This is a genomic window from Streptomyces sp. NPDC040545 (assembly GCF_055595065.1).
This window is the reverse complement of the sequence record NZ_JBVIWA010000001.1, coordinates 462,422-634,827: the sequence shown is the minus strand read 5'-3', so window position 1 is coordinate 634,827 and position 172,406 is coordinate 462,422. Positions and strand designations below refer to the sequence as shown.

Sequence of the window (172,406 nt, the reverse complement as noted above, 5' to 3'; positions counted from 1 at the left end):
CGGCGTTTGAGGCGCGGGGGTCCGGGGGCAGCGCCCCCGGCACCGGCGCCGCGCCGGACCGTGCACCGGAGGGCGGCATCACATCTGCGGCGCCGCTGCCGGTGCTCCGCCCCGGACCCCGCGCCTCAAACGCCGGCGAGGCTGAATGGGGCGGCGCCGCTGAAAGGGCGGGCGGGGCCGTGACGCGGGGGTCGGCGGGGGTCATACGGCGGCCTCCGGGGACGGCTCCGGGGCGGGAGCCCAGGTCGGGCTGGTCCAGTGGCCCGGCACCCGCGCCTCCGGGGGCCGGGCGAAGGGGATGTCGCCGGCGGGCCGCTCGGAGCCCTTGGCCAGCAGCCGCAGGTAGATCTCCTGGAAGGCGGCCACGTTCTGCTCGACGGTGAAGAGTTCCAGGGCCCGCGCCCGGGCGGCGGCGCCGAGCCGCTGCGCCCGCTCGGGGTCCCGCAGCAGGGACAGGCAGGCCTCGGCGAGCGCCCGGGGATTGCGCGGCGGGACGACGAGCCCGGTGCCCCCGATGACCTCGCAGACCGCGCCCACGTCGGTGGAGACGGTGGCGCGCCCGCAGAGCATCGCCTCGGCGAGCGTGACGGGGAAGCCCTCGATCACGGAGGACAGGACGACGACGCGCCCGGCTCCGTACGCCTCGGCCGTGGTGGGGGCGTCGGGTCCGCCGATCTCCTCGAAGGTGACCGGGTTCTCCCCGACCGTGACCGAGTCGGCGGCCTCGTCGGGGAAGAGCTGGGCGGCCAGGGAGCGGCAGTCGGCGAGGTAGCCGGGGGCCGTGGCCGTGGCGAAGATCCGCAGCCGGGTGCCGGGCGCGGCCCGGCGGACCTCGGCGAAGGCGTGCAGCAGGGCGATGAGGTCCTTGGCGGGCTCTGTCCGGCCGACCCACACCAGGGTGTCGGGGTCTCCGCGGTCCGGGGCCTCCCCGACGGTGGCGAATCGGTCCGCCTCCATCCCGGGATAGACGGTCCGCAGCCGTTCCCGGGTCGCCCCGCACCGCTCCTGCCAGCGCCGGGCGTGCGCGTTCCCGGGGGTCAGGAAGTCGGCCCGGGCGTAGATCTCGGTGGCCAGCCGCAGTTGGAAGGCGGCGAGCAGGGCCCGTACCGCGGGGCGGGTCTCGGGTTCGCCGCGGGTGTCGAGCTGGGACAGGTAGTGGGCCCGGAGCTGGACCCCGTACTCGGTGACCAGCAGCGGGACCCCGAAGAAGCGTTTGGCCAGGAGTCCGGGGAGCGCTGCCACGCCGCCCGCGGCCGCGTGGCAGATGTCGGCCTCGCCGAGGCCGCCCCCTGCCTGGGCGTTCTCCCCGTACCAGTCGAGGGACAACGGCCTCAGCATGACCTCGAGCCCGTCCACGAACTCCAGCAGGTCGGCCACCTGCGCGGTCCGTACGGTGCGTGCGGCGCCCGGCGCCCGGCAGGCGGACTCCAGGGCCCGCACCGCGGACTCGGAGCGCAGGGCCGCGTACATCCCGCCCTGTTCGCGGGCGAGTCCGGCGAGCCCGTACAGCCCGGCGGCGAAGGGCTCCGCCGCACCGGTGCAGATCCCGTGGACCAGCTGCTCGAAGCAGTCCACGAACCGCCGGCGCTCCCGCCGGGAGTAGGTCCGCCCGTCGTCGGCGGGGGCCCACAGGGGGGCCGTCCGGACCCGGGTGACGTGCTCGGGCAGTGGCACCCGGGCGCGTTCCTGCTCGGCGCTGCGGCTCAGTGCGTAGATCTCGAACTCGTGCTGCGGGAGCCCGCGCACGAGCCGGTCGCACCACAGCCTCGCCTCTCCCGTCGCATACGGATAACCACCTTCCGTGAGCAGTCCGATCCGCACGAGTGGCACCCCCGATCTCCCGTTCAGGCGGTCGCCGTTCGGTCAGGCGACCCGCCGCGGGAGAACTCAAGCGGATATGCCGAAGGCGCGACGGACGGTTGTCCGTCGCGCCACCGGAAGGGGTGAAGAGTCGTAACTTTCCCGTACGGTTCGCGTTCGAGCACGCTAGAAGTACAGCCTCGGAACCGGCCCGGGCCGGCCAGCTCCCCGGCCCGATTCCCGGACCGATCCCGGACCGATCCCCGGACCGCCGCCGGCCGGCACCCGGCTACGCGAAGACCTCCTGCCGCGTCCTGCGCCGGCCGGCCGCCAGTGCGGGATCCAGGGCCGGTACGGCGGCCAGGAGCTGCCGGGTGTAGGGGTGGGCCGGGCGGTCGTAGACCTGGTCCACCGGTCCCTCCTCGACGATCTCCCCGGCCCGCATGACGGCCACCCGGTCGCTGACCTGCCGGACCACCGCCAGGTCGTGCGCGATGAAGACCAGCGCGATGCCCAGCTCCCGCTGGAGCTCCGCCAGCAGGGCGGTGACCTGGGCCTGGGTGGTCACGTCGAGGGCGGAGACCGGCTCGTCGCAGACGATCAGCCGGGGCCGGGGAGCGAGCGCGCGTGCGATGCCCACCCGCTGGCGCTGGCCGCCGCTGAACTCGTGCGGGTAGCGGTCGTAGTGCTCGGCCTCCAGCCCGACGCGCAGCAGCAGCTCCTCCACCCGGGCCCGGACGGCCGCCTCGTCCCGCTCCCCGGCCGCGCGCAGCGGATCGGCGATGGACTCGCCGACGGAACGGCGCGGGTTGAGGGAGGACACCGGGTCCTGGAAGACCATCTGCACACCGCCCGTGATGCCGGTGACTTCGGCGCCGTCCCGGCGCACCTGCCCGGAGCCGGGCTCCAGCAGTCCGACGAGCATCCGCCCGAGCGTGCTCTTGCCGGAACCGCTCTCACCGACGATCCCCAGGGTCTCCCCGGCGTGCACGGCGAGGGACACCCCGGCGACGGCGGCGACCTTGCGCCGTCCCCGCCCGAACTCCCGCCGCAGGGAAAAGGCCTCGACGACGGGCACCTCCGCCGATTCCTGCCCCGCCGGCGTTCGAGGCGCGGGGTCCGGGGCGGAGCCCCGGGAAGGGCGCCGCGCCTGCTCGTCCGCGGCCCCCCGCACGGGGCGCGGCCCGTCGAGCCTCGGTACCGCCGCCAGCAGGGCCTTGGTGTACGGCTCGGCCGGTGCGGCCAGCACGGAAGCCACCGGACCCCGCTCGACTGCGGAGCCACCCCGCATGACCAGCACCTCGTCCACGCTCTCCGCCGCCACCCCCACGTCGTGGGTGACCAGCAGCAGCCCGAGCCCGCGCTCCTCGCGCAGCCCGTGCAGCAGGTCGAGGATCTGGGCCTGCACGGTGACGTCGAGCGCGGTGGTCGGCTCGTCGGCGATCAGCAGCTGCGGCTCGCACGCCAACGCCATGGCGATGAGGGCCCGTTGCCGCATGCCGCCGCTGAACTCGTGCGGCCGCGCGCGGGAGCGGCGTGCCGCGTCCGGGATGCCCACCCGGTCGAGCACCGCGACAGCGCGGGCCCGGGCGGCCCGCCGGGAGACGTCCGCGTGGATCCGGTGGACCTCGGCGATCTGGTCGCCGATGGCGTAGTACGGGTCCAGGGAGCTCAGCGGGTCCTGGAAGACCATGGCGGCGGTCCCGCCGCGCAGCCGGCGCAGTTCGGCCGCCGATGCCGTGGCCACGTCCGTGCCGCCGACCCGGACGGTGCCGCCCAGCCGGGCGCCCGTACCGCGGTGCAGTCCCAGCAGGGCCGCGGCCACGGTGGACTTGCCGCTGCCGGACTCGCCCACGACGCCGAGGGCGCGGCCCGCCTCCAGGGTGAAGGAGATCCCGTCCACGGCCCGTACGTACTCCCCCGCCCCGCCGACCGGGAAGTCGACGACGAGGTCGGTGACCTCCACCAGTGAGTGCGTCATGCGAGGGTCACCCTTCGGTCCGCGGCGGCGTACAGCAGGTCGGCGATCGCGCCCGCGAGGACCACGGCCGCGCCGATCGTGAGGACGACGCCGACGACGACGGGCAGGTCCACGACCCGTACGCCGTCGATGAGGGTCTTGCCGAGGCCGGGGATGCCGAACAGCGACTCCGTGAGCACCGCGCCGCCGATCATCGTGCCGAAGTCCACGGCGCTGAGCGCGATCACGGGGGCCACGGCGCCGCGCACCGCGTGCCGCGTGACCACGGCCCGCTCCCCCACCCCGTAGGCACGGAAGGTCCGGATGTGGTCCTCGGCGAGCGTCTCCAGGGTCGAACTGCGGGTGAGCCGGGCGTACTTGGCGCTCTCGAAGAAGCCGAGGGTCACCCAGGGCAGGAGCAGGTTCCAGGCCCACTGCTCGGGGTCCTCGGTCAGCGCCACGTACGTCGGGAACGGCAGCCACTGGAGGTAGGCGCAGACGGTCATGAGCAGCAGCAGCCCCAGGATGAAGACGGGGGTGCCGGTCCCGGCGAGGGTCAGGACGGTCAGGGCCCGCTCGGTGATTCCGCCGCGGCGCAGCGCGGACAGCAGGCCGGTGCCGACGCCGACCACCAGCCAGATCACCAGCGCGCCCAGCGCCAGCGACAGGGTGGCGGGCAGCCGGTCCAGGATCAGCCCGGTGACCTGCTGGTCGTTCTGGTACGAGAATCCCAGGCAGGGTGCGTCGCAATGCAGGACCAGCCCGGCGCCGCCGGAGTAGTCCCGGCCGGCCAGCAGTCCCTGGAGGAAGTGCAGGTACTGGGTGAGGGCGGATTCGTTCAGCCCGAGCTGTTCACGGACCTGGGCGATCTGCGCCGGGTTGCAGCGTTCTCCGCAGGCGAGGCGGGCCGGGTCGCCGGGGGCGAGGTAGAAGAGGGCGTAGACGACGACGGACAGGGTGAGCAGCACCAGCAGTGCGCCGCCGGTCCGTTTGAGCACGAAGCGGGTCACGCCGTGCGCTCCTTTCTGGTGCCGACCCGCAGGCGGGAGCCTTCGCGCGGGTCGAGGGCCGTGCGGACGGCATCGCCCAGCACGGTGGAGGCGAGCACGGTGACGAAGAGCAGCCCGGCGGGGAGCAGGACGTAGGCCGGGTCGGCGCGGAACCAGGTCTGCGCGCTGGAGAGCATCTGTCCCCAGGAGGGTGTGGGCGGCTTCACGCCGACGCCGAGGAAGGACAGCGAGGCTTCGGCCACGATGGCGGTGGGCACCTTGATCGCGGCGATGGTGATGACGGGCGCGGCCAGCGAGGGCAGCAGTTCTCGGCGGGCGATGCCCAGCGTGCCCCTGCCCGAGAGGCGGGCGGCGTCGACGAAGTCGAGTCCGCGCAGGGCGAGGGCCTGGGCCCGCACCATCCGGGCGGTGCCGCCCCAGTCGAGCAGTCCGATGATGAGGATGAGCAGCAGCGGCCGGGGGAAGTCGGGCGGGACGACGGCGGTGAGGGCGATACCGATCACCAGCATCGGCAGCGCGATCATCACGTCGGTGAACCGGCCGATGAGCTGGCCCGCGAACCGGCCGCCGAGCGCGGCGGCGAGTCCGACGCCGACCCCGACGAGCGTTTGCACGACGACGGCGCCGAGGGCGACGAGCAGTGAGATCCGCGCCCCGTACAGCAGCCGGGTGAGCAGGTCGCGGCCGGTGCCCGGCTCGACGCCGAGCAGGTGGTCGGCGGAGATCCCGCCGAAGGAGCCGAGCGGTACCCCGCCGCGCGCGGAGTCCACGAGGTCGTCGTGGTACGCGTTCGGGTCCTGGCCGGTGAGCTGGGCGACCAGCGGTGCGGCGAGGGCGAGGAGGACGAGCAGGGCGATGGCTGCGGCGGCCGCGAGGGCCGCGGGCCGGCGGCGCAGGCGCCGCCAGACCTGGCGCGCGGTGCCCGCACCCGGGGCGAGGGCCCCGGACGCGGGCAGCGGCTGCTGCGGCGCCGGCTGCTTCAGGGCGACGCTCACTTGACGGAGACCTGCGAGATGTCGAGGACGCCGGTCCAGTCGCTGATCACGACGTTCTTGATGTCCTTGCCGACGAGCCGCTTGTAGACCGGGTGGAAGAGCGGCACGTCCAAGGCCTGCTCACCGATCTTCTTGTCGAGCGCGCCCCAGCGCTTGCCGGCCGCCGCGAGGTCGGTCAGCTTGGCGATCTCGTCGATCTCGGCGTTCACGGCCGGGTCGTTCAGCTGGGCGTGGTTGTAGTTGGAGCCGTTGGTCACGATCTGCCGGCCGTCGAAGATCGGCGCGAGGAAGGGGGCGCCGGAGGGCCAGTCGGCGCCCCAGCGGGAGAGGAAGAAGCCGGGGGTGTTCTTGGCGTCCCAGCGCTTCTCGTTGAAGGCGTTGTTCTCCAGGCCTTCCAGCTTGACGGTGATCCCGGCGGCGGCGAGGGCCTGCTGCACGGCGGTGGCGACCTCGGGGCTGGTCTGGCGGTTCTGCGCGGTGGAGTGGGTCAGGGTGACGGTGAGGCCGTCGGGGAAGCCGGCCTCCGCGAGCAGCTGCTTGGCCTTGGCCGGGTCGCCGGTCTTCCCCGCCGGGAAGTGGTCGTACGGGGTGAAGCCGAAGGCCTCGCGCTCGGGCAGGAAGGTGGTGGCCGGTTCGGCCAGTGCGGATCCGCCGGCGGCGTTGATCACGCTGGTGCGGTTGATCGCGTGGGAGATGGCCTGGCGCACCTTCGGGTTGTCGAAGGGGGCCACCTTCGGGTTGAAGGCCAGGTAGTTGATGTAGCCGAAGTGGCCGGTGCCGACGCGGCCCGCCAGCTCCTTGTTGTCGCCGATCTGGGCGAGCTCCGCCGGGCCGAGGTTGGTGTCGGTGGTGACGGCGGCGGCGTCGGGGCCGGAGCTGGTGGTCAGGCGCTGGTTGATGACGGCGGCGTCGAGACCGGAGCGGACGTCGATCTTGTCCGGGTAGGCCTTGCGCTCCTCGTCGGTCTTCTCGTCCCAGTGCTCGTTGCGCTCCAGGGTGAGGTGTTCGCCGTCGTTGTCGTTCTTGACGACCTTGTACGGGCCGGAGGAGACGGGGTGCTCCTCGTACTTGACCCCGGTGTCCTTGGCCTTGGGGACGGGCGCGAACTGTGTCTGCGTGGCGACGAAGGGGAACTCGCCCTCGGGCTTGCGGAGTTTGAAGACGATCGTCTTCGGGTCGGGCACGACGATCGAGTCGAGGCCCTTGCCGCCGTCCTTGTACGGGCCCTCGTACGTCTCCCCGCCGACCAGCCAGTCGCGCAGGTACGGGGCGCCGCCCGACAGCTCGGCGGCGAAGGAGCGCTCGATGCCGTACTTGATGTCGGCGGTGGTGATCGGGGTGCCGTCCTCGTACTTCAGCCCGTCCTTGAGCGTGTACGTCCACTCGGTGGCGTCGGCGTTGGGCTTTCCGGTGTCGGTGGCCAGGTCGGGCACGACCTTGGCGCCGGCCGCGCCGTCCTCGCGGTTGCGGGTGGTCAGTGTGCGGAAGACCAGCGAGGGAACGTTTCCGCCGCCCGAGGTGTAGAGGCGGGCCGGGTCGAAGTCGCTCTGGGGCTCGGAGTTGAGGACGGTCAGGGTGCCGCCCTTCTGCGGTGCGCCCGCGGCGCCCGGCTTGTCGCCCGGACCGGTCTTGTCCGCACCGTCCTTGGGGCCGCAGGCCACGGCGCCCCCGGCCAGGACGAGGCTGACGGTGACGGCGGCCACGCGGCGCGCTATGAGATGACGGTCGGGTCCGGCGGAAGACATGGGTGTGAAGACCTCTCGGCGTGAAGGAAGGGCGGAAGGGCCACGCGAGGGGCAGCGGTCGACAGCGGCACCGATGGGTCACCGGTTACCGGAACATGAGGAAGCCGCGCCTGCGGGCGTACGTGCACCCGGGCGCGGCGAAGGAACTCGAAAAGGGTCGCGGCGCTCGCGGGTCGGCGTCAGCGACAGAAGATGTCGGCCACGCTGTGCGCGGTCACACCAAGCAGCGCCAGCTCTATGGCGGCGCTCGCGGTCATGGTGTGGTGGTGCGACATGCGGAGAACGATTGCCGATGATCGGACGGATTGTCAACGCGGATCCCCGCCCGGCCGCCGGGCGGGGATCCGGTCCGTCGGTCAACCTCCGGGGAACACCCAGGGGTTGGGCTTGCACTCGATGCCGTTGATGTTGAGGGACTTGGTCTGCTGCTGCATGATCGGCGCGAGCGCGCCGGGTGTGCGGCAGTTCACGTGGTCGTGTCCGAGCCGGTGTCCGACCTCGTGGTTGATGAGCATCTGCCGGTAGATGAACATCTGGTCCGGTCCGTAGGTCGCGGAGCCCTGAGCCCAGCGGAACGCGTTGATCATCACCCGCTCGGTGCGCGCGGAGTCGCAGGAGACGTTGTCGACGGTGGTGTCCAGATCGGACTTGGCGCACCAGACCCCGGTGGTCCCGGGACTGGCCAGGGTGATCACGAAGTCCGCCTCGCCGCCCGGTACCCGCTCGAAGGTCTTCTCGCCGTTGTGGGCCCAGCTGCGGTCGTCGTTGAGGGTGCGGTGGACGGCCTCGGCGAAGAGCTGCAGGTCCAGGCCGAGGCCCTGCTCGACGTCGACCCGGTAGCGCACGAGCCTGCCCTTGCCGGGGGCCTTGGCCACTCCGGGCACGGTGTCGAAGGTCCCGGGCCCGGCGAGCTTCGCGTCGATCGGCAGCTGCTGGGCCATCTTCTGCTCGTAGGTCAGCTCCGGCGCACCTCCGGCGGCGGACGGCGCCGCGGGCGCGGCCGCCGCCGGAGGCGTCGCGCGGCCGTCCGAGCGGGAGGCGGCGGCGTCGGTGCGGCTGCCGTCGGAGGCGGCAGCCGCGCCCGTCTTGGCGCCGTCCCCGTCGGAGGTCACCTGGCCGGCGACGACGACGGCGAGGACGGTGGTGACGGCCACGGCGGCCAGGCCCGTGTACGTACGGACCTTCAGGCCTCGGCCGGAACCGGGCGGATCCGGGTCGGGATCCACCGGATCGACCGGATCCACGGGGCCGGCGGGACCGGCCGGGTCGGCCGGCCTGCGCGGCCCGGGCACCAGGCGGTGCGAGCCGGTGGAGGTGACGGGGTCGGGGGCGGGACCGGCGTCGGGGCCGAGGTCGAAGGAGGCCGGCGGCACCAGGGTGACCTGCGGGAAGCCCACCGCGGGCGTGCCGAAGGCCGGGGTGTCGGAGTCCAGCAGGGCGGCGGGCGCCGGCGCGGTGGCGGCGTCGCCGTAGGGCCGCCGCACCCCGCGCCAGTCCCCGTACACGGAGTCGGGCCGGGCTCCCGGGGCGCCGCCGGACTCGTGCTGCTGGGGGTGGCTCCCGGTCCGCGCGTCGGCGAAGGACCGGTCCGGGGACACGTACCCCTGGTGGGTGACGGTCGGTTCGGGCCAGGACCCGGCGGGCGGTTCCTCGTACGGCAGGGGCTCCGGCTGCGGCCGGACGGGCGGCGGAGCGGCGGCCGGAGCCGGCGCGGGGCCCTTGCGACTATGTCGTCCCACGGTCCTCAGCCTCTGCCGTCTTCGGTGTACCGGTCACCTTCGCCCGTTCCGGTGTCGCTCAGCAGTTCCCGGAACGCGGCGGCCACCGCCTCGGGGTACTCCATCATCGCCACGTGTCCTGCCTCGGGCATGCACAGCAGCCGCGAACCGCGGAAGGCCGCGGCCGCCCTGTGCGCCATACGGTACGAGACCAGTTGGTCCCGGCCACCGTAGACCAGCAGCGAGGGTGCGAGGACCCGCTGCGCCTGCCGCCACAGCCCGTGCTGGCCACCGAGGGTGTAGGCGTCGACGATGCCGCGCGAGGAGCGCGTCATCGCCTCCCAGAAGTAGGGCAGGGCCATCCGCCGCTCCATCTCCTCCACGGCGTTGCGGAATCCCTCGGGTCTCACCCGGGAGGGGTCTCCGTAACAGAGCTCCGTCACCCCGCGGGTGCGCTGCTCGGCGCTGAGTCCCTGCGTCAGCCGGTTGAAGAGCGCGGCCACCCCGGGCACGGCGAGCAGCGCGGTCGGCACGGCCGACTTCTGCACGCGCAGCTCGGGCAGGGCGGGCGAGATCAGGGTCAGGGTGCGCACCAGGTCGGGCCGGACGGCCGCGACGCGGGTGGAGACGGCTCCGCCGAGGGAGTTCCCGACCAGGTGGACCGGGCCGCGCCCGGCGGCGTCGAGGTGCCGGATGACGGCGCGGGCGAAGGCGGTGACGGAGTAGTCCCGGTCGGCGGGTGGTGGGGACCAGCCGAAGCCCGGCAGGTCGACGGCCTCGCCGTCGACGGTGTCGGCCAGCTGCGCCATCAGGTCCGACCAGTTCTGCGAGGAACCGCCGAGTCCGTGCACGAACAGGGCGGGTGGCAGCCCGGTGCGCAGGGGCGGGCGGACCCGGACGGCCAGTTCCAGGCCGGGCAGCACGGCGGTGCGCAGCTGCTCCCCTTCGGCCACCCGGACGGCTCCCGTCTGGGAGGACAGCTCGGCGGTGGAGCGTACGCCCGGCAGCTCGGTCGAAGACATGCGGGCAATGTTACGAGACGATCACGTTCCTCTTCTTGTGTTCGCCGTCACAGACACAGGCCGGATCCGTATAGCGGTGCATCCGCGATCCTCCTAGGCTCGTAAGTGAGCACAAGGAAGCGAGGGGAGCGGCATGACTGTCGACCCTGCGGAGCCGGACACCTTCCGCGAACAGTTCCCGGACTCCCTCGATCCTGAGGCGCCCGAGGCGGATGTGGCGGAGCAGCTGGCCGACCTCCGGCCGGACGAGGACGACCCGATCACCGAGAGCGCGGGGGACGGGGTCGCGGACGGCGATGCCGTCGAGCAGGCGCGGGTGGTGCCGCTGGACGAGGACGACTACCGCTGACCCGCCGACCGAGCACCGACCAAACCGCTGATCAAACCGCTGACCAGCGCCTCCGGGCCGTCCGTACCGCGAGAAAACTCGGCTTGAACCCTCCAGATTCGGTTACCGAAAAGTACGATGGCGGCGCGGCGCAGAGCGCACTGTGTTCTTAGAGAAAGTGGGAGGCGGCGTGACAGCCATCGAGCAGACCGAGGCAGCGCGTCCGCGGGGCACGCGACTGCCGCGCCGAGCCCGGCGCAACCAGCTGCTGGGCGCGGCCCAGGAGGTTTTCGTCGCGCAGGGGTATCACGCGGCGGCCATGGACGACATCGCCGAGCGGGCCGGCGTGAGCAAGCCGGTGCTGTACCAGCACTTCCCCGGCAAGCTCGACCTGTATCTGGCCCTGCTGGACCAGCACTGCGAGGCCCTGCTGCTGGCCGTGCGCACCGCACTCGCGTCGACGACGGACAACAAGCTGCGCGTGGCGGCCACGATGGACGCCTACTTCGCGTACGTGGAGGAGGAGGGCGGCGCCTTCCGGCTGGTCTTCGAGTCCGACCTGACGAACGAGCCGGCGGTGCGCGAGCGCGTCGACCGCGTCTCGCTGCAGTGCGCCGAGGCCATCTCCGATGTCATCGCCGAGGACACCGGCCTGTCCAAGGACGAGTCGATGCTGCTGGCCGTGGGCCTGGGCGGGGTCTCGCAGGTCGTGGCCCGCTACTGGCTCTCCAGCGAGAGCCCGGTCGCCCGCGAGACGGCGGTCGGCCTGCTCACCTCGCTCGCCTGGCGCGGTATCGCCGGCTTCCCGCTGCACGGCACGGAGTCCTGAGGGACCGGCTCCCGCGGGCCCCCGCCGGCCGCTGTTCGCTGCGAGCGTGTCCGCTCTGCGCGGTCCGTGTCCCCTCACCGGGCTAATGTGGACCGCGTACGGCGCGGCTGATCGCGCGAACCGGATCGTCGGAGGGACAAAGCCGTGGAGGTCAAGATCGGCGTGCAGCACGCACCCCGGGAGATCGTGCTGGAGAGCGACCTGAGCGCCGAGGAGCTGGAGAGCATCGTCACCGCCGCTCTGTCCGGCACCGCGCCGCTGCTGAGCCTCACCGACAACAAGGGCCGCAAGGTCCTGGTGCCGTCCGACCGCCTGTCGTATGTCGACCTGGGTGAGCCGAGCGTGCGCAAGGTCGGTTTCGGCGCGCTCTGAGAACTGTTGGAAACGGCCCGGTGGTTGATCCCACCGGGCCGTTTCTGTTTCTTCCGCTTCGGGTAGGACCGCAGTGACCCGGTTTGCCCTGACGTATGGGAGAGACCTCATGCTGCTGATGGAAGTGCTCGGCTCCGCACTCCTGGGCCTCGCCCTGTCCGCGACAGCCGCCCGGGTGCTCACGCGCCGGTTGCCTTCCCGCACAGTGGTGCTGGTCAGCGGGGTGCTGGGAGCGCTGTTCGGGGCGTATCTCACCCACTTCGCGCTGGGGCCCGGGCACAACACCCTGACCGCGACGCTCCTCGGCGCGGTGCTGGTGTCGGCCGTGGTCCTGTCCCTGCTGCTCCGTCCGGCCGCCGGGCCCCGCAGGCCGTCCCACAGGACTCCGTTTTCACTTCCGTCGCGGGGCTGACCGCGACCCCTGACCTCTGACCTCCGAACCACGTACGTCGGCCCCGGCGCGCGGTGTGCGCGCCGGGGCCGACGTGTGGAGCGGTACGGAGCCCCGCGGCTGCCTCGAAGCTGGCTCGAGGCTGCTGTGCGACCGCCGTGCGGTCAGGCGGCGAGACCGAGGGCCGCCATCCGCTTGGTGTGCGCCTTGGTGATGCGGGTGAACATCTCGCCGACGGCCGCCAGGTCGAAGCCGGCCGCCATTCCGTCGACGCCGCCGACCAGCATGGTCGAGAGCGCGTCGCGCTCGGCGACCACGCGCTGGGCCTGCGAGAGGGCCTCGCCCATCAGCCGGCGGGCCCACAGCGCGAGCCGGCCGCCGCAGCGCGGGTCCGCCTCGATCGCCGCGCGGACCTTCTCGACGGCGAAGTTGCCGTGGCCGGTGTCGTCGAGCACGCCGAGCACGAGGGCGCGGGTGTCGGTGTCCAGGTGGGAGGCGACCTCACGGTAGAAGTCACTGGCGATGGAGTCGCCGACGTAGGCCTTGACCAGGCCCTCCAGCCAGTCCGACGGCGCGGTCTGGCGGTGGAAGTCGTCGACGCCCTTCGCGAAGGGCTCCATGGCGGCGGTGGGCTCGACCTCGATCGCCGCGAGCCGGTCCCGCAGCCGCTCGAAGTGGTGGAACTCGGCGGAGGCCATCGCGGCGAGCTCGGCCTTGTCGTCCAGGGTGGGCGCGAGCTTCGCGTCCTCCGCCAGGCGCTCGAAGGCCGCGAGCTCTCCGTAGGCGAGCGCGCCGAGCAGGTCCACGACGGCGGCCCGGTACTGCGGCGAGGCAGAGGCGGCGGCCCAGTCCTGGGAGGCGATGCCCACGGCTCCGGTGGGGTCGCTGTCGTCGGCGGGCGAGGCGTTTTCTACGGTCGACATGCTCCGCACAATAGCCCGCCGAATGGCCCTCCAAGTCACCACGGCGGTTCCTTGCCTGTCCAGCTAAACGCGCCTACCCGGTGAATTCACCCGACACACCTGCGCGATTCCGGGGTACAGTGGTAATGCGCCTGCCGAACACTCGGCGGGCCATCCGAATGAGGATGCCCGGTCGGTGGCCCGATCGGCTCCAACCGACCGCCCTCGGTGCGGTGCGTACGTTCATGCGTACCGCCTCCCACGAGGGGCCCCCTCAGCGGCAGATGCGCTTGAGCGAAGGCTAGTGGTCCCGCGCAGCTTCGTACGTAGCAGTACTGCAAGCACGGCACGGTACGACCCCCCTCGCCGCCTCGCGCCGCGTCTCACAGAAGAGGCAGCACCCTGACTACGTTCCGAGACCTCGGGATTTTCCCCGAGACGGCCGAGGCCCTTGAGGCCGTCGGCATCGTGTCCCCCTTCCCGATCCAGGAGATGACCCTCCCCGTCGCCCTTTCCGGCACGGACGTCATCGGCCAGGCCAAGACCGGAACCGGCAAGACGCTCGGTTTCGGCCTTCCCCTGCTGGAGCGGGTCGTCGTCCCCGCGGACGTCGAGGCCGGCCGCGCCACCCCCGCGCAGCTGACCGACGCCCCGCAGGCCCTCGTGGTGGTTCCGACCCGCGAGCTGTGCACCCAGGTCACCAACGACCTCCTGACCGCGGGCAAGGTCCGCAACGTCCGCGTCCTCGCCATATACGGTGGTCGCGCGTACGAGCCCCAGGTCGAGGCGCTCAAGAAGGGCGTCGACGTGATCGTCGGCACCCCGGGCCGCCTGCTCGACCTGGCCGGGCAGAAGAAGCTCGACCTCTCGCGCGTCAAGGCCCTCGTCCTGGACGAGGCCGACGAGATGCTCGACCTGGGCTTCCTGCCCGACGTCGAGAAGATCATGGCGTACCTGCCTGCGAAGCGTCAGACGATGCTGTTCTCGGCGACCATGCCGGGTGCGGTCATCGGCCTGGCCCGCCGCTACATGACGCAGCCGACCCACATCCGCGCCGTCTCCGAGGACGGCGAGGGCGCGACCGTCGCCAACATCACGCAGCACGTCTTCCGTGCGCACAACATGGACAAGCCGGAGCTCGTCTCCCGCATCCTGCAGGCCGAGGGCCGTGGCCTGGCCATGATCTTCTGCCGTACCAAGCGCACGGCGGCCGACATCGCCGAGCAGCTGGAGAAGCGCGGCTTCGCGTCCGGCGCCGTCCACGGCGACCTGGGCCAGGGCGCGCGCGAGCAGGCGCTGCGCGCGTTCCGCAACGGCAAGGTCGACGTGCTGGTGTGCACCGACGTCGCCGCGCGCGGTATCGATGTCGAGGGTGTGACCCACGTCATCAACTACCAGACGCCGGAGGACGAGAAGACCTTCCTGCACCGTGTGGGCCGCACCGGCCGCGCGGGCAACAAGGGCATCGCCGTCACCCTGGTCGACTGGGACGACATCCCGCGCTGGCAGCTGATCAACAAGGCGCTGGAGCTGGACTTCCACGAGCCGGTCGAGACGTACTCCACGTCCCCGCACCTGTTCGAGCAGCTGAGCATCCCGGCCGGCACCAAGGGCATCCTGCCGCGCGCCGAGCGTACGCGGGCCGGCCTGAAGGCCGAGAACCTGGAGGACCTGGGCGAGACCGGCGGCCGCGGTGGCCGTGGCGGCCGCTCCGGTCCGGCGGCCGCCGCCGCCGTGGTGACCGAGGAGCGTCCGGCCCGTACCCGTACGCCGCGCCAGCGCCGCCGTACCCGTGGCGGGGCGGAGCTCGCCGAGGGCGCCGAGGCCACCGCCGCGGTGACCCCGGCCGAGGCTCCCGAGGCCCCGGCCGCCGACGAGCCGCGCCGTCCGCGCCGCCGCCGCACCCGTGTGGCAGTGGTGCCGGCCCAGGCCCCCGTGGCCGCGCCGGCCGCCCCGGCCCCGGTCGCCGCCGCTCCGGTCGCCCCGGTCGCCCCGGCTCCGGTCGAGGCCGCCCCGGTGACCCCGGTCGCCGAGGAGGCTCCGGCCAGGCCGAAGCGCGTCCGTACCCGCAAGGTCGTCGCGACCGAGCCGGAGCCGGACTTCCAGATGCCGCCGCTGGTCGAGCCCGTCCGGGCCCGGCGCACCCGCAAGGCTGCCCCGGCCGCCGCGGTGACCCCGGTCGCCGAGGTTCCCGCCGAGGAGGCCCCGGTCAAGCCGAAGCGCACCCGTACCCGCAAGGTCGCGGAGGCCGCCCCGGTCGCCGCCGAGGCCGTCGCGGTGGCGGAGGAGGCTCCGGTCAAGCCGAAGCGCACCCGCACCCGCAAGGCCGCGGAGGCCGCCCCGGTCGCCGCCGAGGCCGTCGCGGTGGCCGAGGAGGCCCCGGTCAAGCCGAAGCGGACCCGCACCCGCAAGGCCGCGGCCGCGCCGGAGGCGTAAGCCTTACGCAGCACCCCGCCGATGGCCCCGATCCCCTTCCGAGGGGGCCGGGGCCATCGGCCTGCCCGGGCCGTGCCGGGCACCGTACGGGCCGGTAACCTCGGGCCATGAGCAAGCCTCCGCGTCTCACGCTGCCCTCCGCCGCCCGCGCGTACCTCCTCACCACCGGCCGCGGCTCCTTCGCCGTGCACGAGGCCGGTGAGCCCGTACGCGGCACCGCCCTGCTGGTCCCCGGTTTCACGGGCAGCAAGGAGGACTTCATCGGCCTGCTGGAGCCGCTGGCGGCCGCCGGGTACCGGGTCGTCGCCGTGGACGGCCGCGGCCAGCACGAGAGCCCGGGCCCGCGCGAGGAGGCCCCGTACGCCCTGGAGGAGCTGGCGCGGGACGTCCTCGCGCAGGTCCGCGCGCTGGGCGAGGACCGCGTGCACCTGGTCGGCCACTCGCTCGGCGGGCTGATCTCCCGCGCCGCCGTGCTGCGCGACCCCTCGCCCTTCGCCTCCCTCACCCTGATGAGCAGCGGGCCGGCCGCGATCTCCGAGGACCAGCAGGCCCGGACGAAGCTGCTGGTCGCCGCGCTGGAGGCGATGGGCGACGACATGCCCGGGATCTGGGCGGCGATGCGGGCCCACGATCCCGAGGACGCGGCCGCGGACTCCCCCGAGCTCGCGCACTTCCTGCGCGAGCGGTGGCTGGCCACCGTCCCCGAGCAGCTGATCGTCACCGGCCGGACGCTGATCTGCGAGCCGGACCGGGTGGCCGAGCTGAGCCGCGTCGACCTGCCGAAGCTGGTCCTGTCCGGGGCCGTGGACCAGGCCTGGCCCGTGCCGCTGCTGGACGAGACGGCCCGGCGCCTGGGTGCGCGGCGGGTGATCGTGCCGGGGACGGATCACTCCCCGAACGCCGAGGACCCGGCCACGACGGCGCGCGAGCTGGCCGCGTTCTGGGACTCCTGCACCGGCGTGTAGTTAGCCAGTGAAAAAATTTCCTTAGCGTAGGGAATGATTGCGGCCTACACTTCGTTGGACCAGTGCAAGGAGAAACACTGACGAAGGGAGAAGCCCCATGCGCTTCGAGATTCTGCGCCTGGACGACGTCGACGGATCCGCCGTGGACAGCACCGTCGTCGACGCGGCCTCCGTCAACCGGATCGTGCAGCAGGCCGCAGCCGTCGGCCAGCGCATCCTGATCCGACCGGCCGAGAGTGCGTCCTGCTGACGCATCGCACGAAAAACGTTCACGCCCCCGCACCGTTCCCGGTGCGGGGGCGTTCGCATGAGCGGCCGCGCGCGGCGGCCGCGAGGCCGGGGCCTCAGGCCGCGTCGATCACCTGGAGCACGCCGTTGATGATCTGCTGGACGGCGATCGCCGAGAGCATCATGCCGGCGAGCCGGGTGACGAGGACGACGCCGCCGTCCTTGATGACCCGGATGATCACCAGGGAGTAGCGCATGGTGATCCACAGCACGACGTGCATGGCCACGATCGCGGCCCAGACCGAGACCGATGCCGCAGCGCCGTCGGCCTTCTGGACGGCGAGGATCACGGACACGATCGCGCCGGGCCCGGCCAGCAGCGGCATGCCCAGCGGCACCAGGGCCACGTTCACGTCCTTGGTCTGCTTCGGCTCGTCGTTCTTGCCGGTGAGCAGGTCCAACGCGATGAGCAGGAGCAGCAGACCACCGGCGATCATCAGCGCCGGGACGGAGACGTGCAGGTAGTCCAGGATCTGCTGGCCGCAGATGCCGAAGACCGCGATGACACCGAAGGCCACGCAGACGGCCTGCCAGGCCATGCGGCGCTGCACCTTGGCGGGGCGGCCGGAGGTCAGGGCGAGGAAGATCGGCGTGATCCCCGGGGGGTCCATAATCACAAAAAGGGTGAGAAAAAGGGATCCGAAGACGGCGAAATCAAACACAGTGATGCCTTGCAGAAGAGAGGGGTGTCGCGAAGAAGAAGTGTGGGACGGGTGGAGCGGGCCGGATCCGGCCGGTCAGCGCTCGCGTCCGCCGGCGCCCGGCACCGGGAAGGCCCCCGTCGCGCGGCGCGTGATCTCGCCGTAGATCTCGGGGTCGGTCGTGAACTCGCCGAGACGGCAGGTCTTGCGGCTGCCGTGGTAGTCGCTGGACCCGGTGGTCAGCAGGCCGAGATCGGCCGCCAGGCCGCGCATCCGCGTGCGGGTGTCGGCGTCGTGGTCCATGTGGTCCGCCTCTATGCCGTCCAGGCCCGCGGTCGCCAGTTCGGCTATCGCGGACTCGGAGACGCACCGGCCGCGCTTGACGGCGGCGGGGTGCGCGAGGACGGTGACCCCGCCGGCCGCCTTGACCAGGCGCACGGCCTCGAACGGGTCGAGCTCGTGCTTCTCGGCGTACGCGCGGCCGCCGTCGGCGAGCCACTCGGGCGTGAAGGCGTCCGAGACGGTGGGTACGATGCCCAGCTCGACGAGGGCGGTGGCGATGTGCGGCCGCCCGACCGAGCCGTCACCGGCGATCCGGGCCACCTGCTCCCAGGTGACGTCGACGCCGAGGTCCTGGAGCTTGCCGATCATGGTCCGGGCGCGCGGGGTGCGGTCGTCCCGGACGAGCTCCCGCTCCCGGGCCAGCTCGGGCTCCTCGGGATCGAAGAGGTACGCCAGCATGTGCACGCCGACCCCGTCGAGCCGGCAGGACAGTTCGGCCCCGGTCACCAGCGTCAGCCCGGCGGGCAGGGCCGCGAGGGCCTCGCCGTATCCGCGCACGGTGTCATGGTCGGTCAGCGCGACCACGTCCAGCCCGGCGCCGGCGGCGGCCAGCATCAGCTCGGCGGGGGTGTCCGTACCGTCGGAGGCCGTGGAGTGGGCGTGCAGGTCGATGCGCACAGCCTGGCTCCATGGGTCGTACGTACGGGGGACACTCCAGGATAACCGGGCCGCGGACCCCCTCAGGTCCCGCGAGCGCCTCAGGCAGGGCCCAGGATACGGGGGCTCAGGGCCCCGCACGGAAGGAGCTCGACCTCGGCTCCCGCGTCGCGCAGGTCGGTGAGGACGAGCTCGTCGTACATCAGCAGGCCGGACTGCTCCGGCCAGACGATCGCCCAGAGCCACAGGCCGCGCGCCTCGCCGGCGAAGACGGCCCGGTCGTCCGGGCCGGCTTCCACGTGCCACAGCGGTGTCGGGCGGCCCGCCGCGACCACCTTGGCGTGGGGCGGCGCCGATACGTTGATGGACGAGCCGGGGTCGACGCCGTCGATGCCCGCGTACCGCGCGCCGAGTCCCACGCCCAGCTCCTCCGCGATCAGCAGCAGCTCGCCGATCCCGCCCAGCGGGCCGGGGCCGGAACAGGCCACCGCCGTCGCCCGGCCACCGCTGCGGTCGTCACCGGCGGACGCGACCCCCGTGAACAGCCACCCCACCGGCAGCGGCCACGGCATCCAGACGGGCACCCGCGCCCGGTGCGCCACGACGCTCAGGCCTTCGACGCTCGGCGGGATGACGGGTTGCAGGGGGTGGACGGCGCCGTGCACCGCGCACTGCCAGGAGTCGGAGAAGAGTCCGGGCGCCCTGACCCGGCCGCCGCACTTCGGGCAACTTGGTTCACCCCTCATAGGAAGCCACGCTCCTCCCCGCCCGGCCGCCAGTCAAGGCACGCTCACCCGTCCGGGCCCTCAGTCCAGCGCGACAGCGCTACGCAAAGGGTCCCTCAGGTCCGTTCCGCGCGCGAGCCAGCGTTCCTGGAGGGCGGCCGCTCCGTGCACGCGCTTCCAGGCGGCCTCGTTCGCCGTCATCGGCAGCAGGGGCAGGAAGTGCACCGGGTCCATGGGCTCGTCGAGCTCCAGGTCCTCGACCAGACCGCCCGGTTCCGCCACGAGGACGGAGCTGAAGGGGGCCCCGTCCCAGAGCGGTTCACCCACGTCCAGCGAGGCCCCGGGGGCCACGATCAGCCCCTCGACCTGCGGGGACGCGGCCAGCACCGCGAGCGGCCGCAGGAGTTTGTCGGTGGCCGCCAGTCCGGCCCGTACGGTCAGCACGAGCTCGGCGCGCGGGCCCCGTACGGGGTCGGCGACCACGGCGGTCGGGTCGGTCATCGGGTGCGCGGACATCCCGAGGGTCGCGTACCGCACGAGGTCGCCCTCGGCGAAACGGAGTACCTCGATGCGGTCGGTGCCCAGGAAGGTGACGGCGGCGCGTGCGTCGGGTTCACCGAACGCCGTGCGCAGCCGGGCCTCCACGAGGGCCAGAATTTCTGCCATGAAGCGAGCATAGAACTCCTATCAGGCGGGTAAAGGGCGGGTCTTGACCATCCGTCGGCTGATAGTGTTGACAGCTGTTCGGGGCCGCACGCAGAAGCGGTGTTTCAGCGCCCCGGCAACAGGACGTCCCTCATGGGGGACCGGCCGGAGGAGGTGGGGCTGCGGTGGACCGAAGTCGATCGTGCAGTACCAATCGCTCTTCCACTTCTGTGACGGGCGCATCCCGCCCCCTTTGATCTGGTCGATCCGTCTGATCCGCTGATCAGTAGAAGAGCGACGGCAGAACGTTGTCCTCCCGTCCTGTTCCCTCCCCTTGCCCGGGCCTGCCCGCCCGCCTGCGGTGGAGGGTCTCCCACCCGTACGGTCCGCAGCCGTGCGCGAGAAGGAGCCTGCCATGTCGATGCTGCCCTACCTGCGTGCCGCCGTTCGCCCGGCCCTGCGCAGGGCCACTCCCGTACAGCCCGGCTACGACACCACCCGCGACCCGTCGGCGAGCAGTGCGGTGGTCGACTGCGCCGTGTACCGCGACGGGCGGCGGATGCTGGGCCCGGCGTGCCTGACACCCCGTGAGGCGATCCGCCGGGTCCGCGAGGACGGCGGGTTCGCCTGGATCGGCCTGCACGAGCCGACGGAGGCCGAGTTCGCGGGGATCGCCGCGACCTTCGGGCTGCACCCGCTGGCCGTGGAGGACGCGGTGCACGCGCACCAGCGGCCGAAGCTGGAGCGCTACGACGACACCCTCTTCACCGTCTTCAAGACGATCCACTACGTCGACCACGCCGAACTGACCGCCACCAGCGAGGTGGTGGAGACGGGCGAGGTGATGTGCTTCACCGGCCCCGACTTCGTCATCACCGTCCGGCACGGCGGACAGGGGTCCCTCAAGGGGCTGCGCCACCGTCTCCAGGACGACCCGGACCTGCTCGCCAAGGGTCCCTCGTCGGTCCTGCACTCCATCGCCGACCACGTGGTCGACGGCTACATCGCGGTCGCGGCGGCGGTGCAGGACGACATCGACGAGGTGGAGAGCGAGGTCTTCGCCGCCCCCGCCAAGGGCAGTGCGCGCGGCGCCGACGCGGGCCGCATCTACCAGCTCAAGCGCGAGGTGCTGGAGTTCAAGCGGGCGGTCTCGCCGCTGCTGCGTCCGATGGAACTGCTGAGCGAACGGCCGATGCGGCTGGTGGACCCGGACATCCAGAAGTACTTCCGCGATGTCGCCGATCACCTCGCGCGGGTGCACGAGCAGGTGGTGGGCTTCGACGAGCTGCTGAACTCGATCCTCCAGGCCAATCTCGCGCAGGCGACGGTCGCCCAGAACGAGGACATGCGCAAGATCACCTCCTGGGCGGCGATCGTCGCCGTGCCGACGATGATCTGCGGCGTGTACGGCATGAACTTCGACCACATGCCGGAGCTCCACTGGCGCTACGGCTATCCGATGGTGATGGCCGCGATCGCCGCCTCCTGCTTCACCATCCACCGCGCGCTGCGCCGCAACGGCTGGCTCTGAGGCGGGACCGCCCGCGCCGGGTCTTGCGGGCCGGGACGCCCGCTCGCGCGCGGGGAGCGACCCCCTACCCTGTCGGCATGACTCTCAGCACGCTCGACCTGGCCCTCGTCGAGGAGGCCACCAAGAAGTCCGGCCTGATCTGGGTGCGCGGCGACGGGGCCGACCGCGCCCTGTGGCACGCCTGGGTGGACGGCGCGGCCCATGTGCTGGGCGACGGGCCCGGCGAGCAGCCGTTCCCGGGGCTGGCGGACGGCGCGCGCGCCGAGGTGACCGTGCGGAGCAAGGACAAGGGCGGCCGGCTGGTGGCCTGGACGGCGACGGTACGGGAACTCCCGCCCCGCGGCGAGGAATGGGCGGCGGCGGTCGCCGAGCTCAAGGGCAAGCGGCTGAACGCGCCCGACTCGGAGGACATGACCGAGCGGTGGGCGCGGGAGTGCCGGCTGCTGCGGCTGGAGCCGGAATCGGTGCGGTCCGGACTGCCGGACGGCTCGCTGGCCGCGGCCCCGCTGGGCTCCCCGGCGACGACCCGCAGGCCGGTCCCCGCGGCCCTGCCGAAGCTCCTGCTGAAGCGCAGGAAGGCCGCCCGGGGCTGACGCCCCGGCACGCGCACGGCCCCGGCACGACCGGATCCGCCTGCGGCGCCGCCGATCCGCCCGACCCGCGGAGCGTTACGGCTTGGTCGGGTTCGCGCCCTGGCCGGAGCCCTTGGAGGGGGCCGGGGCGGGCCCGCCGCTCTGGTCCTTCGTCGTCGGCAGCTGGGTGCCGTAGTCGACCGTCTGGTCCTGCGCGGGCGGGTCCAGCTGGAACGGCTTGCCCCACTCGGCGAGTTCCACCCGGCCGGCGCCGCCGGCGCGCTCCATGAGCAGCGGGTACGGGGTCCCCTCCAGCGATACCGAGAGCTTGCCGCCCTTGCCCGCGTCCGCCGTGACCTGGACCGCGCGGGTGTGCCCGACCTTGGTGTACGAGCCCTTGGCGAGCTTGCCCTCCAGCCCGAGCAGCCCGTCCAGCAGCACGTCCATGTCGGTGAAGCCGCGGAACTGCTTGTACGAGGGGTCGCCCTCGGGCACCTTCACGAACTTGTCGCCGAGCTTGCCCGCCGAGTCGGACTGGCCCCAGAACGCCGCGCTCGCCTTCAGGTACAGCTGCTCCCCCACACGCAGCAGCTGGAAGGTGTCCTCGTGGGACTTCACCTCGCCGGAGCCCCCCTCGGCCTTCAGCCGCATGTCGAGGGTGAAGGACTTGCCCCCGCTCACCAGCGTGCCGGACAGGTGGACCGAGTCGGCCTCCGTCGCGGCCGCCTTCGCCTTCGCCTCGATCTTGTCGGCGGACAGCTTGCCGACCCCGTTCGTGCCCTCGTCGGGGTCCTCCCCGCAGCCCGTACCGGTGACGGCGAGGCCCGCGCACAGCACGCCGATGAAGGCGGCCCGGCGCAGCCGCGCGGCAGGGAAGTAGGCGGTCACGGGCGGGTGCCTCTCGTCGGTCGTCTGCGAGCAGCAGGCAGCGTACCCGCCCGTACCTCGCGCCCCGCGACCGCGCCCCGGTGTTCGCCCGCCCCCGGGCGGACCGCCCCACCAGGACGCTTTCGGGCGGCACGGGCTAGCCTGAGGGCGGCACGACTCTTGATCGACGCACTAGGAGGCGCTCGGATGGCTGCAGGCGCCCCGCGGATCTTCGTCTCGCATCTGTCGGGTGTGCCCGTCTTCGATCCCAACGGCGACCAGGTGGGCCGGGTCCGCGACCTCGTCGCGATGCTCCGGGTCGGCGGCCGCCCGCCGCGGCTGCTGGGCCTGGTGGTCGAGGTCGTCAGCCGGCGGCGGATCTTCCTGCCGATGACCCGGGTCACCGGTGTGGAGTCCGGGCAGGTCATCACCACCGGTGTGATCAACATGCGGCGGTTCGAGCAGCGCCCGACCGAACGCCTGGTCCTGGGCGAGCTGCTGGACCGGCGGGTGACGCTGGTCGCGAGCGGCGAGGAGGTCACCGTCCTGGACGTGGCCATCCAGCAGCTGCCGGCCCGCCGGGACTGGGAGATCGACCGGATCTTCGTACGGAAGGGCAAGTCGGGGGCGCTGCGCCGGCGCGGCGAGGCCCTGACGGTGGAGTGGTCGGCGGTGACGGGCTTCTCGCTGGAGGAGCACGGGCAGGGCGCCGAGAACCTGGTCGCCACCTTCGAGCAGATGCGCCCGGCCGACGTGGCGAACGTGCTGCACCACCTGACGCCGAAGCGGCGCGCCGAGGTGGCCAACGCCCTCGACGACGACCGGCTCGCGGACGTGCTGGAGGAGCTGCCCGAGGACGAGCAGGTGGAGATCCTCGGCAAGCTGAAGGAGGAGCGCGCCGCCGACGTCCTGGAGGCGATGGACCCGGACGACGCGGCCGACCTGCTCTCCGAGCTGCCGGAGGACGACAAGGAGCGGCTGCTGACGCTGATGCAGCCGGACGACGCGGCCGATGTGCGCCGCCTGCTGTCCTACGAGGAGAACACCGCGGGCGGTCTGATGACCACCGAGCCGATCGTGCTGCGGCCGGACGCGACGGTCGCGGACGCGCTGGCCCGCGTACGGCAGGCGGACCTGTCGCCGGCACTGGCGGCGCAGGTGTACGTGTGCCGGCCGCCGGACGAGACGCCGACGGGCAAGTACCTGGGCACGGTGCACTTCCAGCGGCTGCTGCGGGACCCTCCGTTCACGCTGGTCAGCTCGATCGTGGACACGGACCTGCCGCCGCTGCGCCCGAACGCCTCGCTGCCCGCGGTGACCACGCACCTCGCCGCCTACAACATGGTGGCGGTGCCGGTGGTCGACGAGAGCGGCTCGCTGCTGGGCGCGGTGACCGTGGACGACGTGCTGGACCACCTGCTGCCGGACGACTGGCGGGAGACGGACTTCCATTCCGAGGAGGCCCTGGGTGGCCGCTGAGCGAGGACGCTTCGACCGGGGGCGGGGCGAGCAGGCGCGCGAGCGTCGCCGGGAGCAGATCCGGGAGCGGCGCGAGCAGGCGCGGATGCAGGCGCGCGAGCACGGGCTGGCTGCGGACGCGGCGGAACGTGCCGGTGAACGCATGGCCAAGTCGTCGGGCACCGGGTCGAGTGCGCTGACGCGCTCGCGGGTGCGCCTGGACCTGCCGCGCGCCCCGCGCCGGTCGCTGCTGCCCGAGTACGACCCGGAGGCCTTCGGACGGCTGTCGGAGCGGGTGGCGCGCTTCCTGGGCACCGGCCGGTTCATCGTCTGGATGACCCTGGTCATCATCGTCTGGGTGCTGTGGAACATCTTCGCGCCGGACGACCTGCGGTTCGACCCTTACCCGTTCATCTTCCTGACGCTGATGCTGTCGCTGCAGGCCTCCTACGCGGCTCCGCTGATCCTGCTCGCGCAGAACCGGCAGGACGACCGCGACCGGGTCACCCACGAGCAGGACCGCAAGCAGAACGAGCGGTCCATCGCCGACACCGAGTACCTGACCCGGGAAATCGCCGCCCTGCGGATGGGCCTGGGCGAGGTCGCCACCCGCGACTGGATCAGGTCCGAGTTCCAGGACCTGATCAAGGAGATGGACGAGCGGCGTCTATTCCCCGCCGAACGTGATGAAGGCGACCGCTGACGGGCTTTCCTGCGGCCTGCTACCGAGCCGTACCATCGGGGCATGGCTACCGACACAAGCTCCGCCGCCGTGCCTGAGCAGGACGCGATCCTGGACGCGCTGGCGACGGTGAACGACCCCGAGATCCACCGGCCGATCACAGAGCTCGGCATGGTCAAATCGGTGGAGATCGGTGAGGGCGGCGAGGTCGCCGTCACGGTCTACCTCACGGTGTCCGGCTGTCCCATGCGCGAGACCATCACGAAGAACGTCACCGAGGCCGTCGAGAAGGTCGCGGGCGTCACCTCGGTCGCCGTCACGCTGGACGTGATGAGCGACGAGCAGCGCAAGGACCTGGCGGCCACGCTGCGCGGCGGCACCGCCGAGCGCGAGGTGCCCTTCGCCAAGCCGGGCTCGCTGACCCGTGTGTACGCGGTCGCGTCCGGCAAGGGCGGCGTCGGCAAGTCCTCCGTCACCGTGAACCTGGCCGCAGCGATGGCGGCGGACGGCCTGAAGGTCGGCGTGGTCGACGCGGACATCTACGGCCACAGCGTGCCGCGCATGCTCGGTGTGGACGGCCGTCCGACCCAGGTCGAGAACATGATCATGCCGCCGTCGGCGCACGGCGTGAAGGTCATCTCCATCGGCATGTTCACGCCGGGCAACGCCCCGGTGGTGTGGCGCGGCCCCATGCTGCACCGCGCGCTCCAGCAGTTCCTGGCCGACGTGTTCTGGGGCGACCTGGACGTGCTGCTGCTGGACCTGCCGCCGGGTACGGGTGACATCGCGATCTCCGTGGCCCAGCTGGTGCCGAACGCGGAGATCCTCGTCGTCACCACGCCGCAGCAGGCCGCGGCCGAGGTCGCGGAGCGGGCCGGTTCCATCGCCGTGCAGACCCACCAGAAGATCGTCGGCGTGGTCGAGAACATGTCGGGCCTGCCGTGCCCGCACTGCGACGAGATGGTGGACGTCTTCGGCTCGGGCGGCGGCCAGAAGGTCGCCGACGGCCTGACCAAGACGGTCGGCGCGACGGTGCCGGTGCTGGGCTCGATCCCGATCGACGTCCGGCTGCGCGAGGGCGGCGACGAGGGCAAGCCCGTCGTCCTGTCCGACCCGGACTCCCCGGCCGGCGCGGCCCTGCGCGCGATCGCGGGCAAGCTGGGCGGCCGGGCGCGCGGCCTGTCGGGCATGTCGCTGGGCATCACCCCGCGCAACAAGTTCTGACCGTCCGTACCACGGGGAAGGGCGCCGCTCGCCGAGCGGCGCCCTTCCCCGTACCGGTGACCGTCACCCGGTACCCGTGACCCGCTACTGGTACGAGCCGAGGTCCTCGATCGCGGAGAAGCCGAGCCCGTACGCGCTCATCCCGCGGCCGTACGCGCCCAGGTGGACCCCGCTCCCGGTGGAGCCGGCCAGCACCCACCCGAACTCCGACTCGCGGTAGTGGAACGGCGTCGGCTCCCCGTCCACCGGCAGCGACAGCGTCGACCAGTCCTCACCGGCCAGGTCGTCCGCCAGCTCCCACGCGGCTTCGGTCTGCTGGTCGAGCCAGTCGTCGCGCAGCGAGTGGTCCATCTGTCCGGGCCAGCTGTACGCCAGCAGTCCGGAGCCGGCCAGCCAGGCCGCCGAGGCGACCGAGGTGGCCTCCAGGACGCCGGTGCCGTCGCTGCTGCGGCGCAGCGGGTTGCTCGCCACGGTGATGACCACCGCGAAGCGCTCCTTCTCACCGGTGGCGATCTCGCCCCGGGCGGAGGGCTCGTCACCGTGGCCCGTGGAGCCGTGCTCCACCGTGCCGTCGGCTGCGGTGCCGACCTGCATGAGCCAGCGGGGGCCGGTGAAGGCCCCGTCCAGCCCGTACCAGGGGAAGTCGGCCGCCAGGAACCCCTCGGCCGTCCGGCGGGCCGCCGGTACGGGCGCAGGGGCTTCCTGTGGCTGCGTATCACTGTGCGGGCCGGTATCCGGCTCCTGGGCGGGCGCGTCTGCGGCGGCGGGGGCCTCCGCGGTCTGCGCCCCTACCCGGCTGCTGCTCGTCGTCTCCATCTGGGCGGCCTCTCGTTCCGTGGGGTCCGGAACGGCCCTCCCCCTCGCTGTGCTGGGGGGACCCCCTCCCTCGGGCGTCCTGCGATCCGGACAGATGGAGGATAGCCATCCGACCGCGGATCGCCGGGCAGGCCGCGCGTCAGGTGGCGTCGGCGTCGAAGCGCGAGCGCTCCTCCGGGGCGGGGGCGGCGGGCTTCTTCAGCAGGTCCGGGCCGGTCACGGCGGGCGTGGCGGCCGCGGCCGGGGCGGCACCGGCCTCCGAGCTCTTCACGGCATCGGAGACGTCGCTGAGCTCCTTGCGGAGATCGAAGCTGGTGCGGATCTCCTTGAGGTCCTCGTTCTCGGTCAGCTGCTTGCGGATGAAGGTCTTCGGATTCAGGTCCTCGAATTCGAAATCCTTGAATTCCGGGCCGAGTTCGGAGCGGATGTCGTTCTTCGCGCTGTCCGAGAACGCCCGGACCTTCCGGATGAAGCCCGTGACATCCTGAATGACCTTGGGCAGCTTGTCCGGTCCGAAGACGAGGATGCCGAGCACCACGATCGTGACAAGTTCGAGTGCGCCTATGTCGTTGAACACCTTGCCGCTCCTCGGCTCTCTCTCACTTCGGGCCCCGACACACGGTACCCGGCGTTGTCCACGGGCCCATACCTCCGTACCGCCTCCGCGGCGGTTTCACCCGCCCGTCATCCCGCGCTCATGAGCCGTTCGCCGATCCGAGGACCACTTTCAGGGTGCTTTCGCGGCCGTCGCGGAGCACGGTGAGGGTCAGCGGGTCGCCCGGGCGGTGGGCGCGGATCTTGATGATCAGCTCGTCGCCGCCGCGGACCCGCTGGCCGTCCACCTTGGTGATCACGTCCCCGGCCCGGATCCCGGCGCGCGCGCCCGGGCCGCCGGCGACGACGGACGGCTTGCCGTCCTCGCCCTTGTCCCCGACCCGGGCGCCGTCGCCCGAGTAGTCCATGTCGAGGGTGACCCCGATGACCGGGTGCGTGGCGCGGCCGGTGCGGATGATCTCCTCGGCGACGCGCTTGCCCTGGTTGACGGGGATGGCGAAGCCGAGCCCGATGGAGCCGCCCTGCCGGGTGGGATCTTCCTTGTCGGCGCCGCGGATCGCGCTGTTGATGCCGACCACGTGGGCCTTCGCGTCGAGGAGCGGCCCGCCGGAGTTCCCCGGGTTGATGGGGGCGTCGGTCTGCAGCGCGTCGACGTAGCTGATGTCGCTGCCGTCGCCCTTGTCGCCGCCCGCGGTGACGGGCCGGCCGGTGGCGCTGATGATGCCGGCGGTGACGGTGTTCGACAGGTCGAAGGGCGCGCCGATGGCCACCACCGGGTCGCCGACCTCCACGTTGTCGGAGTTGCCCAGGCTCAGCGGCCGGAGTCCGCGCACCCCGCTGACCTTGACCACGGCCAGGTCGTAGCCGGAGTCTCGGCCGACCAGCTCGGCGGTGACGCTCTCGCCGGTGCTGAAGGTGACCGTTATCTCCTGGGAGTCGGCCACCACGTGGTTGTTGGTCAGGATGTGCCCCTGCTGGTCGAGCACGAAGCCGGTACCCGTACCGCTGCCCTTGGTGCCCCGCACGTGCAGGGTCACCACGCCGGGCAGTGCGGTGGCCGCGATCCCGGCCACGCTCTCGGGGGCCCGGCCCCGGTCGGTGGCGGCGGCCGCCTGGGGGAGCTCCAGCCGGGTGCCGCTCTGCCGCTCGGCGAGCACGCCGAGGTAGCCGCCGGTCCCGCCGGCGAGCAGGGCCGTTCCGAGGCTGATGGCCACCACCTGCCACAGCCGGATCCCGCGGGGCGTCCGGCCCCGGTCCACGACCTGCAACGGCTCGGCGCCCCAGGGGTCGTACCGCACCGCGGGGACGGCGGCCGGCACGTCCTGGGTCGGGACCGGCTCGTCCGGGGCAGACAGGTCCGAGCCCGGCGCGTCCGTGGCGGACACGTCGGGGGCCGGGGCGGGGGCCGCGTCCTGTACGGGCTCCTCGCCCCCGGTTCCGGGCCGCGGCGCGGGAACCGCTTCGCGGCGGCCCTCCTCGGTCGTCCCCTCGGGCCGGCTCCACCACTGCGGAGCCGGGTCGGTCTGCTGCCTGTCGGCCATGGGCGCTCCCCGCGTACCTATGCGCATGTGCCGCAGATTCAACCAGGTCCCGCGTCAGCGCAGCAGGGAGACCGGGCGTGCCGGGTATTGCGGGGAGGGCTGGAGCGGCGGCAGCGGGGTCGCCACGGCCGACAGGAGGGTCGGGACGGCCTCGGGGCTGGGCAGCCGGTCACGGGCCCCCTGATCGGCCACGGGCAGGGCAGGACCGGGCCTGGAGGCCGGGGCCGGGGAATCACCCCGCAGGTTCGGGTCCACCTCCAGCGGCAGGGCGCCGCCGAGCGCGAGGGCGGCCAGCGAAACGGCTCCGGCTGCGACGAAGGCGAACCTGCGGCGCGGACGGCCCACTTCGTGGATGCGGAAGCCCTCCTGCGGCCGCGGCCGGGCGGCGACGGGCAGCCCGTACGCGAACGCGTCGAAGGGATCGGCCCTCGCACCGCGTGCCGGGTCGGCGGGACGGCCGGGACCGGCAGGACCGGCAGGACCGGACGGATCGTCGAGGCTGCCGCCCGGCAGCCCCTGCAACCGCGCCAGCAGCCCCGCGGACAGCGGCGGCGGCGCGCTCTCCACGAACATGGTCTTCAGACGCCGCTGCGCATCGGCCTCGGCCTTGCACCTGGCGCAGGTCGCCAGATGGGCCAGGACCCGGTCGCGGGCGTCGTGTTTCAGCTCGCCGTCCACCAGGGCGGCAAGCCGGTCGCCCAGGTGCTGTTCGGCGGGTGACGGACTGACGTCGCTCACTCGGCTCCGCCCTCTCCCCCGGCGCCGGGGGCGCCCATCGCCACTCCCGCCAGCGCGCGCTGCTCGGCACGGGCCTGCGGGGACCGGTGCTTGAGCGCCTTGCGCAGGTGCGAACGGCCGCGGTGGATACGGCTGCGCACGGTGCCCAGCTTCACGCCGAGCGTCGCGGCGATCTCCTCGTACGACAGGCCCTCGATGTCGCACAGCACCACGGCCGCGCGGAACTCGGGGGCGAGGGTGTCCAGCGCCTGCTGCACATCCGCGTCGAAGTGGGTGTCGTGCAGGACCTGCTGCGGGGACGGCTCACGGCTCGGCAGCCGGTCGGCGGCGTCGTCGCCGAGCGCGTCGAAGCGGATCCGCTGCTTGCGGCGCACCATGTCCAGGAACAGGTTCGTGGTGATGCGGTGCAGCCAGCCCTCGAAGGTGCCGGGGGTGTAGGTGGACAGCGAGCGGAAGACGCGGACGAAGACTTCCTGCGTCAGGTCCTCGGCGTCGTGCTGGTTACCCGTCAGACGGTAGGCAAGGCGGTAGACCCGCGCGCTGTGCGTGCTGACGATCTCCTCCCATGAAGGAGGGGTCCACGCCTGGGAGCCCGCATCGGCGGCAAAGGTCGCGGTGGTTGCGGCGTCGGCGGTGTGGAAGCGGTCAGCAATGTAGGTCACGGATTTCGGCTCACCCGCCGACCAGAAGAGGCGTCTCAGTACGCCCCCACGATCCACAGGCGCAGCCGCACCTCCCCTGTCGGCTCTGGTGGTGTCCAGTGGAGTCCCTACCATAGCCACCCCCTCTGTCAGCTCCGGATAAGCGTTTTTGCAGTATCTTTACGCGAGGCTTAAGCCCTGGAGCGGTCCTGGCCGCCGATCTGCCCGGCACCGTCCCTTCTCATCCCGCCTCCACCCTGCACAACGCCCGGTCCCATCTGCGGGTTCCCGACGTCAACGGATACAGTCACCGTTGCGCCAACTATGGGGACAGGAGAGGGTCATTACCGGCAACCGGCAGACGAGCTGGGCGTTCGCCGACGCGTTTGTCGCCGAGGACGACGCTCTGCGATGGGCCCGCGACCGGTCCAGGGAAGCGGGCCTGAGGTCCGTCTCCCCCGGTACCGGGGCCGCGCTGCGCCTGCTGGCCGCCACCGCGGACGCCAAGGCGGTCGCCGAGATCGGCACCGGAACGGGCGTCTCAGGCATCCACCTGCTGCACGGAATGCGCCCCGACGGGGTGCTGACCACGGTGGATCCCGAGGCCGACCGGCAGGCTTTCGCCCGCCAGGCCTTCCGCGCCGCGGGCTTCGCGGGCAACCGCGCCCGCTTCATCCCCGGCCGCGCGCTCGACGTGCTCCCGCGACTCGCCGACGGCGGATACGACCTCGTCTTCTGCGACGGGGACCCCTCCGAGTCCCTCGACTACCTCGCCGAATCGTTGCGGCTGCTGCGCCCCGGCGGACTGGTGTGCTTCGAGGGGGTCTTCTCCGACGGCCGCACGGTCGACTCCGCGGCCCAGCCGGTGGAGGTGCTGCGCGTCCGCGAGCTGCTGCGCAGCGTCCGCGAGAGCCCCGCGCTGGAGGCCGCGCTGCTCCCGGTGGGCGACGGGCTGCTGTGCGCCGTGCGCCGCTGAGCCGCCGGCGGGCCTCGCAGTCGGCGAAGGCGGCAGCGCGGGCGGGCGGGCGGGCGGGGTGACGACACAACGCTGCCCCGGCCGCGGGTTCGCGGTCGGGGCAGCGCAGAGAATGCGGAAAAGCAGAAGGTGGAAGTGCTGTCGGTGTCCCCCGTGGGGTCAGCCGACGACCTTCTTCAGGGCGTCACCCAGGGCGTCCGCCTCATCAGGGGTCAGCTCGACGACAAGCCGACCGCCGCCCTCGAGCGGTACGCGCATGACGATGCCCCGCCCCTCCTTGGTGACCTCGAGCGGGCCGTCGCCCGTCCGCGGCTTCATGGCCGCCATGCTCGTTCCCCTTCCTGAAACCAGCTCATCGTCAGCCGACGGCCCCATTCAGGCGCCTAATACCCGGCATCGAACACATTGCTTCCCAGCCATTATCCCGCATGTCAGGACCCGATGACCAACATCGCATGGGAACGCTTGGGCAACGCGCTCGACCAAAACCACTCATTTCGGGGATCCGCCTGCGATACTTCGCCGCCGCACCCGGGAAGCGGCACCGGCTTTCTTTGACGCACATCACATGTGCGCGCCACGTCCGGTCCGCCATGCTGACCTCTGTACCGGACAGTACCGACCGGTAGCCAAGCCCGCGACGAAGGGGGACCCCCTGCCATGGCCGACAGCGTGCTCTACGAAGTGACCGACGGACTCGCCACCATCACGATCAACCGCCCGGACGCGATGAACGCGATGAACACCGAGGCCAAGGTCGCCCTGCGCGACGCGGTCCAGGCGGCGGCCGCCGACACCGCCGTACGGGCCGTACTGCTCACCGCGGCCGGGAACCGGGCCTTCTGCGTGGGCCAGGACCTCAAGGAGCACATCGGGAACCTCGCCTCGGACCGCGAGAGCGGCACCTCGCTGACCATGACCACGGTGGCCGACCACTACAACCCCATCGTGCGGGCGCTCACCGAGATGCCGAAGCCCGTGGTGGCCGGCGTGAACGGCGTCGCGGCCGGGGCGGGCTTCGGCTTCGCGCTGGCGGCCGACTTCCGGGTCGTCGCCGACACCGCCTCCTTCAACACCTCGTTCGCCGGGGTGGCGCTGACCGCCGACTCCGGGGTCTCGTGGACCCTCCCCCGCCTCATCGGCGCCTCCCGCGCCTCGGACCTGCTGCTGTTCCCGCGGTCGGTCAAGGCCCAGGAGGCGTACGAGCTCGGCATCGTCAACCGGCTCGTGCCCGCGGACTCCCTGCACGCCGAAGCGGAGGCCGTGGCCCGCACGCTGGCCGCCGGCCCGACGGTCGCCTACGCCGCGCTGAAGGAGTCCCTGGCCTACGGGGCCTCCCACACGCTCTCCGAGGCCCTGGCCCACGAGGACACCCTCCAGACCCGTGCGGGGGCCTCCGAGGACCACTCCATCGCCGTCCAGGCCTTCCTCGCGAAGCAGCCGCCGAAGTACCTCGGCCGCTGACGCGCGTGCCGCGACCCGGCCGGGCTCAGGCCGGGTCGCGGGAGACGCAGTCGGCCAGGTGGTCGTTGACCAGCCCGCAGGCCTGCATCAGGGCGTAGGCCGTCGTGGGGCCGACGAAGCGGATGCCGGCCTTCTTCAGGGCCTTGGCGAGGGCGGTGGATCCGGGCGTGACCGCCGGGACCTCGGTGACCGTGAGCGGGGCCGGTCCCGGTTCCTCGGGGGCGTGGGACCAGATCAGCGTGTCCAGCTCGCCCGGCTCCCACCCGGCGAGGACCTTCGCGTTGGCCAGGGTCGCCTCGATCTTGGCCCGGTTGCGGATGATCCCCTCGTCGGCCAGCAGCCGCTCCGCGTCGCGGTCGTCGAACTCCGCGACCGCCGCGATCGAGAAGTCCGCGAAGGCCTTACGGAATCCCTCGCGGCGCCGCAGGATCGTGATCCAGGACAGCCCCGACTGGAACGCCTCCAGGCACAGCCGTTCGTAGAGGGCGTCGTCCCCGTGCACCGGACGGCCCCACTCGGTGTCGTGGTAGATGACGTAGTCCGGCGTGGACAGCCCCCACGGACAGCGCAGCAGCCCGTCCGCACCCGCCACCGAACCGCTCACCGCTCGCCGCCCTTGCTGAGGTCGACGTGCCCGGGCGCGTCCGCCGGGGCGGCGGGTGCCGCCGCGGCCGTCAGCTGCGCGATCCGCGCGTCCCGCTCGGCCAGTTCGGCCGCGAGCCGCTCCAGTACGTCGTCCACCTCGGCCATCCGGTACCCGCGCGGGGCGACCGGCAGCCGCAGCGCGTCGATGTCGGCCCGTACGACGGGCCGCGTCTCCGGCAGCCCGTCCGCGACCCGGTCCGGCTCCGCTTCCGGCAGGACGGCCTCCGAGCCGCCGCCGATCACCGCCAGGGTGACCGCTGCCACGACCACGACCAGCGCGATCATCAAGAAGAAGAACACGATCAACTCCCCTGAGAGACTCCGGCCACCAGGTTAAGGTCGCAGGCGAGGCGCAAGGGCCGCCGAAGGAGGAAAGAGCAGGATGCTGCGACTGGGCAGGCGCGAGTTCGACACCCACGAGCCGGTGATCATGGCCATCGTGAACCGGACTCCGGACTCCTTCTACGACCAGGGCGCGACGTTCCGCGACGAGCCGGCGCTGGACCGGGTCGAGCACGCGATCGCCGAGGGCGCCGCGATCATCGACATCGGCGGGGTCAAGGCGGGCCCGGGCGAGCACGTGGACGCGGCCGAGGAGGCGCGGCGCACCGTCGGCTTCGTGGCCGAGGTCCGGCGCCGCCACCCGGACGTGGTGATCAGCGTGGACACCTGGCGGCACGAGGTGGGCGAGGCGGTGTGCGAGGCCGGGGCCGATGTCCTCAACGACGCCTGGGGCGGGGTGGACCCCAAGCTCGCGGAGGTCGCCGCGCGGTACGGCGTGGGCCTGGTCTGCACCCACGCGGGCGGGGTGGAACCGCGCACCCGGCCGCACCGGATCGCGTACGAGGACGTCATGGAGGACGTGCTGCGCGTGACGGTCGGGCTGGCGGAGCGGGCGGCGGCGCTGGGCGTCCGCCGGGACGCGATCATGATCGACCCCGGACACGACTTCGGGAAGAACACCCGGCACTCGCTGGAGGCCACGCGCCGGCTGGACGAGATGACGGCGACGGGCTGGCCGGTGCTGGTCTCCCTGTCCAACAAGGACTTCGTCGGCGAGACCCTCGACAAGCCGGTCAAGGAACGCCTGCTGGGCACTTTGGCGACGACGGCCGTCTCGGCCTGGCTGGGCGCGCAGGTCTACCGCGTCCACGAGGTCGCGGAGACCCGCCAGATCCTGGACATGGTCCGCTCCATCCAGGGCCACCGCCCCCCGGCGGTAGCCCGCCGCGGCCTGGCCTGAGGCCTTCCGGGCCCGGGCCGGATGCGGCCCGGGCCCTTCGCCTACTTGCCGACTTCCTTCGTCACCAGCGCGATCGCCTCGTCCACGTCGTCGGTGACGTGGAACAGGTAGAGGTCCCTCTCCGAGGCCTTGCCCTGGGCGATCACGGTGCCCCGCAGCCAGTCGATCAGGCCGCTCCAGTACTCCGTGCCGAACAGCACGATCGGGAAGCGGGTGATCTTCTGGGTCTGGACCAGGGTCAGCGCCTCGAACAGCTCGTCCAGCGTGCCCAGGCCGCCCGGCAGGACGACGAAGCCCTGGCTGTACTTCACGAACATCGTCTTGCGGACGAAGAAGTACCGGAAGTTCAGGCCGAGATCGACGTGCTGGTTGAGCCCCTGCTCGAAGGGCAGCTCGATGCCGAGGCCGACCGAGACGCCGTTCGCCTCGCGGGCGCCCTTGTTGGCCGCCTCCATCGCACCCGGACCGCCGCCGGTGATCACCGCGAAGCCGGCGTCGACCAGCGCGCTGCCGATCCGCACGCCCGCGTCGTACTCGGGCGAGCCCTCCGGCGTACGGGCCGATCCGAACACACTGATCGCGGGCGGCAGCTCGGCGAGCGTGCCGAAGCCCTCGATGAACTCCGACTGGATGCGCAGGACCCGCCAGGGATCGGTGTGCACCCACTCGGAGGGCCCCGCCGAATCCAGCAGCCGCTGGTCCGTCGTACTGCCCGCCTGCACCTGGCTCCGCCTCCTCAGCACCGGCCCGAGCTGCTGCTCCTCGGGCCGACGACGAGCGGAACCCTCGGGACTGCCGTGGTTGCCCATGCTGTGCTCCCTCCTGCTGATCGTTGGATCAGGGTAGGCGCACAAAGGTGACGAGAAGCGGAATTCAGGAGGTCAGCCAGGCGCGCAGTCGTTCCTCGCAGTGCAGGATCGCCTTCGTCTCGACGCGTTCGTCGACCTTGTGCGCCAGCAGGGCGTCGCCCGGGCCGTAGTTGACCGCCGGGACTCCGAGGGCGCTGAAGCGGGAGACGTCCGTCCAGCCGAACTTGGGCATGGCGCGGCCGCCGACCGCCTCCATGAAGGCCTTGGCGGCCGGGTGGGAGAGGCCGGGGAGGGCGCCGGGCGAGGAGTCGTCGACCACGAATTCGGCGATGTCGCAGTCCGCGAACACCTCCCGTACGTGGGCCAGCGCCTCAGCCTCGGTGCGGTCCGGGGCGTAGCGGAAGTTGACGGTCACCGTGCACGCGTCGGGGATGACGTTGTTGGCGACGCCGCCCTCGATGCGGACCGCGTTGAGGCCCTCGTGGTACTCCAGGCCGTCGATGACCGGCTTGCGGGGCTCGTAGGCCGCGAGGCGGGCGAGGATGGGGCTCGCCGAGTGGATGGCGTTGGAGCCCATCCAGCTGCGGGCGGAGTGCGCGCGCTCGCCGGCGGTGCGCAGCAGGACGCGCAGGGTGCCCTGGCAGCCGCCCTCGACCTCGGCGTCCGAGGGTTCCAGCAGGACCGCGAAGTCTCCCGTCAGCCAGTCGGGGTGGGCGGCCGCGACCTTGCCGAGGCCGTTGAGGTCGGCGGCGACCTCCTCCTGGTCGTAGAAGACGAAGGTGAGGTCCCGGTTCGGCTCGGGCACGGTCGCGGCGATGCGCAGCTGCACGGCGACACCGGACTTCATGTCGGTGGTGCCGCAGCCCCACAGCACGTCGTTCTCGTCGAGGCGGGAGGGGACGTTGTCGGCGATCGGCACGGTGTCGAGGTGGCCGGCCAGTACGACGCGCTCGGCGCGGCCGAGGTCCGTGCGGGCGACGACGTTGTTGCCGAAGCGGTCCACGGTGAGGTGCGCCAGGCCGCGCAACGCGTGTTCCACGAGGTCGGCGAGGACCTTTTCGTCGCCGCTCACGGACGGAATATCGACGAGCCGGGCGGTCAGCTCGGCGGCGTCCAGGGTGAGGTCCAGCTCGGATTCGGACATGGAACTGACCCTAACGCCCCGGGATGCGACGAAGCCTCGTACGTCCGGCCGGTGGACGCGTCATATGCCTCAAGTACGGTGGGCCGCGTGTCCGAGACCCGTGATCCCCGTCCTCGTCGCCGCCGGATGCTCCGGGCGGTCGTCGGCCTGCTCGTTCTCCTCGCGGTGATCGGGTACTTCGCCGTGCAGCACGATTCGAACGGTGGCGGCGGCGCCCCGTTCTGCGTGGCGAGCGCGGATCCGGTCGGCGAGAACGAAACCTCTGAAACGTACGAAATGTCGCCCGAGCAGGCGGCGAACGCGGCGACGATAGCCGCCGTCGGCGTCGCCAAGGGCCTTCCCGACCGGGCGGTGACCATCGCGCTGGCGACCGCCATGCAGGAGTCCGCGCTGCGCAATCTCGATCACGGCGACCGGGACTCGCTGGGCCTCTTCCAGCAGCGGCCGTCGATGGGCTGGGGCACTCCGGAGCAGATCAGGGATCCGGTCTACTCGGCCGGGATCTTCTACGACCACCTCGTCGACGTGCCGGGGTACTCGCGCCTGCCGCTGACGGTGGCCGCGCAGAAGGTGCAGCGCAGCGGGTTCCCGCAGGCGTACGCGAAGCACGAGCCCGACGCGACCGTGCTGACGGCGGCCTTCGCCGGCGGCGGCACCCTGAACTGCGGCGGGCCCGCGCCCACCGGGCCCGGCGACCCGGAGAAGGTACGGGCCGGCCTGATCCGGATCTTCGGCAAGGACGGGATGCACACCATGTCCCCGCAGGGCGGCCAGGCCGGCCGGAACGCCGGCGGCGGCCGGACGGTCCCGGAGGCCGAGGTCACCCTGACGGAGAAGAAGGCCGGCGACGAGGCCGCGGTCCGCCGCAGCCGGTCCATGGCCCACTGGGCGGTGGCCAACGCGAAGGCGATGGGCATCTCCCGGGTGTCCTACGACCGCCACGGCTGGATCGCGGGCACCAACCGGGGACGGTGGCAGGACAAGGGCGGCGCGGGGACCAAGGACGGCGCCAAGGACCTCCACAACGCGGGCCCGGGCGAGGTACGGATCTTCATGGCCCGCTGATCCGCTCCGCGGCGGGGCACACACCGGGGGCGCCCGGGCTCACGTGCGAGTGATCACCCCTGCGGGGGGATCCGGGTAGCGGGACACGGACCCCCGAATCGGACGGAAGCCCTGGTCGGCGCGCATCCAATGCGCTTTTCCCGGAAGCCGATTAAACGATGCGTTACCGATCCTTTACCCACCGGCACCGCAACTCCACCCGCCCCGGGAGCGGTTAGCACGGCGTACTCAGCCGCTACCGCTTAGGAGCAACATGTCCCTCCCCCTGACCCGCCGGATCGCCCGTGCCGCGCTGCTGATCGCAGCCGGGGCAGCGCCCGTGGTCGGTGCGGCCGGCGCGGCCAGCGCCGCCGGTCTGGAGTCCGTGCCGCAGCTGGGCCAGCTCACCGCCCCCGACACCGCCGCGACGGCGGACGCGGCCACGGGCGCCGTCGAGACCGCCGGCAGCGCCACCAAGAGCCTGCCGGCCCCCGCCTCCGACGTGGCCGGCACCGCACAGGGCCTGCTCGGCGGGCTCCCCACGGCGCAGGAGCTGCCGGTGTCCTCGCTGCCGACGTCTTCGCTGCCGACGTCCGGTGTCCTGCCGGGCGGTCTGCCGGGCGGTCTGCCGCTGGGCGGCTGACGCCGCAGGAACCGCCGAGGGGGCCGGGAGTGCGAACTCCCGGCCCCCTCGGGCGTTTCCGTCGTGGACCCCCGGTCAGCCGAGGCGCTTGACCGCCGCCTCGACCCGCTCGTCGGTGGCGGTGAAGGCGACGCGCACGAACCGCGCGCCCGCCTCGCCGTAGAAGTCGCCCGGCGCGACCAGGATGCCCAGGCCCGCCAGGTGGGCGACGGTGTCCCAGCAGGGCTCGTCGCGGGTCACCCACAGGTACAGGCTCGCCTCGCTGTGCTCGACCCGGAAGCCGTGCGCCTCCAGGGCCGTACGCAGCGCCGCGCGGCGGGCCGCGTAGCGCTCGCGCTGCTCCTCGACGTGGGTGTCGTCGCCGAGGGCCGCGACGGTGGCCGCCTGCACCGGGGCGGGGGTCATCATGCCGCCGTGCTTGCGGATCTCCAGCAGCTCGCCGAGCACGGCCGCGTCACCGGCGACGAAGGCCGCCCGGTAGCCGGCCAGGTTGGAGCGCTTGGAGAGGGAGTGGACGGCCACGATGCCCTCGTACGAGCCGCCGCAGACGTCGTCGTGGAGGACGGAGACGGGCTCGGCCTCCCAGCCCAGCTCCAGGTAGCACTCGTCGCTGAAGAGCAGGATCCCGTGCTCGCGCGCCCAGGCCACGATCCGGACGAGGTCCTCCTTGGCGAGGACCTGGCCGGTGGGGTTGGACGGGGAGTTGAGCCACAGCAGCTTCACACCGGCCGGGTCGAGGTCCATCGGGTCGTCGTAGACGACCGCCTCGGCGCCGCACAGCCGCGCCCCGACCTCGTACGTGGGGTAGGCGAGCCGGGGGTAGGCGACCTTGTCCCCGGCGCCCAGGCCCAGCTGGGTCGGCAGCCAGGCCACCAGCTCCTTGGAGCCGACGACCGGCAGGACGTTGCGGTGCTCGGCCGCGCTCGCGCCGAGGCGGCCGCGCACCCAGCCGGTGATCGCGTCGCGCAGGGCGACGGTGCCCCACACGGTCGGGTAGCCCGGGGAGTCGGCGGCCTCGATCAGGGCGCGCTGGATCAGCTGCGGGACCGGGTCCACGGGCGTGCCGACCGACAGGTCGACGATGCCGTCCGCGTGGGCCGCCGCCGTGGCCTTGTACGGCTCCAGCTTGTCCCAGGGGAAGGCGGGAAGACGGTCGGATACTGCGGCCACGGTGGTCTCTGCTCTCTCTGAGTGCTGGTGTGTACGGGTGCCGGAAACACGTCGGTCCCGTGCGGCGGGAAGGCCGTACGGGACCGAGGGGCGCGTCTGCCTGAAAGGTCAGTGCTCGCCGTTGATACCGGCGGGCAGCGCCGCGACGAAGGGGTGGTCGCGCTCGATCAGACCCAGCTTCGAGGCACCACCGGGCGAACCGAGCTCGTCGAAGAACTCGACGTTCGCCTTGTAGTAGTCCTTCCACTCCTCCGGAGTGTCGTCCTCGTAGAAGATGGCCTCGACCGGGCAGACCGGCTCACACGCACCACAGTCGACGCACTCGTCCGGGTGGATGTACAAGGACCGCTGGCCCTCGTAGATGCAGTCGACGGGGCACTCTTCGATGCATGCCTTGTCCTTGACGTCGACACAAGGCTCCGCGATGACGTAGGTCACGCTCTCGTTCCTCCTCGGTAGGGCTTTCCATATCGCGCGGGAGCGCGGCGTCGTCGATGCCCGCACCTAGTATCTCCGTTCCCGGGCACGATCCGAACAGGAGGGGCGGACAGAGCTGTGGAAATCACTGCCGGTGGACTGCTGGAGGTCCGTATTACCCCGGCTGACGTGGGTAAACGAGTCTCTGTACGACGGGTGGAGGCCGTAGTGAGCGGATCACCCGAGTTCACGGACACGGTCGGGGTTCTCACATCCTGGGACCAGGGTGTGCTGCTGATCACAAAGAAGGACGGACAATCCGTCCGCATCTCGGAATCCTCGCTGGTGGCGGGCAAGATCGTGCCTCCGGCGCCGGCCCGGCGACGGGGTCCCGCGGCCTCCTTCGAGGAGCTTTCGCGGGTCGCCGCGCGGGCCTGGCGGCCGCTGGAGAGCGAGCAGCTCGGCGGGTGGACGCTGCGGGCGGCCGCCGGATTCACCCGGCGGGCCAATTCCGTGCTGCCGCTCGGCGATCCGGGGATACCGCTGGACGATGCACTCGCGCGAGTGACCTCCTGGTACGCGGAGCGGTCGCTTCCGGCCTATGTGCAGGTGGCGACGGGGGCCGCCGGCACCCAGGAGGTGCTCGGCGCGGAGCTGGAGCGGCGCGGCTGGGTGAACGAGGTGTCGGCGGAGGTACGGATCGGGGCGCTGGCGCCGGTGGGCGACGTGGACGCGCCCGCGGCCGGGGACGTACGCCTGACCCGGGTCCCGGACGAGGAGTGGCTCGGGCGCTACGGGAAGGTGAGCGACCCGGACCTGGCCCGGCGGATGCTGGTGGAAGGGCCGTCGGTGTGGTTCGCGGCGCTGCCCGGGGGCCGGGCCATCGGGCGCTGCGTGGTGGACGGGCGGTGGGCCGGCTTCGCGGCGGTGACCGTGGATCCCGCCCACCGGCGGGAGGGCCTGGCGACGGCGGTGATGGCCGCGCTGGCCCGGCGGGCGCTGGAGGAGGGCGCGTCGGCGGCGTGGCTGCAGGTCGAGACGGACAATCCGGGGGCACTGGCGCTGTACGACGGGCTGGGCTTCGCCACGCACCACATGTACCACCACTACCGGGCGGCCTCGTGAGTGCGGCGGCCTGGCGGGAGCAGTTCGCGGCCGAGGCCCGGGCGGAGCGGCCCGACCTGGCGCTGCTGTGCCTGCTGCTGGCCACCGAGGGGGACCCGGAGCTGGACGAACGCGCCATGGACCGGGCACAGATCGAGCTGGACCGGCTGGCCGGGATGCTGCCGTACGGGCTGCGCGGCGGGCGGGCGTGGGCGAACGCGGTGACGGAACTGCTGGGCGGGCGCCTCGGGTTCCACGGCACCCCGGCGGACTACGACCGGCTGTCGTCCTCGCTGCTGCACGAGGTGCTGAGGCGGCGGCGCGGGCTGCCGATCCTGCTGTCGGTGGTGTGGCTGGAGGTCGCCCGGCGGGCCGGGGCGCCGGTGTACGGGCTGGGGCTGCCGGGGCACTTCGTGGTGGGCTTCGGGGACCCGGAGGAGGGCGTGGTGGTGGACCCGTTCGCGGGCGGCGCGTCCCTGGGCACCGGTCCGGCGGAGCTGGCGTCGGGGCCGCGCGAGCCGGCCCGGACGCTGGACATCGTGCGGCGGATCCTGGCGAACATCCGGGCCTGGGCCGCGGCCCGGCCGGAGCAGTCGGGGGTGGCCCTGTGGGCGGTGGAGCTGTCGCTGCTGCTGCCGTCGCATCCGGCGGCGCTGCGGTACGAGCGGGCGCGGCTGCTGGTGGAGCGGGGCTCCTTCCAGGAGGGGGCGGCCGAGCTCGACGCGTACGCCGGGGTGGTCTCCGCGGTGGACGCCGACGCGGCGGCCCGCATCCACGCGGAAGCCGTCTCGGCCCGCGCCCTCCTGAACTGACCACATCCAGCCCCGCCGGCGTCTGAGGCGCAGGTCCGGGCGGAACCCGGTGCCCGGCGGAGCCGGGTTTCCTGGGGCTCCGCCCCAGATCCCGCGCCTCAAACGCCGGCGGGGCTGAACGGGGCTAGAGCCAGCCCTTCTCCCGGGCCGTGCGGACGGCCTCGGCGCGGTTGCGGGCCGCCAGTTTCTGGATCGCCGTCGAAAGGTAGTTGCGGACCGTGCCCTGGGACAGGTGGAGCCGCGCCGCGAGTTCCGCGTTGGTCGCGCCGCCCTCCGCCTCCCGCAGGACCTCCCGTTCGCGGTCCGTCAGCGGGTTCGCGCCCTCCGCCAGGGCGGCCGCGGCCAGGGTGGGGTCGATGACCCGCTCCCCCTGGAGGACCTTGCGTACGGCGGCCGCCAGCTGCGCGGCCGGGGCGTCCTTGACCAGGAAGGCGGAGGCGCCCGCCTCCATCGCGCCGCGGAGGTAGCCGGGGCGGCCGAAGGTGGTCAGGATGACGATCCGCAGGGCGGGCAGTTCGGCGTGCAGGGCGGCCGCCGCCTCGATGCCCGTCATGCCCGGCATCTCGATGTCCAGCAGGGCCACGTTCACGTCGTGCGCGCGGGCCGCCGCCAGCACCTCGTCGCCGCGGGCCACCTGGACCCGTACCTCGATGTCGGGTTCCAGGCCGAGCAGCGCGGCGAGGGCCTCGCGGACCATCGACTGGTCCTCCGCCAGGAGGATGCGGATGGGACGTGAGGTCATGATCTCGATCCTAGGGGGACCCGGGCGGTGAGGGCGAAGCCGGTCCGGCCGGTGGGGCCCGCCGACAGGGTGCCGCCGAGGGCCTCCAGACGTTCCGTCAGGCCGGTCAGACCGTTGCCGGGACTGCTCTGGCCGCCGCTCGCGCCGTCGTCCGTGACGGTCAGTTCCAGTACCGGCCCGTCGAGGGTCTGGCTGGTCTCCAGGGTGACCCGGCAGCGCTTCGCGCCGCTGTGCCGCACCACATTCGTCACCGCTTCGCGCAGGGACCAGGCCAGGGCCGATTCGGCCGCCTCGGGCAGGTCGTCGGCCGGGGCCGCCGGGAGCTCGGCCAGTACGCCCGCCGCGGCCAGGGCCGTGCGCGCGCCCGCGAGTTCGCCGGGGAGGGTGGGCCGCCGGTAGCCGCTCACCGCTTCGCGTACGTCGACAAGCGCCTGCCGGCTGACCTGCTCGATGTCGGCGACCTGCTGGGCGGCCGCCTCCGGCTGCCCGGGCAGCATCCGGCCCGCCAGCTCGCTCTTCAGCGTGATCAGCGACAGCGAGTGACCCAGCAGGTCGTGCAGGTCCCGGGCCATCCGCAGCCGTTCCTCGTTGGCCGCGAGCTGGGCCACCGTGGCCCGGGCCTCGCGCAGCTCCAGGGTGGTGCGGATCATGGCCCGGACCCCGACCATCGCGAAGCCGCCCATGAGGGCCGGGATCAGCAGGCCCGCCAGGTAGGCGGTGCCGTCCGGGACCGCGTTCGCCGTGACCGCCAGCAGGGCGGTGGTGCCGAGGACGGTCCAGCGGGAGTACCGGCCCGGCAGCGCGGCGCCGGAGGAGATGGCCACGTAGACGAAGAGCACGAGCCATTCGCGGCCCAGGGCCAGCGACAGGCCCATGGCCTCGGCGGAGAGCACCGCCAGCGAGAACAGCACCGTGCGGACCGGCATCGGGCGGGCGGTGCGGAAGACCAGCACCAGGTACCAGGCGACGAAGACCGCGAGGCCCAGGCCGCCGAGCACCCGGGCCCCGGGGCTGTGCCCGCCGCCGGCCAGGTCGGCGACGGGGGCGCTCAGGTAGAAGAGCCAGATGCTGATCCAGAGCATCTTCACCATCTTCTGGTGACGGTTCTCCGGCTGTTTGGCGATCTCGAGGAAGTCCCGGTCCTCGCGTTCCTTCGTCAGCGCCACGGGTTCATGCCTTCAGTGAGTCCTTGCGGTACAGCCAGGCGGCCGCACCGGTGAACAGTACGAAGTACACCGCGAGGAGCGCGACGTCCCCGGCCCGGGGCGCGCCACCGAGCTCGATGGCCTGGCCCAGGCCGGCGTAGGCGTGGGTGGGGAGCCACTCGCAGATGTTCTGGAGCCACTGCGGGAAGTTCGCGGTGGGCATCCACAGGCCGCCGAGGATCGACAGGGCGAAGTAGACGAGCATCGTGATGGGGCGGACGTTGTCCCCGCTGGCCAGGTAGCCGAGGGCGACGCCGAGGGCCGCGAAGACGAGGCTGCCGGCCCAGATCGAGCCGGTGAGGGCGAGCCACTGCCAGGCGTCGAACCGTACGCCCTTCACGGCGGCCGCCACCGCGAAGACGACCAGGATGGCGGGGAGCGAGAGCACTCCGGCGCCCGCGGTCTTGGCGAGGACGTAGCCGCGGCCGGGGAGGGCGGTGAGGCGCAGCTGGCGGACCCAGCCCTTCTCCCGTTCCTTGGCGATGCGTTCGCTGTTGCCCACCAGGACGGCGGTCAGGGCGCCGAAGGAGGCCATGGCGACCATGTAGAAGGCGGGCATGGTCAGTTCGGTGCCCATGACCTTGGTGGTGCCGTCGAGGGTTCCGCCGAGCATCAGGAACAGCGCGGCCGGGTACATGATCGTGAAGAAGAGGTACTTCTTGTTCCGCAGGGCGCGGACGATCTCCAGCTTGATGAGGGCGTTCACTGGGTGGCCTCCTCGGCCTCGGTGAGGGCGATGAAGGCCTGTTCCAGGCCGAGGCCCGCGACCTCCAGATTGCGGGGGTACAGCCCGAGCGCGTACACGGCGTGGACGGTGGCGTCGGCGTCACGGGACTGGATGCGGACGGTGTCGCCGTGGTGCTCGAAGGCCGTCAGGAAGGGCAGCGCGCGCAGTCGCCCGATCGCCCCGTCGGCGGGGTCGCTCAGGTCGAAGGAGATCTTCCGGGCCCCGGCCTTGGCCTTGATCTCGGCCGCGGTGCCGTCCGCGAGTAGCCGGCCCTTGCTGAGCACCAGGACCCGGTCGGCGATCGCGTCGGCCTCTTCCAGGTAGTGGGTGGCGAAGAGGACCGTGCGGCCCTGGTCGGCCTGTTCCCGCATGGTGGCCCAGAAGGCCTGGCGGGCGGTGACGTCCATGCCGGTGGTCGGCTCGTCGAGCACGATCAGGTCGTTGTCGCCCGCCGTGGCGAGCGCGAAGCGCACGCGCTGCTCCTGGCCGCCGGAGAGCTTGTCGACCCGGCGGTCGGCGATCTTGTCGATGCCGGCCCGGGAGAGCACCTGATCGACCGGGTGCGGACGCGGGTGCAGGGCGCAGCCGAGGGCCACGATCTCCCGTACGGTCACCTCCTCCATCAGGCCGCCGCTCTGCAGCATCGCGCCGACCCGGCCGGCGGCGACGGCCTCGCGCGGGGTGGTGCCGAAGATCCGGACGGAACCGGAGTCGGCGGGGCGCAGGCCGAGGAGGAGGTCGAGGGTGGAGGACTTGCCGGCGCCGTTGGGGCCGAGGAGCGCGACGGTCTCGCCCGGGTGGAGCGTGAGGGAGAGGCCGTCGACCGCCCGGACCGTGCCGTAGCTCTTGGTCACGTTCTCGAAGCTGACCACGCTGTCGGTGGCGGGCCTCGCGGTGCGTGTCGCGGTCGTCGTCGTCATGGATAGAGATTCGCCCGTACGGGGTTCCGCGCGGCAGTGTCGGGCGTCGTGTGTGCCGGATGACAGATGTCATGCTGCGGACATGACAGTGCCCCCGCCCGGGGTACGGGCGGGGGCACGGTCGGCCGGTCCGGAAGGGACGGGTCGGGCTGGGCCGTCCTAGTTCGGGTTGGTGTCGACCACCACGGTGCGCTCGGCGGTGGTCTTGCCGCGCAGCGCCTTGCCGAGGGCGCCGGCGATGTCCTGCGGGGTGACGGCCGTCTTCTCGCCGTTGCCGCGGGTGATCAGGATCCCGTCGAAGGTGTTCCCGTAGGTCGCCTTGAGCGCCTCCAGGTCGAACTTCTCGACCAGGCGGCCGTCGACGGGCTGCATGCTCAGGATCTTGGGCAGGGACCGGGCGCCGAAGGCGATCGACTTGGTGCCCACCTTGACCGTGGCGTTCGCGGACATCGCGGGCTCGGCGAACTCCTTCATGGCGCGGTCCAGTTCGCCCTGGCCGATGGCCGGCGCCTTGGTGGTGGTCGGCAGTTCGGCCACGGCCGCCTTGCCGGTGGCGACCTGGTCCTTGAAGGCCTTGGCCACCAGCTGGACGGAGGCGTCGACGTCGAGGGTGGTGCCGGGGGTGCCGGGGACGGCGACGGCCTTGCCCGTGTCGAACTTGATCGTGCCCTCGGTGGCCGTACCGGAGGTGCCCGCGAGCTCCTGCAGCGCGACCTGGAGCTTCTCCTCGTCGGTCGGCATCACGGGGTCGGCGACCCGCTCGTTGCCGAGGAGCGAGCCGATGACCGTGATCGGGTTGTAGTCGCTGCCGGCCGCGTTGCGGACGGTGGTCTGGGCGTCCAGGGTGAGGCCGGCCTTCTCGGGCTTCAGCTCGACCGGCTTGCCGCCGACGCTCAGCTGGATCGGGGCGGCGGCGCGGGTGCCGAAGGCCGTCTGGAGCTTGGAGACGGCCTCGTCGCGGCTGCCGCTGATGTCGACGCCGAGGACGGTGGTGCCCTTGGGGACGTCGGAGTGGTTCAGGAGCAGCCCGGCGCCGTAGGCCACGCCGACGAGGGCGATGAGACCGCCGCCGAGCAGGACCAGCTTGGAGCGGCCCTTCTTGGCGGGCTTGCCGGTGGCCTTGGGCTGCGCGGCCGCGGGTCGGGGGGCGGCCGGGGCGGGGGCCGGTACGGGAGTCGGCAGCGGGCCGTCCAGGTCGGGGCCGGGCCACTGCGGAGCCTCGTCGAAGGCGGCCGCGCCGGCCGGGCCGCCGACGGGGCCGGTGCCGAAGCCGGGGCCGCCCGTGGGTCCGGCGGGGCCCCCGCCGTAGGCCGGGAACGCCTCGGTGACCGGGCCGCCGTCGCCCTGGTCGCCCCCGTACGCGGGGAAGCCCTGGGTCGTGCCGACGCCCGGGCCGCCGGGTGTCGGGGCCGTGGGGGCGGGTGCCGCGGTCTGGGCGTAGCCCTGGCTGTAGTCCGAAACGGGCGGCGGCGGGGTCCGCGGCGGCGCGAAGGCGGCGTCCGGTCCGGGCCCCTGCGGGGCCTGGGTGCGCTGCGGCGGGGGGAAGCCCGCGCCGGGCCCGGCCGGCGGCGGCGTGGGCGTCGGAGTCGGCGTCGGGGACGGCGTCCGGGTGGGCAACGGCCGCTGCGCGAGCGGCGGGGCGGCCGCGGGCGGCGGCATCCGGTCCGCGGCGGGGGCCGGTGCGGGTGCCTGGGCGGCCGGCTTGCGCGGGGCGAACCAGTTGCTGGTCGCCTCCTCGGGTTCGGCGCCCGGGGCGGGCGCCGGCGGCTGGGCACCGTCCGGCTCCGGGGCGGCCTCGATGCGGGTCGGCTGCGGCCCGCGCCGCTGCGCGAGCGGCGGGGCGGCCTGCTCGGGCGCAGAATCCGGCCCGCTCCGCTCCGCGGGACCGGCCGAGCCGGAGTTGGTGCCCATCGCCTTGCGCACGACCACCGGCGGGATAGGCCGCGAACCGGGGATGTTGATCCGGATCCGGGTCGTCAGGGTGGTCTCGGTCTTGGGCCCGTCGGAATCGGGCGTGGACGGCTTCGAGGTCACAGCGTTCTCCTCCGGAGCGGTCGCCGCAGCGTCCGTGGACGGGTACTGGCCGGTTCCGTACGGCGGTGTACCCGAGGGGTAAGCGGCTCCACCGTGCCCCTTGGGCCCGGAGGACGAACTGTCGGTTTCACGACTCAAGGCAGGTTCTCCCGGTTGGCTCCGCCGCCCGTCATACCGTGCGCGGGCAGCTCGGCGGCCCGTCCACCATACTGGCCGCCGCCCGCAGGCAACTGACTGGCGGGAATCAGGGGTTCCTGATAGCGCCCGTCAAACCCCACTGAAGCGCCCGGCGGGCCCCCGCGCGCCTCGCGGCGATCCTCCCTACGAGGTCCGACACCACGTCACTTGGCAGGCCGGGAGACCGAAACCGGCCGATCCAGCGGGCCGCGCATCGTGGCACACATCACAGCGAGAACGGTTCCGCCCAAAAGGTAGACGTACACGCCGATTCCGGACGAACCGAGGAGGAAGTCCCCCTCGGGGCGCGGAACGCTGAGCATCACGTACGAGAGGAACCAGCCGACCGCGGCGCCGCCCACCCCGAAGCCGGTCCCGAGGGCGAGCCGGCCGCCGAGGAACAACCCGAAGACGGCCAGCAGGGCGAGCAGCAGACCGCCGGGGAACCAGAGGCCGACCACCAGCCAGCCGGCCGCGCCGGTCAGCGCACCCGCGACCAGCATGCCCAGGCAGCCGGCGATCCGCCCGGCGGTGCCCGTGCCGCTCATGCCTCCACCCCCGCGAAGAGGTCGTGTTCGCGCTCGCCCGCCGGGGCGCCCGGCCGGCCCTCGGCCAGTTCGTAGTACTCGCGGGTGAACAGCGGCTGCGCCAGGTCGTTGGAGAGGGCGAAGAAGGGCCCGTCCACGGCGATCTGGGTGGCGTGGGCCCTCATGGCGGCGGACTTCGCCGCCACGAAGGTGTCCTTGGCGTCGATCTCGGCGGTGATCCGCTCGTCGGCGACGACCCCCGGCACGTCCCCGGGCGAGCCCACCGCGGGGAAGGACGTCTCGCCCCCGGCGGCGCGCAGCCGGGCGAAGCCCTCCTCGACCACCGAGCGCGGGACGCGGTTCCAGTAGATCTTCCCGACCGTGTGGGGCGCGCCGAGGTCGCGCCGGTACGCGGTCTCCGCGGCCAGTTCGGCGGCGCGCATGGCGACCCGGTGGGCCTGGATGTGGTCGGGGTGCCCGTATCCGCCGTCCGGGTCGTAGGTGACGAGCACCTGTGGCCGCAGCTCCCGGATGATCTCCACGAGGTACGCGGCGGCCTCGTCCACGTCGGCGGACCAGAAGGCCTCCGGCCGGTGGTTCTGCGGGGCGCCCATCATCCCGGAGTCCCGGAAGCGGCCGGGGCCGCCGAGGAACCGGTGGTCGTGGACGCCCAGTTCCGCCATGGCCGCGGCGAGCTCGCCGACGCGGTGGGCGCCGAGGGTGTCGTCGCGGTCGGCCGCCAGGTGGGCGAGCCCGGGCGGGATGACCTCACCCTCCTCGCCCAGGGTGCAGGTCACCAGCGCGACGTGGGCACCCTCGGCCGCGTACTTGGCCATGGTGACGCCGTTGTTGATCGACTCGTCGTCGGGGTGCGCGTGCACGAGGAGCAGACGACGGGCGGGAAGACCGTTCATGGGCCTAGCCTACGAGGCGAGGCCTAGAACTTGAGGCCACTGATCATGCTCGCCACGTTCGAGGTGAGCTGGCTGAGGGTCGGGGCGATGGTGGAGCTCGCCAGGTAGAAGCCGAGCAGTACGCAGACCACCGCATGCCCCGCCTTCAGGCCCGCCCTTCGGACCAGCAGGAAGACGATGATCGCCAGCAGCACCACGGCGGAGATCGAGAGTGCCACGGCGTTTCACCTCCACGTCGAGCGGACATCGGTACGCGTATTCGTGCTCAGCAGGAGTCATACCCACCGTGCGCTACGGATCATAACTATCCGTACCAGCGCATCGATCGAAATCCGGCAGCACGAGGGGCGCATGCCGCGCATGAGTGGGGTCACGGGGAGGCCGGCCGGCGAGGCCGTACGCCTCCCCGGCCGGCTGTCGGCACCCGCACGGCCGCACGGCACCCAGGTTGCATGCCCCAGATCTCGGGGCAGAAACGGTCAAGTTGCCCCCATGTAAACGGAGTTGCCGGGGGTGTCCGCCGGTTCCCCATCCGACGCGCAGCGGTGGCCGGAAATGATCGGTCGGCGGCTACTCCTTCGTCAGCGGATCCGCCGGCGGCGGGGGCGGCGGGGGCGGCTGGTCCAACGGCGGGACCACCTGTTTCTCCGCCGCGAAGTGGCAGGCCGACGGGTGCGCCGCCGGGCCCGAGGGGAAGACCTGCGGAACCGCGAGCAGCGGGACCTCGGCCGTGCAGCGGGGCTCGGCCTTCCAGCAGCGGGTGCGGAAGGGGCAGCCCGAGGGCGGGTTGGCCGGGGACGGGACGTCACCGCTGAGGATGATCCGCTCGCGGTGGGCGCGGGCCTCCGGGTCCGGGACCGGGACGGCCGAGAGCAGCGCCTGGGTGTACGGGTGGGTCGGATGGTCGTAGATCTGGCTGTCGGTGCCGATCTCGACGATCCGGCCCAGGTACATGACGCCGACCCGGTCGGAGATGTGCCGGACGATCGAGAGGTCGTGCGCGATGAAGACGTAGGACAGGTCGAAGTCGCTCTGCAGCCGGTCCAGCAGGTTGATCACCTGGGCCTGGACGGAGACGTCCAGGGCCGAGACGGGCTCGTCGGCGACGATGATCTCGGGCTGCAGGGCCAGGCCCCGGGCGATGCCGATGCGCTGGCGCTGGCCGCCGGAGAACTGGTGCGGGTACCGGTTGATGTACTCCGGGTTCAGACCGACGACATCGAGCAGTTCCTGCACCTTCTGCCGGCGCGAGCCCTTGGGAGCCACCTCGGGGTGGATCTCGTACGGCTCCCCGATGATGTCGCCGACCGTCATGCGCGGGTTCAGCGAGGTGTACGGGTCCTGGAAGACCATCTGGATGTTGCGGCGCACGGCCTTCAGCGCGCGCCCCGACAGCTTGGTGATGTCCTCGCCCTTGTACGAGATCGCGCCCGCCGTCGGCCGCTCCAGATTGACCAGCATCTTGGCCACGGTGGACTTCCCGCAGCCGGACTCGCCCACGATGCCGAGCGTCTCACCGGCGTGCAGGTCGAAGGAGACCCCGTCGACCGCCTTGACCGCGCCGACCTGCTTGCGGAAGACGATGCCCCGGGTCAGCGGGTAGTGCTTGACCAGGTCCTTCACTTCCAGCAGGGACTCAGCCATGGAGGCACTCCTTCCAGAAGTGGCAGGCGCTGGTGCGCTCCACCGGGGACTCGGTCACCCGGTACAGCGGCGGGACGTCGCTGCGGCACACCGCCTGCGCCATCGGGCAGCGCGGGTTGAAGGCGCAGCCGGGCGGGATGGCCACCAGGTTCGGCGGCAGGCCCTTGATGGCGTACAGCTCCTGGCCCTTCTGGTCCAGGCGCGGGATGGAGTCCAGCAGGCCGCGCGTGTACGGGTGCGCGGGCGCCTTGTAGATCTCGTGGACCGGAGCCGCCTCGACGATCCGGCCCGCGTACATGACCGCGATCTTGTCGGCCACGTCCGCGACCACGCCGAGGTCGTGGGTGATCAGGATGAGGCCCATGTTCAGCTCGCGCTGGAGCTCGGCGAGCAGATCCATCACCTGGGCCTGGACGGTGACGTCCAGGGCCGTCGTCGGCTCGTCCGCGATGATCAGCGAGGGTTCCAGGGCCAGCGCCATCGCGATCATGATGCGCTGGCGCATGCCGCCCGAGAACTGGTGCGGGTAGTCCCCCACCCGCTCCTTCGCCGCCGGGATCTTGACCCGGTCCATCAGCTCCACGGCCTTGCTCTTGGCCTCCTTGCGGGACGTCCCGCGGTGCACCTCGTACATCTCGGCGAGCTGCGCGCCCACGCTCAGGACCGGGTTGAGGGAGGAGAGCGCGTCCTGGAAGATCATCGCCATCTCGGCGCCGCGGATCTTGCGCCGCTCCTCCTCCTTCATCTTGAGGAGGTCCTTGCCCTTGAAGAGGATCTCGCCGCCCGCGATCCGGCCCGGCGGCATGTCGAGGATGCCCATCACGGCCTGGGCGGTGACCGACTTGCCGGAGCCCGACTCGCCGAGCACGGCGAGCGTCTCGCCCTCGGCCACCGAGTAGTTGACGCCGTTGACGGCCTTGGCGACTCCGTCGCGCGTCTTGAATTCCACGTGCAGGTCGCGGACTTCGAGCAGCATGTGCGGGGCTCCTCAGCGCAGCTTGGGGTCGAGGGCGTCGCGCACCGCGTCGCCGAGCATGATGAAGGCGAGCACGGTCAGGCTCAGCGCGCCGGCCGGCCAGAGCAGCATGTGCGGGGCGTTGCGGATCTGCGAGGCCGCGTTGGAGATGTCGATGCCCCAGGAGACGGTGGGCGGGCGCAGGCCGACGCCGAGGAAGGACAGGGTGGCCTCCAGGGCGATGTAGGTGCCGAGCGCGATGGTGGCGACGACGATGACGGGGGCGATGGCGTTGGGCGCCACGTGCCGGAGCATCATCCGGCCGTTGCCGGCGCCCAGGGCCCGGGCCGCCTGGACGTAGTCGTTCTGTTTGGCGGTGATGACGGAGCCGCGGCCGATGCGGGCGATCTGCGGCCAGCCGAGGAGCACGATGAAGCCGACCACCGGCCAGACGGTGGTGCTGGTGACCACGGACAGGAAGACCAGGCCGCCGAGGACGACGGGGATGCCGAAGAAGATGTCGGCGACCCGGGAGAGCAGGGCGTCCCCCCAGCCGCCGAAGAACCCGGCGAGCCCGCCGAGCAGCGAGCCGAGCAGGGCGGCGCCGAGGGTGGCGCAGACGCCTACGGTGATGGAGGCGCGGGCCCCGTAGACGGTACGGGTGTACACGTCGCAGCCCTGGGTGTCGTAGCCGAAGGGATGGCCCGGGGAGGAGCCCTGCTGCGACTTGGACAGGTCGCACTGCAGCGGGTCGCCGCTCGCGATGAGCTGCGGCCAGATCGAGATGATCACGAGGAAGAGGATCATCAGCGAGGAGATGATGAAGACGGGGTTGCGGCGCAGCTGGTGCCAGGCGTCGGACCACAGCGAGCGGGGCTTCTCCCCGGTGCCGGTCCCGCCCGGCGGCCCGTCCTTCTCGATGCCTTCGACGCTCTCGGCCTCCTGCAGGGCCAGATCCATGGGTCCCCCCTGGCCGGTCGGGGAGACCGCCTCGTGCGGACGGGGACCGACGGGATCGTAGCCGCCGGGCCCTTCGGGACGCTCGGGGTCAGGCATAACGGATCCTCGGGTCCAGGACGGCGTAGAGCAGGTCCACGAGCAGGTTCGCCAGCAGGAAGACGATGACGAGGATGGTCACGAATCCGACGACCGTGGGCGAGTTGTTGCGCAGGATGCCCTGGTAGAGCTGGTATCCGACGCCGTGGATGTTGAAGATCCGCTCGGTGACGATGGCGCCGCCCATCAGCGCGCCGATGTCGGTGCCGATGAAGGTGACGACGGGGATGAGCGAGTTGCGCAGCAGGTGGCGGGTGACGACGCGGCGGCGTGGCAGGCCCTTGGCCACGGCGGTGCGCACGTAGTCGGCCTTGACGTTCTCGGCGATGGAGGTGCGCGAGAGCCGGGTGACGTAGGCGAGGGAGACCAGGGCGAGCACGATGCCGGGCAGGATCAGCTCGTTGAGAGGGGCGTCCGGGGAGACGGTCGGCCGCACCCAGCCCCATTTGACGCCGAAGATGTACTGGAGCAGATAGCCCGTCACGAACGTCGGTACGGAGATGACGACGAGGGTGAGCACCAGCACGGTGGTGTCGACGGACTTGCCGCGGCGCAGGCCGCTGACCACGCCGAGGGTGATGCCGATGACGATCTCGAAGAAGATCGCGACCAGGGTCAGGCGCAGGGTGACGGGGAAGGCGCTGGCCATCAGCTCGGTGACCGGCTGGCCGTTGAAGGCCGTGCCGAAGTCGCCCTTGAAGATCTGGCCCATGTAGTGGACGTACTGCTCCCACAGGGGGCGGTCGAGGTAGAGGTCCTTGCGGATGCGCGCGGCGGTGGCGGGGTCGGGCGCCTTGTCGCCGAAGAGGGCCGCGACCGGGTCACCGAGCGCGTACACCATGAAGAAGATCAGGAACGTGCTGCCGATGAACACCGGGATCATCTGGAGCAGCCGCCGGATCACATAACGTCCCATGGACTGCTCCAGGATCGATCCGAAACGCGGGTCAGCTGACCTTGATCTGGTCGTACACGGGGACGCTGAACTGGTTGAGCGCCACGTCCGAGAGCCGCTCGGCGTAGCCCGCGCTGCCGTTCTGGTACCAGAGCGGGATGGCCGGCATCTGCGCGGCGAGGATCTTCTCGGCGTCCTGGAACTTCGCGACGGCCTTGGCCTGGTCGCTCTCCTGGTTGGCCTCGTCGACGAGCTTGTCGAAGTCCGCGTTGCTGAACTTCCCGTAGTTGGAGGAGGCCCCGGTGTAGTAGAGGGGCTGGAGGAAGTTCTGGATCAGGGGGTAGTCGGCCTGCCAGCCGGAGCGGAAGGGGCCGGTCAGCTTGAAGCTGCTCTGCTGGTTGCGGAAGTCCGCGAAGGTGCCGATCGGGTTGACCGTGCAGACCGGGCCCTCGCCCAGCGCGTTGTTGATGCTGTTGCAGACGGCGTCCATCCAGTCGCGGTGCGAGCCGGTGTCCACGTTGGAGGTCAGCGTGACCTTGCCGCCGGGGAGCCCGCCGGCGTCCGTGATGAGCTTCTTGGCCGCGGCCGGGTTGAAGACGCAGGCGTCGCCGCAGACCGTGGAGGAGAAGCCGCCCGCCTCGCCGAGGGCCGGGGAGGTCCAGTCCTTGGCCGGGGTGCGCGTCTCGCGGAAGATCTGCTTGGTGATCTCGTCGCGGTTGATCGCCATCGAGATCCCGCGGCGCACGTTCTCCGTCCCCTCCTTGCTCCACTGCGGGTCGTACAGCGGGAAGGTGAGGGTCTGGATGATGAGGGCCGGCTGGTTGATGTACCGGTCGCCCAGGTCGTTCTTGACGTTCTTCAGCTGCTGCGCCGGGATGTCGTCGACGAGGTCGAGGTTGCCGGAGATCAGGTCGGTGTAGGCGGTGTTGTTGTCGGTGTAGACCTTCAGGTCCACACCGCCGTTCTGCGCCTTGTCCGGACCGGGGTAGGTGTCCCACTTGCGCAGCTTCATGCCGGTGCCCTTGGTGTACGAGTCCACCGTGTACGGGCCGTTGCCGATCGGCTTGTCCAGCCAGGCGGCGTGGTCGGTGAAGAAGGCCTTGGGCAGGGGGGAGAAGGCCTGGTAGCCGAGGGTTTCGGGCCAGGTGGAGAACTTGTTCTTCAGGGCGACCGTGAAGGTCTTGGCGTCCTTGACGACCAGTCCGGACATCGTCTTGGCCTTGGGCTCCCCGGAGGCGGGGTGGACGTCCGCGTATCCGACGATGTCGGAGAAGAACGGCGCGTTGTTCTGCTTGTTGCGCACGTCCGCGCCGTAGTTCCAGGCGTCGACGAAGGACTGTGCGGTGACCGGCTCGTCGTTGCTGAACTTCCAGCCGTCCTTCAGCGTGATGGTGAAGTTCTGACTGTCCGTCGTCTCGATCTTCTCGGCGACCATGTCGAGGGCCTCGCCCGTCTTCGGGTCGTAGCGCTTGAGGCCCCGGAAGAGCATGTCGAGCACCTTGCCGCCCTGCACCTCGTTGGTGTTGGCGGGCTCCAGCGGGTTCTGCGGGTCGCCCCACGAGGAGCTGACGATCCCCGCCTCGCCGCCTCCGCCGCTGTCGCTACCGCCGCCGCAGGCCGTCGCCGCGAGGGCGACGGCCACCGCACATGCGGCCCACGTGGCGTGGGTGGCTCCGCGCATGGAGTGCCTCCTATGGATCCCAAGACTCGCCTTAGGGGCCAATGTCACCCTATGTGGGGTCCTGCACACTCCTCGTTGGACCGATTGCACCCGCGCGTCACGCCCCTGTCACCCCTGGGGGTGCAATGAAAGCTCCCATGAGTCGACCGCGTAGTGCAGGCCCATGCCGTGCGCCTCGTACAGCGCGAGCGCGCCGGTCTCGTTGTGGGTGTCCACGCCGAGGCCCACGCAGTCCCGGCCGCGCTCCGCGTAGACGGCGAAGCAGTGGCGGAGCAGGAAACCGCCGAGGCCGAGGCCCCGTACCTCCTTCGCCACGCCGAGGTGGCTGACCCAGGCCATGCTCGTGCGGTCGTCCCGGGTGAGCAGCACGGCCACGTCGCCGTGGCCGGGCAGGCTCGCGATCCACACCAGTGACCAGTCGAGCGTGCGGCCCTCTATGTGGTCGAGCCAGGTCTCGTACGGGCGGTCCACATGGCCGAAGTGCGCGGCGAAGGTCCGCTCGATCAGGGCGTGGGCCCGGTGCCGGTCGGCCTCGTCGTCGCCGCAGTGGCGCAGGGTCAGCCCGGCCGGCGGGACCGGCGCCGGGTCGGCGGCCGGGGACAGGGAGCGGGTCATGACCTGGTAGCGGCGGATGGTGCGGTAGCCGCGGCCGGTCAGGAGGGACAGGTCGAGGGTGGGCTTCACGTTGAGCTGCATTCTCAGCACGCCCTGACCGCCGGTCAGCTCCCGGGCCCGGGCCTCCATGCGCTCCAGCAGCGAGGCGGCGGCCTCGTCGTGGCCGGGCAGTACGTAGTGGTCCCCGTCGACGCGGCCGGGGCCGGAGTCCGCCCAGACGAGGGCGTAGGCGACGAGCCGGCCGTCCTGGTGCGCGAGCCAGGAGTCGGTGGCCAGGTCCACGTCCGGGGCGTTGAGGTCGGACTCGACGGTGCCGAGATCGGTCTCCGGCCGGCCGATCTCGATCACGTCGACGGCATTGAGCAGGGCGCAGATGTCGGAGGCGTCCCCGGGCCCGGCGGGCCGTACGGTGAGGGTCATGCCGTCACTCTCCGTCCCCGGCTCCCGGGGGTGCAACCGGTTTCCCCGGGTCCCGTCCCCGGGGGCGGCCCCGGACGTGGAAACGGCCGGCCCCCGACGCCATGAGGCGCCGGGGGCCGGCCGTTTCGGACGAACGCGTCGGTCAGACGGCCAGGATGGCCTTCTCCTCGGCGAAGTGGCACGCGGACTCGTGCGCGGCCAGGGTGTTCACGCCCTTGAAGCGCTCCGGGATCGCCAGCAGCGGCTCCTCGGTGGAGCACTTGTCCTGGGCCTTCCAGCAGCGGGTGCGGAAGCGGCAGCCCGACGGCGGGTTGGCCGGGGACGGGACGTCACCGGTGAGGATGATCCGCTCGCGGCCCTCGCGCGCGTCCGGGTCCGGGACCGGGACGGCGGAGAGCAGCGCCTGGGTGTACGGGTGGGTCGGGTGCTCGTAGATCTCGGCGTCGGAGCCGATCTCGGCCATCTTGCCCAGGTACATGACGCCCACGCGGTCCGAGATGTGCCGGACGATCGAGAGGTCGTGCGCGATGAAGAGGTAGGAGAGGTTGAACTCGTCCTGCAGCTTCTCCATCAGGTTGATGACCTGCGCCTGTACCGACACGTCGAGCGCGGAGACCGGCTCGTCGCAGATGATGATCTCCGGCTGCAGGGCGAGGCCGCGGGCGATGCCGATGCGCTGGCGCTGGCCGCCGGAGAACTGGTGCGGGTACCGGTTGATGTACTCCGGGTTCAGACCGACGACGTCCAGCAGCTCCTGGACCTTCTGCCGGCGGTTGCCCTTGGGAGCCACCTCGGGGTGGATCTCGAAAGGCTCCCCGATGATGTCGCCGACCGTCATGCGCGGGTTCAGCGACGTGTAGGGGTCCTGGAAGACCATCTGGATGTTGCGGCGCACGGCCTTCAGCGCGCGGCCGGACAGCTTGCTGATGTCCTGGCCCTTGTAGAAGACCTCGCCGGCGGTTGCCCGCTCCAGGTTCATCAGGAGCTTGGCGACCGTGGACTTGCCACAGCCGGACTCACCGACGATACCGAGGGTCTCGCCCTGGTAGAGGTCGAAGGAGATCCCGTCGACCGCCTTGACCGCGCCGACCTGCTTCTTGAACAGGATTCCCTGGGTCAGCGGGAAGTGCTTGACCAGGTTACGGACCTGGAGGATCGGCTCGCGCTCGGTGGCGTTCTTGGTGAGCTCAGCCATGGATCTGGTCCTTCCAGAAGTGGCACGCGCTGCCGCGGCCGGGCAGTTCGGTGCCGTCCTGCTCGGTGACCGGGTGCAGCACCGGGATCTCGGTGCGGCAGATGTCCTGCGCCTTGGGGCAGCGGGGGCTGAAGGCGCAACCCGTGGGAATGCGGAGCAGGTTGGGCGGCAGACCCTTGATCGCGTAGAGCTCCTGGCCCTTCTGGTCCAGGCGCGGGATCGAGTCCAGCAGGCCACGGGTGTACGGGTGGGACGGGCGCTTGTAGATCTCGTGGACCGGAGCGGTCTCGACGATCCGGCCCGCGTACATGACCGCGATCTTGTCCGCGACGTCGGCGACGACGCCGAGGTCGTGGGTGATCAGGATCAGGCCCATGTTCATCTCGCGCTGCAGCTCCGCGAGCAGGTCCATGACCTGGGCCTGCACGGTCACGTCGAGAGCCGTGGTGGGCTCGTCGGCGATGATCAGGTCCGGCTCCAGGGCCAGCGCCATGGCGATCATGATGCGCTGGCGCATACCGCCCGAGAACTGGTGCGGGTAGTCCCCCACGCGCGCCTTGGCGGCGGGGATCTTCACGCGGTCCATGAGCTCGACGGCCTTGACCTTGGCGTCCTTCTTGGACATGCCGCGGTGGACCCGGAACATCTCGCCGAGCTGGTCACCCACCGAGTAGACCGGGTTCAGGGAGGACAGCGCGTCCTGGAAGATCATCGCCATCTTGTTGCCGCGGAGCTTGCGGCGCTCCTCGTCGGACATCTTGAGGATGTCCTTGCCGTGGAAGCGCACCTCGCCGCCGGCGACCCGTCCGGGCGGGCTGTCGAGGATGCCCATGATCGCCTGGGCGGTGACGGACTTGCCGGAGCCGGACTCGCCGAGCACGGCGAGGGTCTCGCCGGCCTTGACGCTGTAGCTCACGCCGTTGACGGCCTTGGCGACCCCGTCACGGGTCTTGAACTCGACCTGGAGGTTGTCCACCTCCAGCAGCGGCACGGCGGTTGCGCCGCCCGTCTCCGCAACGCTGAGAATCTCCGACGTGGTCACGCCGCCACCTTCGTCCTGCTTGCTGATGTTGTCTCGGGGCATCGCGCGGCCCTACCGGAGCTTCGGGTCGAGCGCGTCACGCAGGCCGTCGCCGACGAAGGCGAAGCCGAGCACGGTGACGACGACGAAGAGGCTGGGGAAGTACCACAGGTAGTCATTGACTCCGATGAAGCCCTGGCCGGCCGCGAGCATGTTGCCCCACTCGGGGACGTCGACGGGGACGCCGGCACCGAGGAAGGAGAGCGCCGCCACACCGACGATCGTGGTGCCGACGTTGAACGTCGCGTAGACCAGCACGGCGGTCAGCGAGTTGGGCAGGATGTGCGTGCGCACGACCCGCCAGCCACTGGCGCCCAGCGCCTTGGCCGCGTGGACGTAGTCCATCTCGCGCACGGACAGGATCGAGCTGCGCAGGAGCCTGGCCACGGTGGCCCACGAGAAGATCGCGAGCGAGATGATCACCGGCGTGATGCCGCGGCCGGTGACCAGGATGATGACGATGGCACCGATCATCAGCGGGAACGCGAGGAAGACGTCCGCGACGCGCATGACCAGGGTGTCGGCGAAGCCGGGGAAGTAGCCGGCGATGGCGCCGAGGGCGACACCGATCAGCACCGCGAAGAAGATCGAGGCGAGGCCGACGAACATGGCCACGCGGGTGCCGACTATGAGGCGCGAGAACATGTCGCGGCCCAGGGCGTCGGTACCCATCCAGTGCGTGCCGTTGGGCGACACGAGGGTGTTCTCCAGGTCCTGCGCCCCCGGGTCGAAGGGGGTGAGGTAGTTGCCGAAGATGGCGGTCAGGAACAGCGCGGAGATGATGACGAGGCCGACGACAGCCAGCTTGTTCTGGGCGAAGCGGTGACGGATCTCGCCCCACTGGCTCAGTTGCTTGGGTCGGGGTTCGGCCGTGGCCGAAGCGGACGACACGGGGTTCTCGTCCCCGATCGCCGGGCTCGTTGCGAGCTCAGACATGAGGAAATCCTCCTTGGGGGCGGTCAGCTGAGGCGGATACGCGGGTCGAGGGCCGCGTACAGCAGGTCCACGATGAGGCTGAGGACGACGAAGATCGCGACGCTGTAGGTCACGACACCGATCACGATCGGGTTGTTCTGCTGCTGAATCGCCTGAACCAGTGCCAGACCGACACCGTCCCAGTTGAAGATCGCCTCAGTGATGAGCGCACCACCGAGGAGTGCACCGAACGAGATACCCAGGTAGGTGACCACGGGGATGGACGAGTTGCGCAGCACGTGCTTGAACAGCACGCGGCGGCGCGGAAGTCCCTTGGCCACGGCCGTCTTCACGTAGTCCGCGCGCAGCACCTCCAGCATCGTGCCGCGGGTGAGGCGGGCGACGAAGGCGATGTCGGTGATGGCGAGGGTCACTGCGGGAAGAATCATGCCGTCGAGCTGGTCACCGCTCATCGGGGGGAACCAACCGAGCTCCACCGCGAAGTACTTCTTGAGCAGCATGCCGATGACGAAGGTTGGGAAACCGACGGCCATGGTCGTAAAAAATGTCGTGGTCATGTCCAAGATGCTGTATCTGTAGAGCGCGGCGATGATGCCGACGCCCATACCGAACACCGTGACGAGAGCGATGGCCAGCAGGGCCAGCTTCGCGGTGTTCTGCAGCTTGGGACCGAGGATCTCGGACACCTCGCGGCGCTGGATGAAGTCCTCGCCGAGGTCTCCGGTCGCAACCTTGGTCACGTAGTTCACATACTGCTCGGGCAGCGACTTGTCGAGCCCGTAACGCGCCTTCAGTTCCGTGACCACTGCAGGGTCACGTGCTTTGTCGCTGCCCGCGATCGAACCCACGGGATCGCCGGGGAGAACGAACAGACACGCGAACAGAACCATGGTCGCGCCGATGAGGACTATGACCATCTGCCCGAGGCGACGGGCGACGTACCTTCCCATGTTTGTGCCTCTCTACCTGGCCGCTTCTGGGAGCAGCGGCCTCCGGCCCAAGGAACGGGCCGGCTCTCGGCCTGCGGGGGTTACCCGCGGATGTGAGGGGTGCCGAAGTAAGAACGGCCTGCCGAGCGGGGCCGCGGCCCACCGGTCACCCGGGGGCCGCGGCACGTTCGCTCCTGACGGATATACCGTCCGAACCGGTTACTTCTTGAGCGAGATCTTCTCGAGGATCGGGTCCTCGTTGAAGTTGATGTCGTCCAGACCGTTGAACTTGTCGGTCGCCATCAGGCGGAACTGGGAACGGTTGAAGGTCGGGATGAGGGCCATGTCGTCCATGGCCATCTTCTCGGCCGTCTTGTACATCGTCAGACGCGCGGCCTCGTCCTTGGTGGCGCGGGCCGTGTCGATCAGCTTGTCGAACTCGGGGTTGTTGTAACGGACGCGGTTGTCACCGGTCACGTTGCCCTCGGCGTCCTTGGACATCGAGGTCGAGTGCAGCAGCGGGAAGAGGAAGTTCTCCGGGGTCGGGTAGTCCGCGCCCCACGCGAAGCGGTAGATGCCGGTCGCGCTGGAACCCTGCTGCTCCTTGAGCATGCCCGGGAAGTCCTTGCCGTCCAGCTTGACCTTGACGCCGAGGACGTCCTCAAGCTGACGCGCGATGGCCTGGACCCACTCTTCGTGGCCCGCACCGGTGTTGAAGCTGAACTTGATCTCGGTACCCGGCTTCAGGCCGCCCTTCTCGGCGTGCTCCTTGGCCTTGGCGACGTCCTGCTTGACGCAGGAGACGCACAGGTCCTTCTGGAACGCCTTCGGGAACGACGGCGGGACGATGGTGGTCGACGGGGTCTGGAAGCCCTGGAAGACACCCTTGGCGATGGCCTGACGGTCGATCGCGTAGGAGATCGCCAGACGGGCGTCCTTGTTGTTCGTCGGACCGTTGTCACCGATCGGCAGAACGAAGTTCATGCCGCTGGTGTCCTTGGCGAACCACTTGTTCTGCGGCTTGTACTTCGCCTCGGCCGTCTTCAGCATCGGCGTCGGGATGTGCGCGTAGTCGAAGGTGCCGGCCTGGAAGCCGTCGTACTCGAGCTGCTGCGCGGTCTTGTCGTTGAGGAGGGTGACCTGGACCTTGCCCAGGGACGCCTTCTCCAGCCCGTAGGTGTCGTTACGGACGAGGTTGATCGCCTTGTTGTGCTCCCACGTGCCGTCCATCTTGAACGGACCGTTACCGACGGGGGCCTCGCCGAACGCCTTGTCCTCTTCGCCGACCTTGGCGACCTTCGGGACCGGGCTGTAGGCGTTGTGCGCCGTCTTCAGGACGAACTCACAGTCCGCCTTGGACAGGTCCACCTTGATGGTGGTCGGGTCCGGGGTGGTGACACCGGAGAAAGTCTTGGCGGAGCCGTCCTGCAGCTCGGCGTAACCCTTGATGCCGGCGAAGTGGTACGCCACGTCGGACGCGGCGGCCTTGTGCGCGGCACGGGCCCAACCACGGGCGAACGACTCGGAGTCGACGACCTCGCCGTTGGAGAACTTGGTGTCCGGCTTGATCTTGAAAGTCCAGGACGTGCAGCTGTCGTCCGACGTCGCCGACTCGGCGAGCGCGGGCTCGGCCAGGCCGTCCGGCGTGTTGCCGTACAGGCCGGTGAACAGGGCGTTGGCCAGCAGCACGCCGGTGGACTCGTGGGCACGCCCCGGGTCGATGGTGTCCGGCTCGGTGCTACCGAGACGGAACACGCCACCGTTGGCGCTGCCCTTGTCCTTGCTGTCACCGTCACCGCCGCCACAGGCGGTAGCGGCCAGGGCGACGACAACCGCGCCCACGACCCACTTGGCGCTCTTGGCACCGCGCATGGGTTTCCTCCTCATGAGTCCACTGATCGACTTGAGGGGCAAAAAAACCTCGCCGACACCCCTGACGGCGAGCATTTCCGTGCCCATAGTGTGCTCGTGAGTCGGCGCGATCCCCACATCGCGTGACCCATTGACCCGAGCTCAATGGAGCCATCCTCAGGGACTGCCAGGCCGTAAACCACACTTAAGTGGTCTCGTTTTCACAACATCGATCCGCGTCAGAAACCCGAAATCCGGACAAACGGATAGGAGACAGACACGTGCGAAACGGACGGTTAGCTCATCATCCGGAGCGTCACGGTCGGTATGCGGACACCTGAACGCAAAAATCCGCTTGACAGAAGCGAACAGCCCCTCCCTTCACGGACTCCGTGAAGGGAGGGGCTGCTGCACTACCAGGGCCCTGCGGCCCACTGCGCCCGCCGTGACCGCCGCCCGAGCAAACCCGGGCGAACGACCGTACGGCTGTTGCTACTTGGCGGACTTGGCGCGCGACGCGGTGCGCGAGCGCTCCTTCTGGTCCAGGACGACCTTGCGGATGCGGACGGCCTCCGGGGTCACCTCGACGCACTCGTCGTCGCGGCAGAACTCCAGCGACTGCTCCAGCGACAGCTTGCGCGGCGGGATCACGTTCTCCGTGTTGTCCGCGGAAGCCGCACGCATGTTGGTGAGCTTCTTCTCCTTGGTGATGTTCACGTCCATGTCGTCGGAGCGCGAGTTCTCGCCGACGATCATGCCCTCGTACACCTCGGTGCCGGGGTCGGTGAACAGGACGCCGCGCTCCTGCAGGTTGATCATCGCGAACGGCGTCACGGAGCCGGCGCGGTCGGCGACCAGCGAACCGTTGTTACGGGTCACCAGCTGGCCGAACCACGGCTCGTGGCCCTCGTGGATCGAGTGGGCGATGCCCGTGCCGCGCGTACCGGTCAGGAACTCGGTACGGAAGCCGATGAGACCGCGCGACGGGACGACGAACTCCATGCGGACCCAGCCGGAGCCGTGGTTCGACATGTTGTCCATGCGGCCCTTGCGGACGCCCATGAGCTGCGTGACGGCGCCCATGTGCTCCTCGGGGACGTCGATCGTCATGCGCTCGACCGGCTCGTGCACCTTGCCGTCGATCTCCTGCGTGACCACCTGCGGCTTGCCGATGGTCAGCTCGAAGCCCTCGCGGCGCATCTGCTCGACCAGGATGGCGAGCGCGAGCTCACCACGGCCCTGGACCTCCCAGGCGTCAGGGCGCTCGGTCTCCAGCACGCGGAGCGAGACGTTACCGATCAGCTCGCGGTCCAGACGGTCCTTGACCTGACGCGCGGTGACCTTGCGGTCCTTGACCGCGGACTTGGCGTCCGCGCCCTTGCCGCTGCCGCCACGGCCGACCATCGGGGAGGTGTTCGTACCGATGGTCATGGAGATCGCCGGCTCGTCGACCGAGATCAGCGGGAGCGCGATCGGGTTCTCCGGGTCGGCCAGGGTCTCACCGATCATGATGTCGGGGATACCGGCGACCGCGCAGATGTCACCCGGGCCCGCCATCTCGGCCGGCTTGCGGGTCAGCGCCTCGGTCATCATCAGCTCGGTGATGCGCACGTTCGACTGGGTGCCGTCACGCTTGATCCAGGTGACGGTCTGGCCCTTGCGCAGCTCGCCCTGCTCGACGCGCAGGAGCGCGATACGGCCGAGGAAGTTGTCGGCGTCCAGGTTGGTGACGTGGGCCTGGAGGGGGGCCTCCTCGTCGTACACCGGCGCGGGGACGTGCTCCAGGATGGTGGAGAAGAACGGCTCCAGGCTGTCGCTGTCCGCGGGGACGGTGCCGTCCTCGGGCTTGGTCAGCGAGGCCACGCCGTCACGGCCGCAGGCGTAGACGATCGGGAACTCGATCTGGTCCTCGTCCGCGTCCAGGTCCAGGAAGAGGTCGTACGTCTCGTTGACGACGGCGTCGATCCGGGAGTCCGGGCGGTCGGTCTTGTTGATGCAGAGGATGACCGGCATCTTCGCCTGCAGGGCCTTGCGCAGGACGAAGCGGGTCTGGGGCAGCGGACCCTCGGAGGCGTCCACCAGCAGAACGACGGCGTCCACCATCGACAGACCGCGCTCGACCTCACCACCGAAGTCGGCGTGGCCGGGGGTGTCGATGATGTTGATCGTGATCGGGGCCCCGCCGTCCTTGGGGTGATACTTCACCGCCGTGTTCTTGGCGAGGATCGTGATGCCCTTCTCACGCTCCAGGTCGTTCGAGTCCATCATGCGGTCGTCGAGGTGCTGGTGGGCGGCGAAGGCACCGGCCTGCTTGAGCATGGCATCGACGATGGTCGTCTTGCCATGGTCGACGTGGGCGACGATGGCGACGTTACGGATGTCGTGGCGCGTGGGCACTTCGGCGCTTCTCCCGGGATCGTGGATGGCGTCGCGTACGGTCCGGCACGCGCGCCTCGGCCGGGCGAAAACCTGCCACGGCCTTACCCCATGGTACGTCGAGTGGCGGGAACCGCCTGCCGGGGGGTCTGTCAAGAGGCCGGATGTATGAGTGCGGCCGGGGTTTGCGTGGGGTGCCCCGACCGCCGTTCCTGCCGGTATTCACGCGGGTCAACGGGTATGCACGACCTTGCCCGCCGGGGGATCCGGCGGGCAAGGGACTTGAGTCACATCTGAGCTTGTGACCCTCCGGTCAACCAGACAGGCACCGCTTTGTCACCACTTCTTCTCCCCCGCTACTTCTTCTTGTCCTTGGCGGCCGGCGCCTTCTTCCAGCCGATGTCCTGGTAGCGGGGGGCGCCGAGGCCGAAGGCGCCGGCGTTGGCGAGACCCGGCTTGACCGCCACCAGCTCGGGGCGCTGGAAGAGGGGGATGGAGCCCGCGGCGGCCCAGATCCGGGCGTCCGCCTTGCGCATCAGCTCACGGGACTGCTCCTCGTCCAGCTCGCCGACCGCCTGATCGAACAGTTGATCGATGTGGTCGGTGCCGACCCGTGTGTAGTTCTGTTCGACGAGGAGCGAGCCGTCCGCGGCCGGCTCCGGCTTGGCGAAGATCGGCCGGGCGTCGGTGGCCGGGTAGGCCGTCGCGGGCCAGGAGTACAGCGCCAGGTCGTACTGGCCGGAGGCGATGTGGTCCTTGAAGAAGCTGTCGTCGGCCACCTTGACCGTCTCGGTGTTCACCCCGATCTTGCGGAGCATCCCGGCGATCCGCTCGCCGACCGTGCGCAGGGACTCCGAGCCGGGTCCCGCCGGGAGGACGAAGCGCAGGCTGAGCGCCTTCCCGTCCTTGGCGAGCATGTTCCCGGAGGTGCGGACGGGCTGCTTGGCGGGGGCCGGGGCCGGGGAGGCCTTGGCGGGGTCGGCCGCGTCGCCTTCGCGGGCCGGGACCCCCTTGCCGTCGTCGGCGGCCTCCGCCCGGGCGGCCCGGGCGACGTGGGCCGCCTGGGCGAGCAGGGACGCCCGCTGCTCGGCCCCGAAGGGAGCCGGGGCGAGCACCTGGGACGGCCCGTCCTGGGCCCCCTCCGGGACGGTGCCGCTCTTCGGGCGGTCGGCGGCCGCCGACCGCGGCTCGCCGTTGGCCCCGTCGTCCTGGCCCACGATGTACAGCCCGTCGTTTCCGGTGCCCGGGCCCGACGGGGTCTTCGAGTCGTCCTGCGGCGCGCTCTCCGGGCCGGCCTTGGCGCCTGCGGGCTCGGTGATCTTGCCGCCCTTGCGCCAGCCCGCGTCCGCGAGCAGGGCCTGGGCCGCGTGGGTGTCCTGGCCGCCGAGCGCGTCGCTGTTGTCGGCGTACGCCCGCTGCCCGGCCAGGGCCAGGTGGCTGCCGACCGGCTTCGCGGGCAGGCCCAGCGGCTTCAGGACGGCCTCGGCCAGCGCCTTGCGGTCCAGAGCCCGGGCCACCGCCCGGCGTACCCGCTCGTCCGCCAGCGGGCCGGAGGACCCGTTCATCGCGAGCTGGGTGTAGGCCGGCTCCAGGGACTTCCGTACGGTGAAGGCCTTCAGGGCCTCCTGTTCGTCCGCGTACCGCTTCACCGAGGCGAGGTGCTTCTGGCGGCTCTCCGTCTCCGCCGCCGCCTTCTCCTCGTCCGCGCCGAAAGCGGTCGCCCACGACAGCGTGGCCTGCGCCGGGGTCAGCGCGGCCTCCGGGCCGTGGGCCGTGGCACCGCCCGTGCCCGGGCCCTTCTTGGCGGCCGCGTCCTGGCGGGCCAGTGCGATCCGGTCGGCCCCGGCCCGGTCGATCTCCGCCAGATCGAGCTTCCCGGCGGCCAGCGCCGCCGGGCGCTCGGCCCGCGGGACCGCCGTCAGGACCAGCGTGTCCAGCTTCGCCTGCCGGCCCCACCAGCGGGCGTTGCGGGTCAGGGCGGCGGTACCGGTCTTCTTGTCGATCGCGCCGAGCGCGAAGGGTCCGGCGGTGATCTTCAGCGTGCCGCGGGCGCCCTCGTTGAAGGCGTCCGGGGTACCGGTGACCTGCTTGGGGTAGAGCGGGGTGAAGAGGGAGCGCCAGTCGGCGTACGGCTTGTTGAAGGTGACCCTGACCTCCAGGTCGGTCTTGCCCTTCTCGATCTTCTCGATCCGCTCGTAGCCTGCGTTACGCGCCGTCCAGTACGCCGAGTCCTTGCCGTTCAGGGCCCGCCACTGTGCCACGAAGTCGGCGGCGCCGATCTCGCGCCCGTCGCTCCACACCGCCTTCTGGTTCAGCTTGTACTGGACGACCTGCTTCGGCTCCCGCTCGATGACCTCGGCCTTCTCCAGGTAGTCCGGGTTGGCCACCGGCCGCCCGTTGGCGTCCAGCACGAAGAGCTGGGGCAGCACGGCACCGGCGATCCTGTTCGTGGTGGCGTCCGCGTCGGCCTGGAAGGTGTTGAGGGTGTCCGGGAGCGTGTCCACCGCCCAGCGCAGCACACCCCCGTCCGCGACCTTGTCGCGGGTGGTCGTGGCGATGTCCTGTCCTGCGGCGGCCTGACCGCCCTCGTCGTCACCCGCGCCGCAGCCCGTGAGCAGCGGCAGTGCGAGGACTCCCGAGGTCAGGAGCGCCAAGGACCTGCGCCTTCTCTGGGACATGGGTGGTACCTCCGGGGCGGGGCGTGGGGGAAGCATGATCACGTTCGGCGGTATATGGAGCTGATCACACCGGTTGCCGGAACCCACTGAAATAGACGGCCCGCCGCACCCCTCGCAGCCGCCTCTCGCCACGCCGCGAACCCCACCCGTGCGGACCAATCCCGCTTGCGCGGCAAGAGGCGTTCCCCCGGGAGAGGGATGAGAATGGGGGGCAGGGAGGGGCGCACGGTTCACGCCTGCGCGCCTGCAATCGCTGCACGTCCCTTCACAACGGGGGACGGGAAGCGCGACACTCGCAGGCGCACATGAGCGTTGCCACCGCACCTGGCGGAAGTGAGGGCAAATCATGTCCCTGCAAGACGATCTGAGTGCCGTACGGCGCAACCTGGACGAGCTGACGCGCAAGGTCGAGCGGCTGGAACAGCAGGCCGCCCGGCAGAAGCCGTCGACGACGGCGGCGGGTCCGGACCCGTCCCGGATGGTGACGGTCCCGGACACCCCGTACGACAGCTCCCTGTGGACGGACTCCGACGACGAGGGCCTGGGCGCCCGCGACCGCCGCGCCCCCTGAGGCAGCCCGTCACGGACACTCATCCACCCACGCCCCGTCCGGTCCGGCCGTCCGCGGCCGGACCGGACGGGGCACCCTTCATCACTCCTCCCGGAGTCTTCTTTGGCCACAGGCACGGAACGACCCCAGCAGCGGCCCGGCGGCGTCCACGACGCCTCACGGGCCGCGATCGCGGCCCGGCACCTGCGGACCGACCGGTGGTGGCTGGCCCCCGCCGGCACCGCGGCCGGGCTGTTCGCCTTCATCGTCTACTCGACCTGGCGGGCCTTCGCGAACGCCGACTACTACGCGGCCCCGTACGTCTCCCCCTTCTACTCACCGTGTCTCGCGGAGAACTGCGTCCCGATGAAGGGCGGGCCCAACTGGGAGGTCTTCGGCAGCTGGTGGGGCCTCTCCCCCGCCCTGCTGATCCTGATCTTCCCGCTCGGCTTCCGGCTGACCTGCTACTACTACCGCAAGGCCTACTACCGGGGCTTCTGGGCCTCGCCGCCCGCCTGCGCCGTCGCCGAACCGCACACGAGGTACACCGGCGAGACCCGCTTCCCGCTGATCCTCCAGAACGCGCACCGGTACTTCTTCTACGCGGCGGTCCCGGTCGCGGGCATCCTCACGTACGACACGGTGCTGACCTTCCGCGACGAGCACTACGCCTGGGGCCACATGGGCCTCGGAACCCTGCTCTTCCTGGTCAACATCACGCTGATCTGGGCCTACACGCTGTCCTGCCACTCCTGCCGCCACATCATGGGCGGCCGGCTCAAGCACTTCTCGAAGCACCCGGTGCGCTACCGGCTCTGGGGCTGGATCAGCCGGCTCAACGCCCGCCACATGCAGCTGGCGTGGGCCTCCCTGATCAGCGTGGCCCTGTGCGACTTCTACGTGTACCTGCTGGCCAGCGGCGCCTTCACCGACCCGAGGATCTTCTGAGATGGCTCAAGTGGAACGGCAGCAGTGGGACGTGGTCGTGGTCGGCGCGGGCGGTGCCGGGCTGCGCGCCGCGATCGAGGCCCGCGAGCGCGGCGCCCGTACGGCCGTGATCTGCAAGTCCCTGTTCGGCAAGGCCCATACGGTGATGGCGGAGGGCGGGATCGCCGCCTCCATGGGCAACGTCAACGAGGGCGACAACTGGCAGGTGCACTTCCGCGACACCATGCGCGGGGGCAAGTTTCTCAACCAGTGGCGGATGGCGGAACTCCACGCGAAGGAGGCCCCGGACCGGGTCTGGGAGCTGGAGACCTGGGGCGCCCTCTTCGACCGGACGCCCGACGGGAAGATCTCCCAGCGCAACTTCGGCGGGCACGAGTACCCGCGTCTCGCGCACGTCGGCGACCGCACCGGCCTGGAGCTGATCCGCACGCTCCAGCAGAAGATCGTCCAGCTCCAGCAGGAGGACTTCAAGGAGTACGGGGACTACGAGGCCCGTCTCAAGGTCTTCCAGGAGTGCACGGTCACGAGGGTCCTCAAGGACGGGCCGAAGGTCTCGGGGGCCTTCTGCTACGAACGCGAGTCCGGCCGCTTCTTCGTGCTGGAGGCCCCGGCGGTTGTCCTCGCCACGGGCGGGATCGGCAAGTCCTTCAAGACCACCTCCAACTCCTGGGAGTACACGGGAGACGGCCACGCGCTGGCCCTGCTGGCGGGCGCGCCCCTGCTCAACATGGAGTTCGTGCAGTTCCACCCGACCGGCATGGTCTGGCCGCCGTCGGTCAAGGGCATCCTCGTCACCGAGTCCGTGCGCGGCGACGGCGGGGTGCTGCGCAACTCCGAGGGCAAGCGGTTCATGTTCGACTACATCCCCGACGTCTTCAAGGAGAAGTACGCGGAGTCGGAGGCGGAGGGCGACCGCTGGTACGAGGACCCGGACCACAACCGGCGCCCGCCCGAGCTGCTGCCGCGCGACGAGGTGGCGCGGGCGATCAACTCCGAGGTGAAGGCGGGCCGCGGCTCCCCGCACGGCGGGGTCTTCCTCGACGTGTCCACCCGGATGCCGGCCGAACGGATCAAGCGGCGGCTCCCGTCGATGTACCACCAGTTCAAGGAGCTGGCGGACGTGGACATCACGGCGGAGCCGATGGAGGTGGGCCCGACCTGCCACTACGTGATGGGCGGGATCGCGGTCGACTCGGAGTCCGCCGCCACCGCCGGGGTGCCGGGGCTGTTCGCGGCGGGTGAGGTCGCGGGCGGGATGCACGGCTCGAACCGGCTCGGCGGCAACTCCCTGTCCGATCTGCTGGTCTTCGGACGGCGGGCCGGGCTGCACGCGGCCCAGTACGCAGCCTCACCCTCCGGGCGCCCGGCCGTCTCCCAGGCCGAGATCGACGCGGCGGCGGCGGAGGCGCTGGCCCCCTTCCACGCCACCGAGGGCGCGGAGAACCCGTACACGCTCCACCAGGAACTGCAGACGACCATGAACGACCTCGTCGGCATCATCCGGCGGGCGGGCGAGATGGCCGAGGCGCTGGAGAAGCTCGCGGCCCTGCGCGTACGGGCCTCCCGGGCCGGTGTCGAGGGGCACCGGCAGTTCAACCCGGGCTGGCACCTCGCCCTGGACCTGCGGAACATGCTGCTGGTCAGCGAGTGCGTGGCCCGTGCGGCCCTGGAGCGCACCGAGAGCCGGGGCGGGCACACCCGCGAGGACTGCCCGTCGATGGAGCGCGACTGGCGTCCGGTGAACCTGCTGTGCCGGCCGGTGGACCCGCCCCCGGCGGACCCCGCAGCCGACCGGATCGCCCTGGTCCGCCGGCGCACCGAGCCCATCCGTCCCGACCTGCTCGCGCTCTTCGAGAAGGAAGAGCTGGTCAAGTACCTCGCCGAAGAGGAGCTGCACCCATGAGTACGTACGACGCGAGCTTCCGGATCTGGCGGGGCGACGCGGAGGGCGGGGAGCTGCGCGACTTCACCGTCGAGGTGCACGACGGGGAGGTGGTCCTGGACATCGTCCACCGGCTCCAGGCCACCCAGGCCTCGGACCTGGCGGTGCGCTGGAACTGCAAGGCGGGCAAGTGCGGCTCGTGCAGTGCGGAGGTCAACGGCCGGCCGCGGCTGATGTGCATGACGCGCATGTCGACCTTCGAGCGGTCCGAGACGATCACGGTCACCCCGCTGCGCGCCTTCCCCGTCGTCCGGGACCTGGTGACGGACGTGTCCTTCAACTACGCCAAGGCGCGGGAGGTCCCGGCCTTCGTACCGCCGGAGGGGGTGGCCCCGGGCGCGTACCGCATGCAGCAGATCGATGTGGAGCGCTCGCAGGAGTTCCGCAAGTGCATCGAGTGCTTCCTGTGCCAGGACACCTGCCACGTGGTGCGTGACCACGAGGAGAACAAGGGGGCCTTCGCCGGTCCGCGCTTCCTGATGCGGGTGGCGGAGCTGGACATGCATCCGCTGGACGCGGCGGCGGAGACGGGGCTGGACCGCAAACGCACCGCGCAGGAGGAGCACGGGCTCGGCTACTGCAACATCACCAAGTGCTGTACGGAGGTCTGCCCGGAGGGCATCAAGATCACCGACAACGCGCTGATCCCGCTGAAGGAGCGGGCGGTGGACCGTAAGTACGACCCGCTGGTGTGGCTGGGGAACAAGATCGGGCGCCGGCAGGGCTGACGGCCGGGCCCGCCGCCCGCTCCCACGGCGCTCATGCCGTGGTGGGTGCGGGCGGCGGCGTCCGGAATGGTCGACGGCGTGCGGGGCGTGCTCCCCCGCCGATGACTCCGAATGCGAGGCCGCGAAACCCCCCATAACCTCCCAATTGTGATTCCGCCGAGAAGCATGCCGCGCCGCAGGACGTCCGTACGGGCCGGGCTCGCCCTGGCGGCCGGGCTGCTCGCGGTCGGCGGCTGGGGCGCGGCCGGGGCGGCGCCCGCGTGGGCCGAGGATCCCGTCACCCTGTCCCGGCAGGGGCAGGTCACCGACCGTGTGGGGGCCCTGGGCGACCGGACGGGCGCCGTCACCGCCGCGCTCGACAAGCTGTACGCCGACCGGAAGATCCAGCTCTTCGTCGTCTACGTACAGGACTTCTCCGGGCGCTCCGCCCAGAGCTGGGCCGACGCCACCGCGCAGCGCAACGGCCTCGGCCAGAACGACGTCCTGCTGGCCGTGGCGACCGGGGCCCGCCAGTACGCCTATTCGGCCGATGTCGACTCCGGTTTCACCGAGCAGCAGCTGGCCACCGTCGCGCGGACCGCCATCGAGCCCGCCCTGAAGCAGAACGACTGGGCGGGCGCCGCCATCGGTGCGGCCAACGGCTACAACGCCGTCCTCGGTGGTCAGCCGGTCCCCGTGCCCACCATCACCCCCGGCCCGGCGGATCCCGGCGGCACGGCGAGCGGCGAGAACGGGGCCGGGGACTTCGTGCTCCCGGTGGTCGCCGTCGGCGCGGCCGGGGCGCTGGCGGCGTACACGTACACCCGCCGCAAGCGCAAGGACGCCGCCGGCGGCGGACGCGGTACGACGACCGGGCCGGGCTGGCCCGAAGGGGCGCCGGACCGGCTCCCGCTGCCGGAGCTGGATGCCAGGGCCAAGACCCTGCTGGTGGAGACCGACGACGCGGTCCGCACCAGCACCGAGGAACTCGGTTTCGCCTCCGCCCAGTTCGGCGAGGAGGCGGCCCGGCCCTTCGTCGCGGCCGTGGCGTACGCCAAGGACGAGCTCACGCACGCCTTCCGGCTGCGCCAGCAGCTCGACGACGCCTACCCCGAGGACGACGCGACCCGGCGCCGGATGCTGGACGAGATCGTCGCCCGGTGCACCGAGGCGAACAGGCGGCTGGACGCCGAGTCGGAGGACTTCGACCGGCTGCGGGACCTGGAGAAGAACGCCCCGCAGGCGCTCGCGTCGGTGGAGCAGGGCTACTTGGACCTGACCGGGCGCGCCGCCACCGCCGAGGCGACGCTGACCGCGCTGGCCGGGCGGTACGCGGACTCGGCTTCCGCGCCGGTCGCCTCCAACGCCGAACAGGCCAAGGACCGGCTGCTGTTCGCGGCGACCAGTCTGGGCCTGGCGCACGCGGCCCTCGACGCGGGCGGGAACGGCACGGCCGCCGTGCACGTACGGGCGGCCGAGGGCGCGGTGGACCAGGCGGCGACCCTGGTGGACGCGGTCGAGCGGCGGGCGCGGGAACTGGCGGAGGCGGCCGGGAAGCTGCCGGGCGCGCTGACCGAGACGGACACCGACCTCGCGGACGCCCGCGGGCTGCTCACCGGCACCGCGGAGGGCACCTCGACGGCGGACCTGCGCGGGCGGATCGGCCGGGCGGAGGCCGTGCTGGCCGACGTACGGCGGGAGGAGGCGGCCGGCCGGTACGACCCGATCGACGCCCTGCGCCGGATCGAGGAGGCCGACGCGGCCCTCGACGAGGCGCTGGCCGGGGCGCGGGAACGGGAGTCGGGGCGGCAGCGGGCGGTGGCCCTGCTCGACCAGGCCATGCTGGCGGCGCGCAGTGCGATCGGCGCGGCGACGGACTACATCACCACCACCCGGGGCGCGGTGGGCAGCCAGGCCCGTACCCGGCTGGCGGAGGCGGGCCGGCACCTGGAACGGGCGGTGTCCCTGGCGGCTGCCGACCCGGCGGGGGCGCTGGCGGAGGCCCAGCAGGCGGACGCGCTGGCGCGGCAGGCACAGCAGCTGGCGGAGCAGGACGTACGGGCGTACCAGGACCCGTTCGCGGGCCGGCGGTCCGGCGGCCAGGGCGGCGCCGTCCTGGGCGGGATCATCCTCGGCGAGATCCTGCGGGGCGGCGGGGGCGGTTTCGGGGGATGGGGCGGCGGAGGCGGGGGCGGCGGTTTCGGGGGTGGCGGGGGCGGCAGCGGCCCCGGCTCCTTCGGCGGCGGCGGAACCCGCGGCCGCATGGGCGGCGGCGGCCGCTTCTGAACGGCACACACATCGGCCCGACCAGGAGAGACCACGATGAGCAAGCAGACCGTCCTCGGCCGCGTCACACAGCTCGCCAAGGCCAACATCAATGCGCTGCTGGACCAGGCGGAGGATCCGCAGAAGATGCTGGACCAGCTGATCCGCGACTACACGAACAACATCTCGGAGGCGGAGCAGGCGGTCGCGACGACGATCGGCAATCTGCGGATGCTGGAGGCGGACCACAAGGAGGACGTGGAGACCGCCGCCGAGTGGGGCGGCAAGGCCCTGGCGGCGAGCCGGAAGGCCGACGAGCTGCGGGCGGCGGGATCGGCCGCGGACGCCGACAGGTTCGACAACCTCGCGAAGGTGGCGCTGGGCCGGCAGATCCGGTCCGAGAAGGAGGCGACGGTGGCGGAGCCGACGATCGCCGCCCAGACGCAGGTGGTGGACAAGCTCAAGTCGGGCCTGGACTCGATGCGGAACAAGCTGACGGAGCTCCAGGGCAAGCGCGACGAGCTGGTCTCCCGGGCGAAGACCGCGCAGGCGCAGAACACGATGATGGACGCGGTGAAGAACATCGACGTGCTGGACCCGACGAGCGACCTGCACCGCTTCGAGGAGAAGGTGCGCCGGGAGGAGGCGATGGCGCTCGGCAAGCAGGAGCTGGCCGCCTCCTCCCTGGACGCCCAGTTCGAAGCCCTGGACGACCTGGGCAAGACCTCGGAGATCGAGGCCCGCCTGGCCGCGCTCAAATCCCGCGAGGCCGCCTAGCGCGCCTGGCCCGCCTGGCCCGCCTGGACCAGGAACCCTCGGCCCGCTCCACCGCGGCCTCCCGGACGTCCGGCTCCTCCATCGGGTCCTCGCGCAGTACTGCCAGCCGCTCGCGCACCTCCGGGATGGCCGGGGCGTGCGCGATGGCCGCCATGCGGGCCGTCTGCTCGCAGTCCCAGAGGGATTCGGTGTACGCGTGGTCCAGGCCGGACGGGTCGATGGCGGCCAGCGCCTCCAGGTAGCCGGGCCGTTCGCAGGAGTGCGGGTTGCGCAGCCAGTAGCTGCAGCGCCTTCACGGCGCCCAGGCCCCGGCCTCGTTGCAGCAGTCCTTCGAGGCAGTCGTGGGGGGCGTAGAACATCTCTTCGTCGTCGCTCATCGCCCCGCACCCTGCTCGTCGCGGTACGGGGCCCGCCACTCGTTATCCGTACATGCTCAGCAGCTGCTCCGCCGACAGTTCGGTGACGGCCTCCGATGCCGCGCCGGGCAGCGGGAGTTCGAACCAGACCGTCTTGCCCCGGTGGGTGCGGCGCGTGCCCCAGCCCGCCGACAGCAGGCCGACCAGCTGGAGGCCGCGGCCGCCCTCGTCGGTGTCGCGGGCGCGGCGCCGGCGGGGCTGGACCAGGTTGGCGTCCCAGACCTCGCAGACCAGCGTGCGGTCCAGCAGCAGGCGCAGCCGGATCTCGCCCTCCCCGTAGCGCAGGGCGTTGGTGACCAGTTCGCTGACCAGCAGTTCGGTCGTGTCCAGCAGGCCCTCCAGGCCCCAGGCCGGGAGTTTGGCCCGGGCCAGTTCGCGGGCCCGGCCCACCGAGCGGGCCTCACGCGGCAGTTGCCAGTCGCCGACCGCGTCCAGCGGCAGGCCCTGCACCCGTGCCATGAGCAGGGCGATGTCGTCCTCGCCGTGCCGGGTGTCGAGGGTGTTCAGCACGTGGTCGCAGACGTCCTCCAGCGGCCGGACCGGATCCGCGAGGGCAGCGCGCAGTCCGCGCAGCCCCTCTTCCAGGGGATGGTCGCGGGATTCCACGAGCCCGTCCGTGTAGAGGGCCAGCAGTGCGCCCTCCGGCAGGTCGACCTCGACCTCCTCGAAGGGTTCGCCGCCCACGCCCAGCGGCATCCCGGGCGGCACCTCCAGGAGCAGTGCGGGCCGCGGGACGCCGGCCTCGTCCGGGGGTTCGACCAGCACGGGCGGCATGTGGCCCGCGTTGGCGATCGTGCAGCGCCGCGTCACCGGGTCGTAGACCGCGTACACGCAGGTGGCCAGGTACACCTCGGAGCGGTCCGCGTCCCGCGAGTGCAGGGCCGCCCGGGAGGCCTGCTGGGAGCCGCCGGGGGCGCCGAGGCCGCGGGCGATCTCGTCGAGCGCGGTCAGTACCTCCGCCGGTTCGAGGTCCAGCAGCGCGAGGGTCCGTACGGCGGTCCGCAGTTCCCCCATGGCCACGGCGGCCCGCAGGCCGCGGCCCATGACGTCGCCGACGACCAGGGCGGTGCGGTGCCCGGGGAGCTCGATGACGTCGAACCAGTCGCCGCCGACCTCGGTGGCCGCGTTGCCGGGGAGGTACCGGCAGGCGATGTCGAGGCCGGCCGCCTCCGGGTCGCCGGGGGGCAGCAGGCTGCGCTGCAGGATCAGCGCCCGCTCGTGCTCGCGCCGGTAGAGGCGGGCGTTGTCGATGCACACGGCGGCCCGTGCGGCCAGTTCCACGGCGACCGCGCGGTCGCGTTCGCCGAAGGGTTCGCTGCCCTTGGTCCGGGAGAACTGCGCGAGTCCGACGACCGTGTCGTGAGCGACCATCGGCACGACCAGCGTGGACTGGACGAGGTCCTCCGGTCCGCCGCCCTCGATCAGCCGTGGCCGTGCCGTACGCAGGGCCAGTGCGCCCGGTGACGCGGCCGGGTAGCGGTGGATGTCGCCGACGGAGACCGGTGCGCCGGGACCCGACAGCGGGGCGTCCGAGACGGCGGAGGCGAAGGCCACCCGGCGCAGGGCGGCCGAGGGCGTCCGCGCCGGGCCCTGGCCGGGCAGGCTGGGCACGCCCGGGCCCTGCGGCCGGGCGGGCCGGTCGTCGTCGCCGAGCAGCAGGCCCTGGTAGAGGTCGACGGCGGCCAGGTCGCAGAAGCCGGGGACGGTGACGTCGAGGAGTTCGCGGGCGGTGGTCTCCAGGTCGAGGGAGTTCCCGATGCGGTGCCCGGCCTCGTTGAGGAGGGCCAGGTTGCGCCGGACCCCGGCGGCCTCGCGGGCGGCGAGGTGGCGGCGGGTGACGTCGGTGCCGATCCCGGCGACGCCGATGGGGCGCCCGCTGCCGCCGTGGACGCGGTAGAGGTTGATGGACCAGTGGCGGTTCTCCCGGCTGCGGGGGGTGGCCCCGGTGATCCGCAGATCGGTGACCGAGTCCCCGGTGTCCAGCACCCGGCGCAGGGCTTCGGTCATCCGGTCGGCCTCGTGCGCCGGCAGGTAGTCGTGCACGGTCTTGCCGCGGTGCTCCTCGGCGGCGCCCCCGAAGACGGTGGCGAAGCGGCGGTTGGCCCGCTGCACGGTGAGGTCCGTGCCGAAGAGCAGGAAGCCGAAGGGAGATTGGCCGAATATCGCTTGTGAAGCCGCGAGGTCGGATTCGATCCGGCGCAGCGCGCGTACGTCGACGACGACACACAGCGCGGCCCGCTCGGCGGTCTCGGTCTGGGTGGGCATCACATAGATCTCGGCCACGCCGTGCGCGCCGTTCCCGCCCGGGATCCGGAAGGGGATCAGGCCCGTCCATTCCTTGCCGTCGAGGATCTCGGCGACCTTGCGGTGCGCGTCGGGGCGCAGCTCGGGCGGCATGAAGGCGTCGACCGGGTCGCGTCCCACGACCTGGGAGGCGCTCAGGCCGAACAGTTCCTCGGCGCGCAGGCTCCATTGATCGATGAACCCGTCGGGCCCGATCGAGAAGGAAGCGACCTTTATGTAGTCATATATCGAGCCAGGCGGACTGCTGTGCCACAGGGCGTCGTGCCATGTCTCTCGCGGCACGTCGGTCTGATGTGCCTGCGCAGGTATCTCGCTCACGCGACCGTCCCCTCCAGCTCACCGCAACCGGACCGGCCATGACCGAAGTATTCAGCACCACGGCCCCGGACGGCACGGCGTTCACGATCACAGCACGGTCTCGATGATTTCGAGCCATGTCGCGCGATCCCCTCCGAGCCCTCCCCCCGGCTGCCGCCGGGAGGCGTTCCCGAAAGGTCACACGCCACCGTTCACCTTGTTACTCACCAGGAATAGCCAATTCGAACCACACTGTCTTGCCCGATTTCCCGTGCCGGGTCCCCCAGCGCTGCGAGGACATGGCGACCAGGTGCAGGCCACGGCCCCCCTCGTCGTCGTGGTTCGCGACGCGTTCCCGGGGCGGATCCGGAAGCGGATCGGAAACCTCCACGAGGAGCGCGGGGCCGCCCGCGGGGCCGCCGGCGGCTGGATTGCGCCGTTCCAGGCGGACTCCGATGGGGCCGGAGGCGTACCGCAGGGAATTGGTGACGAGCTCGCTGACCAGCAGGACGGTCACATCGCCGACGACCTCCAGGCCCCAGTCGTGCAAGGTGCCGCGGACGGCGTGGCGGGCGGTGCGGACGGCACCCGGCTCGGCGGGGAAGGCCCACTCGGCGCACTCACCGTCTGTGTCGATCACGCCGATCACTTCCCGGGCCAGCAGCGACCCCAGTCCGGTTCGTCGGGGACGAAAGGGGGACGAGATAGGGATTAATAGCGACATACCCGATATTCGGGGCGTCGTACCACTCGATCCCCGCCCACCGGCGCACTGTGGCGCAGACGGCGTAGACGGCGTAGACCGCGAGCGTCACGCGCCCCCGCCACCGCCCCGGCGCAGCCGGCGCCCCGCCTCGGCGACTGCGGGGCGGTCCTGGTCCAGCCAGTCCACCGACTCCAGCTCTTCCGGCCCGAGCCAGCGCAGCTCGTCGTGGTCCTCCAGCGGGGCGGGCACTCCGGAGAGCAGCCGGGCGGTCCACACGTGCAGGACGAGCCCGGGCCGCAGCGGCCACTCCCCCGGGATCCGCTCCAGCGGCTCGGCCTCCACGCCGAGCTCCTCGCGCAGTTCGCGCACCAGCGCGTCGGGGACGGACTCACCCGGTTCGGCCTTTCCGCCCGGCAGCTCCCAGCGTCCGGCGAGCTCGGGCGGTGCGCTGCGGCGGGCGGCCAGCAGGCGCCCCTCATGACAAAGGGCTCCGCCCACGACCACGCGTACCGTCATGGGCGGAGCCTATGTCAGCGTCGCAGGGCGCTGCGACGCTCAGTTCATCGTGGCGGTCTGGCCGATCCGCTCGACCCAGTAGAGCTGCTTGTGCCCTCGGTCCTCGAGGCTGTCGGCGACCTTCTGGGCCTCGGCCCGGGTGGCGTACCGGCCCACCCGGTAGCGGTTGCCGTTGTCGTCCTCGCGTATGACCAGCCACGGAAGCAGCGCACCGCTGTCGTTCATTGCGTTTCACCCTCCGCCGACGTATGTGTCCGGGAAACCGCATTGCGCATATGCCCGAGCTTACGCCCGACCTTTACGGAGCGGATACGGTTTTTCACGAAGAGGTACCTCACAGGCGTACGCATCCGGCCACGCGTACGAGTGGGCCGTGCGCGCCGGTCCGAACGGGGCGCACCCGGGGCCGGGGCGGGGCCGCGGCGCCGCCGTGCGGCGGGCATCCGCGCAGGTGGCGCGGCGGGCGCGGCGGGGCGTCCGGCGCGGCCCGGGCCGCGGTGCGCGGGGAGCGGGTCCCGGCATGCGGACCGAACGGTCCGGGGATGCCCGGGGCCGGGACGGCGCGGGCGTCCGCCATCGCGCCGAAACCCGCCGGGTCGCGGGCGTCGCGCCGGTCGCGTGTGAACCCCGGGGCGGTGCCCGGGGGTTCACCCTGCGGCGGGAGCGTTCATCTCACCGGGAGGTGGTACGCCAGGCGGTAGCGGTCCGCCGGGACGACCACGTCGGCCGTCTCCACGGCACGGCCGGAGGCGTAGTAGGTGCGGCCGATCACCAGCACCACGTGCCCCGGCACCCCGCCGAGGAGCATGATCTCCTCCGCCAGGCCGGGCCGGGCGCCGACCTCCTCGACCACGTTGTCCACGACGACGTCGATCGCGGCCATCCGGTCGACCACCCCGGAGCCGCCCAGCGGCCCTTCCTCCGGCAGCATCACCGGCGTCCGGCCGGTCACGGCCAGCGGTTCCCAGGAGGTCGACAGCATCATCGCCTCCCCCGCGTCGCGGAAGACGTACCGCGTCCGCATCACGCGCTCGCCGGGATCGAGGCCGAGCCGCTTCGCGATCTCCGCGGGCGCGCCCGTCTGCTCGCTGCTCGACTCCCACGTGCCGCGCGCGGCGGCGTCCGCCTGCTCCTGCCGGAACGGCGTCGAGGCGCCGCCCGTGCGATAGCCGGCGCGGGCGACCCGCCGCGGGACCGGCTGTTCCCGTACGTACGTGCCGGATCCGGACCGGCCCTCGACCAGCCCCTCCGCCATGAGGACCTTGCGCGCCTCCAGGGCCACGGTGTCGGAGACCCCGTACTCCTCGCGGATGCGTGCCTGAGAGGGAAGCCGGGCGTGCGGGGGCAGAGAACCGTCGACGATCTTCCGTCGCAGATCCCCGGCCACGCGCAGATAGGCCGGCTGCTCACCGAAAGTCACTGGCCACTCCCATCAGGTTGACAGACAGCTACACCCTGGCAACCGAGGGTTGAAGACCGCAAGCAAGGGCCAGAGTTTCACTCGAAGTGATGAAGCCAGGTCACTCAAACCCGCTACCCTGCGTTACCCGAAGGACGTCACACCGACTCGGCCGAGGGGCCCCCGCCGGTCCCGTCGTCCGGGTCCTCCAGGTCCTCATGGCTGTCCGACAGCCACTGCGGAATCGCCGTCGAAAGCCCGTACGCACCACGCAGCGCCTGCTCCGTCCCCATGGACATCGCGGCCAGCGCCCGGTCCCACTGCTTGTCGAACTCCTCCGGCGTCCTGGCCTGCGAGGCGCGCTGCCACTGCGCACGCGCCGCCTCGATCTCCGCCAGCTGCGCCGCAGCGGCCTTCTCCAGCCCCGCCCGGGCCGCCTCCCCCTGGAGGAGCTTCGCCTCGGCGCCCAGCACCGCGTGCACCTCGCGCGCCCACGCCTGGTACGCGGGCAGCGCGTCCTCCACGTCGTCCTCGGGAGGCCGGCTCATGACGAACTCGACGGTGTTGGCGGCCCGCAGGAAGGCCGACTGCTCGGGCTTCAGCATTCCGGCGTCCTTGCGCAGGCTGCCCCGCCACTCCTCGTCGGTGGTACCGATCACGCAGAGCAGCGTCCGGTCCCCCTCGCGCCAGGACCGGCGCGAGGGCGCGTAGTAGAACATCTCCGCGTACTCGGGCAGCGCCCACGTGTCCATCGCGTACTCGTCCTGGGCCTTCCAGCACGCGTCCTCGGACGCGCGCCCGGCCTCACGCGGCTCGGGACCGTCCGGCGCCCCCAGCACCTTGGACGCGGTGACCTCACCGTGGTGCACCTGCGCACAGTCGATCCGGTACGTCACGGGCCGCTCGTCGATCAGGTCCCCGCCGGGAACGTTGAAGCAGTCGCCCGCCCGGAGGTCGTCGAGGTCCGTGAGCTCGCCCTCGACGCCCGCGAACTCGCTCAGCGACCCGAACCGGTCGTCGTCGGAGCTCAGGACCCGCTCGGCGGTGAAGACCAGCGCGCCGGTCATCGCCACGGACACCACCAGGCCCACGATCGCCAGGGCCTTGCCCCGCTCCCCCCGCTTCGCGATCTGTACGAGGGCTGCGATGCCGAAGGCTATGCCGAGCGGCGCCATGCACAGCAGCCCGGACAGCAGCGAGGCGAGTGCGAAGCCGTTGAGCGCCGGCGGCTGCTGTCCGTGACCGGGCGGCGGACCCCAGCCCCAGCCCTGCTGCGGGGGCGGCGGGGGCCAGGAGTGGCCCGGTCCGGGAGGAGGACTCGGCGGGGTGCTCACGGGGGCGGACTCCATCGCAGGGCGGCATCGCAGGGCGGCATCGCGGGGCGCGCCGCGGAAGGCGCGAACGAATGCGCGAAATAGTACGCAGCCGGGGCGCCCGGCAGGTCGCTCGCCCCCCGCCGTCGCGCCCGGCCCGGCGGCCGCCCCCGGCTCCCGCGCGGTGGTGCGTGGGCCGACCCCGGTGACGATCACCGGCGCGTAACATCCGTGCCGTACACCGGCCATGACCGAGCAGAGGTGTTCCACACATGACGCACGCACTCCCCGGCTACATCTGTTCCGAGGACGGCACCCGCGCGGACGTCCGGACGGCGCCGTGGGCGTGCCCGGTCTGCGGCGGACCCTGGGACCTCGATTTCACGCCGGACCCGGCCGCGGCACTGGAACCGGCCGCGGGACCGAACTCCCTGTGGCGGTACGGGTCCGTGCTGCCGCTGCCCGGGGCGTTCTCCGTATCGCTGGCCGAGGGGCACACCCCGCTGGTCCCGCTGGCGGAGCGGATCCACGCCAAGCTCGACTTCCTGATGCCCACGCGGTCCTTCAAGGACCGGGGCGCGGTCATGCTCGTGGAGCTCGCCCGGCGGCTCGCACCAGAGCGGGTCGTGGCGGACAGCAGCGGCAACGCCGGGACGGCGGTGGCCGCGTACTGCGCGCGGGCCGGACTGGCCTGCGAAATCTTCGTGCCCGAGGGCACGTCGGAGAAGAAGACGGCCCGGATGCGGTCGCACGGCGCGGACGTCCGGGTGGTCGCCGGTGGCCGCGAGGCCGCCTCGGAGGCAGCCCGGGCCGCGGCGGACGCGCCCGGGGTCTTCTACGCGAGCCACGTGTTCAACCCGTACTTCCTGCACGGGACCAAGACGTACGTGTATGAGGTGTGGGAGGAGCTGGGCGGCCGGCTCCCGGAGGCCCTGGTGGTCCCCGTGGGCAACGGCACCCTGCTGCTCGGGGCCGCCCTGGCCGTGGAGGAACTGGCCCGGCGCGGGGTCAGGCCGCCGGCGCTGATCGCGGTCCAGGCGGAGGCGGTGTCCCCGCTGGCGCGGGCCTTCGCGGCGGGCGCCGAGGAAGCCGCCCCGGTGGAACAGCGGCCGACCCTGGCCGAGGGGATCGCGATCCCGGCACCGCCCCGCGCCCGCCAGATCCTGGCGGCGGTCCGCAAGTCCGGCGGCACCTTCCTGACCGTCCCGGACGACCGGCTGCAGGAGGCCCAGTGGGACCTGGCCCGCCGCGGCCTCTCCGTGGAGCCGACGGCCGCGGCCTGCTGGGCCGCGGTGGGCCCGGCGGCGCCCGGGGATCCCCTGCAGGGCCGCACCGCCGTGATCCCCCTGTGCGGCGCGGGCGGATAGCCGACGGGCGGATCCGGGCCGACGGACGACGGGCGGAGGCCGGCGGACGGGCGGAGGCCGGCGGCGGGAGCCGCCGCGCCCGCGCCCCGTCCCACGTCCATGCCGGAATTCCGCGAGACCGGACGCACCCGGTCTGGTGAACTGACCCCATGACCACCCATGTTGATCTCGCCGCCAAGGCCGCCGCGTTCGCGGCCCTGCACACCCCCGCCGCCCCGCTCGCCCTCGCCAACGCCTGGGACGTGGCCAGCGCCCGCATCGTCGCGGCCGCCGGCGCCCCCGCCGTCGCCACCACCAGCGCCGGCGTCGCCTGGTCCCTCGGCTCCCCCGACGGCGACGCGCTCGCCCGGGACCGGGCCCTGGACCTCGTCGCCCGCGTGGTCGCCGCCGTCCCCGCCGTACCCGTCACCGCCGACATCGAGGGCGGCTTCGGCGCCGACCCGGCCGCCGTGGGCGAGACCGTGACCGGGGTCCTGGACGCCGGCGCGGTCGGCATCAACATCGAGGACGGCCACCGCGACCCCGCCGAGCAGATCGAGCGCCTGGCCGCGGCCCGCGCCGCGGCCGACGCCGCCGGGGTCCCGCTCTACATCAACGCCCGCATCGACACCTACCTCCGGGGCTTCGGCGAGGACGCCACCCGCCTGGACGACACCCTCGCCCGCGCCGCCGCGTACCTGCGGGCCGGAGCCTCCGGCGTCTTCGTGCCCGGTGTGCTCGACCCGGCCACCGTCGCCGAGCTCGCCAAGGGCATCGACGCGCCCCTCAACATCCTGCTCGGCCCGGACGCCCCGACCGTCGCCGCCTTCGGCGCCCTCGGCGTCTCCCGCGTCAGCCTCGGTTCCTGGGTCGCCGAAGCCGCGTACGCCGTGGTCCGGCGCGCCGCCGAGGAGCTGATCTCGCAGGGCACCTACGGGGCGCTCGCACACTCCCTGCCCTACGGCCAGCTGAACGACCTGCTCAAGGGCTGAGATATCCGGAAGCGTGCATGGGCCAAGGACCTTAGGATCCGAGCATGAGCACCTCAACGCCGGTCGACGGCAAGGCCTCCGGGCCGGCCACCACCGCCCTCGGCAGGATCCCGGGCGCGGTCTGGGCCGCCCTCGCCGTCGTCTACGTCGTCTGGGGCTCGACCTACCTCGGCATCCGGATCGTCGTCGAGACCATGCCGCCGTTCCTCTCCGCCGGAGCCCGGTTCATCACCGCCGGCCTGCTGCTGTCCGCCGTCGTCGCCTGGCGGTACGGTCCGGCCGCGCTGCGGGCCACCCGCGCGCAGCTCGGCTCGGCGGCCCTGGTCGGGCTGCTGCTGATCCTCGGCGGGAACGGCCTGGTGGTCCTCGCCGAGACTTCGGTGCCGTCGGGCCTTGCCGCGCTGCTGGTGGCGGCGGTGCCGATGTGGGTGGTGGTGCTCCGGACGACCACGGGGGACCGGCCCGCGCCGCGCACCCTGGCCGGGGTGCTGGTGGGTCTCGCCGGGCTCGCGGTGCTGACCAGCCCGGGGCTCAGCGGCGACGTGCGGCTGTCGGGGGTGCTGCTGGTCGTGGCGGCTTCGGTGCTGTGGTCGCTGGGCTCGTTCTCGGCGCCGCGGCTGAAGCTGCCGGCCAACCCGTTCACGGGCAGCGCCTACCAGATGTTCGCGGGCGGGGTCGCCGCCGTGGTCGTGGGCCTGCTGCGCGGCGAGCACCGCGGCCTGGACCCGGCGGCGTTCTCCACCGCCTCCTGGCTGGCCCTCGGCTATCTGACGGTCGTCGGCTCGCTCGTCGGTTTCACGGCGTACGTGTGGCTGCTCCAGGCCGCGCCGCTGTCGCTGGTGTCCACGTACGCGTACGTCAATCCGGTCGTGGCCGTGGCGCTCGGCACGCTGATCCTCGACGAGGCCCTGACCTGGCCGATCCTGGTCGGCGGGGCGATCGTCGTGGCGGCGGTGGGCGTGATCGTCAGTACCGAGCGGAGGCAGTAGCAGCGGGGGCGGCGCGGGCGCGCTCAGCCCCGCGCGGCCCGCTCGTACAGGGCTTTCGCGTGCTCGTCGAAGAGCGCGGCCGTGGAGTCCACGTCCGTGTCCCCGCCGCTCAGCACCCCGATCAGGTGCCCGGCCCGGTCCGGCCCGCCCCGGTCCGCGATCCAGGGGCTGCCGCTGGTCCCCGTCCAGAACCCGGCGCAGCTCATGTAGAGCATGTCGGGGTCGTCCTCGTCGTGGCGGGTCTGGGTGGTGCAGGAGACGGGCTTGTTCTGCGGGTTGTGCTCGGACTCCGGGTAGCCGACGACGGTCACGTCCCGCTCGTACCCCGAGGTCCACTCGGGCTTCGGGGCCTCGGCGCCGCCGCCGACCGCGTCCTGGATGCTGCGCCCGTCCTCGTCCGGCTCGATGGTGAGGAAGGCGAAGTCGGCGGTGTCCTCGCCCCATTTCGTCCAGCGGTCGTCCACGTGGATCGACTTGACCTTCCACACCCCCAGCGGCTGGGTGCCGGCGCCCTCGCCGGAGAAGGCCGGGGCGAAGGAGAGCTCGCCGATGGCCAGCCCGTCGTGGGCCACCTCGCCCGGCTGCCCGTCCTCGCCCGCCGGGGCCACGCAGTGCGCGGCGGTGGCGACGACGTTGCCCTCGGGGCTGTCGACGACGCTCGCCGTGCACCAGTGCTCGCCGCCCGCCATGAGGACGCCGACGGTGGGGAAGGGGAGCACCGGACGCTCGCCGGGCACCTCGAGGAACGCGACGGCGAACACCGCCGCGATCCCCGCCACGGCGGCCGCCGACGCCCCCCTCACCGCCGTGCTCAACGCACGCCGGGATCGGGTGTCGGTCCCTTCATCACCTTGCTGATCCACTCCAGGGAGCCCTCCCTCATGCCGCGCACGTACGACTTTCCGTTGTGCTCACCATCCTGGATCACCTGCAGCGAGGTGTGCACGGGGCCCTTCCCGAAGTCGTTCATGAACTTCTCGGCCTTGTCGCGGCCGCTCTCCGCGGTGCCGATCTGGAAGTTGATGTAGACGTCCGGACCGCCCGCCGCGATCAGCTTCGCGGCGAGCTTCTCCGGGTTGTCGGCGTCCATGGCCTGCGTGTTCCCCTGCCACAGCGGGGAGTCGGGGACGATGTCGACCCCGCTCGCGATGGCCGCCTTGAACCGGTCGGGGTGCTTGAGGACGTGCTTGAAGGCTCCGAATCCGCCCGCGGAGGAGCCCATGAAGGCCCAGCCGTCGCGGGAGGTGAAGGTGCGGAAATTGGCCTTCGTGAAATCCGGGATGTCTTCGACCATCCAGGTGCCCATCTTGGGCTGGCCGGGGATGTCCGAGGCGTCGAAGTGGTGCTTGGTGTCGGCGTTGTGCACGGGCATGATCAGGATGAAGGGCAGGCTGGTGCCGGCCTTGGCCCCGTCGCTCACGGCCTTCTGGAGGCCGAGGCCGGGACCCGTACCCCAGTAGTTGGTGGGGTAGCCGCGGCCGCCGGGCAGGGAGATCAGGACCGGGAAGCCGCTCTTGGCGTACTTCGGGTCGTCGTACTCCTTGGGCACCCACACCCACACGTCACCCGTGAAGCCGGACTTCTTGCCGGTGAGGGTGGTGCGGCCGATCTGGGTGCCGTCCGGCAGCCGGGAGGTACGGACGAACGAGGCCTTCGGCCCGGTCGGCATCTGCACCTCGGGCGGCAGCTCGGCGGCCGCGCCGGCCTTCTCCTGGACCTGGCCGAAGGAGACCGGATCCCCTATGTCCGAGAAGAGGCCGTACTTGTACGCCGCCGTTCCGCCCCCGGCGAGGGTGAGCGCGAGCCCGCTGCTGATCAGGATCATGCGCAGGCGATGGGGGCGACGGCCGCCCTCGGTCACAGGGTTGCCGTCGCCTTGCTGGTCTTGCTGCACGGTTTTTGTCCCGTTCCTTCTCCGGCGCCCGCCAGGAGCGCGGGTCGGACCGATCGGTCCCCCTTACACCCTTTACAGAGGTATGAACGACGGGATGGGTTGCCTGGGACGGGGGTGACGTGGCGAGCACCACGCGGCCGGCCGGGACGCCCGCGGCCGGCCCGGTCAGCCGGCTTCGGGCTTGGGCCCCTTCAGGACCTTGCTGACCCACTCCAGGGAGCCTTCCTTCATGCCCCGGACGTAGTGCCAGCCGTTGTGCTCACCGTTCTGGATGTCGCGGATGGTCATCTTGACCGGTCCCTTGCCGTACTGCTGCTGGAACTTCGTCATCCGCTCCTTCCCGCTCTCCTTGGTGCCGATCTGGAAGTTGATGTAGACCTCGGGGCCCTTGGTGTCGATCAGCTTCTGGGCGAGCTTCTCGGGGTTGTTCGCGTCCATCTCGGCCTGGTGGCCCTTCCAGAGCGGGGAGTCCGGGACGATCTCGCCGCCGCTGGCGATCACGGCCTTGAACCGGTCCGGGTACTGCAGGACGGTCTTCATGCCGACGAAGGCGCCGGAGGAGGAGCCCATGAAGGCCCAGCCGTCACGGGACTTGTACGTACGGAAGTTGGCCTTGGCGAAGTCCGGGATGTCCTCGGCGATCCACGTGCCCATCTTGGCCTGGCCGGGGATGTCGGAGCCGTCGTAGTAGTACTTGGCGTCCGGGTTGAGCACCGGCATGATCACGACGAATGGCAGGCTGGTACCGGCCTTGGCGCCGTCGCTGATGGCCTTCTGGAGGCCGAGGCTGCGGTCGGCCCAGTAGTTGTCCGGGTAGCCGTTGCCGCCGGGGAGCGCGATGAGGACCGGGAAGCCGCTCTTGGCGTACTTGGGGTCGTCGTACTCCTTGGGCGCCCACACCCATACGTCACCCGTGAAGCCGGACTTCGCGCCGGCGAGGCGGGTCTTGGCGATGATCGTGCCGTCGTCGAGCTTGGTGGTCTGCTTGAAGCCTGACTTGGGGCCGGCCGGCAGAGCCACGTCCGGGTCGCCGGAGGGGGTGGCGGCGGTCGCCGGGGCGCTGGGGTCCGCCTTGTCCGTGGCCGGGGGCGGGGTGTTCTTCCCGAAGCTCACGTCCTCGCCGTTGCCGGAGAACCAGTCGAGCTTCCAGGCGGCGAACCCGCCGCCGAGCAGGAGCGCGAGGGCGACCGTCGCGCTGATCCCTATTCGGCGCCGGGAGCGCCTGGGCTCCGGGGTCCGGGTGGGGGCGGCCTGCTCGCCGTACGGCTGGTGCTGCTGCGCCGGCCCCGGGTACCCGGGGAAGTCCCGGTGCCCCTGGTGCTGCTCCTGGGGCGGGTACTCCGGGTACGACTGCTGCTCATCAGGCCGCGGGCGCTGCGGGTACTGGTGCACGAACTTCGCTCCGAACGGTCATGGCTGCCCCCGAGGGCAGAACGGCTGGGCATCCCCTGGTTCTGATGTGCGAAACCCCCGCACAGTTCCAAAACAGAGCAAAATCATGCCAGGGATCTCGGCCGGCCGGCCGTCTCGACGCTGGGCGCGAGCGCCGCCGCGCACCGCCCGAGCAGCCGGATCAGCCGGATCAGCCGGATCAGCCGGATCAGCAAGGCTGAGCTGCGCCGTTCTTGGCGTTCCGGCGGGCTCGCAGGTCGGCGACTATGTACGGCAGCGCGGGCAGCAGCAGGACCGCCGCGGTCCACAGCGGGAGCGTGAACAGCACCCCGTCCCCGGTCAGCCACTTGGTGAGGATCATCACGGGCAGGCCGACGGCGAAGGAGAGCAGCCAGTGCTGGTGCATGGGCATGCTGCCCCGCCGCAGTTCCCAGGCGACCGTGATCGCGCCGATGGCCGCCCAGAAGGCGACGTAGTCGGCGGTCACGGCCAGTTGGGTGGTCCAGCGGAGCAGGTGCGAGAAGACCGGCAGGACGCCGAGGACGAAGCAGGCCATGGCCAGTGTGCGCAGGGCCCGCCGGCCGAACGGCGCTCGCTCGCGCGCCCAGGCCGCGGCGAAGGCCCGTACGTCCGGGCCGACGACGTCCTGCCCGGTGCGCCCGGCGGCCTCGGCGTCCTCCAGGTGCGCGGAGAGCTCGTCGAGCATCTCCCGCATGGCCGCTTCGCCGACGCCGCGGTACTCCCAGTTGCTACGGCAGGCGGCAAGTATCTGCTCGTTCGTCATGGTGCTTCTTCCCCCGTGGGTTGCGTACCGGCGCTCAGGATCCGGCCGACGGGGGCGGCGAAGGCCTGCCAGTCGGCCCGCCCCCCGGTCAGCTCGGCGCGGCCGGCCTCGGTCGGTCGGTAGTACTTGCGCGGGGCGCCGCCGCTGGGGGACGGGGCACGGTACGAGGAGATGAGCCCCGCCCGCTCCATCCGTGCGAGCAGCGGATAGATGCTGCCGTCGCTGACGAGGTCGAGCCCGCCTTCGGCGAGGGCCTCGGCGAACTCGAATCCGTAGCGGGGCCGTTCGGCGATGAGGGACAGCAGACAGAGGTCGAGCACTCCGCGCAGGAGCTGACTGCGCCGTTGGTCTGCGGTCGCGGCCGGCTTCTTTGTCATGCGGTACAAGATAGTCGCCGACTCCCTTGCACCGCAAGACAGTCAGATTCTCCTAGGTCCTGTCGTCAAAGTGGCGTCGCGGGCCCGACGGGACTTTGACGACAGGGCCTAGGCCGGCCCGCGGACCGTTCCCAGCCGCGCCTGCTCCTCCTCGACGATCCGGCGGGCCATCGCGACGTCCGACACGTCGACCGCGTCCGGTGTGGACTCGGCGACGGCGCTGCGCCGTGCGTACGCGTCGAACAGACGGCTCTTGTTCTTGAGGATCCGCACCATCCGCTCGTCCACGCCGCGCGTGGCGAGCAGCCGGTGCACCCGGACCGGACGCACCTGCCCCATCCGGTGGGCCCGCGCCACCGCCTGGTTCTCGATGGTCGGCTTGACCTGGGGCTCGCAGATGATCACGACGGAGGCGGCCTGCATGTTGAGCCCGACCCCCGCCGCCTCGATCTGCGCCACCAGCACCGCGTGCCCCGGCGCGGCGGCGAACTCGTCCACCACCTGCTGGCGGCGGGCGGGCGGCACGTTCCCCGAGAGCGGGCCGAACACCCGGCCGCCGCCGGGGCCCGGCGCGGCCTCCAGGGAGTCCTTCACCACCGCCAGGACGTCCCTGAAGTTGGAGAACACCACCACCTTCAGCCCGTTCTCGGCGGCGTCCTCGACGATCTCGCGCAGCCGGTTCAGCTTCGCCGACCTCTCGGGGTGCGCGTACGCCGCCCTGCGCATCGCCATGAAGTTGCCCGAGCGGACGGCCTCGCGGTAGGCGGCCTCGTCGGAGGCGCTCAGCTCCTCCCACTCGTCCGTGTGCTGGAGCGCGGGCAGTTCGGTCAGCACGTCCTGCTGGTTGCGGCGCAGATAGACCGGGGCGACGGCCTTCCGGAAGGCCTTGGAGCCGGCCACGCCGTCGCGGTCACCGACGGCCGCGGCCAGGTCGGGCTGGAGGATGTTCACCAGGCTGCGGAATTCGGAGACCCGGTTCTCCATGGGTGTCCCGGTCATGAACAGAACGCGGTCGCAGCGCCCGGACCATTCGGTCACGGCCTGCGCGCGCCGGGTCTTCGGATTCTTCACGTAGTGCGCCTCGTCCACGACCAGCATCCCGATCTCGCCGCCTCCGGGCGTGGGAAATCCGCGCAGGGCGTCGAAGGTGGTCACCGCGACCCCGCCCCGGCCCTTCCAGTCGGCGAACGCCTCCTGCCGGTCGGGGCCGTGCAGGCACATCACGCGCAGCTTGCTGCGGGCCTCGATCTCACGCGTCCAGTTGATCAGGACGCTGGCCGGGCAGACGACCATGAAGTGGCTCTGGCCTTCGGCGGCGAGGTGGGACAGGGCGGCGATGGCCTGGATGGTCTTCCCGAGCCCCATCTCGTCCCCGAGGACCACCTTGCGCTGCGCCAGCGCGAACCGCGCCCCGAAGGACTGGTAACCGCGCAGCGACACCCTGCGGTGCGTGTCGTCGAGCTGCTGGCGGCGGACCCGCTCGGCGACCTCGTCGGGCAGGAACCCTTCGGCGGCGGCCGCGTCGGGGCTGCGGCCGGAGATCTCCGCGAGGAGGCTGTAGTACTCGGCGGACCGCAGCTCGAAGTCGACCCAGGCCGCCACCTCGGTCGAGGGACCGCGCAGCAGATCCACCGAGGCCTGCGCGAGCAGTTCGGGCACCGCGCCCTGCGCCGCTTCCTCGGTCAGGCCGCGGACCTCGGCGACGGCGCCGAGCGCCCGGTCCCGCTTGGCCTGCCCCGCCAGCAGCATCCGCAGCCGCCCGGCGGCCGGCCTGGCCTCGGCGAGCAGCGGGCCGAGCCGCTCCGCGAGCACCGCGGCCGCGTCGAGGGCGCGCTGCGCGTCGGGGCCCGCCTCCACCAGTACGTGCAGGGCCGTCACGAGCGCGGTGGTCCGGGGCTCCGGCCGGTCCACGTCGATGTGGACGGCGATGGTCTCGCGGACGGCGTCGGAGATCTGGCGTGCCGCCGCGATGACCTGATCGGCGGTCCGCTGCCCCACACCGGGGATCTGGCGCAGCCGGTACGACCCGGCGTCGAGCACCTGCCCGACCGAGCGCAGCCCGCTCCGCTCGACCTCCCCGAGCCTCAGCCGGCCCTCGGTGACCTCCTTCAGCCGGGTCACGGGGATGGCGTCCAGGGCCTGTTCCGCCGCCGCGTCGTGGATCGGCTTCAGGGCCTCCCGAACGGCGTCGACGGCCTGCCGGTGGTCACCGACCACCGCCTGCGCGGCCTCGTACAGCCGCTCTCCCCCGGCGACCGCCTCCCGCTCCCTGCGCCCCATCCGGCCCCGGCCTCTCTCTCCGTGTCCCCGCATCCTCCCACCGCCGCAGCGCAACGCCGAAAGCGCCGGTACCGGCCGGATGCGACGGTGACCGGCCGCCGCGACCACCGGGATGGTCGGAGCGGCCGGTCACCGCCGGACGTCACTCGCCCAGGAGCCGGGCGGTGCGCGCGTCGAGCTCCTCGCGGACCATGCGGGCGTGCTCGGTGCGCGCCCTGTAGTGGTCGTGACCCAGCCGGGCCTTGTCCTCCTCGGCCCACACCTCCGCCGCGTACCGCCGGACCTCGCGGTCGATGGCGTCGACCCGGCGCTGCGCCTCCTGGTCCTCCAGGTGCATGCGCTTGTTGGCCTCGCGCCGCTCGGCGAGCCTGCGGTCGTACTCGGACGGGCCGCTCATCAGCTTGGCGAGCACCGGCATGGCGTCGACCAGCAGCAGCACGGCGTGCAGCAGGAACATCATGAAGAGCGCGAAACCGTCGGACCAGGCCACCGTGGACAGCGCGTCGGCACGCAGCAGCAGTCCGTCGTTCTGCTGCGACTTCTGCCGGTCGGCGACCTTGGCGTCGATCGCCTCCTTGACGTCCGTGCGGAAGGAGGTGCCGGTCCTGATCAGCTCCTCGGACAGGAGGTTGCCCTTGCCGACGAGCTCGGCGCGCTTGGCCTCGTACTCGGCGATCTTGCTCGTGGCCTTGTACGTGCCGGTATCGGCGCGGGCGCGCTCACAGGTCTCGCTGGTGTCCCAGCCGTTGCCGCGCCAGATCCAGCGGTCCTTGGCGCACTCGCGGCGCTCGTCCTCCAGCTTCCCGGAGAGGGTGTCGTTGTAGGTCTTGATCTGCTCGTCGAGGCGGGCGGTGGCGGCGGTGTTGTCGACTATGTCCGCCTTGATCGAGGCCGGCGCGCCCGGCACGGTCAGATGGAAGTCGCCGCACTCGTCGCGGTTCGTCGTGTCCTGGCCGTCGAGGGGGTTGCAGGCGGTGAGGTCACCCCGGAACTCGGCGAGGTCGCGCTCCCTGCTGACCGCCATCTCCTGGCGTATCTCCCGGTCGAAGATCTGGAACAGCAGCGGTTCGGCGATGGTGAGCCCGAGCACCACGGAGAGGAACAGCCGGGGCACCAGCATGCGGACCGCCCGGCCGCCGGTGTGGCCGTGGGTGCTGGAGACCAGCCAGCTGTCCAGGGCCAGCACGATCCACGCCCACACCATGCCGACGAGGACGGCCACCACGACCGGTGTGCCCTCGCGGATCGTGCAGATGGCCATGGCCATGGAGGCGCCGCCGAGCAGCGCGGTGTTGAGGACGATGGCTCCGTACCACGTGTAGCGGGCGCGCTCGGCGCTCTCGCGGTCGAGGATCTCCTCGCGGATGCCGATCAGACGGCGCAGGAGCGCGGCGGGGCCGCCCCAGGCCCGGTGGGCGCGGTGGGCGCGGTGGGCGGGCCGGGTCTCGGCCGCCCATGCGTCGTACTCCTCCTCGGGCGGGCGTACGGGGGTGTCAGCGGCCACGCTCCTCCCTCCCCGCTTCACCGAGGTCGTCGTCGGCGATCAGGGGGCGGCGCGCGGAGCGGGCGCCGTCGTCGTCGCCCGCTCCGTCGCGGTCCCGGCCGGTGCCGCCGTCGCGGGCGGACCGGTCGGTGCGCTCGCCCCCGTCGCGGTACCGGTCGTCCGTGTACCGGTCGTCGCCGTACCGGTCGTCCCCGTACGGATCGTCGCGCCGGCCGTCGCGCCGGCCGTACTCCTGTCCGTGATCCCGGCCGTACTTCTGCTTCCCGTACGGGTCCTCCTCCTCGTAGGACCGGCGGCGGGGCTCGTCGGAGCGGTCCCCGGACGACGCGCCGGTGCCCTCCTTCAGCTGCGGGGGGTCGGCGGCGCCGGCCACCTGCGCGGCGGCGGGCGGGTCCTGGTCGAGGAGGCTCTGCCCGGTGCTGAGGCGCTCGACGAAGGCGCGCGCGTCGAGCGGCGCGTTGTCGAGGAGGCCGCGGTTGATCAGCTGGCGGCTCAGCTCCTGGTTGATGTTGTCGCGCCGGTCGGCCCGGTGACGCCGCTCGGCCCGGTCGGCCAGCACGTCCTCGCGCTGCTCCGCCCGCTGCCGCAGCCGGTCGTCGCGGTCCGCGGCCCGCGTCTCGCGCTGCTCCTCCCGGGCGGCGTCGAGCGCGGCGCGCGCATCCTGGCGGTCGACCTCACGGTGGCGGTCCTCGCGCTCCAGGCTGTAGCGGAGGTCCTCCCGTTCGGCGTGGCGCCGGCGTTCGGCGTTCTCCCAGTGGCGCTCCTCGTCCTCGCGCTGCCGCTCGCGCCGCAGCCGGTCGCTCTCGCGCTGCCGCTCGGCCAGCTCGGAGTACCCGATCTCGCCCCGGCGCTGGGCGAGGACGTCGGTGTTGGCGGGGTCGGTGCCGAAGTCCTCGAGGTCCTTGAGCGCCTCGGTGCGCTCGAACTCGAAGTCCTTGCGCTTGATGTTGTGGGTGTAGTGCTGGTCCTCGGCGTCGGTCCGCTGGGTGTACGACCGCCGCAGGTCCTCCAGTTCCTGCTGGTGCCGCATTTCGAGCGAGTTGCGCTCGGCTTCCATCGCCTTGCGTTCCTTCGTGCGCTCATGTTCCATCTGCTCGCGCTCGTGCTGCATCTGCTCGCGCTCGCGGCGTACCGCCTCCTTCACGCGGTCGTGCTCGCGCTCGCGCTGCTGGTCGGCGAACTCCTGCGGGGTGAGCACCGTCAGGTACGGGTCTCCGACGGACAGCCCGGCGATCCGCGGCGGCTCCATCTCCAGGTACGAGATCAGGCGCGCGGTCAGCCGCCGGGACACCTCCTTGCCCGCTTCGAGCGGCCATTCCTGGGTGACGTCGGTGAGTCCGGGCAGCGCCCGGAGATACCCGAGCAGCCGGGACTCCACGTCGACGACGCCCTCGCGGACGACGGCCACGGGGTCGGTGACCGTGCAGTGGAAGGCGACCTGGACGGTGAAGCCGTCGGTCTCGGCGGACGGTACGTCGGTGCCGACGGTGACGGGCACCGCGGTGCGGCAGTCGACGACCGTGACCGAGCCGGCGTTCAGGACGCTCTCGTCGCCGGGCCCGCGGACGCCGTGGTCGGTGAGGTACTGGTCACCGGTGCGGTAGACGAGGACCTGGTGAGCGGAGACGCGGGGCAGTTCGTCGTGCGAACGGGTCGGCTGGTTCCAGAAGCGGCGGCCGGTACGGGGCGCGGGAGCCAGCACCCGCTCCTCCACCAGGGGATAGGTCCTGCGGATCGTGGTCATCGTGGGTGGGTGTCCTTCACACGGTTCAAGGCGCCGAGCAGGGTCGCGACGCAGTCGGGACCCGGGGCGCGGGTGGGACGGGAGTCCGCGAGTCGGCCCAGCTCGCTTGTCAGCAAGGGGTGTTCGACGTGCGGAAGCGCGGCGGCGAGGGCGTGACCGAGTCGCGCGGCCGCGGCGGTGGGGTCGGAGGTCACGGCGTGCAGGCCACGGACCGCGACGAGGAGAGCGGACAGGGCGTTGCGGCGCAGCGGCCGGTAGCAGAGGACCGCCGCCCACAACTCGGCGACGACGTCGGCCTCCTCGGGCCGGTCGGCGACGTAGCGTGCCACGGCGGGGCGGCCCGAGAGCCGCTCGGTGGCGGTGAAGATCCAGAGGGTGGTTTCGAGGACGAGCAGGCCGGTCGCCGAGTAGGCGGCGGACCGGGTGCGCTGCTCCTTCCTGATCCGGTGCGCCAGGGCGTCGAGCACGATGCCGGCGTCCTCCTGGCAGTCGACGAGCGTCAGGAACAGCTGCGCCCAGGCCCGCAGCCCGTGTTCGCGTTCCTCCCGCTTTTCGAGGGCGCTGGTGCGCAGCACGGCCCAGAGCCACTTCACCGCGTCGGTGGGGAAGGTGACGCCGAGCTGGCCGCTGAAGGCCAGGAGCGCGGTGCCCCGCAGGGTGGGGTGGGTGGACTGGGCCCAGGTGCGGGCCAGGGTGAGCGCGGCGGCCGCCTGGGTCTCCTCCAGGCACATGTACCAGAGCACGTACACGGCGAGGGTCTGCCCGGTCTCGCCGCTCTGGCCGCGCGCCCACGGGTCGAGGTAGCTCTGTACGACCTCGTCGAAGGCGATGTGCCCGAGCAGCGTGAGTCCGGAGGCGATGGAGAGCTGGAGGGCGGGGTCGGGGTCGGCGTCGACGAGCGCGTCCAGCCAGTGGCGGACCGCGTCCCAGTACTCGGTGGGGTGGTCGCGCCACAGTGCCTGCAGCACCCAGCGGCGCAGCTCGGCGTCGGCGAAGACCATGACCTCGCGGGTGGTCGCGCCGTAGATCTGCATCTCGGTGGTGATCAGGGCGTTGCGGGAGAGCGAGCGGCGCCGGTCCACCGGGCGGGCGAGGCGGCGCTGCTGCGGGTCCTGGCCGTCGGGGGCTGCCTGCCCCGTGGTGTCGGGGGCCGCCGCGCCGTCGGCGGCGGCCCCGGTCCCGGCCGCGGCCTCCGGTGTGAAGTAGACCGGCCCGAGGAGCCGTTCGAGGAGGTCCTGGAGCGATTCGAACGCGCGCCGTCCGATGCCCGGGGCGAAGGCGAGGGTGGTGACCTCGGCGATCTCGCGCAGGCTCCGCTCCTCCTCGGCGCCGAACCACTCCTGGACCGCCTGCGGCGCGCTGCCGCTGTGCTCCTTCCACGCCTGGTCGGGGTCGGCGCCCGCCACGATCCGCTGGGCCGCGTCGGCGACGACCGCGAGGGGGCAGCGGGGCGGGATGCCGGCCACGGCCCGGTCGACGATCTCCTGCGGGATACGGGCCTGGACCAGCCGGGCCCGTACCACCTTGTCCAGGAGCGGGGGCCGCCACGGCAGATGGCGTACGGCCTTGGGGGAACGGCCGGCCACGCCGTGCACGGTGGTGATCACCAGATGGGCGCGGTGGCGGCGCAGCTGGTCGCGCACCCGGCGCCAGTCGAAGTCGGAGGACGGACCGGCGTCGTCCGCGGTGGTCCCGGCCGCATCCGCGGCTCCCGCGGTCCCGGTGCGGTCGAGGACGACGTAGCCCACGCCCGCGTCGAAGGTGCGCTCCGCGAGCTGGTCGAGGCCGATGTCGGGCGAGAGCACCACGTAGTCGGCGGAGGGTCCGACGGTCTCCCGGAGCAGGGCGACCGCGCCGGAGCGCTTGCCCGTGCCCTGGGGGCCGGTGAGGACGACGATGCCGGTACGGGACAGCTCGTGGGCGGCTTCGTCGAAGCAGTCGGGTCGGATGTAGGAGCGCAGCAGCGCGTCGATCTCGTCGGCGTCGAGGAGGCCGGTGGCGCGGGCCCGCCCGGGCCGCTCGGCGGCGGTGGCGATGCCGAAGTGGGCGCGGCCGTGGTACTGCGGGCCGTAGAAGTTGTTGTAGACGCGGTAGTCGCCGTCGGAGGAATCGGCTGCGGAATCCGCTCCGGAATGGGCTCCGGAATTCACTCGTGAGGGTGACGTGGAGGCGGGTGTGGACGGGGCCGGGGCCGGCGGCGGGGCCGGGGCCGCGGGCGGCTCGGGGGCGGGGCGGACATCGGCCGTGCCGTTCGCCTCGCCGGTTAACTGCCGGGGTTCGCCGGACACGCCGTCTCCTTCCCCACCACTGCCGTGATCCTCCGTGGGCCGATCCGTGGATCTCACGTGTGCACCCCGTCTCCCCGTCCGCTCAACTCACTTGGAGATGCCGAAGACGACGTTCCCGTTGATGACGGTTCCGTGCAGATTGTTGGTGGCCGAGTCCCCTCCGCCGGCGGCGGCCGCCGCAGAACCGGAACCCGAACCGGAGGGATGGCCAGAGCCGGTGCCGGTACCAGAACCGGAATCAGAACCGAAGTCGGAACGGGAACCGGAACCAGAATCGGAATCCGAACCGGGGTCCGGACCGGGGTTCGGGCCCGAGCCCGGACCGGGGCCCGGCTCACCGAGGTCCAGCGTGTGGACGTCGTACCCCGACACCCACAGCCAGGCCCGGCCCCGGTACTCCTTCTTCTCGACGACGACCTCGCGGAACTCCTCCGGCCGGAAGTTGGTGTACCCCTGGGCGACGAGCTCCGTGAAGACCGGCGCGGTCAGCGCCACGGCGAGCGCGGCGTCCGGGGCCGCGGCGAGGGCCCGGCGCAGCGGGTCGCTCTCCAGGATGCGGGAGACCTCGACGGGACCGGGGCCCACGAAGCCGTTGGGGGCCTCGGACGCCGGACCGAAGTGCACGGCGGCGCGCAGCGCGAGCCGCGCGCCGGGCACCCGGTCGCGGTTGTGGGCCCGCAGCCCGGCGCCCAGCCGGCGCATGAACGGCTCGACGAGCGCCTGCTCGTCGGAACCGGCCGGGAGCACGGCGAACTCGGAATCCCCGGCGGCCTGCCGCACCCATGAGGCCCGGTCGAGCCCGGCCGCCTCGGCGGACTCGGCGAGAAGCCGGGGCAACACTGTCTGAATCTCGCGCTGTCGCGCGGTGTCCGCGCTGCCGTAACCTCGCGCGTCGACGGCGAGCAGAAGCCGCCTGCCGAACCCACCCATCGCACCTACGGACATCCCGTCCTCCTCGTCCGTGACATCGGGAAGCACAGCATGCCGCACCTCCAACTCGCTCGCGAATCAAAAGAGTTACGCGGCGCGGAGCGATGCGGCAGGCCGCTCCCGGACCCTGGCCCACCCCCGTGGAGCGCCGGTCGCCCTGCCAGTCGTACACCGGAACCGGCCACTCGCACCCCGTGGAAATACGGGATCTCGCGCAGTCGTCCGATCCCGTAGAAGTGCCTGGTCCGCCCGGCGGGCGGGCGGCTCAATGGAAGTCCGACCGAGCCGCGTTGGAGGTTCCGTGACATCCACCCCGCCCACCCCGCCCACGGCGGTGCCCAGCTCCGCCGCGCGCACGATGCTGACCGTCCTGCAGACGACGCACCAGCACGCCGACGCCAAGGCCGGCATCCTCTCCGCCGTGCAGGCGGGGCTCGTGGGGACGGCGGGCGGGTGGAGCGAGGCGGCGCTCGACGCCGTGCGGCGCGGCGGCCCGCTCGGCTGGCTGGCGGGGGTCCTGCTGGCCCTCTTCGTCTGCGGCCTCTTCGGCGGCGCGGCCTCGCTCGCACTGGCGCTGCGGCCGCGCGTCTGGCGGCCCGCCGGCCCCAACGACTACAGCTTCGTCCGGCCGGCCTCCGCCTCGGATCCGTCGCCGCCCGTCACCGCCGAGGACGAGCGGCAGCTGCAGGCGGTGATCCGCTTCCTCTCCGACGTGGCCCTGCGGAAGTACCGCTGTGTCACGGCCGCCGTGGTGTGCACCGCGGTGATGGGAACCACCGCCGGTCTCTGCCTGCTGCTACGGCCGCTGCTCGGCTGATCCCCGGGGCCGGCGCGGGGCGGGCGGCGCCACGGGCTCGGCGAGTTCGGCCACCCGGGCGAGCCGGGCGAGGTCGTGCACGGTGGTCGTCCGGTATCCGGTGCCGAGCAGCCCCTCGTCCCGGAGCTCGCGCAATCCCTTGTGCACGGTGGTCTCCGCGGCGCCGGTGAGCGCGGCGAGTTCGGGCTGGGTGAGCTGGAAGCCGATCACATGCCCGCCCCCCGCCTCCGGCCGCCCGTACGCCACGGCGAGCTCGACCAGAAGCCGCGCGAGGCGCACCTTGACCGGATACCCGCGGAATTCGAGCCGCCGCCGGTTGGCCCAGCGCAGCCGGTCGGCCACGATCCGGGTCAGCGCCATCGCCACCTCGGGCCGCCGCAGCATGAGCCCGTGCAGGGCCCCGGGCCCGATCACCCGCGCCCGCAGCGGCCCGCAGGCCACCACGCCGGCCGACCGCGGCGCACCGTCGAGGGCGGCCATCTCGCCCACACTGTCCCCGCCGACCCGAACGGCGAGCAGCGACTCCTGCCCGTTCTCGACGGTCGCGGTGACCTTGGCGAACCCGCCGAGGATGACGTACAGATGCCGGTCGGTGGCGCCCTCGGTGAGCAGCACGCCGCCGGAGTCGAGCGTCAACTCCGAACCCAGCGCGAGCAATTCGGCCCGCGCGGAAGCGGACAACACCCCGAGCAGACTCCGACCCGGCCACTCCCACTGCCCACCCGGCCCCACGCCCACCACTCCACCCTCCACACCCACACCCGCGCCCACCCAGGCTAGGCCCTCCCCGCCCGAACGCACCCACCCGCGCGCCGCTGCACATCCGGCCCACGCGACCACGACGGGGCGACCCGCCCGCCGCCAGGCTCCGCTCCGTACACGGCCACTGCCCGCAGAGTCCATCCGTGACCTGCGTGCACACCTGGCGCAGACCGCGCCGCCGTACCCACGGTGATCACCCGCCGAGGCAAGGTAGCCGCCGCCATCGAGGTACAGCGCACGTACCAGGAGTGGGAAGAGCGCGAGCTCAACCGGATCATCGACGAGCGCATGGCCGACCCCGCACCCGGCATCCCGATCGAGGACGTCAGGAGGGAGACGCTGGCAGCGGAGGTGTGCCGAGGACACCCTGCTGCGGGCGGTGACACGGTCCGGCAGCGCCAGGGGAATGAAACACGGCCCTGAAAGTGGTTATCCAGCATCCATCCAGCACGGTGCGAACTCACTCAGCACATCCAGCACCACACGGCCGAACCACGGTTGTGTACACATGGCACACTCGGTACGCTTGAGCGTATGACGCAGCCGCTGCCCATAGAGTCCATCCGCGACGTGCGCGCCCACCTGGCGGAAGTCGTGGAGCGTGCGGACCGCGACGACGTACCCACGGTCATCACGCGTCGGGGCAAGGAAGTCGCCGCCGTCGTCTCCATCGAGGTGCTGCGCAAGTATCAGGAGTGGGAAGAGCGCGAGATCAACCGGATCATCGACGAGCGCATGGCCAACCCGGCACCCGGCATCCCGATCGAGGACATCATGAGGGAGACGCTGGCGCGCGGTGAGTGAGTACCGGACCGTCTTCCGACCGGAGGCGCAGGCCGAGCTTCGGAAGATCCCTCGCGACATGGCGCTGCGCATCCTGGCCAAGCTGACCGAGCTGGAGAGCGACCCGCTCGGCTTCAACACCACCGCACTCGTGTCCCAGCCCGACCGACGCCGTCTGCGCGTCGGCGACTACCGCATCGTGTACACGATCGACAACGGAGAGCTCGTGGTGTGGGTCGTCCATGTGGGACACAGGTCTACCGTTTACGAGACCTGATTGCCGCTGACCCCGCGTCAGAATATCCAGCACCCATCCAGCACGGTGACGGCGAAGGGGTCGCACTCGACAGAGTCCGACCCCATCTGACCTGCATGTTTGCCACGTCAGCGACGTAGTGTTATTTCATCCGCTCAGACGTTGAACCGGAACTCCACCACGTCGCCGTCCTGCATGACGTACTCCTTGCCCTCCATGCGGGCCTTGCCCTTGGCGCGGGCCTCGGCGACCGAGCCGCAGGCGACCAGGTCCGCGAAGGAGATCACCTCGGCCTTGATGAAGCCGCGCTGGAAGTCGGTGTGGATCACGCCGGCCGCCTCGGGGGCCGTGGCGCCCTGCTTGATGGTCCAGGCGCGGGTTTCCTTCGGGCCGGCCGTCAGGTAGGTCTGCAGGCCCAGGGTGGCGAAGCCGACGCGGCCGAGGGTCGCGAGGCCGGGCTCGTCCTGGCCGACCGACTGGAGGAGCTCCAGGGCTTCCTCGTCGTCCAGCTCGGAGAGGTCCTGCTCCAGCTTGGCGTTGAGGAAGATCGCCTCGGCCGGGGCGACGAGCGCGCTCTGCTCGGCCTTGAAGGCGTCGTCCGTCAGCTCGTCCTCGTCCACGTTGAAGACGTAGAGGAAGGGCTTCGTGGTGAGCAGGTGGAGCTCGTGGAGGAGGTCGCCCTGCTCCGTGCCCTTGGTGATGCCCTTGGAGAAGAGGGTGTCGCCCGCTTCGAGGATCTTCTTGGCCTCGACGACGGCCGCGAGGACCGCGACCTTCTCCTTCTGGAGGCGGGACTCCTTCGTCAGGCGCGGTTCGGCCTTCTCGATGGACTGGAGGTCGGCGAGGATCAGCTCGGTGTTGATCGTCTCGATGTCGTCCTTGGGCGAGACCTTGCCGTCGACGTGGACGACGTTCTCGTCCTTGAAGGCGCGGATGACCTGGCAGATGGCGTCCGACTCGCGGATGTTCGCCAGGAACTTGTTGCCCAGGCCCTCACCCTCCGAGGCGCCGCGCACGATGCCCGCGATGTCGACGAAGTCGACCGTCGCCGGCAGGACGCGCTGCGATCCGAAGATGCCCGCGAGGACGGCCAGACGCTGGTCCGGGACACCGACGACGCCGACGTTCGGCTCGATGGTGGCGAACGGGTAGTTGGCCGCCAGCACGTCGTTCTTGGTCAGGGCGTTGAACAGGGTCGACTTGCCGACATTCGGCAGGCCGACGATTCCGATCGTGAGCGACACGTTGGCGACTTCCCGTAGCTGGAGGGGGCGGCGGCCCAGGAGTGGGCCACCGGACAGTTTACTTTCCGATGAGTGGCGGTGGATGTACGCGTGTCCGGACCCCGATCCGACCCGCTCCCCGCCTAGTTTGGTGGGGTGGAGCAATACAGGACGCGATCGGCCCCTCACCAGCAGCGACCGCCTGCCCAGCGCCAGGGACCCCGGCCCGCCGCGGTGCCCGCCCAGGCCGGCGGCGGTCCGCGGCGGTCCGCGCTCGCTCGGCGGATGCCGCGGCCCCGGCTGACCGGGCTCGGCGGCGGGCTGTTCTCGTGCGCCGCCATGGTGCTGGTGGGCGGGATCTGCTGGCTGCTGTTCGGTTCCTCGCTCTTCGTCTACGGGCTGCTCTTCCTGCCCGTCGCGGCCGCCACCGCGCTCTGGGTACGGCCCGCCGACCTGATCACGGCGCCGGTCGGCGTGCCCATCGCCTTCGCCGCCGGAGTGTGGCCCATCTCGGGCGGCTCCGGCGGCATCGGCGGGCAGCTGATGGGGCTGGTGTCCGCGCTGTCCCTGCACGCCGGCTGGCTCTACGCCGGGACGCTGGTGGCCGCGCTGATCGCCGTCGTGCGCAAGGCCGTGCTCATCGGCAGGCGCCGGGTGCCCCGACGCATCACCCAGTGAGCCCCGGCCCTACTTCTTCGCGGCCTTCGCCGCCTTCGCGGCCTTCGCCGTCATCGCCGCTCCCACGATGCCGGCGTTGTTCTGCAGCTTCGCCGGGACGATCTCGGCCCGCACGCCCTCGATCAGCGGCAGGAACTTCTCCGGCTTGCGGCTGACCCCGCCCCCGATGATGAAGAGGTCCGGGGAGAACAGCATCTCCACGTGCTGGAGGTACCTCTGCACGCGGTGCGCCCAGCGCTCCCACGTGAGGCCGTGGTCCTCCTTGGCCTTCACCGACGCCCGCGTCTCCGCGTCGTGGCCCTTCAGCTCCAGGTGTCCGAGTTCCGAGTTCGGGACCAGCCGCCCGTCCGTGAACAGGGCGCTCCCGATGCCCGTCCCCAGGGTGAGCAGGAGGACGGTGCCGCCCCGCCCGCGCCCGGCCCCGTACGTCATCTCGGCGACGCCCGCCGCGTCCGCGTCGTTCAGCACGGTGACCGGCATGCCGCCCAGCTCGCGCGCGATCAGCGCCGCCGCGTCGACGCCGATCCAGGACTTGTCCATGTTGGCCGCCGTACGGATGACGCCGCCCGTGACCACGCCCGGGAAGGTGACCCCGAGCGGCCCGTTCCACTCGAAGTGGCGCACCACCTCGCCGACGCATCCGGCCACCCCCTCGGGGGCGGCCGGATGCGGTGTCAGTACTTTGTGGCGCTCCTGAACCAGGTCGCCGCGCTCCAGGTCCACGGGAGCGCCCTTGATCCCGGTTCCGCCGATGTCCACGCCGAAGATCTGCATGGACATACCGTACGAAACGAGTTACTTGTCGGCGACCAGTTCGGCAGCCTCGGCGCGCAGGTCGCGGCGGAGTTCCTTCGGCAGCGAGAAGACGATCGACTCCTCGGCGGTCTTGACGATCTCCACGTCCGCGTAGCCGCGTACCGCGAGCCACTCCAGGACCTCCTCGACCAGGACCTCCGGCACCGAGGCGCCCGAGGTGAGGCCGACCGTGGTGACGCCCTCCAGCCAGGCCTCGTCGATCTCGCTCGCGAAGTCGACCAGGTACGCCTCCTTGGCGCCGGCGTCCTTGGCGACCTCGACGAGCCGGATCGAGTTCGAGGAGTTCTTCGAGCCGACCACGATGACCAGGTCGGAGTCGGCGCCCATCACCTTGACGGCGGCCTGCCGGTTCGAGGTGGCGTAGCAGATGTCGTCGCTCGGCGGCGAGACGAGCAGCGGGAACTTCGTCTTCAGTGCGTCGACCGTCTCCATGGTCTCGTCGACCGAGAGGGTGGTCTGGGAGAGCCAGACGACCTTGGACTCGTCGCGGACGGTGACCTTCTCGACGTCGTGCGGGCCGTCGACGATCGTGATGTGGTCCGGGGCCTCGCCGGAGGTGCCGATGACCTCTTCGTGGCCCTCGTGGCCGATGAGGAGGATGTCGAAGTCCTCGTTGGCGTACCGGATGGCTTCCTTGTGCACCTTGGTGACCAGCGGGCAGGTCGCGTCGATCGTCGCGAGCTTGCCGCGCGCCGCCTCCTCGTGCACCACCGGCGCCACGCCGTGCGCGGAGAACATCACGATGGAGCCCTCGGGCACCTCCTCCGTCCGCTCGACGAAGATGGCCCCCTTCTTCTCCAGGGTCTGGACGACGTACTTGTTGTGCACGATCTCGTGGCGGACGTACACCGGCGCACCGTACTGCTCAAGGGCTTTCTCGACGGCGATCACGGCTCGGTCCACGCCCGCGCAGTAGCCGCGGGGCGCGGCGAGCAGGACACGGCGGGAAGCAGGAGCGGGGGCGGGAGCAGTCATGTGCTCCATCGTACGGGGGTCTCCAGGAGGCCGGGCGTCCCCCGTACGGCACACACTTGTCCGGAAGCGCTTACCGCGCATACCGCGCACACCTGCCCCTGCCCCCGGAGGACGGATGGCTTCCGTTACGGATTCCAGTGCGGCCGCGCCCACGGCGCTGCGGCGGAGCCTCGGCTTCCGGGATCTGGTCGTCTACGGGCTGCTGTTCATCGCCCCCATGGCCCCGGTCGGTGTCTTCGGCACGCTCGACGCGAAATCGCACGGCGCCGTCGCCCTCGTCTACCTCTGCGCGACCGTGGCGATGGCCTTCACGGCCTTCTCCTACGCGCAGATGGTGCGGGTCGCCCCGCAGGCCGGCTCGGTCTTCACGTACGCCCGAAAGGGTCTGGGTGAGGGCCCGGGGCTGATCGCCGGGTGGATGGCGATGCTCGACTACCTGCTGATCCCGGCGGTCGCGTACCTCTTCTCGGGGATCGCGATGAACGCGCTGGTCCCGGAGGTCTCCCGGTGGGTGTGGACGGCCCTGGCCGTCGTGATCACCACCTTCCTGAACCTGTGGGGCGTACGGGCGGCCGCGCGCGTGGGTTTCGCCGTGCTGGCCATGGAGCTCGTGGTGCTGCTCGTCTTCGTGGTCGCCGCGGTGACCGTGCTGGTCCAGGGCGGGGCGCGGCGCGGCTGGCTGTCCCCGCTGACCGGTGACGGCTCGCTCGGCTTCAGCACGGCCGCGGTGCTGGGCGCGGTGTCGGTCGCGGTCCTGTCCTACCTCGGGTTCGACGCCATCGCCTCCTTCGCCGAGGAGGTGACGGGCGGATCGGAGCGGGTGGCGCGGGCGGTGCTGTTCTGCCTGGCGCTGGCCGGGGTGCTGTTCATCGCCCAGAGCTATCTCGCGGCGCTGCTCATGCCCGTGTCCGCGGCGGAGCTGGCGGCCGAGCCGGCGCTGCAGGGGCCGGCCTTCTACGACGCGGTGGAGTCCGCGGCCGGCTCCTGGCTGCACGACCTGGTGGCGGTCAGCAAGGCGGTCGGGGCGGCCTTCGCGGCGCTGGCCGGACAGGCGGCGGCCGGCCGGCTGGTGTTCGCGATGGCCCGCGAGCGGCGGCTGCCCCGGGTGCTCGCCCGGACCTCGGACGGCACCCCGAGGCCCGCGCTGCTGGTGGCGGCCGCCATCACGCTGGTCGCCGCCGTGTGGGCGGCCCGGCGCGACGACGGGCTCGACCAGCTGGTGTCGGTGGTGGACGTGGGGGCACTGGTGGCCTTCACCCTGCTGCACGCCTCGGTGGTGGGCTGGTTCGTGGTCAAGCGGCGCGAGGGCCCGCCGAACTGGTTCAAGCACCTCGTGATGCCGGTGCTGGGCGCGGCCGTGACCCTCGCGGTGATCTTCGAGGCCTCCTGGACGGCGCAACTGGTGGGGGCGGTGTGGCTGGCGGTGGGCCTGGCCGTGCTGCTCGTCCAGCGCGGCCGCCGGGACCTGCCCGGCGACACCGGCACCGGAGCCTGACGCACTGTCGGCGGCGCCGGATAGCCTGCGTGCATGGGTCTGAATACGTCGGCCGAGGCGCCGCTGCCGGTAGGCCAGGTGTCCCGGCTCATCGGGGGCTGGATCGAGCGGCTCGGCCAGGTGTGGGTGGAGGGGCAGATCACGCAGCTCTCGCGGCGGCCGGGAGCGGGGGTGGTCTTCCTGACGCTGCGCGACCCCTCGCACGACATCTCCGTCAGCGTGACCTGCTTCCGCCAGGTCTTCGACGAGGTCGCGGACGTGGTCTCCGAGGGTGCCCGGGTCGTCCTCCTGGCCAAGCCCGAGTGGTACGCCCCGCGCGGACAGCTGTCCCTGCGGGCCACGGAGATACGGCCGGTCGGCATCGGGGAGCTCCTCGCCCGGCTGGAGCGCCTCAAGCGGTCCCTGGCCTCCGAGGGGCTCTTCGCGCTGGAGCGCAAGAAGCCGCTGCCGTTCCTGCCGCAGCTGATCGGGCTGGTGGTCGGGCGGGCCTCGGCGGCCGAGCGCGATGTCCTGGAGAACGCCCGGCGCCGCTGGCCGGCGGTCCGTTTCGAGGTGCGCAACGTCGCCGTCCAGGGGGTGCACGCGGTGCCCCAGGTCGTCGAGGCGGTCAAGGAGCTCGACGCCATCGACGAGGTCGACGTGATCATCGTGGCGCGCGGCGGCGGCAGCGTGGAGGACCTGCTGCCCTTCTCCGACGAGGAGGTGGTCCGGACGGTCGCGGCGGCCCGTACCCCGGTGGTCTCGGCGATCGGCCACGAGCCGGACTCCCCGCTGCTGGACCTGGTCGCGGACGTCCGGGCCTCCACGCCCACGGACGCGGCGAAGAAGGTGGTACCGGACGTCGGCGAGGAGCTGGAGCGCGTACGCCAGCTGCAGGCCCGGGGGCTGCGCGCGGTCAGCGGGCTGCTCGACCGGGAGGAACGGGGCCTCGCCCACGCCCTGGCCCGGCCGGTCTTCGTCCACCCCCAGCGGATGGTGGAGATCCGCGAGGACGAGCTGGACGCCCTGCTGGCCCGCACCCGGCGCACGCTGGGGCACCTGCTGGACCGGGCCGACTCGGAACTCGCGCACACCCTCGCCCGGGTGGTGGCGCTGTCCCCGGCGGCGACCCTGGAGCGGGGGTACGCCGTGCTGCAGCGGGCCGACGGCCATGTGGTGCGCTCACCGGGGGAGGTGGCTCCCCACGACGTGCTGCGCGCGCGGGTGGCGGAGGGCACGTTCACCGTGGAGGTCTCCGCACTGGAGGCCCAGGAGGTCCCGGAGGCCCCGCACGCCCCCGGTTCCCCGGAGGCCCCGGCCGCAACGGCCGCTTCGGAATAGCGACACGCGGCCGCAATCACGTGGTCGCACGACACACAGAGGATGGATACGGGAATGGCAGAGGCCGGAACGGCGCTGGGGTACGAGCAGGCACGCGACGAACTCATCGAGGTCGTCCGCAAGCTGGAGGCCGGCGGGACCTCGCTGGAGGACTCCCTCGCGCTCTGGGAGCGCGGCGAGGAGCTGGCGAAGGTGTGCCGGCACTGGCTGGAGGGGGCCCGGGCCCGGCTGGACTCGGCGCTGGCGGCGCGCGAGCCGGCCGAGGAGTGATCCCGGTCACCCGGAGACGGATTTAGTTGAAAATTCATCTATCTCGGCCGTAGAGTCTGGGACATCGCTTCACCTCCGTATGGAAGAAGGCTTTCCGATGTCTCTCGTTCTTGACTCCGCCGCGCAGGACCTGCTGTTCCGCGAGGCCCGCACGGCCAACTCGTTCACCGACGAGCCGGTCACCGAGGAGCAGGTCCAGGCGATATACGACCTGGTGAAGTTCGGTCCCACCGCCTTCAACCAGACCCCGCTGCGCATCACCCTGGTCCGCTCCCCCGAGGCCCGCGAGCGCCTCGTGAAGCACATGGCCAAGGGCAACGACGCCAAGACCGCCACCGCCCCGCTGGTCGCGATCCTCTCCGCGGACAACGAGTTCCACGAGGAGCTCCCGCAGCTGCTGCCGCACTTCCCGCAGGCCAAGGACGCGTTCTTCTCCGAGCGCCCGGTCCGCGAGCAGTCCGCGCTGCTGAACTCCGCGCTGCAGGCCGCGTACTTCATCATCGGCATCCGCGCCGCCGGCCTGGCCGCGGGCCCGATGACCGGGGCCGACTTCGCCGGCATCCAGAAGGAATTCCTGGACGCCGACCACACCCCGATCATGGTCATCAACATCGGCAAGCCGGCCGCCGAGGGTGCCTGGTTCGACCGCTCCCCGCGCCTGTCCATCGACGAGGTCATCACCACCGTCTGACCGGCGCCGCAGTCGCCGCACACGCAGAAGGGCCGTGGGGGGGGGGGGGGGGGGGGGGGGGGGGGGGGGGGTTTGTGGGTGGGGGGGGGGGGGGGGGGGGGGGGGGGGGGGGGGTGGGGGGGGGGGGGGGGGGGGTACGAACCCCCCCCCCCCCCCCCCACCCCCCCCCCCCCCTCCCCCCCCCCACACCCCCCCCCCCCCCCCCCCCCCCCCCCCCCCACGGCCCTTCTCGCGTACGCGGCGGCTGCGCGCAGCCGCGCGAAGCCCTACTTTGCCCTACTTGCCCTGCTTGAACTCCAGCGCCGCCGCCAGCACGCCGAGCTGCTCGAAGGAGGCCGTGCCGGTCACCACCGTGACGTGGCCCTGCTCCTGCCGCACGAGGGCGTCGTACTTCTCGCCGTCCCAGCGCTCCCAGGTCAGGTCACCGACCTGCTGCGTCTGTCCGGTGGCCGTCGCGTGCTGGGTGACCTTGGCGAGGTACTTCGCCGAGGTGTCCGTGGACTGCTCCACCGCCGCGTACTGCCGCTCCGGGTCGAGGAAGCCCAGGTGCCAGGCATTGGCGTTCTTGCGCTCGTACGTCACCGAGGTCGCCCGCCACTGCTCCTGGAGCCCCACCGGGGACGCCACCGGATACGGGGCCGCGCGCCGGGCCGTCAGGGTTTCCACCCGGTAGTCGACCGTGCGCGTCGGATCGGCCTGCTCGTCATGGGGAACGAAGAGGTAGATCCCGGCGACGACGATGCCGATCACCCCCAGCGACCGGACCATGTCCCAGACCGTCTGCTTGCCTTTCATACCTGCCACGGGACCCATCGTCCCGCATCCCGGGGCGGCGATCACCGCCGGGGTCGCGGTGCGGCGCGCGTCGGTGGACCCTGGAGAGTCCTGGAGAGTCATGCGAGGCTCCTGGAAAGCCCTGGAGGACCGCAAGACGTCCGCTCAGGACAATCGACTGACCGATATGCCGCTCATACGTGACCCGCCCTGCTCAATATGTCGACGTACCGATAGAGTTCCAGCACCCTCACTTCCCGGCCGTCGCCGTACAGAAAGGTGCGCTCCGATGACCGAGCACAACCTGCCGCCCCAGCTCGAAGTCTCTCCGGAGGCCCCCGACCGCAACCTCGCACTGGAACTCGTCCGGGTCACCGAGGCCGCCGCCATGGCCGCGGGCCGGTGGGTCGGACGCGGTGACAAGATCGGCGCGGACGGTGCCGCGGTCAACGCGATGCGCACCCTGATCTCCACCGTCTCGATGAACGGTGTCGTCGTCATCGGCGAGGGGGAGAAGGACGAGGCCCCCATGCTCTTCAACGGCGAGCGGGTCGGCGACGGCACGGGCGCCGAGGTCGACATCGCCGTCGACCCGATCGACGGCACCACCCTGAACGCCAAGGGCATGCCGAACGCCATCGCCGTCCTGGCGGCCGCCGACCGCGGCACCATGTTCGACCCGTCCGCGGTGTTCTACATGGAGAAGCTGGTCACCGGCCCCGAGGCCGCCGACTTCGTCGACATCAACGCACCCGTCTCGGTGAACATCCGCCGGGTCGCCAAGGCCAAGAACATGGCCGTCGAGGACGTCACCGTGGTCATCCTGGACCGCCCCCGCCACGAGGGCATCGTCAAGGAGATCCGCGAGACCGGCGCCCGGATCAAGTTCATCTCCGACGGCGACGTCGCGGGCTCGGTCATGGCCGTGCGCGAGGGCACCGGAGTCGACCTGCTCCTCGGCATCGGCGGCACGCCCGAGGGCATCATCTCGGCGTGCGCCATAAAGTGCCTCGGCGGCACCATCCAGGGCAAGCTCTGGCCGAAGGACGAGGCCGAGCGCCAGCGTGCGCTCGACGCCGGTCACGACCTCGACCGCGTCCTGACCACGAACGACCTGGTGTCCGGCGAGAACGTCTTCTTCGTCGCCACCGGCATCACCGACGGCGAGCTGCTGCGCGGTGTCCACTACCGCTCGGAGACCGCGACGACGTCCTCGCTGGTCATGCGCTCGAAGTCGGGCACGATCCGACGGATCGACTCCACGCACCGCCTGTCGAAGCTGCGCGCGTACAGCGCGATCGACTTCGACCGCGCGCACTAGTCACACCGGAGTGGGGAAGCGAGAGGGGCGGTCACCGCGTGCGGCGGTACCGCCCCTCTCGCACATCCACGGCCGGCCGCCCGCGACCGGCTCAGCCCGCCGCGGCGATCGGCCCGGACCCCGGGGCCTGGCGCAGCTCGGCGGCCCTGCGCCGCATCCGCGCCAGCACCACCCGGCGCTCGGCCGCGGTGAGCCCGCCCCACACCCCGTACGGCTCGGGCTGGAGCAGCGCGTGTTCCCGGCAGGCGACCATCACCGGGCAGCGGGCGCAGACGCGCTTGGCTGCCTCCTCGCGGGAGAGCCGGGCCGCTGTCGGCTCCTTGGACGGCGCGAAGAAGAGCCCCGCCTCGTCGCGGCGGCACACCGCCTCCGCATGCCATGGGCCGTCCTCCGCCCTCGCCGGCACCCGCGGCTTCGGCACGGCCGCCGCGCGCCCCGGAAAACTCTGGACGGCGGCTACCTGCAAGGACTGATGCGGCGGATGCGGCACGGTCTACTCCTGACGACGTATACGTGAGCGAGAGACGACGCACCTGTCCCTACCCGCTGTACGCGCCCCTATGCACCGCGCGCCACGGGCCGCCGGGGGTTCGTCCGAAACAAGACCCCGCCGCGCGGGCCGTCACGCCGCGGGTGCGGCCCACCCGGGATCCCGCCCGAGGAAGGCCAGCAGGCGCGCCGCGGCGCCCTCGTCCGCGCCGGGCGCGAGGGGGAAGACCGGGCCGTAGGCGAAGCCGCGCAGGGGCTCGGCGAGGGTGTCGGCGGCCGGGCGCAGGGCGGCGGCCAGCGCGTCGGTCAGGCCGGGCGGGCGGCCCGTGGCGACGGCGATGTCCCAGGCGTGCACGGCGGCGTCGAGGGCGGCGGCGCCGACGGCCGTCCCGGCCGGTACGGAGAAGGGCGGCAGCGGCACCGCCACCTCGGCGTCACCGGGGGCGACCCCGGCGAAGGCCTCGGCCGCGGCCGCGAGCGCCGGGTCCAGCAGGTCGGCCGGCGTGCCCGCCAGGGCGCCGGAGGGCGCGAAGGGGTCCTCGGCGGGCCCGGGCCCGCCGGTCAGGCGGGCGGCGTAGGCCAGCTGGTCGCCCGCGGCGTGCTGGAGGACCTGGGTGACGTTCCACCGCGCGCAGGGGGTCGGGCGGTCCCAGCCGTCCGCGGGTACCCCCAGGGCGGCCTCGCGCAGGGTCGCGTACGCCTGGTCGAGCAGTTCCCACTCGGTTGTCGTCATGGTCCGGACCCTAGGGCGCGCTCCGGTGAGCCGTCGGCCGATTTTCGTCGGACCCGCCGTGCGTCCGGCCGACGGCGCGCCGGGCCGTGCGGGCTCAGCCGTCCAGGTGCTTGCGCAGCTTGCGGGCCAGGTCCACCAGGCGGGCGCCGAGTTTGGGCCGCGCCTCGATGTTGCCCAGCAGGGCGAAGCCCCGCACGATCACCACCGGTGCCTGCGGGTCGCTCTCGCCACGGCCCTCGCCGCGCACCTCGAAGTTGCCGAGGACCCCGCTGCCGTAGCCGCGCAGGGTGACGTTCTCCGGGACCAGGACCTCGACGTTGCCGAGGACACAGGTCACGTTGATCTCGGTGACCTGCTGTTCGAAGACCGCCTCGGTGAGGTCGATGTTGATGTCGCCCATGACCGAGATCGCACGGGTGTGCGCGCCCGGCCGCCAGCGGCCCTTGCGGGCCGAGCTGCTGCAGACGGCCACTATGGTCTCGGCGGGGCCGCCCGGGGCGGTGGAGGGGGCCGCGTGGGCGGGCGCGGCATGGACGCCGCCGGGCGCGGGCAGATCCCGTACGAGCACTTCCAGCTCGCCGACGGTCTTGACCGCGTAGAGCGTGTCCAGGCGGTCGGAATGCTCCTCGGCCGTCAGCCGGCCTTCGGCGACGGCGTCGCCGAGGATCTGCGCGATCCGGTCCCGGTCCGCGTCGGAGGCGCGCAGCCCGGCGGGGGCCGCCGTCCCGGGAACGGGGGCGGGTGCGGGGGCGGCGGGGTGCTTTTCCAGGTCCACGACGCCCAGCATAGCCAGACACGATAGATCGCGATACTGCCGAGTGAGCCTTACCTCACAGACACGCCCCCGGCGAGAGGTCCTACGCTGGTTGACCGCGCTGCCAATTGGTCGCCAGCGCCGTCTGCCGAGTGAGGAATGACTGCCGTCATGCCAGAGTTTGCGTACACCGACCTGCTGCCCCTGGGCGAGGACACCACCCCGTACCGGCTGGTGACCGCCGAAGGCGTGTCCACCTTCGAGGCGGACGGCCGTACGTTCCTCAAGGTGGAGCCGGAGGCGCTGCGCAAGCTCGCCGAAGAGGCCATCCACGACATCCAGCACTTCCTGCGCCCCGCGCACCTCGCGCAGCTGCGCCGCATCATCGACGACCCCGAGGCCTCCTCGAACGACAAGTTCGTGGCCCTGGACCTGCTGAAGAACGCGAACATCGCGGCGGCCGGCGTGCTGCCGATGTGCCAGGACACGGGCACGGCGATCGTCATGGGCAAGCGCGGCCAGAACGTGCTGACCGAGGGCGGTGACGAGGCGGCCCTCTCCCGCGGCATCTACGACGCGTACACCCGCCTCAACCTGCGCTACTCGCAGATGGCGCCGCTGACCATGTGGGAGGAGAAGAACACCGGCTCGAACCTGCCCGCGCAGATCGAGCTGTACGCGACCGACGGCGGCGCGTACAAGTTCCTCTTCATGGCCAAGGGCGGCGGCTCGGCCAACAAGTCCTTCCTCTACCAGGAGACCAAGGCGGTCCTCAACGAGGCCTCCATGATGAAGTTCCTGGAGGAGAAGATCCGCTCGCTCGGTACGGCGGCCTGCCCGCCCTACCACCTGGCGATCGTGGTCGGCGGCACCTCCGCCGAGCACGCGCTGAAGACCGCCAAGTACGCCTCGGCGCACTACCTGGACGAGCTGCCCCGCGAGGGCTCCCCGCTGGGCCACGGCTTCCGCGACGAAGCCCTGGAGCAGCAGGTCTTCGAGCTGACGCAGAAGATCGGCATCGGCGCGCAGTTCGGCGGCAAGTACTTCTGCCACGACGTCCGCGTCGTGCGCCTCCCCCGGCACGGCGCGTCCCTGCCGGTCGCCATCGCGGTGTCCTGCTCGGCGGACCGCCAGGCCACCGCGAAGATCACTGCCGAGGGCGTCTTCCTGGAGCAGCTGGAGACGGACCCGGCGCGCTTCCTGCCGGACACCACGCACGAGCACCTGGACGACTCGGCGGACGTCGTCAAGATCGACCTGAACCAGCCGATGGACGACATCCTGGCGACCCTGACCCGGCACCCGGTGAAGACCCGCCTCTCCCTCACCGGCCCGCTGGTCGTGGCGCGCGACATCGCGCACGCCAAGATCAAGGAGCTGCTGGACTCGGGCGCGCCGATGCCGCAGTACCTGAAGGACCACCCGGTCTACTACGCGGGTCCCGCGAAGACCCCCGAGGGCTACGCGTCGGGCTCCTTCGGCCCGACCACGGCCGGCCGCATGGACTCCTACGTCGAGCAGTTCCAGGCGGCGGGCGGCTCCAAGGTCATGCTGGCCAAGGGCAACCGCTCCCAGCAGGTGACGGACGCGTGCGGTGCGCACGGCGGCTTCTACCTGGGCTCGATCGGCGGCCCGGCGGCGCGCCTCGCCCAGGACTGCATCAAGAAGGTCGAGGTCCTTGAGTACGAGGAACTCGGCATGGAGGCGGTCTGGAAGATCGAGGTCGAGGACTTCCCGGCCTTCATCGTGGTCGACGACAAGGGCAACGACTTCTTCCAGAACCCGGCCCCGGAGCCGACGTTCACCCACATCCCGGTCCGCGGCCCGGGTCTGTAGCGCGACAGCCTGAGGGCCTCTCCCCCGTTCGGGGGAGAGGCCCTCAGGCATATCCGCCCATCGGCAGATGGCAGGCCGCAGGGCTCCCGGCGAGGCTGTTCCCGTAGCCGAACGGCCTCACTTTCAAAGGGAGTTCACGATGAAGAACCGCAAGCGCGCCCTTGTCCTGGCCGGAACGGCCGCCGCCCTCGTGGCGACGCTGATCGGCGCGGCTCCGGCCCCCGCGGCTCCGGCCCCAGCGGCGCCGGCCTCAGCCGCTCCGGCCGCGCCGAAGCTCGCCTCGGTGCACGGCGGCGGGACGGTGTCCTACCCCTACGTGCCGAAGGAGCACGACATCCGCTTCACCGTCGACGCCGACGCCGCCCCGTGGAGCAGGCCCTTCCCGGCCCCGGGCGGGGAACAGGGCATGCCGGTCGACGCGCGCGGCAAGGTGACCGTCTACCACGCCATGCCCGACGCGAACTTCACCGGCGTCGCCGAGGCGGAGGTGGACTGCATGGTCACCGGCGGCAGGACGGCCACGATCACCGCGGTGGTCACGTCCTCGAACGTCGGCTGGGAGGGCAAGCGGATCGGGATCAGCGTCCAGGACGGGGAGCGCGGCGGGCCCGACCGGGTGGGCTTCTCGTGGGGCATCGCCAACGTCGACGTGAAGGCCGACGGATCGGTGTCCGAGCCCCGCGTGGGCACCTGCATGGCACCGGCCCCCTTCACCGAGGTCACCAAGGGCGGCTTCAAGGTCACCCCGGCGCCTCTGGCCCCGCGGCCGAAGCCGTCGTCGTAGTCGTAGTCGTAGTCACGGCGTCGGACCCGACAGGTACCGGGCCTCAACGGGGGTGGCCCGGTGCCCCGCCTTCCGCGCGGCCGCCACCTCGGCGATGCTCAGCCCGTACACCTCGCGCAGCAGCGCGATCGGCACCCCGTCGGGCCCGCCGACCGGCAGGTGAACCGTTCCCTCCCGGGCCACGATGCGCTCCCGGACCCGCGGCGGCGGTACGCCCCGGCCGTCGTCGCAGACGTGGACCTCGTACCGCGGGCAGTGCTCGAACCCCGCCCAGTGCAGCTCGCCGTCCCGGATGAACTGCCAGTCCTCCTGGACGCAGTCCTCGCACGGCTCGCAGTGTGAGGTCAGGTACGTCCGCTGTTCAGCCATCCGGGCAGGATGCGATACCGGGACGTCCCACGCATCCGGATAACGTCTCGGGCATGACGCAGATGCATCTCCGCACTGACCGTGCCGTCCGCGTGGTCGCACATCGCGGGGCCTCCGACGAGCACCCCGAGCACACCCTCGCCGCCTACCGGCAGGCCATCGCCGACGGGGCCGACGCGCTCGAATGCGACGTACGCCTCACCGCCGACCACAAGCTGGTGTGCGTGCACGACCGGCGGGTGGAGCGGACCTCCGACGGGCGCGGGGTGGTCTCCGAGATGACCTACGAGCAGCTGTCCGCGCTCGACTTCGGGGCGTGGAAGGGAGCCGGGCACGCCGGGGCCCGGGTGCTGCTCTTCGAGGACCTGCTCCGGGAGGCGCTGGCCGCGCCCCGGCCCGTCGGGCTGGCCGTGGAGACCAAGCACCCGACCCGGGCCGGCGGCCGGCTGGAGGCCGAGCTGGTGCGGATGCTCCGGGAGTACGGGCTGGCCGACGGAGCGGCCGGGCGGGTCGAGGTGATGAGCTTCTCGCGGAACGCCCTGACCCGGCTGCACCGGCTCGTGCCCGGCCTGCCGGCCGTCTACCTGATCGAGCGGCGGCTGCGCCCGGTGCGCCCGCCCTACGCGACCCACGCGGGCCCGGGCATCGACCTCGTACGCCGGGACCCGGGGCTGGTGGCCCGGCTGAAGGCGAAGGGGCTGTCGGTGCGGGTGTGGACGGTGGACGAGCCGCGGGACGTGGAGCTGTGCCTGCGGCTCGGCGTGGACACGATCATCACCAACCGGCCCCGGCAGGTACGGGAGCAGCTGGAGAGCCGCTGACGCGCGGCCCGGCGGCGGCGGCCGTCAGGCCCGCTCCGCCGCGGTGCGCCAGGCTGTGACCGCAAAGTAGCGCCGACCGCCCGCGGGCCCGACGGGACTTTGACGACAGGAGGGCTGCGGCTGCTACGAGGATCGGACTCACCCTTACGTGGAAACGGTCGGAACGGTGGAAACGAGGCATCAGGTCGGCGCCCGCCGGAGGGCGGGGGGCCACCGTCACCCTGCCACAACACCCCCTCCGAGCAGCGGACATGAGTTCGCCGAACACGAGAACGCCCCGCGGGGAATCCGGCCCGGCACCCGGCCCGGCACCGGGCCCGGCATGGAAACACCCGGCCGGGGTGCGCCGGCCGGGCGTGGGGGGTCTGCGGGTGCGGGGCGGTTACACGAAGCGCTGGTTGGCGGACCCGTTGCAGGTCTGCAGGCGCAGCGGCTCGTGGGCGGCGGCCACCGTCAGGCACATGCCCGGGGCGGCGGCGGGGCGGAAGGTGGCACCGTCGCGGACGAACTGCTGATTCGCGCCGCCGTGGCAGTTCCAGATGATCAGACCGGTGCCGGAGCCGTAGTTGGCGCCGGGGGCGTCGAGGCAGCGGTCCTGGGTCAGTTCGATGTGGACGGACCTGCGGACGCTGTCGTACCACCAGCCCTGGTTGCGGCCGCCGTGGCAGTCCCATCCGACGATCTTGGTCTCATCGGCGCTGGAGCCGCCGAAGGAGTCGAGGCAGTTGCCGGTCGCCTCGTTCCTGAGGGCCTTGAACTTGTCGTCCCAGGCGCCGGCCTGCAGGACGGGCGTCCCGGTGCTCGCGGGGTCGGCGCAGGAGGCTTCGCGCAGGCCCGAGTCGTAGAGCTGGGTCAGGCACGACGCGAAGGCGCCGTGGCCGCGGTAGTTGGGGTGGAAGGACTGGCGGGCGGTGTTCTCGTCCCACGGGAAGTGGTCCCCGAGGTCCAGGTAGAGGCCGCGCGCCCAGGTGTCCTCCATGCAGACCTCGTGGCCGTGGAAGAGCCGCGAGTTGTCCAGGTAGACCGCGCCGGAAGCGAGGGCCGCCGCACGCATGCCCTTCTCGAAGGCGGGCACCGCGTAGTTGCGGCCCCAGGCGGCGTCGGAGTCGTAGCCGGCGCAGCCGCCGGGCAGCTTGCCGGGGAAGTTCGGGTTGTCGTAGAAGTCGGGCCCGATGGGGCTGGGGTAGCCCATCACGACCAGCTTGTAGTCGGAGTCGGCGTAGCCGGCGTCGCGCATGACGGTCCTGAGGTCCGCGACGGTGGCCTCCACCTTGGGCTTCAGGCCGTCGACGCGCGCCTGCCAGCCGGGCCCATACTTGGGCTCGCAGGTGCCCTGGCTGAGCACCCAGCGGGTCACGCAGTCGGTCATGACCGGGCCGAACTGGAGGTCGTCGTTGGCCCCGGCGACCAGCAGGACCATCTTGATCTTCGTGTTGCGCGCCTTGACGGCCAGGTTGTCGCTCTGCACCAGCTCGTCGGCGTACTGCTTGCTGCCGCCGATCCTGATGTTGCCGGTGTAGCCGCCGGAGCAGGCGACGTTGAAGGTCAGGTCGGCCGGTATGCCGGTGCGGTGGATCGCCGCGTCGGGCGAGCGGTGGCACTGGTTGTCCGGCGTGTTGGTCGCGGGGTCGTAGTTGCCGACGCCTTCGCCCGAAATCTCGCTGTCGCCCAGCGATATCAGGCCGGTTTTGCGCTCGTTCGGCGGACGTACGGCAGGATCGCCGTAGATCTTGGTGGCCTCCGCGGCCCGGATGGCCTCCAGCTCGGGCGACAGCGGCACGGCGACGGCCCCGGAGGCGGGCGCCGCCTGGGCCAGGGGGGTGATGGCGGTGACACCCCCCAGGGCGGCCGCGATCGCCGCGGCGGCGGCGAAGGTAGATCTGAGCATGGGTCTCGTACGGGCACGTGCCATGGAACGCCTCCCCGGAAGTGGGTGTTACCCCCGGTATTTACTGGCCGGTAGGGGAGTTGGGAACACTTCGAACAAGACAATTGCTCAACTTTTTGAGGAGGCCACAGAAATGACGGATGACCAGCAGGCCGACGCGTTCCGGATCGAGCACGACTCCATGGGCGACGTACGGGTGCCCCGGTACGCCAAATGGCGCGCCCAGACCCAGCGCGCGGTCGAGAACTTCCCCATCTCCGGGCAGCGGTTGGAGCGCGCCCACATCGAGGCACTCGCCCGGATCAAGGCCGCCGCCGCCGTGGTGAACGCGAAGCTCGGCGTGGTGGACCAGGACGTCGCCGACGCGATCCGCTCCGCCGCCGCCGAGGTCGCGGACGGCCGCTGGGACGACCACTTCCCCGTGGACGTCTTCCAGACCGGCTCCGGGACCTCGTCCAACATGAACACCAACGAGGTGATCGCCACCCTCGCCACCGAGCGCCTGGGCCGCGAGGTCCACCCCAACGACCACGTCAACGCCTCGCAGAGCTCCAACGACGTGTTCCCGTCGTCCATCCACATCGCCGCCACCGCCGCCGTCACCGGCGAGCTGATCCCGGCCCTGGAACACCTGGCGGCCGCACTGGAGCGCAAGGCCGACGAGTTCGCGCAGGTCGTCAAGGCCGGGCGGACCCACCTGATGGACGCCACCCCGGTCACTCTCGGCCAGGAGTTCGGCGGATACGCCGTCCAGATCCGCTACGGCGTCGAGCGGCTGCGGGCCGCCCTGCCACGGCTGGCCGAGCTGCCGCTGGGCGGCACCGCGGTGGGCACCGGCATCAACACCCCGCCCGGGTTCTCCGCCGCGGTGATCGCCGAGGTCGCCGCCACGACCGGGCTGCCGCTGACCGAGGCCCGCGACCACTTCGAGGCGCAGGGGGCCCGGGACGCCCTCGTGGAGACCTCCGGAATGCTCCGTACGATCGCCGTCTCCCTCACCAAAATCTCCAACGACCTTCGCTGGATGGCTTCCGGACCGCGCACCGGTTTGGCCGAAATCAATCTCCCGGATCTCCAGCCGGGCTCCTCGATCATGCCCGGGAAGGTCAATCCGGTGGTCCCGGAGGCCGTCCTGATGGTCGCCGCACAGGTCATGGGGAACGACGCGGCCGTCGCCGTGGCGGGTGCGGCCGGCAATTTCGAGCTCAACGTGATGCTCCCGGTGATGGCCAGGAACCTCCTCGAATCGATCCGGCTGCTCGGCAACGTGAGCCGCCTGCTGGCCGACCGTACGATCGACGGAATCACCGCCAACGAGGCCCGGGCCAGGGAGTACGCCGAGTCCTCGCCCTCCGTGGTCACCCCGCTCAACCGCTACATCGGCTACGAGGAGGCCGCCAAGGTCGCCAAGAGGTCCCTCGCCGAGCGCAAGACGATCAGGGAGGTGGTCCTGGAGTCCGGTTACGTGGAGCGCGGCGCCCTCACCCTGGAGCAGCTCGACGAGGCCCTGGACGTGCTGCGCATGACGCATCCCTGACCCGTCCGGCCGCCCCCTCGGGCGGGGGCCGGATCCGGTCGATTCTCATCGCCGAACCCCCCGGTGACCTGCGCCGCAGCGGGCCCGGGGACCCCCGCCCTAAGATCTGCGCATGACAGGTACTTTCAAGCCCGGGAACTCCGCGGCGCGGAGCGCGCCGCGGAGCCCCGCGCAGGGCCCGCGCTGGGCACCCGGGGAGCAGATCCTCTGGCGCTACCGCGATCACGCCCCGGGACTGAAGGGCCCGGTCCACATCTGCCGCCCCGTGACCGTGGTCCAGGACACGGACGAGCTGCTGGCGGTGTGGATGGCCCCTGGCACCGAATGCGTCAAGCCGGTCCTCGCCGACGGCACCTCCGTCCACCAGGAACCGCTCGCCACCCGCTACACCGCGCCGCGGACGACCGTACGGTCGCGCTGGTTCGGCGGCGGTGTCCTGAAACTGGCCCGGCCCGGGGACGCCTGGTCGGTGTGGCTGTTCTGGGGCCCCGGCTGGCAGTTCAAGAACTGGTACGTGAACCTCGAGGAGCCGCGCTCGCGCTGGGCCGGCGGGGTGGATTCCGTGGACCACTTCCTGGACATCGCCGTCTACCCGGACCGCAGTTGGGAGTGGCTGGACGAGGACGAGTTCGCGCAGGCGCAGCGGTGCGGTCTGATGGGCCGTGAGCAGGCCGACCGGGTACGGGAGGCGGGCCGCGCGGCGGTCGGGGTGATCACGGAATGGGGTGCCCCGTTCTCCGGCGGCTGGGAGGACTGGCGGCCGGATCCGGCCTGGAGGATTCCGGCCCTTCCGGAGGACTGGGACGGCACCCCGGCGCATATGACCTCATGAGACCCTTGATGCGCCCCCAGGGTTCAAACGTAGGATCGTCCTCCACGAGATCACGCGCGCGGGACGGTGCGGTGGATGCACCGTTGTGCAAGTGTCGCTCCGCACAAGGGATTTGACCGGAGGTCGGACGCACGACGAGAGGCGACGAGGGGGCGGGGGTCCGCCTGGGGCACCTCCCGGCCGGAGGTGGCGAGAGAAGTTTGGGGCAGGAATCTCGGGGTGATGGTGCCCGGGCCGCTGAGCGGGTATACCGCGACTGACCGAGTTGAGTGCAGCGCACATCGAGCGCAAACGGACGGAAATCCACGCGTGACGGAGTACCCCACCTCCCAGGAGGGCCCGCAGCCCGTCGCCTCCGGCGGAGGTACGGACGAGGCCGGCCACGGCAAGGCGCCCATCGCCGCCACCGAGGCCGTACGCACGCATGCCGCGAGCGCCGGTTCCGGCCCGGCGGCCGATCCGGACGGTGCGGCTGCCGCGGCGGCCTCCGACGTGCGCGCGGCCCGCTCCGCGGCGGGCGCGGGCGGTTCCGCCGGGCTCCCCCGGCCCCGCCGCAACGCGGCCGCCCCCGGCGAGGTACCGGCCGAGCCCGGTGAGGGCGCGGCCCGCCCCCGGCCCGGTGCGAGCGCCCTCGACGCGTCGATCGGGGCGGCCGGGCACGACGGTCCCGCCGAGGCCCCACGCCCGCGCGGCGGGAGTGACGACATGACCGATGACGGCGACGGCCCCGTGGCGGGCACGATGACGAGCGGTGAAGGCGGGGCCGGCCGCCACGGAGGCGGCGCCGGACCGGCCCCAGAGGCGACCGCCGCGCGCCGCGAGGGCGACCGGCTGCGCTTCGTCGGCGCCGCCACCCGGCGGATCGCCCGCGGCATCGACCTCGACGAGATCGTGCTGGGGCTGTGCCGGGCCACTGTGCCGACCTTCTCGGACGCCATCCTCGTCTACCTGCGCGACCCGCTCCCGGTCGGCGACGAGCGGCCCGTCGGCCCGGTCGTTTTAAGGCTCCGCCGCACCGACCGGCTCCGGCCGATCGACGATCTGACCGGCATCAGCAGCACCATCGGCGCGGGGATGGACCTCGCCGGGGCCGCGGGGGCCACCGGCGAGCTCGACTTCAGCCAGTTGCCGCTGGTCGGCCCGCAGGGTGACCTGCCCGCGGCCGAGCTGTGCGAGATCCGGCCCGGCGGCGCGCTCGCCGAGGTGCTGCGCGGCGTACGGCCCGTCTTCGGGTCCTCCGCCGCCGCCCGGGCCGCACTGCCCGAGCTGCTCGGCGTCGACCACCCGCTGCCGCGCGGCAACCGGGCCGTCCTCGCCCCCCTGCGCGGCCGCCGCCGGGTGATCGGCGCCGCGGTCTTCCTGCGCAGCCCCGAGCGGCCCGCCTTCGAGCAGAACGACCTCCTGGTCGCCGCCCAGCTGGCCACCCACACCGCACTCGGCATCGACAAGGCGGTCCTCTACGGCCGTGAGGCGTACATCGCCGACGAGTTGCAGCGCACCATGCTGCCCGACAGCCTTCCGCAGCCCACCGGGGTGCGGCTCGCCTCCCGCTACCTGCCCGCCGCCGAGACGGCCCGGGTCGGCGGCGACTGGTACGACGCCATACCGCTGCCCGGCAGCCGCGTCGCGCTCGTCGTCGGCGACGTCATGGGCCACTCCATGACCTCCGCCGCGATCATGGGGCAGCTGCGCACCACCGCCCAGACCCTCGCGCAGCTGGACCTGCCGCCCGCCGAGGTCCTGCACCACCTGGACGAGCAGGCGCAGCGCCTCGGCTCCGACCGCATGGCCACCTGCCTGTACGCCGTCTACGATCCCGTCGCGCACCGGATCACCATCGCCAACGCGGGCCATCCGCCGCCGGTGCTGCTGCACCTGGGCGGCCGCGCCGAGGTGCTCCGCGTGCCCCCCGGCGCCCCCATCGGCGTCGGCGGCGTGGACTTCGAGGCCGTGGAACTGGACGCGCCCGCCGGGGGCACCCTGCTGCTCTACACCGACGGCCTGGTGGAGTCGCGCCTGCGGGACGTGTGGACCGGCATCGAGCAGCTCCGCGAGCGCCTCGCCACCACCGCCCAGCTGACCGGCCTGGACCATCCGCCGCCGCTGGAGGCGCTCTGCGACGACGTCCTGGACATGCTCGGCCCGGGCGACCGGGACGACGACATCGCGCTGCTCGCGGCCCGGTTCGACGGGATCGCGCCCAGCGACGTCGCGTACTGGTTCCTGGACCCGGAGGAGACCGCCCCGGGCCGGGCCCGCCGGTTCGCCCGCCGCGCCCTGACCCGGTGGGGTCTGGAGGAGCTGAGCGACTCGCTCGAACTGCTGGTCAGCGAGGTGGTCACCAATGCCGTCCGGTACGCGGAGCGGCCCGTGACCCTGCGCCTGCTGCGTACGGACGTACTGCGCTGCGAGGTCGGCGACGACTCGCCGCAGCTGCCGCGCCAGCGCCGGGCCCGGGACACCGACGAGGGCGGCCGCGGCCTGTTCCTGGTCAACCGGATGGCCCGCCGCTGGGGTGCGACGCGGCTCAGCAGCGGAAAGGTCGTCTGGTTCGAGCTGTCGCTGCCGGGGACGCCCGAGCGGCGCTGATCGCCCGACGGCGCGAAGACCGCCGCCCCGCAGCCTTGGAAGGCTGCGGGGCGGCGGTCTGTCGTGGGCCTGCAGGGGGCCTAGCGCTCGGGCACCAGCGGCGGGTCCGGCGGCTTGGGACCGTTGGTCTTGGTCGCCGTGGGCGTCGGGGTCGGCACCGTCGGGGTCGGCGTCGTCGGGGTCGTCTTGGTCGCCGTGGGCGTCGGGGTCGGCGTCGGGGACTGCGGCGGGCTGCTGCTGGCCGCCGGGGCGCTGGAGGACGGCGACGTCGACGGCGTCGGCGAGGCGCTGCGGGACGGCGTCTGCACGGCGCCCATCTCCGCCTCGCTGAGCTGGAACTTGCCCGCGTTGCCCTTGAGGACGGCGAGCGTGTACGCCTTCCAGATCGAGGCCGGGAAGCTGGAGCCGCCCAGTCGGCCGAGGCCGGCCGTACCGGTCAGGGTGACCTGCTTGGCGGTGCCGGGCTCCTCGCCGAAGATCGCGACGACGGTGACCAGCTCCGGGGTGAACCCGGAGAACCAGCCGGAGACGTTGTTCTCGGTGGTACCGGTCTTGCCGGCGGCCTCGTAGGCGCTGCTGCGGACCTTGTTGCCGGATCCGCCCTCGTCGTTGACGACGCCCGTGAGCACCTTGGTGACGGTGTCGGCGGTCTGGCGGCTGATGGCCTGGGAACCGACGGGCTGGGCCGGCGGGACCTCGCGGTCCTTGTGCTCGGCCTTCTTGATGATGGTCGGCGTGACCTTCTTGCCGTGGTTGTCGAAGGTGGCGTAGACGCCCGCCATCTCCACGGTGTTGGCGCTCATGGTGCCGAGCGACATGGCCGGCTTGTCCTCGGGCCAGCCCTCGCGGTCCTTCATGCCGAGGGCCAGGGCCGTCTTCTTCACGTTGCGCGGCTCGACGTCCACGATCATCTGCGCGTAGACGGAGTTGACCGAGAAGTTGGTCGCTTCCTGGACCGTCATCATCGGGGTGCCGAAGTTGCGGTCTTCCTGGTTCTGCGGGGCGAACGGGATGTCGCTGCCGACGACCTGGCGCTTGCTGGTGCCGTCGTAGAGCGCGTTCGGCGTGATCGGCTTGCCGTCCTGGGTCTTCGCCCCGTTCTCCAGCGCGGAGGCGAGCACGATCGGCTTGAAGGTCGAGCCGGGCTGGTAGTCCTTGCGCAGGGCGTTGCTGGACCAGTGGTCCTTCAGGCTCGTGCCGCCGTACATCGCGACGATCGCGCCGGTCTTCGGGTCCACGGAGGTGGCACCGGCCTGCACGCTCTGGTCCTGGGGCTTGCCCTTGGTGTCCTTGCGGTCGAGCTTGGACTCCAGCTCGTCCTGGACGGCCTTCTCCAGCGCTTCCTGCTTCTTGGGATCGATGTTCAGCGTGAACGTCCAGCCACCGGCGTCGATCAGCTTCCTCTCGACGCCCTGGGCGTTGAGCTCGGCCTCGGCCGCCTGGACCAGGTAGCCCTTCTGGCCGTCCATGCCCATCGGCGGCTGCGGCGGGATCGGGTCGGCGAACTTCAGCGTCTGGCGCTTGGCCTCGTCCAGCTTGCCGTTCTCGACCATGTTCACGAAGGTGGCGTTGTAGCGGATCATGATCCGCTTCTTGGTGTCTTCGCTGGCGGTCGACCAGTCGTACTGGCTGGGGGCCTGGACGAGGGTGGCCAGGTACGCGCCCTGTTCCAGCGTCAGCTGGCCGGCGTCGACGCCGTAGTAGGCCTGTGCGGCCGCCTGGATGCCGTACGCGCCGCGCCCGAAGTAGCTGGTGTTCAGGTAACCGGCGAGGATCTCGGGCTTCTTCATGCGCTGGTCGACCTTGAGGGAGATCACCAGCTCCTTGAGCTTGCGGCTCGCCGTCTGATCCTGGGTCAAGTAGTAGTTCTTGACGTACTGCTGGGTGATCGTGGAGCCACCGGCCTTGCCGCGCCCGGTGGCCGTGTTCCACAGACCGCGGGCCAGACCCTTGAAGTCCACGCCCTGGTCGTTGCGGAAGGACTTGTTCTCGATCGCGATGAACGCTTCCTGCACGTCCATCGGGATCTTGTCGATCGCCAGGATCTCGCGGTTGACCTTGCCCTTGCTGGCCATGATCGTGCCGTCTGAGTACTTGTAGACGTTGCTCTGCTGGAGCGCCTGCTTGTTGGGGTCCGGCTCTTCCACCCAGAAGTACAGGGCGACCAGCGCGCCCATGCCGAGCAGGGCCAGCCCGAAGAACGTGCCCAGGATCTTCTTCCAGGTGAAGAAGCGGCGTATGCCGGTGCGTTTGCCGGCACTTCCGCTTCCCTTGGTGCCCTGCGCGCGTCCGCTCGGCGCACGCCGCGCACCGCGCTGCTGCTGCGCCTTACGCACTTCTGCTCGGCCCATCGCTCCCGCTCCGCTCGATTTCCCCCCCGACGTCAGCTCAGAAAGCTAACACCGCAGGCTGTGACAAAAGTTGGCCAACCATGACTAATTACGGTCATTTCGGACGTGAGAATCAGCACCCGCGTCATGGGAACCGACGCCCACCTAAGCCGAAGGGTTGCTGTAGCGCAAAAAAGTGATATCACTTTGCTAGACGGTCCGACCGGCCGCGAGCTGAGAAACGGGGCAAACCATGACGAACGAAAACGCCACCCCTGACGGAGTAAGGGAGTTCACCGCGCGCAGCGTCGGCGGCGGGCTGGCACTTCTGCTCGGTCTCCTGGGTCTGCTGGCGAGTGCGGGTCTGATCGTGGCCGGCTCGGTGGCCACGGCCGCCGCGGCCAAGGCGGCCCTCATATCGCTCGGCGTACTCCTGAGCCTGGTCTCCACGTTCGCGATGTGCGGGCTGAACACGGTGGCGCCGGGCGAGGCACGGGTCGTCCAGCTGTTCGGCCGCTACAAGGGCACCGTCCGCACCGACGGGCTGCGCTGGGTCAACCCGCTGACCTCCCGCGAGAAGATCTCCACCCGGGTGCGCAACCACGAGACGGCCGTCCTGAAGGTCAACGACGCGTACGGCAACCCGATCGAACTGGCGGCGGTCGTGGTGTGGCGGGTCGAGGACACGGCCCGGGCCACCTTCGAGGTCGAGGACTTCACGGAGTTCGTCGAGACCCAGACCGAGGCGGCGGTCCGGCACATCGCCATCGAGTACCCCTACGACGCGCACGACGAGGGCGGCCTGTCGCTGCGCGGGAACGCCGAGGAGATCACCGAGAAGCTGGCGGCCGAACTGCACGACCGCGTCGACGCGGCCGGTGTGCACATCATCGAGTCCCGCTTCACGCACCTCGCGTACGCTCCGGAGATCGCCTCCGCGATGCTCCAGCGCCAGCAGGCGGGCGCGGTCGTGGCGGCCCGCAAGCAGATCGTGGAGGGCGCGGTGGGCATGGTCGAACTGGCACTGACCCGGCTCGCGGAGCAGGACATCGTGGACCTGGACCCGGAGCGCAAGGCGGCCATGGTCTCGAACCTGATGGTCGTCCTGTGCGGCGACCGCGCCGCCCAGCCGGTGGTCAACACGGGAACCCTCTACCAGTGACCCCCGGCGGCGAGGAGAAACCGGCGGGCCGGCAGGCGCGCAAGCAGGTGCTGCTGCGGCTCGACCCGCAGGTGTACGACGCGCTGGCCCGCTGGGCGGGCGAGGAACTGCGCAGCGCCAACGCGCAGATCGAGTTCGTGCTCCGCCGGGCCCTCGCCGAGGCCGGACGCCTCCCCTCGGCCCCCGGCCCCATCCCGCGCCGGGGACGCCCCCCGAAGCCCTCGGAATGACGCGCACGCCCGGTGGGGCCGGATGTCCGGCCCCACCGGGCGTGCGGCGTTCGGGGGGCCCGGCGCCGGCCGGCTCCCGATCCCCTGATCCCCGCCGATCCCCCGCAATCGGCCCTTGTCCGATCCCCGTCCGCCCCTTCGCCCGCCCTCTATACACTCCGCGTATACACGCGGTGTAGAGTCGCGGCCATGTCCATCGGTCACACCCTCCTGGGCCTCCTCGAGGCCGGCCCGCGCCACGGCTACGACCTCAAGCGCACCTTCGACGAGAAGTTCGGCCACGACCGCCCCCTCGCGTACGGGCAGGTCTACGCGACCATGTCCCGCCTCCTGAAGAACGGCCTCGTCGAGGTCGACGGGGTAGAGAGCGGCGGCGGTCCCGACCGCAAGCGGTACGCCATCACCGACGCCGGAATCACCGACGTCGAGGCCTGGCTCTCGCAGCCCGAGAAGCCCGAGCCGTACCTCCACTCGACCCTCTACACCAAGGTGGTCCTCGCCCTGCTCACCGGCCGCCGCGCCGACGAGCTGCTGGACACCCAGCGCGCCGAGCACCTGCGCCTCATGCGCATCCTCACCCAGCGCAAGCGCAAAGGGGACATCGCCGACCAGCTCGTGTGCGACCACGCCCTCTTCCACCTGGAGGCGGACCTGCGGTGGCTGGAGCTCACGGCGGCCCGCCTCGACCAGCTCGCGCGGGAGGTCCGCCGATGATGATCCCGGCCGGTTCCCTCCTCGCCGCGACGGACCTGCGCAAGGCGTTCGGAACCACCAAGGCCCTCGACGGCGCCGAGTTCTCCATCCACCCCGGCGAGGTCGTCGCCGTCATGGGCCCTTCCGGCTCCGGCAAGTCGACCCTGCTGCACTGCCTCGCGGGCATCGTCCCTCCCGACTCCGGCTCCATCACCTATGCCGGACGCGAGCTCACTTCCATGAGCGATGCCGAGCGCAGCGAGCTGCGCCGCACCGAGTTCGGCTTCGTCTTCCAGTTCGGCCAGCTCGTACCGGAGCTGACCTGCGTGGAGAACGTCGCCCTGCCGCTGCGCCTGACCGGCGTCAAGCGGAAGGAGGCCGAACGGACCGCCCTGCACTGGATGGAGCGCCTCCAGGTGGAGGACCTCGGCGCCCAGCGGCCCGGGGAGATATCCGGCGGCCAGGGGCAGCGGGTGGCCGTGGCCCGCGCGCTGGTGACCCGGCCCCGGGTGGTGTTCGCCGACGAGCCCACCGGAGCCCTCGACTCCCTCAACGGCGAACTCGTCATGCAGCTGCTCACGGAAGCCGCCCGGTCCGCGAACGCCGCCGTCGTGCTCGTGACGCACGAGACGCGCGTGGCCGCCTACTCGGACCGCGAGATCGTCGTACGCGACGGCAGATCCCGCGACATGGAGCGGATCGTATGAGCCGGCTCCGGGTATGGGCCCGCGACCTCGCCATGGGCACCCGCTTCGCCTTCGGCGGCGGCCGCGAGGGGTGGACCCGCACCCTGTTCACCGGCGTCGGCGTCGGTCTCGGCGTCGCGCTGCTGCTGATCAGCACCGCGATCCCCGGCGCCCTGGCCGCACGGTACGAGCGCGGCGACGCGCGGTCGACGCTGAACTCCGAGTCGGCCGACGCCCCCGGCCCCGACACCCTGCTGATCACGCGCATCAACCAGACGTACCGGCACAAGGACATCGAGGGGCACATGCTCCGGGCCGAGGGCCCGGACGCCGCGCTGCCGCCCGGCCTGAAGCGGTACCCCGGCCCGGGCGAGATGGCCATCTCCCCCGCCCTCGACGCGTTGCTGAAGTCCTCCGAGGGCGCCCTGCTGCGCGAGCGGCTCGACGCGCGGGTCAGTGAGATCGTCGGCGCCCCGGGGCTGGTCGGCCCCGGCGAACTGTTCTTCTACCTGGGCAGCGACACCCTGCGCAAGGACGGCCCCGAGGACTACCGCGTCCAGCGCATCACCGACTTCGGCTACGACGCGGAGCGCGACGGCCTCGACCCCGTGCTCATGCTGATGGTCGTGCTGACGTTCGTCGCCCTGCTGATGCCCGTGGCCGTGTTCATCGCCACCGCCGTCCGCTTCGGCGGGGAGCGGCGCGACCGGCGGCTCGCCGCGCTGCGGCTGGTCGGCGCCGACAGCCAGATGGTGCGCCGGATCGCAGGCGGCGAGGCGCTGGCCGGCTCCCTGGTCGGACTGGTGCTGGGCACCGGCTTCTTCGCCGTCGGCCGCTCCCTGGTCGGCAGCATCAGCCTCCGGGAGCGCAGTGTCTTCCCCGCCGACCTCGACCCGGCGCCCTGGCTCGCCGTCCTGGTCGCCCTCGCGGTGCCCGCGGCCGCGGTGGCCGTGACCCTGTTCGCGCTGCGCGGTGTGGTCATCGAGCCGCTGGGCGTCGTCCGGACGGCCAAGCCCTCCCGGCGCCGCATCTGGTGGCGGCTGCTGCTCCCGCTGGTCGGGCTCGGCCTGCTGGCGCCGATGGGCGGTCGCGGCAACGACCATGGCAGGTTCAACCAGTGGCAGGTCACGGGAGGCGTGGTGCTGCTGCTGGTCGGGATCACCGTGCTGCTGCCCTGGCTGCTGGAACGTTTCGTCGCGAGGATGTCCGGTGGCCCGGTCTCCTGGCAGCTGGCCGTGCGCCGGCTCCAGGTCAACAGCGGCGCCGCCGCCCGGCTCGTCAACGGCATCGCCGTGGCCGTCGCGGGCGCCATCGCCCTCCAGATGCTCTTCGCGGGCGTGGAGGGCGACTACACCGAGTCGACCGGCCAGGATCCCGGCCGGGCAGCCGTCGCGGTCATCGTGAACCGTGATCCCGGGACGCGCGTGGACGAGCTCGCCCAGCGGATCGCCGCCGTTCCGGGCGTCACCCGCGCCGTCCCACTGACCTCCGCGCAGGCCGCCCACCGGGTGCCCGCGGAGACGACGGTCCAGGTGACCATCGGCACCTGCGACGCGCTCGGCGAGGTCGCGACGCTCGCTTCCTGCGAGGAGGGCGATTCCTTCGTGCTGACCGGCTCCCCCTCGAAGGACTTCTACGGGGACACGGCCGCGCCGGGCGACGAGGTGTTCGTCGGGAACGTCCGGGGGTACGGGGACGAGTACGGGACCGCCGCCGCCCCGCGCGCCCCGGTGAAGTGGAAGGTCCCCGCGGACGCCCGCAAGGTCCCCAGCCGGGAGGACCCCACCGGCCAGCTGCGCAGCGGCCTGCTGGTGACCCCGTCGGCCGCGCCGAAGGAGATCGGCGACTTCCCCGACGCGCGGATCTTCGTCCAGGTCGACGAGTCCGGACCGGACGCCCTGGACCGGGCGCGCAACGCCGTGTTCAAGGCGGACCCGCGCGTCACGGCGATGACGCTGCGGGACAGCACGGAGGCCGCCGGCTTCTCCTCGATCCGCACGGGGCTGTTCTTCGGTGCCACCGCGGTCCTGGTCCTGATCGGCGGCAGCCTGCTCGTCTCCCAGCTGGAGCAGTTGCGCGAGCGCCGGAGGCTGCTGTCCTCCCTGGTCGCCTTCGGCACCAAGCGCTCCACGCTGAGCCTGTCGGTGCTGTGGCAGACGGCCGTGCCGATCGTCCTCGGCCTGGTGCTGGCGGCGGGGGTCGGTGTGGGGCTGGGCGCCGTCCTGATGGGCATGGCCGCCCAGCCGATCCGGATCGACTGGGCGTCGGTGCTCGGGATGACGGCGGCCGGCGCGGGTGTGGTGGTCGTGGTGACCTTGCTCAGCCTGCCGCCGCTGCTGCGGCTGATGCGCCCGGACGGCCTGCGTACGGAGTGACCGCCGCACGCCCCCGACCCGTACGCCCGTTCCCGGCAGCGCCCCCGATCCCCTAGTCGGTGGGCCAGACCGGGAGCGGGCGTACGGCTTCGCGCAGGGCCGCGGCGATCGCCCTGAACTCCTCCTGGCGGGCGGTTCCGGTGCGCATGGCCAGGGCGATGCGCCGGGAGGGGGCGGGCTCGGCGAAGTACCCGGTGGACAGGTACTCGTTGCGGGCGGTCTCCAGCCGCAGCGCGGTGCGCGGCAACAACGTCACCCCCAGTCCCCCGGCGACCAGCTGTACGAGGGTGGACAGCCCGGCGGCGGTCGTCGTCACGTCCGCACCGGTCGTCCGGCCCGCTTCCCGGCAGATGTCCAGGGCCTGGTCCCGCAGGCAGTGCCCCTCGTCGAGCAGCAGCAGCTGCAGTCCGCGCAGTTCCTCCAGCGGGATGTCCCGGCGCCCGGCCAGTGCGTGCTCCCGGGGGGCGAGCAGGACGAAGTCCTCGTCGAAGACCGGCAGTTCGCTCACTCCAGGAACCCCGAGCGGCACCGCCAGCAGGAGCAGGTCCAGGCGCCCGCCGCCGAGGCCCTCCAGCAGCGAGGCGGTCTGCTCCTCGTGCACCTGGAGGTCCATGCGCGGGTAGCGCCGGTGGAACAGCCCGAGCACGGTCGGCAGCAGGTACGGCGCCACCGTGGGGATCACCCCGAGCCGCAGGACTCCGGTGAACGGTGCCCGTACCGCCTCGGCCTCCTCCAGCAGCCCGCCCATGGCGTCAAGGACCACCTGCGCCCGCGCCGCGATCCGCTCGCCCGCCGGGGAGAGCAGCACCTTGCGGGTGGTGCGCTCCAGCAGCTGTACGCCGAGGGCCTCCTCCAGGGCGGAGACGGCTCCGGAGAGCGCGGGCTGGCTCATGCCGATGGCCGCGGCGGCGTCCCGGAAGTGCAGGTGCTCGGCGACCGCCGCGAAGGCGCGCAGTTGCGCGAGCGTCGGTTGCTTCGCTCCCCTACTACTGACAGCCACTGATAGGTACCTCCGATCACCCGGCACAAGAGTAGCTATTTCTGTAATCAATGCAGGTGTGTCAGCATGTGAGATACGTCCAACCCCCTCGGAAAACCCCCAAAAGGGTTATTTTCCACTGCATAAGGAGAGCGCGTGCTCACTGTTGGTGACAAGTTCCCCGCCTTCGACCTGACCGCCTGTGTCTCGCTCGAGGCCGGAGCCGAGTTCGCGCAGATCGACCACAAGACCTACGAGGGCAAGTGGAAGGTCATCTTCGCGTGGCCGCTGGACTTCACCTTCGTGTGCCCGACCGAGATCGCCGCCTTCGGCAAGCTGAACGAGGAGTTCGCCGACCGCGACGCGCAGATCCTCGGCTTCTCCCTCGACTCCGAGTACGTGCACCACGCCTGGCGCAAGGACCACGCCGACCTGCGTGACCTGCCCTTCCCGATGATGTCGGACATCAAGCGCGAGCTGTCGGCCGAGCTGGGCATCCTGGGCGAGGACGGCCTCCCGATGCGCGCCGTCTTCATCGTGGACCCGAACAACGAGATCCAGTTCTCGATGGTGACCGCCGGTTCCGTGGGCCGTAACCCCAAGGAGGTCCTGCGGGTCCTCGACGCCCTGCAGACCGACGAGCTGTGCCCGTGCAACTGGAACAAGGGTGACAGCACCATCGACGCCGGCGCGCTGCTGGCCGGTGAGTGACGGATGTCCCTCGACTCCCTGAAGTCGGCCGTACCGGACTTCGCCAAGGACCTGAGGCTGAACCTCGGTTCGGTCATCGGCAACAGCGACCTCCCGCAGCAGCAGCTGTGGGGCACGGTCCTGTCCTGCGCGATCGCCGCCCGTTCGCCGCTCGTCCTGCGTGAGCTGGAGCCCGAGGCGAAGGCGAACCTCTCGCCGGAGGCGTACACCGCCGCCAAGTCCGCCGCCGCGGTCATGGCGATGAACAACGTCTTCTACCGCACCCGGCACCTGCTCTCCGACCCGGAGTACGGCACGCTGCGCGCGGGCCTGCGGATGAACGTCATCGGCAACCCGGGCGTGGAGAAGGTCGACTTCGAGCTGTGGTCGCTCGCGGTCTCCGCGATCAACGGCTGCGGCCAGTGCCTGGACTCGCACGAGCAGGTCCTGCGCAAGGCGGGCGTCGACCGCGAGACGATCCAGGAGGCCTTCAAGATCGCCTCCGTGATCCAGGCCGTCGCCGTCACCCTCGATGCCGAGGCCGCCCTCGCCGCCGAGTAACGGCACCCCGTACGACGCCACGAGGGCCCCGCGACCGGAAACGGTCGCGGGGCCCCCGTGGCGTCAGCTCGTGCGCAGTGCCGCCATCAGCGCCCGCGCGTCCTCGACCGCCGCGGCCACCAGAGCCTCCCGGTCGGGGTCCGGCAGGGGCGCGGCCCGGGGGTCGGCTCCGTCCTGGCTCGTCACGGGGAAGACCACCACAGAGACGGAGAACACCGCGCCGCCGTCACGGACGCGCAGCAGGAGGCCTCCACCGCCCCCGGGGCGGGAGACGAGGGCCTCCTCCCCGAGACCGGGCACGGACTCCCACCCGTCGCCGTCGGCCGCGTAGAACAGACCGGCAGGAGAGTCGGCCGTGAACTCCGGCGCCGGATCGGTCTTCTTGTGCAACTCTGCCGTGGCCATGACGTGCACGCCCCCGCTCACGGCCGGCCTGTCCCCGCTGCGGGAGCACGACGCCCAGTCCAGCGCCGGATGCCGGACACCCGTCTCCGGTGAACCGTCCGCGAGACCACCGAGCAGCCCTTCCAGGGCCGGGGCCTTGAACTGGCCGCACAGGTCGTCCGTGACCCGGTAGCGGATCTCGGGCGCGGCGGTCCGGCCCCCGAAGGCGTACAGCCCGCCCGCCCACAGCGCGGAGGTGGCCACCACCGCCGCCGCGACCCACCGCCACGGCCACGCCGGTACCCGTACGGGCGCGCGCTCCACGACGCCCTCCACGACCTCGGCCGGGGCCGCCGGCCCCCACTCCCCGTCGAGCTCGGGCTCCCCGATCATGTGCGCCCCCCTACTTCTTGAGTGCCGCCATCAGCTCACGCGCGTCCTGGATCATCGCCGCCTGGACCGCGTCGACGTCGGTGGCGGGCCGGCCGTTCGTCTCCGCGAAGGTGCCGACGCCCGCTTCGACGGTGAACACCACACCGCCGTCGAGCACCTTGAGGATCAGCCAGCTCTCTCCGGTCACCACGTTCATCACGGCACGCTCTCCGAGGTCCGGCACCGCTTCCGTGCGCACGCCGCCCGCGTAGGCGAGGACGCGGAGGTCCGGCGCGTCGAACTCGGCCGAGGGATCGGTCTTCTTGTGCAGGCCGACCTGGGCGACGACTTCGAAGTCCGGGGCCACCCCGTCCTTGCCGGCGTTCGCCAGGCCACAGCGGGCCGCGTACACGGCCGGGTGGTCGCTCTCGTGGTTCACCGGCTTCTTCGTGTGCATGTCCCCGGTGATCCCGCTCAGCGCCCGGGCCTTGAAGTCCTGGCACAGGTTCTTCGACGCCCGGTACGAGATCTCCGGCCCGGCCGTCCGCTCCCCGAGCGCGTACAGCCCGCCCGTCCACACCGCCGAGGCGACCACGGCACCGCCCAGCGCCCACAGCCACGGCCGCGGGCCCGGACCGCCCGTCGCCCGCTCGCGCGGAGCGAGCCGGTCCGCCGAACGGGCCGGCTCCAAAGTCTCGGTCTTCCACTCCTCGCCGAGCTCCGGATCGGTGATCATGCCTGTCCCCCAGTGTCCCTTTTTCCGCAGCGATGCCGTCGGCACGCGAAATCGATTCGATCATCGCAGCCCGGATCGCCGGAATATCTGGTTCCGGCGGGACGGTCAGGGTGTGACGTGCCCCTCGCCCTCGGGGGCCACGCTCAGGGCCGTCGAACCGTGCGGGGCCGGGCCGATCCTTCCGGATCCGAGGTGGTGCTGCTCGCGCGAGTACGCCTTCAGGTAGCCCACCACCGTGTTGGTGACGGCCACCAGCGGCACCGCGACGACCGCTCCGCCGATGCCCGCGATCATGCCGCCCGCGGCCACCGAGAGCACCACCGCGAGCGGGTGCACCCGTACGGCGCGGCCGAGGATGAAGGGCTGGAGCACATGCCCCTCGATCTGCTGCACCGCCAGCACCACCAGCAGCACCATCAGGGCGGTGAACACGCCCTGGGTCACGAGCGCCACGACCACCGCGAGGGCGCCCGACACCACGGCGCCGACCAGCGGGATGAAGGCGAACAGGAAGATGAAGACGGCCAGCGGCACCGCCATCGGCACGTCCAGGAAGTAGATGCCGAGGCCGATGAAGATGGCGTCGATGAGGGCGACGATGACCGTGCCGCGCACGTACGCGGTCAGCGTGCGCCAGGCGCGCGGACCGGCGCCGGCGACACCGGCCCGGGCGGCGGCCGGGACCAGGCCCAGCGCCCAGTTCCAGATGCGCTTGCCGTCGTAGAGCAGGAAGAGCGTGGAGAACATCGCGAGCAGGATGCCCGTCAGGACCTCGACGAGCACCGTGACGCCCTGCAGTCCGGCGGAGGTGATCTGCTCGGTGTTGGTGCCGATGGTCTCGCTGAGGTTCTTCGCGATGTCGTTGATCTGCTTCTCGGTCACGTGGAACGGACTGTCCAGTGCCCAGAGCTTGAGCTCGTTGATGCCGTCACGGACCCGGTCGGAGAGGTCGTCGAGGTTCTCCATGACCTGCCAGACCACGAACCAGCCGACGAGCCCGATGACGACGAAGCCGAGGATCGCCGTGACGGCGGTGGCCAGACCCCTCGGCAGGCCCAGTCTGCGCAGCCGGACCACGAAGGGCTGGAGCATCGCGGTGACGAGCATGGCGGCGGCGAAGGCGAGGACGACCAGGCGGACTTCGCTGATCACCTTCATCAGCACCCAGAGCATCCCGGCGAGCAGCAGCAGCCGCCAGCTGGCCTCGGCGGCGACGCGCATCCCCCACGGGACGACGCTCGCCGGGTCGGGGCGCACGGGCGCGGCCGGGGCGGCGAGATGGGGCGCGGGGACCACGGGCGGGTAGGAGGGCGGCGCGGGAACGGTCGCGACCGCGGCGGACACTTCGGCGGCCCCGGCCTCCGGTGCCCGCCCGGGCCCGACCGGGCGCGGCAGATCGCCGCTGGTCTCGGCTTCGACCTCGGCGCGCCGCTCGTTGAGCCGCGCCTCCATCCGGTTCAGCTTGTTCCCGAGCCGGCCGAGCCAGCCTTCCCTCTTCGCCATGTCGCTTTCCTTCCCCCGCCCCCGGTCTACGGGCTCACCTCGAAGACCGTACACGCGAGGAGCCCCGCACCGTAGGACGGTGCGGGGCTCCCCCGGGTTGTGCGATGCTGCGGCGCTCGCGGCGCCACGGGCCGGCTAGTACCAGCCGTTGGCCTGGTGGAAGCTCCAGGCGCCGCAGGGGCTGCCGTAGCGGTCTTCCATGTAGTTCAGACCCCACTTGATCTGCGTGGCGGGGTTGGTGCGCCAGTCCGCGCCGGCCGAGGCCATCTTCGAACCGGGCAGCGCCTGGACCAGACCGTAGGCTCCCGAGGAGGAGTTGACGGCCTTGTAGTTCCAGGTGGATTCCTGGTTGATGATGTTCGAGAAGCACTGGAACTGCCCGGCCGGGACCATCTGCTGGGCGATGGCCTTGACCTGAGCGACCGTGTAGGAGCTCTGGGGGGCGAAGTCCCCGGCGTCGCGGGCGGCGGAGCGGCTGGCGACCTGCTCCTTCTCCTCGCGTTCCTTCTTCAGCTTCGCCTCGGCCTCGGCCTTCTCCTTCTCGGCCTCCGCCTTCTTGGACTTGGCGTCCTCGGCGGCCTGGACGCGCGCGGCCTCCTCGGCGGAACGCTTGGCGTCGGCATCGGCGGCGTGGGCGATGGCATCGGCCTGCTGCGTCAGGGACGCGCTCTGGACCTGTGCCTGGTCGCCGACCGGGATGTCGGCAAGGAGAGTCGCGCCGGACGCGGTCGTCTCGAGATCGTTCGTGGGGTCGCCGGTGGCAACGCCTACGACTGCGCCGACGGTGGTGACCGCGGTGGCCGAAGCCACGGCGAACCCCCGGACCGAGATCCGGCTCACACGGTGTCCTTCCAGCAGCGTCCGCAGTGACCGCGCGGGCGCAAAAGTGCCCTCGACTCTGGCCTCCGTGGTGCAACGGTCACTGGAGGCGCGGGCCCGTGGGCAACCCCCTTGCGGAGGCTGCCGCGTGAAACTCCGGGCGGCATACGGCGATCGGCTGTGGAGTTGTGGTGCTGCGCGTACCTCACGGGAGATACAGGTGTGCCGTATGCGGGGCCTGACGGAAACCAGACTCTGCCGGAACGCGACACCGCAAGGCAATTCTCCGTTGCGTGTGAAAGGTCACACCTGGCATGTCGCCGCCGATTCGAGAAAAGACCTGTGCAGCACGACGCCGCCCGGCTAGGCTCTCGTGCCTTTGCCGGGCGGCGCCAACTCACCTTCCCGCTATGGGGGATTTGACCGATCTGACCGTCAGAGGTTCTCCAGCATCTCGGTAACCAGTGCGGCGATCGGGGAGCGCTCCGAGCGCGTCAGCGTGATGTGGGCGAAGAGCGGGTGGCCCTTCAACTTCTCGACCACGGCGACCACTCCGTCGTACCGGCCGACCCGCAGGTTGTCCCGCTGGGCGACATCGTGGGTCAGAACGACCCGCGAATTGGCTCCAATTCTGGACAGAACGGTCAGCAGGACATTGCGCTCCAGCGACTGCGCCTCGTCCACGATCACGAAGGCGTCGTGCAGCGAGCGGCCTCGGATGTGCGTGAGCGGCAGGACCTCCAGCATCCCGCGGTTCAGCACCTCCTCGATGACCTCGCGCCCGGCGACCGCCGAGAGGGTGTCGAAGACCGCCTGCGCCCAGGGGCTCATCTTCTCGGAGGCGTCCCCGGGCAGATAGCCGAGATCCTGACCGCCCACCGCGTACAGCGGCCGGAAGACCATCACCTTCTGATGCTGCCTGCGCTCCAGGACCGCTTCCAGCCCCGCGCAGAGCGCCAGCGCCGACTTTCCGGTGCCGGCCCGGCCGCCCATCGAGATGATCCCGATCTCGGGGTCGAGGAGGAGGTCCAGCGCGATGCGCTGCTCGGCGCTGCGGCCGTGCAGCCCGAAGGCCTCGCGGTCGCCGCGTACGAGCTTCACGTTGCCGTCGGCCGTGACCCGGCCGAGGGCCTTGCCGCGCTCGGACTGCAGGACCAGTCCGGTGTGCACGGGCAGTTCCGCGGCTTCCGGCACGTAGAGGCGGTCCTCCGAGTAGAGGAGGTCCACCTGTTCCCCGGAGAGGGCGAGGTCGCTCATGCCCGTCCAGCCGGCGTCGGTGATCGCGAGTTCCGCGCGGTACTCCTCGGCGATCAGCCCCACGGAGGAGGCCTTGATGCGCAGTGGGAGATCCTTCGAGACCACCGTGACGTCGTAGCCCTCGGCCTGGAGGTTGCGGGCGACCGCGAGGATCCGCGAGTCGTTGTCCCCCAGCCTGAAGCCCGCGGGCAGGACGCTCGTGTCGGAGTGGTTGAGCTCGACGCGCAGGGTGCCGCCCAGATCGCCCAGCGGGATGGGGGCGTCCAGGCGACCGTTGCGAACCCGGAAGTCGTCGAGCAGGCGCAGGGCCTGGCGCGCGAAGTACCCGAGTTCGGGATGGTGCCTCTTTGCCTCCAGCTCGGTGATCACCACGATCGGGAGCACGACCTCGTGCTCGTCGAAGCGGGAGATCGCATTGGGGTCTGCCAGCAGAACGCTGGTGTCGAGGACGTAGGTCCGCCTGTCGGGCAGGCGGCTCTTTGTGCTGGTCACCACGGAAGGACGTACCCCCTCGGAAGAGGTCGGGCCATGAAGACCGGACCGGTCATCGGCACCCATGCCAGGGCCGATTTCCGGCCCTCCACTCCGTCCGTGCGAACCGCACGTGCGTCCTGGTGCAAAGGGCCTCCCGGGCGGACGACCCCATGCCGTCCGCTGAGACTCGACACCCGTGGATCGGGCATCGACCTGAAAGGGATATTCCCCGAACAGGCCAGGCCATGCCATGGCATATGACGGACGCTCGGTGAATCCCTGGTGAAGGCTTCGAGGGGAGGGGGCGTCGGGACACCGGGGGCGGGAAAACCCCTACGGTGACTCAGGTGCCGTAGCGCCGGTGGCGGGCCGCGTAGTCGCGCAGGGCCCGCAGGAAGTCGACCTTGCGGAAGGCCGGCCAGAAGACTTCGCAGAAGTAGTACTCGCTGTGGGCGCTCTGCCACAGCATGAATCCGGACAGCCGCTGTTCGCCGCTGGTGCGGATGACGAGGTCCGGGTCCGGCTGGCCGCGCGTGTAGAGGTGCTCGGCGATGTGGTCGATGTCGAGGATCTCGGCGAGCTCCTCGAAGGAGGTGCCCTTGCGCGCGTGCTCCAGCAGCAGCGAGCGGACCGCGTCGGCGATCTCCTGGCGGCCGCCGTAGCCGACGGCGACGTTGACGAGTATCCCGTCGACGTCGTGGGTGGCCTGCTCGGCCTCCTTGAGCACGGTCTGCGTCCGGGCGGGCAGGATGTCGAGGTTGCCGACGTGGTGGACGCGCCAGCGGCCGTCCGCGGCGAGGCCCCGCACGGTGTTCTCGATGATGTTGAGCAGCGGCCGGAGCTCGACCTCGGGCCGGTCCAGGTTGTCGGTGGAGAGCATCCACAGGGTGACGACCTCGACGTCCGTCTCGGTGCACCAGCCCAGCATCTCGGAGATCTTGTCGGCGCCGGCCTGATGGCCCTGCTCCGTCGTCCCTCCGGACGCCTTCGCCCAGCGGCGGTTTCCGTCCAGGATGACGCCGATGTGCTTGGGCGCCGCATCATGGTCGAGGCGGCCTTCCACCCGGCGTGCGTAAAGCCTGTACACCAGGTCGCGCAGCTTCACGATCTTCCAGCCCCTCCGTGCCTTGCCCCCGTGTGCGAAATGCGGTCCCTCCCCCGAGTCCGCCACATTACTGCGCGGTGGGATCGGGTACCCAACTCGGTCTGTCACAAGTCCGTGATAGGGAGGACAACGTGACTGATACCAATCCCTATCGGGCAGAGCCCTCGCGCTACGACTCCATGGAGTACCGGCGCACCGGCCACAGCGGCCTCAAGCTCCCCGCCATCTCCCTCGGCCTCTGGCACAACTTCGGCGACGACAGGTCCCTGGAATCCCAGCGGGCGATCCTCCGCCGGGCCTTCGACCTCGGCATCACCCACTTCGACCTGGCGAACAACTACGGTCCGCCGCCCGGCTCGGCCGAGCTGAACTTCGGCAAGATCTTTTCGCAGGACTTCGCGTCCTACCGCGACGAGCTGATCCTGTCGACCAAGGCCGGCTACCTGATGCACCCCGGGCCGTACGGCGAATGGGGCAGCCGCAAGTACCTGCTCAGCTCGCTCGACGCCTCGCTGAAGCGGATGGGCGTGGACTACGTCGACATCTTCTACTCGCACCGCTTCGACCCGGAGACCCCGCTGGAGGAGACCATGGGCGCCCTCGCGTCCGCGGTCCAGCAGGGCAAGGCGCTGTACGTGGGCGTCTCCTCCTACACGGCGGAGCAGACGGCCGAGGCCGTGCGGATCCTGCGCGGGATGGGTGTGCGCCCGCTCATCCACCAGCCCTCCTACTCCATGATCAACCGCTGGACGGAGGAGGACGCGCTGCTGGACACCCTGGAGGACGCCGGCATGGGCTGCATCTCCTTCGCGCCGCTCGCGCAGGGCATGCTGACCGGCAAGTACCTCAAGGGCATCCCGGCGGACTCGCGCGCCGCGCAGGGCAAGTCCCTGAACCCGGACCTGCTCTCGGACGAGGTGCTCCGCCGGCTGACCGGTCTGAACGAGATCGCGGCCCGCCGCGGGCAGTCCCTCGCCCAGCTGGCGCTCAAGTGGGTGCTCCGCGACGACCGGATGACCTCGGCCCTGATCGGTGCGTCGAGCGTGCCGCAGCTGGAGGAGAACGTGGCCGCGCTGGCGTCCGCGCCGCTCGGAGAGGACGAGTTGAAGGAGATCGACTCCCTCGCCGTCTCCACCCCCGGCACCAACATCTGGGCCCAGCGCGGCTGACCTGCGCATTTTCCGCGCGGCACGGTCGGGGAGCCGGAAAACAAAAAACGGGCCGGTCCGTGGGGGGGATACGGACCGGCCCGAGGGGGGGGTTCCACCATAACCCTTCGTAGAGCATGGTGCGTGCATTGGCGCACGATGATTACGCTCCGAAGCCACCCAGCAGCACTCCGGTGAGTGCACCGGCCGCCATGAAGGGGCCGAACGCGTAGCCTTGATTGCGCTCGTCGGGGCCGCGCAGCAGCAGGATCAGCCCGTACAGGGCCCCGTAGAGCAGGCCGAGGAAGGCCCCGGCGGACCATACCCCCCACCCGTACCACCCAAGAGCGACCCCCAGCGAGAGCGCCAGCTTGACGTCACCGAAGCCCATGCCGGCGGGGTTGATCAGATGGAGCAGCAGGTACGCCGCTCCGAGCGCGCCGCCGCCCAGCAGTGCGAGCCGCCAGTCACCCCCGGCTCGGGGCAGCGGGGCGGCCGCCCCGAGCAGGGCCGCCGCCCCGGCCGCGAGCGGCAGGGTCAGCACGTCGGGCAGCCGGTGCACGGCGCGGTCCACGAGGGCGAGCAGCACGACCACCGGGGCGAGCCCCACGAAGACCACCACCTCGGGCCGCGCCCCGACGGCCGCCCCGAGCACGGCGCAGAACGCCCCGACGAGGGCGGCGAGGGGGGCGGCGCGGCGCCCGTAGGGGTGCGGGGCCGTTCCCGCCGCCTCGGGAACGGGGCAGCGGGCCGGGCCGAGCCAGCCCCGCACCCGGTGCCCCCGGGGGCAGCGGCCGCGCCAGGGCTCCCCCGGCTCGACGGAGAACCGGTACGCGGCACGCGGCAGCAGCCATCCCGCGGTGGCGCCGTAGGCGGCGGCGAGAACGATCAAGGCGGCACCCATGCGGCGACGGTAGCGCCGACGCACCCCGCTGCGCGGGGCTTCCGGGGCTCTCTTCCGGCCCGTCCGCGTTCGAGGACCGGATCCGGGCGGAGCCCGGGGAACGGTGGAAGGGCGGGCGGGGGACGGCTCCGCACAGCGGCGCCCCGCCCCCTAGGTCCTGTCGTCGAAGTGGCGTCGGTAAGGCCCGCGGCGTCCGGTGCCGTGCATCGCAAGGCGGAGGGGCGCCCGTGTACTGGACGTACTCGGGCGCCCCGACAACGCAGCGAGGTGCGGTGCCGGAAGCCGCGGGCCCGACGGGACTTTGACGACAGGACCTAAGGGCTGTCCCGTAAATGTTCCACGGCGGGCTGACTGACCAGCTCGTTTCTCCGTTACCCGGCCAGGCTGAGGTTGTGCAGGCGGGCGATGCCGGGCATGGCGTGGTGGACGCCGTCGCCTTTCAGGCGGCAGTCGCGGAGGATCTTCCATCCCTTCATGCGTGCGAAGACGTGCTCGACGCGGGCGCGGACCTTGCGGTGGGAGGCGTTGTGTTCCTCTTTCCATGTCGGGAGTTCGGCCTGGCCGCGCTCCCGGCGGTGCGGGATGACCAAGCCGGTGCCCCGGTAGCCGCCGTCCGCGATGACCGTGGCCTTGCCGACGGCGGCCTTCGCGCCGGACAGCTCCCATGCCTTGCAGTCGTTGCGGTTGCCAGGCAGTGGCCGGCCGACAGCGACCACGAGCCGGGTGTCGGCATCGACGACGACTTGGTGGTTGCCGAGTACCGGTAGTTTTTCGACTGCTCAGCGATCGTGTGGTCGCGGGTGGGCACCAGGGTTCCATCCACGATCAGTACGGTGTCCTTGCGGAACCGCCTGCGCGGCCGGAGCGCGAGCGACGGGCCGAGGTGGTCGATGATGCGGTCGGCTGCGGACTTGGAGATGCCGAACAGCGGAGCGAGCTGCCGCAAGGTTAGATTCGTCCGCCAGTACGCAGCCACCACCAACACCCGGTCCTCCAGCGGCAGGCTCCACGGCCGGCCCTTGCGGACCGGATCCGCGCCGTCTCGCCGTAGCGCGGTGAGCAGCTTGCCGAACTGACGTGGGCTCAGCCCGGTGAACGGGGCTATCCAGGACGGCTCGGACGCCGTGATCACACCAGCCACAGCGAGATCTTCTCAAAGACCGACGCTGTGGAACGATGATCGTCATGGCAGGTCAGATCTGGGTGTCACTCATATCGTTGGGCGGCGTTGTCCTCGGCGGCGTGTTGTCCTACCTCGTTCAGCACAGGACTCAGCAATCAGCGGAACGCGCCGAACAGCAACGGCAGCGGATCGCGTTGTCGGAGACCCGACGCGCGGAACGGCTGGCGCTGCTGGAGCGGTTCATCGAGGTATCGGCAGAGGCGGAACGATGCGCATACACCCGGCCGTCCGAGTGGGAGGACACCGATGACTGGTACCTCACGACCCGGGACGTCATGTACAGGTTGTGGGTCGCGGATCGGCTCCTCCGCATTCAATTCCCCCGGCCCGTGCATGGCGCCGCACACGCGCACTTCCTCGACCTCAACAGGACCGTGTGGCACGGCTTGCCCGACGGTGAGAGCGTGCGGGACTACCTGGAGGACAACCGGTCGGCGTTCCTCGACGCGGCCCGCGAGGTCATGGGGTAGCGCACCGCTGACTCCCGAAGATCTTTTGCGGGACAGCCCTTAGGCTGGCCGGCATGGCGAACTGGCAGGACGGCCCCGGCACACTGCACGCCGGCACGCACCGCATCCCCCTGGAGGTCGCCGCGTCCTACCGGGCCCGCACGCGGGGCCTGCTCGGGCGGGACGGGATCGGCGGCGCGATGCTGCTGACCCCCGCGGCGAGCGTGCACACCTTCCGGATGCGGTTCGCGATCGACGTGGCGTACCTCGACCGGGACCTCCGGGTGCTCGCCGTGGTCACCATGGCGCCGGGCCGGCTCGGGCTGCCGCGACTGCGCTCCCGGCACGTCCTGGAGTCGGCGGCGGGTGCCATGGCCGGCTGGGGCCTGCGGGCCGGAACCCTCATCAAGGTGGACGTACCCGGGCGTCTCACTCGCCGCTAGGCGAGGCCCCTCACTGGCAGTAGGTTGGGGCGGTTGAGCTGGGGCATCAGGGGAGCGGCATGACGGAGAACGCGCGGATCAAGGCGCTGGAGCAGATCATGCCGGCGACGCACGGCGCCGACGAGGACATCGACTGGCCGGCGGTGGAGGCCGTCTGGGGGACCCGGTTCCCGGCCGATTTCGTCGCGTTCATGGGCCGCTTCGGCGCGGGCTCCATCAACGGCGAGGCCAGCATCCTGCTGCCGCTGCCCAAGCCCGGACTCCAGTGGGACCCGGCCGGGATGGCGGAGGAGACCGACAACGCCCGCCAGACCTGGAAGGCGGAGGGCGGCCGCTCCGCCTTCGACGTGGACCCCGAGTCGATCATCGCCTGGGGTGTCACCGGCGGGTCGGACATCCTGTGCTGGCTCACCTCCGACCCCGATCCGGACCGGTGGCCGGTCCTGGTCTGCGGGCGGCACACCGCCGACTCCTTCGCGGTCTACCCGTACGGCATGGCCGAGTTCCTCTACCGGCTGTGCTCCGACGAGTTCGACGTGAGCCCCGTCAGCATCACCTTCTGGGACGGCGGCCACCTCAGCTTCGTGCACTGGCGCAAGGCCCAGCGGCGCTGGCAGGAGGGCCGCAACCCGGAGACGGGCGAGCCCGACCCGTACGCGGGCGAGTTCGCCGACTAGCCCGAGCAGCATCAGCACCCGAAGCGCGCGCGTAGCGCCCTGACGGCCCGCAGGACCCGCAGACCCCGCAGAGCCCGTTCCGAGACCGGAAACGGGCTTTTCGGCATGTCTACGCGCGTCCAATATTTGGATCACATATCGGAAAACACCATGAGGAAAAGCCCCACTTGGAGCATTGACCACAAGTGCGCCCCCAATGGAATCAACCACCCCTCCCTCAGGAGAGAATTCCGGCCAACGGGCCATCGAGGGACACCACGGTCCGGAGCAACTCATAAGTAATAACGGGATCCAAAAGAAAATCAGGGGAATACACCCGTGCGACGAAGAATTTCCGGCACGACCGCCACCACGGCCGTGCTCGGTCTGCTGATACCACTGGCCGGATGCGGTGGGTCCGGAGACGATGCAGGTGACAGCGGTACGCTGCATCTGGTCGCCGCCGAATACGGCGACAGCCCGGCCACCAGTTCCAAGCCCTACTGGGAGAAGATGGCGGCCGATTTCAACGAGGCGAACCCCGGAATCAAGCTCGACGTCAAGCTCCTGCCGTGGGCCGACATCGACCGCGAGGTCTCCCGCATGGTCAAGGCCGGCAAGGCGCCGGATGTGGCGCTGATGGGGTCTTACTCGGACTTCGCGGCCCAGGGGAAGCTGTATCCCGCGGACGAACTCCTCTCGGTCACCGCCGAGGCGAATTTCCTCCAGCCGCTCGCCGATGCGGGCTCCGTCGGAAACACCCTCTACGGCCTGCCCTTCGTGGCGAGCAGCCGTCTCCTCTTCTACAACGAGGCCCTCTTCGCCAAGGCCGGCATCAAGGAGCCCCCCAAGACCTGGTCCGACCTCAAGGCCGACGCCAAGGCACTCAAGGACAAGGGCGTGAAGTACCCCTACGCCCTGCCGCTCGGCCCGGAGGAGGCGCACGCCGAGGCGCTGATCTGGGAGCTGAGCAACGGCGGCGGCTACGCCGACAGCAGCGGCAACTACAGCCTGGCCTCCGAGCAGAACATCGAGACCTGGGACTGGGTCAAGAAGGAGATGGTCGCTCCCGGGTTCACCGGCCCGACCCCGCCGTCCCAGCTGAACCGCGCCGACGCCTTCGCGGCCTTCCTGCGCGGCGAGGTCGGCATGGTCAACGGGTATCCCTCGCTCGCCCACGAGGCGCGCGCCAAGGGCATCGGTGTCCAGACCACCTCCATGCCCGTCTCGGACAACCTCGGCACGGGGGTGCCGCCGCCGACCGTCGGTGTCGCCGACTGGATGATGGCCTTCAAGGAGAACGGCAAGCGCGCGGAGATCGGCAAGTTCCTGGAGTTCATCTACCAGGACAAGAACCTGTCGGACTTCGCCGGCCGCTACCACCTGCTGCCGTCCACCGTCACGGCCTCGCGCACCCCGGCCGGGGGCGGCCTGGACAAGAACGACACGCAGTTCCTGAACGCGCTGCGCGGCGCCCAGCTCTACCCGGTCAACGACCCGGCCTGGCTGACGGTCAGCGACACCATCAAGCGCAACATCGGACGCGCCGTGGAACCGACCGGCAGCCCGAAGGGCGTGCTGGAGGACATCGCGGGACAGGCCGCCCAGGCCTCCAAGAAGCACTGAGAAGTTCCTCGACACGGGACCTTCGACCCATGCCGCAGACCACCCCGTGCGGCACCATGGCCACTACGGCACTTGATCCAAGGCCTCGGCCCAGTCGCCCGACGAGCACCCACAAGGTGCACGGGGCGGCCGGCCTCCACCCGGACCCTCAGCGCTGCTGCCCGTGGTCCGCGGCGAACGCCGTCCGGTACTGCTCGCAGCTGGAGTTCCAGCGCAGCGTCCCCGCCAGCGTTCCGTAGCCCGAGCGCGTGACCGACCACTCCACCGTGTACTCCCCGGTGTCGCACGCGATCCGCTTGTCCCCCGCGACCTTCTCCCGCCCGGCCGGCGGCTTCCCGGTCAGCTCCTTGCGCACTTCCGCGACCTTGGCCCGGTCGGCGGAGCGCAGTACGGCGTGCACGACGATCGGGTGCTCGCCCTCCTTCACCGTCACCGCCTTCTTGACCACCGTCGAGTCCGACACCGACCAGGCGAACTCGTACCCGGGCAGCCATGCCAGGGTCTTGGGGTCGGCGACCTTGCGCTCGAAGTCCGGCGCGCCCGAGGGGCCGGGGCGGGTGACCGTCCTGTACTGAACCCCGGGGTGGAAGCGGAACTGCGCCTCCACCTTGTGCATCTCGTCCTTGGTCCACATCGACTTCATGGTCTTCTCGCCGCCTGCCGGGTCCTGGAGGTACGCCGTTCCCTCCGCGGCGGTGGCGGCCTGGCCCAGGAGGGGCGCGAGGGCCGCGGAGGCGGTGGCGAGGGCGAGAGCGGCGATGCGGGTGCGCTTCATGCCCGGACCAACGGGCCCCTCCGGCCGGCCGGAACGACGCCGGGCGGGCTTTCACCCGTACGGGAGCGCCCGGTTCCGGCGACCTCGGAACAGCCGTCGATCAACTCCCTTACCAGGTCGGGAGATATGACGGTGCGCGAGCGGTCCTGGAGTCCGCTCAGGCCTGACCGGTCTCGAAGCGGCTGATCCGGCCGCCGCCGGGGGCGATCACGAAGCGCCAGGTGGTGCGCATCTCGCCCCAGGTGTCGTTGCGGTAGTTGACGAGCAGGGTGCGGCCGCCGTCGGACTCGGACTGGACGTCCATGTGGCCGCCGGAGTCGAAGATCTCGCGGTCGATCCAGTCGTGCAGATCGCGGTCGGAGCCGTCGTCGGACATGGTCGCGTCGGCGGTCAGGACCGCGAGGAAGGCGTCCTTGTCGTGCGCGTTGACGGCGGCGACGAGGGCGCCGACCACCGGGTCGGACAGTCTGGCGGGGGCGATGGCCACAGGAGCCTCCTGGTCGGGGTCGGGCGTACGTTCGTCCGTGCCCGACCAGGGAACAACGCGGGCGGGTCCGCGTCGTCGACCGTCACCCGTTCGCGCGGCGGACGGCGTGTCAGGAGGTGCTGGGGGTGGCGGGAGCGCCGGGAGCGCCGGGGGTGCCGGGCGTGCCGGGGGTGTCCGGGGCGGTGCGGACGGGGAAGCCGGTGGGCCGGCCCTGCTCCTTCAGCCAGGTCAGCACCTGGTCGAGGGCGTCGACGGTCTGGGCGCGGTTGCCGCCGCCGTCGTGGAAGAGCACCGTCGGGCCGTTGCCGATCTCGCGCTTGACGGCGCTGACGATGGCGGCCGTACCCGACTTGTCGAAGTCCTTGGTGTCGACGTTCCAGCCGAGCGGCCGCATGCCGTGCGCGGCGGCGATGCGCCGGCTGTCGGGGGTGAACGCGCCGCCGGGGGCCCGGTAGTACTCGACCCTCGCACCGCTGCCCGCGGCTTCCTCGATCAGCTTCTTCGCCTCCAGGATCTGCTGCTCCTGGTAGGCGACGGGCTTCTTGTCCATGGCCGTGTCGTGGCTCATGGTGTGGTCGCACAGCCGGTGTCCGGCCGCGACCACCTTCTTCACCAGGTCGGGGTGGGCCTTGGCCTGCGGCCCGACCATGCAGAAGGTCGCCTTGACGTCGTGCCGGCGGAGTACGTCCAGCACCTTCGGGGTCCAGCGGGGGTCGGGGCCGTCGTCGATGGTGATGTTGACGGCGTTGCCGCCGCTCTCGGAGGCGTGGGCTATGCCCTCGGGTATCCCCTGCGGCTGCTGGCCGGGCCGGCCGTCGTCGCCACGGCCGGAGTTGTCGTCGGCGCCGGGCCGGGCCACGTTCTGCTGGGAGGCGGCGGTTCCGTCCGGTCCGACCAGGGCCGCCACACCCCACACGGTCGCCGCCACGGCGGCGGCCGAAGCCACGACGGCGGCACCGGCCCGGACGCCCTTCTTGTTCGCACGCGCCAAGAAACTCATGAACTGTCCCCTCCCCATCCGCTGTGTGAGCGTTCTGTGGATCAGGACGTTCATCGCCGCCGAGGAGTTCCAGCCAAATAGCCCATAAATTCCCTGTTATGGGATGGTTGGGACCGATGGGACTTTAGTCCTCCATGGAGTTGCATACCTGCCCGGGCGAACCCGCCCGAAACGGGCCGATCCCCGAAGTCCGCGCCGCCCGGCCCCACATCCCGCCGCGGCCAAGGCGGTTCACCGCCACGCGGGACGGCGGACCGGACGAGAATGGGGCGCATGCATGACGGACCCGACTGGCCTCCGGACAAACCGACCACGCTCCGCCTGGGCCGCAGACTGGTGACGGAAGTCCCGGCCTCGCGCAGCGAGTGGCGGGCGTTCGTGGACATCGCCCTGGCCCGGAGCCACCCCAGGTAGGCCGTCTCGTGCAGATCCTGCCGGGCCGGGCCCGGACGTGCCGGGAGGCGGCACCCCCGGTCGTCCCGGTGGTGCCGCCTCCCTGGCGGTGCTGGTGCCGGCGCTGCCGCCGGTGCGGTACGTGCCCGGTCAGTGCGCGAGCGACTCCTGGGCGGCCGGGGCCGCCTTGCCGCCGTCTTCGGCGGCGGGCGGGGTCGCCGGGCCCGCGCCGCGGAGGGGGACCTCCTTGACGAACCAGGCCGCCGCGAAGCCCAGTACGGCGATGGCCGCGCCGAGCAGGAACGCGGAGTGCGTACCGGCAGCCACCGCGTGCTGGTAGGCGTCGCGTACCGCTTCGGGCAGCTTGGCCAGGCTCGCGGCGTCCAGCTGGGCGGAGCCCGCGGCTCCGGCGGCCTCCGGGCCGAGGCGCTCGGCCATGGTGTCCGTGACCCGGGTGGTGAAGAGGGAGCCCATCAGGGCCACGCCGAAGGAGCCGCCGAGCGTACGGAAGAGGGTCGCCGAGGAGGAGGCGACGCCCATGTCCTTCATGTCGACGCTGTTCTGCGCGACCAGCATGGTGATCTGCATCAGGAAGCCGAGACCGGCGCCGAGGACGGCCATGTAGAGGCCGGACACGAGGCGGGTGGTGCCGGTGTCCATGGTCGCGAGCAGGAACATCCCGACGACCATGAGCGCGCCGCCGGCGATCGGGAAGATCTTGTACTTGCCGCTGCTGGTGGTGACGCGGCCCGCGATCAGCGAGACGACCATCATCGAGAGCAGCATGGGCAGGAGCAGCAGGCCCGAGTTGGTGGCGGAGGCGCCCTGCACCGACTGCTGGAACAGCGGGAGGTAGAGCACGCCGCCGAACATCGCGAAACCGACGAGGAAGCCGATCACCGACATGAGGGTGAAGTTGCGGCTGCGGAAGATGTGCAGCGGCATGACCGGCTCGGCGGCCTTGGTCTCCGCGTAGAGGAACGCGGCGGTCGACAGGACGCCGACGACGATGAGGCCGAGGATCTCGACGGAGCCCCACGCGTACTCGGTGCCGCCCCAGGTCGTCACGAGGACGGTGGAGGTGATGGCGACGGTCAGCAGCGCGGCGCCGAGGTAGTCGATCTTGCCCTGCGACCGCTTCTTGGGCAGGTGCAGCACGGCGGTGACCATGGCCAGCGCGACCGCGCCGAGCGGCAGGTTGATGTAGAAGGACCAGCGCCAGCCCATGTGGTCGGTGATGGTGCCGCCGACCAGCGGGCCGCCGATCATGGCCAGAGCCATCACGCCGGCCATCATGCCCTGGTACTTGCCGCGCTCACGGGGCGGGATCAGGTCGCCGATGATCGCCATGACGCCGACCATCAGACCGCCGGCGCCGAGGCCCTGGATCGCGCGGAAGCCGATCAGCTGGCCCATGTCCTGTGCCATGCCGCTGAGCGCGGAGCCGATGAGGAAGATGACGATCGAGGTGAGGAAGGAGCCCTTCCGCCCGTACATGTCGCCGATCTTGCCCCAGATGGGGGTGGAGGCCGCGGTGGCCAGCGTGTAGGCGGTGACCACCCATGACAGGTGCTCCAGGCCGCCGAGTTCGCCGACGATCGTCGGCATCGCGGTGCCGATGATCATGTTGTCGAGCATCGCCAGCAGCATCGCGATCATGAGCGCCATGAGGACGACCCGTACGCTGCGCGGCTTCACCTCCTCCGAAGTCCCCGCAGGCTTGATTTTGTCCACCATGTCCACTCCCCTGGCCCTACCGCTCGCCCTACGTCCCGCACCGGCACTTACTTGCCGCCCGGCTAGTTCACTACAATGGGGACGGTAGACCCGCAACTAGCCGGGCGTCAAGTAAGTAATTGGGGAGAGCCATGTCCAGCAGCAGTCCGCAGCGACGCCGTGGCGACACGCGCCAGCGCATCCAGGACGTCGCACTGGAGCTCTTCGCCGAGCAGGGGTACGAGAAGACGTCGCTGCGCGAGATCGCGGAGCGGCTGGAGGTCACGAAGGCGGCGCTGTACTACCACTTCAAGACCAAGGAAGACATCATCATCAGCATCTTCGAGGACCTGACGCGGCCCATCGACGAGCTGATCACGTGGGCGGAGGGCCAGCCGCGCACCCTGGAGACCAAGCGCGAGGTGCTGCGCCGCTACAGCGAGGCGATGGCGGGGGGCGCCGTGCTGTACCGCTTCATGCAGGAGAACCAGGCGACGACGCGCGAGCTCACCATCGGCGAGACGGTCAAGAAGCGGCTCTTCACCCTGGTGGAACTGCTCCGCACGCAGGACGGCCCACTGACGGACCAAGTCCGCTGCGTCAGCGCGCTGTTCACGCTGCACGCCGGGATGATGTTCCTCCAGCACGTCGAGGGCAACCCGGAGGAGACCCGCCTCGCGGCCCTGGAGGTCGCCACGGACCTCATCACCCAGGCCCACCACGAGGCGTAGCGCCCCTGCCCTGGCCTGCCCTGCCCTGCCCTGTCGGCCGGCCGGACCGGCTCAGACGAGGCGGCGGTCCCCGGCGGCGATCGGTACGTCGTTGATGCTCGCCTCGCGCCGCCTCATCAGGCCGTCGTCGTCGAACTCCCACTGCTCGTTGCCGTGGCTGCGGAACCACTGGCCGGCGGCGTCGTGCCACTCGTACTCGAAGCGGACGGAGATGCGGTTGCCGGTGAAGGCCCACAGCTCCTTGCGGAGCCGGTAGTCGAGCTCGCGCTCCCACTTGTGGGCGAGGAACTCGCGGATCTCGGCGCGGCCGGTGAGGAAGCGGTCGCGGTTGCGCCAGACCGAGTCCTCCGTGTACGCGAGGGCGACGCGCTCGGGATCACGGCTGTTCCAGGCGTCCTCGGCGGCCTGGACCTTGGCGCGGGCGGACTCTTCGGTGAAGGGCGGCAGGGGCGGACGTGTCACGGCGGAACCTCCGGAGGGGAGAAGGGCGAGAACGAGCGTTCTCTTCGCCGCCCACCGTACGAGAACGAACGTTCTCGCCGCAAGGCGAAACGGGCTACCCTGCCCTCATGGACGATGAAGAGGCACGGACCCGACTGCTCGACTCGGCGGAGGAGCTGTTCTACCGGCACGGCATCCAGGCCGTCGGCATGGACCGCATCCGTACCGCCTCCGGGGTCCCCCTCAAGCGCCTCTACCGCGTTTTCCCGGCGAAGGAGTCCCTGGTCACGGCCTACCTGGAACGCCGCGACCGGCGCTGGCTGGACTCCCTGCGCACCGCGGCCCTCACCCCCGCGCAGCCGCGGGCCCGCGTGCTCGCGGTCTTCGACTGGCTGGCGGACTGGTTCACCGAGCCCGACTTCCGGGGCTGCGCGTTCCTCAACGCGTACGGGGAACTGGGGGCGGCAGCCCCGGAGATCGTCCGCATCCACAAGGCGGAACTCCACGCCCTGCTTGCCGGCCTGACCGCCGACCCCGCCCTCGCCGACCGGCTCCTGATCCTGACCGAGGGGGCGACGGCGGTGGCCGCACTCACCCCCGGCCCGGAGCCGGCCCACCGGGCCCGGGAGATCGCGGAGCTCCTCCTGGCGAAGTGACGCAGGTCACGTCGCACGATCCCGTGGGACTGTCACATCCGGGCCGCGTTTTCCGTCAGAGCTGTGTAACCGTCGGCACAGCGAGGAGATCACGATGGAAGCGCGTCTCAACTTCTACGGCAACGCGGTCGCGACCAAGTTCGCCCGGTACATCAACTCCGCGGGCAAGGTCATCTCGGACTCCACCCTGCCGCACGCCACGCAGGAGCTCGTGAAGCTCCGGGCCAGCCAGATCAACGGCTGCGGGTTCTGCACCGACATGCACTTCAAGGACGCCTCGCACGCCGGGGAGGACCCGGTGCGGCTGAACCTGGTCGCGGCCTGGCGCGAGGCGAAGGTGTTCACCGACGCCGAGCGGGCCGCCCTGGAACTGACCGAGCAGGGCACCCGCATCGCCGACGCGGCCGGCGGCGTCACGGACGAGGCGTGGGCCGACGCCGCCAAGTACTACGACGAGGACCAGCTGGCCGCACTGGTCACCCTCATCGCACTGATCAACGCGTACAACCGGATGAACGTGATCGTCCAGCAGCCGGCGGGCGACTACCAGCCGGGCCAGTTCGGCTGATCCCGCACACGGGTCCGGCCCTCACCGGGGAGGGGCCGGACCCCGCGCACCGCACCACACCGTTCCGCTCCGCGCACATCCTGGGTACGGGTACTCACGACAAGAACCCGCGGCGTTCCCGACCATGGAGTCGGTCCACACACCCTGGGGGAACCTGATGACCGCACGGATGCTCGGCCGCCTGACCTTCGCGAACCCCGCTTCGGCGATCTACCTGGGTCTCGTCGGCGTCGCCGTGGCCATCGCGACGGCCGTCACGCTCTTCGCCCCGGACCCCGGCTTCGTATGGGTGCTGCCCGCCCTGTGCGCGTTCCCGCTGTTCCTCTTGGTGGCGCTGGCCCACGGCATGGCGCCCGGAGACGGCGCGCCCGCGACGTGGCTGTTCGTCACCGAGCTCGTCCTGTGCGTACTGGCCCAGTCGCTCGTCCTCGGAACGATCGTGGAAGCCTCCCGCGGCCGCCTCCGCCGCGGCACGCCCCGTACTCCGGCCAACTAGTCGGACGCCGCGGGCAAGCGGGAGGCAGTCTCCTCCTTCAACTGCCGGGCGACGTGGCCGAGGTACGCAGTGGCCCCTGCCCTCGGCAAGGCCGCCCAGGTCCGGGTCCCACCGCCGCGTTCGCGGGACTCCCCGAAGCCCCAGGCCCCGCCGCACGAGCGCACCACAGCCGCCATCAGCCGCAGCGCCGCGCGCCGTCGGGCCTCGCAGTGGGCGGCGAGGCGGGGGTGCGCGTGGGGGGCGTGCCCGTCGTAGGCGGTGAGGCGGAGCGCGTCGTCGCGGTACCGGACGGACAGGTACAGACTCCGCCCCGGATCCAACATCCAGGCGGCGGCGACCAGTTCCCCGGTCACCTGCACGGCGGCGGGCTCCAGGGGATCGAGCCGGTACGCGCGCAGGACGGCACGTACGGCGGCCCGCGCGACCTGGGCACCGAGCGGCTCCCCGGGCACGGTGAGGCTGCACGCGAGCGTGTCGAGCGCGGGCGGCTCGCCGACGGGGGGCTCGGGCGGAGACACCGGGCAGGCGGTGAAGGGGTGGACGGACATCGCGGACTCCCTGAGGTCGGAGGTGACTACGGCGAGTTCGACGCGCACGGATGGCTGACGCGGGGCCCGGGAGCGTGGCTCGTCGCCGAGGCCCGAGGCATGCTGCGGCGATGCACTTCAACTCCCATGCGTGAGCGGTGCGTCACTTAATGTAGGTGATGCGGGCACAATTGCACCCCTGATCCCGAAAATTGCCGGACCTTCGTCAGGCGGCACCGCAACCGGCAGACTGCAGGCATGACAGCCAGGACTTCCCCGACGGCACGACAGCGGCGTGTGGGCTCGGAGTTGCGCCGCATGCGCGCCGCGGCAGACGTCTCCGCCGAGTCGGCCGCCGGGGTGCTCAACGTCAGCCGCTCACAGCTGTCCGCGATCGAACAAGGCCTACGGGCCGTCAGCACGGAGCGGCTGCGCACCCTCGCGAGCCACTGCGGCATGACGGACGAGCTGTACGTCGCAGGCCTGGCCACTCTGGCGCATCCGCCGGAACGCGGCTGGTGGGAGGCCTACCGGGGAACGATTCCGGCCGGGCTACTGGACGTCTCCGAGCTGGAGTGGCACGCCACGCGTCTGCACACGGTACAGACGGTGCACCTTCCAGGGCTGCTGCACCAGGGCACCTACGCCCGAGCTGTTTTCGGCTCCGTGATCCCGGCACTCCCGGCATCCGAGGTCGAACTGCGGGTGGCCCACCGCATGCAGCGGCAGCGGGTGCTCGAAGGCGACCGCGCCCGGCCGTACACGGGGTACGTACACGAGGCCGCCCTGCGCATGCAGTTCGGCGGCCGCCGGGCCACCCGGGAGCAGCTGGAACACCTGTGCACGGTGTCGGAGCGGGACAACATCACGCTGCGCGTGCTGTCCGTGGAGGCCGGGGCCTTCCCCGGCGCCGGCCACGCGATGCTCTACGCCGAGGGCCCCGTGCGCCTGCTCGACACGGTGCAGCTGGACTCGGCGCACGGCCCGGATTTCACCCACGACGCGTCACAGCTCGCGAAGTACCGTTCCCATCTCCGTTGGATGGACCAGCACGCGCTGTCCGAGGACGCGTCCCGCGACTTCATCCACACGATCGTCCGCGACCTTTGAGGAGCCACCTATGGCCGACGTCACCTGGGAAGACCCGTACTGCGGCGAAGGAAACAACTGCTACCGAATAGGGGTGGACGGGGACGGCAACAGCTACATCGCCGTCGCGGGCGCGGAAGCCACGTACCTCACCGACTCGGCGGACGCACTCCGCCAGCTGATCCGGGACATCAAGGCGGGCAAGGCCGACCACCTGCTGGCCGACTGAGGCCACAACTGCGGCTGCTCTCCGGGGTAGTCGTGCGCGTCATCCGCCCGTGCTGCGGGGGAAGGTGATCTCGACGCGGCGGTTCTTCTTGCGGCCTTCCTCCGTGCTGTTGTCGGCGATCGGATAGTCCTCGCTGTAGCCGCGGACGTCGAAGACGACGTTCGGATCGGTGACGGTCTTGGCCAGCTCGGCCTGCACGGCATCGGCGCGCTGCTTGGACAGTTCCTTGCCGTGCTCGTAGCTGCCCTGGTCGTCGGTGAACCCGAAGACGCGGATGCGGGTCGCCTTCTGCGTGTTGATCTCGTTGGCGATGGCCTGGATCCGGGCGGCGGCCTGCGCGTTGAACACGGCGCTGTTCTCCGGGAACAGCACCTCCGACTGCAGCGCCATCATGACGGTCTGATTGGTCTCCTGCCGCCGCTGCTCCCCACCGAGGTCCTCGACGACCTCGGCGATGTCGAGCACCTTGATGGGCGCGAGCGTCCCACCCTGCGGGATCTTCAGCCCGGGGGCGTTGGAGTCGATGGCGACGGGAGCGGAGGCGGATGGCTCGGTGCCGGGTGGTACGGACGGCTTGACGCCGTCGGCATGGGCGGCCGCCGCACCCACTGATTGAACGCCGGCAATGACGAGCCCGACGACGGCTGTTGCGGAGAGGACGCGGTGGCGTTTGGTCATGGGGTCACCCGGAGAGTTTGACGGTCGCCGTGGCGAAGGTGGGGAGGCTGAGGTCCACCTCAACGGTGCTGGTCGGAGGAGCGGGGAACTGCGCGAAGAACGGCATGGTCTGCCCGGCTTCGATGATGTTCAGACCAGTCGTGCACAGGCACCGGCCATCGGTGTCCCTGAGCACGTAGTACCGCTTCTTGCCGACCTTGTCGACCAAGGTCACGCCGGCCACGGATACTCCACTGGAGTTCAGCTCGTTGCCGCGCCAGGGCGCGGTGTTCACGTACGCGGCACTGCCGGTGTTCTTCAACTGCCCTTCGACGGTGAGGAATCCTCCGGCATCCCGGGCGGCCTTGTTGATCGTCAGCACCATGCCCGCCTCGCCGTTCACCGTGGCGATGACCTGAGCCGGCGGGGCATCGGCGCTCTTCACCGCCCCGGACGGGGACGTCTCACCAACGTCCTTCGGCTTCGCCGACGTCGACGCAGCAGGCTTGTCCGACTTACCCTCACCCCCGCACCCGGTCAGGGCAAAGGCCAGGACCGCCACCATCCCCACAGCCACCTTCCCGTGGGCCGCGCGCCGCCGAACACTCATGTACTTGGCTTCCTTGTCTCTCGGTCGTCAGTCGATCAGGCGTATGTCGAACAGAGCCGCAGCCAGCGAACGCCATGCGCGCGGTCGGGCGGGGTCGTAGTCCACGACGACCCCCTTGCTGCAGGAGAACTTGATCGGCCCCGGCGGCTCCGGTGCCGGTGTCGGCGCCGAGCCGCCGCCGCTCCCCGACCCCCCAGGTTGGACGTGACAGCGAGGAATGATCTCCGCTCTCGCATCCGCTTCGCCGTGCTTTCCGCTCGTTCCGGGGACGACAGAGTCCCCCACCGTTCCGTTCGTCCTCGACCGGACGCTGAACCGGGTGCCCGACCGCTCGCACGTCACCGTCGCCTCGTTCATGGCGGCGAAGTCCTGCGCAGCCGCACAAGCGTCTCCGTACGGGTCGAACCGATTGCCCAGCAGGACCTGTTCCCACTCCTCAGGCGAAAGGGTGGTGAGGTCGAGGCCTGGCACCAGGGTGTCTCTGGCCTCGCGCGCCGCCGCGAGTGCGGCGGCGTCCGCAGCTCCCTGTGCATCGCTGCGGACGATCGCCGCCTTGCCTATGGTGAAGTACGCCAGAGCAGCAAAGAGGAGACCCGCTACGACTACGGCGTAAATGGGGAAGGCCTGCCCGCGGTCACCGCCGAATCGACGCCATATCACTTGCCTGCCGTGATGCTCGCGACGGCAGCAGTGATCTTCGTAGTAATGGCCTGGCCGATGCCGGTACCGATGATCGCTCCGATGATCACGACGACCACCAGAATGATCCCCAGATACTCGAATGCCGTCTGGCCTCGATCCCTCGCGCCCTTGCCTTCGTACCGCTCGCGCATCCTCGCCACGGTGTTCTGCAACATGGGGGTTCCCTCCCGGGCCGGTACCGGTGTCGATCTGCGGACGGTACGGCGAGTCACCAGTCGTCACCAAGGGTCCCGGGACCCAATTACGGACCCACTGCGCACTCTGTCTACCCATGACCGGTCACTCCTGGACGGGCGGTTCCCAGCCAGCGGGCTATCGCCTCGCTGCGCGTCGCACTCTGGAGCTTCGCGAAGATGCGGTTGATGTGGTTCTTGACCGTCTTCTCGCTGATGAAGCAGGCCGCCGCGATCCGCTGGTTGCTCATCCCGGACGCGATCAGATCCATGATCTCCACCTCCCGGGAACTCAGCCCGAAGACAACAGAGTTGTGCATCCGCTCAGAAGACTGTGCCACAACTCGTTGCGGATGCGAAGAGGCCCGGAGCTCCGCGAGCAGCGCGCTCGCCGCCGTCGGCGTGAAGTGGGGGCGGCCCAGTGGGACGTCGCGTACCGCCCTCAGCAGGTCCTCCGCCGTGAACTCGCCGTGCACCAGGTAGCCGCCGGCACCCAACGACAGGGCCTCGCAGATGATTTCGGCTTCCCTGCTGTACGTCAGCATCAGTACGGGAGCCAGCCGCACCAGGTGCGGCAGCGCGGAGATGCCGTCCACGCCCGGCATCCGGACGTCCAGCAGGATCACGTCCGGGGCGTGCCGGCGGGTCAGGCTCAGGGCTTCGCGGCCGTCCGCCGCCTCGGCGATGACGTCGAGGTCCTCGGCCGTGCGCAGGATCGCCGCCAGGCCCGCCCGGATGACCGGGTTGCCGTCCGCGATGAGCACGCTCAGCCGGGCCATGGCTCAGCCACCCCCGAACAGCGCGCCGAAGTCGACGTTCGCGCCGTACACGAAACCGCAGACGAGCAGGATCAGCGTGCCCGGCAGCATGAACATGGTCACGGCGAACGTCGCCTTGGGGACGGCCCGGGCGGCGCGGCGGCGGGCGTTCTGGGCGTCCGTGCGGCGCATGTCCTCGGCGATCGCGATCAGGGTCTCGACGATCGGCGAGCCGAGCTCCTCGCCCTGCTGCAGGGCCGTCACGAACTGCGCGACCTGTTCGCTGTCGTTGCGGCGGCGCAGCTCGTCGAAGGCCTGGCGGCGGCTGACGCCCATGTTCATCTGCTGCAGTGTGATGCGGATTTCGTCGGCCCAGGGGCCTTCGTACTTCTCCGCCACCCGCTCCAGCGCCTGCCGGAAGCCCAGCCCGGCACTGACGACGACCGCGAGTACGTCCAGGAAGTCCGGCAGGGTGCGTTCGATGTGGTCGCGGCGGACCCGGATCGCCGACCACAGGCCGGCCTCGATCCAGAACAGGCCGAAGGCCACCATGAGGAGTGCGGCGACCAGCTGCCCGTTGATCAGCATCGAGAAGGCGCCGAGGGCGCCCAGGGCCCCGTACACCGCCCGCCGGGCCGCGTAGCGGTCGATCGTGAGGCCGGCCGGGTTGCCCGCCATGTCGATCTGGCGGCGCTTGCGGGCCACCCGCGCCGGCCCCATCAGGCGCAGCACAGCCGGGGCCCAGCGGATGCCCATCCGGTCCACCAGGGAGCCGACCGCCGTCGTACGGGTGGCACCGACCTCCAGGGCGAGCGCGAGGTCCGTGGGCAGCTTCACGTCCGCGCGGTAGAGGCGGATGCCGTGGAACGCGCCGAGGACCGACAGGGCCACGGCCAGTGCGAGAAGGAGTCCGGTCATCGTCCCGTCCGCCCCCTCACACGTCGATCTTCGACAGGCGGCGGATGAGGATGAACCCCAGGGCGAAGAGGCCGAGGGCGATGAGTACGGCCGTCTGGCCGATGAACGCGCCCGTCATCCGGTCCAGCGCGCCCGGCATCATCAGGTCGACCAGCAGCAGGGACCCGAGGCCGATGGCGGGGACCAGGTACGCCGTCACCGTCACCTGGGACAGCTGGGTACGGATCTCCCTGCGGGTCTCCTTGCGCTGCTCCAGCGTCACCGTGAGGTTGCGCAGGCTGTCGACGATCGCGCCGCCCGCGCGGGCGGACAGGACGAGTGTGGAGACGAGGACGACCAGTTCCCGGGAGGGCAGGCGCTCGGTGAGTTCGCCGAGGGAGTCGTCGATCGAGTGGCCGACGGCGAGCCGGTCGGCGACGCGTGCCAGTTCCTCGCCGGCCGGTGCCTCCAGCTCCTCGGCGGCGATGCCGATGGCCGTACGCAGCGCCAGTCCGGCCTGGGTGGCGTTGGCGAGGATGCGTGCCAGGTCCGGGAGTTGGTTGATGAACCGTTCCGTGCGGCGCGCCCGCTGCCAGTTGAGGAAGGCGTTCGCCGCCCAGATGCCGATGGCACCCGCCACCGGGCCGAAGAACGGTGCGAGGAGGGAGGAGGCGATCAGCCAGACCCCCGCGATCGAACCCAGCATGTAGACGAAGAACTCGCCGGGGGTGAGGTCCAGGCCGGTGGTCGCCAGCTTCAGCTCGATCCGGCGGCCGAGCTTCGTCTTGCGCAGCCGCCGGTCGACCGCCGGGAAGCGGCGGCGCCGGCCGGCGGGCTCCGGGACACCGCTCGCCGAGAGGCGTTCGATGAGGGCGGCACGCTGGGCGCGGCCGGCCATGTACGCCTGGAGGCCGGCGACGACCAGGACGCAGGCGAGCAGCGTGGCGCCGAGGGTGGCGAGGATGAGTGGGTTCACAGGGCGGTCCGTGTGATGCGGGCGGTCAGGGGGTCTTCCGGCGCGACCCCGAAGGCCTGCGGGATGGGCTGGTTGTTCATGTAGAGGCGTTCGGCGATCCGGCGGGGCAGCGGGTAGTACTCGAAGTAGCCGCGGACGCGGCCGTCCGCCCCCATCGGCTGGGCTCCGAAGCGGCAGACCGTGGTGATCCGGAAGGGCTCGCGGCCGTGCGATTCGAGGACGGAGATCTCGGTGATGCGGCGCGAGCCGTCGCCGAAGCGCGTCAGCTGGACGATGACGTTCACGGCGCTGTTGATCTGGTCCTGCAGGGCCTCGAAGGGGATCTCGACCTCCGACATGGAGGCGAGGGTCTGCAGGCGCATCAGGGCGTCCGAGGAGCTGTTGGCGTGGACGGTGGCCAGGGAGCCGTCGTGGCCGGTGGACATCGCCTGGAGCATGTCGAGGGTCTCGCCGCCGCGGACCTCGCCGACGATGATGCGGTCGGGTCGCATGCGCAGGGAGTTGCGGACCAGGTCGCGGATGGTGATCTGGCCCTTGCCCTCCACGTTCGCGGGGCGGGATTCGAGGCGGATGACGTGGGCCTGCTGGAGCTGGAGTTCGGCCGAGTCCTCGATGGTGATGATGCGTTCGCCCTCCGGGATCAGGCCGGAGAGTGCGTTGAGGAGCGTGGTCTTGCCGGTGCCGGTGGCTCCGGAGACGATCACGTTCATCTTCGCCGCGACCAGACCGGAGAGCAGGAGGAGCATCTGCTCGTCGAGCGAGCCGAGCGCGATCATCTCGTGCAGGGTGAAGGCGCGCGGGAAGCGGCGGATGGTGAGGGTGGCGCCGGTCAGGGAGAGCGGCGGAATGATGACGTTGACGCGCTCGCCGCTGGGGAGGCGTGCGTCGACCATCGGGTTGGCCTCGTCCACCCGCCGGTTGACGGTGGAGACGATGCGCTCGATGGTCTGCATCAGCTGCTCGTGCGAGGCGAAGCGGATGGGGAGCTGTTCGACCCGGCCGGCGCGCTCCACATAGATGTGGTCGGGGCCGTTGACCATGATCTCGGAGATCGAGGCGTCTTCGAGGAGCGGTTCGAGCACGCCGAGGCCGAGGGCCTCGTCGACGACGCGGCGGATCAGCTGGGCGCGCTCGACCGTGGAGAGGACGGGGCCTTCGCGGCTGATGATGTGGCCGAGTACGCGCTCCAGGCGCGCCCGGCGCTCGGCGGGCGCGAGCGCGGACATCTCGGCGAGGTCGATCTCCTCCAGCAGCTTGGCGCGGTAGGAGGAGACGAGCCGTCCGTCCTCGCGCGGGCTGTGGCGGTCGTCGGGGGTGTTGACCCTGGAACGCAGGCTCATGGTCCGGTCACCTTCGGGTCGTCGTTGGGCATGACCGCCGTCGCCTTCGCCGGTTCGGGCTTCAGCCCGGGAATGATCGAGTTGATCCGGATGGTCACGGTCGCGGTCACCGCGTCGCCTTCTCCGTCCACGATGACGGTCGCGGGGAGCCCTTCGCGGATGGCGGCGTATCCGGCGGCCTCTCCCCGGCCCTTGTGCCGGGCCTCCACCCGGGCCGCCGTACGGGCGGCCGTGTCGGCCTGTTCGTGGACGTACCCCACCCAGCCCAGCTGGATCCCGCAGAGGGCGACGAACAGCAGGATCGGTACGAAGCCGATGTACTCGATGGCCACCTGGCCCCGGTCGGAGCGCATGCGCCGTCTCACGTCACTTCGCCTCCCTCTCCATCGCCGCGCCGCCGGTGCCTTCGATCCGGTCGAAGCTGAGGCCGGGGAAGAGGATCGGGACGCCCAGGCTGACCTTCGCCCGGTAGATGTCCCCGGACGCGCCGCAGTCCACGTCGAGGCCCCACGCCTCCCCGATGTGCTCCTTCGCGGCCGCGACGCAGGCCGCTTCGCCCTTCACCGCCCCCGCCCGCGCCGCCTCGTCCGCCGCGTTGCCCGCCAGCGAGAAGGCGTACCCGATCAGTACGCACTCCCACACCGCCGCCACGAGCAGCAGGATCAGCGGCACCGTGCCCACGAACTCGATCGCCACCTGGCCCCGGTCCCCGCGCCCCGGTCTGCGGGCGGGCATGTGTCAGCCCTCCCGGCCGCGGCGCAGGCGGGCCACCGGGCCCGTCGCGCGGACCGCGAGCGAGGCGCCCGGGGCGGTGGCGGCGGACGGGGCGGGGTCCGGGGTCGACAGCAGGCCGAGTTCGCCGGCCAGGGTCCACAGAGCCTGTTTGACCGTCGAGCGGTTGTCGAGGTCCTGCACGCGGCCCGCGTCGACCACGGCCTGGAGTTCCTTGAACGCGGCCGGGACCGGGGTGCGGGTGGCGCGGGTCTTGGTGATTTTCTCGATCAGGGCGGGCTGGATCTCGGTGTGCTTGCTCCAGCGGTTGACGACCATCGCCGTGTCCTCCGCCTTGCGCACCTGGAGCCGTTCCCACATCCGGACCATGCGCTTGGCCGCCCGTACCGCGACCACGTCCGGGGTGGTGACCAGCACCGCCACGTCCGCCATCTCCACGGCCGCCGCGTTGGCCCCGGTGACCTGGGTGCCGCAGTCGACGACGACGAGTTCGTAGCGGCTGCGCAGGGCTCCGACGATGTGCCGGGCGGCCCGGTCGTCGACCTCCTCGCCGCGTTCCCCGTCCGCCGGGGCGAGGAGCAGCGCGAGGCCCGAGGCGTCGTCGTAGACGGCGTCCTGGAGGACCCGCGGGGAGATGTCCTGGATCCCGGCGAGGTCGGCGATGGAGCGCCGGAACTGCACGTCGAGGTACGAGCCGACGTCGCCCGCCTGGAGGTCCAGGTCGACCAGTGCGGTACGCCGTCCCGAGGCGGCCGCGGCCAGCGCGAACTGCACGGCGGTGAAGGTGGTGCCCACGCCGCCCTTGGCCCCGGTGACGGTGACCACCCGGCCGCCCGGGCCCGTGAACACGTCGGCGGCGGCGCCCCCGCCCAGGTGGCGGCGTACGCCCACGGACCACTGGGCGGCGGCCTGGACGCGGGCGGCGAGTTCCTCGTAGGAGAGCGGGAGGCCGATCAGGCCGCGGGCGCCCGAGTCCATGGCGGCGGAGAAGAGCCCCGGGCCGGCGTCCGAGGAGACCAGGACGACGCCCACCGCCGGGAAGCGCAGGGCGACCTCCCGGATGAGCTCCAGGGCGGGCACCGGGCCGATCCGCTCGTGGACGAGGACGACCTCGGGGAGTTCGTCGATGGAGTCGGCGGCGAGCCGGGCGAGGGTGTCCAGGAGCGTGGTCGCGTCGGGGACGGGGGCGGCCGGCTCGGCGGCCGGGAGCTGGCTGAGCAGTGTCACGATGGCGCGCGCGGCGTCCGGGTCGCCGACCGCGGGGAGGATTCGGGTGGTCATCCGGGCCTCACCTGTCCCCGTCGAGGGTGTACGTGCGGTCGCCCGGGGCGGGCGCCGAATCGGTGCCGGGGGCCACCAGGGCCAGGCGTACGTGCTCCGCGAAGGACTCGGCGTACGCGACGCGCTGGGTGTCCTTGGTGCTCAGGGCGAAGGTGATCGGGACGGCCTCGGCGGGGCCCTTGCGGTCGCTGTCCCTGTCCAGGGCGGTGAGCTTGCCGACGCCCAGGACCCGGGCGTTGGCGACGATGATCACCGATCGCGAGGGCTCGGTGTCCTTGGCGCCCTTGAAGGTGGCGAGGATGTTGACCTTGGCGCCGGAGGTGATCTTCCCGGCCACGCCCGTGGCCGCGTCGATCATGATGGCGATCTCCTGCTCACCGGGCTGGAGCTGCGGCCGGTCGACGAACATGTCCGACTGGAGCAGCGAGCCCTTCTTCAGCGTGGTGAGGGCGATCTTGTCCTTGAGTGCGCCGAGGTCGGTGACGGCGGTGCCGGAGAGCCACCGCTGGGGGATCCTGACCTCCTCGAACTGCCCGGCGGCCAGTGGGCTGTACGGGGCTATGTCGCCCTTGGCCCGGTACGCGACGACCTCGGCGCCGACCTTGGAGTTGACGTCGCCGATCACCACGAGGACTCCGGCGAAGGCCCCCAGTGCGCACAGGACCGACAGGAGCAGGAGGATGACGCCGCGGCGCTGGCGTGAGTTCATGGGCCTTACCTACCTCGCCGTTCTTCATTCATTCGTGCGTTCGAGTGATCAGGGTCTGGAACGGGCGGTGCTCGCGGGCGGCGGCGGTGCGGTGAGCGGTGCCGCGCAGAAGCCGCAGCGGTCGCCGATGAGTTCGAGGCCGCACCAGCGGCACTCCTCCCGGCGGACCGAGGCGACGAGCTGGTAGAGCACGGACAGGTCCGGGATGCCGGCGGCGAACTCGACGAGTTTCGGGGTGCCCCACCAGCCGGGGGACGCGGCGGGCAGCGGGTTCTCCAGGACGCCCTGGACCTGCCAGGCGGGGGCCAGTTCGGCGGTGACCCAGTCGGAGGTGAGCTGGCCGCGGGCGAAGGTGAGGTGCGTGGCGAACTCGGGGCCGGCCGGCAGCACCGCGCTGCGCGGGCCGTGGGCGCCGCCCTGGGATCCGCCGCCGCTCAGTTTCGCGAGGTGCGGTTTCGGGTGGGCCATGACGGCGAACTGCGTGCTCGGCGACCAGGACCTGGCGTGCGCCCCCAGTCCGACCGGGACCCGGACCCGGTCGAGTTTGGCGACCGAGCCCAGCAGGGCGCCCGCGTAGATGTAGTGGGACAGCAGCCGGGCCGCGGAGGCGATGATTCCGGGGCTGAAGTCGCAGACGCTGAGCTGGCGCAGCTGACGGGCCAGCAGGGCGGTTCCCAGCGGCGGCAGATCGATGCCGAGGAGCGCGATCCGGTCGGTTTCCAGGATGGCGCGTACGGTGTGCAGGCGCTGGACGGTGGAGCGCGGGAGCCAGGGCGGTACGAGGGCCACGAGGTGGCCGTGCCGCTCCAGCAAGGCGCCCGTCTCGGCGAGCGCGGACTCCAGGTCGAGCTGCTCGGGCGGGTGCAGTAAGGCGGCCCCGGGCGTGTGCCGGTCAGGGGCCGGAAGTACCAGATCGGCGCTGGTGACAGCGATGGCGGTCGGCACGCGCATTCCCCCGTTCCCCCCACGTACGCCCCGTACGTACGCCCCGTACGCCGCGGGCACTTCACGTGCCCGGCGCGCGCTCGGAACAGACCTGGCACGGACCTGACGCGGACTCGACGCGGATTCGATACGGACTTCCCGCGTCCGCGCAGACGCCGCGCGACCGCATCCGATCGACCCGCTCCCCCCTTGCCCCAGCACCATATCCGCGTCACCCCTGACGGGGCAGGGCCTTGAAGATTCCCGTGCTACCAGCACATGTCACAGGTGGCGGAAACCCGGACAACAGGGATCGCATAGCGGGCCATTTCAAGCCACATCGCGAAGACTCTTGACACAGGGATTGGTCTGGACCAACTTGGCAGCCAACGCCTTGAGTCGGACCCACCCCACCCGGTCCGCCTCTCCCCACACCCCTCTTCCTCCCCCCACCGGAGCCCACGTGAACCGCATACGCTCCCTCGCCCTCCCCATCGCCGTCACCCTGGCCGCGGGCGCCCTGTCCGCCCTCGCCGCCGGTACCGCACAGGCCGCCGACGTGAACGTCGCCCGCAACGGCGGCTTCGAGTCGGGCCTCGCCAACTGGTCCTGCACCGGCGGAACCGGCGCCTCCGTCTCCTCGCCCGTCTACGCCGGATCCGGCGCCCTGAAGGCCACCCCGGCGGGCCAGGACAACGCCCGCTGCAGCCAGACCGTCACGGTCAAGCCGAACTCGACCTACACGCTGAGCACGCAGGTCCAGGGCAGCTACGTCTACCTCGGCGCGACCGGGACCGGCACCCAGGACGTCTCCACCTGGACACCCGGGTCGGGCGCCGGCTGGCAGAAGCTCTCCACCACCTTCACCACCGGCCCCGGCACCACCCAGGTCACCGTCTACACGCACGGCTGGTACGGCCAGCCCGCCTACGTCGTCGACGAGTTCAGCGTCTTCGGCCCGGACGGCGGAGGCGGCACCGACCCCGGCTCGTCGGTCCCCGGCGCCCCGGCCGGGACGGCCGTTTCCGGCCAGAGCGCCGGCGCCCTCACCCTTTCGTGGAACGCGGTCAGCTCGGCCACCGGCTACTACGTGTATCAGGACGGCGTCCGCGTCAAGACCGTGACCGGCGGCGCCGCCTCCACCCAGATCACCGGGCTCGCGGCCTCGACCTCGTACTCCTTCCAGGTGAGCGCGTACAACGCGGCGGGCGAGGGCCCGAAGTCCGCCCCGGTGACCGGCACCACCACCGGCACCGACCCGGGTCCGGGCCCCGGCCCGGGCGTCCCCAAGCACGCCCTGACCGGCTACTGGCAGAACTTCAACAACGGCGCGACCGTCCAGAAGATCTCCGACGTCCCGGCGCAGTACGACATCATCGCCGTCTCCTTCGCGGACGCCACCACCACGCCCGGCGCCATCACCTTCAACCTCGACTCGGCCGGCCTCGGTGGCTACACGGTCGCCCAGTTCAAGGCCGACATCGCCGCGAAGAAGGCGGCCGGCAAGTCGGTCATCCTCTCGATCGGCGGAGAGAAGGGGACCATCTCGGTCAACGACTCGACCTCGGCGAACAACCTCGCGAACTCCGCGTACGCCCTGATGCAGGAGTACGGGTTCACCGGGATCGACATCGACCTCGAGAACGGCCTGAACCCCACCTACATGACGCAGGCCCTGCGCTCGCTGTCGTCAAAGGCCGGCCCCTCGCTCGTCATCACCATGGCCCCGCAGACGATCGACATGCAGTCCACGCAGGGCGGCTACTTCAAGACGGCGCTGAACATCAAGGACATCCTCACCGTCGTCAACATGCAGTACTACAACAGCGGCTCGATGAACGGCTGCGACGGCAAGGTCTACTCGCAGGGCTCGGTGGACTTCCTCACCGCGCTCGCCTGCTTCCAGCTGGAGGGCGGCCTCGACCCCTCGCAGGTGGGCATCGGCGTCCCGGCCTCGCCCAGCGGCGCGGGCAGCGGCTACGTGTCCCCGGCCGTCGTCAACAACGCCCTGGACTGCCTGACCAGGGGAACGAACTGCGGCTCCTTCAAGCCGTCGAAGACCTACCCGGGTCTGCGCGGCGCGATGACCTGGTCGACCAACTGGGACGCCAAGGCGGGTAGCGCTTGGTCGAACTCGGTGGGTCCCAAGGTCCACGGGCTCCCGTAGGCGGTACGTGTAGGGGTGGCCGGATCGGTACGGCCTGCACAGCGTGTCCTTGACCGGGACATGCCACGAGAGCACGCTGTGCGCGTCCGCACGGCTACCCCACACTCCCGACCCAGGAGAACGCATGCGGCTCCATACCCGCCGGAGGGCCGCCCTCACGGCGGCCCTGCTGGCGCTCGCGCTGGGCGCACCCGCCTACGGCATGAGCGCGACGGCTTCCCCTCCGCCCACCCCTTCGACCGCCACCCAGGACGAGGCCATCGTCCAGTACCGGATCCACGGCCCCTCCACCGCCACCGACCGCACCGCCCTGCTCCGTACGGGCGTCTCGATCGACGAGGTCGACGACCACACCGTCGTGGTCAGCGCCGACACCATGCAGGCCAAGAAGCTCAAGGAGCTCGGCTACAAGCTGACCGCCCTGCCCGGACCCCCGGACCGCTCGGTGCCCGGCATCGCGGCGAGCCCGATGGACTTCCCCTCGGCGGACTCGAAGTACCACAACTACGCCGAGGCGACGGCGGAGATCAACCAGCTCGTCGCGCAGTATCCCGCGATCGCGAGCAAGCAGGTGATCGGCAAGTCGTACCAGGGCCGGGACATGTTCGCCATCAAGATCAGCGACAACGTCGCGACGGACGAGGCCGAGCCCGAGGTGCTCTTCACCGCCCACCAGCACGCGCGTGAGCACCTGACCGTCGAGATGGCGCTGTACCTGCTCAAGGAGTTCACCTCCAAGTACGGCACCGACTCCCGGGTCACGGGCGCCGTCAACGGCCGCGAGATCTGGATCGTCCCGGACCTCAACCCGGACGGCGGCGAGTACGACATCGCCACCGGCTCCTACCGCTCCTGGCGCAAGAACCGCCAGCCGAACTCCGGCTCCTCCTACGTCGGCACGGACGAGAACCGCAACTGGAACTACAAGTTCGGCTGCTGCGGCGGCTCCAGCGGCAGCAAGAGCTCCGAGACCTACCGGGGCGCCTCCGCCGAGTCGGCGCCCGAGGTGAAGGTCGTCGCGGACTTCGTCCGCAGCCGGGTCGTCGGCGGCAAGCAGCAGATCAAGGCCGCCATCGACTTCCACACCTACAGCGAACTCGTCCTGTGGCCCTTCGGCTGGACCTACAACGACACCGCCCCGGGCCTGACCGCCGACGACCTCGCCGTCTACAAGAAGATCGGCACCAGCATGGCGGCGAGCAACGGCTACACGCCGGAGCAGTCGAGCGACCTGTACATCACGGACGGGACGATCGACGACTGGCTGTGGGGCAACCAGAAGATCTTCGCCTACACCTTCGAGATGTACCCGGAGAGCGGCGGCGGCGGCTTCTACCCGCCGGACGAGGTCATCGACCGCGAGACCGCGCGCAACAAGGACGCGGTGCTCCAGCTGCTGGAGAACGCGGACTGCATGTACCGCTCGATCGGCAAGGAGGCCCAGTACTGCGCGGCGCCGTGACCGGCTGACCGTGTGAAAGGGGGCGCCCCGCCGCCAGGGGGGCGCCCCGCCCGCGCGTCCGGCGGGGCGCCTCAGCCCCGGTCTCAGCCGCAGCCTCAGCCGAGGACGGCGAGGGCGTCGATCTCGATGAGCAGCCCGGCCGGCAGGCCCACGTACACGGTGGTGCGGGCGGCGGGGGCCTCCTTCAGGCCCTGCTCCTCGAAGTAGGCGTCGTAGATGCCGTTCATCTCGGCGAAGTGCCCGGTGTCGGTGAGGTAGACGCGGATCATCATCACGTCGTCCCAGCCCGCACCGCCGGCCTCCAGGACGGAACGGACGTTCTCCAGCGTCTGGAGGGTCTGCTCGCGCAGGGTCGGCCCGGCGGGGGTGGGCGGCTGCCCGTCGACGTGCGGGAGGAAGCCGACCTGGCCGGCGACCTGGAGGATGTTCCCCTTCCGCACGCCGTGCGAGAACTTCGCGGGCGGGGCGGTGTGGGTGCCGGGCGTGATGGCGGTCTTCTCGGTCACGTTCTTCTCGCTCACGTGCTCTCCTGTACTCCTGAGTAGTCCTGGCTGATGGCTTCGGCGGTACGCAGCACCTGCGGCAGCAGTTCGAGCAGCCCCTCGGCGGAGACGACCACACTCGGCGCGGACACCGACAGCGCGGCGACGACCCGCCCGTCCGGCCCGTGCACGGGCGCCCCGAGGCAATTGACGGACTCCTCGTGCCCGCCGAGATCGGTGGCCCAGCCCTGCTCCCGGACGAGGTCCAGCTCGCGCAGGAAGGCCGCCGCGTCCGGGGTCGAACGGGCGGTGTAGCGCGGGTAGTCGATCCGGCCGGCGAGGGCGCGGAGCTCGGCCTCGGGCAGGTCGGCGAGGAGCAGCTTGGCCACGGCGGCGACCGTCAGGGGCACGGGCCTGCCGATACGGGAGTACATGCGGACCGGGTAGCGGCTGTCGACCTTGTCGACGTACACGACCTCGTCGTCCTGGTGGAGGGCGAGGTGAACGGTGTGCCCGGTGGCCCGGTTCAGCTCGACGAGGTGGGGGTGCGCGATCTCCCGGACGTCGAGGTTCTCGATGGCCTCGGCGGCGAGCGCGAAGAGCTGTGCGCCGAGGCGGTAGCGGCCGTCGGGGCGGCGGTAGACGAAGCCGCGCTCGTGCAGGGTGCGCAGGAGGCGCAGCGCGGTGCTCTTGTGCACGCCGAGCTCGTCGGCGACCTCGCCGAGGCCGGCGGGCCCCTTCGCGAGCAGCGACAGCACCGCGAGTGCCCGTTCCACGGACTGGCTCATCCCTCGTCCTCTCGTACGGTCACTGCACCACCGGCTCCGCCGGAGACTCGGGCTCCGCCCGAACCCGCGCCTCAATCGCCGGCGGGGCTTGATCCGGCCGCGTCCGCAGACAAAGGCTCGCGCCGGCACAAATCCAGCCTCGTCGGCGTTTGAGGCGCGGGGTCTGGGGCGGAGCCCCAGGAGCGGCGCCGCACGTTGACCCGCCGTCACCCCGGATGTTAGACAGCATGCAGCGGCACACGCAACGACCGTTGCAGCCCACGCAATACAATCGGAAGGTACCCGTATGGCCAGCGACAGCGACCCCGTCAAGGACCTCGCCGACGAGCCGGTCGACCACCGGTTCAAAGGCCTCCCCCCGGACGCCCAGACGCACGGCCTCACCGTCGGCCGGCTCGCCGCCGAGCGCCGCGACCTGTACACCGGCGGCTTCACCACCCCCGTCCTGACCCTCGACGCGGACGCGCTGGAGCACAACCTCGCCGCGCTCGGCACCTACGCCGCCCGTCACGACCTGGCCTTCGCCCCGCACGGCAAGACCTGCATGTCCCCGCAGCTCTTCCGACGCCAGCTGGAGCACGGCGCGTGGGGCATCACCGCCGCCGTCCCCCACCAGGCCCGCGTCTACCGCGCCTTCGGCATCCAGCGGATCTTCCTCGCCAACGAGCTCGTCGATCCCGCCGCCCTGCGCTGGGTGGCCGGCGAGCTCGCCGCCGACCCCGACTTCCGCTTCGTCTGCTACGTCGACTCCGTGCGCGGGGTCCACCTCATGGACCGCGCCCTGCGCGACTCGCCCGCCGTCATCGACGTCGTCGTCGAGCTCGGTGCCGGCGAGGACGCCCGTACGGGGGCCCGCAGCGACGAGGACTGCCGCGCCGTCGCCGACGCCGTCGCCGCCACCGCCACCCTGCGCCTGGTCGGCATGGGCGGCTACGAGGCCGAGGTCCCCGGCGCCGACCCCGGATCCGTCCACGCGTACCTGCGCCGGCTCACCGCGCTCGCCGTCGAGTTCGACAAGGCGGGCCGCTTCCCCGCGGACCTCGACGAGATCGTCGTCAGCGCCGGCGGCTCCGCCTGGTTCGACGCGGTCGCCGACGTGTTCGCCGAGCTCCCGGAGCTGTCCCGCCCGGTCCTCAAGCTGCTGCGCTCCGGCGCGTACGTCTCGCACGACCACGGCTGGTACACCCGGCTGACCCCCTTCAACCGGCACCCGGAGGAGGGCGGGCTGCGCCCGGCGTTCCGGCTGTGGACCCAGGTCGTCTCCCGGCCCTCCCCCACCCAGGCCTTCGTCAACGCGGGCAAGCGCGACATCGCCTACGACCTGGGCCTGCCCGAGGCCGAGCTCGTCCGCGACGCCCTCACCGGCGCGGAGCGCCCCGCCACCGGCATTCGCGTGGTCAAGCTGTCCGACCAGCACGCCTGGCTCGAGACCGACTCCGCCGACGACGTGCAGGTGGGCGACTGGGTGGCCCTCGGCATGTCCCACCCCTGCACGATCTTCGAGAAGTGGCCGCTGATCCCGGTCGTGGAGGCCGACGGCACCGTCACCGACTACGTCCGCACCTTCTTCTAGGCGGGGGCCGGTGGACCTGGTCATCCGGGGGGCCCGCGTCGTCGACGGCACGGGCGGGCCCTCGTACACCGCCGACGTCGGCGTCCACGAGGGCCGGATCACCGGGATCGGCAGGCTGTCCGGGGGCCGCGAGACCCTGGACGCGCACGGGCTCGCCCTCGCCCCGGGCTTCGTCGACATGCACGCCCACAGCGACCTCGCCCTGCTCCGCGACCCGGACCACAGCGCGAAGGCCGCGCAGGGCGTGACCCTCGAAGTCCTGGGCCAGGACGGCCTGTCGTACGCGCCCGCCGACGACCGCACCCTCGGCGAGGTGCGGGCGGCCATCGCCGGCTGGAACGGCCCCGGCGACGACATCGACCTCGACTGGCGCACGGTCGGCGAGTACCTCGACCGGCTGGACCGCGGCTTCGGCGGCGAGGGCATCGCCGTCAACGCCGCCTACCTCGTCCCCCAGGGCACGGTCCGCGCGTACGCCCTCGGCTGGGACGACCGCCCGGCGACCGCGGCCGAGCTGGACCGGATGCGCCGGCTCGTCGCCGACGGCCTGGTCCAGGGAGCCGTCGGCCTGTCCTCCGGCCTCACCTACACCCCCGGCATGTACGCCACCGGGGCCGAACTGACCGAGCTGTGCCGGGTCGTGGCCCGGTACGGCGGCTACTACTGCCCGCACCACCGCAGTTACGGCCACGAAGCGCTGGCCGCCTACGCCGAGATGGTCGCCCTCACCCGGGAGGCCGGCTGCGCCCTGCACCTCGCGCACGCCACCATGAACTTCGGCGAGAACCGGGGCCGGGCCGGCGAACTGCTCGCCCTGCTCGACGCGGCGCTGGCCGAGGGCGCCAACATCACCCTCGACAGCTACCCGTACACCCCCGGCTGCACGACCCTCGTCGCGCTCCTGCCCGGCTGGGCGAACGAGGGCGGCCCGGAGGCGGTCCTGGCCCGGCTGCGCGACGACACCCAGGCCGGGCGGATCCGCCACGCGCTGGAGGTCGAGGGCTCCGACGGCTGCCACGGGGTGCCCGTCGACTGGTCGACGATCGAGATCTCGGGCACCGCCGACCCCGCCTACGGCCCGTACGTCGGCAGGCGCCTGGACGGCTGGGAGACCGCCCGCGGGCTGCTGCTCGGCGACCGGCTCGCGCCGACGATCCTCCAGCACGTCGGGGACGAGGAGAACGTCCGGGCGATCATGCGTCACCGGGTCCACACCGGCGGCTCCGACGGCATCCTCCAGGGCGCGAAACCGCACCCGCGCGCCTACGGCACCTTCCCCCACTACCTCGGCCACTACGTCCGCGAACTCGGCCTGCTCTCCCTGGAGGAGTGCGTGGCCCACCTGGCCGGCCGCCCCGCCGCGCGCCTGCGGCTGCCCGACCGGGGCCTGGTCCGCGTGGGGTACCGCGCCGACCTCGTCCTCTTCGACCCGGACACGGTCGCGGCCGGGTCCACGTACGAGCG

The 172,406-nt window shown here is 71.5% G+C and carries 169 protein-coding genes and 2 pseudogenes (1 of these 171 cut by a window edge); 67 read left to right on the top strand and 104 right to left on the bottom strand.

What is annotated here, in order from left to right; genetic code table 11:
• Window positions 1–201 precede the first annotated feature (201 nt).
• From pelF to ACZ573_RS03065, 8 genes are all read right to left on the bottom strand, one after another.
• Entirely contained in the window at window positions 202–1,821 is a 1,620-nt protein-coding gene (gene pelF, locus ACZ573_RS03100) for a GT4 family glycosyltransferase PelF (protein ID WP_471299041.1), read from the bottom strand.
• A 268-nt stretch (window positions 1,822–2,089) separates the two neighbouring features.
• The gene (locus tag ACZ573_RS03095; protein WP_471298231.1) at window positions 2,090–3,781 is read right to left on the bottom strand and encodes a dipeptide ABC transporter ATP-binding protein; all 1,692 of its coding nucleotides are present in this window, start codon (window positions 3,779–3,781) and stop codon (window positions 2,090–2,092) included.
• Window positions 3,778–4,770 carry an ABC transporter permease gene (locus ACZ573_RS03090; RefSeq protein WP_471298228.1) on the bottom strand — a complete coding sequence of 331 codons (993 nt, stop codon included), beginning with the start codon at window positions 4,768–4,770 and terminating at the stop codon, window positions 3,778–3,780. The genes ACZ573_RS03095 and ACZ573_RS03090 overlap by 4 nt, the downstream gene beginning before the upstream one ends.
• Window positions 4,767–5,726, bottom strand: coding sequence for an ABC transporter permease (locus ACZ573_RS03085; RefSeq protein ID WP_471299038.1), 960 nt, complete (start codon window positions 5,724–5,726; stop codon window positions 4,767–4,769). The genes ACZ573_RS03090 and ACZ573_RS03085 overlap by 4 nt, the downstream gene beginning before the upstream one ends.
• Before the next feature lie 35 nt (window positions 5,727–5,761).
• Window positions 5,762–7,510, bottom strand: coding sequence for an ABC transporter substrate-binding protein (locus ACZ573_RS03080; protein WP_471298225.1), 1,749 nt, complete (start codon window positions 7,508–7,510; stop codon window positions 5,762–5,764).
• A gap of 179 nt (window positions 7,511–7,689) precedes the next feature.
• Entirely contained in the window at window positions 7,690–7,785 is a 96-nt protein-coding gene (locus ACZ573_RS03075) for an Ms4533A family Cys-rich leader peptide (RefSeq protein WP_314243733.1), read from the bottom strand.
• A gap of 81 nt (window positions 7,786–7,866) precedes the next feature.
• Window positions 7,867–9,249, bottom strand: coding sequence for a DUF3152 domain-containing protein (locus ACZ573_RS03070; protein ID WP_471298221.1), 1,383 nt, complete (start codon window positions 9,247–9,249; stop codon window positions 7,867–7,869).
• A 5-nt stretch (window positions 9,250–9,254) separates the two neighbouring features.
• Entirely contained in the window at window positions 9,255–10,250 is a 996-nt protein-coding gene (locus ACZ573_RS03065) for an alpha/beta fold hydrolase (protein ID WP_471298218.1), read from the bottom strand.
• Window positions 10,251–10,383: 133 nt separating this feature from the next.
• Here ACZ573_RS03065 and ACZ573_RS03060 point away from each other — a divergent pair, with 133 nt between their 5' ends.
• From ACZ573_RS03060 to ACZ573_RS03045, 4 genes are all read left to right on the top strand, one after another.
• A complete protein-coding gene (locus ACZ573_RS03060; protein WP_471298215.1) occupies window positions 10,384–10,599 on the top strand; it encodes a hypothetical protein in 216 nt (71 codons plus the stop codon).
• Between the two features lie 169 nt (window positions 10,600–10,768).
• Window positions 10,769–11,407 (top strand): TetR/AcrR family transcriptional regulator, encoded by a 639-nt coding sequence (locus tag ACZ573_RS03055; RefSeq protein WP_030011335.1) that lies wholly within the window; start codon window positions 10,769–10,771, stop codon window positions 11,405–11,407.
• A 144-nt stretch (window positions 11,408–11,551) separates the two neighbouring features.
• Window positions 11,552–11,779 (top strand): DUF3107 domain-containing protein, encoded by a 228-nt coding sequence (locus ACZ573_RS03050; protein ID WP_030011334.1) that lies wholly within the window; start codon window positions 11,552–11,554, stop codon window positions 11,777–11,779.
• A gap of 109 nt (window positions 11,780–11,888) precedes the next feature.
• The gene (locus tag ACZ573_RS03045) at window positions 11,889–12,191 is read left to right on the top strand and encodes a hypothetical protein (protein ID WP_301366630.1); all 303 of its coding nucleotides are present in this window, start codon (window positions 11,889–11,891) and stop codon (window positions 12,189–12,191) included.
• Between the two features lie 143 nt (window positions 12,192–12,334).
• On the opposite strand, the gene ACZ573_RS03040 is transcribed toward ACZ573_RS03045, so the two are convergent.
• Window positions 12,335–13,093, bottom strand: a complete 759-nt coding sequence (locus ACZ573_RS03040) for a ferritin-like fold-containing protein (protein ID WP_471298212.1) — start codon at window positions 13,091–13,093, stop codon at window positions 12,335–12,337.
• Between the two features lie 447 nt (window positions 13,094–13,540).
• On the opposite strand from ACZ573_RS03040, the gene ACZ573_RS03035 reads away from it, so the two are divergent.
• From ACZ573_RS03035 to ACZ573_RS03025, 3 genes are all read left to right on the top strand, one after another.
• A complete protein-coding gene (locus ACZ573_RS03035) occupies window positions 13,541–15,508 on the top strand; it encodes a DEAD/DEAH box helicase (protein WP_471298209.1) in 1,968 nt (655 codons plus the stop codon).
• Window positions 15,509–15,615: 107 nt separating this feature from the next.
• Window positions 15,616–16,473 carry an alpha/beta fold hydrolase gene (locus ACZ573_RS03030; RefSeq protein ID WP_471298206.1) on the top strand — a complete coding sequence of 286 codons (858 nt, stop codon included), beginning with the start codon at window positions 15,616–15,618 and terminating at the stop codon, window positions 16,471–16,473.
• A gap of 97 nt (window positions 16,474–16,570) precedes the next feature.
• Window positions 16,571–16,723: a hypothetical protein gene (locus tag ACZ573_RS03025; protein WP_167745535.1), complete on the top strand. Its 153-nt coding sequence runs from the start codon at window positions 16,571–16,573 to the stop codon at window positions 16,721–16,723.
• A gap of 94 nt (window positions 16,724–16,817) precedes the next feature.
• Here ACZ573_RS03025 and ACZ573_RS03020 read toward each other — a convergent pair whose 3' ends face one another.
• From ACZ573_RS03020 to ACZ573_RS03005, 4 genes are all read right to left on the bottom strand, one after another.
• Window positions 16,818–17,423, bottom strand: a complete 606-nt coding sequence (locus ACZ573_RS03020) for a MarC family protein (RefSeq protein WP_471298203.1) — start codon at window positions 17,421–17,423, stop codon at window positions 16,818–16,820.
• Between the two features lie 75 nt (window positions 17,424–17,498).
• Complete coding sequence (locus tag ACZ573_RS03015) at window positions 17,499–18,362, bottom strand: PHP domain-containing protein (protein WP_471298200.1); 864 nt, start codon at window positions 18,360–18,362, stop codon at window positions 17,499–17,501.
• Window positions 18,363–18,442: 80 nt separating this feature from the next.
• A complete protein-coding gene (locus tag ACZ573_RS03010; protein ID WP_471298197.1) occupies window positions 18,443–19,087 on the bottom strand; it encodes a DUF6758 family protein in 645 nt (214 codons plus the stop codon).
• Between the two features lie 60 nt (window positions 19,088–19,147).
• Window positions 19,148–19,732 carry a suppressor of fused domain protein gene (locus ACZ573_RS03005; RefSeq protein WP_030711795.1) on the bottom strand — a complete coding sequence of 195 codons (585 nt, stop codon included), beginning with the start codon at window positions 19,730–19,732 and terminating at the stop codon, window positions 19,148–19,150.
• Between the two features lie 394 nt (window positions 19,733–20,126).
• Between ACZ573_RS03005 and ACZ573_RS03000 the strand changes: the two genes are divergently transcribed.
• Window positions 20,127–21,242: a magnesium and cobalt transport protein CorA gene (locus ACZ573_RS03000; protein WP_301366645.1), complete on the top strand. Its 1,116-nt coding sequence runs from the start codon at window positions 20,127–20,129 to the stop codon at window positions 21,240–21,242.
• Window positions 21,243–21,319: 77 nt separating this feature from the next.
• Window positions 21,320–21,835 carry a hypothetical protein gene (locus ACZ573_RS02995; protein WP_471298194.1) on the top strand — a complete coding sequence of 172 codons (516 nt, stop codon included), beginning with the start codon at window positions 21,320–21,322 and terminating at the stop codon, window positions 21,833–21,835.
• A 75-nt stretch (window positions 21,836–21,910) separates the two neighbouring features.
• Here the strand turns inward: ACZ573_RS02995 and ACZ573_RS02990 are convergent, their stop codons facing one another.
• Entirely contained in the window at window positions 21,911–22,702 is a 792-nt protein-coding gene (locus ACZ573_RS02990; RefSeq protein WP_471298191.1) for a hypothetical protein, read from the bottom strand.
• A gap of 186 nt (window positions 22,703–22,888) precedes the next feature.
• Here ACZ573_RS02990 and ACZ573_RS02985 point away from each other — a divergent pair, with 186 nt between their 5' ends.
• The 3 genes from ACZ573_RS02985 to ACZ573_RS02975 all read left to right on the top strand — a co-directional run bounded on the left by ACZ573_RS02985 (window position 22,889) and on the right by ACZ573_RS02975 (window position 26,045).
• Window positions 22,889–24,160 (top strand): magnesium transporter MgtE N-terminal domain-containing protein, encoded by a 1,272-nt coding sequence (locus ACZ573_RS02985; RefSeq protein ID WP_030009210.1) that lies wholly within the window; start codon window positions 22,889–22,891, stop codon window positions 24,158–24,160.
• 142 nt (window positions 24,161–24,302) lie between these two features.
• Window positions 24,303–24,842, top strand: a complete 540-nt coding sequence (locus tag ACZ573_RS02980; RefSeq protein WP_471299036.1) for a DUF1003 domain-containing protein — start codon at window positions 24,303–24,305, stop codon at window positions 24,840–24,842.
• Between the two features lie 42 nt (window positions 24,843–24,884).
• Window positions 24,885–26,045, top strand: a complete 1,161-nt coding sequence (locus ACZ573_RS02975; protein WP_109781248.1) for an Mrp/NBP35 family ATP-binding protein — start codon at window positions 24,885–24,887, stop codon at window positions 26,043–26,045.
• An 84-nt stretch (window positions 26,046–26,129) separates the two neighbouring features.
• Here ACZ573_RS02975 and ACZ573_RS02970 read toward each other — a convergent pair whose 3' ends face one another.
• From ACZ573_RS02970 to sigE, 5 genes are all read right to left on the bottom strand, one after another.
• Entirely contained in the window at window positions 26,130–26,861 is a 732-nt protein-coding gene (locus ACZ573_RS02970; protein WP_471298188.1) for a hypothetical protein, read from the bottom strand.
• Between the two features lie 139 nt (window positions 26,862–27,000).
• Window positions 27,001–27,438, bottom strand: coding sequence for a sec-independent translocase (locus ACZ573_RS02965; RefSeq protein ID WP_471298185.1), 438 nt, complete (start codon window positions 27,436–27,438; stop codon window positions 27,001–27,003).
• A 118-nt stretch (window positions 27,439–27,556) separates the two neighbouring features.
• Window positions 27,557–28,957, bottom strand: a complete 1,401-nt coding sequence (locus ACZ573_RS02960; protein WP_471298182.1) for a S1C family serine protease — start codon at window positions 28,955–28,957, stop codon at window positions 27,557–27,559.
• Window positions 28,958–29,011: 54 nt separating this feature from the next.
• Window positions 29,012–29,695 (bottom strand): zf-HC2 domain-containing protein, encoded by a 684-nt coding sequence (locus tag ACZ573_RS02955; RefSeq protein ID WP_471298179.1) that lies wholly within the window; start codon window positions 29,693–29,695, stop codon window positions 29,012–29,014.
• Window positions 29,692–30,471, bottom strand: coding sequence for an RNA polymerase sigma factor SigE (gene sigE, locus ACZ573_RS02950; RefSeq protein WP_199810289.1), 780 nt, complete (start codon window positions 30,469–30,471; stop codon window positions 29,692–29,694). Before sigE ends, ACZ573_RS02955 begins: the two co-directional genes overlap by 4 nt.
• 178 nt (window positions 30,472–30,649) lie before the next feature.
• Here sigE and ACZ573_RS02945 point away from each other — a divergent pair, with 178 nt between their 5' ends.
• Window positions 30,650–31,312: an O-methyltransferase gene (locus ACZ573_RS02945; RefSeq protein WP_030385883.1), complete on the top strand. Its 663-nt coding sequence runs from the start codon at window positions 30,650–30,652 to the stop codon at window positions 31,310–31,312.
• A 159-nt stretch (window positions 31,313–31,471) separates the two neighbouring features.
• Here the strand turns inward: ACZ573_RS02945 and ACZ573_RS02940 are convergent, their stop codons facing one another.
• On the bottom strand, window positions 31,472–31,639 hold the full coding sequence (locus ACZ573_RS02940; RefSeq protein WP_003966491.1) for a DUF3117 domain-containing protein: 168 nt from the start codon (window positions 31,637–31,639) through the stop codon (window positions 31,472–31,474).
• Window positions 31,640–31,972: 333 nt separating this feature from the next.
• On the opposite strand from ACZ573_RS02940, the gene chcB reads away from it, so the two are divergent.
• Entirely contained in the window at window positions 31,973–32,776 is an 804-nt protein-coding gene (gene chcB / locus ACZ573_RS02935) for a 2-cyclohexenylcarbonyl CoA isomerase (protein ID WP_471298175.1), read from the top strand.
• Window positions 32,777–32,801: 25 nt separating this feature from the next.
• On the opposite strand, the gene ACZ573_RS02930 is transcribed toward chcB, so the two are convergent.
• Together ACZ573_RS02930 and ACZ573_RS02925 are read right to left on the bottom strand one after the other, a co-directional pair.
• Window positions 32,802–33,380 (bottom strand): DNA-3-methyladenine glycosylase I, encoded by a 579-nt coding sequence (locus ACZ573_RS02930; RefSeq protein ID WP_471298172.1) that lies wholly within the window; start codon window positions 33,378–33,380, stop codon window positions 32,802–32,804.
• Complete coding sequence (locus ACZ573_RS02925; RefSeq protein WP_471298169.1) at window positions 33,377–33,727, bottom strand: DivIVA domain-containing protein; 351 nt, start codon at window positions 33,725–33,727, stop codon at window positions 33,377–33,379. Before ACZ573_RS02925 ends, ACZ573_RS02930 begins: the two co-directional genes overlap by 4 nt.
• Window positions 33,728–33,803: 76 nt before the next feature.
• On the opposite strand from ACZ573_RS02925, the gene folP reads away from it, so the two are divergent.
• Entirely contained in the window at window positions 33,804–34,664 is an 861-nt protein-coding gene (gene folP / locus ACZ573_RS02920) for a dihydropteroate synthase (protein ID WP_471298166.1), read from the top strand.
• A 41-nt stretch (window positions 34,665–34,705) separates the two neighbouring features.
• On the opposite strand, the gene ACZ573_RS02915 is transcribed toward folP, so the two are convergent.
• Together ACZ573_RS02915 and dapE are read right to left on the bottom strand one after the other, a co-directional pair.
• Window positions 34,706–35,473 (bottom strand): LOG family protein, encoded by a 768-nt coding sequence (locus ACZ573_RS02915; RefSeq protein WP_471298163.1) that lies wholly within the window; start codon window positions 35,471–35,473, stop codon window positions 34,706–34,708.
• A 64-nt stretch (window positions 35,474–35,537) separates the two neighbouring features.
• Window positions 35,538–36,617, bottom strand: a complete 1,080-nt coding sequence (dapE, locus tag ACZ573_RS02910; protein ID WP_471298160.1) for a succinyl-diaminopimelate desuccinylase — start codon at window positions 36,615–36,617, stop codon at window positions 35,538–35,540.
• An 87-nt stretch (window positions 36,618–36,704) separates the two neighbouring features.
• On the opposite strand from dapE, the gene ACZ573_RS02905 reads away from it, so the two are divergent.
• Together ACZ573_RS02905 and ACZ573_RS02900 are read left to right on the top strand one after the other, a co-directional pair.
• A complete protein-coding gene (locus ACZ573_RS02905; RefSeq protein ID WP_471298157.1) occupies window positions 36,705–37,682 on the top strand; it encodes a hypothetical protein in 978 nt (325 codons plus the stop codon).
• Window positions 37,683–37,935: 253 nt separating this feature from the next.
• Window positions 37,936–38,304 carry an ATP-binding protein gene (locus ACZ573_RS02900; RefSeq protein ID WP_471298154.1) on the top strand — a complete coding sequence of 123 codons (369 nt, stop codon included), beginning with the start codon at window positions 37,936–37,938 and terminating at the stop codon, window positions 38,302–38,304.
• A 75-nt stretch (window positions 38,305–38,379) separates the two neighbouring features.
• Here ACZ573_RS02900 and dapC read toward each other — a convergent pair whose 3' ends face one another.
• Together dapC and fdxA are read right to left on the bottom strand one after the other, a co-directional pair.
• The gene (dapC, locus tag ACZ573_RS02895) at window positions 38,380–39,474 is read right to left on the bottom strand and encodes a succinyldiaminopimelate transaminase (protein WP_471298151.1); all 1,095 of its coding nucleotides are present in this window, start codon (window positions 39,472–39,474) and stop codon (window positions 38,380–38,382) included.
• Between the two features lie 108 nt (window positions 39,475–39,582).
• Window positions 39,583–39,912, bottom strand: coding sequence for a ferredoxin (gene fdxA, locus ACZ573_RS02890; protein WP_030011906.1), 330 nt, complete (start codon window positions 39,910–39,912; stop codon window positions 39,583–39,585).
• Window positions 39,913–40,029: 117 nt separating this feature from the next.
• Here fdxA and ACZ573_RS02885 point away from each other — a divergent pair, with 117 nt between their 5' ends.
• Both ACZ573_RS02885 and ACZ573_RS02880 read left to right on the top strand, forming a co-directional pair.
• Window positions 40,030–41,016, top strand: a complete 987-nt coding sequence (locus ACZ573_RS02885; protein ID WP_471298147.1) for a GNAT family N-acetyltransferase — start codon at window positions 40,030–40,032, stop codon at window positions 41,014–41,016.
• Window positions 41,013–41,807 (top strand): transglutaminase family protein, encoded by a 795-nt coding sequence (locus ACZ573_RS02880; protein ID WP_471298144.1) that lies wholly within the window; start codon window positions 41,013–41,015, stop codon window positions 41,805–41,807. The genes ACZ573_RS02885 and ACZ573_RS02880 overlap by 4 nt, the downstream gene beginning before the upstream one ends.
• Window positions 41,808–41,931: 124 nt before the next feature.
• Here the strand turns inward: ACZ573_RS02880 and ACZ573_RS02875 are convergent, their stop codons facing one another.
• The 21 genes from ACZ573_RS02875 to ACZ573_RS02775 all read right to left on the bottom strand — a co-directional run bounded on the left by ACZ573_RS02875 (window position 41,932) and on the right by ACZ573_RS02775 (window position 67,365).
• Complete coding sequence (locus ACZ573_RS02875; protein ID WP_373040923.1) at window positions 41,932–42,549, bottom strand: response regulator transcription factor; 618 nt, start codon at window positions 42,547–42,549, stop codon at window positions 41,932–41,934.
• Complete coding sequence (locus ACZ573_RS02870; protein WP_471299033.1) at window positions 42,546–43,640, bottom strand: sensor histidine kinase; 1,095 nt, start codon at window positions 43,638–43,640, stop codon at window positions 42,546–42,548. Before ACZ573_RS02870 ends, ACZ573_RS02875 begins: the two co-directional genes overlap by 4 nt.
• A gap of 79 nt (window positions 43,641–43,719) precedes the next feature.
• The gene (locus ACZ573_RS02865) at window positions 43,720–44,460 is read right to left on the bottom strand and encodes an ABC transporter permease (protein ID WP_382547355.1); all 741 of its coding nucleotides are present in this window, start codon (window positions 44,458–44,460) and stop codon (window positions 43,720–43,722) included.
• Complete coding sequence (locus tag ACZ573_RS02860) at window positions 44,457–45,401, bottom strand: ABC transporter ATP-binding protein (RefSeq protein ID WP_471298140.1); 945 nt, start codon at window positions 45,399–45,401, stop codon at window positions 44,457–44,459. The genes ACZ573_RS02865 and ACZ573_RS02860 overlap by 4 nt, the downstream gene beginning before the upstream one ends.
• Window positions 45,402–45,560: 159 nt before the next feature.
• Window positions 45,561–47,435 carry a peptidoglycan binding domain-containing protein gene (locus ACZ573_RS02855; RefSeq protein WP_471298137.1) on the bottom strand — a complete coding sequence of 625 codons (1,875 nt, stop codon included), beginning with the start codon at window positions 47,433–47,435 and terminating at the stop codon, window positions 45,561–45,563.
• A 341-nt stretch (window positions 47,436–47,776) separates the two neighbouring features.
• Complete coding sequence (locus ACZ573_RS02850; RefSeq protein ID WP_471298134.1) at window positions 47,777–48,160, bottom strand: DUF6113 family protein; 384 nt, start codon at window positions 48,158–48,160, stop codon at window positions 47,777–47,779.
• The gene (mshB, locus tag ACZ573_RS02845; protein ID WP_471298132.1) at window positions 48,157–49,053 is read right to left on the bottom strand and encodes an N-acetyl-1-D-myo-inositol-2-amino-2-deoxy-alpha-D-glucopyranoside deacetylase; all 897 of its coding nucleotides are present in this window, start codon (window positions 49,051–49,053) and stop codon (window positions 48,157–48,159) included. The genes ACZ573_RS02850 and mshB overlap by 4 nt, the downstream gene beginning before the upstream one ends.
• 23 nt (window positions 49,054–49,076) lie before the next feature.
• Window positions 49,077–49,271 carry a hypothetical protein gene (locus ACZ573_RS02840; RefSeq protein WP_030012369.1) on the bottom strand — a complete coding sequence of 65 codons (195 nt, stop codon included), beginning with the start codon at window positions 49,269–49,271 and terminating at the stop codon, window positions 49,077–49,079.
• 352 nt (window positions 49,272–49,623) lie between these two features.
• Window positions 49,624–50,697, bottom strand: a complete 1,074-nt coding sequence (locus ACZ573_RS02835) for an ABC transporter ATP-binding protein (protein ID WP_471298129.1) — start codon at window positions 50,695–50,697, stop codon at window positions 49,624–49,626.
• A complete protein-coding gene (locus tag ACZ573_RS02830; protein WP_471298126.1) occupies window positions 50,690–51,673 on the bottom strand; it encodes an ABC transporter ATP-binding protein in 984 nt (327 codons plus the stop codon). The genes ACZ573_RS02835 and ACZ573_RS02830 overlap by 8 nt, the downstream gene beginning before the upstream one ends.
• A gap of 12 nt (window positions 51,674–51,685) precedes the next feature.
• On the bottom strand, window positions 51,686–52,708 hold the full coding sequence (locus tag ACZ573_RS02825) for an ABC transporter permease (protein ID WP_471298123.1): 1,023 nt from the start codon (window positions 52,706–52,708) through the stop codon (window positions 51,686–51,688).
• Window positions 52,701–53,624, bottom strand: a complete 924-nt coding sequence (locus tag ACZ573_RS02820; protein WP_471298120.1) for an ABC transporter permease — start codon at window positions 53,622–53,624, stop codon at window positions 52,701–52,703. The genes ACZ573_RS02825 and ACZ573_RS02820 overlap by 8 nt, the downstream gene beginning before the upstream one ends.
• A gap of 31 nt (window positions 53,625–53,655) precedes the next feature.
• Window positions 53,656–55,284, bottom strand: a complete 1,629-nt coding sequence (locus ACZ573_RS02815) for a peptide ABC transporter substrate-binding protein (protein WP_471298118.1) — start codon at window positions 55,282–55,284, stop codon at window positions 53,656–53,658.
• A gap of 108 nt (window positions 55,285–55,392) precedes the next feature.
• Window positions 55,393–56,319: a GNAT family N-acetyltransferase gene (locus ACZ573_RS02810; protein ID WP_471298115.1), complete on the bottom strand. Its 927-nt coding sequence runs from the start codon at window positions 56,317–56,319 to the stop codon at window positions 55,393–55,395.
• Between the two features lie 142 nt (window positions 56,320–56,461).
• Entirely contained in the window at window positions 56,462–57,514 is a 1,053-nt protein-coding gene (locus ACZ573_RS02805; protein WP_382542129.1) for an ABC transporter ATP-binding protein, read from the bottom strand.
• Window positions 57,507–58,556 (bottom strand): ABC transporter ATP-binding protein, encoded by a 1,050-nt coding sequence (locus ACZ573_RS02800; RefSeq protein ID WP_471298111.1) that lies wholly within the window; start codon window positions 58,554–58,556, stop codon window positions 57,507–57,509. The genes ACZ573_RS02805 and ACZ573_RS02800 overlap by 8 nt, the downstream gene beginning before the upstream one ends.
• 51 nt (window positions 58,557–58,607) lie before the next feature.
• Window positions 58,608–59,531: an ABC transporter permease gene (locus ACZ573_RS02795; protein ID WP_382542135.1), complete on the bottom strand. Its 924-nt coding sequence runs from the start codon at window positions 59,529–59,531 to the stop codon at window positions 58,608–58,610.
• A gap of 23 nt (window positions 59,532–59,554) precedes the next feature.
• Complete coding sequence (locus ACZ573_RS02790; protein WP_471298108.1) at window positions 59,555–60,448, bottom strand: ABC transporter permease; 894 nt, start codon at window positions 60,446–60,448, stop codon at window positions 59,555–59,557.
• A gap of 231 nt (window positions 60,449–60,679) precedes the next feature.
• Window positions 60,680–62,332 (bottom strand): peptide ABC transporter substrate-binding protein, encoded by a 1,653-nt coding sequence (locus ACZ573_RS02785; protein WP_471298106.1) that lies wholly within the window; start codon window positions 62,330–62,332, stop codon window positions 60,680–60,682.
• A 471-nt stretch (window positions 62,333–62,803) separates the two neighbouring features.
• The gene (gene typA / locus ACZ573_RS02780) at window positions 62,804–64,708 is read right to left on the bottom strand and encodes a translational GTPase TypA (RefSeq protein ID WP_471298103.1); all 1,905 of its coding nucleotides are present in this window, start codon (window positions 64,706–64,708) and stop codon (window positions 62,804–62,806) included.
• A gap of 335 nt (window positions 64,709–65,043) precedes the next feature.
• Window positions 65,044–67,365 (bottom strand): ABC transporter family substrate-binding protein, encoded by a 2,322-nt coding sequence (locus ACZ573_RS02775; RefSeq protein ID WP_471298100.1) that lies wholly within the window; start codon window positions 67,363–67,365, stop codon window positions 65,044–65,046.
• A gap of 346 nt (window positions 67,366–67,711) precedes the next feature.
• Between ACZ573_RS02775 and ACZ573_RS02770 the strand changes: the two genes are divergently transcribed.
• The 6 genes from ACZ573_RS02770 (at window position 67,712) to ACZ573_RS02745 (ending at window position 74,554) form a co-directional block, all read left to right on the top strand.
• Window positions 67,712–67,936 (top strand): hypothetical protein, encoded by a 225-nt coding sequence (locus tag ACZ573_RS02770; protein WP_030385851.1) that lies wholly within the window; start codon window positions 67,712–67,714, stop codon window positions 67,934–67,936.
• A gap of 102 nt (window positions 67,937–68,038) precedes the next feature.
• Window positions 68,039–68,863 (top strand): hypothetical protein, encoded by an 825-nt coding sequence (locus ACZ573_RS02765; protein WP_471298097.1) that lies wholly within the window; start codon window positions 68,039–68,041, stop codon window positions 68,861–68,863.
• A 1-nt stretch (window position 68,864) separates the two neighbouring features.
• Window positions 68,865–70,766, top strand: a complete 1,902-nt coding sequence (locus ACZ573_RS02760; protein WP_471298094.1) for a fumarate reductase/succinate dehydrogenase flavoprotein subunit — start codon at window positions 68,865–68,867, stop codon at window positions 70,764–70,766.
• Entirely contained in the window at window positions 70,763–71,533 is a 771-nt protein-coding gene (locus tag ACZ573_RS02755; RefSeq protein WP_471298091.1) for a succinate dehydrogenase/fumarate reductase iron-sulfur subunit, read from the top strand. Before ACZ573_RS02760 ends, ACZ573_RS02755 begins: the two co-directional genes overlap by 4 nt.
• A 165-nt stretch (window positions 71,534–71,698) precedes the next feature.
• Window positions 71,699–73,798, top strand: a complete 2,100-nt coding sequence (locus tag ACZ573_RS02750) for a TPM domain-containing protein (protein WP_471298088.1) — start codon at window positions 71,699–71,701, stop codon at window positions 73,796–73,798.
• 36 nt (window positions 73,799–73,834) lie between these two features.
• Complete coding sequence (locus tag ACZ573_RS02745; protein WP_471298086.1) at window positions 73,835–74,554, top strand: PspA/IM30 family protein; 720 nt, start codon at window positions 73,835–73,837, stop codon at window positions 74,552–74,554.
• A 419-nt stretch (window positions 74,555–74,973) separates the two neighbouring features.
• Here ACZ573_RS02745 and ACZ573_RS02740 read toward each other — a convergent pair whose 3' ends face one another.
• The 6 genes from ACZ573_RS02740 to ACZ573_RS02715 all read right to left on the bottom strand — a co-directional run bounded on the left by ACZ573_RS02740 (window position 74,974) and on the right by ACZ573_RS02715 (window position 81,526).
• Window positions 74,974–77,583: a SpoIIE family protein phosphatase gene (locus ACZ573_RS02740; RefSeq protein WP_471299030.1), complete on the bottom strand. Its 2,610-nt coding sequence runs from the start codon at window positions 77,581–77,583 to the stop codon at window positions 74,974–74,976.
• Between the two features lie 208 nt (window positions 77,584–77,791).
• Window positions 77,792–78,220, bottom strand: a complete 429-nt coding sequence (locus tag ACZ573_RS02735; protein ID WP_471298083.1) for an ATP-binding protein — start codon at window positions 78,218–78,220, stop codon at window positions 77,792–77,794.
• A gap of 162 nt (window positions 78,221–78,382) precedes the next feature.
• Entirely contained in the window at window positions 78,383–78,793 is a 411-nt protein-coding gene (locus tag ACZ573_RS02730; RefSeq protein ID WP_471298080.1) for a (deoxy)nucleoside triphosphate pyrophosphohydrolase, read from the bottom strand.
• Between the two features lie 39 nt (window positions 78,794–78,832).
• Complete coding sequence (locus ACZ573_RS02725; RefSeq protein WP_030012541.1) at window positions 78,833–79,018, bottom strand: SPOR domain-containing protein; 186 nt, start codon at window positions 79,016–79,018, stop codon at window positions 78,833–78,835.
• A 442-nt stretch (window positions 79,019–79,460) separates the two neighbouring features.
• Window positions 79,461–80,213 carry a GntR family transcriptional regulator gene (locus ACZ573_RS02720; protein ID WP_471298078.1) on the bottom strand — a complete coding sequence of 251 codons (753 nt, stop codon included), beginning with the start codon at window positions 80,211–80,213 and terminating at the stop codon, window positions 79,461–79,463.
• A 137-nt stretch (window positions 80,214–80,350) separates the two neighbouring features.
• Window positions 80,351–81,526 carry a DUF4190 domain-containing protein gene (locus ACZ573_RS02715; RefSeq protein ID WP_471298076.1) on the bottom strand — a complete coding sequence of 392 codons (1,176 nt, stop codon included), beginning with the start codon at window positions 81,524–81,526 and terminating at the stop codon, window positions 80,351–80,353.
• 251 nt (window positions 81,527–81,777) lie between these two features.
• Between ACZ573_RS02715 and ACZ573_RS02710 the strand changes: the two genes are divergently transcribed.
• The 3 genes from ACZ573_RS02710 to ACZ573_RS02700 all read left to right on the top strand — a co-directional run bounded on the left by ACZ573_RS02710 (window position 81,778) and on the right by ACZ573_RS02700 (window position 84,832).
• Window positions 81,778–82,872: a pyridoxal-phosphate dependent enzyme gene (locus tag ACZ573_RS02710; protein WP_471298073.1), complete on the top strand. Its 1,095-nt coding sequence runs from the start codon at window positions 81,778–81,780 to the stop codon at window positions 82,870–82,872.
• A gap of 149 nt (window positions 82,873–83,021) precedes the next feature.
• On the top strand, window positions 83,022–83,843 hold the full coding sequence (locus ACZ573_RS02705; protein WP_471298070.1) for an isocitrate lyase/PEP mutase family protein: 822 nt from the start codon (window positions 83,022–83,024) through the stop codon (window positions 83,841–83,843).
• A gap of 44 nt (window positions 83,844–83,887) precedes the next feature.
• Window positions 83,888–84,832, top strand: coding sequence for an EamA family transporter (locus ACZ573_RS02700; RefSeq protein ID WP_471298067.1), 945 nt, complete (start codon window positions 83,888–83,890; stop codon window positions 84,830–84,832).
• A gap of 23 nt (window positions 84,833–84,855) precedes the next feature.
• Here ACZ573_RS02700 and ACZ573_RS02695 read toward each other — a convergent pair whose 3' ends face one another.
• The 10 genes from ACZ573_RS02695 to ACZ573_RS02650 all read right to left on the bottom strand — a co-directional run bounded on the left by ACZ573_RS02695 (window position 84,856) and on the right by ACZ573_RS02650 (window position 97,935).
• Window positions 84,856–85,635, bottom strand: a complete 780-nt coding sequence (locus ACZ573_RS02695) for a trypsin-like serine peptidase (RefSeq protein ID WP_471298064.1) — start codon at window positions 85,633–85,635, stop codon at window positions 84,856–84,858.
• Window positions 85,636–85,643: 8 nt separating this feature from the next.
• Complete coding sequence (locus ACZ573_RS02690) at window positions 85,644–86,657, bottom strand: alpha/beta hydrolase (protein ID WP_471298062.1); 1,014 nt, start codon at window positions 86,655–86,657, stop codon at window positions 85,644–85,646.
• 234 nt (window positions 86,658–86,891) lie between these two features.
• Complete coding sequence (locus ACZ573_RS02685) at window positions 86,892–88,118, bottom strand: alpha/beta hydrolase (protein WP_471298058.1); 1,227 nt, start codon at window positions 88,116–88,118, stop codon at window positions 86,892–86,894.
• Window positions 88,119–88,326: 208 nt separating this feature from the next.
• The gene (locus ACZ573_RS02680; RefSeq protein WP_471298056.1) at window positions 88,327–88,902 is read right to left on the bottom strand and encodes a hypothetical protein; all 576 of its coding nucleotides are present in this window, start codon (window positions 88,900–88,902) and stop codon (window positions 88,327–88,329) included.
• Window positions 88,899–89,279 (bottom strand): PadR family transcriptional regulator, encoded by a 381-nt coding sequence (locus ACZ573_RS02675; protein WP_471298054.1) that lies wholly within the window; start codon window positions 89,277–89,279, stop codon window positions 88,899–88,901. The genes ACZ573_RS02680 and ACZ573_RS02675 overlap by 4 nt, the downstream gene beginning before the upstream one ends.
• A gap of 108 nt (window positions 89,280–89,387) precedes the next feature.
• Entirely contained in the window at window positions 89,388–91,559 is a 2,172-nt protein-coding gene (locus ACZ573_RS02670; protein WP_471298051.1) for a DEAD/DEAH box helicase, read from the bottom strand.
• A 142-nt stretch (window positions 91,560–91,701) separates the two neighbouring features.
• Window positions 91,702–93,063, bottom strand: a complete 1,362-nt coding sequence (locus tag ACZ573_RS02665; RefSeq protein WP_471298048.1) for a DUF4407 domain-containing protein — start codon at window positions 93,061–93,063, stop codon at window positions 91,702–91,704.
• Window positions 93,053–94,807: a hypothetical protein gene (locus ACZ573_RS02660; protein ID WP_471298046.1), complete on the bottom strand. Its 1,755-nt coding sequence runs from the start codon at window positions 94,805–94,807 to the stop codon at window positions 93,053–93,055. Before ACZ573_RS02660 ends, ACZ573_RS02665 begins: the two co-directional genes overlap by 11 nt.
• Entirely contained in the window at window positions 94,804–97,095 is a 2,292-nt protein-coding gene (locus tag ACZ573_RS02655) for a hypothetical protein (RefSeq protein ID WP_471298043.1), read from the bottom strand. The genes ACZ573_RS02660 and ACZ573_RS02655 overlap by 4 nt, the downstream gene beginning before the upstream one ends.
• Window positions 97,096–97,182: 87 nt before the next feature.
• Window positions 97,183–97,935, bottom strand: a complete 753-nt coding sequence (locus ACZ573_RS02650; RefSeq protein ID WP_471298040.1) for a hypothetical protein — start codon at window positions 97,933–97,935, stop codon at window positions 97,183–97,185.
• 391 nt (window positions 97,936–98,326) lie between these two features.
• Between ACZ573_RS02650 and ACZ573_RS02645 the strand changes: the two genes are divergently transcribed.
• Window positions 98,327–98,842, top strand: a complete 516-nt coding sequence (locus tag ACZ573_RS02645; RefSeq protein ID WP_471298038.1) for a Pycsar system effector family protein — start codon at window positions 98,327–98,329, stop codon at window positions 98,840–98,842.
• Here the strand turns inward: ACZ573_RS02645 and ACZ573_RS02640 are convergent.
• A complete protein-coding gene (locus tag ACZ573_RS02640; RefSeq protein ID WP_471298037.1) occupies window positions 98,822–99,526 on the bottom strand; it encodes a Crp/Fnr family transcriptional regulator in 705 nt (234 codons plus the stop codon). The genes ACZ573_RS02645 and ACZ573_RS02640 overlap by 21 nt on opposite strands.
• Before the next feature lie 202 nt (window positions 99,527–99,728).
• Here ACZ573_RS02640 and ACZ573_RS02635 point away from each other — a divergent pair.
• From ACZ573_RS02635 to ACZ573_RS02625, 3 genes and pseudogenes are all read left to right on the top strand, one after another.
• Window positions 99,729–99,949: pseudogene (locus ACZ573_RS02635) on the top strand (type II toxin-antitoxin system Phd/YefM family antitoxin); the annotation flags it as partial.
• Window positions 99,950–100,138: 189 nt separating this feature from the next.
• Entirely contained in the window at window positions 100,139–100,408 is a 270-nt protein-coding gene (locus ACZ573_RS02630; protein WP_019434848.1) for a type II toxin-antitoxin system Phd/YefM family antitoxin, read from the top strand.
• A complete protein-coding gene (locus ACZ573_RS02625; protein ID WP_471298034.1) occupies window positions 100,401–100,664 on the top strand; it encodes a type II toxin-antitoxin system RelE family toxin in 264 nt (87 codons plus the stop codon). The genes ACZ573_RS02630 and ACZ573_RS02625 overlap by 8 nt, the downstream gene beginning before the upstream one ends.
• Window positions 100,665–100,798: 134 nt before the next feature.
• On the opposite strand, the gene ychF is transcribed toward ACZ573_RS02625, so the two are convergent.
• Window positions 100,799–101,887, bottom strand: a complete 1,089-nt coding sequence (ychF, locus tag ACZ573_RS02620) for a redox-regulated ATPase YchF (RefSeq protein WP_382542272.1) — start codon at window positions 101,885–101,887, stop codon at window positions 100,799–100,801.
• A gap of 264 nt (window positions 101,888–102,151) precedes the next feature.
• Between ychF and ACZ573_RS02615 the strand changes: the two genes are divergently transcribed.
• The gene (locus ACZ573_RS02615) at window positions 102,152–102,544 is read left to right on the top strand and encodes a DUF6542 domain-containing protein (RefSeq protein WP_471298031.1); all 393 of its coding nucleotides are present in this window, start codon (window positions 102,152–102,154) and stop codon (window positions 102,542–102,544) included.
• A gap of 9 nt (window positions 102,545–102,553) precedes the next feature.
• Here the strand turns inward: ACZ573_RS02615 and ppgK are convergent, their stop codons facing one another.
• Window positions 102,554–103,318, bottom strand: coding sequence for a polyphosphate--glucose phosphotransferase (ppgK, locus tag ACZ573_RS02610; RefSeq protein ID WP_471298028.1), 765 nt, complete (start codon window positions 103,316–103,318; stop codon window positions 102,554–102,556).
• Between the two features lie 21 nt (window positions 103,319–103,339).
• Window positions 103,340–104,344, bottom strand: coding sequence for a 4-hydroxy-3-methylbut-2-enyl diphosphate reductase (locus ACZ573_RS02605; RefSeq protein WP_471298025.1), 1,005 nt, complete (start codon window positions 104,342–104,344; stop codon window positions 103,340–103,342).
• A gap of 106 nt (window positions 104,345–104,450) precedes the next feature.
• Here ACZ573_RS02605 and ACZ573_RS02600 point away from each other — a divergent pair, with 106 nt between their 5' ends.
• The 4 genes from ACZ573_RS02600 (at window position 104,451) to ACZ573_RS02585 (ending at window position 108,111) form a co-directional block, all read left to right on the top strand.
• Window positions 104,451–105,830 (top strand): APC family permease, encoded by a 1,380-nt coding sequence (locus ACZ573_RS02600; protein WP_471298022.1) that lies wholly within the window; start codon window positions 104,451–104,453, stop codon window positions 105,828–105,830.
• A 33-nt stretch (window positions 105,831–105,863) separates the two neighbouring features.
• Window positions 105,864–107,150, top strand: coding sequence for an exodeoxyribonuclease VII large subunit (gene xseA / locus ACZ573_RS02595; RefSeq protein WP_471298019.1), 1,287 nt, complete (start codon window positions 105,864–105,866; stop codon window positions 107,148–107,150).
• 54 nt (window positions 107,151–107,204) lie between these two features.
• The gene (locus ACZ573_RS02590; protein ID WP_471298016.1) at window positions 107,205–107,420 is read left to right on the top strand and encodes an exodeoxyribonuclease VII small subunit; all 216 of its coding nucleotides are present in this window, start codon (window positions 107,205–107,207) and stop codon (window positions 107,418–107,420) included.
• Window positions 107,421–107,517: 97 nt separating this feature from the next.
• Window positions 107,518–108,111, top strand: a complete 594-nt coding sequence (locus tag ACZ573_RS02585) for a malonic semialdehyde reductase (RefSeq protein WP_471298013.1) — start codon at window positions 107,518–107,520, stop codon at window positions 108,109–108,111.
• 276 nt (window positions 108,112–108,387) lie between these two features.
• Here the strand turns inward: ACZ573_RS02585 and ACZ573_RS02580 are convergent, their stop codons facing one another.
• Window positions 108,388–108,906, bottom strand: a complete 519-nt coding sequence (locus ACZ573_RS02580) for a DUF4245 domain-containing protein (RefSeq protein ID WP_471299026.1) — start codon at window positions 108,904–108,906, stop codon at window positions 108,388–108,390.
• A gap of 268 nt (window positions 108,907–109,174) precedes the next feature.
• On the opposite strand from ACZ573_RS02580, the gene glpX reads away from it, so the two are divergent.
• A complete protein-coding gene (gene glpX / locus ACZ573_RS02575) occupies window positions 109,175–110,206 on the top strand; it encodes a class II fructose-bisphosphatase (RefSeq protein ID WP_030011229.1) in 1,032 nt (343 codons plus the stop codon).
• Window positions 110,207–110,297: 91 nt separating this feature from the next.
• Here the strand turns inward: glpX and ACZ573_RS02570 are convergent, their stop codons facing one another.
• The 3 genes from ACZ573_RS02570 to ACZ573_RS02560 all read right to left on the bottom strand — a co-directional run bounded on the left by ACZ573_RS02570 (window position 110,298) and on the right by ACZ573_RS02560 (window position 112,203).
• Window positions 110,298–110,696, bottom strand: coding sequence for a WhiB family transcriptional regulator (locus tag ACZ573_RS02570; RefSeq protein ID WP_390799336.1), 399 nt, complete (start codon window positions 110,694–110,696; stop codon window positions 110,298–110,300).
• Window positions 110,697–110,828: 132 nt separating this feature from the next.
• Window positions 110,829–111,428 carry a TIGR03086 family metal-binding protein gene (locus ACZ573_RS02565; protein WP_471298010.1) on the bottom strand — a complete coding sequence of 200 codons (600 nt, stop codon included), beginning with the start codon at window positions 111,426–111,428 and terminating at the stop codon, window positions 110,829–110,831.
• Between the two features lie 94 nt (window positions 111,429–111,522).
• Window positions 111,523–112,203 carry a DUF1707 SHOCT-like domain-containing protein gene (locus ACZ573_RS02560; protein WP_471298007.1) on the bottom strand — a complete coding sequence of 227 codons (681 nt, stop codon included), beginning with the start codon at window positions 112,201–112,203 and terminating at the stop codon, window positions 111,523–111,525.
• 150 nt (window positions 112,204–112,353) lie between these two features.
• Between ACZ573_RS02560 and ACZ573_RS02555 the strand changes: the two genes are divergently transcribed.
• Complete coding sequence (locus tag ACZ573_RS02555) at window positions 112,354–114,018, top strand: fumarate hydratase (protein WP_471298004.1); 1,665 nt, start codon at window positions 112,354–112,356, stop codon at window positions 114,016–114,018.
• A gap of 139 nt (window positions 114,019–114,157) precedes the next feature.
• Window positions 114,158–114,802, top strand: a complete 645-nt coding sequence (locus ACZ573_RS02550) for a hypothetical protein (protein WP_471298001.1) — start codon at window positions 114,158–114,160, stop codon at window positions 114,800–114,802.
• 12 nt (window positions 114,803–114,814) lie between these two features.
• On the opposite strand, the gene ACZ573_RS02545 is transcribed toward ACZ573_RS02550, so the two are convergent.
• Window positions 114,815–115,171: a hypothetical protein gene (locus tag ACZ573_RS02545; protein WP_471297999.1), complete on the bottom strand. Its 357-nt coding sequence runs from the start codon at window positions 115,169–115,171 to the stop codon at window positions 114,815–114,817.
• A gap of 53 nt (window positions 115,172–115,224) precedes the next feature.
• Between ACZ573_RS02545 and ACZ573_RS02540 the strand changes: the two genes are divergently transcribed.
• A complete protein-coding gene (locus ACZ573_RS02540) occupies window positions 115,225–115,992 on the top strand; it encodes a glycerophosphodiester phosphodiesterase (protein WP_471297996.1) in 768 nt (255 codons plus the stop codon).
• A 382-nt stretch (window positions 115,993–116,374) separates the two neighbouring features.
• On the opposite strand, the gene ACZ573_RS02535 is transcribed toward ACZ573_RS02540, so the two are convergent.
• A complete protein-coding gene (locus ACZ573_RS02535) occupies window positions 116,375–117,880 on the bottom strand; it encodes a ricin-type beta-trefoil lectin domain protein (protein ID WP_471297993.1) in 1,506 nt (501 codons plus the stop codon).
• A gap of 133 nt (window positions 117,881–118,013) precedes the next feature.
• Here ACZ573_RS02535 and ACZ573_RS02530 point away from each other — a divergent pair, with 133 nt between their 5' ends.
• The 3 genes from ACZ573_RS02530 to ACZ573_RS02520 all read left to right on the top strand — a co-directional run bounded on the left by ACZ573_RS02530 (window position 118,014) and on the right by ACZ573_RS02520 (window position 122,838).
• The gene (locus ACZ573_RS02530) at window positions 118,014–119,417 is read left to right on the top strand and encodes a class II fumarate hydratase (protein ID WP_471297990.1); all 1,404 of its coding nucleotides are present in this window, start codon (window positions 118,014–118,016) and stop codon (window positions 119,415–119,417) included.
• Between the two features lie 112 nt (window positions 119,418–119,529).
• Window positions 119,530–120,249: a cytidylyl-2-hydroxypropylphosphonate hydrolase gene (gene fomD, locus ACZ573_RS02525; RefSeq protein WP_471297987.1), complete on the top strand. Its 720-nt coding sequence runs from the start codon at window positions 119,530–119,532 to the stop codon at window positions 120,247–120,249.
• Between the two features lie 309 nt (window positions 120,250–120,558).
• Window positions 120,559–122,838 (top strand): SpoIIE family protein phosphatase, encoded by a 2,280-nt coding sequence (locus ACZ573_RS02520; protein ID WP_471297984.1) that lies wholly within the window; start codon window positions 120,559–120,561, stop codon window positions 122,836–122,838.
• Window positions 122,839–122,918: 80 nt separating this feature from the next.
• Here the strand turns inward: ACZ573_RS02520 and ACZ573_RS02515 are convergent, their stop codons facing one another.
• The gene (locus ACZ573_RS02515) at window positions 122,919–125,189 is read right to left on the bottom strand and encodes a transglycosylase domain-containing protein (protein ID WP_471297982.1); all 2,271 of its coding nucleotides are present in this window, start codon (window positions 125,187–125,189) and stop codon (window positions 122,919–122,921) included.
• Between the two features lie 232 nt (window positions 125,190–125,421).
• On the opposite strand from ACZ573_RS02515, the gene ACZ573_RS02510 reads away from it, so the two are divergent.
• The 5 genes from ACZ573_RS02510 to ACZ573_RS02490 all read left to right on the top strand — a co-directional run bounded on the left by ACZ573_RS02510 (window position 125,422) and on the right by ACZ573_RS02490 (window position 130,314).
• Window positions 125,422–126,330 carry an SPFH domain-containing protein gene (locus ACZ573_RS02510; protein ID WP_471297979.1) on the top strand — a complete coding sequence of 303 codons (909 nt, stop codon included), beginning with the start codon at window positions 125,422–125,424 and terminating at the stop codon, window positions 126,328–126,330.
• Window positions 126,276–126,560, top strand: a complete 285-nt coding sequence (locus tag ACZ573_RS02505; RefSeq protein WP_471297976.1) for a type II toxin-antitoxin system antitoxin — start codon at window positions 126,276–126,278, stop codon at window positions 126,558–126,560. Before ACZ573_RS02510 ends, ACZ573_RS02505 begins: the two co-directional genes overlap by 55 nt.
• Window positions 126,561–126,749: 189 nt before the next feature.
• Window positions 126,750–127,274 (top strand): PadR family transcriptional regulator, encoded by a 525-nt coding sequence (locus ACZ573_RS02500; RefSeq protein ID WP_471297973.1) that lies wholly within the window; start codon window positions 126,750–126,752, stop codon window positions 127,272–127,274.
• Window positions 127,271–127,960 (top strand): ABC transporter ATP-binding protein, encoded by a 690-nt coding sequence (locus tag ACZ573_RS02495; protein WP_471297971.1) that lies wholly within the window; start codon window positions 127,271–127,273, stop codon window positions 127,958–127,960. The genes ACZ573_RS02500 and ACZ573_RS02495 overlap by 4 nt, the downstream gene beginning before the upstream one ends.
• Entirely contained in the window at window positions 127,957–130,314 is a 2,358-nt protein-coding gene (locus ACZ573_RS02490; RefSeq protein WP_471297968.1) for an ABC transporter permease, read from the top strand. Before ACZ573_RS02495 ends, ACZ573_RS02490 begins: the two co-directional genes overlap by 4 nt.
• Before the next feature lie 52 nt (window positions 130,315–130,366).
• Here the strand turns inward: ACZ573_RS02490 and ACZ573_RS02485 are convergent, their stop codons facing one another.
• Window positions 130,367–131,314 (bottom strand): hydrogen peroxide-inducible genes activator, encoded by a 948-nt coding sequence (locus ACZ573_RS02485; RefSeq protein WP_471297965.1) that lies wholly within the window; start codon window positions 131,312–131,314, stop codon window positions 130,367–130,369.
• Window positions 131,315–131,449: 135 nt separating this feature from the next.
• Between ACZ573_RS02485 and ACZ573_RS02480 the strand changes: the two genes are divergently transcribed.
• Together ACZ573_RS02480 and ACZ573_RS02475 are read left to right on the top strand one after the other, a co-directional pair.
• A complete protein-coding gene (locus ACZ573_RS02480) occupies window positions 131,450–132,004 on the top strand; it encodes a peroxiredoxin (RefSeq protein WP_351159774.1) in 555 nt (184 codons plus the stop codon).
• 3 nt (window positions 132,005–132,007) lie between these two features.
• Window positions 132,008–132,544: an alkyl hydroperoxide reductase gene (locus tag ACZ573_RS02475; protein WP_471297962.1), complete on the top strand. Its 537-nt coding sequence runs from the start codon at window positions 132,008–132,010 to the stop codon at window positions 132,542–132,544.
• Between the two features lie 63 nt (window positions 132,545–132,607).
• Here ACZ573_RS02475 and ACZ573_RS02470 read toward each other — a convergent pair whose 3' ends face one another.
• The 6 genes from ACZ573_RS02470 to ACZ573_RS02445 form a co-directional block, all read right to left on the bottom strand.
• Window positions 132,608–133,321, bottom strand: a complete 714-nt coding sequence (locus ACZ573_RS02470) for a hypothetical protein (RefSeq protein WP_471297959.1) — start codon at window positions 133,319–133,321, stop codon at window positions 132,608–132,610.
• Window positions 133,322–133,331: 10 nt separating this feature from the next.
• The gene (locus ACZ573_RS02465; protein ID WP_471297956.1) at window positions 133,332–134,036 is read right to left on the bottom strand and encodes a hypothetical protein; all 705 of its coding nucleotides are present in this window, start codon (window positions 134,034–134,036) and stop codon (window positions 133,332–133,334) included.
• A gap of 105 nt (window positions 134,037–134,141) precedes the next feature.
• Window positions 134,142–135,539 (bottom strand): AI-2E family transporter, encoded by a 1,398-nt coding sequence (locus tag ACZ573_RS02460; RefSeq protein ID WP_471297953.1) that lies wholly within the window; start codon window positions 135,537–135,539, stop codon window positions 134,142–134,144.
• Window positions 135,540–135,674: 135 nt separating this feature from the next.
• Window positions 135,675–136,379, bottom strand: coding sequence for an aggregation-promoting factor C-terminal-like domain-containing protein (locus ACZ573_RS02455; RefSeq protein WP_033218380.1), 705 nt, complete (start codon window positions 136,377–136,379; stop codon window positions 135,675–135,677).
• 414 nt (window positions 136,380–136,793) lie between these two features.
• Entirely contained in the window at window positions 136,794–138,110 is a 1,317-nt protein-coding gene (locus ACZ573_RS02450; RefSeq protein WP_301366940.1) for a PhoH family protein, read from the bottom strand.
• 322 nt (window positions 138,111–138,432) lie between these two features.
• Window positions 138,433–139,194 carry an isoprenyl transferase gene (locus ACZ573_RS02445; protein ID WP_030385783.1) on the bottom strand — a complete coding sequence of 254 codons (762 nt, stop codon included), beginning with the start codon at window positions 139,192–139,194 and terminating at the stop codon, window positions 138,433–138,435.
• 131 nt (window positions 139,195–139,325) lie between these two features.
• Between ACZ573_RS02445 and mgrA the strand changes: the two genes are divergently transcribed.
• Window positions 139,326–140,363: an L-glyceraldehyde 3-phosphate reductase gene (gene mgrA / locus ACZ573_RS02440; protein WP_471297950.1), complete on the top strand. Its 1,038-nt coding sequence runs from the start codon at window positions 139,326–139,328 to the stop codon at window positions 140,361–140,363.
• A 142-nt stretch (window positions 140,364–140,505) separates the two neighbouring features.
• Here mgrA and ACZ573_RS02435 read toward each other — a convergent pair whose 3' ends face one another.
• Together ACZ573_RS02435 and ACZ573_RS02430 are read right to left on the bottom strand one after the other, a co-directional pair.
• Window positions 140,506–141,246, bottom strand: a complete 741-nt coding sequence (locus tag ACZ573_RS02435) for a prepilin peptidase (RefSeq protein ID WP_471297947.1) — start codon at window positions 141,244–141,246, stop codon at window positions 140,506–140,508.
• 371 nt (window positions 141,247–141,617) lie between these two features.
• Window positions 141,618–142,387: pseudogene (locus tag ACZ573_RS02430) on the bottom strand (transposase).
• Window positions 142,388–142,422: 35 nt separating this feature from the next.
• On the opposite strand from ACZ573_RS02430, the gene ACZ573_RS02425 reads away from it, so the two are divergent.
• From ACZ573_RS02425 to ACZ573_RS02410, 4 genes are all read left to right on the top strand, one after another.
• Window positions 142,423–142,899: a hypothetical protein gene (locus ACZ573_RS02425; RefSeq protein ID WP_471297944.1), complete on the top strand. Its 477-nt coding sequence runs from the start codon at window positions 142,423–142,425 to the stop codon at window positions 142,897–142,899.
• Window positions 142,900–142,952: 53 nt separating this feature from the next.
• Entirely contained in the window at window positions 142,953–143,321 is a 369-nt protein-coding gene (locus ACZ573_RS02420) for a DUF192 domain-containing protein (protein ID WP_471297941.1), read from the top strand.
• 59 nt (window positions 143,322–143,380) lie between these two features.
• Window positions 143,381–143,998: an SMI1/KNR4 family protein gene (locus ACZ573_RS02415; RefSeq protein ID WP_389115911.1), complete on the top strand. Its 618-nt coding sequence runs from the start codon at window positions 143,381–143,383 to the stop codon at window positions 143,996–143,998.
• Between the two features lie 318 nt (window positions 143,999–144,316).
• Entirely contained in the window at window positions 144,317–145,603 is a 1,287-nt protein-coding gene (locus ACZ573_RS02410; RefSeq protein WP_471297937.1) for an extracellular solute-binding protein, read from the top strand.
• Window positions 145,604–145,751: 148 nt separating this feature from the next.
• Here ACZ573_RS02410 and ACZ573_RS02405 read toward each other — a convergent pair whose 3' ends face one another.
• The 3 genes from ACZ573_RS02405 to ACZ573_RS02395 all read right to left on the bottom strand — a co-directional run bounded on the left by ACZ573_RS02405 (window position 145,752) and on the right by ACZ573_RS02395 (window position 147,856).
• Window positions 145,752–146,378 carry a hypothetical protein gene (locus ACZ573_RS02405; RefSeq protein WP_471297935.1) on the bottom strand — a complete coding sequence of 209 codons (627 nt, stop codon included), beginning with the start codon at window positions 146,376–146,378 and terminating at the stop codon, window positions 145,752–145,754.
• A gap of 157 nt (window positions 146,379–146,535) precedes the next feature.
• Window positions 146,536–146,865, bottom strand: coding sequence for a hypothetical protein (locus ACZ573_RS02400; RefSeq protein ID WP_030011500.1), 330 nt, complete (start codon window positions 146,863–146,865; stop codon window positions 146,536–146,538).
• Between the two features lie 109 nt (window positions 146,866–146,974).
• Complete coding sequence (locus ACZ573_RS02395) at window positions 146,975–147,856, bottom strand: polysaccharide deacetylase family protein (RefSeq protein WP_471299025.1); 882 nt, start codon at window positions 147,854–147,856, stop codon at window positions 146,975–146,977.
• Between the two features lie 282 nt (window positions 147,857–148,138).
• On the opposite strand from ACZ573_RS02395, the gene ACZ573_RS02390 reads away from it, so the two are divergent.
• Window positions 148,139–148,279: a hypothetical protein gene (locus ACZ573_RS02390; protein ID WP_471297932.1), complete on the top strand. Its 141-nt coding sequence runs from the start codon at window positions 148,139–148,141 to the stop codon at window positions 148,277–148,279.
• A gap of 129 nt (window positions 148,280–148,408) precedes the next feature.
• On the opposite strand, the gene ACZ573_RS02385 is transcribed toward ACZ573_RS02390, so the two are convergent.
• The gene (locus ACZ573_RS02385) at window positions 148,409–149,995 is read right to left on the bottom strand and encodes an MDR family MFS transporter (RefSeq protein ID WP_471297929.1); all 1,587 of its coding nucleotides are present in this window, start codon (window positions 149,993–149,995) and stop codon (window positions 148,409–148,411) included.
• Window positions 149,996–150,126: 131 nt separating this feature from the next.
• Between ACZ573_RS02385 and ACZ573_RS02380 the strand changes: the two genes are divergently transcribed.
• Window positions 150,127–150,705: a TetR/AcrR family transcriptional regulator gene (locus ACZ573_RS02380; protein ID WP_351159803.1), complete on the top strand. Its 579-nt coding sequence runs from the start codon at window positions 150,127–150,129 to the stop codon at window positions 150,703–150,705.
• Between the two features lie 51 nt (window positions 150,706–150,756).
• Here the strand turns inward: ACZ573_RS02380 and ACZ573_RS02375 are convergent, their stop codons facing one another.
• Window positions 150,757–151,167, bottom strand: a complete 411-nt coding sequence (locus ACZ573_RS02375) for a nuclear transport factor 2 family protein (RefSeq protein ID WP_471297926.1) — start codon at window positions 151,165–151,167, stop codon at window positions 150,757–150,759.
• Between the two features lie 107 nt (window positions 151,168–151,274).
• On the opposite strand from ACZ573_RS02375, the gene ACZ573_RS02370 reads away from it, so the two are divergent.
• The 3 genes from ACZ573_RS02370 to ACZ573_RS02360 all read left to right on the top strand — a co-directional run bounded on the left by ACZ573_RS02370 (window position 151,275) and on the right by ACZ573_RS02360 (window position 152,866).
• Entirely contained in the window at window positions 151,275–151,802 is a 528-nt protein-coding gene (locus tag ACZ573_RS02370; protein ID WP_471297923.1) for a TetR/AcrR family transcriptional regulator, read from the top strand.
• A 94-nt stretch (window positions 151,803–151,896) separates the two neighbouring features.
• Complete coding sequence (locus tag ACZ573_RS02365) at window positions 151,897–152,370, top strand: carboxymuconolactone decarboxylase family protein (protein WP_150258987.1); 474 nt, start codon at window positions 151,897–151,899, stop codon at window positions 152,368–152,370.
• A 157-nt stretch (window positions 152,371–152,527) separates the two neighbouring features.
• Window positions 152,528–152,866, top strand: coding sequence for an SCO4225 family membrane protein (locus tag ACZ573_RS02360; RefSeq protein WP_471297920.1), 339 nt, complete (start codon window positions 152,528–152,530; stop codon window positions 152,864–152,866).
• Here ACZ573_RS02360 and ACZ573_RS02355 read toward each other — a convergent pair.
• Window positions 152,863–153,414 (bottom strand): ATP-binding protein, encoded by a 552-nt coding sequence (locus ACZ573_RS02355; RefSeq protein WP_471297917.1) that lies wholly within the window; start codon window positions 153,412–153,414, stop codon window positions 152,863–152,865. The two genes, ACZ573_RS02360 and ACZ573_RS02355, sit on opposite strands and share 4 nt — an antisense overlap.
• Window positions 153,415–153,651: 237 nt before the next feature.
• Here ACZ573_RS02355 and ACZ573_RS02350 point away from each other — a divergent pair, with 237 nt between their 5' ends.
• Window positions 153,652–154,503 carry a helix-turn-helix domain-containing protein gene (locus tag ACZ573_RS02350; RefSeq protein ID WP_471297914.1) on the top strand — a complete coding sequence of 284 codons (852 nt, stop codon included), beginning with the start codon at window positions 153,652–153,654 and terminating at the stop codon, window positions 154,501–154,503.
• A 10-nt stretch (window positions 154,504–154,513) separates the two neighbouring features.
• A complete protein-coding gene (locus ACZ573_RS02345; protein ID WP_471297911.1) occupies window positions 154,514–154,711 on the top strand; it encodes a hypothetical protein in 198 nt (65 codons plus the stop codon).
• Between the two features lie 39 nt (window positions 154,712–154,750).
• On the opposite strand, the gene ACZ573_RS02340 is transcribed toward ACZ573_RS02345, so the two are convergent.
• From ACZ573_RS02340 to ACZ573_RS02280, 13 genes are all read right to left on the bottom strand, one after another.
• Complete coding sequence (locus ACZ573_RS02340) at window positions 154,751–155,389, bottom strand: OmpA family protein (RefSeq protein WP_471297908.1); 639 nt, start codon at window positions 155,387–155,389, stop codon at window positions 154,751–154,753.
• A gap of 4 nt (window positions 155,390–155,393) precedes the next feature.
• The gene (locus ACZ573_RS02335; RefSeq protein ID WP_471297905.1) at window positions 155,394–155,933 is read right to left on the bottom strand and encodes a hypothetical protein; all 540 of its coding nucleotides are present in this window, start codon (window positions 155,931–155,933) and stop codon (window positions 155,394–155,396) included.
• 72 nt (window positions 155,934–156,005) lie between these two features.
• Window positions 156,006–156,638, bottom strand: coding sequence for a pilus assembly protein TadG-related protein (locus tag ACZ573_RS02330; RefSeq protein WP_471297902.1), 633 nt, complete (start codon window positions 156,636–156,638; stop codon window positions 156,006–156,008).
• Window positions 156,635–156,835 (bottom strand): hypothetical protein, encoded by a 201-nt coding sequence (locus ACZ573_RS02325; protein WP_471297900.1) that lies wholly within the window; start codon window positions 156,833–156,835, stop codon window positions 156,635–156,637. Before ACZ573_RS02325 ends, ACZ573_RS02330 begins: the two co-directional genes overlap by 4 nt.
• A 110-nt stretch (window positions 156,836–156,945) precedes the next feature.
• Window positions 156,946–157,632, bottom strand: coding sequence for a response regulator (locus ACZ573_RS02320; RefSeq protein WP_471297897.1), 687 nt, complete (start codon window positions 157,630–157,632; stop codon window positions 156,946–156,948).
• A 3-nt stretch (window positions 157,633–157,635) separates the two neighbouring features.
• Window positions 157,636–158,529, bottom strand: coding sequence for a DUF5936 domain-containing protein (locus ACZ573_RS02315; protein ID WP_471297894.1), 894 nt, complete (start codon window positions 158,527–158,529; stop codon window positions 157,636–157,638).
• A 16-nt stretch (window positions 158,530–158,545) separates the two neighbouring features.
• Window positions 158,546–159,484, bottom strand: coding sequence for a type II secretion system F family protein (locus ACZ573_RS02310; RefSeq protein ID WP_471297891.1), 939 nt, complete (start codon window positions 159,482–159,484; stop codon window positions 158,546–158,548).
• Window positions 159,481–160,824 (bottom strand): CpaF family protein, encoded by a 1,344-nt coding sequence (locus ACZ573_RS02305; RefSeq protein ID WP_301366960.1) that lies wholly within the window; start codon window positions 160,822–160,824, stop codon window positions 159,481–159,483. Before ACZ573_RS02305 ends, ACZ573_RS02310 begins: the two co-directional genes overlap by 4 nt.
• Window positions 160,821–161,189, bottom strand: coding sequence for a TadE/TadG family type IV pilus assembly protein (locus tag ACZ573_RS02300; RefSeq protein WP_471297888.1), 369 nt, complete (start codon window positions 161,187–161,189; stop codon window positions 160,821–160,823). The genes ACZ573_RS02305 and ACZ573_RS02300 overlap by 4 nt, the downstream gene beginning before the upstream one ends.
• Window position 161,190: 1 nt before the next feature.
• Window positions 161,191–161,559 (bottom strand): TadE/TadG family type IV pilus assembly protein, encoded by a 369-nt coding sequence (locus tag ACZ573_RS02295; protein WP_471297886.1) that lies wholly within the window; start codon window positions 161,557–161,559, stop codon window positions 161,191–161,193.
• 3 nt (window positions 161,560–161,562) lie between these two features.
• The gene (locus ACZ573_RS02290; protein ID WP_471297884.1) at window positions 161,563–162,837 is read right to left on the bottom strand and encodes an AAA family ATPase; all 1,275 of its coding nucleotides are present in this window, start codon (window positions 162,835–162,837) and stop codon (window positions 161,563–161,565) included.
• A 7-nt stretch (window positions 162,838–162,844) separates the two neighbouring features.
• Complete coding sequence (gene cpaB / locus ACZ573_RS02285; RefSeq protein ID WP_471297881.1) at window positions 162,845–163,546, bottom strand: Flp pilus assembly protein CpaB; 702 nt, start codon at window positions 163,544–163,546, stop codon at window positions 162,845–162,847.
• Window positions 163,547–163,594: 48 nt separating this feature from the next.
• Complete coding sequence (locus ACZ573_RS02280; RefSeq protein ID WP_471297879.1) at window positions 163,595–164,497, bottom strand: hypothetical protein; 903 nt, start codon at window positions 164,495–164,497, stop codon at window positions 163,595–163,597.
• A gap of 436 nt (window positions 164,498–164,933) precedes the next feature.
• On the opposite strand from ACZ573_RS02280, the gene ACZ573_RS02275 reads away from it, so the two are divergent.
• Together ACZ573_RS02275 and ACZ573_RS02270 are read left to right on the top strand one after the other, a co-directional pair.
• Entirely contained in the window at window positions 164,934–166,637 is a 1,704-nt protein-coding gene (locus ACZ573_RS02275) for a chitinase (protein ID WP_471297876.1), read from the top strand.
• Window positions 166,638–166,761: 124 nt separating this feature from the next.
• Entirely contained in the window at window positions 166,762–168,099 is a 1,338-nt protein-coding gene (locus ACZ573_RS02270; protein WP_471297873.1) for a M14 family metallopeptidase, read from the top strand.
• Between the two features lie 95 nt (window positions 168,100–168,194).
• Here the strand turns inward: ACZ573_RS02270 and ACZ573_RS02265 are convergent, their stop codons facing one another.
• Together ACZ573_RS02265 and ACZ573_RS02260 are read right to left on the bottom strand one after the other, a co-directional pair.
• Window positions 168,195–168,605 carry a RidA family protein gene (locus ACZ573_RS02265; protein ID WP_471299022.1) on the bottom strand — a complete coding sequence of 137 codons (411 nt, stop codon included), beginning with the start codon at window positions 168,603–168,605 and terminating at the stop codon, window positions 168,195–168,197.
• An 11-nt stretch (window positions 168,606–168,616) separates the two neighbouring features.
• Entirely contained in the window at window positions 168,617–169,369 is a 753-nt protein-coding gene (locus ACZ573_RS02260; RefSeq protein ID WP_471297870.1) for an IclR family transcriptional regulator, read from the bottom strand.
• A gap of 286 nt (window positions 169,370–169,655) precedes the next feature.
• Between ACZ573_RS02260 and ACZ573_RS02255 the strand changes: the two genes are divergently transcribed.
• Complete coding sequence (locus tag ACZ573_RS02255) at window positions 169,656–170,942, top strand: alanine racemase (protein ID WP_471297868.1); 1,287 nt, start codon at window positions 169,656–169,658, stop codon at window positions 170,940–170,942.
• Between the two features lie 10 nt (window positions 170,943–170,952).
• Window positions 170,953–172,406, top strand: partial view of an N-acyl-D-amino-acid deacylase family protein gene (locus ACZ573_RS02250; RefSeq protein ID WP_471297865.1) — the 5' portion only. It continues 127 nt past the right edge of the window; the window shows 1,454 of its 1,581 coding nt (coding positions 1–1,454); its start codon is at window positions 170,953–170,955; the stop codon falls past the right edge of the window.

Bases quoted from the DNA above. Each gene is read 5' to 3' on its own strand.
- ACZ573_RS03095 (WP_471298231.1), bottom strand. From the start codon at position 3,781: ATGACGCACTCACTGGTGGAGGTCACCGACCTCGTCGTCGACTTCCCG.
- ACZ573_RS03080 (WP_471298225.1), bottom strand. From the start codon at position 7,510: ATGTCTTCCGCCGGACCCGACCGTCATCTCATAGCGCGCCGCGTGGCC.
- ACZ573_RS03075 (WP_314243733.1), bottom strand. From the start codon at position 7,785: ATGTCGCACCACCACACCATGACCGCGAGCGCCGCCATAGAGCTGGCG.
- ACZ573_RS03065 (WP_471298218.1), bottom strand. From the start codon at position 10,250: ATGTCTTCGACCGAGCTGCCGGGCGTACGCTCCACCGCCGAGCTGTCC.
- ACZ573_RS03060 (WP_471298215.1), top strand. From the start codon at position 10,384: ATGACTGTCGACCCTGCGGAGCCGGACACCTTCCGCGAACAGTTCCCG.
- ACZ573_RS03045 (WP_301366630.1), top strand. From the start codon at position 11,889: ATGCTGCTGATGGAAGTGCTCGGCTCCGCACTCCTGGGCCTCGCCCTG.
- ACZ573_RS03040 (WP_471298212.1), bottom strand. From the start codon at position 13,093: ATGTCGACCGTAGAAAACGCCTCGCCCGCCGACGACAGCGACCCCACC.
- ACZ573_RS03030 (WP_471298206.1), top strand. From the start codon at position 15,616: ATGAGCAAGCCTCCGCGTCTCACGCTGCCCTCCGCCGCCCGCGCGTAC.
- ACZ573_RS03025 (WP_167745535.1), top strand. From the start codon at position 16,571: ATGCGCTTCGAGATTCTGCGCCTGGACGACGTCGACGGATCCGCCGTG.
- ACZ573_RS03010 (WP_471298197.1), bottom strand. From the start codon at position 19,087: ATGAGGGGTGAACCAAGTTGCCCGAAGTGCGGCGGCCGGGTCAGGGCG.
- ACZ573_RS03005 (WP_030711795.1), bottom strand. From the start codon at position 19,732: ATGGCAGAAATTCTGGCCCTCGTGGAGGCCCGGCTGCGCACGGCGTTC.
- ACZ573_RS03000 (WP_301366645.1), top strand. From the start codon at position 20,127: ATGTCGATGCTGCCCTACCTGCGTGCCGCCGTTCGCCCGGCCCTGCGC.
- ACZ573_RS02995 (WP_471298194.1), top strand. From the start codon at position 21,320: ATGACTCTCAGCACGCTCGACCTGGCCCTCGTCGAGGAGGCCACCAAG.
- ACZ573_RS02985 (WP_030009210.1), top strand. From the start codon at position 22,889: ATGGCTGCAGGCGCCCCGCGGATCTTCGTCTCGCATCTGTCGGGTGTG.
- ACZ573_RS02980 (WP_471299036.1), top strand. From the start codon at position 24,303: ATGGCCAAGTCGTCGGGCACCGGGTCGAGTGCGCTGACGCGCTCGCGG.
- ACZ573_RS02975 (WP_109781248.1), top strand. From the start codon at position 24,885: ATGGCTACCGACACAAGCTCCGCCGCCGTGCCTGAGCAGGACGCGATC.
- ACZ573_RS02970 (WP_471298188.1), bottom strand. From the start codon at position 26,861: ATGGAGACGACGAGCAGCAGCCGGGTAGGGGCGCAGACCGCGGAGGCC.
- ACZ573_RS02960 (WP_471298182.1), bottom strand. From the start codon at position 28,957: ATGGCCGACAGGCAGCAGACCGACCCGGCTCCGCAGTGGTGGAGCCGG.
- sigE (WP_199810289.1), bottom strand. From the start codon at position 30,471: ATGGTAGGGACTCCACTGGACACCACCAGAGCCGACAGGGGAGGTGCG.
- ACZ573_RS02940 (WP_003966491.1), bottom strand. From the start codon at position 31,639: ATGGCGGCCATGAAGCCGCGGACGGGCGACGGCCCGCTCGAGGTCACC.
- chcB (WP_471298175.1), top strand. From the start codon at position 31,973: ATGGCCGACAGCGTGCTCTACGAAGTGACCGACGGACTCGCCACCATC.
- folP (WP_471298166.1), top strand. From the start codon at position 33,804: ATGCTGCGACTGGGCAGGCGCGAGTTCGACACCCACGAGCCGGTGATC.
- ACZ573_RS02915 (WP_471298163.1), bottom strand. From the start codon at position 35,473: ATGGGCAACCACGGCAGTCCCGAGGGTTCCGCTCGTCGTCGGCCCGAG.
- dapE (WP_471298160.1), bottom strand. From the start codon at position 36,617: ATGTCCGAATCCGAGCTGGACCTCACCCTGGACGCCGCCGAGCTGACC.
- ACZ573_RS02900 (WP_471298154.1), top strand. From the start codon at position 37,936: ATGTCCCTCCCCCTGACCCGCCGGATCGCCCGTGCCGCGCTGCTGATC.
- ACZ573_RS02875 (WP_373040923.1), bottom strand. From the start codon at position 42,549: ATGACCTCACGTCCCATCCGCATCCTCCTGGCGGAGGACCAGTCGATG.
- ACZ573_RS02870 (WP_471299033.1), bottom strand. From the start codon at position 43,640: ATGGTGAAGATGCTCTGGATCAGCATCTGGCTCTTCTACCTGAGCGCC.
- ACZ573_RS02860 (WP_471298140.1), bottom strand. From the start codon at position 45,401: ATGACGACGACGACCGCGACACGCACCGCGAGGCCCGCCACCGACAGC.
- ACZ573_RS02850 (WP_471298134.1), bottom strand. From the start codon at position 48,160: ATGAGCGGCACGGGCACCGCCGGGCGGATCGCCGGCTGCCTGGGCATG.
- mshB (WP_471298132.1), bottom strand. From the start codon at position 49,053: ATGAACGGTCTTCCCGCCCGTCGTCTGCTCCTCGTGCACGCGCACCCC.
- ACZ573_RS02835 (WP_471298129.1), bottom strand. From the start codon at position 50,697: ATGGCTGAGTCCCTGCTGGAAGTGAAGGACCTGGTCAAGCACTACCCG.
- ACZ573_RS02830 (WP_471298126.1), bottom strand. From the start codon at position 51,673: ATGCTGCTCGAAGTCCGCGACCTGCACGTGGAATTCAAGACGCGCGAC.
- ACZ573_RS02825 (WP_471298123.1), bottom strand. From the start codon at position 52,708: ATGCCTGACCCCGAGCGTCCCGAAGGGCCCGGCGGCTACGATCCCGTC.
- ACZ573_RS02820 (WP_471298120.1), bottom strand. From the start codon at position 53,624: ATGGGACGTTATGTGATCCGGCGGCTGCTCCAGATGATCCCGGTGTTC.
- ACZ573_RS02815 (WP_471298118.1), bottom strand. From the start codon at position 55,284: ATGCGCGGAGCCACCCACGCCACGTGGGCCGCATGTGCGGTGGCCGTC.
- ACZ573_RS02810 (WP_471298115.1), bottom strand. From the start codon at position 56,319: ATGACCCTCACCGTACGGCCCGCCGGGCCCGGGGACGCCTCCGACATC.
- ACZ573_RS02805 (WP_382542129.1), bottom strand. From the start codon at position 57,514: ATGGCTGAGCTCACCAAGAACGCCACCGAGCGCGAGCCGATCCTCCAG.
- ACZ573_RS02795 (WP_382542135.1), bottom strand. From the start codon at position 59,531: ATGTCTGAGCTCGCAACGAGCCCGGCGATCGGGGACGAGAACCCCGTG.
- ACZ573_RS02790 (WP_471298108.1), bottom strand. From the start codon at position 60,448: ATGGTCATAGTCCTCATCGGCGCGACCATGGTTCTGTTCGCGTGTCTG.
- ACZ573_RS02785 (WP_471298106.1), bottom strand. From the start codon at position 62,332: ATGCGCGGTGCCAAGAGCGCCAAGTGGGTCGTGGGCGCGGTTGTCGTC.
- ACZ573_RS02775 (WP_471298100.1), bottom strand. From the start codon at position 67,365: ATGTCCCAGAGAAGGCGCAGGTCCTTGGCGCTCCTGACCTCGGGAGTC.
- ACZ573_RS02770 (WP_030385851.1), top strand. From the start codon at position 67,712: ATGTCCCTGCAAGACGATCTGAGTGCCGTACGGCGCAACCTGGACGAG.
- ACZ573_RS02760 (WP_471298094.1), top strand. From the start codon at position 68,865: ATGGCTCAAGTGGAACGGCAGCAGTGGGACGTGGTCGTGGTCGGCGCG.
- ACZ573_RS02755 (WP_471298091.1), top strand. From the start codon at position 70,763: ATGAGTACGTACGACGCGAGCTTCCGGATCTGGCGGGGCGACGCGGAG.
- ACZ573_RS02750 (WP_471298088.1), top strand. From the start codon at position 71,699: ATGCCGCGCCGCAGGACGTCCGTACGGGCCGGGCTCGCCCTGGCGGCC.
- ACZ573_RS02745 (WP_471298086.1), top strand. From the start codon at position 73,835: ATGAGCAAGCAGACCGTCCTCGGCCGCGTCACACAGCTCGCCAAGGCC.
- ACZ573_RS02730 (WP_471298080.1), bottom strand. From the start codon at position 78,793: ATGACGGTACGCGTGGTCGTGGGCGGAGCCCTTTGTCATGAGGGGCGC.
- ACZ573_RS02725 (WP_030012541.1), bottom strand. From the start codon at position 79,018: ATGAACGACAGCGGTGCGCTGCTTCCGTGGCTGGTCATACGCGAGGAC.
- ACZ573_RS02710 (WP_471298073.1), top strand. From the start codon at position 81,778: ATGACGCACGCACTCCCCGGCTACATCTGTTCCGAGGACGGCACCCGC.
- ACZ573_RS02705 (WP_471298070.1), top strand. From the start codon at position 83,022: ATGACCACCCATGTTGATCTCGCCGCCAAGGCCGCCGCGTTCGCGGCC.
- ACZ573_RS02700 (WP_471298067.1), top strand. From the start codon at position 83,888: ATGAGCACCTCAACGCCGGTCGACGGCAAGGCCTCCGGGCCGGCCACC.
- ACZ573_RS02690 (WP_471298062.1), bottom strand. From the start codon at position 86,657: ATGATCCTGATCAGCAGCGGGCTCGCGCTCACCCTCGCCGGGGGCGGA.
- ACZ573_RS02680 (WP_471298056.1), bottom strand. From the start codon at position 88,902: ATGACGAACGAGCAGATACTTGCCGCCTGCCGTAGCAACTGGGAGTAC.
- ACZ573_RS02675 (WP_471298054.1), bottom strand. From the start codon at position 89,279: ATGACAAAGAAGCCGGCCGCGACCGCAGACCAACGGCGCAGTCAGCTC.
- ACZ573_RS02670 (WP_471298051.1), bottom strand. From the start codon at position 91,559: ATGGGGCGCAGGGAGCGGGAGGCGGTCGCCGGGGGAGAGCGGCTGTAC.
- ACZ573_RS02660 (WP_471298046.1), bottom strand. From the start codon at position 94,807: ATGACCACGATCCGCAGGACCTATCCCCTGGTGGAGGAGCGGGTGCTG.
- ACZ573_RS02630 (WP_019434848.1), top strand. From the start codon at position 100,139: ATGACGCAGCCGCTGCCCATAGAGTCCATCCGCGACGTGCGCGCCCAC.
- ACZ573_RS02615 (WP_471298031.1), top strand. From the start codon at position 102,152: ATGCCGCGGCCCCGGCTGACCGGGCTCGGCGGCGGGCTGTTCTCGTGC.
- ppgK (WP_471298028.1), bottom strand. From the start codon at position 103,318: ATGCAGATCTTCGGCGTGGACATCGGCGGAACCGGGATCAAGGGCGCT.
- ACZ573_RS02605 (WP_471298025.1), bottom strand. From the start codon at position 104,344: ATGGAGCACATGACTGCTCCCGCCCCCGCTCCTGCTTCCCGCCGTGTC.
- ACZ573_RS02600 (WP_471298022.1), top strand. From the start codon at position 104,451: ATGGCTTCCGTTACGGATTCCAGTGCGGCCGCGCCCACGGCGCTGCGG.
- xseA (WP_471298019.1), top strand. From the start codon at position 105,864: ATGGGTCTGAATACGTCGGCCGAGGCGCCGCTGCCGGTAGGCCAGGTG.
- ACZ573_RS02590 (WP_471298016.1), top strand. From the start codon at position 107,205: ATGGCAGAGGCCGGAACGGCGCTGGGGTACGAGCAGGCACGCGACGAA.
- ACZ573_RS02585 (WP_471298013.1), top strand. From the start codon at position 107,518: ATGTCTCTCGTTCTTGACTCCGCCGCGCAGGACCTGCTGTTCCGCGAG.
- ACZ573_RS02580 (WP_471299026.1), bottom strand. From the start codon at position 108,906: ATGAAAGGCAAGCAGACGGTCTGGGACATGGTCCGGTCGCTGGGGGTG.
- glpX (WP_030011229.1), top strand. From the start codon at position 109,175: ATGACCGAGCACAACCTGCCGCCCCAGCTCGAAGTCTCTCCGGAGGCC.
- ACZ573_RS02565 (WP_471298010.1), bottom strand. From the start codon at position 111,428: ATGACGACAACCGAGTGGGAACTGCTCGACCAGGCGTACGCGACCCTG.
- ACZ573_RS02555 (WP_471298004.1), top strand. From the start codon at position 112,354: ATGCCAGAGTTTGCGTACACCGACCTGCTGCCCCTGGGCGAGGACACC.
- ACZ573_RS02550 (WP_471298001.1), top strand. From the start codon at position 114,158: ATGAAGAACCGCAAGCGCGCCCTTGTCCTGGCCGGAACGGCCGCCGCC.
- ACZ573_RS02545 (WP_471297999.1), bottom strand. From the start codon at position 115,171: ATGGCTGAACAGCGGACGTACCTGACCTCACACTGCGAGCCGTGCGAG.
- ACZ573_RS02540 (WP_471297996.1), top strand. From the start codon at position 115,225: ATGACGCAGATGCATCTCCGCACTGACCGTGCCGTCCGCGTGGTCGCA.
- ACZ573_RS02535 (WP_471297993.1), bottom strand. From the start codon at position 117,880: ATGCTCAGATCTACCTTCGCCGCCGCCGCGGCGATCGCGGCCGCCCTG.
- ACZ573_RS02530 (WP_471297990.1), top strand. From the start codon at position 118,014: ATGACGGATGACCAGCAGGCCGACGCGTTCCGGATCGAGCACGACTCC.
- fomD (WP_471297987.1), top strand. From the start codon at position 119,530: ATGACAGGTACTTTCAAGCCCGGGAACTCCGCGGCGCGGAGCGCGCCG.
- ACZ573_RS02515 (WP_471297982.1), bottom strand. From the start codon at position 125,189: ATGGGCCGAGCAGAAGTGCGTAAGGCGCAGCAGCAGCGCGGTGCGCGG.
- ACZ573_RS02510 (WP_471297979.1), top strand. From the start codon at position 125,422: ATGACGAACGAAAACGCCACCCCTGACGGAGTAAGGGAGTTCACCGCG.
- ACZ573_RS02500 (WP_471297973.1), top strand. From the start codon at position 126,750: ATGTCCATCGGTCACACCCTCCTGGGCCTCCTCGAGGCCGGCCCGCGC.
- ACZ573_RS02495 (WP_471297971.1), top strand. From the start codon at position 127,271: ATGATGATCCCGGCCGGTTCCCTCCTCGCCGCGACGGACCTGCGCAAG.
- ACZ573_RS02490 (WP_471297968.1), top strand. From the start codon at position 127,957: ATGAGCCGGCTCCGGGTATGGGCCCGCGACCTCGCCATGGGCACCCGC.
- ACZ573_RS02475 (WP_471297962.1), top strand. From the start codon at position 132,008: ATGTCCCTCGACTCCCTGAAGTCGGCCGTACCGGACTTCGCCAAGGAC.
- ACZ573_RS02470 (WP_471297959.1), bottom strand. From the start codon at position 133,321: ATGATCGGGGAGCCCGAGCTCGACGGGGAGTGGGGGCCGGCGGCCCCG.
- ACZ573_RS02465 (WP_471297956.1), bottom strand. From the start codon at position 134,036: ATGATCACCGATCCGGAGCTCGGCGAGGAGTGGAAGACCGAGACTTTG.
- ACZ573_RS02460 (WP_471297953.1), bottom strand. From the start codon at position 135,539: ATGGCGAAGAGGGAAGGCTGGCTCGGCCGGCTCGGGAACAAGCTGAAC.
- ACZ573_RS02435 (WP_471297947.1), bottom strand. From the start codon at position 141,246: ATGGGTGCCGCCTTGATCGTTCTCGCCGCCGCCTACGGCGCCACCGCG.
- ACZ573_RS02425 (WP_471297944.1), top strand. From the start codon at position 142,423: ATGATCGTCATGGCAGGTCAGATCTGGGTGTCACTCATATCGTTGGGC.
- ACZ573_RS02420 (WP_471297941.1), top strand. From the start codon at position 142,953: ATGGCGAACTGGCAGGACGGCCCCGGCACACTGCACGCCGGCACGCAC.
- ACZ573_RS02415 (WP_389115911.1), top strand. From the start codon at position 143,381: ATGACGGAGAACGCGCGGATCAAGGCGCTGGAGCAGATCATGCCGGCG.
- ACZ573_RS02405 (WP_471297935.1), bottom strand. From the start codon at position 146,378: ATGAAGCGCACCCGCATCGCCGCTCTCGCCCTCGCCACCGCCTCCGCG.
- ACZ573_RS02390 (WP_471297932.1), top strand. From the start codon at position 148,139: ATGCATGACGGACCCGACTGGCCTCCGGACAAACCGACCACGCTCCGC.
- ACZ573_RS02385 (WP_471297929.1), bottom strand. From the start codon at position 149,995: ATGGTGGACAAAATCAAGCCTGCGGGGACTTCGGAGGAGGTGAAGCCG.
- ACZ573_RS02380 (WP_351159803.1), top strand. From the start codon at position 150,127: ATGTCCAGCAGCAGTCCGCAGCGACGCCGTGGCGACACGCGCCAGCGC.
- ACZ573_RS02370 (WP_471297923.1), top strand. From the start codon at position 151,275: ATGGACGATGAAGAGGCACGGACCCGACTGCTCGACTCGGCGGAGGAG.
- ACZ573_RS02365 (WP_150258987.1), top strand. From the start codon at position 151,897: ATGGAAGCGCGTCTCAACTTCTACGGCAACGCGGTCGCGACCAAGTTC.
- ACZ573_RS02360 (WP_471297920.1), top strand. From the start codon at position 152,528: ATGACCGCACGGATGCTCGGCCGCCTGACCTTCGCGAACCCCGCTTCG.
- ACZ573_RS02355 (WP_471297917.1), bottom strand. From the start codon at position 153,414: ATGTCCGTCCACCCCTTCACCGCCTGCCCGGTGTCTCCGCCCGAGCCC.
- ACZ573_RS02350 (WP_471297914.1), top strand. From the start codon at position 153,652: ATGACAGCCAGGACTTCCCCGACGGCACGACAGCGGCGTGTGGGCTCG.
- ACZ573_RS02345 (WP_471297911.1), top strand. From the start codon at position 154,514: ATGGCCGACGTCACCTGGGAAGACCCGTACTGCGGCGAAGGAAACAAC.
- ACZ573_RS02340 (WP_471297908.1), bottom strand. From the start codon at position 155,389: ATGACCAAACGCCACCGCGTCCTCTCCGCAACAGCCGTCGTCGGGCTC.
- ACZ573_RS02335 (WP_471297905.1), bottom strand. From the start codon at position 155,933: ATGGTGGCGGTCCTGGCCTTTGCCCTGACCGGGTGCGGGGGTGAGGGT.
- ACZ573_RS02325 (WP_471297900.1), bottom strand. From the start codon at position 156,835: ATGTTGCAGAACACCGTGGCGAGGATGCGCGAGCGGTACGAAGGCAAG.
- ACZ573_RS02320 (WP_471297897.1), bottom strand. From the start codon at position 157,632: ATGGCCCGGCTGAGCGTGCTCATCGCGGACGGCAACCCGGTCATCCGG.
- ACZ573_RS02315 (WP_471297894.1), bottom strand. From the start codon at position 158,529: ATGACCGGACTCCTTCTCGCACTGGCCGTGGCCCTGTCGGTCCTCGGC.
- ACZ573_RS02305 (WP_301366960.1), bottom strand. From the start codon at position 160,824: ATGAGCCTGCGTTCCAGGGTCAACACCCCCGACGACCGCCACAGCCCG.
- ACZ573_RS02295 (WP_471297886.1), bottom strand. From the start codon at position 161,559: ATGCCCGCCCGCAGACCGGGGCGCGGGGACCGGGGCCAGGTGGCGATC.
- ACZ573_RS02290 (WP_471297884.1), bottom strand. From the start codon at position 162,837: ATGACCACCCGAATCCTCCCCGCGGTCGGCGACCCGGACGCCGCGCGC.
- cpaB (WP_471297881.1), bottom strand. From the start codon at position 163,546: ATGAACTCACGCCAGCGCCGCGGCGTCATCCTCCTGCTCCTGTCGGTC.
- ACZ573_RS02280 (WP_471297879.1), bottom strand. From the start codon at position 164,497: ATGCGCGTGCCGACCGCCATCGCTGTCACCAGCGCCGATCTGGTACTT.
- ACZ573_RS02270 (WP_471297873.1), top strand. From the start codon at position 166,762: ATGCGGCTCCATACCCGCCGGAGGGCCGCCCTCACGGCGGCCCTGCTG.
- ACZ573_RS02260 (WP_471297870.1), bottom strand. From the start codon at position 169,369: ATGAGCCAGTCCGTGGAACGGGCACTCGCGGTGCTGTCGCTGCTCGCG.
- ACZ573_RS02255 (WP_471297868.1), top strand. From the start codon at position 169,656: ATGGCCAGCGACAGCGACCCCGTCAAGGACCTCGCCGACGAGCCGGTC.